The organism is Cryobacterium psychrophilum (genome assembly GCF_004365915.1).
GTDB classification, from domain to species: domain Bacteria; phylum Actinomycetota; class Actinomycetes; order Actinomycetales; family Microbacteriaceae; genus Cryobacterium; species Cryobacterium psychrophilum.
Map to the genome: position 1 here is coordinate 2,116,559 of NZ_SODI01000001.1, position 224,006 is coordinate 2,340,564.

The window sequence follows — 224,006 nt, forward strand, 5'->3', positions numbered from 1 at the left end:
CAGCGCGAGGTCCCCGTCATTGTCGAAAGCGACGATGAGTGGCTCGCCCGTGCGGCGGCAGGCGGAATCACCACAACCCGCGTGCGTCTCGTGGGGTCTGACCCGATTCATGGGGCGGCTGAGGCGGCATCCGCATTGGCCCATGCCCTGGGCGGAAGCCCCGACGTTGCCGTGTACGCACACCCGGTCACCCAGGCCGGTCGCGTGGAGGTGCTGCCGTTCCTGCGCGAGCAGGCGATCTCCCTGACTGCGCACCGCTTCGGCAACCCGAGCGCGATCTCGGACGACGTGATCTAAGACCGGTCTGCTTGATCGCCGGGACCCATCGATACGGTGGGTCCCGGCGATTTTTGCTGTGGCGGCGCTCTTGTCGGGCGCTCAGGCGCGGCAGCGTAAAGTAGGCGCGGGAGCCCGTCTGGTTTTGGACGGGTTTTCCGGACGGATGCTCGCTTCGTTCATATCTCGACAGGGGAACAGCAGTTGGATGGAAATGCAACGTCGACGCACCACAACGTCGCCCTGTTGTCGGTTGTCAGCACTCTTGCCACCCGCATAACGACCTCAAAGGAAATCGACAGCCAGTTGCAGCCCGTGCTGCGGCGCCTGCGGCTGCCGAGCGGCCTGCTGCAGCGTGTGGCCGGAGTGCAGGAACGACGCAACTGGGCGGAGGGCGAAACCTTCGACGATGCCGCCGTTTCGGCCGGCAAGCGCGCGCTGCGCGAGGCGGGGATCGAGCCGGGTCAGGTGGGTCTGCTGATCAACACCTCGGTGACGCGCAAGCACCTCGAACCCTCGGTTGCCGTGCGCATCCACCACGGGCTCGGCTTGCCCTCCTCCGCCATCAACTTCGACATTGCCAATGCCTGCCTCGGATTCGTGAACGGCATGACGCTCGCGGCTCAACTCATTGACTCAGGGCAGATCAAGTACGCCGTGGTCATCGACGGCGAGGACGCCGACGAGATCCAGGTCAACACGATCGAACGCCTCGGCCGCGAGGGCATCAATCGCAAGGACTTCATGAGCGAGTTCGCGAGCCTCACGCTTGGTAGCGGTGCCGCGGCGGCCGTGCTCGGGCCGCTCGACGCCCACCCCGGTGGTCACCGCATCCTCGGCGGCGTCACGCGCGCCGCCACGCAGTTCAACGACCTCTGCGTCGGCAGCGTCGATGGCATGTTCACCGACGCGAAGGCGCTGCTCAAGGGAGGCATGGAACTGGTGGTGTCGGCCTGGACTGCCGCCCGCCGCGACTGGAACTGGGCGAACATGGACCGGTACATCGTGCATCAGGTCTCTGACGTGCACACGAACGCGCTCGTGAAGGCCACCGGCCTCGACCGCTCGAAGGTGCCGCTGACGTACCCGACCCTCGGTAACGTGGGCCCGGCATCGATCCCGATCACCCTGGCCCAGGAGGCCTCACGGCTCCAGCCCGGCAACCGGGTGCTGCTCATGGGCGTGGGCTCGGGTCTCAACACCGCCATGATGGAGATCCTCTGGTGAACCGCCGACTTCCCCGCTCCGGAGCCACCCCCGCGTTGGCCGAGCTGCCTCCGCTCGGGCTCTCCGGTCTCGATCCCGCGTTCTCGCGGCTGCTCACGGTACGCGAAAGCGATGGGATCGACACCGTGCGAACCTGGCACGTGCTCGACAACGGCCCCGAACTGGCCGCGCTGGGCGTCACCCCCGTGGGCACAATTCTGTGCGTGCACGGCAATCCCACGTGGTCGTACCTGTGGCGCCGTCTCGTGACGCAGGCAACGGATGCCGCCACTCGCGGTGCCGAGGCCTGGCGAGTGGTGGCCGTTGACCAACTCGACATGGGCTTCTCGGAACGCACGGGTGTGCCGCGGACTCTCGCGCGGCGCGTGCTGGATCTCGCTGACCTCACCGACTCCCTCGCGATCGAGGGACCGGTCGTCACGTTGGGGCACGACTGGGGTGGCTCCATCTCCCTCGGCTGGGCCCTCGATCACCCCGGGCAGCTTGCCGGAGTCATGCTCCTCAACACCGCCGTGCACCAGCCGGAGCAACACTCCGTTCCCGCTCCGCTGCGCCTGGCCCTCGGCAAGGGTATTCTCGGCGTGGCCACCGTGGTCACGCCCGCCTTCCTGGAGACAACGCTCGCTCTCGCGCATCCGTCTCTCGACGCCAGCGTCAAGACCGGCTACCGGGCGCCGTACCGCGGCAAAGCCCGTCGCGGCGGAATCGGCGCCTTCGTCGCCGACATTCCCGTTGACGCGCAGCACGAAAGTGCCCCGGAACTCGATCGCATTGCTGCGGGGTTGCTCGCGCTCGAGGTGCCCGCGCTACTGCTGTGGGGTCCCCGCGACCCCATCTTCAGCGATCGATACCTCGACGATCTGCTCGGGCGGATGCCGCACGCCGACGTGCACCGCTTCGAGGGCTGCGGTCACCTGCTCGCCGAAGACGCCGACTATGCCGGCGCCGCGCTCACCTGGCTCGGTGACCTTCCTGCGCACGGCGCGGGGGCCCCGAGCGGGCACGGCGCCGAGAACGCACCGGAAGCCACATCGTCCGTGGTCGAGCCCGCAGTGCCCGCCTCCCCGTGGGCCGCTACGACCGTGAACCCCCTCTGGCATTATCTCGACGAACTCCGCTCGAGCGACGAAACCGCCCTCGTCGATATGGCTCCCGGCGCCGGAGCGAGCCCGCGCGTCGTCACCTGGCGCCAGCTCTCCCGTCAGGTGCGCCGGATCGCGACCGGGCTCGACCGCATTGGCGTGCGCCGCGGCGACCGCGTCTCCCTGCTGGTCCCTCCCGGTGCTGACCTCACCGCCGTGCTCTATGCCTGCGTGCGCATAGGCGCGATTGTCGTTGTCGCGGATGCCGGACTCGGCCTGCGCGGACTGACACGCGCCGTGCGCGGCGCCCGTCCCGACTTCGTGATCGGGGCCGTCCAGGGACTCGCCGCCGCGCGCGCGCTCGGTTGGCCGGGAACGAAGATCGCCACCGCACGATTCCCTGCGGCCGTGGCCCGCGCGCTCGGAGTGCGGCACACCCTCGCCGAGCTGATCGAGCTCGGTGCCGACGAAGCCCTGCCCGACGAGCCGGGCCCCGACGACACCGCGGCTGTGCTCTTCACCTCCGGTTCCACCGGCCCGGCCAAGGGCGTTGTCTACTCCCACGGCCAGCTCTCGGCCGTGGCCAACGCACTCTTCATGCAGTACGGCGTTGGCGTGGGAACCGGACTCGTGGCCGGTTTCGCGCCCTTCGCCCTGCTCGGACCCGCGCTCGGCGCCCGATCGGTGACACCGGACATGGACGTGACCTCGCCCAAGACCCTCACCGCCGTCGCGGTGGCCGCGGCCGTTGGGGCCATCGACGCCACCGTCGTGTTCCTCTCCCCGGCCGCGCTCGCCAACGTCGTGGCGACCGCCGACGATCTGGTCCCTGCCGACCATGATGCCCTGCGCGGAGTGCGCACCTTCCTCTCCGCTGGCGCCCCCGTATCGGAGCCCCTGCTCGCCGCCGCCGCACGCCTCATGCCGGAGGCGAGCGCGCATACCCCGTACGGCATGACCGAGGGGCTGCTCATGGCTGATATTTCCCTCGAAGGAATACGTGCAGCCTCCGAGGTCGACGCGCTGGCTGCGGCGGGGCCGGGTGGCGTCTGCGTTGGCATCGAGGCCGGGGCCGTGAGCATCCGCATCTCCGCTCTCGACGCCCAGGGAAACGCCACCGGTGCGGCGGGCGCTGAGGCGAACGTGACGGGCGAGATCGTTGTGTCGGCGCCCCACGTGAAGGACCATTACGACCGTCTCTGGCTCGCCGACCGGGCCAGCCGTCGCGCGGTGCCCGCCGACGAACGTCGATGGCACCGCACCGGCGACGTGGGACATCTCGACGGCGCCGGGCGCCTGTGGGTGGAGGGCCGGCTGCCGCACGTTATTGTCACCATCGCCGGCGTGGTCACCCCAGTGGGTCCGGAACAACGCATTGAATCGGTGCCGACAGTGTCGCGTGCCGCCGTCGTGGGCGTCGGCGAGCCGGGGACGCAGCAGCTCGTTGCCGTCGTCGAGACCTCCCCGGGAGCGCGCCGCCCGGGCCTCGCCGCTGAGTCGCTGGCCACCGCGGTGCGAGCCTCCGTCATGGTGCCGATTGCGGCCATCCTCGTCGTGCCGCACCTGCCGACCGACATTCGTCACAACTCCAAGATCGATCGCACCCTGCTGTCGCACTGGGCCGCGGGCATCCTGGGCGGTGGGCGGATGACCCAGCCGTGAAGGTTCTCGTCACCGGAGCGAGCGGCTTTCTCGGCCGGGCCGTGGCCGCCGAGATTATTGCGGCGGGCCACTCCGTGCGCACCTTCCAGCGGCGCCCCTCCGGCGTCGCGGGGGCAGAGGAGTCCCTCGGTTCGATCACCGCGCAGCCGGACATCGTTCATGCCGTGACCGGCATGGACGCCGTGGTTCACCTTGCCGCCAAGGTGTCGCTTGCGGGGGAGCCCGCCGAATTTCAGGCGGTGAACGTTGACGGAACGCGGGCGCTGCTCACGGCGGCAGCGGATGCGGGAGCCTCGCGTTTTGTGTACGTGTCGTCGCCCTCCGTCGCGCACGCCGGCGCGTCGATCATGGGAAGCGGTGCAGAGACCGCAGACCCTGGGCGCGCCCGCGGCGCGTACGCGCGCACCAAGGCTCAGGCCGAACTCCTCGCTCTCGAGGCCGACTCGGCGTCGCTCGCCGTGGTGGCCGTGCGACCCCACCTTGTCTGGGGCCCCGGCGACACGCAACTCATTGAGCGGATCGTGGATCGCGCCCGCTCGGGCAGGCTTCCGTTGCTCGGACACGGCGCCGCACTCATCGACACGACGTACATCGACAATGCGGCGTCGGCGATTGCCGCGGCCCTGGAGCGGGCGCCAGAGGTGCACGGTCGCTCGTATGTGATCACCAACGGCGAGCCGCGCCCGGTGGCCGAACTCCTCGCGGGAATCTGCGCGGCGGCGGGCGTTAGCGCACCGGCCTGGCGCGTTCCCGCCCTGCTCGCGCGGGGGGCCGGGTCCGTCATTGAGGCGGTCTGGCGGGTGCGCCCCGGCACGGACGAGCCGCCGATGACGCGGTTTCTCGCGGAACAGCTCTCGACGGCACACTGGTTCGACCAGCGAGCCACCCGGGCAGACCTGCGGTGGACTCCGTCGGTCAGCCTCGAGGAGGGCCTCGCTCGCCTGGCGGTGTCGTACCGTCGCGACATGCCCTTCGTGATCCAGGCGGTCGACGGGCCCGTTCAGGCTGGACTATGAGCGTTCGCGGGTGAGGGACTCGAGGGATCGGGTGACGAGGATGAGCGCCTCATCGGGAGCTATCCCGAGATTGTCGACTCGGGCCGCGTAAGCGGCCGCGGCCTCCTGGGCATGGCGGTGCGCGGCATCGCCGTTCGCCGCAACGAAGGACCCCATGCGACCGCGAGTCTCGATCAGATCGTCTCGCTCCAGCTCCCGGTAGGCGCGGGCGACGGTGTTCGTGGCGACTCCGAGGTTTGTGGCCAGGGCACGAACCGTGGGCAGTCGCGCCCCGGGGGTCATGCGGCCTGCTCGTATGGCCTGCCTGAGCTGTGCGCGAATTTGCTCGAAGGGGGGCATCGTCGCTGCGGGATCGATGGTGACGAAGGATTCTGGCACGGCTGCTCCTTGTGCTGAGTGCGGCACGGGTGTTCCTGTGTTGGACATTGTGGCAAGATGTGCGCATTGTGGCAACCCACGGATGTGACCGATGAGGCCGAGCCTTCTCGGTAGAGTCAGCCTATGATCCTTGCGAGCGGCCTCTCCGAGCAGCTCGTCGGGCTATTACCGACCCTTCTCAGCGTGGTCATACTGATGGCCATCGTGTGGCTGGTGCTGCGCGGATATCGCACACGGCATCCGTTTGCCCCGCCGCGGGCCCTGCTGCGCGGTGCGTTGCAGCTGGCGGCGATCAGTCTCGTCCTCAGCGGAATCATCAACAACCCGGTGTGGGTGGGTGTTGGACTCTTCGTGATGTTCGCGGCGGCCGTCGCCACGGTGACGCAGCGGATCGGAATGAGCGCGCAGCACCTGCTCTCGGTCGCCGCAGCGATGGGGCTCGGAGTGGGAGTGACGCTCGGCGTTGTGTTCGCCGCGGGGGCAATCGACTTCTCGCCACGCTATGTGCTCGCGATCGGCGGCATTGTCATTGGTAATGCCATGTCGATCGCGACGCTCACGGGCCGTCGGTTCCGGGAGTCTGTGGGCGACCACTGGGACGAGGTGGAGGGCTGGCTCGCGCTCGGGGCGACGCCGCGGCAGGCCGCGCGGGACCTCGCCGGCCGAGCGGTGTACTTCGCCATGATCCCGTCGACCGACCAGACCAAGACGACGGGACTTGTCACGCTGCCCGGCGCGTTCGTGGGCGCCATCTTCGGCGGGGCGTCACCGCTTGAGGCCGGACGGTTTCAGATCGTGGTGCTCGCCGGCATCCTCTGCGCCGGATCGATCGCGGGTGTCATCCTCATGCGCCTCATCTCGCCGGTGCGGCAGAAACCCGTCGCAGCCCGGCAGTAGGCCGCGGTTAGTCCGCGGCGCGGTGGATGAGGCGGGACAGCACAATGGCGCTGCGAGTGTGGTCCACATTCGGGGCGAGCCGCACCTTTTCCAGGGCGATCTCGAGCGCCGGAATATCGCGCGCGCGAATGTGTACCATTGCGTCGGCGCTTCCCGTGATCGTACCCGCGTCAACAACTTCCGGCACGCCGGAGAGAATGCGCAGCAGATCTTCGGGCGCCACGGTGCCGCGACAGAACAGCTCCACATAGGCCTCGGTGCCCATGCCGTCGACGGCCGGGTCCACCTGGATCGTGAAGCCCCGAATCACCCGGTCCGCGACGAGACGATCAACCCGACGCTTCACAGCGGATGCTGACAGACCGACAACCGAGCCGATATCGCCATATCCCGCCCGCGCGTTCTGACGGAGCAGGTCAAGAATGCTGCGATCGAGATTGTCCATTACGCCAGTGTAGATGCAATCAAGGAATTATTGCGTGAGAGCGGGGATTCGCGCTGATTTCGTGCGCGTTTTAGCGCGCACGGTCGATTCAAGCTGTGTGACACTGGTAATGGCGTCCCGCGCGTGATCCGTTTTGATTGCGCCGGGCTCTCGTGAGCGACCTGGTCCGCCATTCATGACACGCTCCGCGGGCTTGCCGCGCGGTTCGTATAGAGGAGTCAGATCACGCCATGACCATCAACACCGACACCACCACCGTTTCAGAGATCCCCGTTCGCACACCGGTCAAGCGCACCGTGCTCATGTGCAAGCCGGAATTCTTCACCGTGGTCTACCGCATCAACCCGTGGATGGACCCCGCGCTGCCCACCAACACCGCGCTCGCCGTTGCGCAGTGGCAGACGCTCTACGACACCTACGTGAGCCTCGGCTTCGACGTGCACCTCATCGACCCGATCGACGGACTGCCTGACATGGTCTACGCGGCCAACGGCGGCTTTGTGATTGACAACCACGCCTACGGCGCCAAGTTCACCCACGTGCAACGCCAGCCGGAAGGCCCCGCATACATGGACTGGTTCGGCGCCAACGGCTTCGACGTTCGCGTCCCCATCGAGACGAACGAGGGCGAGGGCGACTTCCTGCTCGTGGGCGATGTGATTCTGGCCGGAACCGGATTTCGCAGCGACTCGAACAGCCACGCAGAAGTCGCGTCCATTGCCGCACGCCCGGTCATCACGCTCAACCTCGTGAACCCGAACTTTTACCACCTCGACACCGCCATTGCCGTGCTCGACGACACGAACATCGCCTACCTTCCGAGCGCGTTCGACGAGCCCAGTCTCGCCATTCTGCGCGAGCGCTACCCGGATGCCGTCATCGTGACGGAGGAGGACGCCGCCATTCTCGGCCTCAACTCCTACTCCGACGGCTACAACGTGGTCATCGCCGCCCGGGCGAAGGACTTCGAGCGCCAGCTGCGCGCCCGCGGCTACAACCCGATCGGTGTCGACCTCTCCGAGCTGCTGCTCGGTGGCGGCGGCGTCAAGTGCTGCACGCTCGAGCTGCGCCGCTAACCCAACCGAACGACGACGAGTGAGGACCCCATGACGACTCTGACGCCCCCGAACGCAGTCACGCCGGCCAACGCCGGGATGGTTCCGATCGACGCCGCCGACGATGCATCCCTCGCTCCGATTGCCCTCGAGGCGGAGCACGCTGCGCACAACTATCACCCGCTCGAGGTCGTCGTCTCCTCGGGCGATGGTGCGTGGGTGACCGACGTCAACGGTCGCCGCTACCTGGACTGCCTCGCGGCCTACTCCGCCGTGAACTTCGGTCACTCAAACCCGGTGCTGCTCGATGCCGCCCGAGCACAGCTCGGTCGCATCACCCTCACGAGCCGTGCGTTCTACAACGACCAGCTCGGTCCCTTTGTCACCGCGCTGGCCGAGCTGTGTGGCAAAGACATGGTGCTGCCCATGAACACGGGCGTCGAGGCGGTCGAGTCCGCCATCAAGGTGGCCAGGGCGTGGGGCTACCGGGTCAAGGGCGTCGCTGCCGACCAGGCCAACATCATTGTGGCGACCGGCAACTTCCATGGTCGCACCACGACGATCGTGAGCTTCTCCGACGATGAGTCGGCGCGCAGCGGCTTCGGCCCGTTCACCCCGGGGTTCCGAATCGTGCCCTTCGGCGATGCCGCCGCCCTCGAAGCGGCCATCGACGAGAACACGGTTGCCGTGCTGATTGAGCCGATCCAGGGGGAGGCCGGCATTGTCGTGCCGCCGGCGGAGTACCTGCCGAGCGTGCGCGAGATCACGACGCGGCACAACGTGCTGTTCATCGCGGACGAGATCCAGTCCGGCCTCGGCCGCACCGGAGCGACATTCGCCTGCGACCTCGTGGGCGTCGTGCCCGACCTCTACCTGCTCGGCAAAGCACTCGGCGGCGGAATTGTTCCCGTCTCCGCCGTCGTCGGCAACGTCGACGTGCTCGGGGTGCTCCAGCCCGGCGAGCACGGCTCCACATTCGGCGGAAACCCCCTCGCGGCCGCCGTGGGGCTCGCGGTCGTGAAGATGCTGGCCACCGGCGAATACCAGGAGCGCGCCCGCTCCCTCGGCCAGCGGCTGCACGCCGGGCTCACCGCCCTCGTGGGACAGGGCGTTGTCGAGGTGCGCGGTGCTGGACTCTGGGCCGGAATCGATATTGACCCCGACCTCGCTCCGGGCCGCGAGGTCTGCGAGGCGCTCCTCGCGCGCGGTGTGCTGGCCAAGGACACGCACGGGTCCACCATTCGACTCGCCCCGCCGCTCGTGGTCTCCGCCGACGACGTGGACTGGGCCGTCGAGCAGGTCGCCGCCGTCCTCGCGGAGCTTCGCGCCAGGTAGCGCCGCACGTGCGGCCGAGCGTAGCCTCGGACTCTCTCGCGACACACCGCATCCGCCGCCGCAAAGCGCGAATATCTCCGAGACTAGCGGCGTTGCCCGCACCTAACCTCGGACATTTTCGCGCCGCGTTCCTGGGCGTCGCCGGGACCCGTAGGCTACTGCCATGTACACCGACCTGCCCGAAGCTGACCTCCGCCGCTACGTCAGCGAACAGGTCGACCCCGCCGACTTCGACGCTTTCTGGGCCGAAACGCTCACCGACGCCGCCACTCATGACCTCAATGTGACCGTCATTCCCGTCGACACCGGCCTCGCGACCCTTGACGTGTTCGACGTGACGTTCGCGGGGTTTGCCGGGCAGCCGATCAAGGCGTGGCTGCGGGTGCCCGCCGGAGCGACCGAGCCGCTGCCGACCATCGTGCAGTTTCACGGCTACGGTCGCGGCCGGGGGCAGAGTTACGAGAACCTGCTGTGGGCATCCGCCGGCTTCGCGCACTTTGAGATGGACCTGCGCGGGCAGGGTTGGGGTGGCAGCACGAGCGACACCCCCGACGAGGCCGGCAGTGGACCGCAGGCTCCGGGGTTTCTGACCCGCGGCGTCGACTCGAAGGAAACCTACTACTTCCGTCGGCTGTACACGGATGCCGTGCGTGCGGTCGAGGCCGCCCGAAGCCTCGACGTCGTGGATGCGGCGCGCGTGGGTGTGATGGGCGTAAGCCAGGGTGGTGGCCTTGCGCTGGCCGCGGCCGGGCTCGTTCCCGATCTGGCGGCGGTTGTGGCGCGGGTGCCTTTTCTGTGCGATTTTCCCCGGGCGTCGGTGATCACCGACGCGCACCCGTATCGGGAACTCGGCATCTACCTCTCCACGAATCGCCTGAACACGGCCCGGGCGCACGACACGCTCTCGTACTTTGACGGCGTCAACTTCGCCAAGCGCGCGCGGGCGCCGATGACCATGACCGCGGCGCTCATGGACCCGATCTGCCCGCCGTCCACGGTGTTCGCGGCGTACAACAACTATGCGGGACCCAAGCAGATCACGGTGTGGCCGTACAACGGGCACGAGGGAGGCGCGTGGGAGGACGACGCGCTCACCCTCACTGCTTTCCGGGAGCACCTCCGCCAGGGTTCCGGCCGACCTGGCGGGACAGCGGTGCCCGAATCGGACAGGTGGGCCTGACGCTCAGGGCGCACCAGCCACACTTGTCCGATCGGGCGACGACGGCGGGGTCAGGCGCGCACGGCCGGCTTCCGGGCCGGTGACGTGCGGGCGGGCGCGGCCTCTGCGGCGGCCACGGCGTTCGCCGCGATCGGCGTGAGCCGCGCGAGCTGGGTGACGTGTGTGGGGTTCAGCTCTTCGAGCGCGTTCACGCCGAGCAGGCGCATGGTGCGACTGATCTGTTCGGAGAGGATCTGAATCGTGCGGTCGACCCCGGCCTCGCCGCCGGCCATGAGTCCGTAGAGGTACGCGCGACCGATCATCGTGAAGCGGGCGCCGAGGGCAACGGATGCCACGATGTCAGCTCCCGACATGATGCCCGTGTCGAGGTGCACCTCCGTGTGCGCGCCCACCTCGCGCGCGACCTGCGGCAGCAGGTGGAACGGGATCGGTGCCCGGTCGAGCTGGCGGCCGCCGTGGTTGGACAGCGTGATGCCGTCGACGCCGAGGTCCACGAGGCGCTTGGCGTCTTCGAGGGTCTGCACGCCCTTGACGACAATCTTGCCCGGCCACTGCGCCTTGATCCAGGCGAGGTCCTCGAAGGTCACGCTGGGGTCGAACATGGAGTCGATCAGCTCGGCGACGGTGCCGCTCGAGCGGTCGAGGCTCGCGAAGGAGAGCGGCTCGGTCGTGAGGAAGTTGATCCACCACTCCGGGCGGGGCAGCGCATTGGCGACCGTGCCGAGCGTGAGTGCCGGCGGAATCGAGAAACCGTTGCGCTTGTCGCGCAGTCGGGCGCCGGCCACGGGCACGTCGACGGTCACGAGCAGGGTGTCGTACCCGGCCTTCGCGGCGCGATCGACGAGGGCTATCGAGCGGTCGCGGTCCTTCCACATGTACAGCTGGAACCAGTTGCGTCCCTGGGGGCTGGCGGCTTTGACGTCCTCGATCGAGGTCGTCCCCATCGTCGACAGCGAGAACGGGATGCCGGCCCTGGCCGCCGCGCGGGCACCCGCGATCTCGCCCTCGGTCTGCATCATCCGGGTGAAGCCGGTCGGGGCGATGCCGAATGGCTGGGCCACCGACGCACCGAGCACGTCCCAGCCGGTCGAGACAGTCGAGACGTCGCGCAGGATCGACGGCTTGAACTCGATGTCCTCGAAGGCCTGGCGCGCCCGGCCCAGCGAGAGCTCAGCCTCGGCGGCGCCGTCGGTGTAGTCGAACGCGGCCGTGGGCGTGCGCCGTTTGGCAATGTCGCGCAGGTCGTAGATGGTCAGCGCGGCGTCGAGGCGGCGCTTCCTCGCGTCGAGCTCCGGCGTCTTGAATCTCATCAGCGGGGCGAGGTCTTTGATCTTGGGGATGCGTCGTTGAACCATGGCAAGAGTTCCGTTCCTGGGCTAGGAGGTGAGCGGGAAATGGTCGGTGTGGAGTGGGGGTGCGGTCAGGTGCGTTTCGGCGTAGTAACCGGAAATGTGGGATTCAACGGCGAGGCGGGCGGCATCCGCATCGCCGGCACGAACGGCGGCCAGAATGTGGCGGTGCTCACGCCCCAGGCGGGCGGATGTCGTCGCCCAGCTGGTGAGGCCGGCGATACCCGCTCGCGCGTAGCTTTCGATCGCACTGCGCAGCCCGGCCATGGTGGCGGTGACCACCTGGTTGCCGGCGGCTTCGGCGAGGGAGAGGTGAAACTGGGCGTCGAGGGCGAGGAATTCGGCTTCGGTGAGCTCCGGCTGATCCATGGCGTCAAGTAGCAGCTCCGACTCGGTGAGATCGGGCGCCTGCTGCCGTGCGGCGTGAGCGAGTTCGGTCGCCACCGAGCCCTCGAGAATGAGTCGCATCTTCACGACATCGGCCACGGGAAAGCCCTGCGCGGCAACCTGCAGGCGCATGAGCGCCGACATGCCGCCGCCGGGGAGCGCCACGATGATGGCGCCGGCCGACGGCCCCGAACCCACGTTCGTGCGAATCAGGCCGAGTACTTCGAGCACCCGCACGGCCTCGCGCACGCTCGATCGGCCAACACCGAGAGCGGAGGCCAGGGCTCGCTCGGGGGCGAGGCGGTCTCCTGGGCCGAGTCGGCCGGACAGAAGGTCGAGTTCGATGCTCTGTAGCACGACCTCCCAGGCGCGGGGTGCGGCGTTGCTCGCAGCGGAGCCCGATGGTTTCGTCACCTGCATCTCCTTCAAATCTCGTGTGGTCTGACCACAGACTACACCAAAGTCACTGGTGTGGCCGCTAGGGTTTCAGGCAACCCCGGGAGAGATCATGACTGCTTTCAACGCACCCCAGCTCATCAACCTTCAGCTGCCCGGTAGGCCGGGAGGGAGCGCGGGACTCAAGGCGGTGCTGGCGGTGCCGGCCGGACCCGGCCCCTGGCCCGGCGTCGTGCTCGTGCACGAGGCCTTTGGGCTCACCGACGTCATGCGTCGCCAGGCGACCCGCATGGCCGCGGCCGGGTACCTCGCACTCATGCCCGATCTCTTCACGGAGGGCGGCGCGCGCAAGTGCCTCATCGCCACGTTTCGGGCACTGTCGGCCGGAACCGGCCGCGCCTTCGTCGACATCGAGTCGGCCCGCGAGTTTCTGGCCGGTCGACCGGACTGCACCGGTCGAGTCGGGGTGCTCGGCTTCTGTATGGGTGGTGGGTTCGCCCTCGCGACGGCCACGCGAGGCTTCGACGCGGCATCCGTGAACTATGGCCGGCTACCGGCCGAGCTGCACGAGCACCTGCTCGGAGCGTGTCCGATCGTGGGAAGCTACGGCGCGGCCGACCGGTCCCTGCCGGGAGCGGCGGTGACGCTCGGCGCCACGCTCACCCGGCAGGGGGTCGCGCACGATGTGAAGGAGTATCCCGGCGCCGGTCACAGCTTTCTGAACGATGCCGACACGGGACCGAGGCTGCTGCGCCCGGCGTTCAAGCGCATCCTGGGCGCGGGGCCCGACCCCGAGGCCGCTGCCGACGCTTGGCAACGGATCGAGGCCTTCTTTGGCGAGCACCTGGCCGAGCGCCGGGCTGAGCCGCGCGAGCCCCGCCGGGCGGACTGACCGACGTCGACCCCGTGCGCTCCCGGTCGGGCTCTAACTGCGCAACACAACGTTCACGGGGGCGTCACCACGCGCCATCCGCTCGATCTGCTCGCGAATGAGTCGAGCCATGCGCGGGCGCATGGCGCTTGACGCACCGCCGACATGAGGCGACACGAGCACGTTGGGCAGTGCAAAGAGCGGATGCCCGTGGGGCAGCGGCTCCGGATCCGTCACGTCGAGCGCGAGGCGCAGGCGTCCGCTGCTCGCGTGCGCCAGCAGGGCGTCGGTATCGGCGACCTGGCCGCGCGCAATGTTCACGAGCAGGGCGCCGTCGCGCATGAGCGAGAGGAAAGCGTCGTCGACGAGGCGGGTGGTGGACTCGCTCAGCGGCACGCCGATCACGATGATGTCGGCGTGTGGCAGCAGCGTGGGGAGGGCGTCCATGGCATAGATCTCGCCGCGCGCATCGCTGCGGGCCGTGCGCGCAACTCGCACAACCGTGGTCTCGAAGGCGAGCAGTCGGGCCTCGATCGCCGCGCCGACTCCGCCGTAACCCACAAGCAGAACCGTGCGATCGGCGAGACTCGGGTGGTGTGCGGGCGCCCACTCGCCCTGCTCTGCGGCGCGCACGAAATCGGGGATTCCGCGCTGGGACGCGAGGATGAGCGCGAGGGTGAGCTCGGCCGTCGACGTCTCGTGCACGGTCGCCGCATTCGCGAACACGTGGCCGGCCGGAAGCAGGCGGTCGATTCCGTCGTAGCCGATTGACTGGCTCTGCACGAGCCGGGTCTCGACGCCCGCGAGGTGCGCGACGCGGTTCGAGGCTCCCATGTATGGCGTCACCACGAGGTCGATATTGGGCACGGGGGCAGGCCCTTCCATCGGCCAGTCGACGAACTCCACCCCGTCGATGGGTCCGAGCGCCTCGCGCAGGTCGGACTCGGGCAGGCTGACACGCAGCGGAAGGAGGCTCATCGGTCAAGCGTAGAGGCGCCGGCTGCGTTCCCTCGCCGCCCGAGTTCCGCAACCCCCGGCTACCGCAGCATGCGTTCCCGCTTCCGCGGCAGCGGCTCGTTCGCGGGCGCCAGCCGCAGCGTGCTCAGGGCCACTCCGGCGAAGACGATGACGCCTCCGATGAGTTGCGGGGCGGTCAGCTGCGCGCCGAGTATCACCGCGATGATCACAGTGAAAACGGTGATCAGGTTGAGAAACAACCCCGCCCGCCCCGGCGGGATGCTCTTCAGCGCCGAGTTCCACAGTACGTAGGAGCCGATCGAGGGGAAGATTGCGATGAAGATCACGGCCCAGCCGATCCGGGCATCCGCTGGCCAGCTTGCCCCGCTGAGCAGGGCGACGGGTGCGAGCAACACCGCCACGAGGGTGCCCTGCACCGCGGTGGCCGTGATCGGCGGAACCGGGAGCCCCCGGCCCACGATCGTGTAGAGGCTCCACACCACGACGGCACCGACCATGAGCAGGTCGCCCGCGTTGGTTGAGCGAGTGAAAACGGATGCGAGGGCGCCGTTCGTGATGATCAGCACGACTCCGCAGAGGCCGAGTATCAGCCCCGCGATTCCGCGCCAGCCGATGCGTTCCCGCAGCAGAAGCGCGGCGAGCACGACCATCACGGCCGGGTTCGCCGCGTTGATGAGTGAGGCGGACTGTGGGGTCGTGTATTGCAGGGCCGTATAGAGCAGCATGTTGTAGCCGCCCACGCCGAGGCCTGCGAGCAAGAGGAGGCGCGGCCAGTGACGCAGCACCTTTCGCCAGTTGGGCTTTTCCACAACGTGGGCGAGGGCCAGCAGTGGCACGCAGGCCAGCAGCCAGCGGATCCAGGTGAGTTCCACCGGCGCCATGGTCTGCACCGCGATGCTGCCCACGACGTAGTTTCCGGCCCACATGAGTGTGGCGAGAACCAGCGCGATCGTCGCCTTCATGCGGCGCCCGCCCCGGATACCGCAAGCACCCTCACCCCGTCGAGTCCCGTGGCCGCGATGCTCGCGAGGAGCCTCCCGGGAACGTCGTGGTCGACGAGGTTTTCCGCACCGGTCGGCGTTCTGATCGGGTGCGCGATCGCAACGCGGAAGGCCTGTGTGGAATGAGTCATTGTGCCCCTGGCGTTCGGTAGACGGTCTCCCCCGAGACTAGACCGCGCCCCGGTGCCCCGGGTTCAGCCGCGACGGGCGAGCCTTCTCCTGACTCCGTGTCGGGAACGAGTTCCTGTGCCATGGTGCTCGCCTCGCGAATTAGGCCGGCGTCGCGACCCACCTTCGCTGCGGTGATGGCCGCGTCGTAGAGCAAGACCAGACGGGACACCGCCGTGGAGGCGGCATCCGTCGCGGTAATGTCGGCCAGGTGCGTGCGAACCGTCGCTCGGTATCGTTCCGCGACCAAGCGCACCGCCGCGCATTCCGGCAGCTCGATCACCGCGTTGGTGAACGGGCAACCGTAGAAGGTTCGCGATTCGACCGCCTGCACAATTTCCTCGAACAGGGCCGCCACCCGGTCGCGCCGTGGGGAGGACGGATCGTCCAGGGCGCGAACCCTCCGGACCCAGCCGTCCAGTTCCTGTTCCAGGTAGGCCACCACGAGCGCCTCTTTGCTGGCGAAGTTGTTGTACAGGCTGGCCTTCGCGACACCCGCCTCACGGACGACGAGGTCGATTCCCGTTGCGTTGATACCGCGTTCGCGGAACAGGCGACTCGCGGACGCAAGCAGGCGCTCCTTGGCGCTTGCCACCGGGGCAACGATCGTGGATTCCATGTTTTGACTTTACCAGACAGATCGGTATAGTTGGCAATGGCCAGATCGGTCTACCTAGGAGGTATGTAGTTATGTCTGAATCCAAGATTGCCGTCGTTATCTACGAGCCCATCGGCTCCGACACCTCACGCGTGTACCGTGGGCTCAAGACCGCCCTCGAGTTCAAGCAGGCCGGCGATGACGTCGTCATCGTCTTTGACGGATCGGGCGTCGAGTCCTTGGCCGCGATCTCGGACCCCGGGCACAAGATGAACCCCCTCGCCGTCGCGCTCCAGGACAATATCCTGGGTGCCTGCGGTTTCTGCGTCACGTCTCACTCGGTCACCGAACCGATCAAGACAGGCGGATGGCCGCTGCTCACCGACAACAAGGGCGAAGCGAGCATCCGCAACCTCGTCGTCGACGGTTACCAGATCCTCAACTTCTAGGCACCACGCCGCGCGAGTTTCGTCCCCTCAGCACAATTGGAGCGCCTATGGCACTGACAGTTCTTCTCGACCTGCGCCTGAAGCCGGAAGCGCTCACCGGCGCGCCGGCCATGCTGCGCGACATCCTCGCCGGGACCCGAGCGTTCGCCGGATGCCTGGGTGTCGACGTCCTCGTCGACTCGGTAGACCCGGCACACGTGATTCTGATGGAGCGGTGGGAGTCGGTCGAAGCCGACGCGGCCTACCGTGAGTGGCGAGCCGGCGATGGTGCAACCGAACTCGGTTCGTTGCTGGCCGTCGCCCCCCAGCTGTCGATGTTCGAAACCGCCAGCGATATCTAGAGCACAGAGCACAGGGCACAGGATCGAGGGCACACCTCGGACCTGCGCCCTGTGCGTGCCCGGACCACGGAACCGGGGCTAGTGGCTGCCGTCGACGAGTTTGAGACCGACGATGCACGCCACGAGCCCGAGGAGAAGCAGGATCTTGATGAGCGATGTCGGCTCAGCGCCGAAGACCATCGCGTAAGCCACGGTGAGTGCGGCCCCGATTCCAACCCAGACGGCATATGCCGTGCCGGTTGAAATGTCTCGCATGGCAAAGGCCAGGCCGCCCATGCTGAGCAGGAGCGCACCTCCGAAGACCACCGAGGGCCACAACTTGGTGAGGCCGTCGGATTTGCCCAGGGCCGTGGCCCAGACGGCTTCGAGGACTCCGGACACGATGAGGATGATCCAGGACATGACAATGACTCCCTTGGCCAGTCTTGTCGCGTACCGGGTACTGATCCCTCGTCCGGGGCCGCATTTCGCGGCTCTCGCTCAGGCTAGCGCAGCGGGCCGAGCACTTGCCGTGCACTGGTGGTGGCCCCGCGCGGCCATCGTCAGCTTCCAAGCAGGGGGCGCGCGGTAAGGTCAGCTAAATGAGCAACATCACCAATGAAGCTGAATCCGCAGCAACGACCGTCAGCTCCGATGAAGATCGCGGATTCTTCGGACAGCCTCGTTCCCTCGCCAACATCTTCGGCGTCGAAATGTGGGAACGATTCTCTTTCTATGGCATGCAGGGCATCCTGCTGTTGTACCTGTTCTACACCGTGGCCGAGGGCGGCCTCGGGATCCCGCAGGCGACAGCCGCCGGGATCGTGGGCGCCTACGGTGGTGGCGTGTACCTGTCCACCATCCTCGGTGCCTGGATCGCCGATCGCCTGCTCGGCAGCGAACGGGTGCTCTTCTACAGTGCGATCGTGATCATGATCGGACATATCGCGCTCGCGTTCATCCCCGGCATCGCGGGGCTCGCTACCGGCCTGATTCTCGTGGCCGTCGGCAGCGGTGGCCTCAAGGCCAACGCCACCTCGGTCGTCGGAACGCTCTATTCGGCCGATGACCCCCGCCGCGACGCCGGGTTCTCACTGTTCTACCTGGGCATCAACCTGGGCGCGCTGATGGGGCCCATCCTCACCGGACTCCTCCAGACCACCCTCGGCTTCCACTTCGGCTTCGGCCTGGCTGCTGTCGGTATGGCGATCGGTCTCGTGCAGTACTCCCTCGGTCGCACGCGTCTTCCCGATTCCGCGCGCGTCGTGCACAATCCGCTGCCACGGGCTCGCTTTGCCGCCTATGGGGCGCTCGCCCTTGCGACGCTCGCCGTGATCGTGCTGCTCGTGATGACCGGCGTCATCACCGCGAGCAATCTGGTCACGATCGTGATCGGCCTCACCATCGTGGCCACCATCACCTACTTCGTGTTGATTCTCAGCAACCGTCAGATCACCGGTATCGAGCGCAACCGTGTCTTCGCGTTCATTCCGCTTTTCATCGCCAGCGCTGCGTTCTGGTCGCTCTACCAGCAGCAGTTCACGGTCGTCACGCTCTATGCCGTGGACCGACTCGACCGTGGTCTCTTCGGCTGGCAGATGCCGGTGGCGTGGGTGCAGTCGATCAACCCGGTCTTCATCATCCTGCTGTCGGGCGTTTTTGCCGCGCTCTGGACCCGCTGGGGTACGAAGCAGCCATCGACACCCCTCAAGTTCGCCATTGGCACCGGTGTCATGGGCGTCGCGTTCCTGCTGTTCCTGCCCTTCGTGGGTGGTGGCGACAACTCGACGCCGCTGCTCGCGCTCGTGGGTATCCTCTTCGTGTTCACGATCGCCGAGCTGCTCCTGTCACCGGTGGGGTTGTCGGTGGCCACCAAGCTCGCACCGAGCGTCTTCAAGACCCAGATGGTGGCGTTGTTCTTCTTGTCCGTCGCGCTCGGTTCCGCCGTGTCCGGGCTGCTCGCCCAGTGGTACGCCACCGTGCCCGAGACCGTGTACTTCGGTGTGCTCGGCGGCGTCGCCATCGTGCTCGGGCTGCTCCTCGCCCTGATTGCTCGCCCGGTCCTCAAGCTCATGGGCGGCGTTCGGTAACGCTCCTGGCGGCATCCGCCTGCCGTGTATCGGGCGGGCGGATGCCCCGTGGACGCTGGTGGGTGATGTCGAGATGCAGAGGGTCCTCGCCGGGCAGCAACCAGGGTGCGTTCACGCGCTGCTGATCAGCGTGGGGCCGTGGCCTCCACGATCGCGATCTCGCGCGTGGCGGTGTCACGGTCGGATTCGAGCCCGGGGCCGGCATCGGTGTCGTTGTCCGGCTCGAGGTTCAGCCCGTCGCCGGAGTGACGCACGCGCACCCGTGGTGACGTGCGGAGGCGCACGTGAACCCGCAGGTCGCGGTACCTGATCATCCAGAACAGCAGCGTTGCGGCGGCGAGCAGACCGGATGCCGCGGCGACGCCGAGCGCCCAGCGCGGACCGAACGTGTCGGTCACCCACCCCACGAGAGGTGCTCCGAGCGGGGTGCCCCCCACGAAAATGGCCATGTACAGTGCCATCACCCTGCCGCGCATCTCCGGTCGCGTTGAGGTCTGCACGTACGCGTTTGCCGTGGTCATGAGCGTGATCGATGACAACCCCACAAAGATCAGCGACACGGCGAAGCTGGCATACGTGGGCATGAGCGCGGAGACGGCGCAGGCGACCCCGAAGAGAGCGGCGCCGCCAACGATGAGGCGCAGGCGAGCGCGACTGCGACGCGCGGAGAGGAGCGCGCCGATGACGGCGCCCACGGCCATGATGGAGCTCAGGATGCCGAACTCGGTGGCCCCCATGCCGAATTCGAGCGTGGCCATGGTGGACGTGAAAATGGCGAAGTTGAGGCCGAAGGTGCCGATCAGGAAGACCACGATCAGGACGACGATGATGTCGGGACGACCCCGAACGTAGCGGAACCCGGCCAGCAGCTGGCCACGCTTACGAGCGGCCTTGGGAGACGCGCGCAGTTGGGCGGTGCGCAGCAGAAACATGGCGAGGACGGTCGCGGCGAACGTCAGCGCGTTGATCATGAACACCCACCCCGCGCCGATGGCGACCGTGAGCAGGCCCGCCGCAGCGGGGCCGATGAGGCGTGCCCCGTGAAAGGACGCCGAGTTGAGCGCGACGGCGTTGGAAAGGTTGTCTTCGGAAACGAGTTCCGAGACGAAGGTTTGCCGGGCCGGCGCGTCAATGGCCGCGACGACGCCGAGGCCAAGCGCGAACAGGTACACGTGCCAGAGTTGCCCCGTGCCGGTCACGGTGAGAATGCCCAGACCGAGGGCGAGCAGGCCCATGAGGGCCTGGGTGAGGATGAGCAGTCTGCGCCGGTCGAACCGGTCGGCGATGAGCCCTGACCACGGCATCAGAACGAGCTGCGGGCCGAGCTGCAGGGCCATGGTGATGCCCACGGCCGTGGCGTTGTAGTCGGTCAGCTGGGTCAGCACGATCCAGTCCTGAGCGGTGCGCTGCATCCAGGTGCCGATATTCGACACGAGAGCGCCGGCAAGCCAGATCCGATAATTGACAACGCTCAGCGAGCGGAACATGGCACTCAACTGTCCGCGAGCCCCCTCATGATCACCGTCGCCTCGGCCAAGATCTGTCGTTGCTCGTCACTCAAGGTGATCACCCGCTGGGCGAGCCAGGCATCTCTGCGCCTGCGCGTCTCGCGCATGAGCGTGAGCCCGGCCTCCGTCGCGGTCAGTTCCACCTTGCGTGCGTCATTCGACGACACTGCGCGGTGCACGAGGCCGGCTTTGACGAGCGCGTTGACGGTGCGGCTCATCGACGGCGGGGTCACGTGTTCCCGGTCGCTCAACGCGCTCAGCGTGAGCGAGCCCTCCACGAACAGGGCGCCGAGCGCGGAGAATTGGCTGGCGCTGAGTTCGTTAGCGGCCTTTTCCTGACGCAAGCGGCGGGCCAATCGGCCGTTTGCCAAGCGAAAGTCGTGACTCAGCTCGGCGATGGTGCTCTGGTGGCCCGCGGGATCCGCGGAGGCGTGTGGCGTGGATTTTATTAGCATGTCTCATTGCTCCAGCTAATTAGCCGTGCTAATTATTCCCTCGTCGAGAAGAAAAGCGCCTGACGCGGGTTCGCCGTCGCGCCGGGGTGTCAGTATGGTCCCGTGCCTACATACACGGATGAATCGGGTCTGGTCGTTACCTACTACGTCTGGCCCGTCGACCAACCCGTCGGCATCGCGCAGATCGTGCACGGGGTGGGAGAGCATGCGCTTCGCCACCGCGAACTCGCGGAGGCCCTCAACGCCGCCGGCTATGCCGTCTATGCCGATGACCACCTGGGTCACGGACAGACCGGTCTCACCCAGCACCACGGCGACCGGAGCAAGCTCGGTCGGCTCGGGGCGGGCGGGCTGCGGGCGGCCGTGCGCGATGTGCATCAACTGAGCGGGATCATCCGCTCGGCGCACCCGGAGCTGCCGTTGGTGCTGCTCGGGCACAGTTGGGGTTCGTTCATGGCGCAGGCGATCGTGAACGATCATGCCGACGAGTACGCCGCCATCGTGCTGAGCGGCACGGCCTACCGCATGCCGGGCTACCTCGATGGTGGCGACCTCAATCGCCGGCATAAGAAACTCGGTACGACAGGGGCGGAATGGCTGAGCCGGGACCCGGCCGTGGCGGAGGCCTTCGTGGCCGATCCGATCACCACGAGCACCCCGTTGGCGCGGCTGTTCGGGCTGCGCGAAGCCGCACGACTCTATGGTCGGCCGGCGCGAAATCTACGCGCTGACCTGCCCATTCTCATGCTCGTGGGCAGTGACGACACGGTGGGCGGTGAACGAAGCGCGCTCAAACTGCTGAAGGCCTATGCGGAACGATCCGGGCTGCGTGACCTGCACCTCATCGTGTACGACGGCGCCAGGCACGAGGTCTTCCACGAGACGAACCGCGTGGAGGTTTTCGCCGACCTCGTGGCCTGGCTCGCCGCCCGGGTCCCCGGCTCCCAGCCGGGGGCGACCGGCGCGCCCACCCCGGAGGATTAGGCTGGCGCTATGCACGGTGAATATAAAGTTCCTGGCGGCAAACTTGTCGTGGTTGATCTCGACGTCGTGGACAACACGATCACCAATTTTCGCTTGGCGGGTGATTTCTTCCTCGAACCGGACGACGCTCTCGACAGCATCAACGCGGCCGTCTCCGGGATGGCCGCAGACAGCGACGCCAAAGCCATCGCCGCGGCGGTGCGGGCGGCGTTGCCGGAGAATGCGGTTCTGCTGGGGTTCACCCCTGAGGCCGTTGCCGTTACCATTCGGCGCTCACTCGTGCAGGCCAGCAGCTGGCGTGATTACGACTGGCAGGTCATCCACGGCAAGGCTGTTTCTCCGGTCCTGCAGTTGGCGCTCGATGAGGTGCTCGCGATCGAGGTCGGCGAGGGCAGGCGCCAGCCCACCCTGCGCATCTGGGAATGGAATGAGCCAGCCGTTGTCATCGGTAGCTTTCAGTCGCTCCGAAACGAGGTTGACCCGGAGAATGCCGCCAAGTTCGGGTTCACGGTCGTGCGGCGCATCAGTGGCGGCGGCGCCATGTTCATGGAGGCCGGTTCGGTCATCACGTATTCCATCTACGCTCCGGCCGACCTCGTGCACGGGATGACCTTCGCCGATTCCTATGCCTTCCTCGACGAATGGGTCATCACGGCCCTCAAATCGCTCGGAATCGACGCCTCCTACCAGCCCCTCAATGACATCACGAGTCCCAAGGGCAAGATCGGCGGGGCCGCGCAGAAGCGGCTCGGCAGCGGCGCGGTGCTGCATCACGTCACCATGAGCTACGACATGGACGGCGAGAAGATGGTGCAGGTCTTGCGCATCGGCCGGGAGAAGCTCAGCGACAAGGGCATCACGAGCGCGGCCAAACGCGTCGACCCGCTGCGCAGCCAGACCGGGCTCAGTCGCAGCGACATCATTGACCGCATGAAGAGCACGTTCACCGGCCTGTATGGCGCCTCAGTCGGGGATATTACCGACGAGGAATATGCCAAGGCCGCAGAACTCGTGCGCACCAAATTCGGCACCGAGGAATGGCTCACCCGCGTTCCCTGATCGGTACGGCCTGGCCCGAACAGCGGCCGGTTCGGGGGCCCGGGCCGGAGTATCCGCGGGGCGAACCTGCGGTTCACGGTAAACTGGGCCGATGAACTGGTGGATCCTTCTCGGCATGGCGGGCATTGTGCTGCTCGGTCTTGTCGCGAGCCGGTTGGGCTGGGTCGACCTGTCGAACAAGAACGAGCGGCGCGGAAGCGGGTCCAGCGTGCTCGGAATCGGCGACGAGGTCTTCGCCCCGAGCCGGTATGAAGCGGCCGTGGAGATGGAGCGCCAGACGGTGCTGCCCGCGCCGGCACCGGCTGCCGGCGACGGTGACCTGGGTATCTACGACGGCCGCATTCGCATTGACGTGGATCGCCCGATGGCCGATGACGGCGTGCGCCGCGGCCAGCGCCATTGCGGTGCTTCTCGCTCCTAGAGGCCGCGGCTGAGCAGCTCCTGGTACTCGGCGTGATCGTCGATCCACGTCGCCACGTAGGGGCATTGTGGAATCACTCGAAGCCGCGTGTTGGTGCATACGTCGGTCAGGGCGTGCTCGATCAGGACCCCGGCGAGGCCGCGGCGGCGAAACTTCGGGTCGATTTCGGTGTGGGTGAACCGCACAGTCGTTGGGCTGAGCACATAGTCCGCCAACCCCGCAGGCTGTCCATCCAGCCACAGCGTGTAGCGCCGTACCGTTTCGTCGTGGCGCACCTCGGTGTGCCCTTCGGGTGGGGTCGATGCCGTCGTCGCGGTCACGGGTGCGAAGTCGTCAGTCATCCCGACAGCATAATCCGACTGGCAGAATAGAAGGATGCCTATTGCGTGGACTCCGACCAGTGCCAGTCGGGTAATTCTCGCCGACAACCTCGACGTGCTTCCGAGCCTTCCCGATGAGTCATTCACGCTCATCTACCTCGATCCGCCGTTCAACACGGGTCGACCGCAGACCCGCCAGACGACCACATCCGTGCGGTCCGCGGTGGGCGCGGGAACCAAGGCCAAGGGAACCATCACGGGGTTCAAGGGACTGCGCTACGAGCGCATCAAGGGTGACCTGCTCGGCTACGACGACCAGTTCGAGGACTATTGGGCCTTTCTCGAACCTCGCCTGATCGAGGCCTGGCGGCTGCTGGCCGACGACGGCACGCTGTATCTGCACCTCGATTACCGGGAGGCGCACTACGCCAAGGTGCTGCTCGATGCGCTGTTCGGCCGCGACTGCTTCCTCAACGAACTCATCTGGGCCTACGACTACGGCGCGAAGTCGAAGAACCGCTGGCCGACCAAGCACGACACGATCCTTGTCTACGTGAAGAACCCGGCCACCTATTACTTTGACTCCACGTCGGTGGACCGCGAGCCCTACATGGCTCCCGGCCTGGTCACGCCCGAAAAGGTGGCCAAGGGCAAGCTGCCAACGGATGTCTGGTGGCACACGATCGTGTCGCCCACCGGCAAGGAGAAAACGGGATACCCCACCCAGAAGCCGATCGGTATTCTGCGTCGCATCATCCAGGCGTCGAGCCGAGAGGGCGACTGGGTGCTCGACTTCTTCGCCGGCAGCGGCACCACGGGCGCTGTTGCCGCTGCGCTCGGACGCAAGTTCCTGCTCGTGGACCAGAATCCCGACTCGATGACGGTGATGCGGGCCCGGCTCGGCCCGCGCGTCGACGCGCAATTTCTGGCCGGCACCGAATACGGCCCCCACGTCGACTTCGTGCCGGAGGTCCCGGCCGCGCCCGACCCGCCTGCAGACGCTGCCCCCAGCTTCATCGAGACCGCCGCAGAACAGAGACAGGACTCATGAGATTCCGCATTTTCACCGAACCCCAGCAGGGTGCCACCTACGACGACATCCTCGCGGTGGCGCAGGCGAGCGAACGGCTCGGCTTCGACGCCTTCTTCCGCAGCGACCACTACATGAAGATGGGTGACGCTGGCGAGATCGGCCTGCCGGGACCAACGGATGCGTGGACGACGCTGGCTGGCCTCGCCCGCGAAACCGAGAGCATCCGTTTGGGCACCCTCGTATCGTCGGTCACCTATCGCCCGCCCGGAATTCTCGCGATCCAGGTGGCCCAGGTGGACCAGATGTCCGGCGGTCGAGTGGAACTCGGGCTCGGTACCGGCTGGTTCGAGCAGGAGCACCTCGCTTACGGAATTCCCTTTCCGGCCAAGCGTTTCGGCATGCTCGAGGAGCAGCTCGAGGTCATCACCGGCCTCTGGAACACGCCGATCGGCGAGCGATACAGCTTCGAGGGCGCGCACTACACGCTCGTGGACTCGCCAGCGCTGCCCAAGCCCACGCAGGCTCGCGTCCCCGTGATCGTGGGAGGCGGGGGAGCAAAGCGCACGCCCGCGCTTGCCGCGCGCTTCGCGACCGAGTTCAACCTGCCCTTCCCCGACTTCGCCGACGTCGCAGGCAAGTTCGCCGGCGTGCGCACCGCCTGCGAAGCCATCGACCGGGACCCTCAGGAACTCGTGTACTCCGCGGCCTTGATTGCCGTGGCGGGTGCCAACGAGGCCGAATTCGCTCGTCGGGCCACCGCCGTGGGCCGCGAACCCGCGGAACTTCGCGAGCACGGTCTCGCGGGGACGCCGTCGGAGATCGTGGATCGGCTGGGTGCACTCGCCGAGTCCGGCGTTGAGTGCGTCTACTTACAGATCATGGATCTCTCCGACCTTGAGCACCTGGAACTCCTGGCTGCAGAGGTTGTGCCGCACCTGAGCTGACGTTCCGCGTGGTTGCGGGGTTTGTGGCTGAGTGTTTGCTGTGTTTGGTGGCGGAATGGCGACGGAACGAACTTGTTCCAAACCTTTTCGGGGATGAGTCCGAACACCATGCAGAGCTCATCACCATCCCAAACAATCACAGCCACTCAGACAAGGACACCCCCGTCATGCGTACTTTCTCCAAGACCCTCATCAGCCTCGCTTCCGCTGGAATTCTCGTTGCCGGTCTCGCCGCCTGCTCGACGGGAACCACAACCGCCGCCGAGTCCGGTTCAGGTTCCGGCTCGAGCTCGTCCAGCGCCCCGACCGCCGAAGCACCCCTCGCTTCGATCCCCAGCCTCTCCGGTGTGGACACCGCGGTTCTGCTCGACGCTGACTTCGCTGCCGCTCTTGGCACCCTGGGCCTGAACCCGGGCACCGTGGGCACCGCGACGCTCGAAGACGGAAGCCTGCACTTCCCCATCACCGGCGGAAACGTTGACTACTACGACCCGAACGGCACCGTTCGTCCCTACGTCCAGGGCTCACTGGAGCACGAGGGCTCCGGCTTCTCGCTGACCGCCGGCGACACGGTTGTCGAACTGACCAACTTCACCATCGACCCGGGAACCTCGGAGCTCTTCGGCGACGTGAGCGTCAACGGCGAATCCGCCGCCACCCAGGTTCTTCTCTTCAACCTCTACGGCGGAACCCTCAAGCCCCTCCAGATGGACGGCGACAACGCCATCCTCACCGGCACCACCGTTCACATCTCCTCCGAAGCCGCCGGCCTGCTGAACTCCACCTTCAACACCGACGCCGTCGCCGACCAGCTCCTCGTCGGCATCGCCACCATCACCGTCGCCACGAAATAACCCGATCACCCGAAGGGGACCCGTCGCACACCGCGACGGGCCCCCTCTTTTGTGCGCCTGGTGGGGCGGTCAGGCGGAGTGGGCCGCCTGGATCAGCCGGGCGTAGGCCAGGCCGCTGTCCTTGATCGTGCGTTCGAGGGTGTCGTAGTCGACCCGCACGATGCCGAAGCGCTTGTCGTATCCGTAGGACCACTCAAAGTTGTCGAGCAGCGACCACACGAAATAGCCGCGCACGTCGGCCCCCTGCTCGATGGCTTCGGCAACGGATGCCAGATGGTCCCGAATAAACGCCGTGCGTTCGGTGTCGTGCACCGTGCCATCGGCGGAGACGACGTCATCGTAGGCAGCGCCGTTCTCGGTGATGTAGAGCGGCGGCAATGCCGGGTATTCGGCGCCCAGGCGCACGAGCAGGGCGCGCAGCCCGTCGGGGTTGACCTCCCAGTCCATGGCTGTGCGAGGCAGGTCGCGGCTCGGGAAGGTGATGTGTTCCGAACCGACCCAGGGTGAACCCGTCGGCCGCTCGGCACCGCCGGAGTGGCTGTCGCCCACCGCACTGTCGGGATGCCCGCTCACGAGGTCGTCGTGATAGTGGTTGACGCCGAGAAAATCGATCGGAGCGGAGATGGTCTCGAGGTCTCCGGGCAGGATGATATCTCCCAGGCCGTAGGGTTCGAGGTCCGCGAGGGTGTCTTCCGGGTAAATGCCGAGCAGTAGCGGCTCGAGGAAGATGCGGTTGGCGAGGGAGTCGAGCCGTCGGGCCGCGTCGAGGTCCACGGGGTCTTCGGCGTCACGCGGGATGGCATTGGTGAGGTTGAGCGTGATGCCGAGGTTCTGTGCGCCCAGGGTGCGCAGGGTGTTGACCGCGAGACCATGCGCGAGGTGCTGGTGGTGCACGGCGGCGACCGCGGCGCGCGGTTCTTGTCGGCCGGGCGCGTGCACGCCCGACGCGTAGCCGAGCAGCGACGAGCAGAAGGGTTCGTTGAAGGTTGTCCAGTGGGTGACCCGGTCGCCGAGCGCCTCGTAAACATCCTCTGCGTAGTCGCGAAAACGAAACGCGGTGTCGCGGTTGGCCCAGCCGCCGGTCTCTTCGAGGGTTTGCGGGAGGTCCCAGTGATACAGGGTGAGCCAGGGCAGGATGCCGGATTCGAGCAGCTCGTCGACCAGGCGCGAGTAGAAATCGAGGCCGTCAGGGTTGACGGCGCGGTCGCCGGGACGCACGCGCGCCCAGCTGGTGGAGAAACGATACGAGTCCAGCCCGAGCTCGCGCATGAGTCGCACATCGGAGGGCATGCGGTGGTAATGATCGTCGGCGATCTCAAGGTTGTCACCGCCGTGCACGGCGCCACTGACCCGCGCGAAGGCGTCCCAGATCGAGTCTTCCTTGCCGCCTTCGTGCGCGGCCCCTTCCACCTGTGCCGCGGCCGTGGCCGATCCCCAGATGAAACCCTTCGGCCAGGTGGCCCCTGCGAGTGCGCGCTCTGACATACGGATACGTTAGCGTGCACGCGCACCGGCGGAGTTCCGGTGCGCGCCGGTCAGGTTGCCCGGTCACAACATGGGTGACACGCCTCAGCTCGACTGATCCTTGCCGACTCGGGCGGCGGAGGGCGCCTCACGCAGCGTATTGCGGCTCACCGCGCCGGAGGCATCCGTTGCGAGCTCAAAGCTGCGGCCAGCGAAGACCAGGCCGCGCACATCGAGCGCTCCGGCGATCGGGAGGGGGGAGACCCGGAGCGTATCGGCCTGCGCGTCGGGTGCGAGGCCGAGGATCGTGCCGATGACGGCGACGGCGGACGCCGCCGACCACGCCTGCGGGCGGCAGGCGGCGGGGTACGGGATCGGGGTGGTGGTCTCCTCGGTCGAGTGCCCGGAGTGGAGTTCCGGCATCCGATAGTCGAAGCCCTCCGCGGTGCGCAGTAGCCCCTCGATCAGGACGGCTGCCTCGGCGCCGAAACCGGCACGGCCGAGCCCGGCGATCGCGATCGCGGTGTCGTGGGTCCAGACCGAGCCACCGTGGTAGCTCAACGGCCAGTAACCGGTGGAATCGGTCGACATGGTGCGGAGGCCGTAGCCGGAGCTCAGCTCGGGCGAGACCAGGCGCTTCGCGACGAGGCGCGAGCCTTCCTCGTCGAGGATGCCGGTGCCGAGCAGGTGACCGATGTTGCTGGTCACCGTGTCGACCTTCTGTTTGTGGGCGTCGAGGGCGACGGCGGGGTAGGCGCCGTCGGGGGATTCGATCCAGAACGCCTCGTTGAACCGGGTCTTCAGCGCGGCCGCCCAGTCGCGCCAGTCCGCGCCACCGGAACGGCCGAAGTGGTCGAGCAGGGCGGCGCCGCCGATGGCGGCCTCGTACGCGTAGGCCTGAACCTCGCAGAGCGCGATAGGTCCTTCGGAGAGGCGTCCGTCCCGCCACTGGATGGAATCGCCGGAGTCCTTCCATCCCTGGTTGGCCAGGCCGTGCCCGGTCGAGTCGACATATTCGAGGAAGCCGTCCCCGTCGCTGTCGCCGTAGGAGCGCATCCAGACCAGCGCGGTTTCCAGGTTGGGCAGCAGCGCCTCGACCTCGGCGTCGGGCATGCCCCACTTCCAGGCATCGTGCAGCAGGTTGATCCACAGCGCGGTCGCGTCGACAGTGCCGTAGTAGAGCGGCGGCAGGGAGGTCTCCTCGCCGGGCATGTCGAGGGTGCCCGGGCGCAGCTCGTGCATGATCTTGCCGGGCTGTTCGGCGGTCGCGGCGACCGTATCGGTGCCCTGCAGGGCGGCGAGCACGCGCAGGGTCGACCCGGCGAGGCCGGTGCCGAGCGGCAGCAGCATCCGGGCGGCCCAGATCGAGTCCCGGCCGAAGAGGGTGAAGAACCACGGAGCCCCGGCGGCGAGGAACACGTCGTCCGGCTGGTCGCTGGTGACCATCCGGAGCCCGGCGAGGTCCTTGAGGGCGGTGTCCACCCAGGCGCCGAGGCGGGAGTCGTCGGCCGTGGCCGTGACGCCGGCCCAATCGGATGCCCCGCTCGCGCCGCGAACAACGGCCGACGGGTCGACGATGCCCAGTTCCCAGCTCACGTTGACGCTGCCGTGGGCGGGGATCGTGACGGTCCAGCTCGCGGTGGTCAGCCCGTCAGCGTTGACGGCGAGGTCGGCGTCTGCGGAGGTGAACGAGGCCGTGATCGCGCCGGAGGCGTAGTGCACTCCGGCGTCGTCGAGTACGGAGGCGATCACGACGTCGGGAGTGTGCACGCCGCCCTTGACGTCGTGGATGATGTCGAAGGAGGGCGTGAGCTCGAGCGTCACGGTCGTCTCGATTGGGTCGGTGATGGCGCTGGTGAGCTCGATCGACTCGGTCACCCGACCGTCCCGCACCCGGCGCACCCGGTTGAGCAGCACCCGGGGGTCGGCGCCGCGGCCGTCGAGGTGGCGCAGCAGAGAGACGAAGCTGAGCGTGGCGGCATCCGTCACGCTGTGCGAGATGTTCTCGGGGACCTGGCCGCCCACGAGCAGCGTGAGGGCGCCTACGATGCGAGTGTCGGAGTGGTAGATGCCGTGCAGGGGGCGGCTGCCCATCGTTCCGTCGGGGGAGGACCAGACCTGGGTGGGCGCGGACAGTGCCACCAGCTCGTCATGGAGCAGGGGCTGGTGGGGGTGCTGGGGTGTCTCAGACATGGTTGGATTCACGACTCCTCGTTGATTCGGTGAGCCCTGTAACACTGCATTTCGAGGCCCGATGTGCGACTGGTTGTTGACACATTCGCGTATTCAGGTAACGTAGCACTCAAGATTTGAACGATCAAACTTTTGAACGATCAAATCCCAATTATCGCAAGGAGGCGCCGTGGACAGGTTACCGACGATCGAAGACGTCGCTCGCGCCGCCCAGGTGTCGAGGCAGACCGTGTCCAACGTGTTGAACACCCCGGCCATCGTCAAGCCCGCGACCCGCAAGCGCGTCGAGGTCGCCATCCGCAAGCTGGCCTACCGGCCACACGCCTCGGCCCGCCGGCTGCGGATGCGCAAGTCCTCTACGATCGCGATCCGGCTCGACCCGATGACCAATGGCATCTCCGGCGCGCTGCTCGACCGTTTCCTGCACGCCCTGACCGAACAGGCGGATGACCGAGGCATCCGGATCCTGCTCTTCACGGCCGCCGACCCGGCCGCTGAGATCGAGCAGATCCGAAAGCTGCGCGCCAGCGGCGACGTGGACGCGTTCGTGCTCACTGCGACCTTCCATGGTGATCCCCGCACCAAATGGCTGGTCGAGAGCGACGTTCCCTTCGTCACCTTCGGCCGGCCCTGGGGCGCCGACGACATGAACCATTCCACCCACCTCTGGGTGGACGTGGACGGTTTTGCGGGGATGCGCGAGGCAACCATCCACCTGATCGACCGAGGCTCCTCCCGGATCGGCTACGTTGGCTGGCCGAGCCCCTCCGGCACCGGCGACGATCGGCACCGCGGCTGGCAGACCGCCGTCGGGGAACGACTGGCCCTCGGCGACGACGACCTCACTGCCCTCAACGTGAGCGTGGAAGACCGACTCGAGGACGCCAGAAATGCCGTTGTCACGCTCCTGGAGGGCGATGATCGGATCGACGGCCTGGTCTGTGCGAGCGACACGCTCGCCCTCGGCGCCATGATCGCCGCAGCATCCGTCGGCCGGAGCGACCTTCCGATCATCGGTTTCGACAACTCGCCCGTCGGCCAGGCCATCGGCCTCTCCAGCGTCGACCAGACCCTCGACGCGGTCGCCGGCGGCGCCCTCGAACTGCTGCTCGGCGAGAGCGGCTCAGACCTCGTGCACCGCGACGCTGCCTCCGGGGACGCCCGTCACCGGCTCATCACACCTCACCTCGTCATCCGGCAGCCGTTGCGGCTTCTAGCCCCTGACGCGGTATCGACCCCCACCGCAACCAAGAATGCGGTCGGCAATCACAGAAATGGAAAGGAAACACAATGAAATTACGACGAGGAGCACGATGGGGTGCTGTTCTGGTGGCCGGCGGACTGTTGGCCAGCCTGGCCGCCTGTTCGTCCGGTGGCGGTGACGAGTCCGGCGGTGACGTTGCCGGGCAGGAGCTCACCGTGTTGATCGGCTCGAGCGGCGACGCCGAGACGAACGCCGTGACCGACGCGGCCGCGAGCTGGAGCGCCATCAACAAGGCGACCGCCAAGGTCGTCGCCGCCAACGACCTCACCCAGCAGCTGGGCCAGGGCTTCGCCGGTGGCAACCCGCCCGACGTGTTCTACATGGGCTGGGACCAGTTCCAGACCTATGCCAGCAAGCAATACCTGGAGCCGTACGCCGACACGGCCGCGAATAAGGACGCGTTCTACCCGTCGCTGACGAGCGCATTCAGCTACAAGGGCACGTTCTATTGCGAGCCCAAGGATTTCTCCACCCTCGGCCTGATCATCAACACCGAGATGTGGGACGCGGCCGGGCTCACCGACGCGGACATCCCCACCGACTGGGCCGGCCTTGAGACGGTCGCCAAGAAGCTCACCACGCCCGACACGGCCGGGCTGTCCTTCGGCGCCGAATACGGCCGGATCGGCACCTTCATGAACCAGGCCGGCGGATCGATGATCTCCGAGGACGGCAAGACGGTCACGGCCGACTCGGCCGAGAATCTCGCCGGGCTCACCGAGGTGAAGAAGCTCCTCTCCGACGGTGTGCTCAAGTTCCCGGCAGACCTCGACTCCGGTTGGAGCGGCGAGGCGCTCGGCAAGGGCAAGGCGGCGATGGTCATCGAGGGTCCCTGGATCAGCGGGCTCAAGACGGACTACCCCGACCTGAAATACAAGGCCGTTGAACTTCCCGCCGGCCCCGGTGGAAAGTCGACCTTCACCTTCAGCAACTGCTGGGGTATCCCGGCCCAGTCCAAGACGACGGCCGCCGCCGAAAGCCTGGTGGAGTTCCTCACCAGCGACGAGCAGCAGCTGAAGTTCTCCGACGCCTTCGGGGTCATCCCGTCGACGGAGTCGGCCGCCAAGGTCTACTCCACGACGTACCCGCAGAACGCGTCCTTCGTCACGAGCAATGACTACGCTGTCAGCCCGGTCGCGTTTGCCGGTGCATCCACTGTAATCGGCGACTTCAACTCCAAGTTGCAGGGCCTGAGCACGGGCGATCCCAAGGCGATCCTGGCCTCACTGCAGACGACCCTGCAGACCGCCCTCGACGCAGCGAACAAGTAAGCCGAACATCATGAGCACGATTCGGGGCAGCAACAATCCAACAACGGATGCCGGCCCGGCACCGGGTGGGGCAGGGGCAGCCCCGAATCGTCGCCGTGGCAAGTCTCGGCCGAGCCTGCATCGCGGCGAGGCTAAGTATGGCTGGCTGTTCATCACGCCGCCGATCATCATCATCGGGATTTTCCTGGTCGTTCCGGTGCTCCTCGCCATCTGGGTGAGCGTCAGCGACTGGAGCGGGCTCGGCTCGCCGCTTAACCCGCAGGTCAATTTCGTGGGCTCGAAGAACTTCGAGGCGGTGCTCTCCGACCCCGGCCTCGCCCAGAAGGACTTCGGCACATCCATCCGTAACAACGTCTACTACGTGCTGCTCGTCGTTCCGCTGCAGACCGCACTCGCCCTGTTCCTCGCGGTACAGGTGAACCGGCGCATCCTGAAGGGCCGCGGCTTCTTCCGCACCGCCTTCTACTTCCCGTCGGTGACGAGCTCGATCGCGATCACCGCGATCTGGTTATTCCTCTTCGGGGCGACCGGCGCCGTCAACAAGATTCTCGGCCTCTTCGGGGCGAGCGGCCCTGTCTGGTTCGCCGACCCGCGCGGTCTGCTGCACATCATCCTCGGCGCCTTCGGCGTCTCCTCCGCGCCCGCTGTACTCGCCGACGGCGGGATGCTTGGGGTCAACTGGTGGGACTGGCTGAGCGGGCCGAGCGTGGCCATGTGTGCGATCATCCTTCTTGCCGTCTTCACCACCTCGGGCACCTTCATGCTGCTCTTCATCGCGGCCATGCAAGCCATCGGCGCCGAGGTCGACGAGGCAGCCCTGATGGACGGCGCGGGCCCGTTTCGCAAGTTCTTCCTGGTCACCCTGCCGATGCTCAAGCCGACCCTGTTCACCGTGCTCACGCTCGGACTGATCGGCACCTGGCAGGTATTCGACCAGATCTACCTCACCGGTGGAGGCAAGCCGGGCAAGACCCTGCTGACACCCGCGTACCTGGCCTACCAGAGCTCGTTCAAGGACCTGAACTGGGGCCAGGGTGCGGCGATCTCATTCATCCTGTTCGTGATCATCATCCTGCTCACCGCACTGCAGCGGTATGTGCTGCGGGATCGTAGAGACAAGGGCAAGGTGAGCCGGGCGCTGGCGGCGGCGATCGCCGCCGATCGCGCCGTCGTCGTCGCGGCGACCACCGTGGCATCCGGCGTACCCCGCAGTTCCTCGAACGGAACGCCATCGTCCACCGGGCGTACCTCCTCGAACAAGACCGGAGAAGAGGAATGAACGCCATGACCAACCCGCAGGTCGCGCCCGCAGTACCGAACGACCCGACACCGGCCCCCCGACCGCGCAAGCGCTCACTGGCCTGGCGACTCCGAACCGGCGCGGCGCTCAGCTATCTCATGCTCAGCGTGCTCGCCCTCGTTTACATCTACCCGTTCCTGATCACGGTGTCCTCGGCGTTCAAAACCGACGACGAGGCCACCAATGATCCGCTCCGACTGATCCCGCAGATCTGGTCCTTCGCCTCGTTCGAACGGCTGTTCACGGAGGTCCCGCTGCCACTGTGGGCCATGAACACGGTCTTCGTGACCATCACGATCACTCTCGGCCGGGTATTCTTCGACTCACTTGCCGGGTATGCGCTGAGCCGACTCCGATTCCGAGGCCGCGGCTTCATCTTCGCGTCCCTCATCGCCGTGATGGCCGTCCCCGGGGTCGTGCTCCTCATTCCTCGGTTCCTGATCCTGAGGCAATTCGGTATGTACGACAGTTACGCCGGCATGATCGTGCCGCTGCTCGTCGACGCGGCCGGAATCTTCATCATGAAGCAGTTCTTCGAATCGATCCCCAGCGGAGTGGAGGAAGCGGCTCGACTCGACGGTGCCGGTGTCTTCCGTACGTTCTGGATGATCGTGCTGCCGATGGCCCGGCCGGCCCTGGTGACCCTGTTCATCCTCAGCTTTCAGGGCTCGTGGAACGAGTTCGGCCACTTCATCGTGTCGCGGCAGAGCCCGGAGACGAACACCCTCACGACGGGTATCGCGTCGCTGTTCTCCGGCCAGCTCGGCTCGGGCAACGAGTATCCCCTGAAGATGGCGGCCGCCGTGCTGATGACCATCCCGGTCGCGATCATGTTCTTCGTCTTCCAGAAGCGACTTATCAACACGACGGAAGGCTCCGAGAAGGGCTAACTCGTTCGCACCAACACCGTTGACGCGTGCGCTGACAGGCCACCCTCTCTTTTTCCATCCCGAATGGTCGCGAATGTCTCGGCGCAGTTCACCTAGGCTCACATCGTGCCCAAAAACGATTGGCCCGGCGGGGGTGCGCGGTCTCCCCGCCGGACAGTGTTCCGTGTGGCCGCCGCAATGGTGTGCGTGGCGCTCGCCGCGGCATCCGTTGTATTGGGCGTCGTTACCGGCACGTCTCGAGAAACGGATGCCGCCCCCACGGCCCAGCCATCGGCCACCGCTTCGGCACCCCCGACTCGCCCCGTGCCCACCGCGGCGCCGACGGCGGTACCGGTCGCCTCTTTTGACCGTGCAGCGCTGTCCATCGATGATCCCGCGAGCCTGTGGGTGGTCGTGAACAAACAACGGTCGTTACGGCCCGCCGACTATTCACCGAGCGATCTCGTGACCGTTCCGGTGGCGCACACCTGGCAGCCGCAGCTGCGGCAGGAGGCATCCGCTGCGGCGGCGGCAATGTTCGCGGCGGCCCGCGAGGAGGCCGGCCTCAGCCTGGCCTCCAACAGTGCCTACCGCGGTTTCGCCGCGCAGGCCCGCGTGTATTCGGCGCTGGTCAACGCCGAGGGAGTCGCGTCGGCCGACCAGAGCATTGCGCGCCCCGGCAATAGCGAGCATCAAACCGGTCTTGCCATTGACGTGGGCGCCGAGTCGGGCCGATGCTCGCTGAACCCGTGCTTCGCGGATACCCCGGAGGGATTGTGGCTCACCCAGAACTCTGTCAGGTTCGGGTTTCTGCTGCGTTACCCGGCCGACAAGGTCGCGGTCACCGGGTACGAGTTCGAGCCCTGGCACTTTCGGTATATCGGCACTGACCTGGCCGTGGAAATGCGGTCAGGGGGCGTGAGCACGCTCGAAGAATTCTTCGGCCTTCCGCCCGCGCCCGGCTATCCGTAGAACCGCGGACGCTTCCACACCTCGGCCGGCATCGCGGCATTGCCGCGCCGTGCACAGGGGATTGCCAAGATGCCTGTGTTTGGGTGGAGCACCCCCGTAAGCGACAAAGAAACGACTCCGTGCGCCCAGAATCCAACCCCGAACACCGCGACCAGCTTCACAGTCAAACTCGCGACACGCTCCGTAATGGACTTCAGAACACGCCTCGCAGCTCCCCTCGCCCGGGCGCCGCCTCGCAGCCGCCCGTTGAAGAACAAGGCCTTGCGCAACTCGGTCTTGACCCGCAGGCCGCTGAACCGACCGCCGCAGCGACACCGCCCGTTCAGTACCTGACCAGGCGCGAGGCCCTCGCCCAGTCCAGGCTCGCCGCTGCCGCCCCGGCACCCGTTGCCGCTCCTGCCGTCGACTTTGCCGCGATCGTCACCGGAACCGACGACGCCCCGGCCGCCGTCGGCACGAGCCAGGTCGCACCGCCCACGAGCCGCGCAGCGCAGAAGAACCACGTTGCCCCTCGGAAGGGCCGCGCCCGCCCCTCAAAGCGCGCCGCGCGCAAGAACAGCCGCCACCACGTCGTACTCGTTGGTGCCGTGGCGCTCGCCTGCGCGCCCATCGTCATTGCCCTCGGGCTCGCCTACACCGGTAATTCGGCCGGAGCCTCCGGGGACGCCCCGCAGGCCGCGTCGGCACCGACCCCCGCCGCGAGTGTCGACCCCGTCCCGGTGGCGGCAACGGTGCCCACCGTGAGCAGCATGGTTTCCGCCGACGCCGTCACACCACTCCCTGACGACGGCTCGTCAACTGGGCCGGTCACCGGTGGCACCGTGGTCACGCTCACCGGAGCCGACCTCGACACCGTCGCCACCGTGAACTTCGGCGCCAACGCCGGCACAGTGGTCTCCGCAACCGAGGCCACCATCACGATCGAAACCCCGCCGGCAACCGACTACGATCCGGGCGTCGTTCCCGTCGAGCTTCTCAACGCTGAGGGCGCGCCGATCGTCACGGCGGAGGAGCCCGTCGCCGGCACCGAGACGCCCGCGCCCGTCGCCACGGCCTCGCCGGAACCCGCGGGATCCGCTGCTCCGCAACCGCTCATCTTCAGTTACATTCCTGACCCGCGCATCACGGCGCAGATGTCCTATGTTCAGGCCCACTGGGACAACTACAACAGCGACCAGTACGGCAGCCTGGACGGCACCGACTGCGTCAACTTCGCCAGCCAATCACTCATCGAACGCGGCTGGACCATGGACGACGCGTGGTCCTTCGACCTCGCGACCAACCACTACAGCCTCCCCTGGGCGAGCTCCACGGCCTTCGACGCCTACCTTCTCGAGCACCCGGAGCGCGCGGTTCCCCTCACCGACGAGCAGCGCTCCGAGGTCAAGGTGGGCGACATCGTGCAGTTTGACTGGGACCGCTCGGGCGACCGCGACCACACCGGCATCGTGACGGCCGTCATCAAAACGGACGCCGGCGTGCGGGTCGAATACGCCGGCCACACCTACAACACGATTGATCAGTCCGTCGACGAGTCGCTCGCGAACTCCGGCGGCACGGTCTCCTACTGGAGCATCAAGTAGCCGGAACGTCGGCGCAGTTCTGAATGTGCTGAGTGTTGCGCGTGGGCGTTTCCTCGACGCGCCGGTTTGTGGTTGTCTTGGGTTGAGCGGTTTGGCCCGGCAGGGCCACCGGTTTCCCTCGCCCCCGCATCACACCCATGAATTGAGGCGCACGTGGCGTTTACCCGGTTGCAGAGGGTCGGAGCGACCGCCGCGGTCCTGGCCGTGGTCTCCGTGGGCGCGACAGCCCTGGTGGTGCAGGCCTCCACCAACCCGTCACAGAACGAGGCCACGCAGGGACCGGCTGCAACGGATGCCGCGACGCGCGCGACCCCGACGGCCGCGCCCGCGCCGGTTCTCGTCGCGGCGCCCGCCGCCACGCCATCGACCCCGGCCGTGCAGGCACAGCTCGACTACGCGCTCGCGCACTGGGACAAGGGCAACTACAACACGGCGGAATACGGCGTGCTCGGTATCAACGATTGCGTGAATTTCGCGAGCCAGACGCTCATTGCGCGTGGGTGGCAGATGGATGCCACGTGGAACAGCCCCCGCGACGGCGACGCGTACTCGGCATCGGCGGCGTGGCGCAGCTCGACCGCCCTCATGCATTACCTGGCCGGTTCCGGCAAGGTGACCGCCCTCACCGATGACCAGCGTGACCAGGTGAAACTCGGCGACATCGTTCAGTTCGATTGGGACAACTCGGGCGACCGCGACCACACCGGAGTCGTCTCCCGCATCGAGGGCAGCGGCGACGACATCGTGATCTACTACGCGGGCCACACCGAGGACAGCGACTACCGCTCGGTGGACTTTGCCATCACCGAACGTCACCCGGGCGGCACCGCATACTACTGGAGCGTCCCCTAACCGAGTCGCCGCCGCACGAGACGGGCGGCGCGGGCGAAACCCGCGCCGCGCTAGGCGATCGCGGCGTCGACGATGGCCTTGGCCTCGAGCTGCACCTGGGCGAGGTGTTCCGCGCCGAGGAATGACTCGGCGTAGATCTTGTAGACGTCTTCGGTTCCGCTCGGTCGTGCCGCGAACCAGGCGTTCTCCGTGGTCACCTTTACGCCGCCAATCGCGGCCCCGTTGCCCGGCGCCACACTGAACTTACCGGTGATCTTCTCCCCGGCGAGTTTGGTTGCCTCAATGGCGTCGCCGTTGAGCTTGCCCAGCGCGGCCTTCTGCGCCGGCGTCGCCGCGGCATCCACTCGCGCATAGGCCAGCGACCCGAAGTGCTCGGTCAGCTCGGCGTAACGCTGCGAGGGGGTCTTGCCGGTCACCGCGAGGATCTCGGCAGCGAGCAAGGCGAGCAGGATCCCGTCCTTGTCGGTCGTCCACACGGTGCCGTCGAAGCGCACGAAGCTCGCGCCGGCGCTCTCCTCGCCGCCGAAGGCCACCGAACCGTCGATGAGGCCGGGCACAAACCATTTGAAGCCCACCGGGACCTCCCACAGGTCGCGGCCGAGAAAGCCGGCGACCCGGTCGATCATCGTCGATGACACGAGCGTTTTGCCCACGGCGGCATCAACGCGCCAGCCCTCGCGGTGGCTGTAGAGATAGTCGATGGCGACGGCGAGAAAATGGTTCGGGTTCATGAGGCCGCCGTCCGGCGTCACGATGCCGTGCCGGTCGGCATCCGCATCGTTGCCCGTGAGCAGGTCGTACTCGTCTTTGTGGGCGACGACGGATGCCATCACCGACGCGCTCGAGGGATCCATGCGAATCTTGTCGTCCCAGTCGAGCGTCATGAAACGCCACGTGGGGTCAACGTGCGGGTTGACCACCGTGAGGTTGAGGTCATAACGGTCGCGAATGGCTCCCCAGTAGCCCACGCTCGCGCCACCGAGCGGGTCGGCGCCGATGCGGATTCCGCTGGCCTTGATCGCCTTCATGTCGATGATGTTCTCAAGGTCGTTCACGTAGCGGCCGCGAAAGTCGTAGGTCTCCACGGCGCTGGGCTCACTCATTTTCACGTCGCCCAGGCCGCCGGCAATGAGCTCGTTGGCACGGTTGGCGATCCACGAGGTGGCGTCGCTGTCCGCCGGGCCGCCGTGGGGCGGGTTGTATTTGAAGCCGCCGTCCCTGGGCGGGTTGTGGCTCGGAGTGACGACGATGCCGTCGGCGAGGTCGTCATTCTCCGCCCGGTTGTAGGCCAGGATCGCGTGCGACAGTGCGGGGGTGGGCACGTAGTCGTTGAACTCGTCCACGAGCACGCGCACGCCGTTGGCCACGAGCACCTCAAGGGCGGTTGTGTACGCCGGGGCGCTCAGCGCGTGTGGGTCGGTCCCGATGAACAGGGGGCCGGTGATTCCCTGGCCGGCGCGGTACTCCACGATCGCCTGGGTGGTGGCGATGATGTGGTCCTCATTGAACGCGGTATTCAATGAGCTGCCTCGGTGGCCCGAGGTGCCGAAGGTCACCCGCTGCGCGGGGATATCAACGTTGGGTTTCAGGTCGTAATACGCCTTGACCAATGCGTCGACGTCGATCAAATCTGTTTCCTGGGCCGGGGTCCCTGCACGTTCGCTCATATGCCCATACTGGCACCCACAGTAGGCTGTCTGCCATGCCAGAAACCCCCAATGCCACATACAGCTTTCTGGGACCCGCCGGAACCTTCACTGAGGCGGCCCTTGCGCAGGTCCCCGAGGCGCAGGGACGCCCGTGGCGCGCGGTCAACAACGTGGGCGAAGCCCTCGCCGACGTGGTGACCGGCCGCAGCGTCGCCGCGATGATCGCGATTGAGAATTCCGTCGACGGCGGTGTGTCGGCCACCCAGGACGCGCTCGCGAGCGTCCCCGGCCTGCGCATCATCGGCGAATACCTGGTTCCCGTTAAATTCGTGATCGTGGCCCGCCCCGGAACCACGCTTCAGCAGGTACGTGTGGTCAACGCACATCCGGTCGCCTACGCGCAATGCCGCAGCTGGCTCGAGCAGAACCTGCCGAACCATGGACACATTCCGGCGTCGAGCAATGTGGCCGCGGCGAGTTCCCTGTTCGGCAACGGCCTTGCCGATGCCGCCATCGCCCCGCCCGGAATCGACAAGCACTACGACGTGGCCGTGCTCGCAAACGATGTGGGGGACAACCCCAATGCCGTCACCCGTTTCGTGCTCGTGGCCCGCACGACAGAGATCCCGGCCCGCACCGGCGCCGATAAGACGAGCCTCATCGTGGAGCTTCCCGACGACCGCTCCGGTGCCCTGCTGGAGATGCTCGAGCAGTTCGCCACCCGCGGTGTGAACCTGAGCCTCATCCAGTCGCGCCCCATCGGCGATGCCCTCGGACGCTACCGCTTCGTCATCGACGCCGACGGCCACATCCTCGACGAGCGGATGAGCGACGCCCTGCTCGGCTTGCGCCGCTTCAGCCCGAATGTGCTCTTCCTCGGCTCGTATCCCCGCGCCGACAAGACCCCGAACGAGTTCACCTCGCGGTACGACGACGAGATCTTCATTGAGGCCCGCGGCTGGCTACACACCCTGATCGAGGGCGAACCGAGCCGCTCATGACCGATCCCGGGTTCGATCCGCGCCACGACGCACGGTTTCAACGTGGCTACCAGCCGGGTGAGGCGCGCCGGGCGCCGGGGCCGGATACCGTGGCGTCTGCTGGCGTGCCAGCCGACGCGCCCAGTGCCAGTGTCGCGGGCTCAGAGGCGGTGCCCGCGGCCGGACACCACGCTGCGCCGCCACGGGGACCCGCCGTGTCGCAGGCGGCTCTGATTGCGGACCTCGAAGCGCGGCTCGAGGCGATCCGCGAGGACACCACGCCGGGCGCGGCATCCGACCTTATCGAGGTGCTCCCGGTCGACGCCGAGGTCGCGCTTCGTCGCACCCGTCACCTGAACCCGTTCATCATCGGACTGTGGATCCTCGGTCCGCTACTGATGACCGGCGGTGCCTGGCTGCAGATGCAGGCGATGTCGGCCACCCGCAGCTACGATGCGTTCGATGTCGCCCAGGAGCAGTTCGATATGGCGCTGCGCCAGCTCCTCTGGTCTCTGACCCCCGCCATGATGACTGCCGGCCTAACGACCGTCCTCGGCCTCCTGTTCTGGCACGCCTGGCACTGGCGTTCCCGCCACACATGTATTCGGGCTGGCGCCTGACGGCATCCGTTCGCCCAACCCACGTCAGAGCGGCGGCGCCGCCCCCGAAATCGCTGGCCGCTGCGGTAACCGGCGTAGCGACCACCGAAAACGGGCGCGACGGTGGGGCTACGGCGCCGGAACGCGCACGAGCAGGGCGCCCGGGTCGGCGCGCAGCGACACGGTGCGCACGCGGCCGAATTCGTCGCCGTCGAGCTCGAACTGCTGCGCTTGCTCGACCACGATGCGAATGTCGGCGCCGCGCAGCGTCGTCATGACGCGTTCATTCGTGGAGGCCGTGCGTTCGATCAGGCGCCGTCCGACGGCCGAGCGCCGCAGCACCCCGTTCTCCCAGGTGACCCGCCGCCAGATCGCGAGCCAGCCCAGCATGCCCTTGGGCTGCAACACGGCGATGTCGAGGATGCCGTCGTCGAGGCGGGCATCGGGCAGAAACTGAATGTTGCCGGGCAGCATCCCGCAGTTCGCCACCAGAATGCCACTCACCTGCGCCGGGCGGTCGGTGCGCCCGCCCAGGCTGTATCGGATGCGAAATGGTTTGCTCTGCGGAATCGCTCGCATGACGGCGTCCACGTACGCCAACCAACCCACCTGCTTCTTCAGGTCGGCTCGGGTGTTCACGATCATCTCTGCATCAATCCCCAGCCCCGCCATCACGAGGAAGACGTGCTCGCTCGTTTCTTCGTCGGCGCGCTTGATCGAGGCCACCCCCACGTCGATCGCCCGGTCCACCCCGCCAAACGCGACGGCGGTGGCGCTGTCGAGGCTGCCGATCGGCAGCTGTATGTTGCGCGCGAGCAGGTTGCCGGTGCCGACGGGCACGATCGCGAGTCGCACGCCGGAATCGCGCAGGGCCTCTGCCACGGCTCGAACCGTACCGTCGCCTCCCGCAGCGAGCACAAGCGTGGCGCCGGAGGCCAGGGCCCGCGCTGTCGTCTGCTGGCCGGCATCCGTTCGACTGGTCTCAAACCACTCGGTATCGGACCAGCCGTGCGTGGCGGCGGCCACGTCAACGCTATGTCGCAGTCTCGCGATGTCCACCTTGGTGGGGTTGTAGACCACCGCGGCGTGCGGTGAGACGGGGGGAGTGCCGGAGGCTGTCACGATGCCTAGGGTAGCCGGTCGCGGTGCGGTGCGCTTGTAGACTCAGGAGTGTGATTGATCCGGTGCTGTTACGCGAAAACCCTGACCTCTTCAAGCGTTCGCAGGAGGCTCGTGGCGACTCCGTTGAGGCCGTCGATGCGGCGCTCGTCGCCGATGCCGAACGTCGTGCCTCGATCACGGCCTTCGAAGACCTGCGTGCCGCCCAGAACGTCTTCGGCAAGACCGTGGCTTCGGCCCCGCCGGAGCAGAAGAAGGCCCTCGTGGCCGAGGCTCGGGGGCTCGCCGCCGAGGTGAAGGCCGCCGGCGCCGTGGCCGGTGAGGCCGAAGAGCGTTTCGCCAAGATCGTGCGCAGCATCGCCAACCCCATCATCGACGGTGTTCCGGCCGGTGACGAAGCCAACTTCGTCACCCTGCGCACACACGGCGACACCCCCACGTTCGACTTCGAGCCGCGGGACCACCTCGAACTGGGCGAGTTGCTCGGCGCGATCGATATGGCGCGCGGCGCCAAGGTGTCCGGCACCCGCTTCTACTTCCTCAAGGGCATCGGCGCCCGCCTTGAGATCGCCCTCATGAATATGGCCCTTGACCGGGCGCTCGATGCCGGCTTCGTTCCGCTCATCACGCCGACGCTTGTGCGCCCGGAGATCATGGACGGCACCGGCTTCCTCGGCGAGCACAACGACGAGGTCTACTACCTGCCGGGCGACGACCTGTACCTGACCGGCACGAGCGAGGTCGCTCTCGCCGGGTACCACAAAGACGAGATCCTTGACCTGAGCGACGAACCCCTGCGTTACGCCGGCTGGTCCACGTGTTATCGCCGCGAGGCCGGTTCTGGCGGAAAGGACACCCGCGGCATCATTCGTGTGCACCAGTTCAACAAGCTCGAAATGTTCACCTACGTGCTGCCCGAGAATGCCGAAGCCGAGCACGATCGTCTCGTGGCTCTGCAGGAAAGCATGCTGCAGTCCCTCGGGCTCAGCTATCGCGTCATCGATGTGGCCGCCGGCGACCTGGGGTCGAGCGCGGCTCGCAAGTTCGATATCGAGGCCTGGGTGCCCACACAGGACGCCTACCGGGAACTGACCAGCACGAGCAACTGCACGACGTACCAGGCCAGGCGCCTGGACATCCGCTATCGCACCGAAAGCGGCAAGACGTCGCCGGTGGCCACGCTCAATGGAACCCTCGCGACCACCCGGTGGATCGTGGCGATCCTCGAAACGCATCAGCAAGCGGATGGGTCGGTGCGCGTCCCCGAGGCGCTGCGCCCCTATCTCGGTGGCCTTGAGGTGCTGGCACCGCTCCCGGCAAAGCAGGGGAGCACCTCCAAATGAGCGCGGCGGTGGAACGCTGGCTCGTAGCGCTCGATATTGACGGCACCACGATGCACGAGGACGGTTCGATCAGCGACGCCGTCATCGAACAGGTGCAGCGGCTTGAGGCGGCCGGGCACGCGGTCATGCTCGCCACCGGGCGCTCGGTCGCGGCCGCCCTGCCGGTGCTTGAGCGTCTCGCAATCACGCCTCGTTATGTGGTGTGCTCCAACGGCGCCATTACGATGCACCGTGATGCGAGTGCGCCCCTGTGTTATCGCCGGGAATGGATCGAAACCTTCGATCCGAGCGATGTGCTCAACTCCATTCGCCCGCACCTCAGCAACGCGCGCTTCGCGGTCGAGGACGAGCACGGCTTCTATCGATATACCGAGCCGATTCCCGACGCCACCATTGGCATGGACAGTGAGCGCGTCGAATTCGATGAGTTGCTGCGCCACCGCGCCACCCGCGTCGTTGTGATCTCTCCCGACCACGACATGGAAGATTTTCTCGCGATCGTGGAGCGGATGGGCCTCAACCGGGTGAGCTACGCGATTGGGTGGACCGCCTGGCTCGACATTGCCCCCGACGGAGTCAACAAGGCCACGGCCATGGAGCGGGTGCGCGTGGAACTCGGCATTCCGCGGGAACGGGTGATGGCCGTTGGCGACGGTCGGAACGACATTGACATGCTCATCTGGGCGGCCGAACACGGTCGCGGAGTGGCGATGGGGGAGTCGCCCGACGATGTGCTCTCGGTCGCAAGCGAGGTCACCGGGACCGTGATGCTTGACGGGCTTGCGCTCGTTTTGGCCACGCTCTAAAGTGCATCCAGCACCTGTACAGGTCGTTATGTCAGTCTGGACCGCTGGCGTCCGTTAGAATCGTGCGGTGTTCATCTTTGGACGAACCGGGAGGGCTGTCCGAGCGGCCGATGGAGCCAGTCTTGAAAACTGGTGGGCAGAAATGTCTCGTGGGTTCGAATCCCACGCCCTCCGCAGTGCAGTTGTTTGACGTTAGATCCCAGTGTTATGGCCGGCACGCCGATGAAAGGACCTGAGTGAGCGACCAACTGCGACCCCGTTCGAATGGCTCGAAGAACCTCAGCACCATCGCGCGTCATGGGCGGTTGAAGAGGTCGAGCGCGTTCAGAACGGTCGCTCGGCTCATCGCCGCTGCTCTCGCCGTGCTCATGGTCAGTGGCGTCTCGGTCGCCGCGATCGCCACCTTCGATGTGGCCGCGAGCGTGCAGCCCAGTGTGCACCTCGACAACGAGACCAAGGGCCCGGTTCCTCAGATCGGCGCCATTGACGGCGGCGTGAATCTCCTCGTCGTTGGCAGTGACAGCCGCAAGGGCCAGGACGCGGTCTTCGGGCCGGAGGATTCCACCGGTGACCTCAACGACGTTACGATGCTGCTGCACATCTCCGAAGACCACACGAACGCATCCGTCATCAGTCTGCCTCGCGACATGTTCGTGCCCATCCCCTCCTGCAAAAAGGCAGACGGCAGCGGCTCCTATAACGCCATGAGCCGGCAGAAGATCAACACCACTCTCACGTACGGCGGGCTGGCCTGCACGGTGGCCACGGTCGAGAAGCTCACCGGACTCGACATTCCCTTCGCGGCCGAGGTTCAGTTCAGTGGCGTCATGGCCATGTCCACCGCCGTCGGAGGAGTGCCGGTGTGTGTGGCAGAGCCCATCGAAGACCTCTACACGGGCATCAATCTCACGGCGGGCGAGCACACGCTTGAGGGCTTCGAGGCGCTGCAGTTCCTGCGTACGCGCCACGGCGTTGGCGACGGCAGCGACCTCACCCGAATCAACAACCAGCAGTTGTTCATGTCCTCGCTCGTGCGAACGATCAAGAGCGCAGACACGCTCTCTGACCCCACCAAGGTGTACTCCCTCGCGAAGGCCGTCACCGGCAACATGCGCCTCTCCGACAGCCTCAACAACGTGTCGGTCATCGCCTCAATCGCCATGGCCCTCAAAGACATTGACCTGAGCAAGGTCGTCTTCGCCCAGGTGCCTACGGGCAACGTCGAGGGTGGCGTCATCCCGTCGCAGCCAGCCTTCAAGGAGATGTTCGAGGCAGTGGCCGCCGACCAGTCGATCCAGCTGAGCGGAACGACGGGCGCGGGAACCGTTGTCGACCCGAATGCGCCGGTGGCCGTACCGGCAGACCCGGCAGGCCCGGCAGGCCCCGTCGACCCGGCAGGCCCCGTAGACCCGGCTGCCACCCCGGCTCCCGAAGTTGTTGCCCCCTCCGTCTCTGTCCTCGACGAGTCCGTCACCGGGCAAACAGCAGCTGATTACACCTGCACGGCTGGTCGCACGCTCAAGGACCAGTAGCCAGGGTCGAGCAGTTCGCTGGCGCTCGTCACGAACACTGCTCGTGGTCGGCTAGGATGGACAGGTATGTGTGCCTCGGCAAACATCAAGGAGACGTCGCATAGTTCGGCTTAGTGCACCACCCTGCTAAGGTGGAGTACCCTTTACTGGGTACCGTGGGTTCAAATCCCACCGTCTCCGCACAATGGGTTGTTCTTAGAACTGGTTGATTCTGTTCCAAGAACTAGTCCCAAAACGAATGGCCTCCGAGATTTCGGAGGCCATTTGTCGTTTCCGGCGTGGGTGGCGCGTGGTTTCCCGCTCATGCGGGCTGGTGGGCGCGGATTAAATGACAACGCACGGCCAGGGATGCCCGAGCGGCCGTTTTTCGGCGCTGCGGATTGTCCTGGTCGTGCGGTGGAGTGATGAGTGGCGGCGTCGGTGTGCGCGGTTAGGTTCGGAGCGGCGGGTCGAGTTCCCCGCCAGCCGGGGCGCCGGGGAGCACCTTGAGTGGCCACTTCGCTTTGTAGTTGGACAGGCCTTCGCGGTCACGGCGGCGCGTCTTCCGCAGGGGCCCCAAGTTCTGACCGGTCGTGTTGCTCTTGGACGTTTGGGTTTCGCGGTCAGTGAGGAAGGTAACGATTTTCCTGATGTTGGCTGACACCAGCAACATGGTCGCCATGATCTGGTGTGCGGCGAATCCGCGGATTCGGCGGCGTGCTGGAGTGTCAGCTGCTTCGTGTCCGACGTCTTTCACATAGGCGTGGTAGCTCTCGTCGGTGTTGCGGCCGATGCGGTACGCGTCGCTCCATTCCTTCGATTGGTACCGGAAGAGTTGAGCGTCGCGGATGCCGTCTTCGGGTCCAAAGTCCACCGAGCTCTGCGTGCAGATTGAATCGGGGGCCTTTGGAACATTGCCCTCAAGGACGGCGATGCGGATTTTATCGGTTGCGTTGCGGTGGAGTTCGCGCAGGGGGCATTCCACGGTCGCGTTCGGACCGACGGCGGGGCACATCATCGGTATGTGCCCCCGTGCGTCGGGTTTCTCCTTGGGGCGGAGCTCGAAGGCCGTTCGTTCGTCGAGCCGTTTCCGGTAGGTGTCGTCGTCAATCGTGTGGGCTTCTGCATCGACCGAGGCGTTGAGGAGGTCCTTTGGGGTCCCGGCGCAGTAGTGGCGGCCTTCTACCTGTATGGCACCGGCTTTGCCTCCCTTGATTCCCAACCCGGTCTTCTTGTAGTCGGTGATGACGGCCCACCCCATTTCCTTCACGGGTATGTGCAGGGACTCGGCTGAGAGGGTCGCGAAGTAGAGGCGGTCGGCGACGACGGTTCCGGGGGTGTGACCACGGTCAGCAATGGACTGGAGGACCCGCACGGTTTCACTGGCGACGTGTTGAGTGCCCGGCAGACTCATTGAGAATCCGAGGGCAATGTTGGGGAATTCGGCCTGGTTGACGGGGCGGTTCGGTACTAGAACGGCGATGCTTCCAGCCCGACCCCACACGAAGTCCTTGTCTGGTTTGCGTCCCGGACCTGACTCCTCGCGTCTTTCCGCGTTGATCGGGTACCAGCCGGAGTCCTGTTCGAGGACGAGCTTGTCCGAGTAGTTCTTGCCGGTTTTTGGGTTGACCCTCAGCTCCAGGCCGGTTTCCTTGTCGACAGGGGAGCGCCCCCGCGGGCTGGCGGCGACCATGGGAGTCTGGTCAATTCCGACAGTGGTGTGCTGATTGATGAGCCTCCGCACATCGCGCGGTAGGAGCCGAAACGTCATTTCCAGGAGCGAGTCGGAAAACCAGTTGAGCCGTTCCCGTCCCTGCGCGACGACCTCCGGGTCGCGCAGCTCGACGATTCGGTCACGCTGAGACCGGTTGGTGAGTCTGTAGAGCGGGGTATCGGGGTAAGGGTCCATGAGAGCTTTCATGCGGTGGAATGCGTTCCACGCGGTGTTGTACCAGCGCCTCGCCTCCGTGCGTCCTCTCGCCGTCCCGGACAAGTTGGCGGGCAGACCAAGGAAGACACGCGCTTCCTTGGTCAGGCGACGATGCAGGACGGCTCCCATCTCCGTGGCCCAAAGCGGGGTGTGCTCGCGTGCGAGGAGGAGCAGGACGGTGAGGATGACGCGATCATCAATCTTCGGGGGGCGCCCGCCGGGATGCGTGCCTTGGCGGGCTTCCTGACGCCACGTGGCGAGTTGCTCCAGCATCTTGGAACCGTCGATCATCGTGGCGGCTCGGCGTACGTCGTCGATGTCGAACTTGGATGTCCGGCCCGAGGTGGTGTCAATGGCGTCGTCGAGGAGATGCTCGAACGCGGTGCTCTCCTGCAGTTCGTCGTGCACCTCGAGGGTTCCGTCGGTGATGCCGCTCATCGGGCCGGCTCCGCTCCGGAGATGAGGTGGCGGACGTCGACCATGTCATATGGAGTCATGGCCCGCATGTAGGGCGCGAGCGAGGTTGGACTTGTCAGCCCGGCTAGCTCCAGCAGGATGTCGAGTCTGAGGCCGGCGTTGAGGTGACCCACTAACCACGTGGCACGGAGCCTGGTAGCTGATGGCGTGGGTTCATCAGGGGCATCGATGCCGAACTGGTGGATCACCCGAGCCGGGTATTCGGGCAGACGGTACCCGGCGAACAGCCACTCGCCGGGCTCGCGGCCATTGATGCCCGTTGTCAGGGCGTGGCGCCACTCGACGCGGAGCGGGACCGTGCGAGCGCGGTGGCCGCGCACGCTGACCAGAAGTTCGTCGCCGTCGGTGGTGACGTCGCTGATGCGGGCGAGGGCGATCTCTTCGGCACGCATGCCGGCTCCGGCGCCGAGCGCGAGGAGGACGTGTGCGTTCATTCGTCGCTCCACGTTCGTGCGTCGCGCCGCTGAGCTCCGGAAGGTGATGAGATCCCGGCTGGCGTAGGGACGCACCGAGGCTGGGTTCTTTCTGGTCTGACGGTCGGGTGTGGCGGCAGTGAAGTGCGCGACGAGGGTGTTGAGGCGTTGCGCGGTCTGCTGCTGGTAGGTCTCGGCACGGGCGGACATGATCTCGTGCACGAATCGGCGAACGAGCGCTGGCCGGAAGGCGGCTGCGGGATCAAGGTTCGCTGCCGCTGTCTGCCACAGCCAGTGAGCAAACTTCGCGGTCGCTGCAAGATAGTTCCGTGCAACGCCACGAGTTTGGAACCCGAGGCTCGTCACACTGTCGCGAACGAAGGATTCAATCGCCGTCCAGTGCGCGGCCGGCATCACGGCCACGTAATTGTCGATGACGCGCTGCACCGCCGGCGGGCTGACGGGGGTCATGCGTGGCCACCGCAGGATGGTGTGAGGGGCGGAAAGCCGCCGAATGGTCGGGTGACAGGGAAAGTGCTCTGGGGGATGCTCATATATGTGGGACATGCGGAGGATTCGGTCCATTTCACCGAGACATGCCCTATTAGGGCATCCAGTCCGGTAGTGTGAGCGACCGTGACCAATCCGCGTTTTCGCCCCCGAGCCTCCTGCGAACCGTCGACCAACTTCGGAACAGCGCGCCTCGTGACGTGGAAGAGCCCCGCCGGGATGACAGAGAGCGCGCTTGATCAGCTGGGCACGGCCAAACTCCAGCACGCGCATGCGCAGCAGGTCCGTGCCGCGCTCGCAGCGGATGGTGCGACCATCTCGTCCTATGCCAATGAGAACGGAATCGATATAACCCGGTTGGGTCGGATCCTTCGAGGGGACGTGATCATGAGGATTGAAGACGTGGTCAATGCGGAACGCAACCTCAAGCTGAGGGAACGACGCGCCGTCGCCGGTGCGGCCCCGAGTCAGCGCTGACGGGTCAGCGCGGGATGGCGACCGCATCTCGCAAGGCATTCCGGAAGTACGTGGCGTCGGGTTCCCGAACGAACCGGAGGAATCGGTCCAACGCTTCAGGCGACTGCAACCCGGCAGCGCGCATCAACGGCACCAGGGGTGTGCCGGCCTCCAGATGCTGCACGATCCAGGTCGAGTGCATTCGTCGCGCCTGCAACCGGATCTTGCCCTCCGCCCGCGAGACAAAGTCCGTGATCAGGTTCCGGTTGGCACCCGCGTGCTGTTCCCTGAACGCCCACGTCTCGTCCTGACAACCATCCACCCGTTCGGCCAGAGCTCGTTCCCACTCACGCAATACGGGGACCACCCGAGCGCGCTCGCCACGCACCGTGATGAGCACGCCGTCATGGTCCGCCCTGATGTCTCCAATCGTGAGGTTGACGATCTCTCGCCCGGCCAGGCCGGCGCCGAGCCCGAGGGCGAGTAACGACTCCGCGTTCGACCTCCGTTCGGCAGTGGTCTGCGCGATTGCCCAACTCTTCAGGGTCACCACGTCCCGGGCGGTGTACGGCGCCGACGGATCCGATCCGCCCAGCGGCCGCAAAACCGGTGGTGCCTCCGCGTCGAGCAGCGCCTCCGAGATCCGGAGGAGCCGGGAACGCAGCGTGTTTCGACTTGCCTTGCTGCCGTAATGCGACAGTCCAACCGCAGTGAACCGCTCGATCGTGCGAACGGCAAATATCACGTCGCGTTCGAGGGGCATGGCTGCCGTCTGCCACGCCCACAATGTCAGCGGCGTCGCCGCGGCGTACAGCTCCCTCTCGGAGTAGACCGTCCCCGGAGCAGCGTCAACGACAGCGGCGCGCACAAAATCCCCGATGTGACTCCAATACGCAGCATTCATCTGGGGCACATAGGCCTCCTCTTCGTCGAACCTCACCCGGTGCCCTCTTCAGAGTCTTCGTACCTTGTGAGGTCGCCCGACGTGAATTCGGCCTCAGTGAGGCACGACACCGTCGGCTCCCGGGAGCTGATCACGGCTGATCGCTTCGATCGCCGCTACCAGGGAGGTATTGGCCCAGAAGAAGTCGATGTTCTCGTCCGGGCCGTCGGTGTACATGGTCCACCGGCCGCGGGCACCGACCCGTAGCGTGTCGATCGTACGGAGAGGCCGCGCCCGGTCATTGACCGTTGGCGGAGCGTTAACGCCGGGGACGCGTGTCACCGTGCCGCGTTCCAGATCGACGTAATGCGTGCTGTCCCGCGTTCGGACGCGCCACACCCCGCCTTCATCTCCCGTGAGTTCGCTCACTCGGATGGGTTCAACTTCGGGGCCGGCCATGGTCAGTCCTTTCTGCTGCGTTGGTTCCAGGCTCGGTGAGGCCGCCGATGTACTGAGAAATCTCCTGTTGATCGGGCATTCGCAGACCTCCGGCATCTCTCGACTTCTCGGCTGAAAGGTCGGTGTCGGGACGATACCCAGGTTTTCTGCGCCAGTGAGTCCGTGCCGGAATACACATTTTCGCGCTTCAACACCGGTGCCGCGCATGACCTTTCCGACACCGCACGCCGTGCGGCCGGAAAGGGAACCATGCCCGCACAGACCCCCGTTGAGCTACTTCACGCCGAATACGCGCAGCTTCACCGACAGCACCCATCGACTCTCACCCAGGACCAGCGGCGATCGCTGGCCTTCTACGACGGTGAACTGGCACCCCGTGGCGCTGTCGAGATCCCCTACACCGTTCCTCGAGATGTAGCCCAGTGGACCCGCAACTTGCTCGCTCTGGAATCCTTCGTTCGCGCTGAGGGTCGCATGCCTCGCGAAAACCGTCGCCTCCCCGAGGGCGCGATCTCCACCAACGAGAAGCAGCGCGCCAACAGTGTCCGCACGCAGCGCCGCGCATTCGCCGCGGGACGCCTCTGCACGTACCAGGTGCGTCGGCTGCTCTGCATCCCGGGGTTCAGCTTCCATCCATTGGAGGACGATTGGCAGGCGAAATGCGCCGCGTACGCCAGATTCACCGCCACGCACGGGTACTCGCCGAAACTCCGCAGTTCAAACGCGTCAGAACGGACCCTCGACCGGTGGGCCGTAAAGACACGCATGGCGTACTGGGCCGGCAGGCTCTCCCCAGATCGGGTCGACACCATGAATGGACTGGACTTTTGGACGTGGGGTGCCCCGACCGGCCGACGTTGAGGTCCCGTGCCGGAATACACTTCCGACCGTTGCCTGTCTCCGGTCGGCGAGCCGGTGCAAGATCAGAACATGAACGACATCCTCCCCGGCGACGAGCGCAACACGAGACAGGCACGACACCCTATGGACGTGACTGACGGCCCTGCGGCAACGTCGGCGACTTCACCGCAACTCGCGCGTAGCCTTCTGGCAACAGAGAACGTGTGGCACCAGATGGAAGTCGAGTTCGGGCTGTTGACCGGTCGTGAAGTTGCCGAACTTCTGGGGGTGCCACCAGCGACTCGAGACTGGGTCTCGTCACGTTGGCAGGCAGGCAAGATCATCGCCGTTCGACGCGGGAAGTCCTATCGGTACCCGGGGTTTCAATTCGATCGGGATCTTCAGATAGTGCTGCCCATTTGCGAGTCCCTGCTCGAGATGGCCCGCGCCAACGACTGGTCCAATGAAAGTTTGAGCCTGTGGATGCTGGGTCCGTCGACGTCGTTCGCCAAGGAAGATCGGCCGGTGGACAATTTACTGGACCCGGGGGCGGTACTGGCTGCCGCGAAAATGGAAATGGAAGCGGAATGGTGATGCGGAGAGGCGATCTGTCCGGGGGAGCGCGCGTCTCGGGACCTTGTCCCCATGACTGACCCGACAGGCGAGAAATTTGCGTTGCCATCGACAACGATCACGCAGCGCGACTTGGTCTTTCCGGCGCGCGGCGCCAACCCGGACCTGCTGCCGGCGTACGCCGTAATCCCCGAGCAGTATCGGAAGCCGGAGTCGTCGGGCGATCCCGACGCGCTGAAATGGGCCACGTTCCAAACCCTGTGGTTCTTTCATGGCTTGCCGGCCACCCTGCAGCTCTACGCGCGGCCCGGCATCAACCCGCGGCAGGCCTTCGATCACCTCCGCGTGGTACACGGCTGCTACGGGTCACGGCATGAGCACAAGGCCGCAGCGGTCGCCTGGCTGGCCTCCCGCTGGTTTTCCGGCTATGACTTCGACGGTGCGGCCGGGCCGGACGACATCCCGTAGCCGCCCTCGGCCTCGTTGCGGTCGGGCCGCTTCCCGGCGCACCCGCCTCCCGGCGCACCCGCCTGGGGAAAACGCTGGCGAGTCCATCCCCGGGGGGATGCCGTGTGAGGAGGGCAGCGGCGTCTTGACGTAATAGGCCATTATCGGTCGGTTGCACCGGGCTGGAGGTGCCGATCGGGGCCCAGACGGGGGAGCGTCCGGCCGGGCACGGGGGCGTGGGACGCGGACCTGATCGGTCAGCGGCTGCGGAATCGACGCCGCACCACGTCGGCCTGCTCAGGCACGAGGTGCCAGCCCATACCCTTCTGGGCCTCGGTGCGCCACGACTGCGTCCGGAGCCAGCGCCGGATCGCCTTCCCGCCGTCACCGTGCCCGAGCTCGCGGGCAAGTTCGGGCGGGGTGATCGTGTCGGTTGGTGCAGTCATACGTCAATCCTAGGTTTGCGTCCTCGGGCAGCCTCGTTGAGTGTGCGCCCCACGCAGGACGGCGGAACTCCAGGACTCGATTGCGTGGCTGTTGTCGGAGGGGGTTGAGACGATCAGCTCCTGTGCCACAGCGCAGCTTTCCAGATCGATTTGAGCTAGTTATAGATCGCAATGAGGCTCGGGTCGGTCAGCTCGATCTGAGCCACACCTTCGTACAATGTGATCTGGCCGGAAGTGCACAGGGTCACTCCACCGTCAATCGACTCAAGACTGCCGACGTCCCACACCACGATCTGAAAGCGTTCCGGGTCGGGGTAGTCGCGTCCGAGGTTGAGGAAGACGTCGTCTCCAGAGTTGCCGCCGCCGGCGAGCGGGCCGCAGACGCGCTGTGTCGTCCCGGCGTAGTCCACGGCCTGGTTCCATGGGATCCCGCCGCCAGGCTGCGTTTCCGCGGCCGGGGCAATTGGTAGGGGGGCTGGAGCAGCAGGCGCTGGCTCACCTTGGTGCACCCAGTTTCCGTTGTCGTCCTCGACGCAACCGAGCTCTGCCGCCTTCTGTTGGGCAAGGCCGGCCGGTGCGGCGACGAGCGCCCCGCATGCCGTGGCAGGATCCACGGGCGATGACGCTTCGGTCAGCGTCTCAGCCGCCGTGGGCTCATCGTAGGAGTATGAACCCGAGCTGCAACCGGTGAACAGAAGTATCGAAGACAGGGTCGTGGCTGCCGCAAGAGCTGCGATGGGCCTGCGAGGTGATCGAAGCATGGCCAAAGACTAGGGCATCACAGGCGCGCACCGGAGAGGGCCGACCGGTGGCGCGGTCAGCCCAGCGACCGCGCCTTGAGCACCTGCTGGCGCAGAGCCCCGCCGATCCCAGCCCTGCTCCGTGGCGACAGCTATCTCGGTCTGAGCGGGCCCGGCGCACCACAGCAACACGTCGGGTTTTCTGCCAAAACGGAGGGCCCCAACTATTCTTTGAAAAAAACAGGCAGATGAATTTCAAAGGCCCCAACATAACGACGGCATGAAAATCGGGCCGATTCACGCCTATCAGGTCCGTGAATCCACTTGTCGAGAAGTTTCGAAACGCCCTAGCCCCTGCCCAATCCATAGGTCCACGATTCGTTGTCCCAGTCAGCACGGGCGTTGTAGTAAAACCCGGTCGATGTGCCATCTTCGTTTTCGGCATTTGACGCAAAGCATTCGAAGAGCATGGACCTAATGCTGATGTCATCGATCGAAATTCCGCCCGTTGTCGTACACCGGACGGAAAGTATCGGACCCTCGATAATGCCATCGGCGGCGTGCCCGTCGGCCATCTCTTTCACACTGGCTTCGATATCAGAAACTGCTGCCGCTCGATTGTCTCGTCGCCGCTCGAGATCGGCTTCACCGGCCTTCGCCTTGGCGGCGACACGCTCATCCTCTTGTTTTTGAGCTAGTTCTTCTGCCGCAATTTTTTGTGTTTCAGCAAGCTCTGCTGCTGCAATTTCCTGATTGTGCGAAGCGATAGCGACGATTGCCCCACCAATACCGGACAGCACGATGACTGCAGCGAGAACAATGATCGACACTCTCGTGCGCGTTTTCAGCGCCTTGAACTTCTTGATAGGCCCGCTTTTCCGCTGGGCGGCGGGTGGATGGTTTGGTGAATCATGCCACTCCGAGCCATCCCAAAATCTTTCGTGACCATCCGGTCCTGTGTAGAAACCATTAGGCAAGTCAGTCATCGTTCCCCCATTTTTATCTCAGCACCCCAATACCTTCAGGATGGAATAATTACGACAAAGAGCCTTGTCAGAAATTTGCGCGAATCGTCAAATCGTTCGCTCAAACTTTGGGTTTCCTCGCGAACGTGTCCCGCTTGAACTCCGTGGTCCGTCCCCAGAACCGGCAGCGGTTCAGCACATTGAAGGCATCTTTTTACGAACCGTACAAGTGACGTCCGAGATCGAGGGGTGCAGGTGCGCGACGCTGGCACAGCCAAAAACCATCCAAATCTCTGGAAACGGTCATGACCCGGCGCAGGTTTCGCCCCGCAACCTCCACGCGCCCTCACAGCTTCGCGTTAGCCTCGTCCACGTATTGACGGATGCAGCACAGGTCGACGATGAACCAGATGACCGCTGCGATCAGCATGACGACGCCAACACCAACGCCCGTGAGCGCCCACCCGCCCCAATACAGGGCGAGGAACCCGATGGCTGGCCCGATGCGGCCCAGATAAAAGTTGTGCGCCGAGACCCCGCCCAAAAGCCAAATGAACAGGTACGCGATCCCGGTTGTCTTCTCGCCGGGTCGTGCACTCACGTAGACGACCTGCGGCGGCGCGCCCGGCGCGGCGACTTTGGGCGTGGAATGTTTCGTCCAACCGGAGCCATCCCACCACCGGATCAAAGTCGCATTGTCTGGGCTCGTGTACCAACCCGCTGGTGGCAGTTGCGGCGTCGCCGCTATTTCATTACTCATCGTTCCCCCGTTGATTCGATCTCAGAGGACCGCCCGCGCCGCGACTGTCAGGCTCAATGTCGCTCGTCGCCAATAGGCTGAACCTAACACGTAATTGGGGAGCTTCACAAACATGGCTGAGAACAACAACGGGGCATTCATCTGGTCGATCGCGAACCTGCTGCGCGGCACCTACAAACAATCCGATTACGGCAAGATCGTTCTTCCCTTCACGATCCTGCGTCGCCTCGACGCCGTGCTGGATCCTACGAAGGATGCCGTTCTCTCCGAGTTCGAAAAGCGCAAGAACGGCAATATCCCGGTCGAAAAGCTTCTCCCGGCGGTCTCCAAGCACGACTTCTATAACACCAGCCTGTATACCTTCGAGAAGCTCACTGGCGATCCCGCCAACGTGCGAGCGAACCTGCTCAACTACATCGAAGGTTTCTCCGCCAACGTGCGGGACATTTTCGACCGGTATGACTTCCCAGCGCAGATCGCCAAGCTCGACGAGAACGGCCTGCTTTACCTCGTCGTTCAGAAGTTCGCCGGCGTCGACCTGCACCCCGACCGGGTCAGCAATACCGAGATGGGCCTCATCTTCGAGGAACTTATCCGCAGATTCGCTGAGTCCTCCAACGAAACCGCCGGGGAACACTTCACCCCACGCGAAGTCGTACGCCTCATCGTCAGCCTCCTCTTCACCGAGCACCCCGACGAAGACCCCAACAAATCACTCAGCGTGCCCGGCGCGGTCCGCACCGTTTACGACCCCACCGCGGGCACAGGCGGGATGCTCAGCGTCGCCGACGACTACGTGCGCGACCACTACCCGCAAGCGTCCCTCACCCTTGTGGGCCAGGAACTAAACGCTGAGTCCTTTGCCATCGCCAAAGCCGACATGGTTATCAAAGGCCAGGCCATCGACAACATCATCTGGGGAGACACGCTCACCGACGACGGCCACCTCGGGAAGACCTTCGACTACGGCATCAGTAACCCGCCCTTCGGCGTCGAGTGGAAGAAACAGCAGACGTTCGTTCAGAAGGAATACGACCAGCGCGGATTTGACGGCCGTTTTGGACCCGGCCTCCCACGCGTCTCCGACGGTTCGCTGCTCTTCCTCCTACACCTGGTGAAAAAGATGCGCCCGAAAGCCGAAGGCGGTGGCCGGGTCGGCATCGTGCTGAACGGCAGCCCGCTTTTCACCGGCGGGGCAGGTTCGGGCGAGTCCAATATTCGTAAGTACGTGATCGAGAATGATCTCCTTGACGCCATCATCGCGATGCCCACCGACCTGTTCTACAACACCGGCATCGCCACGTACATCTGGATCCTCGACAACGACAAACCCGCCAGCCGCAAAGGCAAGATCCAACTCATCGACGCCACGGGCCAGTGGGTCAAAATGCGTAAGAGCCTCGGCTCCAAACGCCGCCTCATAAGCCCCGAACAGATCAAAGACATCGTGCAGCTCTACGGCACCCACGGCGAAGAAGCCGCATCGATGAGTACCGACGCCTCGAAGATCTTCGCGACCGCCGACTTTGGCTACACCACCATCACTGTCGAGCGACCCCAGCAGTTTAACTGGGCAGTCACCCCGGAACGCTTGGCGCTCGCGCTCGCCGGCAAGAACATCGCCGCTATGGCCGAGCAGATCGAGCTCGCGCTCCTACATCTCAGTACCGCTCGGGAGATCAAAACGGATGTCGCCGTCTTCACCACCGGCATAAAGAAGGCTCTCGCCGGTGCCGGCGTCACCCTCACCACTCCACAGTTGCAGGCCCTTGTCGCGGGGCTCGCGGAGCGCGACGAGACCGCGCCGGTAGTCACCGACAGCAAAGGCAAGCCAGTGCCCGACACCAACCTGAGAGACACGGAAAACGTGCCACTCACCGAGGACGTCGACGCCTACATCCAACGCGAAATCGCCCCGCACGTGGAGCACTTCTGGGTTGACCGCATCAAGGACAAGATCGGGTACGAGATCCCTTTCACCCGACACTTCTACAAGTACGTACCACCTCGGTCCCTTGAGGAAATCGACGCGGATCTCAACAAATTGGTGCAGGAAATCACAGTCCTACTTGGGGACGCTGAGCGGGCATGAGCGTTGAGGTGGCTTCCCCTTGGCGTTCAATCCCATTGGGCCGCGTCTGTTCGCTAAACGACGACGTTTTGTCTGAGTCCACAGATGCGAATCTGGAGATCGACTACATAGAGATTTCGGATGTTGACCTCGCTGAAGGCGTCAAGAATTCGACGACGCTCCGCTTCGGGGATGCACCTTCTCGAGCACGTCGAATCATCCGAACTGGGGATGTGTTGGTCTCTACGGTCCGCACTTACCTGCGCGCCATTGGCGCGGTAACAGCACAGCATTCTGGGGCAGTTGCGTCCACCGGTTTCGCAGTCCTACGGCCCCGCAAGATCCGTCCGAACTATCTCGCGTACGTGGTCCATTCGGAAGCATTCGTTGGCGAGGTGATCTCACGCTCGGTCGGAGTTAGCTATCCCGCCATCAACGCCGTTGACATGCTCAAGATTCACGTCGACGTCCCGTCCGAGTCCGAGCAGAGGCAGATTGCGGAGTATCTGGATCGGGAGACTGGGCAGATTGACGCGCTCATCACCAAGCAGGAAAAGCTGGTCGAAACGCTGATCGAACGCCGCCAAGCCGCGGTCACCCACGCTGTCACCCGTGGCCTCGACCCCAACGTCGAATTGCGAGACTCGGGCATAGACCTCTTGGAGAGGATCCCCAAGCATTGGCGTGTCGCTCAACTCAAACGTCACCTCTTTAAGATCGAACAGGGGGTGAGTCCTGAGGCATCGGCAGAGCTTGCTGACGGGAATTCATGGGGCGTGTTAAAGGCCGGATGCGTAAATCGCGGAATCTTCTCGGACGTTGAACACAAGAAACTCCCCGACGATTTTGCATTCAAACCCGCACTCGCTGTCCACGTCGGCGACTTACTCGTGAATCGGGCGAGCGGAAGTCCGTCACTGGTCGGATCTGCTGCGATAGTCCGTGATCTTCGCTACAAAGTAATTCTCTCCGACAAGATTTTTAGACTTCTCGTCAGACCGGCAACAAGCAGCGCGTTCCTGGAACTTGTATTTCAATCAGCGCTATACAGAACGCAAGTGTTGCAATCGATCAGTGGCGCCGAGGGTCTCGCGAATAACTTACCCTCTTCGGCCTTGAAGAGGTTTTGGATACCCACACCGCCACTGGCAGAGCAAAACGAAATTGTGGCGCACCTGGATGTTGAGACCAAGAGAATTGACGTTCTAGTCAACAAATCGCGCCAGGTTGTTCACGTTCTGAAGGAACGGCGGCAGGCGCTGATTAGTGCAGCGGTCACGGGGAAGATTGATGTGAGGGGGCTCTGATGGGGCAGCACAACGAAAAGCCGTTCGAAGAGGAACTGGCCTTGTACTTGGAGTCGCAGGGGTGGTTGTACTCGCTGAGCAGTGCCGGGTATGACAAGGAACGAGCGCTGTTCCCGGAGGACGTGTTCGGGTGGCTGGCCGATACGCAGCCCGACGCTTTGGCGAAGGTCGTGAAGCCGGCGGATGCCGCATCCGTTCAGCATAAGTCGCGCGACGCGCTGCTCGACCGGCTGGTGAAGTCGCTCGACGCGCCGTTCGACAGTGTTGGCGGCGTGCAGGGTGGCACTCTGTCGGTGCTCCGGCGTGGGTTCAAGATCACGCCGGTGTCGTTACGTATGGCGCAATTCAAGCCCGCGGACGGGTTGAACCCGGCGACGACGGACGACTACGCCCGGATGCGCCTCCGGGTGATGCGGCAGGTGTTCTATTCCACCGCGAACAAGAAGAGCATCGACTTGGTCTTCTTTGTGAACGGCCTGCCAGTTGCGACGTTGGAGTTGAAGACGGACTTCACGCAGAGCGTGCAGGATGCGATTGCGCAGTATCGCACCGACCGCAACCCCAAGGGCGAGCCTCTACTCTCCTTCGGCCACCGGGCGCTGGTGCATTTTGCGGTGTCGAATTCCGAAGTGTTCATGACCACGCATCTGCGCGGTCAGGACACGTTCTTCCTGCCGTTCAACAAGGGCAACGACGGCAAGGCCGGCAACCCGGTGAACCCGAACGGGTCAGCGACGGCGTACCTGTGGGAGCGGGTCTTTCAGAAGGACGCGTGGCTGGGCATCCTGGGCCAGTTCATGCACCTTCAAGTGGAGAAGACCATTGACCCGGTGACCGGGGTCGTCGAGAAGACGGAAACACTGTTGTTCCCGCGGTTCCAGCAGTGGGAGTCGGTGACGAAGCTCATCGAGGCTGCCCGGGCCGAGGGACCGGGTCATCGGTATCTGATCCAGCACTCTGCCGGGTCGGGCAAGACCAACTCGATCGCGTGGACCGCGCATCAGCTGTCGACTCTGCACGGAGCTGATGGCAGCAAGGTATTCAATTCGGTGATTGTGGTCACCGACCGTACGGTGCTTGACACCCAGTTGCAGGATGCGATCAAGCAGATTGACGCGAAGACCGGCGTGGTCGTCGGTATCGACGGCAAGGCTGCCGGGTCAAAGTCGTCCAGGCTCGCGGAGGCGCTCACCAAGGGCGCGCAGATTATCGTCGTCACCATCCAGACGTTCCCATTCGCGATGGCCGAACTGGCCAAACTCGAGGGCACCCTCGCCGGCCGCAACTTCGCGATCATTGCGGATGAGGCCCACTCGTCGCAAACGGGAACTACCTCGAACAAGGTGAAGTCAGTTCTCAATGCCGAGGAGCTCAAGGATCTCTCCGACGGCGGCGAAATCGACATGGAGTCGCTGCTCGCGGCCGACATGGAGAACCGTGCGAACGCGTCGAACATCTCCTACTTTGCCTACACTGCAACGCCGAAGGCGAAGACCCTGGAACTGTTCGGCCGTGTCCCCGAGGGCGGGGAGCTACCGCAGGCGTTCCACCTGTACACGATGCAGCAGGCCATCGAGGAGGGGTTCATTCTCGACGTACTGCGCAATTACACCCCGTACAAGGTCGCGTTCAAGCTCGCCCACAACGGTCAGGAGTACGACTCCGAGGGGCCGCTGGTCGAGAAGACGCAGGCGGTGAAAGAGCTTATGCAGTGGGTGCGGCTGCATGAGTTCAATATCACCCAGAAGGCCGCGCTCATCATCGAGCACTTCCGCGAGAACGTTGGCTGGCGGCTTAACGGTAAGGCCAAGGCGATGGTCGTCACCGGCTCCCGCAAGGAGGCTGTGCGCTACAAGCTTGCCTTCGACGAGTACCTGAAACGCACGGGCCACGTGGATGTGCGCGCCCTCGTCGCCTTCTCCGGTGAAGTGTTGGACGAGGCATTGAGTACCGACGCGTTCACGGAGATCAACATGAATCCCGGGCTCAAGGGCCGGTCGCTGCCGGAAGCATTCAAGACCGACGCCTTCCAGGTCATGCTCGTCGCCAACAAGTTCCAGACCGGGTTCGACCAGCCGCTGCTCGTGGCCATGTACGTCGACAAGAAGCTCTCGGGCGTTACCGCCGTGCAAACTCTGTCGCGGTTGAACCGCATGGCCAAGGGCAAGGACACCACGTTCGTGCTCGACTTCGTGAATGATCCCGAGGTCATCCGCGAGTCTTTCGACCCGTACTTCAAGGAGGCGAAGCTGTCGGCGGTGTCTGACCCGAACATCGTGCACGACATCAAAGACAAGCTCGATGCCCTGCACATCTACGAGGAATACGAGGTTGACGCCGCTGCATCCGTTGAGGTGTTCAAGAAAGGCAACAACGCCCTCACCGCCGCCGTGGCACCGGGCAAGGACCGCTTCAACAAACGCTACGACGCGGCCGTTCTCGACGGTGACGGCGTCGAAGTCGATCGATTGGACCTCTTTCGTGGAGACCTGACCGCGTTCGTCAACGCCTACGACTTCTTGTCGCAGATCATCAACTACGAAGACACGTCGGTGGAGAAGCACGCCATCTACTACCGGGCGCTCGCACGCGTGATCCGGGAAGACAACCGGCGCAGCCCGATCGACCTGGCCGGCGTTGAACTGATCGGCTACGGCATCAAGAAGCACGAGATGCAGAGCATCAGCCTCGATGACGGTGTGCTGGACCCGATGACGGCGTCTGGGTCGAAGAAACCCGTGGATCCCGTGCTCGCCCGGCTGTTCGAGGCGGTCAACCAGCTCAACCAGCTGTTCGACGGCGACGGGCTCACGGATGCCGACATGATGGGCTTCTACGCTCACGTCAAGGGCAAGGCCGGTGAGAACGCAAAGATCACTACCCAGATCGCCGCGAACACCGAGCAACAGTTCCTGTCCAGCCCCGACCTGGGCAGCACCGTCACCAACGCGATCGTCACCTCGGGCACTAATTTCGAGTCGATGGTATCGGAGGCTTTGAACAGCGATGTGAAGCTCGCGAAGATCATCGAACTGATTGGGCGGGCGCTATACCGCGACGGTAAGGAAGCTGCATAGTGGACTGGACGGCGATTGCTGCGGCGATCAGTGCTGTAGCGGTGGTCGTGTCCCTCGTCATATTCACTGTTGAAAGTCGGCGTCGTGCCGCGGAGGCGCGAACGGCCGCCACCCACGACGCAATCTCACGCGTACTCCAAACGATGGAGAGCGCCGTTCGATGGCAACAGAAGCCCGTGTTCATAAGGATGTTCGCAAATCCGGAGCTCGACTACGCCCTCGCCGTGCTGAGACTTCGACATGAGCTACCGAATGAGGAATCGCCGGTCGCGCAGTGGACGATGTCCCAAGCGCAACTCATGATGGCTGCGACATCGGATCGCGGATCACGCGACATAGGCGTGCAGGTGGCGAGCAAGCTCGTCGAGTGGGGTCAGGGAGCGGTCCCGGATGAGTGGTTCCTGACGGAATTGCAGTTGCATCCACCCCAGGCACAATTCAAGGTGCCGCGCGAGCGGCGGCGGCGCCGTTCTCTGTCGCGGGCGAAGGGAGGCTTCATAGAGGGCACAGCGATTGGGCTGGTCGTCTTACTCTTCCAAGGGCTGAAAGCACTCTGGAAACTGTCAAGTAGAAGTCAGTCAGGGCAAAGCAATGGGGCGGCATGACAAGCTTCCGGTATGAAGAATGAACTCACCGCGGCTGAGGCAGCAGAAATCGTCGGCAAATCGGCCAAGCACTTTCGTGCCACGCTCCGGGTGATGAAAGCTGATGGCGACCTGGACCCGGAGGGCGCGTGGCAAGAACCGGCCAAGGCGAACGGCATCTGGAAGATCCGTCGCGTCTACCTGACTGTGATTGCGGCTGATCGAGGTTGGACTGTAGAGCAGGGCTAGGCCGATCTCTCAGGCGTCCGCCGTTGGCCGCCGAGATGCTGACGTCAACGCCAAGCCGGCTTAGCTGTTCATAATGCGGGGGGAGCTTCGACGCTCTAGTGTCCAGCCTGACGAGGCTCGAGCGACACGCTACTTGGGAGGGCTCAGCGCGGCGATCAGGGCGCCCCAGAGAAAAAAGAAGCTCAGGACAGCGCACCAAACCATGACGTATAGGACCGGCAATCCGAAGTGGGGTTCGATGGCGGAGACGACAGCCATGGCAAAGAATGCGACTATCGCCGCCACGAAGCTCCAACCGGACAGCCGAAATAGAGGCACCATCCACCGATGATGCGCTCTCTTCGGCAGGTTCGACGCTGCATTCAGCAACACGCCGGCGCCGACAATGCCAGCCCCAAGCCCTCCGCGTCGTCGCCCCATAAGTGCAGGCTAACGCACGGATCAACGGAGCTAGCTTTGTCACATCCCAGGCTCTCCGCCAAACCATTGCCGGGAGAAATGAGGTCGGGTGGGCCGGGAGCAGAACGCGCCCCGGACTGGGGGCCCAAGACGGACCGGGGCGCGGAGCCTCTCGGCTACGCTCGATTCCGGGCGCCGCCCCACTTTCTCCGCCATCGCGGAGGTGTCCCGAAAAAGACAATTACGGTTGCGCAAGCGATCGCAGTACCCGGGGCGGCGCCCATCTGTGCCCGCGGACCCCGCGACGGGGTCGTGGCTCGTGACATATGGGTCGTGATCGGCCGTTCGCGAATCCACTCCGGCCTAATCGGCACCAACTTGATTAGAGTTCGTGTGCATGTCTGGGCTGGCGTCGATCTCCGCTCGGCAACGGACGCTAAACGCGGGCTGTTCGTTACCAGCTCAAGCGGCATTGTGAGTAGAATCGAGTATATTCACTGTGTATAACTATGTGAATAACCTTGTGGAGTACGTGTGGATAAGCGCTTGGGGGGCGAGATGTCAGGGACTAGTACCGTTCCAGCCGCGACTGTCGCCGCCAAGTTCCTCGAGATTTCAAATGAGGAGGGCGTTCCTGTCTCCAATCTGAAGCTCCAAAAACTGGTGTGCCTTACTCAGAGCCTGAGCCTCTTCCGGCTCGGCAGACCCGCGTTCCGAGAGGACGTTCAAGCGTGGGTCAACGGCCCCGTGGTGAAACCTTTGTACGGCTTATACAAGAAGTATGGAGATGGGCCGATCACCGTGGCAGACAGGGGTCGATTCAGCCACCAATCGGTATCTTCGCACCTGCGAGAGTCAATCGATGAAGTGTGGCGAATCGCTGGACCCCTCTCCGCGGCCAGTCTTTGGACGCTTACTCACTCCGTTGGACCGTGGGAGGCCTTCTTCAAGCCGCGTGTATCGAATATCGTCATTCCCACGCAGGACATTGCCGTCGCCTGGCCGCAATACAAGCGCAAGGCGAAACAGCTTCGTGGCCTGCGCGAACCTGCTTTGTCGCTTGAGGACGCATACGAAATGATCGTCTCCAACGGGACAGATGCCAATGCAGAGCCCGCTGACGCGCCAGTCATCGGTTCGGGTCAGTTCGGGTATCGCACGGCCGCGGACTATAACTACGCGATGACGACCTTCACGCCGACGCGCGCGCGCGCCAAAGGTGCCTAGGCCGGATACGAATCAGGACCCCGGCAAGATCCTGGTCGTATTCGACGTCAACATCTATCTGGATGTGGCTCGGGTGCTGGGCGAACCGTTCTCGTGGGAGAAGCTCATCGCCTTCGCCGTTGAGGCCTCCAAGTCGCCAGTTCCGCACCCTTCGGACCCCGCTTTTGACAGCGTCCGCGCACTGGTCAGCGTAACTCCCGGTGTGCATCCCGATGGGCGCAGGCTGGAAGTGTGGACAAGTGATCATGTCGACCGGCTTGTAGCGTTCAAAGCGAGCCAGCCCAACAACAGGCACCTAGACGATGAGGACCGCGGGCTTGGCTGGTCCGTTGGGGGTGCCCGAGACTTGCTTGAGGACCTTGTTGGCGACTTAGTTTGGGACAAGACCGAAGGTGGAACCGTCGGAGATGTGCAAATTTCATACGGAACTCCTCCACTGAGCCACGAGGACGGATGCGTATACGCCACAGTCCGCGACGCCGGTATCGAAGGCCAGTATTACGAGAGATTCTGCATCACCAGGGACAAGGAATTCCTCAGCGCGGCATTGCCTGGCGACGTCTCGGTCCAACACCCTGCAACCTGGTTGGCGTCGATCCGGAGAGCTAGTCGAACTCGGCTGATGCCCGTGCCCCGCTTTGCTGAGAATTCGGAAGTGTCCGCAGCCGGCGTGTAGCTCCAGGCCTTTGAAATTCAAGGGAGGTCCTGCCGAGGTCAAGCGCTCCGTTGCACTTTGGACAAGTCAGTCCATATTTACGACATGATCGTATGCATCATTGGTGGCGTCCGTGAAGTAGCCGGCGTTACCGGTCTCGGCTTCGTGGATTGCACGGGCGACGGATTCTGGGTCGAACGGGACAGGGAGGCCGCTCTTGACCCAGCCCCAGTACGGGTGCTTGTCCAGGAAGGAGTCCACTTTTCCAATCGTTCCCAGGATCGTGTGCGCATCCCCCAATGCCAGCCCCGATCTCCACAAGTAGTGGTCCCCACTGAGTCGCCCTTCGCGCGTGACAAGGCTGAAACGGCCAGGGGTGTTAACGCCGGGCCAAAACAGGGCCAATAGGCCCCGTTCTTCATGGCCCTTGACACGTCATGCCGTCGAGGTGCTCGTGACAAGTGCGGCCACCCGGCGGAGTGGTATTGGAATTGCCCTCAGCGAGATTCCGACGGAAGCGTTCGTAGCTCTCTCCAATCTGGAACGACATTGGTCGACCGGGGCACAGCCAGCAAAAGTGCGACGGCTAATGCAAACCCTAAACAATGCCGCCTCGGGCATTTGGACCGATGATGTCAAACTGGCGGTCTCTAGGGCGTCCGCATTGATTACCTTTTCCAACTTTCCCGTTGGCCTTCTGACACTTCCAGGTGACACGTCGCCGCTCGCCTATCGGCTACCTGTTACGCACCGTCCACTCGCGCCCCTCACCGCGGCGTTGCGCTACGAGTTCGGGCCGACCCCAAGAATCGATCTCTCCAGCGGGTTCCGAGTTCTCGTCGCCGAGTGTGTGGGCCCGGACGATCCTGTCGGTCGACTCTCTCGATCAGGCTGGGATATGGCAGAGGAAATGCTGAAATCGTCACCATCGAAGGTCATCATGACCAGAGTAGACGTCGACTCCGCGGCCGAGCTGGACGCGGCGATTGATAGTCACGAGCCTGACGTGCTTGTGATCAGTGCCCACGGCGCAGAGGTTGACGGTGTAGCCGGCTTGCGCGTAGGAAAGGACTTTTACGCTGGAAGTCGTCAGCGACCCTGGCCGCCAGTTGTCATCTTGAGCGCTTGCCGTGTGGCGCCGAGAGGAGCGGGTGGGCCGAATATCGCGGACAGGATTCTTGAACAGGGCGCCGTGGCGGTTCTTGCGACCCACGTGGAAGTGGATGTCAGGCACAATGCCCTGCTCTGTCTTCGGCTGTTCCTTTACATGGCCCTAGCTATTGAGGGCGCAGAACCGGAAGAGGACTTACTCTCGGTCTGGCATCGAGTACAGGGATCCAGTCCGATTGCAGACGTGATGAATGGCATCGGGCCACTCGAGCGTTGGATGCAAACAGTTGGTTCGGCGGGTGTGCCACGTTTTGTGCAGTTCATGACAGAAGCGACTCGCGGTCGCCTCCGCCGAAATCATGCGTTCGACGATACCGAGCGCTTTCTTATCGAGTTGGCAGCTGAGACTGGCGACAGCGCCATACTGCGGCAGTGGCTGTCGAGTCCGGGCTACCTGCCCGAGTCGGCCTTCTACTCGATGGCAGGGCTCCCTGAGAACGTGCTCTTGAAGAGTAGACCGGTTCTTTCGCTACCCCCTTTGCCGCGGCCACGAGCCGTTGCTAGCGGCAGCGCTTAAGGGCGCCTTCTGGCCAGGCGGTAGCTGGTTAGACGGCGCTGGTTTGTCGTGCGGAGGATTATTCGCACACGGGCGGAGGATGTGCTGGTATCGGCTCGTAATGCACCCAGTCAGGTCAAGGGCGTCCGAGTTCTAGGAACAACCCGCACAATTCAACCCTCTCTTGTCCCTGTGTTCTTCAGGGATAGAGAGGGGTTTGTCGTTTGCCTTCCGCCGCCGACCACGCGCAGGCGTCACCGGCTAGTTGTGGGCGGCTGACTGTTATTTCAGACGCTCCCGCGTCGACGTCGATACGTGTTTCATTGCCATGCGCTCAGTTCGCCACCAGGCGGCGATCCCAGAGGCCAGCGGGACGTGACCGTGAGTGCTCTGCTGAGGTGCAGCCCGCAGCGCCGAACACGACGCCCAGGTCATCGGGGAATTGAAGGATGATGATTGTCGGGAAAACATCTTGCATCGTGCCGACAAAGAAATTGAGAATGGCAGTTGATTTTCCAGGGATGACCCCGAGGAGCATCAGTCCATTTATTACGAGAATGGCACCGACATGCAACAATCCCCGACTGCTCATGATCGCTCCAGTGCGTGAACAGAAACTCTTGCGGGACACAAGCTTTGCCGACCGGCGCTATCTTCAGGAGAAACACGACGGCGACCAGTGCTCGAAGCCACGCTCCTGCAAAGCAGAGATAAGCGATTTGATCAAGTTATTAAAGAGTTTTGACCAATCCAGTTGGTGAGCTGCGATCCCCAGGGCAGGGGGCGGCGCGGAAGCCGAGGAACCTACAGCCGACGTGATTGCCCGCGTGACGCTTCATCAGGTCTCTGCGACGGGGTGACCCGCGCAGGTTCTCGCGCACCACGGCGACGGGAGCAACGGGAGCTGTCACGTCAAGTGGTCATCGGCGCTGTAAAATCAGAGGCACACAGGGAGGTGGTGTCGCAATGCGTCGAAGTCGTTCGAGTCGACGCATCGTCGCCCCGCCCGAGAAGCCGAGAGTCGACGTGCCTTCCGTCGACCGGATGGCCGACGAGGGCTTCCTCATCGCCCTCTCGGCCGTGCGCATGGCCGTCAAGAACGACATCATCATCGGCGCGCTGCGGGATCACATCGATTACGACCCTGCGCGGTATGCCGCGACCGCGCGAGACGAGCTGGGCCTGCTCGCCCGGCAGAACGAGGAATACGCTGAACGGGTCGGCGGCATGAGGAAAGAAGTCGGCAAGAACCGATGGGGCTTTGATCTCACCGAAGATCAACGTGGAGACCTGGCCCAGTACTCCCTACGCCTGCAGGTGCACAAACGACTCACCCTTGCCCTGGATACCGAGGCCGCCGACGAAGATCACGTTGCTCACCTGGTGGAACGCGCCCAGCGGGAGGCGAGCGAGGAAATACGTGACGCGGTGTCGACCAGACTGATTTCGCTTGCGATCGATCCCCGTGAGGCCGAGTATGCGGAGCGGCGCGCGGACCGGCTGGACATGTTCCTGCTCGTGGACCTCGCCCTGCTCAAGGCCTCGCACGCGGAGTCAAATCCTGGCCATAGCGACTACTAGCGCGCGTTCCGCCGTGTACTCATGCCGTGCCGGTGACCGTTGACGGCCTACTTTTCGACGAGGGTGACTTCGAAGGAATAGAGGTCAGGGCGGTAGCAGTGATGACCAAATTCGACGGCTCGGCCCGAGTTGTCAAAGGCCGTGCGATCCATCGTGAGCAGTGCGGCGTTCTTCTCCACGTCGAGCAGCCCGGCCTCCTCGGGCGTGGACTTTCGGGCGCTGATCCGCTGACGGGCCACCCTGAGAGTGATCCCGCGTGCCCGCATCACCTGGTACAGCCCGTAGGTCACGAGATCGTCGGGTGCGATGGTGAGGAACTCCTCCGGGAGCCAATTCTCCATTACGGCCACGGGTACGTCGTCAGCAAGCCGCAGCCGGCGAATGTGCAGCGTGGGCGTCCCCAGCACGACGGAGAGCTTTTCGGCGACGGTGTCATCGGCCGCCACGCTCTCGAAGGTCAACAAATGGGTTGAAGGCGTCTTCATGGTGTTGGTGAGGTCGTCGTGGAGGCTCGTCAGCTCCACCTTGCGCGTGACCTGACCGTGCACGACCTGCGTTCCGATGCCGCGCCGACGCACCAGGAGCCCCTTGTCCACGATGTCCTGGATGGCGCGGCGAACGGTGGGTCGACTCAGACCGAGACGTTGAGCGAGGCCGACCTCATTCTCGAGCCGTGACCCCACCGGCAATTCTCCATTGAGGATGGCCTTCTCGATGCGCTGGGACACCTGGAAATAGAGCGGGATGGGACCGGATCGTTCCAGGTCCATGAACAGTCCCATGGGGAGAACTTTCTCTTCGCTCTCGGCCATCGCGCACCCCGCTTTCCACTCGTTCGCTTTGGCAAGTTGTTGTGACATTATCATTGCTGCGTGACTCTGGCGCCTCCTCGGTGCGCAACTTTTTCAGAACAGTGGAGTACGGTCGCCTGTACAGGGAGATTGTCATCTCCGTTCCAGCGCAGGAATCCTTGAGAGAGGTACGACAGATGTCTGACACACCGCACCCGAAACCGCACGATCCCCGGCCACATGCGCCTCAAGCGCCCACTCCCGTGCCTGCTCCCGATTCCCCGGATTCTTCCTCGGCCCAGTAGAACCTTTCGCACCCGCGCGGGCGGGCAGGGCCTCGGTGCTGCCCGCCCGCAATTCTGGTGCGCTGTCTGCGATCTGTTGGGAACCGAGGCCAGGATTCCTGCCACACGGCGCGCCGCTCGCCCGCGCTGATGAACGGTTTTCGGCCGCCGAAATCGACGGCAGCGCGTTTCGTCGGCCGCCCGGGTACGCGTCACGCATGACGTCGTGCGCGGGCTGCTCGGTTACCTCGAATCCGGGTTGGGCGCGAAGCCGAATCGCTCGCCGCGGTCCCAGCTCTGGCGCAGGTTGCCCCACGCGGGAATTCCCCCGTTGGCCTGCAGTATTGATGCGAGATGCATGAGATTCCAACTCATGAACGTGGTGTTGCGATTCGTGAAGTCATTTTCCGAACCCGCGGATACCGATTCGAGATAGCTCGGTCCCGGCCCGATTTCGCCCAGCCACCCCGCATCCGCTGCCGGGGGAATGGCGTAACCGATGTGCTGAAGGCTATAGAGCAGGTTGGAACTGCAGTGCTTCACTCCGTCTTCGTTGCCGGTGATGATGGCTCCGCCGACCTTGCCGTAGTACACGTATTGGCCCTTGGCGTTGAACTGGCCCGACATGGCATACAGGCGTTCGACGACGCGCTTGGTGACCGACGCGTTGTCGCCGAGCCAGATGGGGCCGGCCAGGACGAGGATATCGGCCGCGAGAACGGTTTCAAACAGGGCGGGCCAGGCGTCGCTCGCCCAGCCGTGCGCGGTCATGTCCGGGTACACGCCGGTGGCAATGTCGTGGTCGATCGCGCGGATCACGTCGACGTGCACGCCTTGACCGCGCATGATGTGCGCGCTGAGGTCGATGATCCCTTGCGTGTTACTGGTCTCCGGGCTTCGCTTGAGCGTGCAATTGATGAACAGGGCACGGAGGGAGGAGTAATCGAATGACGTTTCAACAGCAATCGGCGAGGCCATGGGGCCAGTAAAGCACCGGCTGGTTGCATCGGCTAGGGCCCGTGGCGAGGCAGATCTTCTGCGCCGGAGCGGCAGTGGGCAAGACGGGGCACAAAATGCTGGTATAGTTTTCAAGTTGCCACCGAGCGTTTCGTTCGGAAGCAACTCGGCGCCCGTAGCTCAGCGGATAGAGCAATTGACTACGGATCAATAGGTCGGGGGTTCAAATCCCTCCGGGCGCACCGGGAAAAGCCCCGCAGTCCTTGTGATTGCGGGGTTTTTTTGGTTTAAGTAATGGCCGAGGGGCCGGCCCCTCGGCCTGCTGTTCGCAGAGGCCGCCGAGACCCCGAGCGCGGCCACGTGCTCGGCGGCACAGTTGCGCCCGTCGTGAGGGGGCTTCCCTGCCCCGATGAGGCCGGCTTGTGAGCGGAGCCAGCCGGGAACGTTGTCGACGATGTCGCCCGAGCGGGCGTTCGGGGGGGACGAGCTCAGGTAGCATGGAAATAGGTGAGATTCTCTTACCTTTCCCGCAATGCGACACCGCCATCGCAGGGGGTCAAAATTTTCTCGCCGGGCTTCGTTCGGAGGTGCGGTGAGGAAGGCGTTCCCGCAAGGGAGCGCCTCGGTGGGGCGGGGGGTAGGGCCTTCGTCCCGCTGCCCCTCTTCAAGCGGTCAGTTTGCCTTGCGGCTACGCAGTCGATCACACAATGCGGTGAGCTCGAGGAGTTCGTCCGTGTTCAAAGTGTCACCAATGCGATCGGCGATTGTGTCCATGTGGGCCACGGCGACGCGCCTGAAGAGAGCCAGGCCGTCCTCGGTGAGCTGCACGATGGCGCCTCGCCCGTCTTCCGGGTCGGTGAGCTTGCGGACGTAGCCTCGAGAGACGAGGCGGTCCACCAGTCGACTCACGCTCGGCTGGGTGAGCAGCACGTGGCTGTTGAGTTCCCGCAACCGGATGCAGCGATCGGGCTGCCTGGACAGGTTGAACAACACGTCGTACTCGTTCAGGGAAATGTCTCGCGACGGAAAATCCGCGGCGAGGCTGCGCATGATGGCCACCTGAGCGCGAAAGAGTGACTCCCACGCCGCAACGGCCGCGTCCCGATCAACCACCCTGGCTCCTCGCCATTGCTGGTCGTTCCTCAATGACAGAGGGCACGATCCCTATCCAAGGATAGAGACTGATCGCTGATCCCTGCGCATCTGAGCGGCTCGGAGTGAACTCGCAGGAGAAAAAGGGGCGTGCAGGTGGCGTCCGTTATTCATTCGTTATATATTCATAGTGCGTCAACCGTTTGCTGTGGCGGACGACGTGAATGTGATTGCAGGACACTCTTGGTGCAAGGGACGAGGGCCGACCGTAGCCTCTACGGCCGGCCCTCAATCACGTCCCCGCCAGGTGCGGGTGCTGCTAGAAGCGGTCGGGGCTGGGAGCGGATGCCTGTCGGATCGAAACGTCTGCGTGGCGGTCGAAGCGGTAACCGACGCCACGTACCGTGCGAACAATGTCTTCGTAGCGGCCGAGCTTGGCGCGCAGGCGGCGTACGTGTACGTCAATGGTGCGTTCGTTGGGGGTGTCCTCGTCGTCGGTGGCATCCCACAGCGAGGAGATGATCTCGGCGCGATCGATCGTACGTCCCTCGCGCAGCACGAGGTACTGCAGCAGTTCGAATTCCTTGTAGGTGAGGCTGGCCGTCTCGTTGTCGAGGATGACGCGCTTGCGGGAGATGTCCACGACGACTCCGCTGTGTGCGCGATCGGGCTCGGCGGCCTCGGTGCGGTGGCCGGCCAGAGCGGACGGGTCCTGCAGCGCCAGGCGAACCACGTCAACATCGCGGCCGCCGGAATTCTCGGGGGCAAGGGCAACGGCCGCGTAGGTTTCCGCTGACGGTGCGATGTCGTTCGTGAGGGCCTTGAGCGCCTCGACGATACGGTGCAGGCTTGTGCCGGCGGCGGCCGCCTTGGCCTCGTCGATCCCGACGTAGAGAACGAAGCCCCGGGCCTCGGTGCCGCTGGGTACGGCGCGAATGTGCGGTGCCGGCTGGTCAGCGATTTTCAGTGCGGGACGGCTGGCGTGGATGTGGGCGAGGGACATGAGAGAACTCCTTGCGTGGAAGCTGGGTGAACCGGCGCACAGCGCCCTGGGTTCGGATGTGAGGCACAAGTGCCGGGTGTCGACGGCTTCCTCGAGAGGGAAGCGACGGGAGTTCGGCTATTCAGTCACCGACGACAGGTGTCGTGGTGAAGCGATGAATAGGCTGGGAACTCAACCAGGGGGCCGCGCGTTAGCGGCACATTCGACAACAGGTGACGGCGGGGGAACCGGCCATCATCATGCCGGCATTCCCAGGGGCCTCGAGGGAGGTCAGGGGGCGTGCGGTGGTTGTCATAACTGTGAGTTAAGCGGAATGTGACGGCGTGTGTCAATTCGGTTACGGCGAGTTACTGCTCGTGACACGCAACACGTTCACTCGCTGGAACCCGAGTAGGCGAATCCTTTACAAAAGAATACTTGGCAGAGGATTCTGTGACGAAGATCAAAATGATCAAAGTTCATTGAATCCTGTGCCCGTCGGCGCGCCGCAAGCCGCAGATGCTGCGGAGGAGCGCCGATGGGCGCGGTGGGTGACCTGGACTAAACGAGACCGTACAGGCGGTCGCCCGCGTCGCCGAGGCCGGGCACAATGTAGCCGTTCTCATCGAGGCGTTCGTCGACCGCGCCAAGAATAATGGTGACCTCGCGCCCCTCCAGAGCCTTTTCCACGGCAGCGAGGCCCTCGGGCGCGGCCAGGATACAGATGGCGGTGACGTCGGTGGCGCCGCGTGCGAACAGGAAGTTGATCGCCGCAATCAGCGAGCCGCCCGTGGCGAGCATGGGGTCGAGCACGAAGCACTGCCGATCGGAGAGGTCATCGGGCAAGCGCTCGGCGTAGGTCGTCGGCTCAAGGGTCTCTTCGTTGCGCGCCATCCCGAGAAAACCCACCTCGGCGGTGGGCAGCATCTTCACCATGCCCTCAAGCATTCCAAGACCGGCGCGCAGGATCGGTACGACGAGGGGCTTCGGGTCGCTGATGCGCACGCCCTGGGCCGCCGACACGGGGGTCTGCACCGTGACCGCTTCAACCCGCACGCCCCGGGTTCCCTCGTAGGCAAGGAGTGTCATGAGCTCTTCGACAAGAGAACGAAAGAGGGGGGAGGGAGTGACCTTGTCACGCAGCACCGTGAGCTTGTGGGTGATGAGCGGGTGGTCGGCTACATGGACTCGCATAGGCTCAATTCTACTGCTTCCCTATTGTGGGCATGCCTCGCGAGGACAAGGATGGTGAGAACGGTGAACGCACACGCAGAGCTCATGCGACTCGCCCTGGATGAGGCGCGCGCCGCCTTGGCGACCGGTGATGTCCCGGTAGGAGCCGTGGTGATGGATGCGGCCGGAGTCGTCATCGGCCGGGGCCGCAACGAACGCGAATTGCATCAGGACCCGACCCTGCACGCCGAGATCGTGGCCATCCGCGCGGCCGCGCAGGTCACGGGGGACTGGCACCTCACCGGCTGCACCCTCGTCGTGACCCTTGAGCCGTGCGTCATGTGTGCGGGGGCGATCCTCGCCGCCCGTCTGCCCACTGTGGTGTTCGGGGCGTGGGACGAGAAGGCCGGAGCCTCCGGCTCGGTCTACGACGTGCTCCGCGACCGGCGACTCAACCACCGCGTTGAGGTGTTCACCGGGGTGTCAGAGCAGGAATGCGGTGATCTGCTGCGGGCCTTCTTCGAAGACCCGGCCCGCAGGGGCGACCGAGCCGGTGGAGCTACTCCAGGCCCTTGATCACAAAGGTATCCGTGGGTGGGTTCGCCTCCGTGGGATCGATCCAGACATCGGGCTCGAGATAGATCATCCGAGCCACGGGAACGGCCGCACGAATGCGCTGCTCGATCGCGTTGATGTCGGCAGCCACGACGAGGAAACGTTTGTCCGACTCCACCGCGATCTTGGCTCCGACGAGCATCTCGTCGGGGCCGAGGTAGAGCGTCTTGAGGTGAACAATGCGGGTGGTCTCCGGTCCGGCGAGAATGGCGGCTTCTATCGCGTCCCGGTTTTTGGCGCTCGCGCCCTCTCCAACGAGCAGGCTCTTGGTCTCGATCCCCAGGACGATGGCAACGATAACGAGGAGCGCGCCGATGCCGATGGTGCCGATGGCATCCCAGATGGGATCGCCCGTGATGACGGTGATCCCCACTCCGAGGAACGCGAGCACCAGGCCGGTGAGGGCAGCAACGTCTTCGAGCAGCACCACGGGCAGCTCGGGTGCCTTCGCGTGACGCACGAACTGCACCCAGCTCTGATTGCCGCGCACATGGTTCGATTCCCGCACGGCGGTGCGCAGGGAAAAGCCTTCGAGGACCATCGCCACGAGCAGAACGACAATGGGTATCCACGCCCTCTCAAGCGGATGCGGGTCCTGCAGCTTGTTCACCCCTTCGTACAGGGAGAAGACGCCACCGATGGAGAACAATATGATCGACACCACAAAGGCGTACACGTAGCGTTCGCGTCCATAGCCGAACGGATGCTCCAGGTCGGCCCTCTGCTTCGCCTGGCGGCCGCCGAGCAGCAGCAAGAGCTGGTTGCCGGAATCCGCGAGGGAGTGCACGCCCTCCGCGAGCATCGACGAGGATCCGGAGAAGCCCCAGGCGACGAATTTGGTCACAGCGATTCCAAGATTGGCGCCCAAAGCCGCCACGATTGCCTTGTTGCTGCCCGATGCACTCATGGGTTCATCCTAGAACGATCGTCGCGTCGCCCCTCCAATCGGGCACCCGGCGGCTTTGGAGGCCGCGAAAGTAGACTGATCGGATGACTTCTACCGAAACCGTAACCCTGCCCACAATCGCGTTCCTCGGCGCCGGCTCCATGGCCCGGGCCGTCTTGGCTGGACTGCTCAAGCCCGGGGTGGAGGTTGAGGGCGGTATTCGCACGACCAACCGCACGGTGGAGAAGGCGGCCGAACTCGACGGCACGGCCGGCGTCACGGCCTTCGCAACCGCGAACGATCCCGAGGCCAACCTCAAGGCCATTGCCGGAGCCCAGATCGTGGTGGTGGCCGTGAAGCCCTACATGGTGCCCGACCTGCTCGCCGAGATCGCGGACCACCTCGAGCCCGGCGCCCTCGTGATCAGCGTCTGTGCCGGCGTCACGATCGCCACGTTCGAATCGCTGCTGCCGGCTTCCGCTCACGTGATCCGGTCGATGCCGAACACCCCCGCCGTTGTCGGCATGGCTGTCACCGGATTGAGCGCCGGAACGCGCTCCAGTGCCGAAGACCTCGCACTCGCCCAGGCCCTGTTCGCCACCGTTGGTGACGTGCTCGTCGTACCCGAGGAACAGCTCGATGCCCTCGGCACCGTCTCGGGCTCTGGTCCGGCCTACGTGTTCTACCTGATCGAGCAGCTCACCGCCACGGCCGTGGCGAAGGGCTTCACCCCCGAGCAGGCCGCCGTCATGGTCAACGGCACATTCCTCGGTGCCAGCGCGCTGCTCGCCGTCTCGGACAAGTCGGCCACCGAACTGCGCCGCCAGGTCACGAGCCCGGGCGGCACGACAGAGCGTGCCGTGGCCGAACTCGAAAAGGGCGGTCTGCGCGAGCTCTTCGACACGGCGACGGATGCCGCGCTCGCGCGCTCCAGGGAGCTCGCCGCGTCCTGACCCGCGTCCCGACGGAACCGCTCACCGGTATTCCGTCGGAGCGGGTTGCCACGTCAGGAGATCCCGCGGTGGGCATCCGATCGGCCGCGTGTTGACGCGGATGACGGACGCACCCGACCATCGGCTCCTGAAACCGCAACCCGGCGCGTGTGGCTAGAGGCCCTCGGCGATCGCTGCCGTGGCCTGCAGCCAGGCGGCTCGGGTGCGCGGTGCGAGGGTGTCCACGTTGAGTGGTCCTCCGCCCACGAGCGACGGGTCATGCGGCACCTCGAGCACGGTGCGGGTGAGCTGGCCGAAGTGATCGTGCAGGCGGGCAGAAAGCTGCTGGTCGACCGTTTTGGATGGTGAGGCGAGGATGGTGACCGCCTGGGCCACCTTGTCGGCATGCCCCTTGCGCCGCAGGCCGTCGAGCAGCGACGCGGCGCCGTAGCCGGTGTCCTCGCGAATGGTCGACACCACCACGAGCTGGTCTGCCGTGTCAACGGCCGCTTCCCAGTTGCTCGCGCGCATATTGTTCCCCGTGTCAATCACGAGCACCCGGTAGAAGCGGCTGAGCATGGCGTGCAGTTTGCGGAACGCGACGGCGTCGATACTCGCGGCACCGGCCGGGTCCAGGTCAGAGGCCAGCGCGTCGAACTGCGCGTCGCCCTGGTTGCGTACGTAGTTGTCGAGGTCGCCCACGCGTGCCTCGGAGAAACGATCAAGGTCCCGCAGCAGGTCGACGGCCGTGTTGGTGTGACGGGCTGCCTGCGCTCGCACCCCGAGGGTGCCCATTGTCTCGTTGTTATCCCACGCGAGCGTATAGCCGCCGCGGTAGATGCCGAACGTTGCGGCGATGAGCAGAGTGGCTGTGGTCTTGTGCGCGCCGCCCTTGGGATTGAGCACCGCAATGGTTCGCGGCCCGCTCAGGCTGCGCTGCACGGCGGAGATGGCGTTGCGCTGGGCACGTTCGCTCGCGCTCGCGCTGACGGAAATGAGACCACCGGTGAGTCGACGGATGGCTCCCTGCCAGCCCTGAAGAGCCGGCCCTGCCTGCGCTTCCGGCCGGGAACTCATAAAGTCGGCGAGGTTGGGGGGACCGATCCGGGCAGACGATTGGGCGCCGATCGGGCGCTCGGCGCGCGTCCCGGGCCCCGAATCGTCAGACCGTGTTTCAGTGTCCCCGTCGGGAAGTCCGGACGTGTTCATCAGCGAGGAGATGAAGGAGGCATCCGAAGAGTCCTCGGCGGCGTCGGAATCTGTCGTTCGTCCACTGTTTGGCAGGAATGACGAGTAGCGCGGGGCGAAGCCCGGCGAATCGTCAGGAGCAGGGTCGAACTGCGTCAGGTTCGAGGCGTTGAAGCCCACGGATCGACTACTCGGGCGGGCCTCGGTATCGGTGCTGGCGTGTGTGCCAGAGTCCACGAACGGATGCGTGGACGAAGCCGGGCGAAGTAACTGGGCAAACGACAGGTCCGTGACCGGCTCGAGTGCGGCGGCGACATTGCCAGGCCGGGCAGCCTCGTCGACACCGCTCACCTCGACGACGGCGTCGGCGGCCTGCCCGTGGCCGGTCTCGCCGGTGCCAGGGGATTCTGAATTTGTGATCGCGACGGTGTGCGTTCCGAGAGGGCCGGTCATGGCAATGACGTCCCCGGCGGATTTCACCCGGCCGTCGGGGAAGATCATGAGTGGCCACAGGCCCTGTTCGTCTTCGACCTCGAGGCGCACGGGAGAATCGAGGTCGCGGGCGACGCCGGTGGCGACTGCCACAATCTCTTCACGGACGCCGGCATCGTCGACGGCCACCACGACCTGGCTCACGCCGTTGATGATCACCTGACCGGTGGCGTCCGCTCGAACCAGCGCGTTGATTCGCGGGAATTCGGCATTGTTTTGAGTCATCTTGGCCACCTTTTGAGCAAACGGGTTGTTTCCCCGTAAGGAAAGGCTAGCCGCCCGCCGGACTTTCGACTCATCGAGGGCGTCAGAGGCATCAGGGGTGTCAGGAACCGAGTGCGGCGAAGCGTTCAATGTCGCCTTCGGTACCGGCCACGATGATGAGGTCGTGATCGGACACTACCGTGTCGGCGGTCGCATAGGTGAATGGTTTGCCGGGACTCTTCACTCCCACCACGGTGACCTTGTGCTTGGCCCGTACGCCGGATTCGATCAGGTTGAGACCGCGAATCGGCTTCGGTGGGTACATCTTGACGAGGGCGAAGTCGTCGTCGAACTCGATGAAGTCGAGCATTCGACCCGACAAGAGATGCGCGGCGCGCTCGCCGGCTTCCGCCTCCGGATAGATCACATGATGGGCGCCGATGCGCTCAAGAATCTTGCCATGGGATTTGGAGATGGCCTTGGCCCAGATCTGTGGAATCTTGAGGTCGACGAGGTTGGCGACGATGAGCACGCTCGCCTCAACAGATGACCCCACCGCGCACACAGCGATGGAGAAGTCCTCCGCGCCGATCTGCTTCAGGGCCTCCAGCGAGCGGGAGTCCGCCTGAACCGCGTGTGTGACGCGTTCCGACCACTTCTGCACGAGGGCTTCGCTGATGTCGACGACGAGCACCTCCCGGCCAAGGCGATCGAGCTGGCCGGCCGTGGCCGCGCCGAAGCGACCGAGTCCGATGACGAGCACGGGGGCGTCATGTTTGAGGCGGTCAACCAACGATGGGCCTTTCTTCGGGGCGCTTGAACAGCTGCCTGCTTTGGCTTGCAGCCAGTGCGGCGGCGAGAGTTACTGTACCAACCCGACCCATGAACATGGTCGCGGAGAGAACATACACCCCCGAAGGCGGGAGGTCCCCCGTGAGCCCGGTGGACAGACCGCAGGTAGCAAAAGCACTGATCACGTCAAAGAGAACATGCTCAAGGGGGGCCTGGGAGATGTGCAGGATCAGGATGGTCGACACGGCAACGGTCGTGGCCCCCCAGAGAACAACACTGACCGACAGGCGCAGGATGTCGCTCGGGATGCGGCGTCCGAAGGCCTCCATCTGTGCCTTTCCACGGGCCTCGGCGAAGGCCGCGAGAAAGAGGATCGCGAGGGTGGTCACCTTGATGCCGCCGGCGGTCGAGGCAGAGCCACCTCCGATGAACATGAGCATGTCCGTCACGAGCAGGCTCGAGCCATGCAGGTCACTGATCTCGATCGTGGCGAAACCGCCCGAGCGCGACATCACCGACAGGAACAGGGATTGAAAGATGGTGTGACCGGCGTCCAGCGACCCGAAGGTCTTCGGGTTGTCGAACTCGAGGATGATGTAGATGACCATGCCGGCGAACATGAGCGCAATCGTCGTCACGAGGGTCAGCTTGACGTGCAGCGACCAGACGCGCCGTTTGCGCCACCCACGGGCGAAGGCGTAGATCACGGGGAAGCCGAGACTGCCGAGAAAAACGCCCACCATGAGGGCGCCGAGAAACCAGAAGTCCTCGGCGAAACGCCCGATGCCGAGCTCATTGGGGTTGAAGCCCGTGTTCGTGAAGGCCATCGCCGCGTAATAGATGCTGTGCCACAGGGCCTGGCCGGCATCGATGCCGGCGCTGAGCATTCGCGGGAACAGCAACGCTGCCACTGCGACCTCGATCACGAAGGCGCTCACGGCCACCGTGAGCAGCAGGCTGCCCACCTCGCCCAACCGAATTGCCTGTCCCTCGTTCACCGGGCCGGCATGGATGCGCGACGGGTTGCTGTCACTGGCTGCCATGAGTTTGGTGCGCAGGCCTATTCGGCGTGAGATCACGAGTCCCATGATCGACGCGAGCGTGAGCACGCCGATGCCGCCCACGTTCACCCCGATGAACACAAGGATGTTGCCGAAGGCCGACCAGTGGGTGGCCATGTCCACGGTCGCGAGGCCCGTGACGCAGATCACCGACACCGCGGTGAACAGAGCGTCGTGCAACGGCGTGATGGTGCGATCCGCGGAGGCGATCGGCAACGAGAACAAGACCGTGAACAGCAGGATGAGGGCGGTGAACACCAGGATGGCGAACCGGCTGGGGGAGGAGCGCACGAGCTGGTCTACGGCGTCGCGAATACCGCCGAACCAGCTGCCCTTGTGATGACTAAATCGCGCGGACGAGGCCTTAGATAACACCTGGAACCCCCAAGACCTCCGACCCGCGCCAAGTTGACATGGTACTCCCTCTGCGGAGTGACTAACCTGAAGGAATGGCAGACATTTTCGACGTTGTGGCGGATTCGACCCGACGGGACATCCTTCGGATCCTTCTCGACCGGCACAATCAAGGCGGCGAGGCCCGCGGTGAGCTCAGCGTCTCCGACATTGTGGGCAACCTTGGTCTGAGCCAGCCCACCGTCTCAAAGCATCTCAAGGTGCTGCGCGAGAGTGGGCTCGTGAGCGTGCGCGAAGAGGGGCAGCACCGCTACTACCACCTGGACTATTCGCCGCTTGAGGCAATCGAAGACTGGTTGATTCCCTTCCTGAGCGTGGACTTCGACACCGATGAAGAGGCTCAGGCTGCCGAAGAAGCAGGCCTCCGGGACGAGCAGCGCGCGTTCGCGTCTGCCATCGGCAAGGCCTTCGCCGACACCTCGTACCAGATGAGCCACGCCGTCAAAGATGCAACGGCAAAAAAATGGCGCAAGAACATCTAGGCGACGCGGTTTGCTGCCTCTAACGTCGCCCACATCGCATCCACGTTGTGTGCGTGGTCCCGAGCGTGAGGGGCACCGTGGAACAGAATCTGGCAAATATGCGGTTTCTGACCGTGGCAGAGATGGCTGACATGATGCGCGTTTCGAAGATGACGGTGTACCGCATGGTGCACTCCGGTGAGCCTCCGGCCATCCGCTTTGGGCGGTCATTTCGGGTGCCGGCGTCGGCCGCTGAAGTGGCCATTCAGAGGCCCATTGTCGATTCTGCGTAGAACATGGAGAATTTCTCCGTTAGAATGGTGTTTTCGTGTCTGTCGCGAGTCCCGCGGCGAATCAACTCTTTGTGAGGTCCTGTGGGTTCTGTAATCAAGAAGCGACGCAAGCGCATGGCAAAGAAGAAGCACCGCAAGCTGCTTCGTAAGACCCGCCACCAGCGTCGCAATAAGAAGTAGTAAGTAAGAACTGAAAAGCAACAAAACAAGCGTGAGCGCTGGGCCCCTGTGGTCTGGCGCTTTTTGCTTGCCCTTTTTCGATGTCAAGTAGGGTGGGATTATGGCGAACATTCACCTCACCCTCATCGGCAAACCCGGTTGTCACCTATGCGACGACGCACGCGAACTGGTCACGACCGTCATGCAGAAAGTTGTCGACGAGCGCCCGGCCCCTGAGATCACCCTCGAGGAGCGGTCGATCCTCGACGACGCCGAACTGCACTCCCTCTACGTCGAAGACATCCCCGTGCTCCTCATCAACGGCAAGGTGCACAACTACTGGCGTATCGATCCGATGCGCCTGCGCACGGCCCTTCTGGAGGTCTCATGACCATTCGTCACATTGTCTGCTGGCAGCTCGCCCCCACCGATCCGGTCCTGAAGGCAGAAGCGGCGGCCCGCGTCTCAACGGGCCTGGGCGCGCTCGTGGGCGTCGTTCCCGAGATTCGTGAGCTCACGGTCGGTGCGGACGTCGTGGGGGGCGCCAATTGGGACCTCGCGCTCATCGCGGACTTCGATGACTTCGATTCGCTCGCGCGTTACCAGGCGCATCCGGAGCACGTGAAGATCGGCGAGTACATTCGCACGGTCGTTTCGGCGCGCATCGCTGTGGACCTCGAGCTCTAAGCGCCGGTCACCGCCGGCACACGCAGAAAGCGGCTGCCGCCCCTGAGCATCGGGGGCGACATCCGCTTTTCACGTTGCTGCGCGGTTACGGCTCCAGGCGGGTCGGGCCGCGGAACAGGTACGTGACCTCGCGGATGCTGGCCTGGTGCAACATGAGCATCAGTACCCGGGCCAGACCCATGCCGAATCCACCGTGCGAGGGAACGCCGTAGCGGAAGAAGTCGAGGTAGCCCTCGATCTCCTGCAGGTCGAGGCCCTTTTCGATGGCCTGCGCTTCGAGCACCTCGATGCGGTGCTCGCGCTGGGCTCCGGTGGAGATCTCCGTGCCGTTGAAGATGAGGTCGTAGCTCTTCGTGACGCTCTCGTCGCCCTCGTGGCGCATGTGGTAGAACGGTCGAATGCTCGAGGCATAGTCGGTGAGGAACACGAATTCGTGACCGAACTTCTCGGCCACGTAAGCGGCGATCTGGCGCTCGCCCTCCGGGTCCATGTCGTCGTCGTCGCGGGGAACCTCGTAGCCCCGGCTCTTCACGATTTCCTTCGCCTCGGCGAGGGGGATGCGCGGGAACGGCTGGCTCGGAACGGTGACCTCGACGTCGAACAGCGCCTTGACCTCGTCGCCGTGCTTGGCCTTGACCGCGCTGAAACCGGCTACCATGAGGTCCTCGTGCAGCTGCATGACGTCGTCGTGGCTGTCGATCCAGCTGATCTCCGAGTCGACGCTCGTGAACTCGGTGGAGTGACGGCTCGTGAAGGACGGATCGGCGCGGAACGCGGGGCCCACCTCGAAGATCTTGCCGAAACCGGCGGACTGCGCCATCTGCTTGAAGAACTGGGGGCTCTGCGCGAGGTACGCCTTGGTGTCGAAGTAGCCCACCTCAAACAGCTCGGCACGCGACTCGCTTGCGCTCGCCATCAGCTTGGGGGTGTGCAGCTCAATGAAGTCGTGCTCGATCCAGTACGTACGCAGCGCGTGCTCGAACGTGGTCTGGATGCGGAAGATGAGATTCTGCTTCGGGTTGCGCAGGTCGAGGAAGCGCCAGTCCATGCGCTTGTCCAGGCTCGAGTCCGCCGCGATGGGGGTCTCCGGGATGGCCGCGGTGACCACGGTGAGGGTCGCCAGCTTGATCTCGATGCCGCCGAGCTTGACTCGCTCGTCGTGCTTGAGCTGCCCGGTCACCGTGACGAAGGTGCCCTGGGCCAGACCCGAGATGCTCGTGGCCGGCTCGTCGGCGACAACGACGCCATCGGCATCCGTGGTGCGAGGATTGACGAGTTGAACGGCGCCGGATTCGTCGCGTAGCACGACGAATTGCACCTTCTTCTGGTCTCGAACGGTATCGACCCAGCCCGACACCGAAACAGTGCCGTCGTCGAGAGCGGACAGGTTCTTGATCAATACGCGCGAAGTCACTGTTTGAGCTTAGCCGCCCTCCTCACGGCAAATTCGCGGGTGCCCCAAGAATAGACTGTGGGGGTGGTAGCCAATCAAGTTCATCTCGTGCGTCATGGTGAGGTCTTCAACCCCCAGGGCGTGCTCTATGGCAGGCTGCCGAACTACCGACTTTCCGAGTTGGGCGCCGAGATGGCACAGGCCGCCGCCGCCGAATTCGTGGAGCGCGGACGCCCGGTAAGGCGCGTGCTCGCCTCGCCGCTGGTGCGCGCCCAGGAATCCGCAGCACCGATCGGTGCCGCGTTCTCGCTGCCGATCGAGACCGAAGACCGGATCATCGAGCCCACCAACCGGTTCGAGGGCAAACGTATGCGCGGCGAGGGTGGCGCGCTGCGCGACCCTCGCAACTGGCCGTTCCTGACCAACCCGCTGCGCCCCAGCTGGGGCGAGCCGTTTCGCTCGGTCTCCGACCGCATGCTTGACGCCATCCACGATGCGTGGAACTCCGTCGGCGACGGCGATGTGGTGCTCGTCAGCCACCAGCTCCCCATCTGGATGGTGCACCGTTCCCTCGCCCATGAGCGCCTCGCGCACGACCCGCGCAAGCGGCGTTGTGCGCTCTCCAGCGTCACGACGCTGTCCTGGTGCGGGGACCGCTTCGAGGAGACCGGCTACTCTTCTCCGGCGGCGCATCTGCAGGCTTCGGCAACGGATATCGGTGCCGTCTGATGCGCGCCGGCTCCCGTTCTCCCCGCCCCGCCCGTTTGCTGGCCGTCAGCGGTCTCGTCGCTGCGGCCCTGGTGCTCAGCGGTTGCGCGTCCGACTCCCTCGCCGACCAGTATCGCGAGGGCAGCAATAAGGGCTTCATCGCCGGTGACGGCAGCGTCACGGAGATCAACGCATCCGCTCGCGGCGAGGCGATCGACTTCGCCGGCGTGGGCGAGAACGGCGAAACCCTCTCGAGCAGCGACTTCACCGGCGAGGTGCTCGTGGTGAACTTCTGGTACGCGAGCTGCGCACCGTGCCGGGCAGAGGCCGCCGACCTGCAGAAGCTCAACGCACAGTTCACCGACAAGGGTGCCGCCTTTCTCGGCGTGAACGTGCGGGACCAGGCGGCCAACGCCACGGCGTTCAATGACACGTATGGGATCACCTATCCCTCGGTGCTCGACGTCGACGACGGCAGCATGCAACTCGCCTTCAGCGGCAGCATCCCGCCGAACGCCGTGCCGACCACGCTGGTGCTCGACCAGCAGGGTCGGGTCGCCGCGCGTATCCTCGGGCAGGTCACGTCCCCCTCCATCCTGGAGACCCTCATTCGCGACACGGTTGCCGAGGGCTCCTAAACGTGGGGAATCCCTTCGGCGAGATTGTCTTCAGCGGCCAGCTCCTCTTCGCAATTCCCATCGCGATCCTCGCCGGGTTAGTGTCATTCGCCTCACCCTGCATCCTGCCGCTGGTGCCGGGCTACCTCGCCTACATCGGCGGTTTCGCTGACGGCAGCACGAGCGCGCCCAAGAGGGACCTCCGCGGACGCAGCCGCCTGCTCATCGGGGTGGGGCTTTTCGTTCTCGGGTTCACCGTCATCTTCGTGCTCACCGGCGTCGTGTTCGGAGCGGCCGGGTTCTGGCTGAACCAGTACCGCGACCTGATCACCCGCATCGCCGGAGCCGTCGTGATCCTGCTCGGCCTTGTCTTCGTCGGCCAGTTCGGAGCCATGCAACGAACGGTGAAATCCACGTGGCGGCCGAAGATGGGTCTCGCCGGCGCCCCCATGCTCGGTGCGGTGTTCGCCATCGGCTGGACGCCGTGCACCGGCCCGACGCTCACGGCGATTAATTCGCTGAGCCTCGGCACCGGGTCGCCGTGGCAGGGCGGGCTCCTCGCGTTCTTTTACGCGCTCGGTCTCGGCATCCCGTTCCTGATCATCGCGCTCGGCTTCAATTGGGCCACCGGGAGCGTCGCTTTTCTCAAACGCCACATCCGTGCGATCAACCTGTTCGGTGGCGTTCTGCTCATCGTGATCGGCGTGCTCATGGTGAGCGGCATCTGGAGCGCGTGGCTCCTCGACCTGCAAGGAGTGATTGGCGACTTTGTCCCGGCCATCTGACCACTACGATTCCGCGCCGGCGCCCAGCGCGTCGGGAATTGTGCAGCCCAAGCTCGGCCTCACCGGCTGGCTTCGCTGGTTCTGGCGCCAGCTCACGAGCATGCGCACCGCCCTCTTTCTGCTGCTCATGCTCGCCATCGCCGCTGTGCCGGGCTCGCTCGTGCCCCAGCGGAGCTCAGACCCGAACGGCGTCACCCAATACTTCACCGACAACCCAGACCTGGCTCCCGTGCTCGACAGGATCCAGGCCTTCGACGTGTACTCGTCCGCGTGGTTCTCCTCGATCTACATTCTGCTGTTCGTGTCGCTCATCGGCTGCGTCATCCCACGCACGAAGCACCACTACCTCGCGCTCAAGGCGAAGCCGCCGGCGACTCCGGCCCGCCTCGCGCGGCTGGCCGGGTTCACCGTGCGTACCGCTCCTGCCGGAACGGATGCTGCAGCAGCAATCGGCTCCGCCCGCGCGCTCCTGAAATCCAGCGGCTACCGCACGGCGCTCTTTGACCGGGCCGGATCCGGCCGGTCCGACAACACGGGGGAGTTCTCCGTCGCTGCGGAACGCGGCTACCTGCGCGAAACGGGCAACCTCGTCTTCCACTCCGCGCTCGTGGGGATTCTCATCACCGTCGGCTTCGGCGGTGGCTTCGGCTTCACCGGCCAGCGCGTGCTCGTGGAGGGTCAGACCTTCGTCAACACCCTGCTCGCCTACGACTCCTTCAACCCGGGCCGCTTCTTCAACGACGCCAACCTGGAGCCCTACAAACTCACCCTCGACGAGTTCGCCGTGACGTACGAGGAGGCCAACCGCAAGGCCTACGGTCAGCCGGTGGACTACACGGCCAGCGTGAGCGTGACCCCCCCCGGCGAGAAGCCCACGCAGAGCGAGGTCAAGGTTAACGGACCGCTGCGCACCGGTGGCACCGATATCTTCCTGCTCGGCAATGGCTATGCGCCAACGATCACCGTGACGGACCCGAGCGGTAAGGCGGTCTTCACCGACTCGGTGCCCTTCCTACCGCAGGACGCCAACCTCACCTCGCTCGGTGTCGTGAAGGTGCCGGACGGCCTTGCCGAACAGGTCGGCATGATCGGATTCTTCTATCCGACCCAGGCCACCACGGAATCGGGCGCCTTCTTCTCCTCGTTCCCCGACCTTGCGTACCCGGTGTTGACGCTGCGGGTCTTCACAGGTGACCTCGGCCTGGACGCCGGCGTGCCGACATCCGTCTACTCGCTCGACACCGACAATATGACCGCTCGCACTGGTGGGGACACGGGCTCCAAGTCCCTTGAGCTCATGCCGGGCCAGACCGTTGACCTGCCCAACGGCCTCGGCGCGGTCACGTTCGACAGCTCGAGTCCCGACGCGGCCGAGGGAGACTTCTCGACCTCCGTACCGCGTTTCGCGTCGTTCGATGTTCACCACGACCCGACCCAGGGGTGGGTGCTGCTGTTCGCCATCCTCGTTCTGCTCGGGCTGCTGACCAGCCTGTTCGTTCCCCGGCGACGGGTCTGGGTGAAGGCGATCGAGCACGAGGACGGCACCCTGCGCCTCGAATACGCGGGGCTTGCCCGTGGCGACGACCCGGCACTTGAAGCTGCCGTCACCGCGCTCGCCGACAAGCACGCGGCGCAATTTCCCCCCATCCCGGTTGTCGACCCGACACCCAAATCGATCTAGGCTTACATCGTGAATCTCAATGAGTTTTCCATCATCGCCCTGTACTCGGCGATGGCCATCTACGCGATCGCGTTCATCGCCTTTGCGATTGACCTCGGCAGGCGCAGCGCCGCCGTCGACGCGCAGACGGCGCTGACGCAGGCGGATGCCGCGCGCGGCTCGTCGGCCGCCGCATCCGGTTCGACTGGAACCACGACACTCACCCGGCTGAGCGCCCGCATGGACAACGATGCGGCGACCCCATACGGTCGCTCGGCGAGCCTGCGCATCGGCGTGTCACTGACCGTGCTGGCCTGGGCGCTGCACGTCGCGGCAGCCCTGACGCGCGGCATCGCCGCCGAGCGGGTGCCGTGGGCCAACATGTACGAGTTCGCCATGACGGGCACGCTGCTCATCATGACGGTGTTCCTTATCGTGCTCACGCGGATCGATCTGCGCTTCCTGGGCACGTTCGTCACGGGCCTCGTGCTCGTGCTGCTCGGCATCGCCGCACTCCAGTACTACGTGGAGGTCGCCCCGCTGCCGCCGGCGTTGCAGTCCGCGTGGCTGGTCATTCACGTTTTCGTGGCGTCACTCGGAACCGGCTTCTTCGCCATCGGCTTCGGGCTGTCCACCGTGCAGCTGCTGCAGTTCCAGCGGGAGAGCCTGGTCGCCGAGGCGAAGACCGTGCGACTGCGCTTCCTTTCCACCCTGCCGTCCGCGGCCACTCTCGAGAACCTCGCCTACCGCGTGCACATCATCGGCTTCATCCTGTGGACGTTCACCCTCATGGCCGGGTCGGTTTGGGCCGAACAGGCCTGGGGCCGCTACTGGGGCTGGGACACCAAGGAGGTGTGGACGTTCATCATCTGGGTGATCTACGCCGGGTACATTCACGCCAGGGCGACACGCGGCTGGCGCGGATCACGCTCCGCGTGGCTGGCCATCATCGGTTTCTCTGCCGTATTGTTCAACTTCGGCATCGTGAACGTGTTCTTCAAGGGACTGCATTCCTACAGCGGCCTCTAAACGTCCTTCGTCGCGAGACTCCTCCGGTCCGTAAAACCGGAGTATCCGAGACACGCCGCGCCGCGGCGCCGGCCCGCACGGCGTGTCTCGAGAATCCCCGGTTTTGCGTCAGTCCTTGAGTAGGGCGTAGGTGCGTGTGAGCCGGGCCAGCCACCAGTCGCGCCGTTCCGGCGTGGCCGCGTACTTCTCCAGCAGGGCCGGGTCGGGAGTGATCCGGCGTACGTCGATCGCTCCGTCATGAGGAACGAGCGGGTTGCTTGTTACATCGCCGAGCAACAGCGAGGCGGTCCCGAGGCCGCAATCGAAGTAGAGCCCGGGTACGGCGGCCGCGAGGTGCGCCCCCATCGAGATGCCAATGGACGTGTCCAGGGCGCTTGACACCACCACCGGAAGGCCGGTTTGGCCGATGATCGACAATGCTGCTCGGATGCCGCCGAGCGGCTGCGCCTTGATCACCAGGATGTCCGCCGCTCCGGCCCGGGCAACCGCCAACGGGTCCCCCGTCTTGCGCACACTCTCATCGGCGGCGATGGGCACGCCAAGATAGGCGGTGCGCTCGCGGATATCCGCAAGCTCGGCCACGCTCGCGCAGGGCTGCTCCACGTATTCCAGATCGAACACATTCAGGGCATGAATGGCCTTCTCTGCCTCATCCACCGTCCACAGACCGTTTGCATCGATGCGGATGCGCCCCTCTGGACCCAGTAGGGAGCGCACCATGCGCACCCGGGCGATATCGTCTTCGAGCGTCTGGTCGGGACTGGCGACCTTGATTTTCGCGGTACGGCACCCCGGGAAACGGGCGAGAACGCCGGCAACTTCATCGGGGCCCACGGCCGGAACCGTGGCGTTGACCGGAATGCTCATACGCAGGGCGTGCGGAGCTTCCTGCCAGCCGAAATCGATCGCCGCACGCAACCAGTCGACGGACTCAGCGTCATCGTACTCAACGAAGGGAGAGAATTCGGTCCATCCCTCCGGCCCCTCAACCAGAATGGCTTCCCGGGTATCGATGCCTCGAAACCGAGCAACCACGGGCAATGCGACAACGTGTGCGGATTCGAGCAACTCGTGCAGTGAGGGCTTCATGTTTCCAGTGTGTCAGTCACCGGTGTGCATTGCGTCACAACCCATCGGGGATGGAGGATTCCGCCGTTTCCGGCTGCGTGGAGCCACCATTCGCCTGTGCGTTCACGAGGGCGATGGGGCTGCCGGGCGCGATGAGAAGGTACGCGTCTTCATAGCGGCCTTCGCCGGAATTGACCTGCAACCAGTAGGGGTCACCGTTCGCGATGGCCGTCTCGATCTCCAGCCGAACGGATTCGATCGTGCGTCCGCCGAGTGAATAGGGCCGGTTGTCGTAGACGATGTCGATGCGATTCATGAGTCCTCTTTGTCCTGAACACCTGTGGGCGAGTGGTTGTTCTCACCCTCCGGCGGTAGGAGCGTCATGGCGCGTGGTTCCGTAACGACCTGCAGGCCTCCCGAAGAGTTGGCGGCCACCATGAGCGCCTCAATCCAGTCCCGGTTCAGGCGCGGCGACCGACTCCCGAAGTACTTGTACGCGAGGGGAATGCTCGGGTGCATCCAAATAGCGCTGCGACCGTCCCCCGACTTCGGGTCGTCCCGCCAACTGAAATAGAACGATTCACCGCGTCGAAGCTTCGCGCCAATCACGACCTGGATGTGCGCCAAAACTCGGTCCTCGAAGTCCGCCGTCAGCGTCGAGTCATACGTCAGCTTTCCCATGTCACCATCCCAATGAATCAGTTGATGTGACCATACGCCGATTCGGACGACTAGTCCGTCAAATAGTGCTCCAACCGTGGCACGTGTAAGAGGGCCAAGGCGCGCTTTTCGATCTGGCGAACGCGCTCCCTCGTGACCCCCTCAATGTGCGCGATCTGGTCGAGTGTGCGAGGTGCATCACCGTCGAGTCCAAAGCGAGCCCGCAGGATGGACTGCTCACGGGGGGGAAGCGTGTCCAGGAAGAAGCGGATGTCGGCGGCACGGAGAGCAAGCGTTGCGTATTCGTCGGGCTGGGGGAGATCGTCGTCGATGATCAGCTCCGCCATGTCTCCCGTGCCATCACCGACAGGCGTGTGCAGGGAGATGGGCTCGTTGTCATACTGCAGCAGGCGCAGCACGTCACGCACGGGAATTTGGGCGGCATCGCCGATTTCCCGCGGTGTGGGCTCGCGGTCGAGCACGCTCGTGAGGTCGCGACGGATGCGTTTGATCTTGTTGAGTTTTTCGGCGGTGTGCACCGGGATTCTGATCATGCGTGATTTGTCGGCCATTCCACGGTGGATGGCCTGGCGGATCCACCAGGTTGCATAGGTGGAGAACTTGTAGCCGGTCATGAAGTCGTACTTTTCGACGGCACGCACAAGGCCCATGTTGCCGTCCTGCACAAGGTCCATGATGGGAACGCCTCTCCCCGAGTAATGCTTGGCAATGCTCACGACGAGGCGGAGATTCGCCTCGATGAATCGGTTTTTGGCCCGACGTCCGTCGGACATCAGCCAGGTGAGTTCATGGCGCTCGGCGGCGTCGAGGGTGGCATCGCCGTCGCCGCCGTTTTCGGGCACTACGCCGAGCATCCGGGCGCCGGCGAAGAGACCGACTTCGATCCTGCGGGCGAGGTCGACTTCTTCTTCGGCCGTGAGCAGTCGGCCCTTCCCGATCCTGCGCAGGTAGTCGCCGAAGGCATCCGTTGACGCGCCGGTGTACTGCGCAGCGGCCACTCGGGTGGCCGTTGCTGCCGCCCGACGTGCCGCGAGCGCTACAGGGGCCTCGGTAGGAATCGTGTGCGTTTCATCAACGATGACAGTCATGACAGCGCCTTTCGCTTCATGGGGTGAACGAGACAAGACGAGGCATGACGCGGGCACAGGCTGGCCGTCGCCCGGTCGAAGGAGGAGAAGTACCTGCGCTCTCGGAGCCTGCCGAGGTTGGTCACCTCGTAGGCGCCGCCAATGCGCTGGATGAAACCCAGGAGACCGGCCGGGTCGCTTTCAGGGAGACCCGCATCACTCACGCGCCATTCGGTTGGCGAGAGTTCGGTCAGCGCGAGTTCAGTTCGTGTCACTTCGGTGGCTGCCGGTTCGGTGGGTGTGGCCTTGCTCGGTGTGAGTCGGCTCGGTGCGTTCCGGCTCGGTGATCCTTGCGAGACGTCGCTCGTGATCCTCTTTGTAACGTGGTCACGGCGAGATCTGTAAATTTCGCCCATTTGGGTCATCACTCCCTACCAGTCGTGTGCAGGGTTCAATTACATCCACGAAAATCAGGACCTTCAAGGGGTTGACTTCTGGGTTTGAGGAGTTCTCACTTTCGTACGTGGCACTAGACGAGCCCCTTCATGCACCGGCCAAGTAGGCTGGCGGAATGACAAAACAGGTGTCCGAAATCTTTGATGCCAGCCAGTGGACCGACGTGGACGGCTTCGAATCCCTCACCGATGTGACCTACCACCACGATGTGAGTGGGCGTATCGCCCGGATCGCGTTCAACCGGCCGGAGGTGCGCAACGCGTTCCGCCCGCACACGGTCGATGAACTGTACGCGGCGCTCGAAGACGCCCGCCTCAACTCGCGCATCGGCGTCGTCCTGCTCACCGGAAACGGTCCGAGTGCCAAGGACGGCGGCTGGGCATTCTGCTCGGGCGGCGACCAGCGCATACGCGGTCGCGACGGCTACAAGTACGCAGACGGAGATACCTCGGCGGGCATCGACAAGGCCCGTGGCGGTCGCCTGCACATCCTCGAGGTGCAGCGTCTCATCCGATTCATGCCCAAGGTTGTCATCGCCGTAATCCCGGGCTGGGCGGCCGGCGGCGGGCATTCCCTGCACGTGGTCTGCGATCTCAGCATCGCGAGTGACGAACACGGTAAATTCAAGCAAACGGATGCCGATGTCGGATCCTTCGACGCCGGTTACGGCAGTGCGTACTTCGCCCGCCAGGTGGGGCAGAAGGCCGCCAGGGAAGTATTCTTCCTCGCGCGAGAATACTCCGCCCAGCGAGCACTCGAAATGGGAGCCATCAACGCGGTCGTGCCGCACGCCGAGCTTGAGGCCATGGCCCTCGACTGGGGCCGGGAGATTCTGACGAAGTCGCCCACCGCCATCCGTATGCTCAAGTTTGCCTTCAACGCCGTCGACGACGGGCTCGTGGGGCAGCAGGTCTTCGCCGGGGAAGCGACGCGCCTGGCCTATGGCACGGACGAGGCCGTTGAGGGGCGTGATGCGTTCCTCGAGAAGAGGGAGCCCGACTGGGCGCCCTACCCCTGGCAATATTGAGCGGTGCGGCGCAGACATGACCAGGCACCTCCGTGTGATTCCGGTGAGTGGGGCGGGGGCGCCGACCCCGCTCGAACTGATGGCCCTGGTCCGCGAGGCGCTCACGGCGCAAGGTGACGCTGTGATGCCGATCGAGGCAGCCACCGGGCCGGCGCTCGGTCGTGAGGTTCCCCGCCGAGTGGCCGTGGTGATTGAGACGTCGGGGTCGACGGATGCCCCCAAACGCGTGATGCTCAGCACCGATGCGCTGCTCGCGAGCGCTGCGGCCTCGGCCGACGCGCTCGGTGGCCCCGGCCAGTGGCTGCTCGCCCTGCCCACGCACTATGTTGCCGGGCTGCAGGTGCTCGTGCGCTCGATTTCGGCGCAGACGACCCCCGTGGTGCTGCCGCACGGGCACGTGGAACCGCAGGACTTCGCGGTGTACGCCGAGACAATGACGGAGCCGTTGCGCTACGTGTCTCTCGTTCCCGTGCAGCTGGCACGGCTGCTCGAGGCGGCGCCCGGCGATCCCCGGGTGCTCGCTGTGCTTCGCCGGTTCACGGCCATTCTCGTGGGCGGCCAGGCGATTCGGCCGGAGATCATGACGCGGGCCGCCGACCTGGGGCTGCGCGTCGTGCGCACGTACGGTTCTTCCGAAACGAGCGGCGGGTGCGTGTACAACGGGATTCCCATCGGAAACACCCGGGTGCGCGTCGTTGACGGCCAGCTGGAGCTGTCGGGCGCGGTGCTCGCGGAAGGCTATCTCGACGAACCGGCCCGCACCGCGGAACGGTTCATCGATGTGCACGGCGTGCGCTGGTATTCCACCGGGGACCTCGGCGAGGTCGACCGGGTGTCCGGAGAGGTCCGTGTGCTCGGGCGCGCAGACAACGTGATCATCTCGGGCGGGGTGAAGGTGTCGCTCGACGCCATTGAGGCGATCGTGCGTACCCTGCCCGGCCTGATGGACGCCGTTGTGCTGAGCGCTGAGGACCCGGAGTGGGGCCAGGTGCCCGTGGTCGTGTCTGCAGGCGCCCCGACCGCCGATCCCCTCCCGAGTATTGCCCATGCCGTCGCGGCGGCTCTGGGGCGACCGGCGCGACCGGCGCGGTTCACGATCGTTCCGACGATCCCGTTGCTCGCGTCAGGAAAGCCCGACCGCCGCGCCCTCGCCGCGTGGTTGGCCGAGCACGGCACACCCGCCTGACCGCTCCCTCCGCTGTTCGCCGGGCGATAATATGGGGACGTGGCAAATGGAGCGCGGCCCGTGCGGCCCAGACAAGAGCGAATGAACCCTGCTGGTCTCAAGGGTGCCGAGCACCCCGCGACCCCGGCGAACCCGACCGGCAAGGCGGGCGCGACCGGTGCCGGTGCCGGTGCCGGCGCCGGCGCGAAGCCGAAGCCGAAGACAGCGGGCAAGTCCGGCAACCCCGCCAAGCGCAACAACCCCGCGAGCAAGGGGCATGCCACCGTCAAGCCAGCCTCGGCCGCCGACTGGATCTCCGGGGCCCGCCTGCGTACGCTTCCCCTCGCGATTGCGCCGGTCGCCCTCGGCACCGGCGCAGCCATTGTTGTGAGTGAGCCCGGTGAGTACCACCCCGTGCGGGCGCTTCTGGCGCTGCTCGTGGCGCTGTGCCTACAAATCGGTGTGAACTACGCGAACGACTATTCCGACGGTATCCGTGGCACCGACAAATTTAGGGTCGGACCCGCCCGGCTCACGGGAGCCGGGGCGGCGAAGCCCCGCACCGTGCTCACGGTTGCGCTCGCCTTCTTCGGGCTTGCCGCGCTCGCCGGCCTCGTGCTGGTGATCCTCACCCAGTACTGGTGGCTGTTGCTCGTGGGCGTTGTCGCCATCGGCGCGGCCTGGCTGTACACCGGTGGCACAAAGCCCTACGGCTACTTCGGCCTCGGGGAACTCTTCGTCTTCGTGTTCTTCGGGCTCGTGGCCACCATGGGTACGACCTTTGTGCAGGTGGGCCGCGTCCCCACGGAAAGCTGGCTCAGCGGAGTCGCCATCGGCCTCATAGCCTGTGCCGTGCTCATGGTGAACAACCTGCGGGACATCGTTCCCGACAAGGCAGCGGGCAAGCGCACGCTCGCCGTGCTGATCGGTCCCACGTGGGCACGGGTGGCGTTTTGCGTGTTCCTGCTGCTGCCGTTCGTGATCGCCGGGTTCTTCTCACTGTTCTACCCGCTGGGGTTCCTCACGCTGTTCGTGCTGCTGCTCGCGCTCCCGGCGTGCATGATCACCGTGACCGCACGCACGGCGGGCGAGCTCATCCTGGTGCTCAAGCTCACAAGCATGGCGGCCCTGGCCTACGGCGTGCTGCAGGGGCTGGCCTTCGCTCTCTGATCGACAGCCCCGGCAAGCGCGCCGCTGAGGGGCACACGCCGCAACACCGTGCGTATAGTCGGCCGCGCTCTACGCCACCATCGTCATCGCACGGCTGCCCTGACGCGCCGCGGTCGGTGGCGTGACGGTCGCCGGATGGCCGCTCGAGCGCTCTTCTACTGCGCGGTGTCCCTCGGCGTCGATGCAGCACCCGCGTCAGCGTCAGCGTGCTCCTCGGCCCGCCCTGCCTCCAAACGGTCCAGGGCCGCGTCTTCACGTTCGGCGTCTTCGTGCACGAGCGGCTGGTCCCGGTGACGCGCCGCGTACAGGTCACGTGCAACGTTTTCGCGGGGCTTGCGCAGGAATATGAAGGACAGGCTCATGCCCACGATCGCGGCAACCACCGCGGCAATCCATTCCTTGATCCCGAGGATCAGCAAAATGGCCAGCGGAGCGGCAAACAACAGCACGCGATAGACCGAATACGACACCCAGGACGGTACAGATTTCATCTCATCAGCATAGGATGCGCAACTGTACGCACGCTGCGGTCCGTACAGCTTTCGGCGGCATCTCGCGAGTGCCGACCGGAACCTGACCCTGTTGGGGCCGCTGAGCTACCCGTCCGGCCCTTCTGGCGTCGCGCCATCTCGGCGACCGGCTTACAATTGGGATATGCCCAAGCTTCTGATCGGACTCGGACTGGCCGTCCTCATCCTGACCGTGTACACGCTCGTGGATTGTGCCCTGTTCGAGCGAAGCCGGGTGCGTGGACTTCCCCGTTGGGTTTGGATCATGGTCATCGTGCTTGTGCCGTTGATCGGTCCGCTGCTCTGGCTCTTCGTGGGGCGCGGGCGCGGGGGGTCACCGGTCGGCCGCTCGTTCCGTACTGTCGCCCCCGACGATGACCCTGATTTTCTCAAGTCGCTCAATGTAGACAAGGACGCTCGCGAACGCATCCGTCGACTTGAGGAAGACCTTGCAGACCTCGACAAGCCCGACACCACGGACAAGCCCAATAAAACCACCGAACCGGGCGAGGGCGAGCAGCCGGGTCGCCGCGACGGCTGATCGCGTCGCACCTGTCTGCCTGCATGCCTGAATCTTTCCCGAGCGGGAGCCCGGCCACCGACTTTAGTTTCGCTCTGCTGACCGAATTCGTGCGGCTCGGTGTGCGTCAGGTCGTGCTGAGCCCCGGGGCCCGTTCGCAGGCCCTCGCCCTCGCCTGCGCAGAGCTGGAGCGGCTCGGCCGGATTCGGCTGCATGTGCGCATCGATGAGCGCGGTGCGGGATTTCTTGCCCTCGGACTCGCGGTGGAGACCGGCCGTCCGGCGCTCGTGATCACGACGTCGGGCACCGCCGTGGCCAATCTGCACCCGGCAGTGCTCGAAGCGCACCACTCGGGTGTTCCGCTCATCCTGCTGACCGCCGACCGGCCAAGTGAGCTGCGCGGAATCCGTTCGAACCAGACAACGGTGCAGACCGGCATCTTTGGGGTGGCCGCTCACCTCTGCCTGGACGTGCCGGCACCCACTGGTGAACCGGACGAGGCCGCCGTGGCGCGGGAGCTCGCTCTGCGGGCGACGGATGCCGCCACCGGGCGTCACAACCGAAACCCTGGTCCCGTGCAGCTCAACCTCGCCTTTCGCGAGCCGTTGTCTGCGGCCGTGACGCTTATCGATGCCGCCGACAGCTCTCCCGCCCCACGGGGCAGGGGAGCCAGGGACGACGACGCCGTGCTCGCCGACAGCGCCACCGACGTCATGGGCGCTCGCAGCGACAGCGACAGCGACATGACGAGTGACAGGGCCAGGGAAGACCGTGACAATGCGCACGACCGGTCCGCATGGGGCAACGCGGAGTCCGACGACGAGGGATCGCACGGCCCCGAAGCCGAAGCCCGCGCCGAGGCTGACCGTGACCCCGGGGCACCGGACGTGCTGGCCATGGTGTCGATCGCGCCGGGGCTGCGTACCGTGGTCATCGCCGGCCACGGTTCAGGCCCGGCTGCCGAGGCCTTCGCCCGCGCGGGCGGTTGGCCCCTGCTCGCCGAAGTATCGAGCGGCGCCCACTTCGGCCCCAACCTCGTGGTGACGTACCGGGAACTGCTTCGGGCCGAAGACCTCGGTGGCCGCATCGAGCGCGCAATCGTATTCGGTCACCCCACGCTCAGTCGTGAGGTCCCGGCGCTCATCGGCCGCTTCGACGTGGAAACCGTTGTCGTGGCCCCGACCGGCGCCGAGTGGTACAACCCGGCTCACGCCGCGAAGACACTGGCTCGCGCCGTTGAAGCGGATGCGGCATCCGTGGACGCTGTGTCGACCTCCGCCGCGCGCGAATGGTTGGGACGCTGGGTCATGACGAGTCGCCAGCTTCTCGCCGCCGAGGTTGAACGCGAGGCGACGCCACTGGACCGACGCGGCATCACTCGAGCGGAACTTGCTGCGCTGCGCGCCCCGCTCACCCGACCGCTGCTCGTGGACGCCGTGTGGCGGGCATCATGGCCGCATGACCGTCTCGTTCTGGGCGCCTCCCGACTGATTCGCGAGGCGGACCGCCGGGTTCCGGGCAAAAAGATTTCGGTGCACGCGAATCGTGGACTCGCCGGCATCGACGGCACCATGTCGACCGCGATGGGGATCGCACTGGCAAGCCAGGGCGGCCTCGACGGCGACGAACCGGCGTCGGTGGGTGTGACGAGGCTGCTGCTGGGCGACCTGACCCTGTTTCATGACGTGGGCTCGCTGCTGCTCGACCAGGGGGAGACCCCACCTCGCCTTCAGGTGATCGTGGGGGTCGACGGTGGCGGCACCATCTTCGACGGCCTCGAAGTGTCTGACACCGCACCCGCCGACGCGATCACCCGAGTGCTCTATACGCCGCGCACGGTCGATCTCGCGGCCCTCGCGAGCGCGTTTGGTTGGGAGTACACGCTTGCGGCCACCCGCAGCGACCTGGAGCAGGCCCTAACCGGGGCGCCGGCCGGCCCGAGCATCGTCGAGGTTCCGCTGGCCCGCTGATGCCGACATCGGCCAGCTGGTCGTGCACCGGGACTAACCGAAGGCCTCCACGATGGGACGAAACTTCATCTTCGTCTCGGCAAGTTCACGCTCGGGATCGGAATCCAGAACTATGCCACAACCGGCATATGCCGTGACGGCACCCGTGCTGCTCACCTGGGCGCAGCGCAGGGCTATCGCCCATTCCCCGTCTCCGTCGGCTCCGACCCAGCCCACCGGGCCGGCATACCGGCCGCGGTCGAATGGTTCGAGCTCGCGAATGAGGTCCAGCGCGCTCTCCGTGGGTGTACCGGCAACGGCCGCCGTCGGGTGCAGCGCGGCAATCAGGTCCAGCGAGGTTGAGCCGTCGCTCAGCGTGCCCTCCACATCGGTGGCCAGGTGCCACAGGTTCGGCAGCTTCACCGTGAACGGAATATCGCTCGACGTGAGCACCGAGGTGTGTGGTCGAAGGGACTTGAGCACACTCTGCACCGCAAACTCGTGCTCGTCGCCGTCCTTGTTCGAGGTGGCGAGAGCGAGGGCAGCCTCGGTGTCGGAGACAGCGTCCACCCCCCGGGAAATCGTGCCGGCGAGCACGCGCGCATTCACGTCACCGTGGTCCGCTCGAATCAGTGTTTCGGGGCTGGAACCCACGAGTCCATCCACCGCATAGGTCCAGCAGTCCGGGTAGCCGAGCGCGAGCTTGGTGATTGCTCGGCGCAGGTCAGATTCCTCGGGCAGGCGGCCCACCAGGTCGCGAGCCAGCACCACCTTGTTGAGGGGCTGCTCCGCGATGCGGGCGACGGCCTGGGCAACGGCGGTTCGATATTCGGCGGCCGGTAGCGCCCCCGGGAGCAGCCTGATGCGGTATTCGTTGCCGAGCGGGTCGAGGGTAAGCGGATGCGTCGGTGCACTGGCGCCGGTGGGCCAGATGCGGGTCACCCAGCACTGCCCGTTCTCACGCCCGACAATGACCTCGGGTACAATGAGCACGCTGGTCTGGGCGGAGGACTCGTCAAAGGCGAACGCGCCGAACGCGAGCAGCCCGGTGCCGGTGCGCTGCAGCGGGTCGGTCACCGTCGCGGCGGCGACCACCGCCTGCCACGCGCTCGCAGCATCCGTCATGCGGTTGGGGCCCGAAAATTCCAGCCGCAACGCGGAGCCGATACCCGCGAGACCCTGGTTGCGGCGCATCCATAGGAGCGGTTGACGTTGGTCGAGGAGCAGGACCAATTGGCGGATATCGGCAATTGGGGAGGTTTCGACCGTTAGCGCCTGAACATTCACCTGATTAGACTACGCCCGCCCGTGTGTCCATCCGGCTCACGCCTGTGCAACCTAGACTGGTGTGGTGAATAGAGCAGACCTGAACAAACGCCCCGCGCAGGTGGCTGCCATGTTCGATGAGGTCGCCGCGCACTACGACCGCACCAACGCCGTGCTGTCGATGGGCAACGCGACACTGTGGCGCGTCGCCACCACACGCGCCGTCGCCCCGCGGGCCGGGGAACGCATCCTCGACATCGCCGCGGGAACGGGCACGTCGAGTGCGGCCCTCGCACGCACGGGCGCACACGTCGTGGCCGCCGACTTCTCCGCCGGAATGATCGACGTCGGCCGCGAGCGTCACGCCGACAATCCCAACATTGAATTCGTGCAGGCGGATGCCACGGCCCTCCCGTTCGAGGACGGTGAGTTCGACGCCGTCACGATCAGCTTCGGCCTGCGCAATGTGGTGCTCCCGCAGAAGGCGCTCGATGAGTTCTACCGGGTGACCAAGCCGGGTGGGCGCATCGTCATCTGTGAGTTCTCAACGCCTCCGGCGACGCCTATTCGCGTCGGCTACTTCGCCTACCTGAACCACGTCATGCCCGCGATCGTGCGGCTCGCCTCGTCCAACGCCGAAGCGTATGACTACCTCGGCGAATCGATCGCGGCCTGGCCCGCGCAGGCCACGCTCAGCGGCTGGCTCCGCGACGTGGGTTATGAGGGCGTTGCGTACCGCAACCTCACCCTCGGTATTGTTGCCCTGCACCGCGGTATCAAGCCCATTCTGGAATCGCCCGCCATCGGGCTGGCCGCGGCCGAAACCGCGTCCTGAGTTCTTTCTCCCCATTCGTTAGGCCGAAACAGTGAAACCTAGAACCCCTGTGGTGCGGCGCAGCCCCTCCGTGACGAGCCAGCTCGGCCTGAGCGAGCGCATTTTCGCCACGGCTGCCGATCGTGGCCTGGCCGCAAACATCGACCAGGGAATCGAAGAGGTAGAGGCGTCGCTCATTGCTGAGCTCGTCTATGCCAACGACATCGCCAACGCGACGAGTCGCTACCTGTTCAACGCGGGCGGCAAACGGGTGCGCCCCATGCTCGCCCTGCTGACCGCGCACCTCGGCGACGGCGCCGTTCCCGAGGTGGTCACGGCTGCCGGCGCGATCGAGCTCACCCACCTTGCCTCGCTGTACCACGATGACGTGATGGACGATGCGGACAAACGACGCGGAGTGCCGAGCGCCCAGGCTGTCTGGGGCAATTCCATTGCCATCCTGACGGGGGACCTGCTCTTCGCCCGGGCGAGCCAGCTCATGGCGCGCCTGGGTGAACGCGCCATCCGCTTGCAGGCCGCCACTTTTGAACGTCTCGTCATGGGGCAGTTCCGCGAGACCGTTGGGCCTCGTGCCGAGGAAGACCCGGTGGAGCACTACATCGGCGTGCTGGGCGACAAGACCGGTTCGCTCATCGCCGCGGCGGCGCAGGCCGGAATCGTGTTCTCGAACGCACCAGCCGAGTACGAGCAGCCCGTCGTCTCCTTTGGCGAGAAGATCGGTGTGGCCTTCCAGCTGATCGACGATGTGCTCGACCTCTCGCCCCAGCCGAAGGAAACCGGCAAGGTCCCTGGTACCGACCTGCGCGCCGGAGTTGCGACGCTGCCGCTGCTGCGCCTGCGCGAACGAGCCAGGACGAATGACGCCGACGCCGCGCTCCTCGCCCGACTCGAGCGCGATGTGATGGCGAGCAACAGCGTGGCGACGGAGGCCGCCGACTCAGCCATTACCGCGTTGCGGGAGCATCCCGTGACCGCCGAAACCCTGGCCGAGGCGCATTCGTGGGCCCGTGACGCCGTTGCCGCCCTCTCGCCGCTGCCCACCGGGCCGGTCAAGAAGGCGCTCACCCGGTTCGCCGATACCATCGTCGAGCGATCAAGTTAGAAAGGCCTCAGTGACCAAATTACGATTGGCCATCGTCGGGGCAGGACCCGCGGGCATCTACGCCGCAGACATCCTGTTGAAAGCGGAACGCAACTTCGAGGTTTCCATTGACCTCTTCGACCACCTGCCGGCACCCTACGGGCTCGTGCGTTACGGGGTTGCGCCGGATCACCCACGCATCAAGGGCATCATCAACGCCCTGCGCGGGGTGCTCGACAGCGGTGACATTCGCATTTTCGGCAACGTCCGCTTCGGCGTGGACGTGACCCTTGCTGACCTCAAGAAGCACTACAACGCGGTGATCTTCGCGACCGGCGCCACCCAGGACGCCGATTTGAACATTCCGGGAATGCACCTGAACGGGTCCTACGGCGCCGCCGAGTTCGTGAGCTGGTTCGACGGGCACCCCGACGTGCCACGCACCTGGCCCCTGGAGGGCACGGAGATCGCCGTGATCGGCAACGGCAACGTGGCGCTCGACGTGTCCCGCATGCTCGTGAAGCACGCCGAGGACCTGCTCTCCACGGAGATCCCGGAAAACGTCCATGCGGGACTCCAGGCGTCGCCGGTGACCGACGTGCACATCTTCGGGCGTCGGGGGCCCACCTCAGTGAAGTTCACTCCGCTCGAACTGCGCGAGATCGGTCAGCTGCGTGACGTGGACATGATCGTGTACGACGAGGACTTCGACTACGACGACGCCGCGCGCGACGCTGTGGCCAGCAACAAGCAGGTCTTCGTCATCGACAAGACCCTGCAACAGTGGCGTCAACGTGAGACCGGCAGCGCAAGTCGACGACTGCACCTGCACTTCTTCTCCAAGCCGGTTGAGGTCGTCGACGATGGCAGTGGTCGGGTTGGCGGGTTTCGTTGGGAGCGCACGAGGAGCGACGGCGCCGGCGGCGTGGTGGGCACCGGAGAAATACGCGAGATCCCGGTGCAGGCCGTGTACCGGGCGGTGGGCTACTTCGGCTCAGAGCTCAAGGACGTGCCCTTCGACAAGAAGCGTGGCGTTATTCCCAACAGGGAGGGCCAGGTGCTGCGACGCGACCCCGAGGCCGGCACCGGCGGGCTCTTCAACCAACAGATGTACGGCGTCTACGTCACCGGGTGGATCAAGCGCGGACCGGTGGGACTGATTGGCCACACCAAATCTGATGCGATGGAAACCATCCGCCACCTGATCAACGACCTCGGTAACTGGTGGTACCCGGAGTCGCCATCGGAGGAGAGCATTGTGGCCCTGCTCGACGAGCGCGGCGTGCAGTACACCGGGCTCGACGGGTGGCGCAACCTCGACCTGCACGAAATCGCGCTCGGTGAGGCAGCGGGGCGCACGCGCGTGAAGGTCGTTCCCCGTGACGAGATGGTCGAGATCTCCCGCGGCGAGGGCTGAAGCCGCGTGGCCCCCTGGGTGGCGATCGTCGCCGGACTGTTCGGCAGCGCGCTCGGGGTGCCGCTCGTGCGCATCGCCGAACGGATGCTGCGCATCCGTCGCCGCTTCTCGCCGCCCGTGCTCGTCGTCGCCGTCGCAGCCACGGGAGTGCTGATCGCGCTGGTGGTCTGGGTGTTCGGAGCCGGCTGGGAACTGCCCGCCTACCTGTACCTGTCCTTCATCGCCGTGGTGCTCAGCGTCGTGGACCTCGCCGAGAAGCGGCTGCCGAATGCCCTGGTCTACCCCTCACTGCTCGTGCTGCCCGTGCTGCTGACCCTCGCGGCGGCGGCCACGGGGTCGTGGCCGGCCCTGCTCGGAGCCTGCATCGGCGGCGCCAGCCTGTTCGTGTTCTATTTCGTGCTCGCCCTGATCTCGCCTGCCGGCATCGGGATGGGTGACGTGAAACTCGCCGCAGTGATCGGTCTGGCTCTTGGGTACCTGGGCTGGACGCCGCTTCTCGTTGGCTCCCTCGGAGGTTTCCTGGTCGGCAGTCTCGTGGCACTGGTGGCGCTGGCGGCCCGCCGGGTGACTCTGCGGGGCTCCATCCCCTTCGGGCCCTCCATGCTCGCGGGCGCCTTCCTGGGCGTGCTCTTGGCCTGAAATCTCCCCCCCCGGTTCACCCCAACGATGAGGGCCACACTCGTGACACACCCACGTCGCGAGCACGTGCCATCGCTGCTCCCAACGAACATACAGTGAACATGCAGCCCTCTACCACCCCCAAGTAAAGGGGGACTCTTTCTGGGGAGTAGCCGCGGCGTGCTCGGGGCACCTACTTTGTGGTTATTCGCTCGGCCGCCCAGGCCGGCCTACACAGAACGGAAAACCCGAGATGAAGTTCTACACTCAGATCCTGGCCCGAATCAACAGCCTGCGCGACGAAGAAGACGGCGCCACCGCGGTGGAGTACGGCCTCATGGTGTCACTCATCGCCGTGGTCATCATCACCGCGGTGGCCCTGATTGGCACAAACCTGACAACCATGTTCACCGGCGTCGCCGGCAAGCTGTAGCCAATCGGCCGCTCGAGTGCCGGCGGTCGCTTCCGGAATCCGGAAGCCACCGCCGCACCACTCGCCCTCCCTGCATTTTCGTTTTGACAGCCACCCGAAGGGCCATTTCACATGATGCGTCTTCGCAATCAACGGGGCGAACGCGGCGCAGCCGCCGTGGAATTCGCACTCATCCTCCCCGTACTCCTGCTGCTCGTGCTCGGTGTGATCGAGTTCAGCCGGGTCTACAACGTGCAGATCTCCCTGAGCAACGCGGCCCGTGAAGGCGCCAGGACGATGGCCATCCACAACAATCCGGTTCAGGCCAGGTCGGCGGCCAGTCTCGCTGCCCCCTCTGTCACCAGCCCGGCACTCACCGCAGGAAATGTCACCGTCAGCCCCACCGATTGCGCGGCCGGCTCGACCGTGACCGTGACCATTCATTACGACGTGCACCTGATGACCGGATACTTCGGTCCGACGCTGCCTCTGACCGGCAAGGGAGTCATGCTATGCGGTGGATAACTGCCCGTTTGCACCAGGAACGCGGCGCGAGCGCCGTGCTGGTGGCCATCCTGTTGGTCCCGCTTCTCGGCTTCGCGGCAATCGCGCTCGACGTCGGCGCCCTCTACGTCGAACGTGGCCAGCTCCAGAACGGAGCGGACGCGGCCGCACTCGCCATTGCCCAGGGCTGCGCTGCTGACGGCGTCTGCACCAGCCCCGGGGGCCGAGCCGCCACATTCGCCAACGCGAACGCCAACGACGGGGCCGCCAGCGTCCTCACCCCCACCTTCCCGACCAGCAACAGCGTGACCGTCACCTCGAGCACTCGGGTGGCCGGCACCAATGCGGACGCTATCAGCCACCCGTTCGCGCGGTTCATCGGTGTCGATTCGACGACCGTTCACGCGGCGGCAACCGCCGAGTGGGGCGCGCCGCGGGCGAGCATGATCGTGCTTCCGCTCGCCATCTCGCTCTGTGAGTTTCGGCCCGCGCTGGACGGAACCCTCCAGTTGCTCCGCTACGACCAGAACCCGAACTGCACGACCCCGGACGGGCACCCCATCCCCGGTGGATTCGGCTGGCTCGACCGGGTCGATAACGAGTGTGAGGCGGCCATCGACCTGCTCGTGGCGCGTGCGCCGAGCGAACCGGGCAACTCGTACCCGGGCATCTGCGATGACACGCTGACCAATCTGCAGGGCACGACAATTCTGGTTCCTATTTTCGACCGGGCCTACAACCCGAGCGGTACGGAAGTGACTCAGGGGCAGGCGGCCTCGTACCATCTGTACGCCTTCGCCGCATTCACCGTCACCGGATGGAAGCTCTCCGGTGGCCATACCTTCCCGCAGGTCAACATTGATCCCGCCGCCCCGAAGTGCAACGGCAATTGCCGCGGTATCCAGGGCTACTTCGATCGTTGGGTGTCCGTCGAAGCGGCAGCCGCCGTTCTCGGTGGCCCGGACCTCGGCGCATCCATCGTCAGACTTTCAAACTAGGAGATCTCATGAAAACCCGACTCATTGGCGCGATCCTCGCGGTCGTTCTGGCCGTCGTTGGCACCGTCGTGCTCACCGGCTATGTGAACAGCGCTGACGCGCGAGCTGCCAACGGCGCCGAGTTCGTGGCGGTCTACCTGGTCGTTGACGAGATACCGGCCGGCACCGAGGCGGCCGCGATCAACGACTTCATCACCGCGAAGCAGATCCCGGCCCTCGCCGCGGTGCCGGGCCGGGTGACGAAGCTGAGCGACCTGAATGGCCTGGTGGCGGACACCGCGCTGATGCCCGGCGAGCAGCTGCTCGAGTCGCGCTGGGTGACCCCCGCCACGCGGGCCGCCAGCGGAGATGTCGCTCTGCCGGAGGGAATGCAGTCGGTCAGCATCGCGCTTCCGGTCGAGCAGGTGGTCGGCGGCACGGTCAAGCCGGGCGACACCGTCGGCGTCGTGATTTCCGCGACCCTCAAGGGCGCCGACGGCGCCGCAGAAACGCCGATCAGCCAACAGGTTTTCCACAAGGTGCTCGTGACGGCCGTGCGAGAGGGAACCAACACTCCGCCGGCCGAGGGCGCGGATGTGGCCGGCGAGGCGTTCGACACCGTGATGGTCACCCTGGCCCGGTCGACCGCGGATATCCAGAAACTGGTCTGGGGCCAGGAATTCGGCAGCGTGTGGCTCACCATCGAACCCAAGACCGCCGATGAGACCGGTTCAGCGGTCGTCGACGGCAGCACGGTATTCCAATGAGCCGCCCACGCCTGAGCCCCTGGCGCAACGGGGTACTGGAACGGCCGGAACGTGACACCGTGCCCGGCGACGCCGACCTCGACGCCGACCTTGAGGCCCTGGCGGCCGCCGAAATGGAGGACGACGCCGCAACCGACAACCGGGAGACAGCCGACGACCCGTGCGCACCGCCGACCTTCGTTCCACCGCCGATCGACACGCTGGGCGAGGTTGCCGGCATCCCGCGCCAGATCATCGCGGTGGTGGCCGCCAAGGGTGGCGTCGGCAAGACGACCGTCGCGACGAACCTGGCCGTCGGCCTCGCCAAGCAGGCTCCACTGTCGGTGGTCCTCGTCGACGCTGACGTGCAGTTCGGGGACGTGGCCACGGCGCTGTCGCTGACTCCCGGTCATTCCCTGCCGGACGCCGTCACGGCGGTCGCGGCCAACGACTCCATGGTGCTCAAGGCCTATCTCACCCCGCACTCGGGCGGTTATTACACCGTGTGCGGCTCGGACTCGCCCGCCGACGGCGACCGGGTCACCGGCGAGCAGCTGAGTCACCTGATCCGCCAGCTCGCCGAGATCTTCCGCTTCGTCATCATCGACACGGCACCGGGTCTGGGCGAGCATGCCCTGGCCGCGCTCGAGTCCGCCACCGACGCCGTATTCGTCTGCGGGATGTCGGTACCGAGCGCACGAGGACTGCGCAAGGAGCTTGCCGTGCTCACCGGCATCGGCCTCATGCCGCAGTCCCGTCATGTGGTGCTGAATTTCGCCGACCGGGTGAGCGGACTGAGCGTGCGTGACATAGAGGCGACGATCGGGGTGCCGGTGGACATCGCCGTGCCCCGATCGAGCGTGGTCACGCTGTCCACGAACCGCGGCATCCCGCTGCTTCAGGACGGAAACAGAAATCCCGCATCAGCGGCTCTCACGGAGCTGGTGCGCCGGTTCGACCCCAGCGCGTCACTTAAACGCGGTCGCTTGCATCGAAGGGTGGTTGTCGCATGAAACTGACTGACCGAGTGGATGCGGCACGCCGCGACGGACCACTGCATCGCCTGGACAAGAAAGTCCCGGTCCTTCCCTCTGTGGCGAGGATGACGGAGGAGGCGTGGCTCGGAGATGAGGATCGGGCTGCCGCGCCCGCTCCGGTGGCCGACGCACAGGTGCCCGCCCCGGCGCCCGCGCCAGTGGTCGACCCCCTCGCGGAACTCAAGGAACGGGCCGCGCAGGAGCTTTTCGTCCGGATCGGAACGCGGCTGAACGACGCGAGCCTGAGCGAGGAGCAACTGCATTCGTATGCCAGGGCCGAACTCGGCAATATCGTCGCGGCCGAGCAGGTTCCCCTCAGTCCCGAGGAGCGCACCAGGCTGATCGCGGAGATCGGGGCCGACGTGCTCGGCTTCGGCCCGCTGGAGGCGCTGCTCGCCGACGTGGCGGTGACCGAGATCATGGTCAACGGTCACCAGCAGATCTTCGTCGAGCGGGCCGGGCACCTCAGCCTCAGCGACGCTCGTTTCACCAGCGAGGCGCAGCTGCGACGGGTGATCGAACGGATCGTGGCGAAAGTCGGGCGCCGCATCGACGAGTCGTCGCCCCTGGTGGACGCCCGCCTCGCCGACGGCTCGCGGGTGAACGCGATCATCCCGCCGCTCGCGGTCGACGGATCGTCGCTGACGATTCGCAAGTTCGCGCGCGAACCCCTCACCGTGAAGGACCTGATCGACTTCGGCACCCTCAGCGCCGAAATGGCCCAGGTGCTGGACGCCTGCGTGAAGGCCAAGCTCAACATCATCGTCTCCGGCGGAACCGGAACCGGCAAGACCACGCTGCTGAACGTGCTGTCCAGTTACATCCCGCCCGATGAGCGCATCATCACTATCGAGGACGCGGTGGAGCTGCAACTGCAGCAGGACCACGTCATCCGGCTGGAATCCCGGCCGGCGAACATCGAGGGCAAAGGCGAGATCACCATCCGTGACCTCGTGCGCAACTCCCTCCGGATGCGGCCGGACCGGATCGTGATCGGCGAGTGCCGCGGGGGAGAGAGCCTCGACATGCTGCAGGCGATGAACACCGGCCACGAGGGCTCCATCTCCACGGTGCACTCGAACTCGCCTCGCGACGCGATCGCACGGCTGGAGACTCTCGTGCTAATGGCCGGCATGGACCTGCCCCTGCGTGCGATTCGTGAACAGATCGCCTCTGCGATCGACGTGATCGTGCAGATCACTCGGCTCAGTGACGGCACCCGCCGGGTGACGCATGTGACCGAGGTGCAGGGCATGGAGGGCGACATCGTCACCCTCCAGGACGCCTTCGTGTTCGACTACAGTGCCGGCGTCGACGATACCGGACGCCTGCGGGGCCACGCCGTGGCGACCGGGGTGCGGCCACGATTCGCCGATAAGTTCCGGGACCTGGGAATTCCGCTGTCTCCGAGCGTGTTCCAGGCCAACCTCGTCACCCGGGATAAGCGATGACCCCCGTCATGCTCTACGTCGGCGTCGCCGCCGCGCTCATCGCGCTGTTCGTGCTCCTCTTCCTTGTGATCGCACCGCCCCGCCCCAGGGTGCCGATCGAGCGCCGCCGCGCGCCGGGCACGGTGGACACGTCGACCCTCACCCGGGTGACCGACCGTGTGGTCGAGACGATCGACGGGGCGCTCCACCGTCGCGGACGGGCGCCGTTCACCGCAGAGGAACTGGAACAGGCCAGCATCCGGATGCAGCCGTCCGGTTTCATACTCATGGTGCTGTCGGCCTCGACCGTCCTGGCTCTGGCCGGGCTGGTGCTGGGCACCGGCACACCCTGGGCCGTGCCGCTGATGGTGACTTTCGCCGCGGTCGGGCCGATCGGGGCAAAGGTGCTGCTCGGCGTGCGTGCCCGGCAGCGTCGCGCGAAATTCGCGGAGCAACTCGACGAATCGCTTGCTCTTCTGGCCGGCGGTCTGCGAGCCGGCCACAGCCTCCTGCGGGCGGTCGATGCTGCGTCCCAGGAGACGCCGTCGCCGACGGCCGACGAACTGGCCCGGATCGTGAACGAGACTCGCATCGGGCGTGACCTGGGCGACGCCCTCGACAACACCGCCACCCGGATGGGGAGCGAGGACTTTCGCTGGGTTGCGCAGGCGATCGCCATCAACCGTGAGGTCGGCGGCAACCTCTCCGAAGTGCTCGACCAGGTGGGCCACACCATCCGGGAACGCAACGAGATCCGTCGCCAGGTGAAGGCGCTGGCTGCCGAAGGCAAGCTGTCCGCCTGGGTGCTGATTCTCCTGCCGGTCGGGGTCTTCACCTTCCTGCTGCTCACCCAGCCGAACTACTTCGCCGGATTCTTCAGCAGTATCTGGGGAATAGCCGCCCTCATCGTCGCGGCCATCCTGCTCATCGGCGGCTCATTGTGGATGATGGCCGTCGTCAAAGTGAAGTTCTAGGAGAACCCGATGCCCTCACTCATTGCAGTCCTCGCCTCGCTCGCCGTCGCCGGCGGGTTTGCGACCCTCATCGGCATCCTCGTCGGCGGCCGCGCTGCCCAGCCGGTCGCGGAGATTGGCGACTCGTCTCCGCGGTTCGCCGCGCCGGGCTCCGTGCGCGTCCAACGCCGTTGGGGGATGCGTGAGCTGGCCCCCCGCGGGTACCTCGGGATGCTCGATCGGCGGCTCGCGCTCGCCGGGCGGCCACCCGCCTGGACCATAGACAAGATCCTCATCGCCAAGCCCCTGGCCGGCACGGCCGGTGCGCTCCTGGCGCTGCTCTGGATCAGCGGGGACCCGGTTCCGACTCGATTTGTGCTCGGCATCCTGCTCGTGCTGCTGTGTTTCTTCGTTCCCGACCTCTTGCTTGTCAGCCGCGGGCAGGAACGGCAGGAGCAGATGCAGAACGCCCTGGCCGACACCCTCGACCAGATGACGATCGCCGTGGAGGCCGGCCTCGGTTTTGAGGCGGCCATGGCCAAGGCGGCGACGAACGGCAAGGGCCCCCTCGCGGAGGAGTTCATCCGTACCCTGCAGGACATGAGCATCGGGCGCACTCGCACGCACGCCTACCAGTCGCTGGGCGATCGAACCTCGTCGTCGGATTTGCGCCGGTTCACCCGTTCGGTCATCCAGGCGGACACCTACGGCATCGCGATCGCGGACGTGCTCCGGGTACAGGCCGGGGAAATGCGCCTTCGACGCCGTCAGCGCGCCGAGGAGAAGGCCATGAAGGTGCCCGTCAAGGTGCTCTTCCCGCTCATCTTCTGCATCCTGCCGGTGCTGTTCATCGTGCTGCTCACCCCGGCCGTGCTCAGCATGGTCAAGGCGTTCTCCTAACCTTCCGCTGCACCGACGGGAGACCCCGGATGCGGGCGGCTAGCGGAAGTTGACGAACTGCAGCGCCACATCAAGGTCTTTGCCCTTGAGCAGCGCCATCACCGACTGCAGGTCATCGCGGCTCTTGGAACTCACGCGCAGCTCGTCGCCCTGGATCTGGCTCTTGACGCCCTTCGGGCCCTCGTCGCGGATGATCTTGCCGATCTTCTTCGCGTTCTCCTGGTCGATACCGGCCTTCATCGTGGTTTCTATGCGGTATTCCTTGCCGGAGGCGAATGGCTCACCCGCGTCGAGGCTGCGCAGGGAAATACCACGCTTGATGAGCTTGGACTCGAACACTTCGAGGATGGCCTTGACGCGCTCCTCCGTGTTGGCCTTCATGAGGACCTTCTCGCCGCTCATCGCGATCGAGGCACCCACATTCTTGAAGTCATACCGCTGGGCGACCTCTTTGTGCGCCTGGTTGAGGGCGTTGTCGACCTCCATCGGGTCGACCTTGCTAACGATGTCGAACGTAGAATCTGCCATGGCTCTATCGTACCGGGCCGGTACCGCGGTGCCGGGAGAGATCCCCGGCGCCGCGGTACGCCGATTCAGCTCGCGGGGGCGCGGTGCTGGAGCGCGTAATGAGCTCGAATGGCATCGGGAGATTGAGGTCGCCGGGTTCGTGCGGTCGGGGGTGTAGCTGCTCCATCAAGATATCCACCGCTTTCTCCCCCTGGGCCTGCGGGAACTGCGCCATGGTCGTGAGGCCGAAGAAGTCGGCGAGATTGTGGTCGTCAATGCCGATGACCGACACGTCGTGGGGTACCGAGAGCCCGAGGTCCCTCGCCGCGAGGATGCACCCGATCGCCATCTCGTCGGAGGCGGCGAAAATGGCGCTCGGGCGTCCGTCGTCACGCTCAAGCAGCCGGCGCGTGGCCTGGTAGCCTCCGCGCATGGTGAAGTTCGCCGGCTCGAACAGGTCTACCGACACGGCGATCTCGGCCGCTTCGAGGGCTCCCTCGTAGCCGAGTCGCCGGTTCGTCGGCAGGTGAAAGTCGAGGTCGAGCTCCTTGCTGCCACCGACATGGCCGATGCGGGTGTGTCCGAGCGCCAGCAGATGCTCCGTGGCTCGGCGGGCGACGGCCGCGTCGTCGATCGTGAGGGTGCGCACACCATTGCTGGGGCCGCCGACGCCGACGCCGACGATCGGCTTTCCCACAGCGTGTAAACGGTCGACCTCATGTTCGGTGAGCTCAAGCGAGACGGCGATGACAGCATCCAGTCGCTGTCGAAGGAGAAAATGCTCGAAGACGCTGGCCCGCTCGTCTCCGCCGCCGGAAAGGTTATAGAGGGTGAGGTCGTAGCCGTTGCGGAGGAGGGCCCGTTGCGCTCCCTCCACGACGCTCGAGAAGAACCAGCTGCCGAGGAACGGGACGACAACACCGATGTTCTTGGTGCGACCGGAAGCGAGGCTCGATGCGCTCGCCGACACTACGTAGCCGAGCTCACCGGCCGCAGCCTCGACCTTGAGCCGGGTGGCCGGTTTGACCGGTCCCCTGCCGCTCAGCGTGCGCGAGACGGTGGCGGTCGACACGCCTGCCAGACGGGCGACGTCTTCGATTCCGGCCATGGGTTCCTTATCGAATGGGAGAAGTGCGGGTGTTTGATCTTATCGAGGCGTGAATCCCACCGATTCCTGCGCGCTGATTTCACGCTGGGGCACTTCGTCTTGTATTCTGATTCAGCACGTTCGATTAGGTGAAATTTGCCCGGTCGAAAGCAGCTGGCGAGTTACCCAAGCGGCCAAAGGGATCTGACTGTAAATCAGACGGCGTAGCCTTCGTGAGTTCGAACCTCGCACTCGCCACAGCAAACCAGCAGGCCCGGAGAAATCCGGGCCTGCTTCTTTTTAAGCGGATGCGCCTGGCGCGTCACGTAGCGTGGAGGCATGACTGCCGCCGTGACATCAGACCTGCTCGCCATTGCCCGACGCACCGCGCTCGAGGCCGGGGAGCTTGCGCATCGTCGCCGCGCGGAGGGCGTACAGATTGCGGCGTCCAAGTCGTCACCGGAAGACGTGGTGACGAACGCCGACCGGGAGGTCGAGGCCCTCATCCGCGCCAGGCTCGCGGCGGCGCGGCCGGGTGATGGCTTTTACGGGGAGGAATCGGAGGCCACCGACGGTTCAACCGGACTCACCTGGGTCGTCGACCCGATCGACGGCACCGTCAACTATCTCTATGGAATTCCGCACTACGCGATCAGCATCGCCGTCGTGGAGGGCGACCCGAAACCGGCGACATGGAACACGCTTGCCGGGGTCGTCGTGAACCCGGCAATCGGGGAGGTCTACACGGCGGCAGCTGGCCAAGGTGCGTTTCTGGGCGAGCGCCGCCTCGCCGTGAACACCGGCGTGCCGCTATCGCTCGCGCTCGCGGGAACCGGCTTTGGGTATGCGGCGAAGCGGCGACTGTGGCAGGCCGCCGTCGTGCAGGGACTCATTGGCGAGGTGCGGGACATTCGACGAATGGGTGCCGCGGCGCTGGACCTGTGCTCGGTGGCGGCCGGCCGCCTGGACGTGTACTACGAGCGCGGTCTGCACCCGTGGGACCACGCGGCGGGTGCTCTCATTGCGCGGGAGGCAGGTGCCCGTGTGGGGGCTTTCGGCAAGAACACCGAGGGAATCGACCTGCTGGTCGCCGCCGCCCCAGACCTCTACGATCAGTTTGTGCCACTCCTAGAACAGCTTTTCACCCGGTTAGATCAGGAATCGTCGTGATGTGTCCGGCGGTTCGGGGGGTGTACTCGGAGTCTGAGCGTGCCTTTTGGGGCTGCGCGGGTTAGCCTTGACCGATTCGTTACATTCCATTGCGGCTAAGACGAGCAACGGATGCCAGTCCGCCGCACAGAAAGAGCCCCTTTGTCACGTCACTCCTCCCCGTCAGCTGCCCTCGTGCCTGACTCGAGTGACACCACAGACCCCGCTCTTCCCCTCACTCGCCGCGAGTTGCGCGAGCGTGAACGCCGGGCCGCCGCCGAAGCCGAGCCCGTCGACGTTCCGGCAGGCATCGTTCCCAGCGCCGACGCAGAACTGACCGCGGCCACCGAGTCCGTCATCGTGAACGAGCTGGCCGAGCCCAGCCTCGTTGTCGCCATCGTCACTGAGTCCGATCGGGTCATTGCGGCCCCCGCTGCCGATGAAGAACGTGAATCGCACACGAGCCTGCTCCTGTCCGATGCGCCGACGTCGACAATGTCGATTCCGATTCCCACGCGCTCGCAGCTCCGCCGCGACGCCGAGGCCCGCACGGCTGGTCCGAAGCGGGCGCGCACGGAGGTCGCGGCCAGCGCGGAGTCTGGCGCTGCGACAGGGGCCTTCGCCCCGAGGGGTCGCTTTGTTCCCGCCACGACGCCTCCGCGCATCGCACCGCGGGCCCAGCCCGTGAGTGACCGCATGCGCAAGTTCGCGACGACGAGCATGACCGTCGCCGCCATGGGGTTTGTAGCCCTGATGGCCGTCTCGACCTCGCTGCCCGCGCAAGCGTTGCTGTCGACGGCCGAGGTGCGGGCATCCGCTCAGGCCGCCTCGCGTCCCAGCATGGAGGGCGTGCAGACACTCGATATCGCCGGCGGCGATACCATCACGGTGGAACGCGACGGTTACTCGTCAAGCACCATCGCGGAGGTCGCTGCCGCGAGCGGTATTCGAATGGAAGCGACCTTCACCAACAACCCCAACGGCACGATCCAGTGGCCCTTTGCCGTTGGTGTGCACATTGGTGACCAGAAGGGCCCGCGTAACTGCGCCGGCTGCTCCGCGAACCACGGAGGCCAGGACTTCAACCCGGGCGTCGGCGCCCCCATCCAGGCGATAGCGGATGGCGTGGTCAGCCTCGCCCAAGACGGTGAAGGCAGCCTCGGCGTGCACATGGTCATTGACCACATGATCGACGGCAAGCTCGTGTCGAGCGTCTACGCGCACATGATCCACGGCTCGATGAACTTCCAGAAGGGTGACGTCGTCAAGGTGGGCCAGGTCATCGGCAAGACCGGCAGTACCGGAATGTCGACCGGTCCGCACCTGCACTTCGAGATCCGCGAGGGTGGCAAAGGCGGCACCAAGGTGGACCCGCTCAAGTGGCTCTACGCCCACACGAACTAGCGCCCACACGAACTAGCGCCCACACGACCGAGCGCCCACACGAACTAGCGCCCACACGACCGAGCGTTGACGCGGCCGCTCGCGGCTCACTCTTCAACGTTTGGCCTGGTCGGACTTCGGCCGGCCCAAGCCGGCCGGATGCGCGTCTCACCGAGTGCACTGGCATGCACCCGGTGAAACACTGGCGCGGGTCAGCGCAGCCAGACGGTCGTGTCTCCCGGCAGTGTGCGGGCCGTCAGGGGTTCGCTCGTCAGAATGACGTCGCCATCCGGCAGGGGCACGGATGCCGCACTCGTGTTGGCAACGACCGTCACGTCTCCGGAACGGAACGCCACGACCTCCTCGGGGAACCCGGGCAGCCACTTCACCGAGCCGAGACCGAGGGCGTGAGCGCGGCGCAGGCGGAGAGCGAGCGTGTAGAGCTCAAGGGTGGAGCCGGGTGTGCCCTGCTGCTGGTCCCGCGCGAGTTCAGCCCAGGCATCCGGTTGGGGCAGCCAGCTCGCGCCCGATGCGCCGAAACCATAGGAGGGCGCGGTGGATTCCCACGGGATCGGCACACGGCATCCGTCTCGACCGTACCGTTCACCCTCGGTGCGGAACCAGGTGGGGTCTTCCCGCGCCGAATCGGGGAGGTCAATAACCTCTGGCAGGCCAAGTTCCTCCCCCTGATAGATGTAGCTCGAACCCGGCAGGGCGAGCATGAGCGCAGACGCCGCGCGAGCGCGTCGCAGGCCAACGGCCGTGTCCGGCAGGCCAGCCGTCTTGGGCCCGATGCCGTGGCCCTGCAGGTTCTCGGCGCCCAGGGCAAGACGAGACGCGTGGCGAACGACATCGTGGTTGGAAAGAACCCACGTGCTCGGGGCGCCGACGGCGCTGAAGGCGGCGAGGGAATCATCGATAACGCGACGCAACCGGGGCGCGTTCCAGGGGGTCTCGAGGTACGCGAAGTTGAAGGCCTGGTGCATCTCGTCTGGTCGCACCCATTTGGCCACCTCGGTGAGCGGGTCGACCCATGCTTCCGCGGCGAGCACACGGTCGCCCGGATACTCGGCGAGCACCGTGTGCCAGTCGCGGTAGATCTCGTGCACGCCGTCCTGTGCCCAGAATGGCGGCGTCGCGGGCGGTTCGACGCTGATGCCGGGCTCGAGCGTGGCGGAGCCGCCGCCCATGCTGCCGCCCTCGGCGGGTGGCGTGTAGTCGGGAAGCCCGGCGGCCTTAATCATTCCGTGGGCAACGTCCACCCGAAAGCCGTCGACGCCCCGGTCGAGCCAGAATCGCAGCACCGACCGGAACTGCTCGCGCACCCACGGGTTGTCCCAGTGCAGATCCGGCTGGGTGCTGTCGAACAGGTGAAGATACCACTGGCCGGAGGTGCCGTCGGCTTCAACAATACGGGTCCATGCGCGTCCGCCGAAGACGGATTCCCAGTTGTTCGGGGGTAGCTCGCCGCTGTCACCCTGTCCGTCGCGGAAAATGTACCGACCACGTGCGGGGCTGTCAGGCGCCGAGGCGAGCGCGGCCTGAAACCAGGCATGATCGCTCGACGAGTGATTGGGGACAATGTCGATGATCACGCGGATGCCGAGCTCATGCGCCGCGTTCTGCATGGCGTCGAAGTCGTCGAGCGTGCCGAAGAGGGGGTCGACGTCACAGTAGTCGGCAACGTCGTAGCCGGCATCGCGTTGCGGAGACGTGTAGAAAGGCGAGAGCCAGACGGCGTCGATGCCGAGGTCGCGCAGTTGGGGGAGGCGCCGCTGGATGCCAGCGAGGTCACCCATGCCGTCGCCATTACCGTCGGCGAAGGACCGCGGGTAGATCTGGTAGATCACCGCGGTGCGCCACCATTCGCTGCCCACCGTCGTGGAGCCGATCACGGCGGGGTCTGAAACTACTGTGCCTGTCATTGCTTAATGCTATGTCATCGAACCGCACGTGTAAGCGCTTACATCGACTCGGAAAGGCCTGCTGACGTTCGGAGCCGTGGCCGTGGCGGCATCACTCGCCCTCATCGGCTGCTCGACCGGAGGAGCTGAGGAGAGGACGGACACCGGCTGAAGTGCACTCACGGTCTGGGGGCGACGCCGACCGCGTGGCCGGCTCGAGGATGCGGCCGCAGAATTCACGAAGGAATCCGGGGTAAAAGTCACGCTCGTGCAGAAAGACGTCGCCAAACGCCAGGAGTGGTTGATCGCCGAGGTTACCCGGCACAGGCCCGACATGACGATTGTGGCGCGCGACTGGTTCGGCAACTTCGTCAGCAACGGTTCCGCGGCCTTGAGCGGTGGGGCTCCATGTCCGTAGAAGCCTGGCTATTTGCCGTCGGTGACGGCGGAGACGATGGCGTCAACGGCGAGTTTCGTGCCGGGGAGGCGGGCGTAGGCGTTCTGGAGTTCGCGCGCCCGGTACCAATACTGTGGGTTGGTCAGAACGGACTCCACCGCGCGGCCGATCTGGTCGGCGCTCGGGTCTCGACGGCCGAGGGAAATACCGGCTCCGCTCCACGCCACGCGGGCGTTGACCTCCATCTTGTCTTCGCTGTTTCCGGCAACGACGAGGGGAATCCCGAGGGAGAGCGCATGCTGCACTCCGCCGTAGCCCCCGTTGGTCACCAGGAGGTCGGCAGAGGGCAGGAGGCGTTCGAAAGGCAGGAAACGTGCCAGTCGGAAGTTATCCGGGCGTTGGGAGGCGGGGAACACGCGCTCGGGATCGGGGCCGCCGGTCGTGCCGATCACGAGCACGTTTTGCGTGGCCAGCGCCGCTACGGCCGGCAGTAGGAGTCTGCGTGGTTCGCGAGCGGTCGCGCCCTGGGTCACGACAACGACCGGGCGACCATCGTCGCGGGCGGCAGCGATGTCTCCCCACCAGGCCGGGGGGTGCCAGTCGACCGGTTCCGGCGGAATCAGAGCACCGGTGAACTCAACGCGCGACGAGAGATCTGACCGTGGGTATTCAAAATCCGGAATGGTCGCGGCAAGAAAGCGCGTCGACAGCTCCACGCCCCAATTCATGAAAGAGCTTGAGAGCTCCGGCAGGCTCAGCGTTCGACGCACGGCGTTCGCTGCCGCCTGCGGCTCACCCAAGACCCACCGGGTAACGGATGCGTTCAAAATACGATTGCGAGCCCGCCCGACCGTGGAACGGCCAGGGGGCAGACCGGCGCCGAAGGGTGCGGTGTCGGTGCTGGGCATGTTGAGCGGAGTCGAGGAGAAGGCCACGCTCGGAAGCCCCCGCTTCTCGGCCAGGAAGAGTCCGGCCATGAAGGTGTGCTCCACGACGATGATGTGTGGTTGAAAGTTCTTCGCGATCTCATCCATCTCGGCGAACCATTCCGGAATCGGAGCAATGAAGAGGTTCAGAAGAGCCCATTTCATCGAGGCGAACCCAGGCTTTCTGGCCGACGTGATGTGCATCTGCTGAACGACATCGTCGTCCAGGTCGATCGCGGTCGACATGGAATGAAAGGTGGCGCCGGAATCGCGAACGAGGTCGACGAAGGCCGATCCGGTGTACCACGCCACCTCGTGCCCGGCTGCGCTGAGGGCGCGCGCAAGAGCCGAGGCCTGTCTCACATGACCGGTTGTGGGCAGCGTGCCAATAAGAATTCGAGCCACGCGGTTCCCCCCTGATTCCGTGCCAATGCTGTTCATCGTATCCCGGGTGTCACCGCGAGGCCCAAACAGGTGATAATCTGATCAGGTTGCCAAAATGCGGCGCTGCTTCGAAGTTGGAAGCTCCGCCCCCTTAGCTCATTGGTAGAGCACTTCCTTGGTAAGGAAGAGGTAGTGGGTCCGATTCCCACAGGGGGCTCAGGCTTGTAAGCGCTAGCCGCAGACAAGCCCGTGGCGGGGTAGCTCAGTTGGTTAGAGCACACGGCTCATAATCGTGGTGTCGCGGGTTCAATTCCCGCTCCCGCTACAAACGGCCCGGAACGTCTCAGACTTCCGGGCCTTTTCCTTGCCCGCAGACGCCGCCCGCGCGCTTGGGCAGCGGAGCGTAACCTCGGAACTTTTCGCGACACGCCGTCACTTCAGTCGGGATACGGGGCGTGTCTCGATTTTTTCCGAGTTTACTGGCGCTCCTGCTTTAAGCCATCAGGTTTCGTCCGTGTCGGGGTGGTGCCGGCGCGACCAGCGGCGAACCGCCTTCTCTGCCTCGACGATGATCAGCACGGTTGAACCGACCCCGATGCACAGCAGCCACTCCCACGCGGTTAGGGGAGTGAGCCCGAGCAGCTGGGCAGAGACGGGCCAGGTCATCACTGCCCAGTGGGCCAGGAGAGCACCCAGGGACGTGTAGAGCAACGGTTTGTTGGCGAGAAGCCGGAGCTGGAAGAGTGACTTGTGCTCCGCGCGGGCACTGAACACCTGAAAGAAGCTGAGCATCACGAAAATGGTCAGCGCTACGGTGCGCGCGTGCACCTCCGAGCTGCCTGCGTGCAGCTCCACGATGAAGCTCAGGAGCACGGCCAGCGCCATCCACGCTCCCGTGATCCCCGCCCGGAACCAGAGCGTGCGGGAGAGGAGTCCCTCGGAACGAGGCCGAGGAGGGCGGGTGAGTTCGTCTCCTTCCGCCGGTTCGAAAGCCAGAGCGATGTCCTGGACGCCGTTGGTCACCACGTTCATCCACAGCATCTGCACCGGAAGGAACAACAGTGGAGTTCCGGCGAACACGCTGAGGGTGACGGCCACGAGGGCGGCAGCGCCGGTGGAGAGCAGGAAGAAGGTGGTTTTTCGGATGGCGGCGAAGGTGACCCTGCCTTCTTCGACGGCATGCACGATGGTGACGAAGTTGTCGTCGGTCAGCACCAGGTCCGCGGCCTCGCGGGCGACGTCGGTCCCCGACCGGCCCATGGCCACTCCGATCGCCGCTGCCTTCAGCGCCGGGGCATCGTTGACACCGTCACCCGTGACGGCCACGATCTGACCGGTGCTTTGCAGGACCCTGACGATCCGGAGCTTGTCCTCGGGGGACACCCGGGCCGCCACGTTGGTTTCCGCCAGACGCGCAGACAGCATATGGTCGTCCAGGCCCGTCATTTCGGCCCCGGTCAGTGCCTGTTTTCCAGACGCCAGACCCAACCGCTCGGCGATGGCCGTCGCGGTCACCGGGTGATCACCGGTGATCATCTTGACCGTGATTCCGGCCTGCTGGCATCGCCGGATGGCCTCGGCCACGCCGTCCCGCGGCGGGTCGGTCATGCCCTCCAGCCCCAGGAAGGTGAGTCCGGACGGCGGCGGCAACGGTAGGACCAATCGCTCGTCATCTCCAACGACGCGCGAGCCGGTGGCAATGACCCGCAGGCCCTCCGCCCCCATCTCCACATTGGCCGCGTGGATCAGGGATTCGTCGAGGGGTCCGTCGCCCCCCTCCTGGGCCACGGCCGCGGAAGCGGCCAGGATGGCCTCCGGGGAGCCTTTGACGTAGAGGATCCGGCGTCCGTGTTCGTCTGCGTGGATTGTCTGTGAGTACCGTAGCTGCGGTTCATAGGGTTGGTGTGCCACCGCCGGGGCGGTGCGTTCGCGAACAGTGATGGAGCCCCGGTCCACGGCGACCTTGGCCATGGCGGCGTCGACGGCGTCGCCGGAGTACTCGTCGTTTCCTTCCTCCGCCGAGAGGGTGGCTTCGTTGGTCAGGGCACCTGCTCGGAGGACCGCGCGGACCAGCGTCGGGTCTTTCGTTCCGCCGTCGTCATCATCGGAGACGATATTGAGCAGGCCGGCCGTGGTCCAGACCCTCTCCACGGTTAGTTGGTTCTCCGTCAGGGTCCCGGTCTTGTCCGAGCCGATCACATTGGTTGATCCGAGGGTTTCAACGGCGGGCAGGATGCGGATGATCGCGTTACGTTTCGCCATGCGGGAGACGCCGACGCTGAGGGCCACGGTCAGAACGATGGGCAGGGACTCGGGGATCGTGGCGACGGCCAACGCAACGGCCGTGCGGAACAGTGTTGCCGCGTCATGGCCGAGACCGATGCCCGCGATGAAGATGAACACCAGGGCGCCGAGTACAGCCGCACCAATGCGCCGCTCCAGGGAGCGGGTCAGAAGCTGGAGCGGTGTTTGTGTGGACGGGACCTGGATGAGTGTGTTGATTTCACCCAGAGCGGTGTCGGCACCCGTGGCGATAACGACCCCTCGTCCTCGACCGCTGCCCACGAACGTGCCGCTGAACGCAACATTGGTTTTGTCCGCGTCGACGACATTCTCGGCAAGCGGATCGGTGTGCTTGGTCGCCGCGAAAGATTCGCCGGTGAGCATCGATTCGTCCACCTGAAGTGCGTTGCTGGCGAAGAGGCGAAGATCGGCGGGAACTCGTTCACCGCTCTCCAACAGGACGACGTCACCGGGGACGAGGTCGCGTCCGGGAAGCACCCGTTCCGTGCCGTCGCGCACGACCCGACAGTAGGGCGCGGAGAACGACTGCAGGGCGCGCACATCCCGCTCCGCTTTGCTTTCCTGCACGAAGCCCAGGGCGGCATTGATTGCGAGGATCAGCATGATGGCCACTGAGTCGACGTAGTGCTCCTGGAGGAGACTGACAATCGCGGCGACCAACAGGATGGCAATCAGTGGGCTGATGAACTGGCGCAGCAACACCCGCCACCAGGGTGTGACCGGGGTGACGGCAAACTCATTTGCGCCGACATCCGCCAGCCGGCGTGCGGCCTCGGTGTCGCTTAACCCGGCCGGGGAAGAGGACAGCGTCGCGAAGACCGCGTCCGAGGCGAGACTGTGCCACAACGGGGGCGTCGCCGCCGGGCCGGATGGTGCGGTTCGAGATTTCACAATCCCAGTCTCGATTCTTCTCCGTTGTATCTCAAGGTCATTCTTCCCGGTTTGGGCCTGATCGACCGGATGAGCTGCTGATCACGATCACGATAAGGCTGAGGTTAGTACGGATCTCCTGCACTGATGGAGCGCCCCAGGCGGCGGATGCCGTGGCTTCGTGGCATCCGCTGCCCGCCGTCGCCGCGTGAGCGCCGAGACAAATAGGCTTGCGCGCCGTACCGCCCAGACCCCGCCCGGAGCGTTATGCTCATTCAACGCGGAATCCCCCATGCTAAGGAAAGGTCTTTTTCGTGAATCTCCTGTTGATCATCGTCATCATCGTGGCTGTCCTCCTGCTCATTACGGGAGGCTTCGTGCAATCCCTGCAGTTCCTGCTCTACGTGGGACTCTTCCTCGTGGCTGTCGCTGTTATCGCCTTCCTGTTCCGGGCTATTTCGGGGCGCCGCAAATAGCCGTGATCGCGGTGGGGCGGCCGGGAAGCCGAGCCGCCCCACCGCGTCCGAGCGTGCGAAGATGGGTCGACGTGGGGCCGTCTCCGCGTTTATTCTGCAAGCCATGAGCGCTTACATCGTGTCGACCGGGTCCCGGCTCTCGGCACGGGAGAGAACAGACACCATGCTTGACCAGACCCACACCGCGTCAACAAGTGCCCCCGCCCGGGTTGTTGTTGTCGGCGACGCACTCATCGATGAACTCCGCGGCTCAGAGACGACGCGGCAGTTCCCCGGCGGTGCCGCACTCAACGTGGCGGTGGGCCTCGCGGTGCTCGGGGTTCCCACCACCCTGATCGCGATGCTCGGTGACGATGCGGATGGCGCGGTCATTCGCTCCTTCCTCGCGGACCACAACGTGGAGCTTCTGGCGACGCCGGCTCCGCGGGGCTCGTCGCGAGCGGTGTCCGACCGCGCCGACGGTGAGCCCCGTTACTACTTCAACGACGCGGCGAAAGCGCGCCGCATCGAGTTCGGGCTGGCGGAACGCGCGGCACTCGCCGCCGCGGCACTCATTGTGGTCAGCTGTTTTCCGTTCGACGACACCGTGCAGACCGAAGCGCTCGCGGCGAGCGTCGCCGACCCGGAGCATCGGCTCGTGATCGACCCGAATCCTCGCGCCGGCATGCTCCACGACGGCCCCCGCTTCGTGCGCAACTTTGAAGCGCTTGCCGCGCGCAGCCTGCTCACGAAGGTGGGGGACGAAGACGCCGAGATGCTCTACGACACGTCGCTCGCCGACCTCACCGTGCGCCTCCTTGACGGTGGAACCAGTACGGTCCTCGCGACGGCGGGGCGCAACGGCGCCCTGATCGCCCAGCGGGACGGCAGGAAGGTGAGCGAGCCCATTGCCGAGCTTCCGGGCGCCGTGATCGACACGATGGGCGCGGGCGACGCAACGCTCGCGGCATCCGTTGCCACCATCGTCACCCGTGGAGTTCCCGAGGATGCTGGTGCCTGGCAGGAGCTGCTGGCCGATGCCATGCGCACGGCGGCTGCAACCTGCCGCCATGAGGGCGCGCTGCTCCGCCGCCCGTAGCCCGCTCGGTGTGCCTCGACGCGCGCCGTTCACGCTCTCCCGCTCGGGTTGCGGTGTTTACCGGCCGGCGTCGGGCCGTGGCGGAGAGGTGGGGGGCTGCGCGGGAACGAGGGCGGGGCGCTTGGCGCTGCGACCGTCTCCGGAGGAGCGTCCGGTGAGGCGGCGGCCGATCCACGGCAGCACGTGTTCCCGGTAGTAGGCGGGCGTGCGCACCCGGGTCGCCGCAGTGGGCCCAGACGCGCCCTCCACGAACTCACCGGGGACAGGCAAGCCGAGGGCAGTGAGCGCGTTGGAGGCGACCCGCGCGTGCCCGCGCGCATTGAGGTGCAGATGATCGGACGACCAGTACCGCAGCAGCGCGAGCTCGGGATCGACCCAGTTGTCCACGTACGTGACACCCGGGCGGGTGAACCGCTCCCGGGCCGCATCGGCGAGCCTGTCGCCGCGGCGCTGAATGAGGGAGCCGAGCGGCAGGTGCCGCGTGGGGTTGCCGCCGGTGAGCATCAGAACGTGCGCGCCGCGCTCCAGCGCCTGGTCGACTACACTCTCGAGAAGGTCGACCACGGCCGGGATCTCCACCCGGGGGCGCATCACGTCGTTGCCGCCACCGCAGATGCTCAACAGGTCGGGGCCGAGCGCGAGCGCCGGATCCAGCTGGCCGTCGACGATCGGGCGCAGCAGCTTGCCGCGAATGGCGAGGTTCGCGTACTCGACGGGCGCAGCGGATGCCACGGCGAGCCCGAGCGCGACCAGGTCGGCCCACCCGCGCAGCTCTCCAGAGGGGAGCTCGTCGCCAACGCCCTCTGTGAAGCTGTCTCCCATGGCGACGTAGCGTGCGAAGGGCGCACGCTGCGCCGCGTTAGGTGGCGTCGGGTTCCTCGGCGGCGTCGGCGATGTTGGCCTCGACGTCAGCAGCGTCCACTGCGGCCTCGACGCTCTCTGCCTCGGCGGCAGGCGTGTGCGAGTCGGGTGCGGTCGGCAGGCCGAGACGCGCGGTGAGCGCATCGCGGGACTGCTGGGCCGCGCGGCGCACCTCCTTGTCGGGGTCGCGCAGACGCGCCACGATCCACGAGTGGTGCTCCACGGTGCCGAGCGCGGCCAGGGCCTGCACGGCGGCGGCGCGTACGCGGGGGGTCTCGTCGGTGGTGAGGCGAGTGAGTCGCTTGAGGGCGTGCAGCTTGCGCAGCAGAATCACCTTGGCGCACATTTCGCGGACGCGCCAGGACTGGTTGTCAAGACCGCCAATGACGGTTTCGTTGGCCGACTCGCTCCACACATACATGAGAGCGCGAGCGCCCCACAGCTCCGGCCAGTACAGTGAGGGAGCGCCATCCAGGATGCCCTGGGCATGCTCGCCGCCCACGTACAGCAAGAAGTCTTCACCCGCGTTGTCGCCCTTGAGCAGGGCAATGGAACGGTCGATGACCGCAGGCTCTCCGTACCGCTTGACCGCCGCAGCGATGCGGTCGGCAATGGGGAGATCGATGGGAACGACGGGTTCTGAAGACGAATTCTTGCGCATTTGTATTAACGGTACCAACTGAGGGCGCCAACAACGAATATTGGCGGGGTTCAGGGAAGATTCAGGCGGTAACGGATGCCGCGGCATCCGTTACAACTGCCGCCTCCGGTTCCGACAAGGTGCGTTCGAACCCCGAGGCGTTCTCAAAGATGCCGTAATTCCCGATGTCCCGGTAGCCGAGGCTGCGATACAGGGCGAGGGCCTCGGGCTGGGCGTATCCCGTCTCGAGGCGCACGCGGGCAAAACCGAGGCGCCCGGCGAGGGCTTCGAGGGCACGGAGAATGCTCCTTGCGTGGCCCTGGCGGCGGTAGTCGGGGTTGGTCCACATGCGCTTGATCTCGGCGGTCTCGGCGTCAAAACGGTGGATGCCGCCGCCGGCGACGGTGTGCTCGCCGTCGAGCAGCACGAGAAACCCACCGTTCGGCGCCTCGAATTCTTCGGCCGGAACATCTTCGGTCGAGTCACCGGCGCCCGCACCGTAACGCGAGTTGTATTCGAGGCGGAGACCCGCCAGGAGAGGGGCTACTTCGGGGGATGAGAAACGAACCAAGCTAAATTGCACGTATACCAGTGTGCACGATCAGCCCGGGAATCAGCTGGTCGTGGTCCGGGCGCACCTAAACTCGTAGGCGTGTCAGTAAACCCAGACCTGCAGGGGCGTGTCTTTCCGCCCGTCGCGCCGTATCTCGTTGGCCGTGAAAAGGTGCGCGAGTTCTCCCGCGCCGTGTTCGCGACCCATCCCATCAACCACGACCCGCTGGCGGCCCGCGCGGCCGGCCACGCCGATGTCGTGGCGCCGCCCACGTTCGCCGTGGTCGTGCAGGAGGCAACTCTCGCCCAGCTGCTCGCCGAACCCGACGCGGGCATTGACTTCAGTCGTGTCGTGCACGGCGACCAGCGATTCAGCTACACGCGACCCATCGTGGCCGGCGACGAGCTCACCGCCACGCTGTCTATCACGAGCATCAAGTCCCTCGGCGGTCACGCCATGGTGACGGCCGTGTCCACCATCGTCGATGCGGCGGGCGACCACGTGGTCACCGCAACCTCGACCCTCGTCGTCAGGGGAGACGAATGAACCCCGATTTCGCTTCACTGAGCGTCGGCGACGTCGTGGCCACCGCGAGTTTCTCGTTGACGCGCGATTCCCTCGTTCGGTACGCCGGGGCATCCGGTGACTTCAATCCCATTCACTACCGTGACGATGTCGCCGTGTCGGTGGGGCTCTCCGGCGTTCTCGCGCACGGGATGCTCACCATGGGCTTCGCAGTGCAGCCCGTCGTCGACTGGGCTGGCGACCCGGCCCGGGTGGTCGACTACCAGGTGCGCTTCACGCGCCCGGTGTTCGTCGACCCGCTGACGGGCGCCGAAGTGACGGTGGCGGCCAAGGTTGGTGCCCTCGACGCGGATGCCCGCATCGCGCGCATCGACCTCACCGTGACGTTCAACGACCAGACCGTGCTTGGTAAGGCACAGGCCCGCGTCAGTTTCGCCTAGCGTCTACCTGCCCGAACCCGTGTCACAACGTCTGGAATCTTCGATGATCGAGCCCCTTGCCTTCTCCGAGCTCACCACCATGCGCGTGGGCGGCCCGCCGAGCGCCATGGTGGCGCCCGCGACCGAGCAGGCGCTCATCAACGAGGCACTGGTCGTGTGGGGAATCGATGAAGAGTGGATGCTGCTCGGAGGCGGCTCGAACACGGTGGTGAGCGACGAGGGCTTTGACGGGATCGTCATTCGCGTGCTCACCCGCGGCATCGAGGTTCTCGCGGATGCGGGCGACGGGCTCGTGCGGCTGCGCGTGCAGGCCGGGGAGCCGTGGGACGACCTCGTCGCCCACACCGTGGAGCAGGGTTGGGCCGGCATCGAGGCGCTCTCCGGAATCCCCGGATCGAGCGGCGCGGCCCCGGTGCAGAACATTGGCGCCTACGGGCAGGAGCTCTCCGACAGCCTCCTGGCCGTGGATTTTCTCGACTACGAGACGGGAGAGGTGCGCCGCATGGATGCCGCGGAGCTGGAACTCGGCTACCGCACGTCCGCGCTCAAGCAGGGACTGCGCGGAATCGTGGTGGCAATCGAGCTGGGGCTGCGGGATACCCGCGCCGAGGCCTACGTTCTGGGGTCGGCGCTCAGCCAGCCGGTGGCGTACGCGCAGCTGGCCGTTGCCCTCGGCGTGCAACCGGGCGACCGTGTGCCGCTTGCGACCGTGCGGGACACGGTGCTCGGGCTGCGCGCGGCCAAGGGCATGGTGCTTGACCCGAACGACCCAGACACCGCGAGCGCCGGCTCGTTCTTCACGAACCCGATCGTGACCGAGCAGTTCGCTCGCACGCTGCCGGCGACGGCTCCCCGGTGGGTGCTGGAACCTGAGCTGCCCGACCGGATCATTCCGCTTGACGAGTACGCCGGTGTCGGGCCGATGCCGGGGGTCAGAGACCCGCGTCCCGTCAAGCTCAGCGCCGCGTGGCTGATCGAGAATTCGGGGGTGCGCAAGGGCTTTCACCTGCCCGGCTCCCGGGCCGCCGTGTCGAGCAAACACACGCTCGCGCTCACCAACACGGGCGGGGCATCCGCCGCGGACATCGCCGAGCTGGCGCGCTACGTGCTCGGCCGGGTGCAGGCCGAATTCGGCGTGAACCTGCAGCCTGAGCCCGTTCTGGTGGGACTCGAACTGTAGGTCACCGTGGCGCAGGGACGCGTCACCCGGCGGCCCGGTTAGCCTGCGCGACGGGCGGGGGCCGCGATCCCGGCGGCAATGAGGCCGAGGCCGAGACCGAGGACGATCACCCCGCCGAGCAGGGGCGTTCGTTTCAGGTGTGCCGACACAGGAAGCCGCGGGAGAAGAAGCAGGTGCCGAACCCGCCCCTCTACCGATTCCCGCGGAGCCGGAGCCGAAGCCGGAGCCGAAACGGGACGGAGGGATGGCGAGGTCGGCCTCGCGATCGCGGCGCACCAGAGAGACGATGAGCCAGGCGATGCCGCCAACGAGGAGCAGGCCCAAATTCAACCTGTGGCCTCTCAGCCGGCGGTAACTACGTGTCCTTGCGGATCCAGCGGAACGTCACGCGGCTGAGCACGAGACCCACCACGAGCCAGAGACCGAGGGCCAGGGCCACGCCCACCAGGTTCCACGTGCCGGTCTGCTCGGCGGCCGCGAAGTCCTCGGGGAGAAAGACGGCGCGCATACCCTGGGCCATCCACTTGAGCGGGAACACGCTCGCGAGGTGCTGCATCCACTCCGGCAGGTTGGTGAATTGCAGATAGACGCCCGAGATGAACTGCAGCACGAGCACAATCGGAATGACGACGGCCGTGGCGCTCTTGCCGGAACGGGGAACGGCTGAGAGCGCTATGCCGAGAAACGCCGAGGTGATCATGCCGACAATGAACACCCACGCGAAGGTGAGCCATTTCTCGGACTCGGTCGGCAGTGAGATCGCGAGTACGAACCGCGCCACGAGCAGCAGCAGTCCTGCCTGCAGGACGCCGGTCACGAAAACCTGTCCGATCTTCCCGACGAAGTAGCTTATCGGCGAGAGCGGTGTGCCGCCGAGCCGCTTGAGGGTTCCATCGCTCTTTTCGCCCGCAATGTCCACGGCGAGGTTTTGCACGCCGGAGAGCAGCATCCCGGCCGCGAGCATGCCGGGCAGAAAATACGCGCCAGCGCTCACGCCGCCGGTCCCGTCAGGGTTTGTCCCGAAGTTACCCGCCGCGCTGAACGCCGCGGTCAAGATGCCCAGCATGATGAACGGGAACAAGAACGTGAAGAACAGGGTGTCGGGCGAACGAAAATACACCCGCGTCTCGTAGCCGATTCGCGACAGGCCGAGAGCGAGAACGTTCATGCGGTCTCCTCCTTCGCCGGTGGGGTGGATGCCGCGTCGCCGTCGCCGAGCGCCGCCCTGCTGCGCGCCGTGTCGGTCTGGGCGTCGTGATCGCGCACGAGCGCGAGGTAGACGTCCTCGAGGCTTGGGCGGATGACCTCAAGATCCTGGGGTTCCGCGCCGCCCAGGCTTTCCACGAGGCGTGGCCACCACGCGCGCGGGTTCGGCGGTGCGCTCCTGCCGCGTCGCTCCGGAGGCGTCTCGCCAGCGCACGAGGGGAATTCTGGCCTGCGCCCCGCCAATCTGGTCGATGGTGCCGATGTCGATGAGCTCGCCGCCGGCAATGATTCCGGCCCGATCGCCGAGCTGCGCGGCCTCGTCGAGGTAGTGCGTGGTCAGCAGGATCGTGGTGCCCTCAGACTTGAGCCCACGGATGAGGGCCCAGAACTGGTGCCTGGCCTCGGGATCGAACCCCGGGGTCGGTTCGTCAAGAAAGAGAAGTTCGGGGCGTCCGATGATGCCCAGCGCCACATCCACTCGCCGACGCTGGCCGCCGGAGAGTTTGCTGATGCGAGTTCTCGCCTTCTCGCGCAGGCCGGCCGCGTCGATCACCTCGTCGACGTTTCTGGGGTGCGGGTCGACGCCGAGCACGCTCACCTCGCCCCCCGCTGCGGTCGCGGTAGCCCTCGAGGATCTCGATGGTGGTGCTCTTGCCGGCACCGTTCGGCCCCAGCAGGGCGAAGGTCTCCCCGGCGGCGATGTCGAAGCTGACCCCGTCGACGGCCGCAACCGTGCCGTACGACTTACGCAGGTTCCGAACACCAACCACCGGATACGTGGATGCCATGTCTACAGAATGCCCCCATTCGGCGACGCTCGCCAGTGGTTCACTCGGGGGTTAGGCGAAGAGGCGCTGCAGGCGCTGTACGCCCTCGAGCAGGGCGGCGTCGCCGAGCGCATAGGACAGGCGCAGGAAGCCGCTCGGGCCGAAGGCCTCCCCTGGCACGACGGCCACCTCCGCCTTATCGAGGATGAGGTCAGCGAGCTCGAGCGACGAGGTGGGCGTGACGCCGGCCCACTCGCGGCCGAGCAGGCCGGTCACATCGGGGTAGACATAGAACGCGCCCTGCGGAGTGGGCGTCAGGATGCCCTCGATCTTGTTGAGTTCGGCGACGACGAGCTGGCGGCGCCGGTCGAATGCGCTGTGCATCTCACGGGCGGCGTCCTGCGGACCGTTGAGGGCCGCAATGGCGGCGCGCTGCGAGATGTTCGACACGTTGGATGACAGGTGGGACTGCAGGTTGCCGGCCGCCTTCATGGCGTCGGCGGGGCCGACCATCCAGCCCACGCGCCACCCGGTCATGGCGTAGGTCTTGGCCACGCCGTTCACGAGGATGGTTCGGTCGGCGAGGGCGGGAACGGCCTCGACAATGGAGACCGCGCGCATACCGTCGTAGACGAGGTTCTGGTAGATCTCATCGGAGATGACCCAGAGGCCGTTCTCCTCGGCCCAGTCACCGATGGCCTTGGTCTGCTCCGGCGAATACACGGCACCGGTGGGATTGGAGGGCGAGACGAACAGCAGCACCTTGGTGCGTGGGGTTCGTGCGGCCTCAAGCTGTTCCACGGTGACGAGGTAGCCCTGGTCGCTGCCAGCGAAGACGTTGACGGGGACACCGCCGGCGAGCCGGATCGCCTCGGGATAGGTGGTCCAGTACGGCGTGGGAACGATCACTTCGTCGCCCGGATCGAGCAGTGTGGCGAAGGCCTGGTACACGGCCTGCTTGCCGCCGTTGGTGACGACCACCTGGCTCGGTGAAACGGAGAGCCCGCTGTCACGCAGGGTCTTTGCCGCAACGGCTTCGCGCAGGTCCGGCAGTCCGGCCGCCGGGGTGTAGCGGTAGTTCTTGGGATCGTGCACGGCCGCGAGGGCCGCTTCCACGATGTGTGCGGGGGTGACAAAGTCCGGCTCCCCGGCTGCGAAGCTGATCACCGGTCGCCCGGCGGCCTGCAATGCCTTCGCCCTCCCGTCAACCTTGAGGGTCGCCGACTCCGCAATGGAGCCGATCCGGGTGGAAATCCGCTGGAGTTCGTGTTTCACGCTTCGAGCATACGGGGCACCGCGCAGGCACGCCAGAGCGGTGCCCCGAATTGGCGGCGAACCCGTCGTCGACGGCTCCCGACTTTACACTCGGCCCCGAGTCACCTAGACTTGGTGGAGGTAGTTGAATTCTGCCATGCTTTTTTGCGCCTTTTTGGTGTGGTGGGGCATGCGAAATTTACTCCATAGGGTGGTGGCTCAATTGGTAGAGCAGCGGTCTCCAAAACCGCAGGTTGCAGGTTCGAGTCCTGTCCGCCCTGCAAGTCGGTGGTAAATCCATCGGCCCATGAAAGGTGTAACAGGTGGCCCGAAAAGTTGTCGACGAACCCGGTGAGGAAGTTGTCGCGAACGCAAGAATGGCCCGCGAATCCAAACGCGGTCCCTTCGCTCGGTTGTCCCTGTTCTTCCGACAGGTCATCGCCGAACTCCGCAAGGTCGTCACGCCGACCCGTAAGGAGCTGCTCAGCTACACCGGTGTCGTACTCGTTTTCGTCGTGATCATGATGGTTATCGTTTCCGCGTTCGACTGGGTGTTCGCCTTCGTGGTCACCTACATGTTCGGCACGCCGTAACCGTTCGAGCTGCCGCACCCCATCATGGCAACGCCGTAGCGGCGGGTTTCCTGACGAAGCAAGCGAAATAGAGAAGGATTGAGATTTAGTGACTGAGACGAAGCATGACGATGTCGACTGGGCCACTGCCGCCGAGCAGTCCGGCGACGACGATGAGGCACAAGAGGGCAACACCCTCGCCGCCGAAGAGAATTCGGTAGAGGCCGCCGAGCACGCTGCCCTGCACGTCATCGACGAGAACGACGACGTCGAGGTCAACCTCGATGCAGCCCTCGACGCGCTTGCCGATTCGTCCGATCCCGAAGCCGACGTAATCGTCGACGACGCGCTCGACATCGATTCTGTTGGTGAAGCGGATGCCTCGGTTGCGGCCGTCGAGGGCGAAGGAGAGATTGTCACCGAGGAGGCTTCCGAGGAAGCCCCCGCAGAGGTCGACCCGTACGATGCGTTCCGCAAGGAGCTGCGCTTCCTGCCCGGCAAGTGGTACGTCATCCACTCCTACGCCGGCTTCGAGCGTCGCGTGAAGTCGAACATCGAGAACCGCAAGCAGTCCATGGCCATGGAAGATTTCATCTACCAGGTCGAGGTTCCGATGGAAGATGTCGTCGAGATTAAGAATGGCCAGCGCAAGATGGTCACTCGAGTCCGCATCCCGGGCTACGTGCTCGTGCGCATGGACCTCGACGAGGACAGCTGGTCGGTTGTTCGCCACACGCCCGGTGTCACGGGCTTCGTGGGTAACGCCCACAACCCCACCCCCCTGCGTTTCGAGGAGGCTTTCGGCATGCTCAAGGGTCTCGTCGAGATTCAGGAAGCACCTGCTGCAAAGGGCAAGGCGCACAGCGGCAAGTCCCCGCAGCGCGTCGTCGCTGCCGAGGTCGACTACGAAATCGGCGAGACGATCACCATCAAGGAAGGTTCGTTCGCGGGCCTGCCCGGTTCCATCAGCGAGATCAAGCCAGAGAGCGGCAAGCTCATTGTGCTCGTGTCCCTCTTCGAGCGCGAGACCCCGGTCGAGCTCAGCTTCGATCAGGTCACCAAGCTCTAGGCTCCAGTAGCTCAGTCCCCAAACCACCGGGGCCCGTCCGGGCCACCGGGAGAGCAGCCCTTCGGGGCCGCTCGAAACGAAAGAGAAGGAAGAACAATGGCACCGAAGAAGAAGGTTACAGGTCTGATCAAACTTCAGATCAAGGCCGGCGCCGCTAACCCCGCACCGCCCATCGGGCCGGCACTGGGTCAGCACGGCGTCAACATCATGGAATTCTGCAAGGCCTACAACGCTGCAACAGAAGCCCAGCGCGGAAACGTCATCCCGGTTGAGATCACCGTGTACGACGACCGTTCATTCACGTTCATTTTGAAGACCCCGCCCGCAGCGGAGCTCATCAAGAAGGCGGCCGGAGTTGCCAAGGGCAGCGGAACCCCGCACACCGTCAAGGTCGCCAAGCTCACGCAGGCACAGATCCGCGAAATCGCCGAGACGAAGATGGCTGACCTCAACGCCAATGACATGGAAGCCGCCGCGAAGATCATTGCCGGCACGGCTCGCTCCATGGGCGTCACGGTCGAGGCCTAAGCCTCATCCCCTGGCGCACTTGCGCCTTCAGTAAGTAGCACGTCGTGGAAGAGCCAGCCAGGCTCACGAAAACCACATCCTCAGTACACACAGGAGATTTCACATGGCAACTAAGTCAAAGGCATACCGCGCCTCTGCCGAGAAAATCGGCGCAGACACGTTTTACACGCCGGCCGCAGCCGTCGCTCTCGCCAAGGAGACCGGCTCGTCCAAGTTCAACTCCACCGTTGAGGTCGCCCTCCGCCTCGGAGTAGACCCCCGCAAGGCCGACCAGATGGTTCGCGGTACCGTGATTCTTCCTCACGGCACCGGACGCACCGCTCGCGTCATCGTCTTCGCAACGGGCCCCGCGGCCGAGGCGGCTATCGCTGCCGGCGCCGACGAGGTTGGTGGCGACGAGCTCATCGAGAAGGTAGCGGCCGGTTACACCTCGTTCGACTCCGCTGTATCCACCCCGGAGCTCATGGGTAAGGTCGGACGCCTCGGAAAGGTACTCGGCCCGCGTGGCCTCATGCCGAACCCGAAGACCGGCACCGTGACGCCCGACGTCGCGAAGGCTGTTTCCGATATTAAGGGTGGAAAGATCGCCTTCCGCGTTGATAAGCACGCCAACGTACACTTCGTTGTCGGCAAGGCGAGCTTCTCTGTTGAGGAGCTCAACGAGAACATCGAAGCCGCCCTCGAAGAGGTCGTTCGTCTCAAGCCCAGCTCTGCCAAAGGCCGCTACATCACGAAGGGCGTCGTTTCGACCACTTTCGGCCCCGCCATCCAGCTCGATGTGAACGCGTTCTAAGCTCCCTCACGCCGTAGCTCGCTGCACAACAAAGCAGGGCCCGTCTTCGGACGGGCCCTGCTTTGTTGTGTGCGGCGGCGCTAGCCGATGTAGCTCATGACGTGCTTGATGCGGGTGTAGTCCTCGAGGCCATACATCGACAGGTCTTTGCCGTAGCCGGAGTGTTTGAAGCCGCCGTGCGGCATCTCGGCGACGAGCGGGATGTGGGTATTGATCCACACGCAACCGAAGTCGAGGTTCTTGGACATGCGCATGGCCGTGCCGTGGTTGGAGGTCCACACGGATGACGCGAGGCCGTACTGCACATCGTTCGCCCAGGTGAGAGCCTGCGCCTCGTCGGTGAACTTCTGCGCGGTGATCACCGGGCCGAAGATCTCGTTCTGCACGGCCTCGTCGGTCTGGAGCAGGTTGGATACAATCGTGGCTTCGTGAAAGTAGCCGCGCGTGCCCTGACGCCGGCCGCCGAGCTCAAGTGTGGCGTGGTCGGGGAGGCGATCGATCACGCCCTGTACCCGGCCGAGCTGGTCAGCGCTGGAGAGGGCCCCGTAGAGAATGCCCTCGTCCCGCGGTGCGCCCGTGCGTGCGTTGTCTTTCGCGTGGGCGGCGAGAGCGGCCATGAACTCGTCATGGATGCCCTCTTGGACGAGAACGCGGGTGGCAGCGGTGCAGTCCTGACCGCCGTTGTAGAAGGCGGCGCCCACGATGCCTTCCACGGCGCTGGCAATGTCCGCGTCGTTGAACACGATGGCAGGAGCCTTGCCTCCGAGCTCAAGGTGTACGCGCTTGAGGTCGAGGGCGGCTGCACCGGCCACTTCCATCCCGGCCCGCACCGAGCCGGTGATGGACACCAGCTGGGGGGTGCGGTTTGTCACGAGCGAGCGCCCGGTATCGCGGTTGCCCGTGACGACGTTGAACGTGCCCGCCGGCAGAAACTCGGAGGCGATCTCGGCGAGGAGGAGCGTCGAGACCGGTGTGGTGTCCGAGGGCTTGAGCACGATGGTGTTGCCGGCGGCGAGGGCGGGGGCGATCTTCCACATCGCCATCATCATCGGGTAATTCCACGGGGTCACCTGGCCGACGACACCAATCGGCTCGCGGCGCACGAACGAGGTGTGATCCTTCATATACTCCCCGGCCGATTTGCCTTCAAGCAGCCTGGCGGCGCCGGCAAAGAAGCGCAACTGATCGATCATCATGTCGACCTCTTCGCCTACGAGGCCGGGGCGCGGTTTGCCGGTGTTTTCGCTCTCCACGTCGGCCAGTTCCTCGGAACGTCCCTCAAGGGCATTGGCGAACTTAAGCAGCGCGTGCTGGCGTTCCCCTGGGGTGGTGTCTCCCCAGGTCTCAAAGGCGGTGGCCGCCGCACGATACGCCGTCGCGACATCCGCTTCGGTGGAAACTGGTGTCGTCGCGTAGATGTCTTCGGTGGCCGGGTTGATGATGTCGAGTTGATCGGTCGCGGTCGACTCCGCGTAGTCGCCGTTTACGAAGTTGTGGAGTTCACGAGTGGCCATGGCGGTCCTTTCATAGAAGAGAGGCGACGCCGGTGGGCTCGGTTCGGTGACAGCCCTGTCGCCTCTGGGCACGAAGCCCTACGGCGACGATACCCCACGGCGCGTCGAACGGCAGGGGCTGGGACGAGGACCGTACAGATAGACTAGGAAATGTCTACCCCTCATGCAGTATTTTTCGAATGTGGCAGAGTGGAATTCGTGTGCAGTACGTATGGGCAATTGGGGTGCCAGCACGCAAGGGGGCACGGGGTGGCGAAAGATGAACGAGGGTGAATTGGTACAAACCGGTGGTCAGGTCGCATACGAGATCCTGCGGGCGCGGATTCTCTCTGGCGAACTTGCCGCACACGCGACGCTGCGCGAACAGGCGCTGGCCCAAGAACTCGGCGTGAGCCGCACTCCCGTGCGGGAGGCGCTTCGGCGGCTCGACACGGCGGGACTGGTGGAGTTCGTGCCCAACCGGGGGGCCACCGTGCTTGCCTGGTCGCGCGAGCAGATACGGGAGACGTACTTCGTGCGGGCCTCGCTGGAGAGCCGCGCCGCGGGCCTCGCTGCCGCACGCATCGAGCCGGTCGACCTGAAGCTCCTGTCCCTGCTCATTGAGCGGATGGAACAGTTCGTACTCTCGACTGACGACGTGGGCATAGCGACGCTGGCCCGCCTCAACGCCCAGTTCCATCACACGATCGTCGTCGCCGCCGACAGCGCACAGCTGCTGGCCCTCACCCAATCGGTGGTTCGCGTGCCCCTGATGGCGAGCACGTTTCGCGCCGCTGGTGCCCAGTACCGGGCGCGGAGCAACCACCATCACCGCGATATCCTGACGGCGCTAGAGTCAGGGGACTGCGTGTGGGCCGAAGTTGCCATGCGCGCGCACATTTTGGCCGCGCGCAACATGGTGACGAACGACACCGAGTCGAGCCAGGCCGTCGCGACCAGGCCCGAACCCGAGTTGGCCGAAGCGGCGCGATTCACGACGTGACCGGGAACCAGGCAGGGCCGGCACTCCCGGCTGTGGCTACCAGGCGTCGAGTGTAGTCGTGCTGCGGTGACGCGAGCAGATCCGGCACGGATGCATGCTCCACGATCGTTCCCGCCTGCACGACGGCCACGTGCCGGCAGCTTGCCGCGAGCACCGTGACGCTCTCGGTCACGATCATCAGGGTGAACGCGAGTTCATCCTGAAGCTTGTGCAGGAGGTCGATGACCGCGATGACGTCGACCGGGTCCAGTGCCAGTGTGGGGTTGTCGGCGACCAGGAGTGCCGGATCGCACGAAATGGCGCCGGCGATCAACACCCGTTGTGCCATGAGCGGGGTGAGGTCATCCGGGAAGAGCCTGAAGGTGGCTCTCGGATCGGTGAAGCCCACCTTGTCAAGCAGTTCCAACGACCGTCGCTTGGATGCGGCTCGGGAGAGGCCAAGCGTCTTTCGGAGCGGGGCCTGCAGGTGGTCACCAATGCTGAATGCCCCGTCGAGGCTTTCGGCGGGCGCGCGTGGAATGTAGGAGATGTTCGTGCCCCGCAGCCGCGTTGCGTCGCGCTCGGACAGGCCAACGAGCTCGACACCATTGAACAGGATCGACCCGCCGGTAATGCGCGTCGCCGGGGCCAGGAGGCCGCTCGCGGCGAGGGCGATCTCAAGGGCGCCGGAGTCGGATCCCCCGAGGAGTCCCACGATCTGTCCCGCGGCGATGGTCAGGGACACCCCCGACACGATTTCAGGAGTGTCAGGCGCCACCGCGATGCGAAGTCCCCGAACGTCGAGAAGAGCAGATGACCGAAACCATGTCGACGGAAGAGGTTCTTCGGATGTCCCCGGACCGGACGGAGCCGGCACGCGGCAGTCCTCGGAGGATCCTGCAGGGAGCGTCAGCGCCGGATCGTTAGTCGGTGTCGGAAGCATGGAAAATCCCAGCCCGGCGGCGGCCCCCGCCGTCAGGAGCAGGAGCGCGAGGGGCGACCAGTCGGACATGGTTCCGGTGGATGAGTGCTGCAGGGAGTTGCGCAGCATCGCGCCCCACGTGGGGCTGACCGGATCGACCGGCCCCAGAAAACCGAGATAGGTGCGGAACGTCACCATGACGGCCAGAACAAGTAACGACAGTCCGATGAGCCGAGAGCGAAGCGCCGGAAGCACAGACCGCACGAGGAGCCCCACGGTGGTCAGGCCCCATCGGCCACGCGTTTGTTCACCCGGCGAAGAGGCTCGCACGGCGCGTACCGCGCTGCGGACAAGCAGGAATAACGGGATCGTCGCGAGCACTCCGACCATGAGCATTGCGCCGTTGAGGCCATCGCTCGAGTCCGACACCACGACCACGACCACGAGAAAAATAAAGGCAGGCACGGAGGCTGTCAGATACGCCATCCAGCCGGCGATGGCATCGAACCGTCCCGAGTGCGTCCCGGCAAGCAGGCCGCACACGGTGCCAATGAAGAGGGTAACGAGGGTGGCGGTGACACCGCCGACGACGGCCTCGCGGGTGCCCTGGGCCAATCGTAGGAATTGGTCGTCAGGCGCCCGCCCTGCGGCGAGCAGTGGCCCAGCCGCGGCCACGATGACCATGGTCGCCAGCACAACCAGTGCCACGGTGGCAACCGGATGCGCCGCAGCATGACGCAGAGTGCCCCGAGATGACGGCATCGCGCCTCTCATGCGGCACGCTCCCGCGCGCGCACGATTGCCATCCAAGCGCCCCGCAGCGGGCCGACCGCCACAACGGCAATGGCGGCTGCGACAAACACGGCGAGGGTGATCACGACGGAGGAGGAGCTGAGAGTGGTCGAAGCGAACGATCCGCCCCGTTGCACAACGACGGCATCCATCACGAGCGTGGCGCCGACCAGCCCCAGGAAGTGCAGGCCGAGCAGTTGGGCAGGGGCCAGAACGCAGCGGCGCAAGACGTGCACGCGGAGAATATACGCGCGCGGCAAACCCCGGCTGCGCAGAGTGCGCACGAGGTCAGACTGAAGCAGATCGCGCGAGGTGGCGGCGATCTGCCTGGCGATAGCGGCCGCTGACCCCAGGGCCAGTGCGATGAGTGGCACGCTGATCGACGCCAACCAGCCGGGGAGGGACTCGCCGATGGCAACGTACTCGACGGAGGGAAGGGGGGAGGCAAGCCCTACGAGCCGGGGAGAGACAGCCATGGCAACCCACACTGCGGGGACGATGTGCCCGGCGAGAAGGACAACCGACAGAGCTCTGTCCACCTTTCGGCCGTGGTGCGCAGCGAGTGCACCGGCCGTTATCCCGAGCAGGGCCGCAAAGGCCGTCGACACGAGTGCAATGGCCATGACGACAGGCATCCTTGGCACAAGCCAATCCCCGCCGGCACCGAGCGGAGCCGCCTCGCGTGCCACGACCACGATCGTGCCGATCACCATCACGCTGAGGGCGGGAAGCCACACTCGACGGGGGAGGGGGCCAGCGCTGTAAATCTGGCGACCCTGTTGCGTCTCGGCGGCTGTCATGGTCGTCGCATCCCCTTGTTTGAGTGAAAGGCTTGAACCGGAACCAGTGGTTGCATGCAAGAGACCCCAGGTTTCACCCTACGTGTACCTAAGAGTGCCTTGACTACCGTGCACGGTGCAAGAAGAACGCCGGTGCCGGTTAGGCCCGCACGTCAACTGTACGCTCGCACCATGGTGGATCTGTTCGCTGGAACCGGTCACATGCGAGCGCTGAGGCGCGGCCGTCAGGCGGTCGCATGTTCCTTCGGGGAGTGGGTCTCGAGAAACTGGTAGACCTCGGTCTGGTCGACGCCGGGGAACGTTCCGGAGGGCAGCGCTGCCAGAAGGCTTGTCGGCGTGCGTGCGGCCGGCCAGGAATTCGCCGCCCACCGGTCGGCGAGGTTGCGGGGAGGCATCCGGCAGCAGGACTCATCGGGGCACTTCGATACGGAACGGTTGGGGGTCTCGCGGCCCCTGAACCACTTCACCTCGCTGAACGGCACCCCAACGCTCACCGAATACTCACCCTCCTTCGCCTTCTCGATGCGCGAGGTGCACCAGAAGGTTCCGGCAGGCATGTCGGTGTACTGGTAGAACGCACTGAAGCGGTCTGCCACGTCGAACACGGTTCGCGCCGTCCATGTGCGGCACACCGTCGCGCCCTCCACCGCGCCGAGGGCGTCGCTCGGGAAGCGTACGGAGTCGTTCTCATAGGCCTTGATGATCGTGCCGGACTCGTGCACCTTCATGAAGTGCACGGGGATGTCGAGGCGTGCCGTGGCGAGGTTCGTGAATCGGTGCGCGGCGGTTTCATACGACACCGAGAAGGCATCGCGCAGGTCTTCCATGGAGATGCGGCGCAGCGACTTGGCCTCGGTCAGCATGCGCACCGCGTCGCGTTCCGGCAGCAGGATGGCCGCGGTCAGGTAATTCGTTTCGACGCGCTGGCGCAGAAAATCCGCATAATTTTCTGGTTCCTCATGGCCGCACAGGTGACTCGCAAAGGCCTGCAGGATGGGCGGGCGGGAGTCGCCGGATGCGGATCGTTCGGTGGGCAGATAGATGCGCCCGTTGAGCTTGTCGGTCACCGACCGGGTTGAATGCGGGAGATCGTGCACGTAATGCAGGGAGTAACCGAGGTGCGTGGCCATGTCGGCGACCAGCTGCTGCGAGACTGGTCCGCCGGAATGGCCAACCGCGCCGAGCAATTCGAGGGCGAGGGCCTCGAGCTCCGGAAAGTAATTGTCTTGCTGGCGCATGATCGCCCGCAGCTCCGCGTTGGCTCGCCTAGCCTGCTCGGGCGTCGCCGCGCGTTCCCGGTGCAGGCGGCCGATCTCATTGTGCAGGCTGAGGATCGTTTGCAGGGTTTCATCGCTCTGACCCTTTGACACCCGGATGCGGGGCAGCCCGAGGGCTTCGAACACGGGCCCCCGCTGGGCGCGCTCGACCGAAATTTCGAGTGCGGCGCGCTCGGACGGCGCATCCGTTTTCATGAGGTCATCAACGGTCGTGCCGAGGGCGGTGGCGATCGTGCGCAGCATGGAGAGGCGCGGCTCGCGTTTGCCGTTCTCGATCATTGACACCTGGGAGGGCGCCCGGTCGATCGCCGCGGCCAACGCGTCGAGGGTCATTCTTCGCTCAGCGCGCAGTTCACGGATGCGGCGTCCCAAAATGAGGGCGTCGAACTCGGATTCCTCCTCGATGAGCGGGGGAAGGGTGACGGGACCGGAAATGACCATGGCTCAGTGTGGCACGAAAAATTGCGTAGAACAGAAGAACACCGAATATTCTCCCGAATCATTCTGGTTGGGGTGCTTGCTTCCGAGAGAGAGTTATGTCGTACCAAGCACTCGCCATCGAATAACCGGATCGCCCAGGGTGGCACCCACACACACGAAGGAGAAAGACCATGACAACCACTCACCCGGCGACGATCGACCGCCCGAAGACGTCCGGGATCACCACTGGCAGCTTCGCCACCGTCCCCGCTCACCTCGAAGTGACCGGCCCCCTGGGAGACCGCTACGACGAGGTGCTCACCCCGGACGCGCTGAAGTTTCTGGCCGAACTGCATGAACGCTTCGCCGGCACCCGCCATGACCTGCTCGCGAGCCGCCTGCAGACGCGCGTGGACGCCGCGAACGGGCGAGACCCCAAATTTCTTCCGGAGACCGCGCACATTCGTCTCGACACCGAGTGGACCGTCGCCGGCGCCGGCCCCGGACTCGAAGACCGTCGCGTGGAAATCACCGGACCGACCGACCGCAAGATGGCCATCAACGCGCTGAACTCCGGTGCCAAGGTGTGGCTTGCCGACCAGGAGGACGCCACGAGCCCCACCTGGGCGAATGTCGTCGAGGGCCAGATCACCCTCATGGACGCCGTGCGCGACCAGCTCAGCTACACGAGCCCCGAGGGTAAGGAATACACCGTGGGCGAGCAGACGCCTACGATCGTGATGCGCCCCCGGGGCTGGCACCTGGTGGAGAAGCACGTGACCTTCGTGGACCGGGCGAACCGCCGCATGAAGGCATCCGGAAGCCTGATCGACTTCGGCCTCTACTTCTTCCACAACGCCCAGAAGCTCATCGAGAAGGGCAGCGGACCCTACTTCTACCTGCCGAAGATCGAAAGCCACAAGGAAGCTCGCCTGTGGAACGACATTTTCAGCTACTCCGAAGACCGCCTCGGCATCGAGCACGGCACGATCCGCGCGACGGTACTGATCGAGACGATCCAGGCCGCCTTCGAGATGGACGAGATCCTCTTCGAGCTGCGCGACCACTGCGCCGGGCTCAACGCCGGACGCTGGGACTACATCTTCAGCATCATCAAGACGTTCCGTGCCCGCGGCCGTCGCTTCGTCTTTCCCGACCGCAAGCAGATCACCATGACCGTGCCCTGCATGCGTGCGTACACCGAGCTGCTCGTGGCGACGTGCCACCGTCGCGGCGCATATGCCATTGGTGGGATGAGTGCCTTCATCCCCAACCGCCGCGACCCGGAGGTGACCGAGCGTGCGTTCGCCCAGGTGACGGCCGACAAGCAGCGCGAGGCGACCGACGGCTTCGACGGCACGTGGGTGGCTCACCCCGACCTGATCCCGTTTGCCCAGGCCGAGTTCGATGCCGTTCTCGGCGACAAGGCCAACCAGCTCGAGCGCACGCGCCCCGAGGTGGCGGTCACGGCTGCCCAGCTGCTCGACGTGAGCTCGATCGGTGGCACCATCACCGAAGAGGGCGTGCGCAGCAACCTGCTGGTCTCGCTGCGCTACATCGAGTCCTGGCTGCGCGGCGTGGGAGCGGCGGCCATTGACAACCTGATGGAAGACGCCGCCACCGCCGAGATCTCCCGTTCGCAGCTCTGGCAGTGGATCCACGAGAACTCGGTCACCGCCGAGGGCCGTCGCATCGACTCCGCCTGGGTAGACCAGCTGCTGGCCGAGACCGTCGCCGGCCTCGAGCGCACCGCGGGCGACCGGTTCAACGACGCCCTCACGGTTCTGCGGAGCGCTGCTCTTGAGCCCGAGTTCCCAAGTTTCCTCACGGTGGGCGCCTACGCACGCTTCTTCTAGGCTCCGCTGCACAGCGGGCAAAGGCCGGTGGATCTCCACCGGCCTTTGCCCGCTTTTGTGCATGTCGCAACCGTGGTGGGTGCGCGGCCTAGGGTGGATACGTGAGCACAATTCGAGTCGCGACCATCGCGGATGCCCCGGCGTTGGCCGAGCTGGCCGCCGCAACTTTTGAGCTGGCCTGCCCGCCGAACACCACGGCGGCTGCAGTGGCTGAGTTCTTGAGAGACGTGCTGTCGGAGAGCAACTTTCGCACGTACCTCGAAGACCCCAATCGACTCGTGTTCGTTGCGGAGTTCGAGGGTCGGCTTCTCGGTTACACCGTCCTGGTCTTCGGGGACCCCGGCGACTCTGACGTTCAGGCGGTGATTCGGATTCGCCCGACCGTCGAGGTGAGCAAGTGCTACGTGCGAGCCGGCAGCCACGGCGGGGGTCTCGCGTCCTCGCTCATGGCGGCCACCCTGCACGCCGCGGGGGAGCGCGGTGCCGTCGGTGCCTGGCTCGGCGTCAACGAACTCAACGCGCGCGCCATCCGCTTCTATGAGAAGCAGGGGTTCGCCGAGGTGGGTCGCAAAACGTTCCCGCTCGGCGGGGTGCTCGAAAACGACTTCGTGCTCGAGCGCGCCCTCTAGACGGTGCCCGACGAGTCGGGCGGGGTTTTGGCGCCCTTGACCTGCTCGTAGGCCGCGAGGGCCGCGCGGCGGCTGTCGGCGAGGTCCACGATGGGCGCGGGGTAGGCATCCGTTCCCCACTCGTCGATATTGGCGCGAACGTAGGTCTCGTTCGGGTCGAATTTGGCGAACTGCAGTTGCGGGTTGAAGACGCGAAAGTAGGGTGCGGCGTCGGCCCCCGACCCGGCGACCCACTGCCAGCTGGCCGGGTTGCTCGCCGGGTCGGCGTCGACGAGGGTGTCCCAGAACCAACGCTCGCCCTCGCGCCAATCGATGAGCAGGTTCTTGGTGAGGAACGATGCCGTGACCATGCGCACCCGGTTGTGCATCGTGCCGGTGCGCCAGAGCTCGCGCATGCCGGCGTCGACCAGGGGAAAGCCGGTGCGCCCCCGCTGCCAGGCCTCGAGCGCCGTCTCATCAAGCGGATGCCACGGGAACGCATCAAAGCCGGGTCGCCAATTCTCGGTGGCGAGATGGGGCGCGTGAAACAGCACGTGGTAGCTGAACTCCCGCCAGCCGAGCTCGGTGAGAAAGCGCACGGGGCCCTTGCCGGGCGAGCCGGCGGTGGCTTCCCGGGTGGCGTGCCACACCTGGTACGGGCTGATTTCGCCCCAGCGCAGGTGCGGTGACAGGCGAGAGGTGACGTTCTCTGCGGGCAGGTCGCGTTGTTCGGCGTAGCTGCCGAGGCTGTCGCTGAGAAAATCGTGGAGGCGCTTGTGGGCGGGTGCCTCGCCGGGCTGCCAGGCGGCGCGCAGGCCGTCGGCCCAGTCGGGCGAGTGGGGTTCGAGGCCCCAATCGTCGAGGTCATCGGTAGCGACCTGGCCGGGCCAGGGGACGATCGCGGTGGGCGCGGGGTACGGATTGCGCGGCAGCGGCGCCGCGTTGCAGGCGCGCCAGAACGGGGTGAAGACCGAATACGGGTTGCCTTGGCCGGTGGTGATCGTCCAGGGTTCGAAGAGGAGCGAACCGGCGAAACTCTGGGCGTCACAGTCGCTGCCCGGCAGGGTCGCTTTGATGCGCGTGTCCACGTCGCGTTCCGCCTGGCCGTAGCGCCGATTCCAGTAGACGGCGCCGGCCCTCGTGCTCGCGGCGATTTCGGTGATGATCGATTCGGCGGGGCCGCGTCGCAGTACGAGTGGCACGCCGAGGTCACCGAGGGAAGCGGTGAGTGATCTCAGGCTGTTGTGCAGCCACCAGAGGGAGGCTCCGCCGAGCGGCCGGATTCCGGGGGATTCCTCGTCGAGCACGAACACGGCCACGACGGGCGCACCGCGCGTGATCGCATGGTGCAGCGCGGGGTGGTCAGCGAGGCGCAGGTCGTCGCGAAACCACACGATCGACGGGGCCGGAGTTCCGGGGATCTGCGTTGCTGTGCCCGGTTCGCCGGGGACAGCAGTGTGGCGCTCGGACATATGTGTGGCCTCCGTTGTGTCATGCCAGTCTTGCACCACGAACGTGGGGAGGGCTGACGGGTCTGACCCTCGCGGCACTCGTTAGAGGGTGGCGGCACGCGGCGGAACACGTGCCGTGGGGCGCAACGAGTGCCGCGAGGCGCGAAACGTTCGTGACGGTTAGTCGGTGACGCGCAGCACGATCTTGCCGCGGGTGTGGCCGGCCTCCACCAGGTGGTGCGCGGCCGCTCCTTCTGCGAGGGCGAAGACCCGGTCGATGTGCACGCGCGCCGCCCCGGAGTCCATGAGGGCGCTGATGCCCTCGAGCGTGCGGGCGTCGCTCGACACCTTGTAGCCGGTGGCCCGAATGCCCGCCGCCGCGGCCTCCTCTGCCATGGTGGGCCAGCTTCCCGTCGGCGCATTCACCAGGATGCCGCCTTGACGGATCACACTCAGGGAACGTGATCCGGTGTTGTCGTACACGTTGCCGATGAGGTCGATGACGGCGTCGAGGTCGTGCACCTGTTCCTCGAACCGTGTGGTCGTGTAGTCGATCACCTCGTCCGCGCCGAGTTCCCGCAAGAAGTCGAGGCTCCCGGTGGAGCCCGTTGCCGTGACGTGCACCCCGAAGGACTTGGCGAACTGTACCGCGAGGTGACCGACGCCTCCGCTGCCGGCGTGGACGAGCATCCGCTGCCCCGGTTTGGCCTCGGCCATGTCGACGACCATGCCCCACGCCGTGAGCGCGGCGACGGGCAGCGCGGCGGCCTCTACGTGGCTGAGTCGGGCCGGTTTGCGGGCCACGCTGAGCGCGGTGACGGCCACGTATTCGGCGTAGGTGCCGGCCGTGCGCGGTACCCGGGCCATGCCGTACACCTCGTCGCCGGGCTGCAGGGAGAAGCCCTCGTAGGGCGAGCGCACGACCACGCCACTGAAATCGTTGCCGAGCACCACCGGGTAGCCGGTGATCGCGGCCGAGACGCCCTTGCCCGAACGGGTCTTGGCGTCGATGGGGTTCACGCCGGCGGCGATCACCCGCACGAGCAGCTCGTCGAGAACCGGAACGGGCAGCGGCAGGTCAACGAGGTGCAGTTCCTCGGGGGTGCCGGGTCGGTCAATGACGAGGGCGCGCATGGTCTTCGGAAGGTCGGTCATGACACCAGTCTGCCGCGTACCGCGTCACAGAACGGGCTAACGCGCGGTGCGGGCCTGTCGATCCACGTACTCCTGCTCGAGCAGCCCGATCAGGTCGTTCGCGAAACCAATGAGAATGGCGATCTGGTCCTCATCGCGCTCGATCCAGCGACACTCGGGCACGGGGTTCACCGGCACGAAGTCGAGGTGCTGCTCCCACACGAGCAGGGTGCGGTCGGCGCCCAGCACGTACTGCTGCCACCACACCTGCCGCAGGTACGAGCGCGGAATGCTGCGCCACGGCTTGCTGGTGGTCTTGATCTCGGCGAGTTCGAGCACGCCGTTCTCGCCCGGGCCCACACCATCGGGTGTCGCCAGGTGTCGGGGCTGGTCGGCCGCGTGAAAGAGATTGTTGCTGGGCTCGATGCCGTAGTTTTCGAGCACCCACGCGGCGATCTCCGGTTCGCGCGCCCGACCGTGGTCGGTGAACGTGTTTCCGGTGAAGCTGCTGCCGTTGAGCTTGTCGAACGCCGCGTTCTGTACGGACTTGGGGGTGGCGAGCTTGGCGACATCCGTTGCCGTGATGCCACGGGCACGTGCTCGCAACCACGCCACGCGATCTTCGGAATTGGCGACGATGCGGCGGGTGTGCGGCAGCGGCTCTGAAGCGATGGTGACGGGCGGTGCCAGCTCAAAGAGGGAGAGCAGGGAATCGGTCACTGTTCAACTATGTCACTCCGGCCAGTGGGGCGATCACGAACCCCCGCCGCGGCTGCGTCGTGGGTCACCACGATGAGAGTGAGCTCGCGATCGCACCAGAGGCCCTCGAGCAGGTCCATGATCTCGTTGCGCGTGCTCTCGTTGAGGCCGCCGAACAAGAAATTGGAAACCACACCTATCCCTGCGCCGGGGCGAAGCTATGAACCATATATGAATGGGGACCGTGCCCGTTTCTCAGTCGGCTGCAGGGTGTCACATGGCTGGTTCATAGGAAACTCTGGATACTTGGGACCATGAGCACACGCACGAGTAGTCCCGGCACCCACGGGCCGCGCCTCCGCAAAGCCGACGGAAGCGCCATCCGCGTGCTCGTGGTCGATGACGAACCCACGCTCAGGGATCTGCTCTCGATGGCTCTGCGCTACGAGGGTTGGGAGGTTCGCACGGCCGCCGAGGGGCGGCAGGCGCTCACCGTGGCCCGCGAGTTCCGGCCCGACGCCATCGTTCTCGACATCATGCTCCCTGACATCGACGGCTTGCAGGTGCTTCAACGTGTGCGCGCCGGCGGCCACGAAACGCCCGTGCTCTTTCTCACCGCCAAGGACTCACTTGACGACCGCATCGCGGGCCTCACCGCGGGCGGCGATGACTACGTCACGAAGCCGTTCAGCCTCGAAGAGGTCGTGGCCAGGCTCCGTGGACTGATCCGGCGTTCGACCCTCGCGGTCTCTGACTCGAGCGACCCCCAAATCACCGTCGGTGATCTCATGCTCGACGAAGACAGCTACGAGGTCTTTCGTGCGGGGGAGACGATCGAGCTGACCGCCACGGAATTTGAGCTACTGCGTTTTCTGATGCGCAATCCTCGTCGGGTGTTAAGCAAGGCCCAAATTCTCGATCGAGTGTGGAGCTACGATTTCGGAGGAAAGTCATCCGTCGTCGAGATCTACATCTCCTACCTGCGCAAGAAGATCGATGCGGGTCGTGACCCGATGATTCACACCGTTCGCGGGGCCGGCTACATGCTGAAGACCGCGGAATGAGCGCCCAGGAACCCGGTTCAGAGGTACCTGCTCCCGAGGAGCCTCCGGCCGCGGTTCCCCGACGGCGCAAACGCGCGCGCTGGACCCTGCGGCGTCGACTGGTGCTCACCGTCGTGGGACTGCTCGCCCTCGTGAGCCTCGTGATCGGCGTGGTCAGCGTGGCGATTCTGCGCGCCTCACTGTTGGACCGGCTCGACGTGCAGCTGGCCTCCGCAGCGGACCGTTCCGGCGCGATGATCGGCGGGGAAGACGGCGACCGTGATCGCGCACGCGACTTCTTCCCCACGCCCACAGCGGATGCCATCCTGAGCGGCCCAGCTCAGCCTCCCGGTTTGCTCGCCCTGGTCTTCGATGGAACCACGGTCACGACCGGGTACACCGACGACGTGAGTGGTGCGATCAAGGCGCTCGAGGCGAGCCAGGTGCAGGTGCTTGCCGACCATATCAAGCAGTCGACACCGGTGACCGTTGATCTTGAGGGGGCCCTCGGGCACTACCGCGTTGTCGCTGAAACCAGCCGTACCGGCACGCTGTATCTCGTGGGGCTGCCGCTGTCGGCGGTCGACGGCACGGCCGCGCAGCTGGCGGTCATCATCGCCTCTGTTTCCCTGGCCGGAATCCTGCTGGTGGCCGTGCTCGCCGGCTGGATCGTGCGCCTCGCCCTGCGCCCCCTGCAGCGCGTGACGGCCACCGCCACGCGGGTGGCGTCGTTGCCCCTCGACCGCGGTGAGGTTTCGCTCGTGGACCGCGTTCCGGCCGAGGACACCGACGAGCGCACCGAAGTGGGGCAGGTGGGGCTCGCCCTCAACCGCATGCTCGACCACGTGGATGTGGCGCTGGAGACGCGGGAGGCGAGCGAACGCAAGGTGCGCCAGTTTGTGTCCGACGCGAGCCATGAGCTTCGTACCCCCCTGGCTTCGATCCGTGGCTACTCGGAGCTCACCCGGCGCAGCGGCCAGGAGCTGCCGCCCGACGCCATGCACGCGCTCGGTCGCATCGAATCCGAATCCATTCGCATGACCGGACTGGTGGAGGACCTGCTCTTGCTCGCTCGGCTCGACGAAGGCCGCGAACTCGATCTGGGACCGGTCGACCTCACTCGGCTGCTCGTGGATGCGGTGAGCGACGCACACGCCGCCGGCCGAGACCACGTGTGGGACCTTGATCTGCCCCAGGAACCGGTTGAGGCGCTCGGTGACACGGCCAGGTTGCACCAGGTGCTCGCCAACCTGCTCACGAACGCCCGGGTGCACACACCGCAGGGGACCACGGTGACGGTGGCACTGTCGTCAGAGGGCGACCGGGCCATTGTCACGGTCACCGACGACGGCCCCGGCATTCCCGAAGACCTGCGGTCCACCCTGTTCGAGCGGTTTGCTCGCGGTGACAGCTCGCGGTTCCGTGGCGCCGGCGGCAGCACGGGCCTCGGCCTCGCGATCGTGGCGGCCGTTGTGGCCGCACACCACGGTGAGGTCGCGGTCGAGAGCGCCCCCGGCCACACCGAGTTTCGTCTCTCACTGCCCCTCGCCCTCGGCTGACGCCCTCGTTAGCCAGCCGGTGCCACCAGCTGGCGCCCTCGCCCCTTGCCGCACTCCTTAGAACCCGCGGCACTCGTTGCACCGAGTGCCGCGGGTCGCAAGAAGTGCCGCGAGTCGTTCTGAGCCTGAGCGACGGTTTCGTACTGCTGCAGTCAGCGTGGGGGGCGCGTGCGAACGCGTTAAAAATGCCGTGAATTTCCGGGCACACCGCTTATGTAGTGTCGAAACAAGGGGATCTCGTGCACAATATTTTCGGTCGGCTCAGGCGTCACAGCTTGAAAGCCGCATTGGTCATGGCCAGCGCCGTTGCGCTCAGCGGCCTCGTCGTTGCCGTGCCCGCGCAGGCGGCCACATGCGTTCGGGTCGCGGAGTCGGTGTCAACCGAGGTCGCGGCCGCTGAAATGGAATCCACGACGACCGTTTCCGGGATAATTACCGGTCAGGCGTCGCCTGGCGGAGTGTCGACTGCGATTGACGGTGCTCAGGTGGTGTTTCAGGGCTTCGTTTCTACAACTGGGATGGACGGGGTACCGCTAGTCGGCCTCGGCGCCCTTGGTCCGGTGCTCAGTGATTCGGCCGGAAAATACACCGCTGAGCTTCCTCCGGGCACGTGGAAGATCGGCGTCTCAGCGGATGGTTTTTTTCCGAGACATTACTGGGATACTGATGCCCAACAGATCGAGGTCAAAGCCGGTGACGCTGCTCGTGCCGACAATAATATTGGCCTTGCAGCTGGAGTAAAGGTATCTGGAATCCTCACTCAGAAGGCCACAAACGGAGCTGTCACCCCGCTTGCAGATGTTGACGTCACTCCGCTCAGGTTGGAGGGAATCGTCGATTACTCCTCAATGGGGCGTACTAGTTCCGATGGAAGCTACACCAGGCTGGTGCATCCCGGTCGCTACAAAATCGGGTTTGGCACCTATTCGAGTATTGGGTCGTTCATTCCCGAATACTTTGACAACACTCTCGATATCGATGAAGCAACGATCATCACCCCCGTCATTGGTACGCCCATGGTCATTAACGCTGAACTCGGGTCGCGACCGGCCACCGCATCTGCCACTGTCGGCTTTCACACCGATTCAACCACTAATGGTTGCGCCGACCTCCTGAACTTCACAGACACCGAGAAGTCGTTTACGGTGACAGTCAGAGGAGCGCCGACTGTGGTTACCATCCCCGCCGGAAAAGCCGTCTATCACTGGTTCGGAGAGCTCAAGCCCGGTGAATCAGCCACGGTCACCCTTGATGGCGCTGTTTTGGCAACGTACACCGTTCCGACTCCGACTCCGACTCCGACTCCGACGCCGACGCCGACGAACACCGTGGCGACTTCGACGCCGACGAACACGGTCGCGAAGATCACCATCGCCCAGGACGGAACAGTCCTGATCACCGGTACCGGGTTCAATCCCTTCGAAGAAGTTGAGGTCTGGCTGCATTCCGACCCGATTCTTCTCGGGGTGCTCACGGCCGACGGCAACGGAAACATCAGTGGCAACCTCGCGCTGCCTGCCGGCGTTCCGGCCGGAAACCACAACGTTGTTGTCGGCGAGGGTCTCACCGGATTCAGGCTCAACGGCCGTAACCGTTGCAGTCGACGGAACGGTCACTCTGACGCCGGTGGCCACCTCCACGGCCTCCGCACTCGCCGAGACCGGCGCTCCGCTGAACCCGATGCACTTCGGTGGCCTTGCCGTACTGTTCGCCCTCATCGGAGCTGCCCTCGTGGCCGTTCGCAACCGACGCGCGGTTCGCGCCAGAACCGCGACGGTGTTCTAACGGCACGTTCAGCTGTCAAAACGCGGCCCCGAACGCCGAGCGTTCGGGGCCGCGTTGCTCTACCTAAAGCAGCATTCGTCAAGCCGTCGAAGGCCGGAACGATCGCCCTGTGGCTCACGGTTCTGACCATGGTTTTCTTCGTTCCAGATGCGATGATGCGCTGGGTCTTGCCCAAGGACGCACTGCTCGCCCTCGCGGTGGTCAGCGGCTCCCTGGCTGTGGCCCGTGGCCGCCTACCCCGGTGGTTTGTGATTCTCATCGCCGCAGCGGGAGGGCTCCTCCTTGTGGCTGTCCTGGTCTCGGCAAACCCGGCCGCGCAGCTATGGGGGAGCTGGCCCCGCTACGAGGGTCTCGTCGCGATGCCGGTCTATGTCGCCGCGGTGTGGCTGGGAGCTCGCCTGATCGGACCCAGTATTGAGCCGGGAGGACTACGCACCCTGCACCGTGCCGTCGTCGTGGCCGCGGCGCTCATGGGCGCCGTTTCGTTGATGGAATCGGTCGGGCTCAGCCCCATTCCCTCGGACCTCGCCCGGCCGGGCGCGCTCACCGGCAACGCCACGGATCAGGGAATCGCGGGCGCCTTGTGCGCAGCGGTTCTGCTCCTGCCGCTGATTCGAGCGTGGTCTGGCGGTGCCACGCGCGCACCGCTGGCCACTCGGCTGGCCCTCACGGGGGCCTCGTCGGTGGCCTCACAGCCGTCATCGTCTCGGCCTTCCTGGCGGGGTTCTCGCCATCGCGGTGGTGGCCGTCGTGATCGGCGTGAGTGAAATCATCCGCTTGGCCCGGGGTGGAAAGCGGTGCGAGCTGCTGCGCTTTCTGGGGATCGCCGGTGGTGCACTCGTGCTGCTGGGGGGTGCGATGCTGGCTGTGCCCCTCACCCGCAGCAGACTGCTCGGTTCCAGCCCGCTGTCGGCGAGCAGCGTGGAGGACCGGTTCGGCATGTGGTCGGAGAGCCTCAAGCTCCTCGCCAGTCGCCCGTTCAGCGGAGTAGGCCCCGGTGGATTCGCGGTCGCCATCGTTGCCGAACACGACCGCAGCTGGCACGCCCGAGTCGGCAGCGACATGACCCTTGACTCTCCACACAACTGGCTGATTCAGGTCGCCCTTGACGGTGGGGTGTTCTATCTCGCCGTGATTCTCGCGATCGCCGTGGGCATCGTCGTGGTGGCACTGCGCCGATGGCGTGGTCTGAGCGCAGCCGGCAACCTCGGCGGGGCAGACTTCGTGATCGGTGCGCTTGCGGCGGTTGCCGCTTACGCGGTGGCGCTGCTCACGCACTTCACCGCTCCGGCCACGGCTATTTTCACGGCTCTGCTTTGCGGCGTCCTTATTTCAGCGGATGCTGCCACCGGCTTTCGCGCCCGCCCGCTGTTCGCGTCACACCGCTCAGCATGGCGCCGCGCGCGAACCGTACTGCTCGCGGTGTGGCTGGCGTGGTTGGTACTCGTTGCGGGGGCGGAGGTGTCGCTGCAGGACGGCCTCGCTGCCACGCGCACGGGTGACGTCGTCGCCGCGCAGACGGCGTTCACGCGCGCACAATCGTTCCGCCGCTGGGACGCGGACGTGACCAGCATCGCCGCACAATCGTTCACCGCGGCCGCCGCGGGCGGTCTGCCCGGTGCCGCACCAGAGGCACTGAGCTGGGGCGAACGGGCCCGGGCGAGCCTGCCGGACAACGTCTCGGCGGCGAAGGCGCTTGCTGCGGCCCGGCAGATCAGCGGCGATCTGCCGGGTGCGGAAGCGACGCTGCGTGAGCTGGCGAAACTGGCGCCGTTCGACGCATCTGTTGCGCGGCAGCTTGGCGAGGTTCTCATGATGCAGGGCAAAGGTGCGGCCGCCGATCGGGAGTACACTCGCGCGGCAGGCCTGCCCGATGCATCCGCTCGCTAATGGCTCGCGGCACGTGTTGGCAGCCACGGCACGAGTCGCAACCAGTGCCGCGGGCCGCGAGGAGTGCCGGAGGGGTCGCAGCGAGGGCCGCAACCGCCGCCGCGCGCTACGGGGTGTTGAGCTGGGCGAGCAGTCGGGCGAACTCGTGCAGGTCGTCGGCGGACCAGGTGGCCAGGCGGCGGTGCACGATGGCCGTGTCCCCGGCGCGCAATTCGGCGAGTTTGGTCTCGGCGAGGGGCGTCGCGGCCAGGAAGTGCGCACGCCCGTCGTTCGGGTCGGGTTCGGTGCGGAGGAGCCCGAGCTCGCAGAGTGGCTTGATATGGCGGCTGATCACGCTCTTGTCCACGGCAAGGGCGGCACCGAGGGCACTGGCATGCGTGGGGCCAATGCGGGCGATGTGCCGCAGCATTTTGAGCCCGAAGGCCTGCATGCCGGGATCGATGCTTGCCGCAGCCACGCGCTGGGCCGCACGAATGTGTCCGGCGAGTACGCTCATCTGTTCGATGACCTCGCCGATCATGGCCGCGGTGGCGGGGTCGGTGGGTTGCTCAGTCGTCACTCTTACCATCACAGGTCGGGGCGGTGCGCTGGGGGTACCACCCGAATTGATCCCGTCGGGGTGTTCAGCCCGACGGGCGTGAGGCCGGCGGATCCCGAACTCACGTCGATCAGGATATCTTCCATATCCGCAAGTTCGTGTTCAGCAGGGGCCCGGGCGTCCGCTTCACGATCGAGCTTTTCGGAGTGCGCCCGGGCGATGGCCGTCTTGCCGCCGAGCGGGATATTGGGCAGCAGCGTCACCATGATGAGCGTGATCACGGCGAGTGGGGTGCCGAGCAGGAAGACGGTGCCCGCGCCGGAGCCGTACGCGGACTCCACGATGACGCGAAGTGATCCCGGCAGCGCCGAGATGCTCGGGATCGTGCCGGTGCCGATGCTGCCGGCCGCAAGTATCTGCTGCTCGGGGGTGAGCGTTCCGATGCCCGATCGGATGTGATCGGCCACGACGGTGCCGAGCACGGAGCCGAGCACCGACACGCCGACCGTGCCGCCGAGGCTGCGGAAGAAGGTGATGCCGCTGGTGGCAACGCCGAGGGTTTTCACATCGATGGCGTTCTGCACGACGAGCACGAGGTTCTGCATGAGCGAGCCGAGGCCAGCGCCGAGAATGAACATGAATACGCCCACGAGCACAAGGTTGGTCGTGGACGTGAGGGTTCCGAGCAGCAGCTGGCCCATGATCACGAGCGTGGCGCCCGTGATCATGATGGCCTTCCACTTGCCGGTGCGGCTGATCAGCGTTCCGAACGCCGTCGACGACACGAGGAACCCGCCCATCATGGGAATGGTGAGAAGCCCCGACTGCGTGGGCGTGGCGCCGCGCGCGAGCTGCATGTACTGGCTGAGAAAAAGGGACGTGCCGAATAGGGAGACGCCGACCGCGATGCTGGCAACCGTCGCGATGCTGAACGTGCGGTTCTTGAACATGGCGAGCGGAATGATGGGGTCCTTGACCGTCGCCTCCACGATGACCGCAGCAACGAGCAGTAGCACCGCAGCGCCGACCATGACGACGGAGACAACGGATGCCCACTCGAACTGCGATCCCGCCAGCGTCACCCAGATCATGAGGAGCGACACGCCCCCGGCGATGAGAACGGCGCCCAGGTAGTCGATGCGCACCACGCGCTTGACCCGCTCGGGCAGGTGCAGCGTGCGCTGCAGCAACACGATGGCCACGATGGCGACCGGAAGCGCGATGAAGAAGTTCCAGCGCCAACCGAAGGCATCCGTTATCACCCCACCGAGGAGCGGGCCACCCACGGTGCCGAGTGCCATGACGGCGCCGAAGAGGCCGGCGTACTTGCCGCGGTCGCGGGGGCTGATGATGTCCGCCATGATGATCTGGCTGAGCGCCGCGAGGCCGCCGGCACCGAGGCCCTGCAGCACGCGGAAGCCGATGAGAGTTCCGGTGTCCTGCGAGAAGCCGGCCAGTGCCGAGCCGAGAACGAAGATGACGAGGGAAAGCTGAATGAGCAATTTGCGGTTGAACAGGTCGGCGAATTTGCCCCAGATGGGTGTGCTCACGGTGGTGGCAAGCAGTGTGGCGGTGATGACCCACGTATAAGAGGACTGCCCGCCGTGCAGGTCGGCGATGATCACGGGTAGCGAGGTGCTCACGACCGTGCCCGCGAGGATCGAGACGAACATGCCCAGGAGGAGGCCCGACAGCGCCTCAAGCACCTGACGGTGGGTCATGCTGCCGTCGGCCGCGATGGTCGGGCGGGGTGGAGCGATGGTGCGGCGTGCGCGTGGCATGAAAAGGCTCCCGAATCTAGTTGACAACAATCAACCATATAGACATAGTGGATAAGTGTCAACTACTTTCGGTGAGCGGATGCCGCCCTCGAGTTGCACCGGACCCGCGCGTGGCATAGAGTAAACCTCAGCCACAGACCGCCGGTCGTTGCTCTGCGCAGAAATGCACGGGGTGACCGAAAGTTCATTCACGTGAACGGCCCGCGCAGGTGTTCGAAGTAAATTTTCAGTCTTATGGATTGTGACCCAGCTCCGGCGCCCTGCGTTGGAGCTTTTTTCATGTCTGCACTCGGGGCTACCCGGCACATGACTATTAAGAGGAGCACCATGGCGAACAAGGAAGCAACGGTCGCCGAGCTCACGGAGAAATTCCAGAGCTCGACCGCCGTACTGCTCACCGAGTACCGCGGTCTCACTGTTGCGCAGCTGAAGAGCCTGCGCAAGTCCATCAGTGAGGACGCCACGTACGCCGTGGTAAAGAACACGCTCACCAAGATTGCGGCCAACAAGGCCGGCATTACCTCGTTTGACGAGGAACTTGTCGGACCGTCCGCCATCGCCTTCGTGCACGGAGACCCCGTCGCCGTCGCGAAGACCCTGCGTTCCTTTACCAAGGCACACCCTCTCCTGGTGGTTAAGAGCGGTTACTATGACGGTAGCCCGCTCACCGCAGAAGAGGTCGGCAAGCTTGCCGACCTCGAGTCCCGCGAAGTGCTGCTGGCCAAGCTTGCCGGCGCCTTCAAGGCCTCTCTCTTCGGAGCCGCTTATCTCTTCCAGGCACCGCTGTCGAAGGCTGTTCGCACCATCGACGCGCTGCGTGAGAAGCAGGAGTCCGCGAACTAGGCATCTGCCTCGTCTCGCGGTATTGAATTTTTAAGAAACTAGAAGGAGTACATCATGGCAAAGCTTTCCACTGAAGACCTGCTTGAGCAGTTCAAGGGCCTCACCCTCATCGAGCTCTCCGAGTTCGTCAAGGCATTCGAGGAGACCTTCGAGGTCACCGCAGCAGCTCCCGTCGTAGCAGCCGGAGCCGCTGGCCCCGCCGCCGAGGTTGAAGAGGTTGAAGAGCAGACCGCATTCGACGTCATCCTTGACGCCGTTGGCGACAAGAAGATCCAGGTCATCAAGGTTGTGCGCGAGCTCACCAGCCTGGGCCTCGGCGAGGCCAAGGCCGTTGTCGATGGCGCGCCCAAGGCCGTCCTCGAGGGCGTTGCCAAGGATGCAGCCGACAAGGCAAAGGCAGACCTCGAAGCTGCAGGAGCAACCGTAACCCTCAAGTAGTCGGTGCCCCTTCAGGGGCTCTACTGATCGAGATTTACGGCCTGTCTTTCCACAAGCCAGTATGAACGGGCGCCATCTCCGAAAGGAGATGGCGCCCGTTTGTCGTCCCGCCCGGGCGGGACTGACTCAGCCCTGGCTCAGTCCCGCCGGGGGTGCGCTCGTGCTCGAGCGGATCACGAGATTGGTCTCGAGAATCGTTGACGCGCTCTCGTCTTCGGGGCTCGGGGCCTCGAGGTTGGCCAGCAGGGAGTTGACCGCGAGTCGACCCTGGTTGCGTGGGTGCTGTTCAAGGGTCGTGAGCCGGAACATCTCGGCGTGGGGATGCCCGTCGATGCCGATGACGGAGAGTTCGGACGGAACGAGGATGCCCAGCTCCCTGGCTGCCACGATGAGCCCAATGGCGATCTCGTCGCTTGCGGCAAAGATGGCGGTGGGGCGACGACGTGGGTCTCCGAGCACGCTGCGCCCCAGGTAGTAGCCGCCGGGCACGGTGAGTTCGCACGCGTAGAAGCAGTTGCTGGTGGGGACCTCGGCGGCGCGCATGCCTGCGAGAAAACCGATGAGGCGTTTGCTGTGCACGGCGAAGTCCATCTGTTCGTCCTGGCTGCCGCCAATGTGCACGATCTCCTTGTGTCCGAGACTCAGTAGATGCTCGGTGGCGAGCCGGGCGGTGGCGACATCGTCTATCGCGATCGTGGGCACGCCGCGGATGGGGCCGCCGATGCCCACGAGCGGCCGACGCAGCTGATGCAGGTGTTCCACCTCGGCTTCGCTGAGCTCCACGCCCACCGAGATGACGCCATCGAAGCGCTTGCGCGCCAGAAAGTATTCAAAGACCCGGTCGCGTTCCGGCGAAGCCTGTGGCAGGTTGTACAGCGTCATGTCGTAGCCCTGCTCAAGCAGGGCCTGCTCAACGCTTTCCAGCACCTCGGCGAAGAACCACCGGCTGATGTACGGGATGATCACGCCCACATTCTTGGTGCGACCCGTCACGAGGCTCGCGGCATTGGGGGAGACGACGTAGCCGATCGTGCGCGCGGCACTGACCACCCTGGCGCGGGTCTCCTCGGAGACGTATCCCTTGCCGCTGAGGGCCCGGCTGGCAGTGGCCTTGGCGACATTGGCAAGACGTGCAACCTCCGCTATGGTGCTCATATCAACCTCCGCCCGTGGACCCGTCAAGCACACAATACCGACTGGCGAGCGCGACTGGAACCGGTTCCACGAAATTGAACGTCTTGCGGGGCTGGTTTGCGCCTCCGGCGGGGAAGAGCCGGGCGCTGTCCCCGATCTTTGCCATTTTGTAACATAAACGGGCTTGCGTACGGCCCGACGGTAACGTAATTTATCGTGTGGAACCGGTTCCCGAGTTCCACACGAGCGTCATGTATGTACGGCAGAACTGTCCATCTGCAGAGCACAAATACTCAATGAGGAGAAAAATATGCGGTCTTCCCTGCGCCGTCGAATCATCACTCCGATCGCCATCGCGGCGGTCGCAGGCCTGACGCTCGCCGGTTGTTCCGGAGGTCCCGGGTCCACCACGTCCGACGCTGGTGCCGAAGGAGATGGCGTCGTCACGGTCTACAGCACAATCGCTGATTTTGAAGCGGAGCAGCTTGAGAAGTCGTGGGCCGACTGGGAAAAAGAAAACAACATCGACATTCAGTACGAATTCTCGAAGGAATTCGAATCCCAAATCGCTATTCGCGCCCAGGGCGGAAATCCCCCCGACATAGGAATCTTTCCGCAGCCAGGTCTCCTGGCCGATTTGGCCAGCCGCGGGTTCATCAAACCGGCCCCGGCCGCAGTTGAAGCCAACGTCGACGAGTATTGGTCTGCCGACTGGAAGGGCTACGGCACAGTCGACGATGTCTTCTACGGTGCACCCTTCAAGGCGAACCTCAAGGGCTTCATCTGGTTCTCCCCGGCCAAGTTCACGGAGTGGGGCGTTGAGGTTCCCGAGACGTGGGACGATCTCCTGGCCGTGACGAAGACAATTCAGGAGAAGACCGGGGCCGCTCCGTGGTGCGCCGGATTCGGTTCGGGTGATGCAACTGGCTGGCCGGGAACAGACTGGGTCGAAGACCTCGTGTTGCGTCAGTCTGGAAAGGATGTCTACGATCAGTGGGTGGCCAACGAGGTCCCGTTCACGGACCCAGCCATCAAAGATGCATTTGATGCCGTTGGCGATATTCTGCTCAACCCCGCCTATGTGAACGCCGGATTTGGCGACGTGAAGTCGATCAATAGCGTCCCGTTCGGTGACGTTGCAACGCCCATCGTTGACGGCACCTGTGCTCTGACCCACCAGGCGTCCTTCTTCGATGGCTTCCTCGCTGACGCGGGCGGCAACGTCGGTCCGGATGCTGACATCTGGGCGTTTATGACGCCGTCCATCGAAGCTGGTGGCAAGGCGGTCGTCGGTGGTGGCGAGATCGTCGGAGCATTCACCGATGACGCGGACACCCAGGCCGTTCAGGAGTACCTGTCGACACCGGAATGGGCGAACAGCCTCGTGTCGATCGGCGGAGGCATCAGCGCCAACAATGGCGTTGACCCCGACCTCGTCGACAGCCCGATCCTGGCGGAATCGATCAGGATCCTCCAGGACCCCGACACGACCTTCCGCTTCGATGCCTCCGACCTGATGCCCGGTGCCGTTGGCGCGGGAACGTTCTTCAAGGGCATCGTGAGCTGGATCAACGGCACGCCCGTCGAGGAAGTGCTCACGAGCATCGAGGCCGGTTGGCCGTCGTCGTAGCCGACGCGTAACACCGTCAGCAAGCCTGCCTCGAAAAAGTGTGGGCCACCCGAGAGATCGGGTGGCCCACACTCAGAGGCGGGTGTAGCGTAACGGTAAGTTTTTGGCCTTGCCCCAGGCGATTGCTCAGAGTTCGCCGTCGTACTCGAAAGGTTCACATGTCCGCTTTCTTCGCCTGGCTGGCACAATTGCCACCTCTGGCCCAGGTGCCTATCGTGATTGCCGCCTTCGCCGTCGTCGTCGGTGCGATCCTGTTCTTCGTCGAGATCGCGCCTCGTCCCGGCAAGGTCTATACGATCATTCGCCTCGCGGTGTGTGTGCTTCTGCCGTTGCTGCTCCTTGCGCTTGCCGGTTCATACCCGATCGCCATCGGCGCCGCCGCGGTGCTGGGCGGAGTGTTCTTCCTGATCGACTACCGCGGGCGCAAGGGTGCTGGTTACCTCTTTCAGCTCATCGGGTTTCTCGCCCCCGCGGTCCTCCTCCTCGCCATCGGACTCATCATCCCGACCGTCCAGACCACCGTGCAGGCGTTCCAGAACTCTCGCGGAACCGAGTTCGTGGGCCTGGAGAACTTCGTCTGGGTCTTCACCCAGCCCAACAACGTGCGCATCATTCTCAACACGATCGTCTGGGTGCTGTTCGTCCCGACGGTATCCACTGTGGCCGGCCTCGCTTACGCCGTGTTCATTGACAAGAGCCGCGGCGAGAAATACTTCAAGATCCTCGTCTTCATGCCGATGGCTATCTCCCTCGTCGGTGCCTCCATCATCTGGCGCTTCATCTATACGGCACGACCGGCCGACCAGGAACAGATCGGGTTGCTGAACGCCATCGTCGTGGGGCTCGGTGGACAAGCGGTCAATTTCCTCGCGGTGTCTCCGTGGAACACCCTGTTCCTCATCGTCATCCTCATTTGGGTACAGACCGGTTTCGCCATGGTCGTTCTGTCCGCGGCCATTAAGGGCGTACCGATCGAGCAGCTGGAGGCCGCCGAACTCGACGGTACCAACGCGTGGCAGAAATTCACCAACGTGACGGTGCCCGGCATCCGCAGTGCCCTGATTGTCGTGCTGACGACCATCTCCATCGTGTCCCTCAAGGTCTTCGACATCGTGCGCACCACAACCGCCGGAACGAATGACACGAGCGTCATTGCCAATGAGATGTACACCCAGTTCAAGAACTTCGAGCAGGGGCGTTCTGCCGCCTTTGCGCTGATCCTGTTCCTGCTCACCGTACCGATCATTGTCTTCAACGCTCGCCAGATCAAGAAGCAGAGGGAGATCCGATGAGTACGGTTATTCCGGCAGAAATGCCCACCGATGATGCCACGAAACGACAGCTGCGCCGGGGTGTGCGCCGCGCCGAATCGGTGGCGTTGCGCGGGGCCAAGAAGCGGCTCACGAGCCGCGGAGCGACCATCGCGGCGCTCGTCATCGCCGTGTTGTGGTCCATTCCCACGTTCGGACTCCTCGTCTCCTCGTTCCGTCCCGCTCAGGAGGTGCGCACCACGGGCTGGTGGACCATCTTCCAGAACCCGGGCCTCACCCTCGACAATTACACGGCGGCCCTCGCTGCCGGCAACAGCCAGCTCGACCTGGCCGGCGCGTTCATCAACTCGATTGCCATCACGCTCCCGGCTACGCTCATCCCCCTGATGATCGCGAGCCTCGCGGCCTATGCCTTCGCGTGGATTGACTTTCGCGGCAGGAACCTGCTCTTCATCGGCGTATTCGCCCTGCAAATCGTTCCCATTCAGATGGCCCTCGTGCCCTTGCTGCAGTTCTTCTCTGGTGGAACGCTCTTCGGATTCCCGGTCGTTGAATCGCTCGCGGCAGGGAGCGGATACACCCAGGTGTGGATCGCCCACAGCATGTTCGCGCTGCCACTGGCCATCTACCTGCTGCACAACTTCATCTCCGAGATCCCCGTCGAGGTCATCGAGGCGGCTCGGGTGGACGGCGCCGGACATGGACAGGTTTTCCTCCGCATCGTGCTTCCGCTCACCATGCCCGCCATTGCGTCGATCGCGATCTTCCAGTTCCTGTGGGTGTGGAACGACCTGCTCGTGGCGCTGATCTTCGCCGATGGCGCCGTCGCACCCATGACCAAGCTGCTCGCCGAACTCTCGGGCGCGCGGGGACAAGACTGGCATCTGCTCACCGCCGGTGCGTTCCTATCGATCCTGGTTCCGCTCATCGTGTTCTTCGCGCTGCAGCGCTTCTTCGTCCGTGGCCTCCTGGCCGGCTCGACGAAGGGGTAGACCCGACGGCACGACATGGCAGGCGGCGTGGGCACCTTCGGGTGCAGGCGCCGCCGGCCATTGCTGTGTGCTGCGCCACCGGCATCCGCTGACGGTCTCCGACCCGGTGCGAGCGCGTCGGCGGCTGAGCCTAGAGTGAGCGTATGAGTTCAATGCACGGTTCGGGAGGCTCGGGGCCGGCCCCACAGGGTCAGCGCTCGCGCATCATGCGCGGCGACGTGGCGGGCCAGCGTGCCCGAAACGCGGAGGCCCCGAAGGTTCCCAACCTGCTGCCGCGCATACTCTCGCTGTTTCACGCGCACCGGCTCGCGCTCAGCGTGACCGTCGTGCTCGTGCTGGTGGCCGCCGCGCTGTCGGTTGTGCCGCCGCTGCTCACCCAGCGCGCCTTCGACGAAGGGCTGTTCCCGCCGGGTGGCGAGCCGAACGTACCCCGATTGGCGGCGCTCGTTGGCCTCATGATGGCCATCTACGTGCTGTCGGCGCTGCTCGGCGTGTGGCAGACCTGGCTCACCGCGAACGTGGGCAACAAGGTGATGGGCGACATGCGGGTGCGCCTGTTCACGCACCTGCAATCGATGGAACTCAACTTCTTCACCAAGACGAAGACCGGCGTGATTCAGTCGCGCCTGCAGAACGACGTGGGTGGCGTGGCCAACGTGCTCACCAACACCGTCTCGAGCGTGCTCGGTAACGTCGTCACGGTGCTCGCCGCGTTCGTCGCGATGGTGTTGCTCAACTGGCAGCTCACAATCGTGGCCGTCATCCTCATGCCCGTGCTCGTGATCGCGCAGCGTCGGGTGGGCCAGGTGCGTGCCCGAATCGCCGCGAAGACGCAGGAATCGCTGTCCGACATGACGGCGATCACGCAGGAGTCGCTGAGTGTGTCGGGGATCCTGCTGTCGAAGAGTTTCACGCAGCAGCCCACCGAGATCGCGCGCTACGCCAGGGAGAACGGCAACCAGATACGACTGCAGGTGAGCCAGACGATGAGTGGCCAGTGGTTCTTCGTGATGGTGAACATTTTTCTCTCCAGCATCCCGGCCATCGTGTACCTCGTGGCGGGCGCGCTCATGTCCAGCGGAACAACCGATGTGACCCCTGGCACGATCGTGGCCTTCACGACCGTGCAGGCGCGCCTGCTGTTTCCGCTCATGGGCCTGCTCCGTGTTGTTCTCGACCTGCAGACCTCGAGCGCCCTCTTCGCGCGCATCTTTGAGTACCTCGACTTCACGCCCGCCATCGCCGACAAGCCCACCGCGCGCTCGGTTCCCACGAGCGGTGATGCGGCCGGGCGCGTGGAGTTCGATGGTGTGACCTTCGCCTACCCCGACGCGACCGATGAGTCCCCTCCCACGCTCAACAACGTGTCATTCAGAATCGAACCGGGCCAGTTCGCGGCGTTCGTGGGGCCGTCCGGCGCCGGCAAGACCACCGTGTCGTATCTCATCCCACGTTTCTACGAGGCCTCCTCCGGCAGTGTGCGCTTCTCCGGCATTGACGTGCGCGACCTCACCCAGCAGTCCCTCGTCTCCCGGATCGGGATCGTGAGCCAGGAGACCTACCTCTTTCACGCCACCATCGCCGAAAACCTGCGCTACGCGCGGCCCGAAGCGACCGACGACGAACTTGAAGTCGCCGCACGCGCCGCGAACATCCACGACACGATCGCTTCCTTCCCCGCCCGGTACGACACGGTGGTGGGGGAGCGCGGTTATCGCCTCTCCGGCGGAGAAAAGCAGCGCATCGCCATTGCCAGGGTGCTGTTGAAAGACCCACCGGTGCTCATTCTCGACGAGGCCACGAGCGCCCTCGACTCCATCTCGGAGCACGTCGTGCAGCAGGCTCTCGATGCGGCCAGCCACGGGCGAACGACCATCGCGATCGCCCACCGGCTCTCCACCGTCGTGAGCGCGGACGTGATCTTCGTCGTGGACGGGGGGCGCATCGTGGAACACGGCACTCACGAGCAGCTTCTCGCCAGGGGAGCCACGTACGCAAAGCTGTACTCGCGCCAGATCACGGCGTCGCCGGCACCCTCCCTGGCGGGCGGTGCGGGCACCGAGTCCCAGCCGGGCGAAGACTGACTGCGCGGTTCTGCAAACCTGGCGCGCGGGCCGGATTTGAAAGGCGCGTGGCCGTCGAGCAGTTCTCGCCTAGGCTCGCGCGGCCAGCATCTCGGTCATGAGCTTGATTTCACTCTGCTGGCTCGCCACCACGGCCGTCGCGAAGGACCGAACGACGGAGTTGCCTGTGCGGTCCAGCACCGCCTCGGCCATGTCGATCGCGCCTTCATGGTGCGCGATCATCAGGGTGAGAAAGATGCGGTCGGCCTCCACACCCGATGCCGCGGTGAGCGAGGCCATCTGGGCGTCCGTTGCGAGACCCGGCATCGGATCGCCGGGCTGATGCGCCCCGGCATTATCGTGTGTGCCGTCCGTGCTGCCCGGCAGGGTCATCCAGGTCATGGACGCCTCCGGTGGCGCCTGGCTCAGCCCCCAGACGCTTAGCCAGCCGAACATCTGACCGGACTGTTGGCCCTGCGTCGTGACGATGTCGTAACCGAGCAGGCGCACGGCCTCGTCGATGGAACGATCACGAATAAGCAGTCCCAGCTGCACACCCTGGTCGTGGTGCACCTGCATGTCGCGGGCGAATCCGGCCTCGGCGCTCGTGGAGACGGGCATCGGATCGGCGAGGGTGCTCAGTCGCCCCACGGAGAATGCCGACACGCCCACGATCACGGCGGTGAGGATCACCGCCACGAGAACAGCCGTGCGGCCACGGCGCCGCGGCGACTCCGCCTCGCCCTCCACGCCTAGGAAACCTTGCCGGGGGCGTCGACCCCGCCGGAGCATGGCGCGCCGATTTCTGGCGCAGTGCCGCTCTTCCAATACTCTGAGAAGAACTGCGGGAGCCGGGGGTCTTCAGCGGAGTCGAGCTGAAGCTGCACGTTCCAGCCGCTCAGCACGATCGGCGCCGGCGAGTCCTCGAAGGGCGACAGTACGACGTACGTTGAGGGCAGCAGGGCCTTGACGGCGTCGAGCTCGTCGGCACTTATCGCGGGGTCGTAGGTGACCCAAATCGCACCGTGCTCAAGGGAGTGCACCGCATTCTCGCTGGGAATCGGCTGCTCATACACGCCGCAGTTGAGCCACGCGGGGTTGTGCTCGCCGCCCACGGGCGGCTTCTGGTCGTAGGAGACCGGCGTTTCCACGTGGCCGTTGCCGTTCTCAAAAGCGAGGGCGCCCTCGATCTTCTCGCCTGTGCCGCCGCCGGCATAGTTAGGGGCTTGCGGGGTGAGCACGACCATGGTGACGACGAGGCCGACCACGGCCACGCCACCCACAACGGCAGAGATGATGCCGATGCGACGGTTGCGCTTGCTGCGTTTCTGCTGGGCGTGAAAAACCTCGAGCTTCTTCGCGCGCTGGGCAGCGCGCTTCTCCTTCAAACTGGCTTGGTTCACGGGCGAGCCGGGCTGGGGCATGCGAGGACCTCTCATAGCGGTGCAATATCCCTCCGAATCTATCAGCGCGACCCGGTGATCTTCTGTATAAGTCCCCAGAGGGGCCGATAGAGTGGAGACGTGCCTGTGCTTACCGCGTCTTCGTGTCGTTGCTGTTTTTAGCCGACCTTTTGAGCCGTGCCCCGGCTGCCCCGGGAAGCGGCGAAGCGGATGCCCGACATCGCGCTCCCGAGACTTCCCTCCTGCGATCCACGACCGCACGCCGCCGCTTTTCACTTTTACGAGACATCCGATGAAGGACACTCCATGAAGATCGCAAACACCATCCTTGACCTCATCGGCGACACCCCGCTGGTCAAGCTCCACAAGGTCACCGGAGACACCAGGGCGACCGTGCTGGTGAAACTGGAGTATCTCAACCCGGGCGGATCGGCGAAGGATCGCATCGCGGTGCGCATCATCGATGCCGCCGAGCGCGACGGTCTGCTGAAGCCCGGGGGAACGATTGTGGAACCCACCAGCGGCAACACCGGGGTCGGTCTGGCCCTCGTCGCGCAGCAGCGCGGTTACAAGTGCGTTTTCGTGCTGCCCGACAAGGTGGGGGAAGACAAACGCAATGTGCTCACGGCCTACGGGGCAGAGATCGTCGTGACACCGACATCCGTTGCTCCCGATGACCCCGAGTCGTACTACAGCGTTTCTGACCGCCTGGCGCGGGAGATTCCCGGTGCGTTCAAGCCCAACCAGTACTTCAACCCGAACGGTCCGCTCAGCCACTACGAGACCACCGGCCCCGAAATTTGGCGGGACACCGACGGAACCGTGACGCACTTCGTGGCCGGGGTCGGCACCGGCGGAACCATCACGGGAACCGGCCGCTACCTGCGCGAAGTGTCGAACGACGCCGTGCGCATCGTGGGCGCTGACCCCGAGGGCTCGGTGTACTCCGGCGGAACCGGACGGCCGTACCTCGTGGAGGGGGTGGGCGAGGACTTCTGGCCCGGCGCCTACGACCCGGCCGTCGTGCACGAGGTGATCGCGGTCAGCGACGCCGATTCCTTCGCCATGACCCGCCGGCTCGCCCTCGAGGAGGGAATACTGGTCGGCGGTTCGAGCGGCATGGCCGTCGTGGCCGCGCTGCGCCTCGCGGAAACGCTCACCGAGCGCGACACGGTTGTTGTGCTGTTGCCCGACGGCGGGCGCGGCTACCTCGGCAAGATCTTCAACGACGGGTGGATGCGCAGCTACGGTTTCACCAACGCGCCGGCCGGCCACACGGTCGCCAACGTGCTTGAGGCGAAGACCGGCACGCTTCCACCCTTCGTCTACGTTCACCCGAGTGACACCGTTCATGACGCGATCGCGACAATGACGAGCCAGGGCGTATCCCAACTGCTCGTGCTTTCCGCCAAGCCTCCGGTGGTGATGGGTGAAGTGCTCGGCGCCCTCGACGAGCGCACCCTGATGGAACTGGTCTTCTCCGGTGAGGCCCAGCTGACCGACCGGGTCGGCGGCATCGTCGGTGAATCGCTCCCGCTCATCGGCGTGAACGAGCCGGTGTCCACGGCTCGCACGGCCTTTGCCCACTACGACGCGATGCTCGTGACCGACGGCGGCAAGCCGCTCGGCGTGCTCACCCGTCACGACCTGCTCACCTACCTGAGCGTCTAAACCATTCTTTCCAGTGAGGAGCCCACCATGGCCAAGAAAAAGAACTTCGACACCGTCGCCATCCACGCCGGACAGGCATTCGACCCGACGACCGGCGCCGTGATCCCGCCGATCTACCAGACGTCCACTTACGTGCAGGAGAGCATCGGCAACCTGCGCGGCGGGTACGAGTACAGCCGTGGCGGCAACCCCACCCGTAACTCGCTGGAGACCCTGCTCGCGGCCCTCGAAGGCGGAAAGCACGGACTGTCGTTCGCGAGCGGACTCGCCGCGGAGGACACCCTCCTGCGTGCGATTCTCAAGCCGGGTGACCACATCGTGCTCGGCAACGACGTGTATGGCGGAACCCACCGGCTGATTGAACGCGTGCACGGCTCCTCCGGCGTGCGCAACACCACGGTCGATCTGTCCGACCTGCGCGCCGTCGAGAAGGCGATTATCGCCGGCGAGACGAAGATCCTCTGGATCGAGACGCCGAGCAACCCGCTCATGAAGATCAGTGATATCGCCGAGCTTGCCGACATCGGCCACCGCGCCGGCATCGTTGTCGTCGTCGACAACACGTTTGCGTCTCCCGCGCTGCAGAACCCGTTGTCGCTCGGCGCCGACGTCGTGGTGCACTCCACGACCAAGTACCTCGGCGGTCACTCCGACGTGCTCGGAGGCGCCCTCATCATCAACGATGACGAGCTTGCCGAGAAAGTCACCTTCCTGCAGTTCGCCGTCGGCCCGGTGTCGGCTCCGCTCGACGCCTGGCTCACCGTGCGTGGCATCAAGACCCTGTCGGTGCGCATGGACCGCCACTGCAGCAACGCGCAGGCCATCGCCGAGTTCCTCGACGCGCACGCCGCCGTGGAGACCGTCTACTACCCGGGCCTGCCCGCTCACCCGGGCCACGAACTCGCTAAGCAGCAGATGAGCGGCTTCGGCGGCATGATCGCCCTTTCCTTCAAGGGGGGCGCGAAGGCAGCGCGGAAGTTCTGCGAGTCGACCCACCTCTTCCAGCTGGCGGAGTCCCTTGGCGGCGTGGAATCACTCGTGAACTACCCCGCGGAGATGACGCACGCCTCGGTGCGCGGCACCGAACTCGAGGTGGCCGACAACATTGTGCGTCTCTCGGTGGGCATCGAAGACGTGGCCGACCTCATCGCCGACCTGGAGGCCGCCCTCCCGCGCAAGTAGGCCCCCACGCCGCCAGTGGCGCCCTTCGCATCTTCCCGGGCACGCGGAGAGTGCAAAGGGCGCCAGTCGACTGAGGCGGGCAAGCGGATGCCGCAGGCGCGGACGCCGGGTCAGGCGCGGGAGAACTCGGAGGCCCGACGCACCTGCTCGGCGGTGGGACGCACGCCCGTGTAGAGCACGAATTGCTCCTCGGCTTGAACGGCCGCGACCTCGGCCCCGGTGATGACCGGCTTGCCCGCGGCCCGCGCCGCCCGGATCAGCGGGGTCTCCGACGGGGAGGCAACCACGTCGAGCACCCAGGTTGCGGCGGCGACCGTGGCGGCCGGGAAGGACACCTCGTGCGCCTCCGCGCCACCGCTCATGCCCACGGGCGTCACGTTCACGATCAGGCCGGCCTGCAGCTCGCCCACCTCCGGCGCCCACCCGAAGCCGTAGAGGTCGGCAAGAGCGCGGCCGGTGGTTTCGTTGCGGGCCACGATGGTGCCGTCGGTGAACCCGGCGTCATGCAGCGCCGCGGCCACGGCCTTGGCCATTCCACCGCTGCCGCGCAGGAGCACGGACAGTCCGGCGGGGACGGCGTGCTGCGCAAGCAGCAGTTGCACCGCAGTGTAGTCGGTGTTGTACGCCGTGAGGTGCCCGTTGTCGTTCACGATCGTATTGACCGAGTTGATGGCCGATGCCGAGGCATCCATGTCGTCGACGAGGGCGATCACCTCTTCCTTGAAGGGCATTGACACCGCGCAGCCGCGGATGCCCAGTCCGCGCACGCCCGCGACGGCCTGCGCCAGGGCTATGGGGGCGAAGGCCTTGTAGACGAAGTTCAGTGCGAGTTCGTCGTACAGAAAATTGTGGAACCGAGTACCGAGATTGCTCGGACGGGCCGCGAGGGAGATGCACAGCGTCATGTCTTTGTTCAAAATGGGCATACGCCATTCTGGTCGAAAAAATGACCCAGAGTGTCAGTCGCAGCCTGACCGAATGCTGTGCATAATAGGGAGGCGATCATAATTGTGACCGTGCACATACGATCGGGAACCGCCGTGCCGCCTGAGTCGCCCAAGGAACGCGCACCGAGCATTCGGGATGTCGCGAAGCTCGCCGACGTGTCCCACCAGACCGTCTCCCGGGTGCTCAACGATCACCCCAGTATCCGGGATTCCACGAAAGAACGCGTGCTCGCCGCCATGGCCGAGCTCAGCTATCGACCCAATCGGGCGGCACGCGCACTCGTGGCCGGGCGCTCGCACACCATTGGCGTTCTCGCGGCGCGGAACGCCCAGCTTGGTCCGTCGAGCAGCATCGCCGCCATTGAAGATGCGGCGCGTGCCGCGGAGTACTACGTGATTACGGCCAATCTCAACGCGCTCGACCCCGAGTCAATCCGCGATGCCATCGACCACCTCATGAGCCAGTCGATTGAGGGACTGGTCGTGGTTGCCCCGCAGGTTCGAGTGTTCGACGCCCTCGCCAGCATGTCGATCCAGGTTCCGTACGTGAGCCTGCAATCGATCACCGTTACCGGCCCGAGGGCGCTGTCGGTCGATCAGATCGAGGGCGCCCGACTGGCGACCCGACACCTCATCGATCTGGGCCACCGGGAGATTCTGCACCTGGCCGGTCCCCAGGACTGGATCGAGGCAGAGGCACGGATGCGAGGCTTCCTGGACGAGATCGACCGGGCCGAGCTGCGCACCCATCCGCCGATTCTCGGTGATTGGACCGCGGACTTCGGCTACTTCGCCGGCCGGGAGCTCTCCCGTGGCCGGGATTTCACCGCCGTGTTCGCCGCGAACGACCAGATGGCTGCGGGACTACTGCATGCCTTTCGCGACGAGGGGGTGAATGTGCCCGGGGAGGTGAGTGTGGTCGGGTTCGACGACATCCCATTGGCGGCGCACTTCTGGCCGCCGCTCACCACGGTGCACGAGAACTTCACCGAGATCGGTCGACGGGCCGTGGCCCTTCTGCTGGAGGAGGTGCAGGGTACGGACGAAGCCGTCGAGACTCTGCAGACCCTGCCCCGCCTCGTGGTGCGGGAGTCCACCGGCCCGGCTCCCGGTCGGCCGGCTCCGTTACCTAAGCGTTACTAAACGCCGCTTGACAGAGATGCCCTTCACGCCGCAATATTATCAACGATGTGAACGGTCACACGACAAAGTTCACACCACTCACCCATCCGTATTCGCATGACATTGAGGTCAGGCACGTGTTCAGGAAATGTCCTTTTGGCGGTACTATTCCCGCTGTGACGACCGGCGGAATCACTCGATCGGCACTCGCTGAACGAGCGCCCCTGGCGCGTGACGACACATGAATGCCGGCGCAAGGAGTACAACGATGTCGACCCGCCCCACCATCCTGGAGATGCGCTCCATCACCAAGGAGTTCCCCGGCGTCAAGGCCCTCTCCAACGTGTCCCTCACCGTCAAGGCGGCAGAGATCCACGCCATCTGCGGGGAGAACGGCGCCGGAAAATCGACCCTCATGAAGGTGCTGTCCGGCGTGTACCCGGCCGGAACCTTCACCGGGGAGATCGTCTTCCAGGGCAAGCGCGTGCAATTCAAAGACATCCGCTCGAGTGAAGCGGCCGGCATCGCCATCATCCATCAGGAACTCGCGCTCATCCCGGAACTCTCCATTACGGAGAACATTTTCCTCGGCAACGAGATGGTGCGTCACGGGGCAATCGACTGGTCCGCGTCGAAAAGGCGGGCGCTTGAGCTCCTCGCGCGGGTGGGACTGCGCGACGATCCGGACACGCTCATCAAGCACATTGGTGTGGGCAAGCAGCAGCTGGTGGAGATCGCCAAGGCACTGAACAAGGACGTGAAGCTGCTCATTCTCGATGAGCCGACCGCGGCATTGAACGAGGCAGATTCCCAGCACCTGCTCGACCTGATTCGCGGGCTCAAAGGCAAGGGAATCAGCTCGATCATGATCTCCCACAAGCTCAACGAGATTGAGCTGGTCGCCGACACGATCACCATCATCCGCGACGGAAAGACCATCGAGACCCTCGATATCCTGCACGACGGCGTCAACGAGGACCGAATCATTCGGGGCATGGTCGGCCGCAGCCTGGAGAGCCGATTCCCCGACCGCACGCCGCACATCGGCGAGGTGCTTTTCGAGGTGCGGGACTGGACGGTGCAGCATCCGCAGAACCCCGAGCGCATGGTCGTCAAGGGATCGAACCTCACTGTTCGCCGCGGCGAGATCGTCGGCATCGCCGGCCTCATGGGCGCCGGCCGCACGGAGCTCGCCATGAGCATCTTCGGCCGCTCGTATGGCAACTTCCTGTCCGGGCACATGTTCATGGACGGCAAGGAAATCGAGATCCGCAACGTCTCGGAGGCCATCGACCACGGCCTGGCGTATGTCAGCGAGGATCGGAAGGCGCTCGGGCTCAATCTTCTTGACGACATCAAACGCAGCGTTGTCTCCGCCAAACTGTCCAAGATCTCCCGCGGCCCGGTCGTCGACGACTCCCGCGAGTTCGCGATTGCGGAGGAATATCGAAAGAGTCTGCGCATCAAAACTCCCAGCGTTGACGCCGGCGTTGCAAAGCTCTCCGGGGGAAACCAGCAGAAGGTCGTGCTGGCCAAATGGATGTTCACCGATCCCGAGGTGCTCATCCTCGATGAGCCAACTCGCGGCATCGACGTGGGTGCCAAGTACGAGATCTACGGCATCATCCAGGAGCTCGCGGCGCAGGGTAAGGGCGTCATCCTGATCTCCTCCGAGCTGCCGGAGCTGCTCGGCCTTGCCGACCGTATCTACACAATTTTTGAGGGCGCCATCACCGACTGCATCGACGGCAGTGCGGCGGATCCCGAATCACTGATGAAGAGCATGACCTCCGCGAAGAAGAAAGTGCAGAGCAGATGAGTACAGACTCGAATACCAAAACGGGCGGCATCCGCGACCTGAAGAAGCTGTTCGGCGGGGGCGCATCGAACCTGCGCCAGTTCGGAATCCTCTTCAGCTTGATCGGGATCATCGTCTTCTTCCAGATCGCCACCGACGGGCTCACGCTCTCTCCCGGCAACCTGATCAACCTGGTGAGCCAGTACTCCTACATCCTGATCCTCGCCATCGGTATGGTTCTCGTGATCATCGCCGGCCACATTGACCTGTCCGTGGGTTCGGTGGCCGCGTTCGCCGGCATCATCGTGGCGACGTCGATGCAGAGCTGGAACTTCCCGTGGCCGCTCGCCATCGTCTTCGGCCTCTTCGTCGGTGCCCTGATCGGGGCGTGGCAGGGGTTCTGGGTGGCATACATCGGTGTGCCGGCCTTCATCGTGACGCTCGCCGGCATGCTCATCTTCCGCGGTGGAAACCAGCTGATCGGAAACGCGAACACCGTTCCGGTGCCCAAGGGCTTCACGTTCATCGGCGCCGGCTACCTGCCGGAGGTGGGACCGGACTTCGGCTACAACAACCTCACCCTGCTGCTCGGCCTGGTCCTGGCCCTTGCCGTCATCTGGGTCGAGTTCCGAGCTCGTCGCACCCAGAAGGCAATGGGCTCAGAGACCGCACCCCTCTGGGTCAGCATCCTCAAGATCGTGCTGCTCGACGGTGTGCTGATCTTCGCCACGCTGCAGTTCGCCAGCGGTCGCGTCGGAACCAGCTTCCCGGTATCGGGAATAATCCTCGGACTCCTGGTGCTGCTCTACGCCTTCATCTCCCGCAACACGATCGTAGGTCGACACATCTACGCCGTCGGTGGCAACAAGCTTGCCGCCGAGCTCTCCGGTGTGAAGTCGCGCCGGATCAACTTCCTGGTGATGATGAACATGTCGATCCTCGCCTCGCTCGCCGGCATGATCTTCGTCGCCCGTTCCCAGGCCTCCGGTCCGCAGGACGGCCTCAGCTGGGAGCTCGACGCGATCGCGGCCGTGTTCATCGGAGGCGCTGCGGTGTCCGGCGGTATCGGAACCGTGATCGGCTCGATCATCGGTGGCCTGGTGATGGCCGTGCTGAACAACGGTCTTCAGCTCCTGGGTGTCGGTTCCGACCTGGTTCAGATCATCAAGGGCCTCGTGCTTCTCGTGGCCGTGGGTGTCGATGTGTGGAACAAGAGCCAGGGGCGACCCTCGCTCATGGGCTTCCTCACCCGCAATCGCAACGTCACCGAGCCCGCACCCGAGCCGCCGAACGTCGCACCGGATGCCGGCACGCCGGACAGCGCCAGGCCGGCAGACCTTCCCCGCTAACCGTTTTTCCGGCTTTATTCAACATGCCCTCAATGAATAGAAAGTGATTGAAATGCGAAAAAGACTCATCCTCACCACGGCGATCGCCGCAGTGGCGCTTATGGCCCTGTCCGGTTGCTCCGGCGGTCGCGCCGATACCTCCGGCGCCGGCGACACCACCGGTTTCGCGGCCGACGCCACCATCGGTGTGGCGCTGCCGTCAAAGACATCCGAGAACTGGGTTCTCGCGGGTGGCCTGTTCGAGGACGGCCTCAAGGAGGCCGGCTTCACGGGTGACGTGCAGTACGCCGGAGCCTCCACCACCGTGAAGGACCAGCAGGACCAGATCTCCGCCATGGTCACCAGCGGTGCCAAGGTCATCATCATCGGTGCTCAGGACGGCGGCCAGCTCGGCACGCAGGTCCAGGACGCCCACGATGCCGGCGCCGTCGTCATCGCCTACGACCGTCTCATCCTGAACACCGACGCCGTGGACTATTACGTGGCGTACGACAACTTCAAGGTCGGTGAGCTGCAGGGTCAGGCGCTGCTCGATGGCCTCGCCGCAGTGAAGCCCGAGGGTCCGTACAACATCGAGCTGTTCTCGGGCAACTCTGCTGACGCCAATGCGCCGGTGTTCTTCAACGGCGCCATGAGCGTTTTGCAGCCGAAGATCGACGACGGAACCCTCGTTGTCGCCTCGGGACAGACCGACATCAAGCAGACCGCAACTGCCGACTGGAAGCCGGAGAACGCGCAGAGCCGGATGGACTCGCTGCTCACCAGTACCTACGGAAGCCAGGAGTTGGACGGCGTGCTATCTCCGAACGACACCTTGGCGCGCGCGATCATCACGTCGGTGAAGGCCGCCGGTAAGCCGATCCCGATCGTGACCGGACAGGACTCCGAAGCCGAGTCGGTCAAGTCGATCATGGCCGGCGAGCAGTACTCCACGATCAACAAGGACACCCGCGTTCTCGTGGCTCAGGCCATCGACATGGTGAAGACCCTTCAGAAGGGCGACAAGCCAGAGGTGAATGACACCGAATCCTACGACAACGGCGTCAAGGTTGTTCCCGCCTACCTGCTTCCCCCGGTGATCGTCACCAAGGACAACGCGGCCGAAGCCTACGCCAACGACCCGAAACTGGCTCCGTTGACCAAGTAGCATCCGTTTCAGCAGCAAAACAGGCAAGGGGCCGACCCGGTGGGGTCGGCCCCTTGTTGCGTAACGGGGTGGTGGTACGACACGCCGATCGGGCATTCACCGGTAAATTCGTGCCCCGCCGTTGGCCTGTGGATAACTCGGGTTCAGCCCGCGGAATCAGGCGCTCTTTTCGCCCGGGCCTGTGGGTAACTCGGTGGAATGTCGGTGGATAACTACATAATTGTAATTACCTCATCTAGTGGCCATTCCGTTTTCTCATCACTAGATGTAGTATTGAGAGAGTAGTCAGGCACTAGTGCCGGGCGAAAAACTTCCTCAGTATCGCACCTGGTTGCACCAGTGAAAAGCAGTTCTGACACGCAGTTCTGCCACAACAAAGAAAGGCCATCTGCAATGGCAATTACGGTCTACACCAAGCCCTCATGCGTCCAGTGCACCGCGACGTATCGCGCCTTGGACAACAAGGGCATCGAGTACGAAGTTCTCGACCTCTCGGTCGATGAGAACGCACTCGAAGCGGTCAAGGCCCTCGGTTACCTGCAGGCGCCCGTTGTCATCACCGACGAGGAGCACTGGTCGGGTTTTCGCCCGGACAAGATCAACGCGCTCGCCGCGCGCCTTGCGTAACACTGTCCCGGCAGGTGATGAATGACTGAACTCGTCTACTTTTCCAGCGTTTCAGGCAATACCCACCGTTTCATTGAGAAGCTCGGTCGCCCGGCGAGTCGAATCCCGCTGTATGCGAGCGCTCCCGCTCTCACTGTCACCGAGCCCTACGTCTTGTGCCTGCCCACCTATGGTGGCGGAGGTCAGGGAGGAGCCGTTCCCAAGCAGGTCATTCGATTTCTCAATGATCCGCACAATCGCTCCTTGATCCGCGGCGTCATCGGCGCCGGCAACACGAATTTTGGTGAGGCTTTCTGCCTCGCCGGGGACATCATCGCGGCCAAGCTCGCGGTTCCCCACCTGTATCGCTTCGAAGTATTTGGAACACCGGATGATGTGCGCATCGTTCACGACGGATTGGAAGAATTTTGGAAACTACGGCCGTGAAAGTCACCTCGGTAGAAGCCCCGAGCATGGACTACCACTCGCTCAATGCCATGCTCAACCTGTACGGACCGAACGGTGAGATCCAGTTCGAGAAGGATCAGGAAGCGGCGCGCGAGTTCTTCCTCCAGCACGTGAACCAGAACACGGTCTTCTTCCACAGCCTGCGCGAGCGGCTTGATTACCTTGTGGAGAAGGAATACTACGAGCAGGCCGTGCTCGACCTGTACAACTTCGAGTTCATCGAGAGCCTCAACAACCTCGCCTACTCCAAGAAGTTCCGCTTCAAGAGCTTCCTCGGCGCGTTCAAGTACTACACGTCTTATACGCTCAAGACCTTTGACGGCAACCGTTACCTCGAGCGCTTCGAAGACCGCGTCGTCATGACCGCCCTTGGGCTGGCCCAGGGCGACGAGAAGCTCGCCGTGGCCCTCGTCGAAGAGATCATCGCCGGTCGTTTTCAGCCGGCCACCCCCACCTTCCTCAACTCGGGCAAGGCCCAGCGCGGTGAGCTCGTCTCCTGCTTCCTCCTGCGCATCGAAGACAACATGGAGTCGATTTCCCGAGGCATCAACTCCTCGCTTCAGCTGTCGAAGCGAGGCGGCGGCGTCGCGTTGCTGCTCAGCAACATCCGCGAATCGGGTGCGCCGATCAAGCACATCGAGAACCAGTCGAGCGGAATCATTCCCGTGATGAAGCTGCTCGAAGACTCCTTCAGCTACGCGAACCAGCTCGGCGCCCGCCAGGGTGCCGGTGCCGTGTACCTGCACGCCCACCACCCCGACATCATGCGTTTCCTCGACACCAAGCGTGAGAACGCCGACGAGAAGATCCGCATCAAGACGCTATCCCTCGGCGTGGTCGTTCCCGACATCACCTTCGAGCTCGCCAAGAAGGGGGAAGACATGTACCTGTTCTCGCCCTACGACGTGGAGCGCGAGTACGGCGTGCCCTTCGCCGACATCTCGGTCACCGAGAAGTACCACGATATGGTCGACAACCCGCGCATCAAGAAGTCGAAGATGAAGGCGCGCGATTTCTTCCAGACGCTCGCGGAGATCCAGTTCGAGTCCGGCTATCCGTACATCATGTTCGAGGACACCGTGAATGCGGCGAACCCGATCAAGGGCCGCGTTAACATGTCGAACCTCTGCTCCGAGATCCTGCAGGTGAACACGCCAACGACGTACAACGAGGACCTCTCGTACAAGGAGATCGGCAAGGACATCTCCTGCAACCTCGGGTCGATGAATATCGCCCTGGCCATGGATGCCCCGGACCTCGGTCGCACGGTCGACACCGCCATTCGCGGCCTCAGCGCGGTCTCTGACCAGAGCCACATCGCATCCGTTCGTTCGATCGAAGACGGAAACGACCGCTCGCACGCCATCGGCCTCGGCCAGATGAACCTGCACGGCTACCTCGCCCGCGAGCGCATCTACTACGGCAGTGAAGAGGGCATCGACTTCACGAACATCTACTTCTACACGGTGTTGTTCCACGCTCTGCGTGCCTCGAACGCCATCGCGATGGAACGCGGTCGCACCTTCGAGGGCTTCGAGGATTCCACCTACGCCTCCGGCGCGTTCTTCGACAAGTACACCGACCAGGTGTGGGAGCCTGCCACCGCGCGCTGCGCCGAGCTGTTCGCGAACTCCGCCGTTGAGATTCCCACGCAGGCCGACTGGGTCGAGCTGAAGGCATCCGTCATGAAGCACGGCATCTACAACCAGAACCTGCAGGCCGTGCCGCCCACCGGGTCGATCTCGTACATCAACAACTCGACCGCATCGATCCACCCGATCGCGGCGAAGATCGAGATTCGCAAGGAAGGCAAGCTGGGTCGCGTGTACTACCCGGCCCCGTTCATGACGAACGACAACCTGGACTTCTACCAGGATGCCTACGAGATCGGTGCTGAGAAGGTCATCGACACGTACGCGGCGGCAACGCAGCACGTGGACCAGGGCCTCTCGCTGACCCTGTTCTTCAAGGACACGGCCACCACGCGCGACATCAACAAGGCCCAGATCTACGCGTGGAAAAAGGGCATCAAGACGATCTACTACATTCGTCTGCGCCAGATGGCGCTTGAGGGCACCGAAGTTGAGGGTTGCGTCTCGTGCGCGCTGTAATGTAATTCGCTGAACCAGCGGTGGTCGTGTCTCGACAGGCTCGACAACCGGCCGAGACCACGGATCTCAACAGGCTTGATCACCGGGCGAGAAGCTCGACCAACGACTAAGGAAAACCCATGATTGACAAGCTCAAGCTGGTGTCGCACGTTGATGCGATCAACTGGAACAAGATCGAGGACGAGAAAGACGTCGAGGTGTGGAACCGCCTCACGAACAACTTCTGGCTCCCCGAGAAGATCCCGCTGTCCAACGACATCCAGTCGTGGAACCAGCTCACTCCCGTGGAGCAGCAGCTCACCATGCGAGTGTTCACCGGCCTGACCCTGCTCGACACGATCCAGGGCACCGTTGGCGCCGTCTCGCTCATCCCGGATGCGATCACCCCGCACGAGGAAGCCGTGTACACGAACATCGCGTTCATGGAGTCGGTGCACGCCAAGAGCTACTCCTCGATCTTCTCGACGCTCGCGTCGACGAAGGAGATCGACGAGGCGTTCCGCTGGTCGACCGAGAACGAGAACCTGCAGCGCAAGGCATCCATCGTCATGGACTACTACCAGGGTGACGACCCGCTCAAGCGCAAGGTCGCCTCGGTACTGCTCGAGTCGTTCCTGTTCTACTCGGGCTTCTACCTGCCGATGTACTTCTCCAGCCGGGCGCGCCTCACCAACACGGCCGACCTCATCCGTTTGATCATTCGTGACGAAGCCGTGCACGGGTACTACATTGGGTACAAGTTTCAGAAGGGCCTCGAGAAAGAGTCCCAGGCCCGTCGCGACGAGATCAAGGACTACACGTTCAACCTCGTCTTTGAGCTGTACGAGAACGAGGTTCAGTACACGCAGGACCTGTACGACGAGCTCGGCCTGAGCGAAGACGTGAAGAAGTTCCTGCACTACAACGCCAACAAGGCGCTGATGAACCTCGGCTACGAGGCGATCTTCCCGAAGGACGTCTGCGACGTGAACCCGGCGATTCTCGCGGCGCTTTCACCCAACGGCGACGAGAACCACGACTTCTTCTCCGGGTCGGGCTCCTCGTACGTGATCGGCAAGGCCGTCAACACCGAAGACGACGACTGGGACTTCTAGCCGACTCGAGAAGTACGGCACTCGCAGAGTCTCCGCAAGCGGGACCGATATGGTTGGGCAACTCGGGTTCAAGCACAGGAGTCATATCTCGGAACGTAATTGATTGGAGTGTGCACCATGGCCCAAAACGCCAAGCAGACCAACAACAAAGTTGGAAAAAGTGCAGGGATGAGAAACGCACGGTTCAGCGCCGCAGCCGAGACTGTCGCCGCAAAAGCCCGCGCCCAGCCGAAGAAGAAGCCCGGCAAGTAGATTCGGGATCTGATGGGAAGCCCAAATTCTGACCCTCAAGGTCCGAGTTTGGGCTTCTCGTCATTCTCCGGGGCCTCACACTGCGGTATCTCGTGGAGCTACTGCGGCATTACAACGCCTAGCAATTAGCCCTTGGCGGTCGGCGGAGCCGGTTCGTCGCCGCGGGACGCTGCGATCGTAATGAGCCGGCGCAGCACGTCGAGGTTGATGTCGTCGAGCTTCCTCACGTAGACGCACCCCATGCCCTCGGTATACGTACCGAGCTGAGGTAGCAGGGCGGCGCCCTCGGGGAGATCCTTGAGCCCGTAGATCGACAGTTGCGCCTTGCGCGGCGAGAATCCCGTCTTCGGCCAGTCGCCGCGCGCTCGGGGGTTCGCGGGCGACACATAGTGAAAGTTCCCGTAGCCCACAATCGACGGGCCCCACATGACGGGGTCGATCCCCGTCACGTCGCGGAAGATCGCGTCGAGGGTCTTGCCGTCGTCGCGGCGACGGGCGGGCGTCGCCGCGTCAAGGAAGTCCTCGACGGAGGCATCCGTCGGCTGCGTGAGTCTTGTTCTCGGTCATAGCCCCAGTATGGCGCGCCCACTTGGCCAAGCCAGAGCACATGCGTAAAAGCCTGATTGGTGAACCGATCGAGGATCGTAATCACCCAGCTGCATCCAGTCAGCACGTTGGTGGCTCGACGGACTGGTGCGTGCGGCGCGCTGGCTTCAGGCCCGTCGTTGCAGCGGCGACCCCAACTTCAGTGGCGATTTGCTGACCAGCCGAATAGGGGTGCGGGTTGCGTCGGCCGCCGGTGGTGGGATCAACCAGTACTCGGTGCCAGTGCGGGTGATCTCCCACCGGTCATTGTGGAGGCGGAGGTGATCTCGAACGCAGAGCAGGATGCCGTCATCGAGATTGGTGAGGCCCCCGTCGGCGTTCCAGCGGTGCAGGTGGTGGGCTTCGGAAAAGCTGGGTGGTCGGTGGCAGTCCGGCCACCTGCAGCCGCCGTCACGGAGCGCGAGTGCCGCGCGTTGCGCCTGGGTGAAGAGCCGCTGTTCGCGTCCGACGTCGAGCACCGTGCCGTCTCGGCTGAACAGCACCGGTGTGAAACCGGAGTTGCACACCATTCGATCGATCGTGGCGGGCGGTACCGCATCGGTAGTGCCTTCGACGAACCCGTTCGCCAGGAGCAGTTGGCCCGAGGCGCTCTGCCCGGGTGCCGGTGTCGGTGCCGGGGCCTCAATGACGACGAGTTTGACTGAGGGGCGGATACGGCCGAACAGTGTGCCGGGGTCGGCGGCCGCGGCGACCTTGATCACCTCGATCAGAGCCTCCGCGGCGATCTGCTCCGTTGACCGCGGGTCGGCGATGATGCGCTGCGCTCGCTCCTTCTCACCCTTCTCCACGAACCGCGGCCCACCTTGGCGCGGGCCGGTGATCTGCAACAGGAAGTCCTTGAAATACGACCCGTTCTCCGGATCCAGTTCGAAGCTCCCGTGCAACATCCCGTCGGGCTTGTCCCAGACCCGGAGGTACTGGCGGGCTCGCATGGCGTCGGCGCGGGAGGCGATGCCGGCGGCATCGATCTCATCCCGGGAGCGCCGGGCGGCCTTCGCCGCCTGGTCCGCGTTCACGGTGCGGCACTCGGCAATCAGCGCGACGACCGCGTCGGCGAGCATCTCGTCCGTCACCCCGATCGCCGGTTCGCCGAGGCCCCGGCGGATGGCCGTGGCGGCGTCGGTGCTGAGGGTTCCGTCGGTGACGGCGGAGCCGAGCGGCGCGAACCACGGCGTGTACACGGCCACCGGCGGCGACTCCGGGTGTGCCACGGCGTGAGTATCGGCCTGCTCCTGCCTGGCCCGGGCGGTTTCGGCTTCGGCGGCCATCGTGCCGGCCTCGATCAGGCGGCGGGTGTCCGCTTTGGTGTTCCCGCCACCGCCACCCAGGGCCTGGACGTAGTCCTCTGCGGTGCCGTAGCCCTTCTTGCGCGCGAGGCCTTCCCGGCCGAGCGCCCAGTCGGAGCGGGAGGCGACGTTCGCCGCCGACAGCGCGACGTACTTGGCGACCTCGCGAGCGTGCTGCGCGATGGCCCGATGGGTGTTCTCCGACCCGTCGTCGGACAACTCCGCGAAAGACGCCGCGGATATACCCGACCGAGCCAATGACCCGGTCAGATCAACGAAAACACCGTCAATGGTGGTTGTCATGAAACAAGTGTGACAGCACCCACCGACATTGACCGGGTGACTGATTCGTGCGCTCACCCGGACCGCATCCACCGGCACCCCGCTAGGGATCAGGGCACCGACATCATGACCTGGTGCACCTGGTGCGCTGCGCTGGCGTGGGGTCAAAAAGTCCTGCCGGGACTTCCGCCCCTAGCCTCGCCCGAGCGGATGCGCGATAGTGAGCGTGGGTAGTGATCCTGCTGCCCTCACCGGGAGGCCGTCAATGACGACACCCCCTTCGAAAGACGAGGTAGACCCATGAGCCGCATGATAGTCGTCGGCGTTCATGAATTGGAGACCAGTACCGCCGCGCTGGAGTGGGCGTTGCGCCGGGCGGAGGCGCTGGACGCTCCCGTGACGCTCGTGCACACGGTGCCGGCCGCGTGGCTGACCGAGAAATACGGTTATTACGACAGCATCATCAGCGATGAGCAAGCGCTCGTTCGGCAGATCGAGTCGCGCGCCGCTGAACTTGCTCCAACAGTGACTGCGACAGGGTCGCTGCGCACGGGATCAGCGCAGCACGTGCTCCGCGAGCTGTCGGAAGACGCCAGCCTGATCGTGGTGGGAACCCACCGCAAGACCGGGATCAGTGGGGACTACTTCGGCAGCGTGAGCATGCAGGTCGCCGCCCAGAGCGCCTGTCCGGTGGCCGTCGTACCCCCGTTGCTGACGGGTGACCGAACCGGCGTGGTGGTCGGCGTGGACGGCTCGATCGATGCACGCGACGCCATGGAATTCGCCGCAGCAGAGGCGGACCGAACCGGCCAGGAACTCACCGCGGTCTATGCAGCGCGTGTGCCCACGCAGCGAGTACTCAGGCACATTCCCGAGGAGAGTATTGCCGAGCGCCTCGATGAGGAACGAGTGGTGCTCGCGGAATCCGTGGCCGGCCTCACAAACCGTTACCCCGACCTCGTCGTGCACCAGCTCTTCGTGGCCGACGAGACCCCTGCCCGGGCGCTCATGCAGGCGGCCGCCACCGCGCAGCTTCTCGTGGTCGGCAGCCACGGTCGCGGCGCGCTCAGCCGGCTGTGGATGGGCTCGGTCAGCCACGAGGTGCTCGGTCATGCTCCCTGCCCGACCGTCGTCACGCGCACGAAGCGCAAGAAGTCCTAGCGTTTTTTTGACGGGGGATGCGTCGACCGTGGAACGGCTCGAACTGTTCTGGTCGAGAGCCGGAGCGTTTGCTAACCCGTCGTTCCGATAATTCTCGGCTTCTGTTAAGCCAGGTGAGTTCTGGCCTGCATCACCGGGGAGGGACACGTCGCTTCCGGCTCCTCGGGCCGCGGCGAACACGGCTCGCGAGGAGGCAACAAAGCCCTCAAACGGGCGCTGTTCCTCTAGGCAGGCCGTCAACACCCAAGATGACGACTGGGACTTCTAGCCCGTCGTCAGCGCGCGTGGGTTGCCGCGGCGGACTACGGCGCCCGGCACACCAGGAACCATAGTCCGCCGCGGTTCCCGCCAGCGTGCACGGAACGCTGCTGGGATCCCGGCCGGGCTACGTGATCGTCGCGATCACGCTGCCCTGCACCACCTCGGCCTCCTCGGCGACGAGCAACGTTATGACGCCGCCCGTCTCCGGATAGACTTCGGCGTCCACCTTGTCGACAGCGACCTCGGCGATCAGGGTGGTGGGGGTCACCGAGTCTCCGGAATCAACGAACCACGTGACGATCACGCCTGTCGCATCGGCGGCCGCCGACATCTTGGGAAAAATCACCTCGCTCACGACGCGACTCCACCGCCCATGGCTTCACGCACGGCCGCCTCGATTCGCGCGGGCGTGGGCAGCACTGCGTACTCAAGCTGGCTGGCATACGGGATCGGTACATCCGGCAGGCACACCCGCGACACGTGTGTCAACAGCCCGGGTGCCCGCTCGACGACCGAGGCGATCACCTCGCCGGAGAGACCGAACGACTGGTAGTCCTCGTCGACCACGATCAGACGCCCGGTTTTTGACACTGATGCGATGATCGCGTCGCGGTCAAGCGGCACCAGGCTGCGCAGGTCGAGGACTTCGACGCTGATGCCCTCGTCAGCAAGTTTTTCGGCGACATCGAGCGAGTGATGCACCGAGAGTGACAGGGTCACGATCGTGACATCCGTGCCCTCGCGCACCACTTTGGCCTTGCCGATCGGCACCTCGTACGGCTCTTCGGGAACGGCCCCGATGGAGCGCCGGTTCTTCTTCATCCAGCCGAGCCCCATCACCCCTTTGTGGAACATGAAGACCACCGGATCGTTGGACCGGATCGCCGCCGTCATGAGGCCCTTCGCGTCGTACGGGTTTGAGGGCACGACCACCTTCATTCCCGGCAGGTGCGCGAACGTGCCCCACAGGGTCTGGGAGTGCTGCGCTCCGTCAGAGTACCCGCCGCCGGTAGCCGTCATGAGCACCATGGGCACCTGCACGTTGCCCCCTGACTCGTAGTGAATCTTGGCCATGTGGTTATAGATCTGGTCCATGCAGACTCCAAAGAAGTCCGAGAACATGAGTTCGACAACCGGCCGCATCCCTTCGATCGCAGCCCCGATGCCCGTGCCGATGAAAGCGGTCTCTGAGATGGGGGTATCAATGACGCGGGTCGGCCCGAACTCCTCGATCAGCCCGGTGGTGGACGAAAAGATGCCGCCGTAGGGCCCGACATCCTCGCCCATCACGAACACCGAATCGTCAGTGCGCATCTGCTGTGCAATGGCTTCCTGCATAGCCTTGGCCGTTGAGAGCTTGCGCGTGCCGGCATCGGGTTCCACGGCAAGGTTCGGGCCGACGGTGTGCAGCGAGGCAGTGGGCAGTGCGGCGGTCATGAGCGTGCTCCTTCTGCGAAAACGTAGTCCAGGGCGTTGGCGGGGCTGGGCGTCGGCGACGCCTTGGCGAAGTCGATGGCGTCTTCGACGAGCTCTGAAGCGGATGCCTCCATGGCGGCGAAATCAGAATCGGTCAGCACGCCCTCCGCCGTGAGCGTGTTGCGGTAAGTGGGCAGGGGGTCCCGGCCGGGCACTCCGTCCAGATCGGTGCGGTAGCCCTGGGCGTCACCCTCAAAGTGGCCCCAGAGCCGCAGAGTGTGTACCTCGATCAGCGAGGGCCCGTCTCCGGCGCGGGCCCGTGCGATCGCTTCGCCGGCGGCCTCGTACATGCCCTCCACCGAGTTCTCTTCCACGCGGACGCCCGGCATGCCATAGGCTGCGCCGCGAACGGCATTCGAGGTGACCGAGGTCGATTGGGCACGGGGAACAGAGATGCCCCAGTCGTTGTCTTCGATCACGAACACCACCGGTAGTTTCCACAGCGCCGCCAGGTTGAGGGACTCGTGGAACGCGCCCTGGTTCGCCGCGCCTTCGCCGGCGACGGCGACGGCCACGCGGTCGGTGCCGCGCCGTTGAAAAGCGAACGCCTGGCCCAGTGCTGGCGGAAGACCCTCGGCGATGATGCCGGAGCAGGAGAAATGCGTCTCGGGGTCGAACAGGTGCATGTGTCCGCCGCGACCGCGACCCAGGCCGGTTTCTCGCCCGAAGATCTCCGCGGTCATCTCTCGCAAGCGCACGCCCTTGGCGATGGCGACGTGGTGCGGGCGGTGGGTGGCTGTCAGTGCGTCGTCCTTGGTCAAATGGAGACCGAGGCCCGCCGCTACCGGTTCCTGCCCGGCGGACAGGTGCATCTCGCCGGGGATCAGCCCGGCGCCAATGTCAAAGCCGGGACTCTTGTCGGCGTGATATTCCCGAAGGATCGCCTCTTCATAGGTGCGTATCAGCACCATTGTCTGCAACATCTCGCGACGCATATCGTCAGTCAGGGCGGGGTAGAGCGTCATTGCTTCTCCTCACATGGGCCGCATGCGGCGAGGCGGTTGCTTCGGCACACGGTTGTGACGCTCACGCTACGTGCGGTGGAGCGACCGCGAAAGGGCGCGGATTTCAGATGGTGAACTGACCGAATCGTTCGGCCCCCAATTGGAGTGACAGTTTGCCGGCGAATGTCTGCAGGCGCCGCACCAGGGGCTCCGTGTCGACTGGTTTCAGATCTGACGCCAGAGACACGGCCAGCGAGGCCACCACGCCGGGAGCCCGAACCGGAACCGCGATGCAGGTGCACCCAATGGCGTACTCCTCGGTGTCGATGGCCGAGGAGGGGCGGCGTTCCAGCTGATTGAGCAGGGTGGGCAGGTCGCTGATCGTGTGGCGGGTGAGCTGGGCGAGCGGATGCCGCGACAGATAGTCGAGGCGTCCGTCGGCGTCGAGCTCGGTGAGGATCTGCTTGCCAAGTGCCGTGGCGTGGGCGCTGTGGTCGATGCCGACCCAGAGTTCAACGCGCGGGTTCCTCGGGGCGTCGACGATGTCGATGACGTTGACCTCGCCCTCGCTAAATCGTGAGAAGTAGGCCGTGGCGCCGAGCTCAGTGGTGACGCGGCGGAGGGTGCCTCGCACCCGGGCGAGAACGACTCCCTCATCGTCCCGCGAACGGAGGCTCGGAAAATGGTCACCGAGCACAAGCCCGTCCGGTTCACGGGAGAGGTATCCCTCGTGCACGAGGGTGCGCACAATGTTGTATGTGGTGCCCAGGCTGAGACCGGATGCCTGGGCCAGTACCTTCACCGGCGTCGGCCGGGCGGCGTTGGCGACGATGTCGACCAGTTGCACGGCTCGCTGAACCGACGCGATCAGGGTGTGGTCGTGCGATGCGGTCATCATTGACTCCAGTCATAGGATAGCGTTCCGGTGGTTCGCCGTCACAAATGCGATCCCTGACCCCTGTGGCCGGGACGAGGGTCTTCCACTCAGCCGCTGAGAAGAGTGACTCCCATCGGCCGGGGAAGATAGGTAGAGGACGGCATTCATAGTCTCCTGGTCGTCCCCTAGGCTGTGAACATCAGTCCGCGGATGACGCCCCGGCGGCATCCCCAACCGGCGTAGGAACGAGGCAAGCGTGGGAAGCCTCGCTGTCAGTGCGGTGGTGAGGGACCCCGCCGGTCGCTATCTTCTCGTGCTGCGATCCGCCTCTCCGGAGAGAGGCCGGTGGACTCTCCCGGGCGGCAGGGTCGAGCCCGGGGAGACCCTGCACGACGCCCTCGTGCGTGAGGTGAGGGAGGAGACCGGACTGGGGGTGCGCGTCGTCGCTGAGGTCGGCACGTTGGAGCGGGCGGCGCCGGATGGCACTCTCTTCGAGATCCACTGCTTCACAACCGAGCCTCTCGATGGGGTATTCGCCGCGGGTAGCGATGCCGCCGGGCTTCGGTGGGCGACCGCCGGTGAGCTTCGAACACTGAACGTGACGCGGGGCCTCCTCGACAGTCTCCGCCAGTGGCACCAGCTGTGACGAGGAGGTAGGCACGTCCGCCCTGCTGTGGATCATCATCAGCGGGGTCATGATGAGCGCGCTCGCCCTCGTGGGAAGCGCAACATTCCTCCTGCCGCAAAAATAAGGCCGGGAATCCAGTGGATTCCCGGCCTTCCGGCAGTTCTGACCCGAACGAACGAACGAACGAACGAACGAACGAACGCGCGGGGTCAGCGCGGGTCGACCACCGGTAGGGTCTCGGGCTCGCCCGTTCGAACCAGCGAAATGACGTTCTGCGCCTGGATGCGCACATACTCCGCGAGCGTGTGCTCGGAGAGGAACCCTACGTGAGGCGTCACGATCGTGCGATCGTGCGTGATCAGCGGATGATCGGGGGGAGCCGGCTCGGTGTCGAGAACGTCGAGCCCAGCCGCGGTGATCTGGCCGCTGTCCAGCGCTTCCACGAGGGCCGTCGTGTCGATCAGTTGACCGCGGCTCACGTTGATGAGGTAGCTGCCGGGCTTCATGCGCGAGATCGACTCGGCGTTGATCACGTGGTGGGTTTCGGGCGTCAGCGGTAGGTGCAGGGAGAGCACATCGGCCGAGGCGAGCACTTCATCCAAACCGGCCAGGCGCACGCCGAGCGACTCCAGGTGCGCAGCAGCCTCCTGGTTCTGCGCGACGTACGGGTCGTAACCGACGATCTGGCCGAACAGGGGCGACGCGAACTCGGCCAGCTTCGCGCCGATGCGACCCAGCCCCATCAGGCCCAGCGTCTTCTGGCTCAGGCGGGGAGGGGTCACCGCCGGACGCGCGTTCCAGTCGATGCCGATGACGCGCTCGAAGAAGGGCAGATCCCGAACTGTCGCCAGAATGAGTCCGAGCGCGTGCGTGGCGACCTCTTCGCTGGCCACGCCGGGCAGGTTGGTCACCCACACGCCCGCGGCCCTCGCCGCATCGAGATCGATGTGGTCGAAACCCATGGAGATGAGCGAGATGACGCGCAGGTCCGGCAGGCCCGCGATCACGCGTTCCGGAATGGGCGCGTACCCCACGAGCAGGGCCTGGGCGCCCTGGGCCTCGGCGAGGATGCGATCCGGGTCGAGGGTCTCGAGGAATCGAACCTCGAAGCCGCTCTGCTCCAGTAAGCGGATGCCCGGGGTCGGGTCGATGTCCTCATTGTCGGTGTAGATCGCGAGTGGCTTGCGCTCCGGCACCGCCATCACAGAACCTTGGAGAGGAACGACTGCGTGCGCGGATGCTGCGGGTTGGACAGCACGTCTTTGGGAGCGCCCTGCTCGACGACGACTCCGCCGTCCATGAAGACGAGGTGATCGCCGACCTCGCGGGCGAAGCCGACCTCGTGGGTAACCACGATCATTGTCATGCCGCTCGTGGCCAGATCGCGCATGACATCAAGCACCTCACCGACCAGTTCCGGGTCGAGGGCGCTGGTGGGCTCATCGAAGAGCATGAGCGTGGGCTTCATGGCCAGGGCGCGGGCGATCGCCACGCGCTGCTGCTGGCCGCCGGAGAGCTGCGACGGGAACTTGTGCGCCTGGTCGGCGAGACCGACCCGTTCCAGCAGCTGCAGGGCGTGTTCCCTGACCTCTTTCTTCTGCTCGCGTCGGACATCCATCGGAGCCAGCATCACATTCTGCAGCGCAGTCATGTGGGCGAAGAGGTTGAAGCGCTGGAACACCATGCCGATGTCGCGGCGCTGGTCCGCGACCTCGTTCTCGTTCAGCTCGTATAGCTTGCCTGCCCGCTCGCGGTACCCGACAAGCTGGCCGTCAACGGACAGTCGGCCCGCGTCGATGCGTTCCAAGTGGTTGATGCAGCGCAGGAAGGTGGACTTCCCAGAGCCGGACGGTCCGAGCAGGCAGAAGACCTGGCCGGTGCGGACCTCGAGGTCGATGCCCTTGAGCACCTCAACGTGGCCGAATGACTTGTGGACGTTTTCTGCTTTGACCATGGGGGTGCTCATGAGCCCGCTCCACCTTTCGTGTCGACGATGGGCTGGTCGACCGGGGGAGCCACCGGGGAGGTGGCTCGGCCCGGCTTGAGATTACGCAGTACTCGCTGACGGCGAGGCGCCGTGCCGGCGACCCCCCGGGCGAACCGTTTCTCCAGGCGCATCTGGATCAGCGTTGAGATCGTCGTCAGGGCGAGATACCAAATACTGGCGACGATGAGCAACTCGAAGATGTAGAAGTTACGCGATGAGATGACCTGTGCCCGGTTGAGCAGGTCCGGCGCCGCGATGACGGTGACGAGCGATGTCATCTTCAGCATGGTGATGACTTGATTGCCCATCGGCGGAATGATGACCCGCATGGCCTGCGGCAGCACGATCTTGAACATGGTTGACCGGCGACGCATCCCGAGCGCCATGGAGGCTTCGCTCTGGCCGTGGTCGACCGACAGGATGCCACCACGAACGATCTCCGCCATGTAGGCGCCTTCGTTGAGGCCGAGACCCAGCAGCGCGGCCACGAAGGCAGTGATCACCGTGTTCGTGTCGAGACTGAACTCGCCCAGCCCGAGCCTCGGAAAGAACAGGGCCATGTTGAACCAGAGCAGCAACTGGACGAGCACCGGGGTGCCACGGAAGACCCAGATGTATCCGCCCGCCACCGAGTTCAGGACCCGGTTCGGCGACAGGCGCATGACCGCCACGGAGACGCCCAGGATGACGCCGATGATCATCGAGAGAATGGTCAGGGAAATGGTGACCCAGAGTCCGCTCAGGATGGTCGGGCCGAATAGATTCGCCGCGATGACAGACCAGTTCAGGTTGTCATTCGTAGCGACGGCATACAGGAACGCGGCCAGCACGGCGACCACGATGACGCCCGAGATCTGCTGTCCCCAGTGCCGAACCGGGATGGCGCGGATCGGTGTCTTCGTACCGCTGGACGCCGGCTGGCCGTCCATTAGAGCGTGCCGCCGTTGACGGTGACGTCGGTGACGGCGCCGGAGCCCAGGTCGTGCTCGTCGAGGATGGACTGGTACGTGCCGTTGGCGATCAGCTTCTCGACCGTTGCCTGGACCGTGTCCCGAAGCTCGGCGTCATCCTTGCCGAACATCGGACCCATGAGGACGGGCAGGAGGGGCTGGTCGTTGCCGATCTCGAACTTGCCCTTGCCGCCTTCGGCCTGGGCGTTGTAGCGCGCGACGGCGTCCTGCGAGAAGGAGGCGTCGGCGCGTCCGCTGTGCACCTGCAGCATGGCGTCGGCGTCCGTGGCGAGAGCCGTCACGGTGATGGGGTTGCCTGAGCACTCCTCGGTGTTGAACTTCTCCAGCAGGCTGACCTGGGTCGAGCCTTCCAGGGCGGCGACCTTGAGGCCGCACATGTCCTCGACGGTCTTGACGTTCTTCGGGTTGCCGGCCGGCACGACGATGCCCTGTCCGGTCAGGAAGTAGTCGACGAAGTCGTACTTGGCCTGACGCGCCGTGGTGTCGGTCATCGCGGCAACGACGACGTCGATGCGCTTGGCGTCGAGGGCCGGGAGCAGCCCGTCGAAGGCCATGTTCGTGACCTTCACCTTGAGGCCGAGTTCGGCGCCGATGGCGTTGAACAGGGCCATGTCGAGGCCAACCACCGTGGTGTTGTCCGCGTCGAGGTACTCGAAGGGCGGGTAGAACGCCTCGGTGCCGACCTTGAGAACGCCGGCTTCCCTGATGTCCGCGGGGAGCATGGCGGCGAGTGTGGAGTCCGCGGTCTTCGACGGGGCCTTGTCGGCCGCCTTGTCACCGGCGCCCGTGGCGCACCCGGCAAGAACGGTCGAGGCGATCGCGAACGCCGCCCCGAGAATAATGGCCTTTCGAGTACTGCGCTTCTTCATGGACAACATGACTCCTCCTTGAGCATTGAGTGGGGGCATCACTTCACGTGATGATCAAACGATATTGCATGATTGTAGAACATTTGAACTCGCCATGCGCAAAATTGTCCTACGATGGAGCAATTATGACGATAAATCAGACTGACGCGACCCGAACCGCCCTCCACCGGAACGGCGGTTCGGCTGTGGCCGAGACGTTGCACAAGCACGGTGTTGACTTGATCTTCGGCATCCCGGGCACGCACAACCTCGAGATCTATCGACATCTGGTGCGCCTGGGCATCAGGCCCGTCACGCATCGCCACGAGCAGGGCGCCGGCTACGCGGCCGACGGCTACAGCCAGGTCGCAGGCAAGCCGGGCGTCGTCATCACGACCAGCGGTCCGGCCACGCTGAACGCGATGGTCGCCGCCGGAACCTCCTACGCGGAATCCCGTCCGGTGCTCATCATCTCCTCGGGCCTTCCTTCCGGCACCGAGTACCTCGACGGTGGCGAACTCCACGACACGAAGGACACCCTCGCCGCGATGGCGAGCATGACCGAGTGGAGCACGAGGGCAAACACGCCGCAGGAAGCAACCGAGGCGATCGCGCATGCCTTCGAGGTCTTGGCCACGGGGCGGCCGCGCCCGGTCTATGTGGAGATCCCGTGCGACGTGCTCGGGCAGGACTGGGACGGCGAGGTCGCCACGGCTGGCGATATCGTGACGCCGGCGCTCGACGAAGCCCTGGTGCAGCAGGCGACGCTGCTGCTCGGCGGCGCCACGCGCCCGGCAATCATCGCCGGTGGAGGGGCCCGCGGGGCCGACGAGCAGGTTCGCCTGCTCGCCGAGCGGCTCTCGGCCCCCGTGATCTCGACCTGCAACGGCAAGGGAGTGCTGTCGGAGGATCACGCGCTCTCTCTCGGGGCCAACATTCGACTCAAGTCGGCCCAGGAATGGCTGGCCGGCAGTGACGCACTGCTGGTCGTGGGTAGCGAGCTTGGCGACTCCGACCTCTGGGAAGGGAAGATCACGTCGCCGAATGTGATCCGGATCGACATCGCCGAGAGCCAGTTGACGCTGAACGCCCCGGCGCGGATCGCGATCCACGCGGATGCCACGGAGGCTCTCTCGGCGATCGTCGCGAGCCTGGCCGAGCAGGAGGCTCCCGCGGCACCCACAGAATCGGCAGCCCGCGACCTGGCCGAGGTCAAGGCTGCCCTCGCCGCCGAGGCTCGGGCCGACGGTGAGACCTGGTTCGAGTTGAACGACGAGCTCCGCAGGGCGCTGCCCGCGGACACGATCATCGCGGGCGACTCATCACAGGTCACATACATGGGGACGGTGCATTTCTTCCCGGTTCCGTCGAAGAACTCGTTCCTTTACATGCCCCGCGTTGCGACGCTCGGCTACGCCCTCCCTGCCGCAATCGGAGCGAAGGTTGCCAAGCCCGACGCGCCCGTCGTCGCACTCCTAGGAGATGGCGCGCTCATGTTCTCCATCCAGGAGCTGGTTACCGCGGTCGAGCAGGGACTCTCGATCGTCGTCGTGGTCGCCAACAACGGCGGCTACCGCGAGATCCGGGACCAGCAGGCGGCGCGGGGGATCGCCCCGGTCGGAGTCGACCTGCACGTTCCCGACTTGGTTGCCCTGGCCAACGCGATCGGAGCGACCGGCGAGCGCGCAGAGAACGCGCAGGATGCTGCCACTCGTGCCCGGGCGGCCCTCGGCCGCCGGGGTCCCACAGTGATCTGCCTCGACTTCCCGTAGCAGCGGCCTGTTGTTCTTCCCCCGCCGCCGGTGCGGGGGAAGAACAACCCGGCGTCATGGCGTCTAGGCCTTGACGGCGTCGAGCCGGGCCTGCAGCCGACGAATGGTCAGGTTGATGTGCTGCTCGACGTAGCCTGCGGCGGCGGCGCGGTCCTGGACGGCGATCGCCTCGTAGATGCGGCGATGTTCGTCGAGGAAGAACTCGTCCTCTGCATAGTCGAGACGCGATGCGGCGAGGGCGTTGAGGAAGAAGGAGAGCTCAACCGCGATCTGGGCGTAGAAGGCGTCGATGCGCTCGCTGCCGAAATTGTGAACGGTGGCGGCATGGAACGCGAGGTCCTTCTCGACGATTTCGCGGTTGTCGCCTCCCGCTGCCGCGAGCTCCAGGTCGTCCAGCGCCGACTTGATGCCGGCGGTGACTTCAGCGTTGGCCGGCAGGGAGACGGCGCCCACTTCAAGTCCGCGGCGAGCGTCGTAGAGGTTGATGAGCGCATCCTTGGTTGGCTCGGCGACGATGGACCCGTGGTGCATCTCGTGGCGGATGAGTCGGCTCTGGCCGAGCAGCAGCACCGCTTCGCGAACGGTATTGCGGGAGACGCCGAGAGTGGTGGCGATCGCGTTCTCCCGCAGTGGAGTGCCGGGTTTCAGATCACCGTTGAGGATCAGTGTCGTGATGTGATCGCGCACGTGTTCCGCGGTACTGACGCGCTGAACGGACATCTTAGTCAACCCTTGCATGGACGCCAGTCTATCCGCGTTCATCGCATTGTTGTATCGTCCAACATTAGGACCGCACTCGGCGCGTCGGCGCCTCCGGTTATGGGCGCCGGACTCGGCAACGAGGGTGCAGATCGGCGCCGCAGATCGTGGTCGTATGCACCGCACGACGACATCGGTGGGATTCTCTAGCTGGGGGTCGGGAACGTCGGTCCAGGACTTCGGACCGGGGCCGCTATAGGCAAATGCCTTCGAAACTCGCTGTACCGATAATCCTCGGCTTTTGTTAGACTATGTGAGTTCTGGCCTTCATTGCAGGGGAGGGACGCGTCGCTCCAACAGTAAGGTTCCACATGTCTCAGCCTGCCCACATTTCCACTCAGGCTGACGAAGCCCCGTCCCGGGTCAATAAGACGGTGTTCTTCGGTTCCGCGAGTGGCATCATCGCCATAGCGCTGTGGGCTATTCTCGCCCCCGACAACGCGAGCACGGTCATCGGTGCGGTTGTGGGTTGGGTGTCCACCAACCTCGGCTGGTACTACTTCCTGATCGTCACCCTCGTGCTCGCCTTCGTGATCTACATCGCCCTGTCCCGGGTCGGCAAGACCCGGCTGGGGCCGGACCACTCGCGTCCGCAATACAGCCTGTTCACCTGGACCGCGATGCTCTTCGCGGCCGGGATTGGCATCGACCTGATGTTCTTCTCCGTGTCCGAACCGGTCACCCAGTTCCTGGCCCCGCCCAGCGGCGACGGGAGCACCGTCGAAGCCGCCCGCCAGGCCATGGTCTGGACCCTCTTTCACTACGGAATCACCGGTTGGGCACTCTACGCCCTGATGGGCCTGGCCCTCGGATACTTCGCCTACCGGCAGAACCTGCCGCTGAGCATCCGGTCCGCCCTATACCCCATCTTCGGCAAGCGCATCCACGGCCCGATCGGGCACGCCGTCGACATCGCCGCGATCCTCGGCACCATCTTCGGTATCGCCACGAGCCTCGGCATCGGCGTCGCCCAGCTCAACTACGGCCTGACGTTCATGTTCGGCACCCCGCAGTCCATGTTCGTGCAGGGCTCCCTGATCGCCCTTTCGGTCGTGATGGCGACGGTGTCGGCCGTGACCGGCGTGGAGCGCGGCATCCGTCGCCTCTCCGAACTGAACGTGCTGCTGTCAGTCGCACTCATGCTGTTCGTGCTCGTGGCGGGCAACACCGCGTTTCTGCTCGACAGCATCGTGCAGAACGTCGGTGACACGCTCAGCCGCTTCCCCGCCATGACGCTCAACACCTTTTCCTACGACCGGCCCGACGACTGGATGAACGCGTGGACGCTGTTCTTCTGGGCCTGGTGGATCGCCTGGGCACCGTTTGTGGGACTGTTCCTCGCCCGCATTTCCCGCGGCCGCACCATACGTCAGTTCGTTTCCGGCGTGCTCGTTGTGCCGTTCGCGTTCATCCTGCTCTGGATCGCCGTCTTCGGCAACAGTGCGCTGGCCATCGTCATCGGCGGTGACGCCGGCTTCGGTGAAATCGCGATGAACTCGCCGGAGAGGGCCTTCTACTCACTCCTCGACCAATTCCCGATGGCCCCGGTGAGCGCCGGCATCGCCACCTTCACCGGCCTGCTCTTCTACGTCACGTCGGCCGACTCCGGCGCGCTCGTGATGTCCAACTTCACCTCGCACCTGAAGAACTCCGAATCGGACGGCCCGAAGTGGCTGCGGATCTTCTGGGCGGTGACCACCGGCGTGCTGACCCTAGCGATGCTCCTCGTGGGTGGTATCCCGGTGCTGCAGAACGCCACCATCATCATGGGCCTGCCGTTCTCGGCGGTGCTGCTGTTGATCATGCTGGGCCTGTACAAGGCCCTGCGCGTGGAACAAACCGTCGCGGACAGCTATCGGGTCAGTCTGCCCGGGCTGCTCTCCGGCCACAGCGGCGACCCGGCCCGCGCACGCAACTGGCGCCAGCGCCTCACCCGGGCGATGAGCTACCCCGGCCAGCGCCAGGCCGAGCGCTTCGTCACCACCGTGGCGCAGCCGGCGCTGCAGGAGGTGAGCGATGAACTCCGTGCCCAGGGCGCCGAAGTCACCCTGACCGAAGATGTCGTCAAGGGGCTGCAGATCCCGCACGTCGACCTGCACGTCTCAATGGGCGACGAGCGCGGGTTCAAGTACCAGATCTACCCGGTGCAGCTCGACATTCCCACGTACGCCGTGCGCAGCACGTCAGAGCAGGGCAAGTACTACCGCATGGAGGTGTTCTCCCTCGAGGGCAGCCACGGCTACGACCTGATGGGGTACAGCAAAGAGCAGGTCATCACCGACGTGCTCGACCACTACGAGACACACCTGGAATTCCTGCACCTCAATCGTAGCGAGCCAGGCAATACTGCCTTGGCTCAGGACCAGGCGGCCAAGGACAACTGGGAAGCCGATTTTGATTCTGAAGACGTGAAGAAATGAGCACCATGACGACAACGACAACGACAACGACAACGACAACGACAACCGCGACGCTGTTCATCAACGGCCAGTGGATTGCCTCCGCCGATGCCGGCACCCGACTCATCAGTTGTCCGGCCGACGGAGAGCCGGTCGGCACCGTGTCCGAAGCCACGACGGCGGATGTGCACGCGGCCATCTCCGCCGCCCGCACGGCCTTCGATAGTGGCGTCTGGTCATCCGTTCCCGCTCCAGAGCGGGGCGACTTTCTGCTGCGCGTGGGAGCGGAACTGCGGGTGCGCAAGGCCGAGTTCGCTCGCGCGGAAACCCTCGACACCGGCAAACGTCTGGTCGAGAGCGAGATCGACATGGACGACATCGCCAATTGCTTCACCTACTTCGGCAAGCTCGCCGGACAGGACGCCGGTCGCATCGTCGATGCCGGTGACGAGAACGTGGTCAGCCGCATCGTGGTGGAACCGGTGGGGGTCTGCGGGCTCATCGCCCCGTGGAACTACCCGCTGCTGCAGGCCGCCTGGAAGATTGCCCCGGCGATCGCCGCCGGCAACTCGTTCATCCTCAAGCCCAGCGAGCTCACCCCGCACACCGCCATTCTCATGATGGTGCTGCTCGACGACCTCGGCCTGCCCGCCGGTGTCGCCAACCTCGTGCTCGGCGTCGGCGCCGTGGCCGGCGCGCCCCTGTCCAGCCACCCCGACGTCGACCTCGTCTCGTTCACCGGCGGCCTCCAAACGGGCAAGATTATCGCCGCGGCCGCGGCCGGAACAGTGAAGAGGGTGGCCCTCGAACTCGGCGGCAAGAACCCCAACGTGATCTTCGCTGACGCGGACTTCGACGCCGCCGTCGACAACGCCCTCAACGGCGCCTTTGTGCACTCCGGACAGGTCTGTTCCGCCGGTTCACGACTGGTGATTGAGGCGTCCATTGCCGACCGCTTCGTGGACGAACTCGTGCGCCGCGCCAACCAGATTCAACTGGGCGGCCCCTTCGACGCCGACGCCGAGACCGGGCCGCTGATCTCGGCCGCGCACCGCGACAAGGTGAGCGCCTACGTGAAAAAGGGACTCGACGAAGGCGCTCGGCTGCGCTGCGGCGGAACCTGGGGCACGGGAGATCTCGAGAAGGGCTTCTACTACACCCCGACCATCCTGGATCAGGTGGAACGCGGCATGAGCGTCGTCATCGACGAAGCCTTCGGCCCGGTCGTGACGGTGGAAACCTTCGAAACCGAAGACGAAGCCGTGCTCATCGCCAACGACACGGTCTACGGCCTCGCCGGTGCCGTGTGGACCCAGGACGCCGGCCGGGCGCAGCGGATGGCCAAGCGCCTGCGCCACGGCACCGTGTGGATCAACGACTTCCACCCCTACTTGCCGCAGGCGGAATGGGGCGGCTACGGCCAGTCCGGCATCGGCCGTGAGCTCGGCCCGAACGGCCTGGCCGAATACCAGGAAACCAAGCACATTTACCAGAACATCGCCCCGGCGGTCACCGGCTGGTTCGCGGCGCGCTGAGCGTCGCTGGAGGAGTGACAGACATGACATCACCAACAGAGACTGACTTCGACTACGTCGTGATCGGCGGTGGATCCGCGGGAGCGGCCGTCGCCGCCCGGCTCAGCGAAGACCCCGCCGTGCAGGTTGCGCTCGTGGAGGCCGGCCCCGACGACCGCGGCCTCGACGCCATTCTGCAGCTGGACCGCTGGATGGAACTGCTCGAGTCCGGCTACGACTGGGACTACCCGATCGAACCGCAACAACACGGCAATTCCTTCATGCGGCACGCCCGCGCCAAGGTGATGGGCGGCTGCTCCAGCCACAACTCCTGCATCGCCTTCTGGGCTCCCGCGGAAGACCTCAACGACTGGGCCGGAAAGCACGGCGCCACCGGTTGGGAGGCCAAGAACACCTTCCCGCTGTTCCAGAAGCTCGAAACCAACACCGACCCCGCGCCCCACCACGGCCACGATGGTCCGGTGCACCTCATGGACGTGCCCCCGAACGACCCCTGCGGGGTCGCCCTGCTCGATGCCTGCGAGCAGACCGGGATTCCCCGGACCACGTTCAACTCCGGCACCACGGTCGTCAATGGCGCGAGCTTCTTCCAGATCAACCGGCAGGCGGACGGCACGCGGTCGTCTTCCTCGGTGTCCTACATCCACCCGATCCGGGACCGGAAGAACTTCACTCTGCTCACCGGAATGCGCGCCCGCCAGCTCACCTTCGACGCCGCGAAGCGTTGCACCGGTGTCCTTGTCGTCGACGCGGCCGGCCGCACCCATGCGCTCACCGCCCGCGCCGAAACCATCCTCTCCGCCGGCGCCATCGATTCCCCGAAGCTGCTCATGCTCTCCGGGGTGGGACCGGCCGCGCAGCTGCGCGAGCACGGCATCGAGGTGCTCGCGGATTCCCCCGGCGTCGGGGAGAACTTCCAGGATCACCCGGAGGGCGTGATCCAGTGGGAGGCCAAGCAGCCGATGCCCACAGAGTCCACCCAGTGGTGGGAACTGGGCATCTTCACCACCACGGAAGACGGACTCGACCGGCCCGACCTGATGTTCCACTACGGTTCGGTGCCCTTCGACATGCACACGGCTCGGCAGGGGTACCCGACCACGGAGAACGGCTTCTGCCTCACCCCCAACGTCACCCACGCCCGCTCCCGCGGAACGGTCAAGCTGCGCAGCCGCGACTACCGAGACAAGCCGCTCGTCGACCCGCGCTACTTCACCGACCCGCACGACATGCGTGTCATGGTTGCCGGCATCCGCAAGGCCCGCGAGATTGTGGCCCAGCCGGCGATGGCCGCCTGGGCGGGTGTTGAACTGTATCCCGGACAGGCCGTGCAGACGGATGCCGAGATCACCGCGTACATCGAGAAGACCCACAACACCGTCTACCACCCGGCCGGCACCGTGCGGATGGGCGCCGTGGATGACATCGGCTCGCCGCTCGACCCCGAGCTGCGCGTCAAGGGAGTCACCGGATTGCGGGTGGCCGATGCCTCCGTCATGCCCGAGCTCGTGAGCGTCAACCCCAACATCACGACCATGATGATCGGTGAACGCTGCGCCCTGCTCGTGAAGGCGGCCCGCGCCGCCTAGCGGCTCGCGTGGGGCTGCTCCCGCAGGTAGGCGAGCTGCGTCTGAACGGATGCCTCGGCGGCGAACCGCACCGAGGCATCCGTTTGGGCGTAGACCACGTCGGTGACCTGCGCGACCGTGGCGTCATCACCCAATTCGGCGAGGGCAGCGCGCACCTGGTCGAGGCGTTGCCTGCGGTGCTCGAGATACTGGTCGCACACGGCGGCCAGGTCGGGAAGAACCGGGCCGTGGGCTGGCAGAACGGTCGCCGGCCCGAAGCCTTGAAGAACGTCGAGGGAGTTCAGGTAATCGTCCAGGGTGCCGTCGGGGTGCCCGAGGATCGTCGTTCCGCGGCCAAGAATGGTGTCTCCGGTGAGCATCGACCCGTTCTCGCCGTCGTCGGGCAGATGGAAGCAGACGGAGTCGGCGGTGTGCCCCGGTGTTGCGATGACGACGATGCGGGTACCGGCGACATGAATCTCCTCGCCACCCCGCAGAGGATCGCCGCCCACGCAGAACGCCGGGTCGAGAGCCCGCACCGGGGCGCCCGTCATCGCGGCAAATCGAACGCTTGCGGCGCTGTGATCGGCGTGCTGATGCGTGATGAGCACGAGGTCGATGCGGCCGGCCGCGGCGAGGGCCGCAAGATGGCCCTCATGCACGGGGCCCGGATCGACCACGACTCGGCCGATCGAACCTGGCGCGGCCACCAGATACGAGTTGGTGCCGTCGAGGGTCATGGGGCCGGCATTGGGCGCCAGCAGCTGTCGGGTGAGGTCGCTGGTGCGCTCGCCGATGGCGGCCGGGACGAATTCTCTCATGCCTCGCAGCCTACTGCCGTACGCGGTGGCTGGCGTTATGGTGGGATCGACTGCAGTGTGAAGAGAAACGGGAACAGCGCAATGATGCGAGACCAGACCGATGGAACGCCCGTACCCCCCGTGGCGGCGACGGTCGTGCTGCTGCGCGACGGAGAGTCTGGGCCGGAGGTGCTGCTGCTGGAACGGCCGCACGACCGTGGATCGTTCGCCGGAGCGTGGGTTTTTCCGGGCGGGGGTGTCGACCCGGAAGACCTTGTGGACGCCGCAGGACTGGACGAGGTGCAAGTCGCCGAACGGGCGGCCGTGCGCGAGGTGCAGGAGGAGACCGGCCTGGACCTTACGCCCGGATCTCTCATGCTCACCGCGTGCTGGATTCCGCCGGCGGGCGCGCCGAAACGCCTGCGTACGTGGTTCTACTGGGCGCCGGCGCCCGCCGGCACCATCACCCTCGCCCCGGAAGAAGCAGTCGATTACGCATGGATCCGCCCGCATGCGGCTCTTGAGCTGCACGCCGGCGGCACCCTCCGGCTCGTTCCGCCGACCTGGGTGACCCTCAACGCACTCGCGGACCACCTCTCCGTTGACGCGGCGCTTCGCCAGGCAAGCGAGGGTGGGCTCGCTCACTTCGAGTCCCGCTTCGGGCAGAGCGCGAATGGTTCGGTCGTCTTTTGGAGTGACGACGTCGCCTTCCTCGACGACGCGCAGTCCGAAGCGGATGGCCCGCGCCATCGCCTCGAGATCGGAGTGCTGCCCTGGGTCTACATTTGCGCACTCGAGTAGGTTCGCGGGTCAACGCAGGGCGGGGCGCCTGTGGGGACGTGCTGGAGACGCTGCACCGGCAGTGCTACCGGCGCTAGGACGCTGCTGATTTAGGGGTTGTGGGGAGGCCTGGCGAGTCGTGAGAGCGATTTTTGGCCTGTGTATTTCATGGTGACGCCTCTCATTTCTCGTTTTTGTGGTGGTGTTGATCTTCGCGTGCGGGGCGGTTGCGGTCTCTGATGGCCGTCTGCGGCCGGCGGCCGTGGGTGGCCGTCTTCCGGGGTGTTATCCCATGGCCCAGATCCCGCTCTGGCGGGTGAGGCCGAGGTTCAGAAGCCGTTTAAGGTTGATTCCGGCCGCCCGATTCACCCACCACGCGTTGTTCTTCACGACGCCTCGGTAAGGGACGCGGCGGGACTTGCGTGTCATCCAGGCGATGGAGCGTTCAACCATCGGCCGGTGTTGTCGATAATCGGCTTGGAAGAGCGGATCCTGAGCCCGGACACGGTGCTCCCGGCGTATGGCGTCATGCTCACGGAGCAGCATTTTCTTGCCGCTCTTCGCCGTCGTGCACTGCGTCATGAGGGGGCAGGTGGCGCAGGAACTACCAAAACTTGCGCGCCCCGCAGCACTGAGTGGGCGGGTCTGACCCGCTGGGCAGGTGACCGTGTTCGTGGTCTCGTCGATAGTGAAATCATCGACGGTGAAGCCGCCGGGAATCGCCCGTCCCAGCGGCGGTGGTTTGATGATCGCGGTGTGACCGGCGGCGGTGATCGCGGCGAGAAGCTCACCACTGCCATAAGCAGAATCGCCCAGAACATCGACGTTCTGGGCGCCGATGCTCGTGTCTTTGGTGACTAGTTCCATGCCGCGGGCCGCGTCGCTGTTGGCCAAACCAGCCGCCTTGGTCAGGATCGCCGCGGTCACCAGGCCCGTGTCCGGTTCGATGATGATGTGGCTTTTGAAGCCGTCGACTTTCTTCTGCCGGCTCTTGTGCGCGTGACGGGCATCAGGATCAACGGTGGAAATGACCCGGTCCGGGGCGACCCGCCGCGCAATTTTCCACCGCCCCTCCGTTTCATGCGACCCGTCTGCCGGCTCAACGTCCTGCCCGGCGACCAACGCGAGCAGGGCGACGGTTTCCTGCTGCGCGTCGGTGAGAACCGTCGGGTCAATGCCGGCCAGCAAGGACAGGGCATCGGTGACGAGCGCGGACACGAGGTCGTCGCGAGCGGCTCGGTCATCCCACGCGATATCCGGTTTCCCTGGCTTCGCGTAATCGTGACCGGTCAACGCGGACACGAGCACATCCGCGCCGGGAATCTCCCGGCCCACCCGGCGGATCTGCGCAACGAGCTGTGTGACGGTGTCCTGACGCGCGACAGCGTCCTCCAAAATTGTGGAGTCCAACGCACGTCGCTTCCGACCCGATAACGCCCCGGACTGCTCGATAACCTCGGTCACTGCCTCAAAAATACGGTGGGGGCGCGTGCTGTTCGCGAGGCGGCGGCGCCAATACGTGAGGACCGTCGGATGAAACGACGCGTCCGTCAACGCGAACCCGCAGGCCGCTTTCCACCGCAAGTCGAACGTGACCGCCTCGGCCGTTTCCCGATCCGAGAGGCTATGCAACGTCTGCAACACCATCACCGACGCGATCACATCCGCTGGCGTGGACGGGCGCCCCCGACCGGACGGAAACAAATCCTCGAACGCGTCATCGGGGAACAACTCGTGCCGATGATCGGCGAGGAACTTGAACACGGAACCCGCTGGAAGCATATGCCCCGCCATCGACTCGACATCCAAAAGCTGACGTTGACCATCATCACGACCCTGCATGAATCAAGTCTTAATCATCGGCCCGCAAACCCGAGCAGGCGCGCCTTAATACCCCAGATTAATCAGCAGCGTCCTAGGGCACGAGGGCGGGGGCGGCGCAGTCCCGCCCTGCCGGATAGTTTAGGCACTCGTCGAAGAATGCGGGATAGGGGCTGGCCGTTGGATCCCCGAACCATTTGTCGTAGAACGCCCAGAAGTTGAGGTTGCCGTGCGTTGAGCAGGCGTCGCCGACCTGGCCCTGATTGGCCACGGCCTCATCATTGGGCTGGTACGGGGTGTAGTTGTAGAGGTTGGCGGTCGCCTGGTTGCGTATCTGCACCGTGGAGGACCCGCACTCGGCGTTGGGATTGAAGCCCACGTCGACTGCCCCACGCTGGTAGGCCCGATCGGGGTGCTGCGTGTACTGCCGAAACTGCCACGCCGCGTTGTAGACCTGGTTGAAGAACCCGAAGTATTCCGCGTCGCAGTCAGCTGTGTCGGGGCAGGCGTAACCGGTTGCGCGCAGGTAGCCGCGCTCTGTGGGCCGGGTGAGCAGGGATTGCTCCTTCTGCAGCAGAACGAGGAGAACCCGTGGTGAGATGGTGCAGGCCTCCGCGACCTTCGTGATGATGCGGCTGGCCGGTTCGTGGGCGGCGCCCGCATAGGCGGTGCAATGGCCGGCCGGCTGTGCCGGCTGGTCGGTCGTGGTTTCGCGGTACTCCCAGGCGCACGGCGACGCATCGCTGCGCACGCATGTGCGGTCCTCGAGAAAGGTCTGCACATCGGCATTGGTCATGGCGTCGGCGTTGAAGAAGTTGTAGTCGCTCACGATGAACCCCGGGTCGAACGAAGCCGACTCGGCTGGCGCCGCCGACGTCATTCCCGCCACGATCCCCGCGAGCAGCAGGGCCACGATCGCGGCCAGCGCGAGCATGCGGTGGCGCGTCGCCCGGAAAGACCTCATGCCAAAACCCTAGCTGGACGGTTCTAGGTCAGGCTGGGAGTCGGCGGCTCAGAGGGTGGAGGTGGCGTTCACCACCACGGTAGGCGATTGAATGTTGAGCACGAGTGAGTGGCTGACCGATCCCAGCAAGAAACGTTTGAGGCCATGCACGCCGTGGTTGCCCACCACCAGGAGGCTGGCCCCGCGTGCCGCATCGCGCAGCGCCCACTGGGGGGCACCGCGAATGAGCGAGGAGCTCACCCGCACGTTGGGGTAGATCGAGCCGACCAACGCGACGGACTCATCGAGCACGTGGCGGTGGATGTCTTCGAGCGATTGCAGGAACTCAATGTCGGGAACCGTCGATTCGGGCCAGATGAGCGGCTCCTGCCAGGCATGCACAAGATGAAGCTCTTCGTTCGTGCGATGCGCCTCGGCCGCAGCGAAGGCCACCGCAGCGTTGGCCGCGGACGACCCGTCGACGCCCACGACGATTCCCTCTCCACGTGAGTCGTCGCTTTCCGGGATGATGGCCACCGGACCATTAGCGGCGCCGGCCAATCGAGCACCCACCGACCATTCATACCGAACGGTCGGACCGTCACGGCGATGGGTGCCCACGACCACGAGCGTGTCTTCGGCGGAGAGTCGTTTGAGTTCCTCGATGGGATCTCCCGGCAGCACCTCGCTGCGCACGATCACGGAGGGGTTGGCCGCCTGCACCAGATCGACATCGTTCTGCAACGTGATCGGGGCCGTCTCTGCCACGGATTCGGGCATGAAATAGTCGGCAGAGTCGCTCGTGCGGTCCACGACACGAACCATCACGAGTTCACGTCCGGCGGAACGCTCGAGTGCCCAGTCCAGGGCGGCCTTGGCCGGCGGCCGCCCGTCCCAGGCCACAATCGACTTCTCAATCATGCTCACTACCTTTCGCCGATATACCCGAATGCCGTGTAGCTGGTCACTACGTTAGCGGGCGATCACGACCTTCAGGGCTTTCGTTTCGGCCGCGCGGGAGAAGGTGTCGTAGGCCTCCAGGAACTGGTCAAAAGTGAAGTGATGCGTGGCGAGTTTCTCGGCGGGAAGCTTGCCGGAGGCCACGAGCTTCAGCAACATTTTGGTGGTGTTGGCGTTGACGAGTCCCATGCTGATGTTGATGTTCTGGATCCATAGGTTCTCCAGGTGCAGGTCGACGGGGGCGCCGTGCACACCAACGTTTGCGACGCTGCCGCCGGGGCGCACGATCTCCGTGGCCATCGTGAAGGTCTGCGGAATTCCCACGGCCTCGATAGCCACGTCGACTCCGGCGCCGTCCGTGAGGGCCAGAACCTGTTCCTTCCAGTCTGCGGAACCCGAAACCACGGCATCCGTTGCCCCGAAGTCAGCGGCCCGCTCAAGACGGTTTTCGTCGAGGTCGATGGCGATGATGGTGGCTGCCCCGTAGAGTCCCGCGGTGGCGATGGCCGCCAGGCCTACCGGCCCGGCGCCGATGACGGCAACGACGTCACCCGGCTTGACCCGGCCGTATTGCACACCGATCTCGAAGCCCGTCGGCAGAATGTCGGAGAGCATGACCGCCTGCTCGTCCGTGACGCCAGCTGGCACCTTGTGCAGCGAATTCTCGGCGTAGGGCACACGCACGAACTCGGCCTGCGTGCCGTCGATGAGGTGGCCGAAGACCCAGCCGATACCGGATGCGCCCTCGTCGCCGAGGCAGTGTGAAAAGAGACCGGCGCTGCAATTGACGCAGTGACCGCATGACTTGATGCAGGAGATGATGACACGGTCACCCACGGCGAGGCTCGTCACCGAGGCGCCAATCTCGGAGATCGTTCCCACTCCCTCGTGGCCGAGAATGCGGCCCACTGTGACGGCGGGCACGTCTCCCTTGAGGATATGAAGATCGGTACCGCAGATCGTTGTCGTGTCTACCCGCACGATGACATCGGTAGGGTTCTCGATCTGGGGATCTGGAACATCGGTCCAGGACTTGAGACCGGGGCCGCCATACACAAGTGCCTTCATCGCCATCTCCTCTTCGGGCACTGTACGTGCCGCAGTGACAACCACAGTAGGGCAGGTGCGGTGACGTGGCTAGGGTCAAAGGTCATGAGCGGGCGGGGCGGGACTTCTGCCCCTATGCGCGCCGTCCGGGATGCGGGATAGTGAGCGTGAGCAGCGACACGACTGCCCTAGCCGGGAGGCCGTCATTGACAGCACTCCCTCGGAAAGACGAGGTAACCCCGTGAACCGGAAGATTATCGTCGGTGTTGATGATTTGGCAGCGAGTGAAGCCGCACTCAAATGGGCGCTGAGCCGGGCGGAAGCGCTCGACTGCCCGGTGAGCATCGTGCACACGGTGCAGTCGGCCTGGCTTGCCGAAGGCTACGGGTACTACGACATGATCCTCAACGAGGAACAATCGCTCGTGCGCCAAATTGGAGACCGAGCGACCGAGCTGGCCCCCGAGGTGGACACGACCGCGATGCTGCGCACGGGCACTGCTCCACGCGTGCTGAGCCAGCTCTCGGAAGACGCGAGCATCGTGGTGGTGGGAACCGACCGCAAGACCAGCTTCAACGGGGACTTCTTCGGCAGCGCCAGCCTGCAGATCGCCGCCCTCAGCTCCTGCCCGGTTGCCGTCATTCCGCAGCTGTCGTCCGGTGACCGCTCGGGAGTGGTCGTGGGCGTCGATGGCTCAGAGGACTCCATCGTCGCGGTGGAATTCGCCGCCGCCGAGGCCGATCGAACGGGTCAGGAGCTGACAGCCGTGTACGCGGCGCGCATCCCCACCCAGCGGGTGCTGCGCCACATCCCCGAGAGCAGCGTTGCCGAACGACTCGACGAGGAGCGCACGGTGCTGGCCGAGTGCGTGGCCGGCCTGACTTCCCGCTACCCCGACCTCACAGTGCACCAGGTGCTCTCGACCGAGGGGACCCCGGCCAGCGCACTGCTCAGAGCGGCCGCCGATGCGCAACTCCTCGTGGTCGGCAGCCACGGTCGAGGCGTTATCAGCCGGCTGTGGATGGGGTCGGTGAGCCATGAGGTGCTCGGCCAGGCACCGTGCCCCACGGTGATCACGCGCACGAAGCACCACCGGTAGGCCACGGCCAGGCGGCGGATGCTGCGGTCACGTGACCGCAGCATCCGCCGCCTGGCCACGTGTCCGGCTCAGCGGTCGAAGTCGCGTTTGGTCACATAGACGGCCGCTTGGGTTCGACGCTGGAAGTCGAGTTTGGCGAGCATGGACGAGACGTAGTTCTTCACCGTCTTCTCGGCCAGGAACATGGACTTGGCAATTTCGCGGTTCGTGAGCCCGTCACCGATGAGGTCGAGCACCCTGCGTTCCTGCGGCGTGAGGGAAGCCAGACGAGCGTCTTGCGGGTTGGTCATGCCCTGGATCACACTGAGGCGGGTGGCCGGGTCGAACAGGTTCGCTCCGGCGGCTGCCCGCCGAATTGTATCGAGCAGGTCGTCGCTGCGAATCTCTTTGAGCACATAGCCTGCCGCGCCGGCCAGAATCGCGCCGCGCAGGGCGTGCTCGTCGTCATAGCTCGTGAGGATGACGCACTGCAGTGTGGGGTCGATCGAGCGCACGTCCCGGCATACCTCAATACCGGTGCCGTCGGGCAGTCGGGCATCAAGAATGCACACGTCGGGGTGCAGCGAGGGGATGCGCCGGGTGGCATCTTCGGCGAGGCCGGTGTCGCCGACGATGTCGAAGCCCTCGTCTTCGAGCAGTTCGCGCAGGCCCCGACGAACGAGTTCATGGTCGTCGAGTATGAAGACGCGGGTGGCGGCCGGTGGGGACGCCGGTTGCGACTCGGAATCTGCCGGCCTCGTGGCGGCATCCGTCACGGTATCGGGGCTGTTGCGCATCGTGTTCCTTTCGCTGCGCGGCACATGCCGGATGGGCGTTGATTCTCAGTGTCGCGCAGGCGGAGGCGCGTCGGTAGGGCCGAACGTCCGTAGCTGTCGATCAGGAGCGCACGAGCCGCGCGATCGCGGCTGACGCCTCCCGAATCTTGGCGTCTGCCTCTTCGCCTCCCGCGGCCGCTGCATCGCGAACGCAGTGGTTGAGGTGGTCGTCGAGAAGCCCGAGGGCCACGGATTGCAGTGCGCTCGTCATCGCAGAGACCTGGGTCAGGATATCGATGCAGTACTTGTCGTCGGTGACCATGCCCTGCAGCCCGCGCGCCTGGCCCTCGATACGACGCAGGCGCTTGAGGTAGTCGTCTTTGTTGGAGATGTACCCGTGCGGGCCCTGGTGATCGTCGGGTGAGACCGTGAGCGGCTCGGCCATGTGGGTTCCGTTCGTTGTTCTGGATCGCCTGCGACTTTGGCAGATGAGTACCCCCAAGGGGTATGGTTAAGGCTAGCCCTAATCGGGGAGAGCAACAACAGTAACAGGGGAATCATGAGCATCGAGAACACGTACCTGGTCACGGGCATGACGTGCGAGCACTGCGTGGCGAGCGTGAAAGAGGAGATCGGCTTCATTGCCGGCACCCACGATGTCAGCGTCAAGCTCGTCAAGGGTGGCTCCTCCTTGGTAACCGTGACGAGTGAGTCTCTGCCCGACCCCGTCGCCATAGCCGCGGCCATCGAAGAAGCGGGCTACCAGCTCGCTCCGATCGCCTCATGACCACGTCGCAGGTCGACCTTCTCGTAGGGGGCATGACCTGTGCGTCCTGCGCAGCCCGCATAGAAAAGAAGCTCAACCGGATGCCGGGGGTTGAGGCCACGGTCAACTACGCCACCGAGAAGGCCACCGTGCTCATGCCGGCCGGCACCTCCGCGACCGACGCCATCGCCACCATCGAGGCGACGGGTTACACGGCGACGCTGCCGGCACCGCCGGCGGACGACGGCGCCGGTGCGCCCGGTGCGCCCGGTCCGGCCGACGAGGTCGAGGAGTTGCGCCGCCGCGTGCTCGTGTCGGCGGCACTGACGCTGCCGGTGGTTCTGCTCTCCATGATCCCGGCCCTGCAATTCGACAACTGGCAGTGGCTGGCCCTCACCCTCGCGGCTCCCGTCGCCGTCTGGGGCGCGTGGCCCTTCCACCGGGCGGCCTGGACGAACGCCCGGCACGGCGCGGCCACCATGGACACCCTCGTGAGCGTCGGCGTTTTCGCCGCGCTCGGCTGGTCGCTCTTCGCCCTGTTCTTCGGCACCGCAGGCATGGTCGGTATGACGATGGGCTTCAGCTTCACGGCGTCACCGCAGGGCGGGGCCGGCGAGATCTACCTGGAGGTGGCATCCGCGGTCACGGTCTTCATCCTGGCCGGGCGGTACGCCGAAGCGCGCGCCAAACGCCGCTCCGGAGCGGCTTTGCTCGCCCTGCTCGAGCTCGGCGCGAAAGAAACCACGCTGTGGCGTGACGGCGTGGAGACTCGCGTCGCGACGGACTCCCTCGTGGTGGGCGACCAGTTCGTCGTGCGCCCCGGGGAGAAGATCGCCACCGACGGTGACGTCGTGACGGGAACCTCCGCCGTGGACGCCAGTATGCTGACGGGGGAATCCGTGCCCGTCGAGGTGGGCCCCGGCGACGCCGTCGTGGGGGCGACGCTCAACTCCGGCGGACGCCTCGTGGTGCAGGCCACCCGCGTGGGCGCCGATACGGAACTTGCGCACATCGGGCGACTCGTGGAGCAGGCGCAGACCGGAAAGGCCGATGTACAGCGGCTCGCCGACCGGGTGTCGTCGGTGTTCGTTCCGATCGTCATCCTGCTGGCGCTGGGCACCCTCGCGGTGTGGCTGCTCGTGGGCGGCGGACCGGAGCTCGCGTTCACCGCCGCCGTGGCGACGCTCATCATCGCGTGTCCGTGCGCGCTCGGGCTGGCCACGCCCACCGCCCTGCTGGTCGGCACCGGGCGCGGTGCGCAACTGGGGATCCTGATCAAGGGGCCACAGGTGCTCGAATCTACGCGTCGGGTCGACACGATCGTGCTCGACAAGACTGGCACCGTGACCACCGGCAGCATGACGCTCGCCACCGTCATGGCCATCAGCTGCAGCAGCGAAGTTGAGTTGCTCGGGTTCGCGGGGTCTGCGGAAAATGGCTCCGAGCATCCTATCGCGGCGGCAATTGTCGCCGGCGCCCGTGCCCAGGTGGGCGAATTGCCCGTCGCGGAGTCGTTCGGTTCCGAGCAGGGCCTTGGGGTCAGCGCCGTCGTTGATGGTCACCTCGTTGTCGTGGGTCGCGCGCAGTGGTTGGCCGAGGCGTGGAGCATTGCGTTGCCGGTTGAGCTGTCCGCCGTTCTCGGCGTAGCTGAGGCGAATGGCGAGACCGCCGTCGTCGTGGCATGGGATGGCAAGGCACGCGGGGTGCTCGGCGTCTCCGACGTCGTCAAGCCCACGAGCGCGGCCGCAATCGCCCGCTTCCGGGAACTGGGTCTGCGCCCGATTCTGCTCACCGGCGACAACGAGGTCGTGGCGCGAGCCGTCGCCGCAGTGGTGGGAATCGACGAGGTGACCGCCGGGGTCCTTCCCGCGGGCAAGGCGGAGATCATCCGTCGGCTGCAGGCCGAGGGAGCCGTCGTGGCAATGGTCGGTGACGGTGTGAACGACGCCGTGGCGCTCGCCACCGCCGACCTCGGCATTGCCATGGGCACAGGCACCGACGTTGCCATCGAAGCGAGCGACCTCACCCTGGTGCGCAGCGACCTGCTCGCGGCAGCGGATGCCATTCGCCTGGCGCGCAGCACCCTGGGGACGATCAAGGCGAACCTGTTCTGGGCTTTCGCCTACAACGTTGCCGCCATCCCGCTCGCGATGCTTGGCCTGCTCAACCCGCTCATTGCCGGAGCGGCCATGGCGCTGTCGTCGGTCTTCGTGGTGACCAACAGCCTGCGCCTGCGCCGGTTCCGGGCGCTCGCCAACTAGGACGCCGCCGTGCGCCGCAGGCCCCTGGGTATCCCTCTCTGAGTGGCCGGGGCCGATTGGGCTGCCCAATCGGCCCAGGCGACCGGGCTGCCGGGGCGTCCCAGGGGAGGTGGACACATTCCGTCATACTGATTTTGCCGTGGGCGTTTGGGTTGACACACTCAGAAGTCAGCGGTAGCAGGCCGCGCGAAACTTCAGGACCATCGTGATCTCCGTTCAGCACGTCACCAAGACCTTCCGCTCCGGCGGCACCGTCACCGCTGCCCTCCAGGACGTCTCGCTCGAGGTGGCCGAGGGCGAGATCTTCGGGGTGATCGGCCAGAGCGGCGCGGGTAAGAGCACCCTGATCCGGGCGATCAATCTGCTTGAGCGACCCGACTCCGGCACAGTGACGGTCGACGGCGACGAGCTCACCGCGCTGTCGCCCGCAGCGCTCCGTCAAGCCCGCCGCAAGATCGGCATGGTCTTCCAGCACTTCAATCTGCTGGCCGGCCGCACGGTTCGCGGGAATGTGGAACTCGGCCTCGAGATCATCGGGGTCGACGGCGACGCTCGGCGCCGCCGTTCACTTGAGATCCTCGACCTGGTCGGACTCGCCGACAAGGCCAGTGCCTACCCCGCCGAACTCTCCGGCGGCCAAAAACAACGGGTGGGCATCGCCAGGTCGCTGGCCGGCAGACCCAAGGTGCTGCTCTCCGATGAGGCCACCAGTGCCCTCGACCCTGAGACCACCCGCTCGATCCTCGACCTGGTCAAAACCATCAACACCGACCTGGGCCTGACCGTGCTGCTCATCACCCACGAAATGGATGTCGTCAAGCGCATCTGCGACTCCGCTGCGCTGATCGAAGACGGCCGGATCGTTGAACACGGACGCATCGTCTCGCTGATCTCCACCGCCGGGTCCCGGCTCGCCCACGAATTGTTCCCGCTCGGGGACGCTCCGGCACGACCGGGCGACACTGTCATCGACATCACGTTCAGCGGCGGATCTGCCGACAGTCCGGTGATCGCCCAGCTGGCGCGCAGCTACGGCCTCGATGTATCGATCCTCGGCGCCGCCATCGAGACCATCGGCGGCAATCAGGCCGGCCGCACCAGGCTGGCGCTGCCGGGCAGCCCCGAGGGTCATGCGCGCCCGATCGCGGACCTGCGCAGCCAGGGCATGCTCGTCGAAATCGTGGGGGAATAGCCGTGCTTCTGGATCCATCGCTGCCGCAATTCTGGTCTGACCTTTTCCAGGTGCTCCTGGTTGGCACCGGCCAGACCCTCTACATGGTGGGCGTCTCGCTGCTGATCACAATCATCGTGGGGCTTCCGCTGGGGATCGTGCTCGTCGGCACCGAACCCGGCGGCCTGATCGAGAGCCCGTTCGGCTCCCGCCGCCTCGGCCGTGTCATCAACCGGGCGCTCGAGTTCGCCGTCAACCTCGGCCGGAGCGTGCCGTTCATCATCCTGATGGTCGCGTTGATCCCGTTCACCAGACTGGTGGTGGGAACATTCATCGGCTCCACCGCCGCCATCGTGCCGCTGGCGATCGTGGCGATCCCGTTCTTCGCTCGCATGGTGGAGATCGCCATCAAGGAGGTCGACACGGGCCTGATCGAGGCTGCGGAGTCGCTCGGGGCCACTCGCTGGCAGATCGTTTCCAAGGTGCTTGTGCCGGAAGCACTCTCACCGATGATTCTCGGCCTGTCAACGACGGTCACCTCGATCATCAACTTTTCGGCCATGGTGGGCACCGTCGCCGGTGGCGGCCTTGGCGACGTTGCGGTGCGTTTTGGCTACCAGCGTTACAGCACCATCCACATGGTCGCTGTGGTCATCGTGATCTTCGTGATCGTGATGATCCTGCAGGGGCTGGCTACGATGCTGGCCAAGCGCTTCGCGCACAAGTCCCGGCCAAACCGGGCAGCCCAGGCGTCGTCGGTGCTGCGCCCCAGCGCCGTGAGCGGCGCGTAGCCCCCAGAACCCAGCTCGACCGCGTCGAAGTCAGCATGACGGCGCGGTCACCACGACCACCACCACGAGAAGAGTCCACCCATGCGCTTCACCTCCCGCCGCACGCACCTTGCCGGTGCCGCCGTTGCCATCTCCGCCCTGTTCGCCCTCACCGCCTGCGCCGGGTCCTCAGACGACTCCGCCGCCACGAACGCTGACGGGGACAGTCTGGGGACGCTCACCGTTGGCGCTCTGGCCACCCCGGCCGGCGACGTCCTCAAGTTCGTCGAGGAGAACCTGGCGGCTGATGCGGGACTTGACATCACGTTCCAGGAGTTCACGGACTACAACACTCCCAACGTGGCACTGTCCGACGGCTCGATCGACGCGAACCTGTTCCAGAATGCCACCTTCCTCGACACCTACAACGAGCAGGCCGGTGGAAGCCTGGTGAGCGTCGGCGAGATCTACCTGCCGAGCGCGGCGTTCTACAGCAACACCGTGACGTCCCTGGACGATCTCGAGGACGGTGCAAGCATTGCCATCCCGAACGACCCGACCAACGAGGGCCGTGCGCTCAAGATCCTCGCCGACGAGGGCCTGATCGAAACGACGGATGAGCCCACTGCGCTCGCCGACATCACCGAGAACCCGCACAAGTACGAGTTCCTGGAGATCGAGAACGCAACCCTGCCCCAGGCCGTGCAGGATGTCGACGTCGCGTTCGTGACCATCTCGTTCGCGCTGCCGGCTGGCCTCACCGGTGACCAGGCGATCCTGCTCGAAGGCTCGGACAGCCCGTACTTCAACGTGCTCGCCACCACGCCGGAGCTCGAAGACGACCCGCGCATTGTGAAGCTCAAGGAACTCCTGCTCTCCGATGAGACCCAGCAGTTCATGATCGACACCTGGGGCGGACTCGTCATCCCAGCCGTCTGATCTACCAGATCCGCTCGAGCTGATCGACCGTCCCCCGCGTCGTTCTCTCCGTGATCGAGCCGTCCCGCGCGACGTGCCGTAAGATGAAATAGAACCTGCGGGGGCGGGCGAGAGCGGTGCGCATGGGGGCTTCCCCGGGTGCTGCTCGGTAGAGAACCCAGCACAGCGGGCCCAAGGCTCCGGTGTGGCCGCGGGCTGGCGTGCGGATGCCCCCGTGGACACACTTAAGGTGGAGGTATGAGATGAGAACACTTATTGTCGGCGGGGTGGCCGGCGGCATGTCCGCGGCAACCAGGCTGCGTCGGCTCGACGAGTCGGCCGAGATCGTGGTCTTCGAGCGCGGGCAGTACGTGTCATTCGCCAACTGCGGACTGCCCTATTACGTGGGCGGCGTGATCAAGAACCGCTCCGACCTGCTGCTGCAGACGCCCGAATCGCTCGCGTCCCGCTTTCGCCTCGACGTGCGCATCAACCGCGAGGTCACGTCCATCGACCGGCGCGAGCGCACGGTCACGGTGCGTGACACGCTCACCGGCGACGTCTCGACCGAAACCTATGACCGTCTCATCCTCGCGGCCGGCGCGTCTGCACGTGCAGCCCCAAGCGGGTTGACCACCTCCACCCTGCGAACGATCGACGACGTCGACCACATCGAGTCCGTGCTCTCGGCGCGGCCGGAGGGCGCAACCGCCGTGGTCATCGGAGCCGGGTTCATCGGGCTCGAGGCAGTGGAGAACCTCGTGCACCGCGGCGTGCACGTGACGCTCGTGGAGCTCAGCGGGCAGCCCTTGACTCCCCTTGACCCCGAGATGGCCGCCCCGTTGCTCGCGACGCTGCAGGAGCACGGCGTCGACGTGAGGCTCGGTACGACGGTGCTTGGTGCATCCGCTGGCAACCTCGTCCTTGCGTTGAGTGATGGCACCACCGTTGACGCCGACCTCGTGATCGATGCGAGCGGAGTACACCCCGACACCTCGCTCGCCGCCCAGGCGAGCCTGCGCATCGGTGCCAGTGGCGGCATCTGGGTCGATGAAACCCAGCGCACAAGCGACCCCTTCATCTACGCGGTCGGCGATGGCGTGCAGAAAACGGATGCCGTGACCGGCGAACCCCTGCTCGTGACCATGGCGGGCCTCGCCAACCGGCACGGGCGCGCGGCCGCGGACAGCATTGCCGGGCAGCCAGAGCCTGCCGCACCCGCGCTCGGAACGTCGATCGTCGGGCTTTTCGGTCTCACCGTGGCCCTCACCGGCTGGAGCGAGAAACGCCTCGTCGCCGCTGGCCGCGCCCACCGGATTGCACACACGCATCCCGCCTCGCATGCCGGCTATTACCCGGGCGCCGAGACCATGAGCATGAAGCTGCTCATTGATTCGGAGACGGATGCCATACTCGGCGCCCAGATCGTGGGCGGCAGTGGGGTTGACAAGCGCATCGACGTGATCGCAACGGCGAGAGCGGGCGGGCTCACGGCATCCGCTCTCACACGGCTGGAACTCGCGTACGCGCCGCAGTTCGCCTCAGCGAAAGACCCCGTCAACCAGCTGGGGTACGTGGCCGATAACCTGCGCGCCGCCACGAGTCGCAACATTCAGTGGCACGAACTCGCCGGGGCCCTCGCTGCCGGTGCGGCGCTTGTGGATGTGCGCAACGTCGGCGAATTCGACGCCGGCTCCATTCCGGGCGCCATCAATGTGCCGCTCGACGACCTGCGCCACCGCTTGGCGGATCTGCCGCCGGGTTCGCTGATCGTTCACTGCCAGGTGGGCCAGCGCGGCCACACGGCGGCCCGTATTCTTGCCCAGCACGGCTTCGACGTGCGCAATCTTGACGGCGGCTACCGTACCTGGCTCGCCGGCGATTCTCTCCGCACGACCCGCACCACTCCCGAAGGGATCCTCGTATGAACGAGATCACCGTAACCGAACTGTCCGCCCTCCCTGACGCCGTGATCGTGGACGTTCGCGAAGATGATGAATACGCCAACGCGCACATTCCCGGCGTCACTCATATTCCCCTGAGCGACTTCGTGGCCCGCGTCAATGACGTTCCGGATGCGAGCCCCGTCTACGTGGTGTGTGCAGCCGGTGGGCGCAGCGCACAGGCCGTCTCCTATCTGGCCGGGCGTGGGATCGACGCCGTGAACGTGGCCGGAGGAACCATCGCCTGGCAGCAGGCCGGCCTGCCGGTTCAGCAGGGAGCCTGATCATGACCATGGAATCAGTGGATACCGCTGCCGAGAACGCTGCGGAGAACGCTGCCGCGCAGAAGAAGATCGTCAACCGCTTGCGCCGCGCGCAGGGCCAGCTGGGCGCCGTGATCACCGCAGTCGAGGCCGGCGGGAGCTGCAAAGACGTCGTCACGCAACTCGCGGCCGTGTCGAGCGCGCTCGACCGAGCCGGTTTCGTCATCGTGTCGAGGGCCATGCGTGAGTGCATCGCGAAGCCTGACGGTGAAGAATCCCTCAGCGTGGACGAACTTGAGAAGCTCTTTCTGACCCTCGCGTAGCCACGGGTCGTCGGCTGTCGCGTCGCGGCAGCCGGGTAGTCGTGCAGAACGGGCGTGCGCCACCGGGGAAGTATTCCGGCGTGGCGGTAGCCGCCCCGCGCGGAATCTGACAGGCTGAGCGAGCCAGTGGACGCCGAACGATCGAAAGCGGGAGTGCCATGACTGCCAAGCCGATTGCACATGTGATTGTTGGTGTCCTGCCGGGGCAGCCCGACGCCGTGGTTCTCCAGGCCGCCACGTTTGCCCAGCGCTTCGACGCCGAGCTCGTATGCGCCTACGTCGATGTGAATCGCTACATGATCTTCGATTTGGGCGACGGGTCGATGACGTCGTTTCCCATCGACCAGGACCTGCTGGAACCGACGGATCCGAGCTTCGACCCCGCACTGCTCGAGCATCTGACCACCCTGCTCGGCGGCCTCGACCTGTCGTGGTCGACTCGTGCGCTCGCCGGTGACCCGGCTCTGGCGCTCGGCGCCCTCGCCGACACCATTGATGCGGCGATGATCGTTGTCGGTACCCGCGAGGCCACCGTGCGGGCGACCCTGGGGGAATTCTTCAACGGCGCCGTCGCCGTGCACCTCGCGCACCGGCAACACCGACCCGTCGTCGTCATCCCGCTCGCACCGGTTCCCCTGGACAAGGCGCTGCCCTGGAACGAGTCCTGACCGTTCCGCTTGACCCCGTGTATCCTGAGGGCTGGCGATGGATCCCGCCGGAGCATCCGCTCGAACCGCCCACCGCTAATGGTTCCTATCCTCTTCGCCCCGGCGAGAACTGGTAGGTGTTTCGTGAGCGACAAGGCGCCGGTGCACATGCGGTGGCAATACCTGGCCCTGGTTTTTGTGGGCGGCACCGGGGGGACCGCACTGCGTGAGGTGTTGCTGCTGTTGGATCCCGGTGCCATCGCCGTCACGTTCGCCATCAATGTCACGGGAGCGCTGCTGCTCGGCGCGCTGCTCGAGACCCTCCTGCGCCGCGGGCCTGATGAGGGTCGGCGGCGCGGGACCCGGGTGCTGCTCGGCACCGGCGTACTGGGAGGCTTCACGACCTACAGTGCCCTCGCGACCGACACGAGCCTGCTCCTGGCCGACGGCTCGGTGGGCGCCGCCCTGCTCTATGCCGGAGGGACCCTGATTCTCGGAGCCGCGGCCACCTGGCTGGGCATTGTAGGGTCGGCGAGCGTGCATCGCCGCCGCAACGGTGGAGGTCTCGCATGACCCCGCTGACTTTTATAGCCGTGGCACTTGCCGGTGGGCTGGGCGCGGCCGCCCGGCTTTTCGTCGACGGCATGCTGCGCTCACGGTTGCGGGGGACGCTCGTGCTTGGCACGACCGTGATCAACGTCACCGGGTCGCTGCTGCTCGGCCTCCTGACCGGTCTCGCCCTCGTGCACCTCGTGAGCAGTGATTGGCTGCTGGTGCTGGGCGGCGGACTCCTCGGCGGCTACACGACGTTCAGCACGGCGAGCGTCGAGATCGTTCGTCTGCTGCAGCAACGCCGGTACCGGCCGGCGCTGACTGTCGGGCTCGGCATGCTCGTGGCATCCGTTGCCGCGGCCGGGCTCGGCCTCTGGTTCGGTCTCTCCCTATGACGACGGAGCCAGCGCAAAGTACAGGTGCGCATGCACGCGGCAGCCGTCATTGAATTCGGCGGCGCACGCGGGGCAGTGCGTCACCGACTGATATGAGCGGATGCTCATCTCCGTGTGACACACGCCGCACACAATAGCAAGGTGGTCCACGTCGCCTTCGAGCCACTGCTCGGCGGGGTGCGACTCGCTGTCGCCATGGCACCGAAAGCACGGGTAGTAGCGTCTGCAGCAGGCGAACTTGATCGCGATCACGTCGCGGAGCGAGTGATAGTGCACGCACCGCGTCTGGTCATCGACGACCGCACCATAGATGCGCGGGGGAGAGGTCATCGTTCCAGTATCGCAGCGGTGGGTCTAGTCGCCGCCGGTGCCCGTCGCCAGAGTCTGCGCCGTCACGAAGGCCTCGAAGGCCTTCGCATCGCTAAGTGAACCCTTGTAGGACGCGCCGTTCACGAGCACGGTGGGCGTGCCGGTGACCTTGGTGATGTCGGCGTTGGGCAGGGGGCCCTTCAGCGCGCGATCCGAGGCAGCACGGACCCAGGGGACGAAAGTCTCTTTCGTGATGCAGGCCGCGATGTTCGGGTTGGTGGCCCCGGCCTTCTCGATCAGGCTCTGCAGCTGAGCGTCGGTGAGGCCCCCCGTTTCCTCGGCCAGCTGTTTCGCGAAGAGAGCCGTGTTCACGGCGAGAAAACTGTCGGGGGCAAAGTTGGCAACGCATGCGGCCGCATTCGCTGCGCGCGTGGAATCGTTGTTGCCACGCGATGAGGTGTCGAGAATCGAGAGGGGGTGCAGCTCCACCGTGGCGTTGCCGGCGGTGACCCAGCTCGCGATTTGGGCGGCGTTTGTGGCCTCGAACTGGCCGCACAAGAGGCACATGTAGTCGACGTAGATGTCGATGTTGACCATGTCGCTGAGCTGGGACTTGTCGGTGGCCACGGGCTTCGCCCCGGCGGCGAGTGCGGGGGTCATCGCGGCCGACACCGTGGTGCCGTCGCCGCCGATGAGGATTCCGTCGCTCGCCATGTTGAGGGGCCCGGCATAGCTTGGAGTGTTCTGGTTGGCGACAACGAGCGCCGCCACGGTCGCCGCAGCCAGGAGGACGCCGCCGATGCCGCCAATGCCGCCACGCCGGAGCAAGCGCTGTCGTTTGGCGCGCGCATGCTCGTCGTCGCGCATCAGCCTCGACTGTTCGCGGGCCTGGTCGCGGCGGTCTTTCCTGGGCGGGCGGGGCTGCCCGGAGGCGTTGCTCATCATGCGCTCAGTCACCGTTTCGTTGGGAATGCCTTCTGACACTAGGTTTTACGTCTGTGTGCCGGGCATTCGCGCGCTGTGAACTGGCTGGGAGCGGTGTCAGAACCCGGTGCTGAGGCGAGGGCAGGTCGGGGAGTGGAAGGTGGCGTCGAGGCGGGCGGCAGCATCCGTCGTGGTCGTGGTGAGCCGTCCGGCGCGGGCGAGGTCGACGGCGCTGCCGGCCCCGAGGTAGAGCGCGCCAAGGTCGGCCACCGCGAGCGTCACGTGCACGGCGTCGGCGGGCATCTCGCCGGCGAGCGGATGCGCCGCGCCGTGTCCGTCGGCGTCAACCGTGAGCAGGTAGTCCCCCGCGGCGAAATCAAGGTCGTCGGTGACGGTGAGCCTGAATATTCCGGGAGCGGAATATGTGCGGGAGGAGAGGGCGGTGGGCACATCGAGAATCCGCAACCACAGGTGGTCGCGCTCGAGCGTCTTGCGCACGGCTCGGCGGTCGCTCACCTGCCAGGAGAGCGCTTCACGCACGCTGCGTAGCGGCGCGCTGACCTCAGTGACCAGATCCATGTCGATCACGAAGTGCCACAGAGCGGCGTAGGCATCGTCGGTCGCGGCCACGAGGTCTGCGAGATCGAGGCGGGCAGGATACCCGTCGTCGCCGAGCGCGATGGAGTAGACGGCGAAGCCCTGCGCGCGGCCGGCGGCGTCGTCGTAGCGCACGCAACGCAGACTGCGCTTCCCGGAATCAGGGTCCTGGGGAACCAGGCCGAGGGCGTGGCTCCACCAGCTCGGGCGGCGGTCGACCTCGCCGGACTCGCGGGACCGCTCGAAGATGGCGGGGCCTTCAACGACGAGGGAGGCGGCGGTGACGAAGTCAACCCGACCGGTGGGGACCGGGCCGATCCAGCGGGCGCGAGTCGTGTCGACGTGCACGTGTGCCTGGTGAGCCGCCGGGCCGAAGCCGAAACGCCCGTAGATGGTGGCCTCCGACACGGTGAGCATGGCGAGCGGCAGACCGAGAGCCTGCGCGGAGCGGAGTTCGCCAGGGAGAAGCGCACGGGCGATTCCTCGACGGCGGTGCGTGGGGGCCACCGTGACGGAGCTGATGGCCCAGGCGGGGAGCGTACCGCCGCCGGGAACGCTGAGGCCCATCTCCCAGGAACGCACGGTGGCGACGGGGGAGTCCGGGTCAGCGCCGCTGCGATCGTGCACCGCGGTCACCCGGTCAATGGCAATTTCACGTTCAAGCACCCCGAGCAGTTCGTTGCTGTGGGCCGAATCATGGAAGCCACGGGCCTCGGCCTGCAGCCACCGCCGGGCGGACACCAGGTCAGTGGGGTCGAGAATGCCCAGGTCAAGGCCGTGCGCGGCCAGCATGTCTCGGGAGTCGGAGTCGACGGGGAGGGAAGTGTGTTGGGTCACGCTTAGACCCTAGCCGTGCATGGCCGGGTCAACCACTCACGCTGCGGTGCCGTCACTCCCGGTGGGTCGAATCGGTGAATGTCTTGTCGCCCAACATCATCGGCGATGACGTGAATGTCAACGGCGGATGCGCCTCGTATCCGCGTGGACGCCTCCCCGGTAGAACACAGTTTGAGACTGTCGGGGCCTCTCAAATCCCGATATGTTTTTAGGAAATTCTGATTCTTCTCTTCCTTCGGGCAAGGACCACGGATTGTGGCAGCAGAACTGAACTGGGCTGGCAACCTCCGCTACGCATCCATCCGGGTGGCGGCTAGGTGTGGTCGCGCCAGCTGTGCTCCGGGGCGAAACCGAGCAGGCGCCGGGCCTTGTCGATCGAGAGCAGCGTTTCGTGTTCGGATACGTCCTTGACCACCGAGACGCCCGGGAAAACCTCAGCGGCGAGGGTCGCCGAGGAACGCGTCATCACGGTGTCCGCCGCCGCAATGATGAACGTCTCAAAGCCGGGCGCGGCCGTCTCGAGCGCCCGCAGTACCGCCTGCGCTCCGTCGCGGCCGTCGATGTAACCCCAGAGGTTCCACTTGCGCAGTGTGGTATCGGCATCGAATGCGGGGAACGCGGCGTAGTCGTCGGGATCCATCACGTTGGAGAAACGCAGTGCCGTGATGCTCAGCGTCGGATCCCAGCGCACGAGTTCGATCGCCATCTGCTCTTCGAGGTGCTTCACGAGCGAGTACGTGCTCTCCGGGCGGGCCGGGTACTCCTCGTCGACGGGGATGTAGGGCGGGTCGATGTCGAACGGCAGGCCGAGCACGGTCTCGCTCGACGCGTAGACGATGCGCTTGATGCCCGCTCGTCGCGCGGCCTGGAACACGTTGTAGGTGGACAGCATGTTGTTGTGGAACGTGGCCACGTCCGCGTGCAGGCCGGGTGCCGGAATGGCGCCGAGGTGCACGACCGCGTCGAACCCATCGGTGCGGTCGTTGATGCCGAACATCACGTCGACGACCTGGCCGTAATCGGTGAGGTCGATCTTCGTGAAGCCGGCACCGCGAGGCCCCGACTGGTCGAGGTTGGTGACGTCGTGTCGCTCGCTCGACAGTCGGGCGACAACACTGCGCCCGAGCTTGCCGCTACCGCCGGTGACTGCAATTCTCATGGGATTCTCCTGGTGCGGGTGGTGTCCGTAAAACCGCAGTTTTTGGCGACACGCCGGGTGGCGTGGCCGGTTACCTCGGTGTGTCTCAGATGCTCCGGTTTTGGCGTCGGCGTGACGGCTGGGAAGCGGCCCAGCCGGGCCGAGACTACGCCAGTCGGGTCTCGGGGGACGTGGTCTTGCGCGGGTCGACCTCGGCCAGTGCGCGGGTGATCTCGTCGATCTGCGCCATGACGGCGGGCTCGAGTGTGACGCCGACGGCCTTCACGTTGTCGGCGACCTGCTCCGGGCGGGACGCCCCCATGATCGCCGAGGCCACGTTCTGGTTCTGCAGCACCCAGGCGAGCGCGAGCTGCGCCATGGTGAGCCCGAGATCGTCGGCGATCGGGCGCAGGCGCTGCACGTTCGTCAGAACCTCGTCGCTCATCCAGCGTGAGATCATGTCGGCGCCACCCTTGGCATCCGCTGCCCGGCTGCCGGCAAGCGGCGGCTGGCCCGGCAGGTACTTTCCGGTGAGCACGCCCTGGGCCACGGGGGACCACACGATCTGTGACACGCCGAGCTCAACGGATGCCGGCACCACCTCGGCGTCGATGACCCGCCACAGCATGGAGTACTGCGGCTGGTTCGACACGAGCTGAATTCCGAGCTCGCGGGCGAGCGCGTGGCCGGCGCGCAGCTGCTGGGCATTCCACTCGCTCACGCCGATATAGAGGGCCTTGCCCTGGCGTACCACGTCAGCGAAGGCCTGCATCGTCTCCTCCAGCGGGGTCTCCACGTCGTAACGGTGGGCCTGGTAGAGGTCCACGTAGTCGGTCTGCAGGCGGCGGAGCGAACCGTCGATCGACTCGAAAATGTGTTTGCGGCTGAGCCCGGTGTCGTTGTGGCCCTTCGGGCCGGTGGGGAAGTACGCCTTCGTGAAGATTTCGAGCGACTGGCGGCGCTCACCCTTGAGGGCGTCGCCGAGCACGCTCTCGGCCACGGTGTTCGCGTACGTGTCCGCGGTGTCGAACGTGGTGATGCCGGCATCGAGTGCCGCGCGCACGCACAGTGTTGCGGTGTCGTTCTCCACCTGCGAGCCGTGCGTGAGCCAATTGCCATAGGTGAGTGCGGAGACTTTCAATCCACTGTTTCCCAGATAACGAAATTCCATGAGGGTCCTGTCTCTCGGCGGCGCTGCAGGTTTGTTGACTTGGGCAACCTAACACAGGCAGTCGGGAGGGCCCGAGGTAATCTGTAAGGCAACGGTGAGGATGCCATGCAGGGGAACAACCATGACGACGTGCGTCGACACAACCTGGCGACCATCCTGCGGCTGGTGCATCGCAGCGGGCCCCTGTCCCGGGCAGCGCTCACCCGCCTCACCGGATTGAACCGTTCCACCGTCTCGGCCCTCGTCTCCGAGCTCGTGCAGATCGGACTCGCTGTCGAGCGTGAGCCGGAGGCCTCCCGGCAGGTGGGGCGGCCGAGTCCCGTGGTGCAGGTGAACCCGCGCGTGGTCGCCATTGCCGTGCACCCGGAGATCGACGCGGTGACCGTGGGCCTCGTGGGGCTTGATGGCGTCGTGCACCGGCGCATCCGCTGCCCGGTTGAACGCTCGCCCAGCGCCACCGAGGCCGTGAACATAGCCGTGGCCGTGATCGACGGTATGCGCGGCGAGCTCGACGCCCGCTTCGATGTGGTGGGCGTTGGCGTGGCCGTCCCGGGACTCGTGCGTACCCACGACGGCCTCGTGCGTCACGCTCCGCACCTCGGGTGGGTTGCCGAGCCGTTCGCCGAACGGCTTTCGGCAGCAACGGGTTACCCGGTGGTCGCCGCGAATGACGCAAGCCTCGGCGTGCTCGCCGAACGCTACTTCGGTGCGGGTGTCGGTATCACCGACCTCGTGTACCTCAACGGTGGCGCGAGCGGCATCGGCGGCGGCCTGCTCATGGGCGGGCAGCTGTTGGGCGGCCATGCCGGCTACGCGGGTGAATTCGGCCACGCCAAGGTGAGCGAGGGCGCGGCCGTGGACTCCGCCGGCCTTGCGGGCACCCTCGAGGCCGAGGTTACCCGCAGTGGCCTGCTCGCCGCCCTCGGCCTGAGTGGTACAACGGATGCCGACGATCTCGAACGCGCCCTCCTCGGCTCTGACTCGCCGCAGGTTCGAGCCGAGGTGAACCGCCAGCTTGATTTTCTCGCCGTTGCGCTCGCGGGCGCGATCAACATACTCAACCCGCAGCTCGTGGTGCTCGGCGGGTTTCTTGCGGCGCTCCGTGCGGTGGATCCAGACCGGCTGCAGAACACCGTCGCTGCGCTCACGCTGGCGGAGCTATGTGAGGGAGTGGGTATCGGTTCCGCACGCCTCGGCTCGAACCAACTCATGATCGGGGCCGCCGAGCTGGCCTTCGAGGGAGTGTTCGAGGATCCGCAATCGTTCGTGCGGGGTGGGGACGCGTGACCAGCATCCTGGAGTGATTCCGGAGAAGAATCGGGTCAGCGGGAATATCAGTCGGCCGCCGCGTCTTGATGTCAGTGCGGCCCTTGTTCTTGTCGTTGGTGCCGTCGCCCGCATTCCGAGGGGCCAGCATCCGTTCACGAACCGCATCCTTGAGGAATTCATTTCCGTGTCTACTGCCGCCATTCCTGTGGTTAGCGCCGCACAACTCCGCTCTACAGCTCGCCACCCTGGCGACGCCCTCACCCGACGCCAGCGTCTCGTTTATGTTCTGATTCTTGGAGCGCTCACCGCGCTCGGGCCGTTCACGATCGACTTGTATCTGCCCGCTTTCCCCACGCTTGAGAGCGATCTGGGCGTGTCAGCCGCGGCCATTCAGCTGACCCTCACCGGAACCATGATCGGGTTCGGATTCGGGCAGCTTGTCGTGGGGCCGTGGAGCGACAAGGTGGGCCGCCGCCTGCCGCTCATGCTCGCGACGGCGTTCCACATTCTGGCCTGCGTGGGCGCTGCCCTTTCGACCGACATCGTGTGGCTCGGCCTGTTCCGGGTGCTGCAGGGATTCGGTGCCGCAGCCGGTGCCGTCGTGGCGCTCGCCATGGTGCGGGACCTGTTCGGTGGCAAGCCGCTCGTGCGCATGCTCTCCCGACTCGCGCTCGTGAGTGGCCTCGCCCCGGTGCTCGCCCCGGTCATCGGCTCGCAATTGCTGCTCGTGATGCCGTGGCGCGGAATCTTCTGGGTGCTCGCCGCCTACGGTTTCCTCGTGATCCTCGCCGTCGCGTTCTTCATCGTGGAGACCCTGCCGCCGGCTGAGCGTCACGCTCGCGGCCACAGCACCCTCGGCCAGCGGTACCGCGCGGTGCTCGGCGACCGCACGTTTGTGGGCGTCGCCATCATCGGGGCCATGACGTTCACGGGGCTGTTCTCCTACCTGTCGGCGTCGCCGTTCCTCTTTCAGCAGGTCTACGACCTGAGCGCCCAGCAGTACGGCCTTCTCTTCGCGGTGAACTCCCTCGGCATCGTCACGGGCGTGCAGCTGAGCGCGCGGCTCATGCACCGTCTCAATGTGGGACCGCAGTGGATCCTCTCCGTGTCCACCGTTGTTCTGCTGGTCACCGCCGTGGCCATCATGCTGCTCGACCTGGCCGACGCGGGGCTGTGGGGCACCGTCGTTCCCCTGTGGTTTTTCATCGCCGCCTGCGGTTTTACGCTTCCGAGCGTTCAGGTGATCGCGCTCAACGGGCACGGCCGCGAGGCGGGGACCGCAGCCTCGCTGCTCGGTGCCGCGAACTTCGGCGTTGCGGGGCTCATCTCGCCGATCGTTGGGCTGCTTGGTGTGGGAACCGCGGTGCCGATGTCGGCCGTGATGGCCACCACCTCGGTGCTGGGTATCGTGTCGCTCTGGCTTATCGTTCGGCCCCGGCACGTGCCAGCCCTCGAGCACTAGCCGTAGTCTCTCGGCCGCGCAGCGGGCACCCACGGCCGAGACGGCAACCTGGCTTACCATTGCGCAATGACTACTCCCGAGCCACCGGAGCGCGCGGCGACCCCGAGCGCCACGCGCATGGCCAGGCGCTGGCCCGTGATCAGTGGCCTGCTTGCCCTCGCCCTCGCTGCCGGGCTCGGCTCCCTTGCGGTTGCGCGATCGAGCGGCCTGACCGAGATCGATACCGAGTGGATGAACGAGGTCATCGAGCACCGGGCGCCGTTCTGGGACATTCCCGCGCTGTTCATGAATGCGCTCGGCGGCGGTGTGATCGGCGTCATCGTGGTACCCGTGCTCCTGTCGGCCGTGCTTCTCCTACTCAAACGACCGTGGGCGGCGGGGTACTTTCTGGGGGCCACGATCCTGAGCGCGGGGATCGTGCAGCTGCTGAAACACTTCTTCGGCCGTGCCCGTCCGCTCGAGATCCTCGTGACCAGCGACTTCGGGTCGTTCCCGTCCGGGCATGTCGCCAACGCGGCCACCATGGCCATGGTGCTCGCCGTTCTCTTTCCGCGGGTGTGGGTCTGGGCCGTCGGCGTGGCGTACACGATTATCATGCTCCTCAGCCGCACCTACCTCGGCGCACACTGGCTCACCGACACGATCGGCGG

220 protein-coding genes, 7 tRNA genes, 2 pseudogenes and 2 riboswitches (2 of these 231 running past the window's edge) are annotated in these 224,006 nt (G+C 65.2%); of the genes and pseudogenes, 137 read left to right on the plus strand and 92 right to left on the minus strand.

Annotated elements, in window-relative coordinates:
- From EDD25_RS09905 to EDD25_RS09920, 4 genes are all read left to right on the plus strand, one after another.
- A protein-coding gene (locus tag EDD25_RS09905) for a proline dehydrogenase family protein (RefSeq protein WP_134173126.1) crosses the window boundary here: on the plus strand, positions 1-297 show its final stretch. Its footprint begins 3,273 nt before the window's first position; only the last 297 of its 3,570 coding nucleotides appear in the window; its start codon lies beyond the left edge, outside the window; it ends in the stop codon at positions 295-297.
- A 183-nt stretch (positions 298-480) separates the two neighbouring features.
- The gene (locus EDD25_RS09910) at positions 481-1,503 is read left to right on the plus strand and encodes a 3-oxoacyl-ACP synthase III (protein ID WP_134173127.1); all 1,023 of its coding nucleotides are present in this window, start codon (positions 481-483) and stop codon (positions 1,501-1,503) included.
- Positions 1,500-4,247 (plus strand): alpha/beta fold hydrolase, encoded by a 2,748-nt coding sequence (locus EDD25_RS09915; RefSeq protein WP_134173128.1) that lies wholly within the window; start codon positions 1,500-1,502, stop codon positions 4,245-4,247. The genes EDD25_RS09910 and EDD25_RS09915 overlap by 4 nt, the downstream gene beginning before the upstream one ends.
- Positions 4,244-5,263 (plus strand): NAD-dependent epimerase/dehydratase family protein, encoded by a 1,020-nt coding sequence (locus tag EDD25_RS09920; protein ID WP_134173129.1) that lies wholly within the window; start codon positions 4,244-4,246, stop codon positions 5,261-5,263. The genes EDD25_RS09915 and EDD25_RS09920 overlap by 4 nt, the downstream gene beginning before the upstream one ends.
- On the opposite strand, the gene EDD25_RS09925 is transcribed toward EDD25_RS09920, so the two are convergent.
- Positions 5,258-5,641 carry a GntR family transcriptional regulator gene (locus EDD25_RS09925; protein WP_338419629.1) on the minus strand — a complete coding sequence of 128 codons (384 nt, stop codon included), beginning with the start codon at positions 5,639-5,641 and terminating at the stop codon, positions 5,258-5,260. The genes EDD25_RS09920 and EDD25_RS09925 overlap by 6 nt on opposite strands.
- A gap of 123 nt (positions 5,642-5,764) precedes the next feature.
- On the opposite strand from EDD25_RS09925, the gene EDD25_RS09930 reads away from it, so the two are divergent.
- A complete protein-coding gene (locus tag EDD25_RS09930; RefSeq protein WP_134173131.1) occupies positions 5,765-6,538 on the plus strand; it encodes an ABC transporter permease in 774 nt (257 codons plus the stop codon).
- A 7-nt stretch (positions 6,539-6,545) separates the two neighbouring features.
- Here EDD25_RS09930 and EDD25_RS09935 read toward each other — a convergent pair whose 3' ends face one another.
- Positions 6,546-6,983 carry an Lrp/AsnC family transcriptional regulator gene (locus tag EDD25_RS09935; protein ID WP_134173132.1) on the minus strand — a complete coding sequence of 146 codons (438 nt, stop codon included), beginning with the start codon at positions 6,981-6,983 and terminating at the stop codon, positions 6,546-6,548.
- Between the two features lie 230 nt (positions 6,984-7,213).
- On the opposite strand from EDD25_RS09935, the gene ddaH reads away from it, so the two are divergent.
- The 3 genes from ddaH (at position 7,214) to EDD25_RS09950 (ending at position 10,553) form a co-directional block, all read left to right on the plus strand.
- Positions 7,214-8,059 (plus strand): dimethylargininase, encoded by an 846-nt coding sequence (ddaH, locus tag EDD25_RS09940; RefSeq protein ID WP_134173133.1) that lies wholly within the window; start codon positions 7,214-7,216, stop codon positions 8,057-8,059.
- A 78-nt stretch (positions 8,060-8,137) separates the two neighbouring features.
- A complete protein-coding gene (gene rocD, locus EDD25_RS09945; protein ID WP_134175346.1) occupies positions 8,138-9,373 on the plus strand; it encodes an ornithine--oxo-acid transaminase in 1,236 nt (411 codons plus the stop codon).
- A gap of 163 nt (positions 9,374-9,536) precedes the next feature.
- Positions 9,537-10,553 (plus strand): acetylxylan esterase, encoded by a 1,017-nt coding sequence (locus tag EDD25_RS09950; protein ID WP_134173134.1) that lies wholly within the window; start codon positions 9,537-9,539, stop codon positions 10,551-10,553.
- A 50-nt stretch (positions 10,554-10,603) separates the two neighbouring features.
- Here EDD25_RS09950 and EDD25_RS09955 read toward each other — a convergent pair whose 3' ends face one another.
- Both EDD25_RS09955 and EDD25_RS09960 read right to left on the minus strand, forming a co-directional pair.
- On the minus strand, positions 10,604-11,908 hold the full coding sequence (locus EDD25_RS09955; protein WP_134173135.1) for an alpha-hydroxy acid oxidase: 1,305 nt from the start codon (positions 11,906-11,908) through the stop codon (positions 10,604-10,606).
- 21 nt (positions 11,909-11,929) lie between these two features.
- A complete protein-coding gene (locus EDD25_RS09960) occupies positions 11,930-12,703 on the minus strand; it encodes a FadR/GntR family transcriptional regulator (protein ID WP_241986452.1) in 774 nt (257 codons plus the stop codon).
- 94 nt (positions 12,704-12,797) lie between these two features.
- Between EDD25_RS09960 and EDD25_RS09965 the strand changes: the two genes are divergently transcribed.
- The gene (locus EDD25_RS09965) at positions 12,798-13,577 is read left to right on the plus strand and encodes a dienelactone hydrolase family protein (RefSeq protein ID WP_134173137.1); all 780 of its coding nucleotides are present in this window, start codon (positions 12,798-12,800) and stop codon (positions 13,575-13,577) included.
- A 33-nt stretch (positions 13,578-13,610) separates the two neighbouring features.
- Here EDD25_RS09965 and EDD25_RS09970 read toward each other — a convergent pair whose 3' ends face one another.
- From EDD25_RS09970 to EDD25_RS09980, 4 genes are read right to left on the minus strand one after another with little or no spacing between them, the layout of a single operon-like run.
- On the minus strand, positions 13,611-14,534 hold the full coding sequence (locus EDD25_RS09970) for a 2-hydroxyacid dehydrogenase (RefSeq protein WP_134173138.1): 924 nt from the start codon (positions 14,532-14,534) through the stop codon (positions 13,611-13,613).
- A 59-nt stretch (positions 14,535-14,593) separates the two neighbouring features.
- Positions 14,594-15,496: a DMT family transporter gene (locus tag EDD25_RS09975; protein ID WP_134173139.1), complete on the minus strand. Its 903-nt coding sequence runs from the start codon at positions 15,494-15,496 to the stop codon at positions 14,594-14,596.
- Positions 15,493-15,666, minus strand: coding sequence for a hypothetical protein (locus EDD25_RS17525; RefSeq protein ID WP_166671258.1), 174 nt, complete (start codon positions 15,664-15,666; stop codon positions 15,493-15,495). Before EDD25_RS17525 ends, EDD25_RS09975 begins: the two co-directional genes overlap by 4 nt.
- On the minus strand, positions 15,663-16,322 hold the full coding sequence (locus EDD25_RS09980) for a TetR/AcrR family transcriptional regulator (protein ID WP_134173140.1): 660 nt from the start codon (positions 16,320-16,322) through the stop codon (positions 15,663-15,665). Before EDD25_RS09980 ends, EDD25_RS17525 begins: the two co-directional genes overlap by 4 nt.
- A 71-nt stretch (positions 16,323-16,393) precedes the next feature.
- On the opposite strand from EDD25_RS09980, the gene EDD25_RS09985 reads away from it, so the two are divergent.
- Both EDD25_RS09985 and EDD25_RS09990 read left to right on the plus strand, forming a co-directional pair.
- Positions 16,394-16,750 carry a sulfur reduction protein DsrE gene (locus tag EDD25_RS09985; RefSeq protein WP_134173141.1) on the plus strand — a complete coding sequence of 119 codons (357 nt, stop codon included), beginning with the start codon at positions 16,394-16,396 and terminating at the stop codon, positions 16,748-16,750.
- Positions 16,751-16,797: 47 nt separating this feature from the next.
- The gene (locus EDD25_RS09990) at positions 16,798-17,091 is read left to right on the plus strand and encodes a putative quinol monooxygenase (RefSeq protein WP_134173142.1); all 294 of its coding nucleotides are present in this window, start codon (positions 16,798-16,800) and stop codon (positions 17,089-17,091) included.
- 78 nt (positions 17,092-17,169) lie between these two features.
- Here the strand turns inward: EDD25_RS09990 and EDD25_RS09995 are convergent, their stop codons facing one another.
- Complete coding sequence (locus EDD25_RS09995; protein ID WP_134173143.1) at positions 17,170-17,493, minus strand: DMT family transporter; 324 nt, start codon at positions 17,491-17,493, stop codon at positions 17,170-17,172.
- A gap of 12 nt (positions 17,494-17,505) precedes the next feature.
- Positions 17,506-17,570: riboswitch (guanidine-III (ykkC-III) riboswitch) on the minus strand.
- Between the two features lie 102 nt (positions 17,571-17,672).
- Between EDD25_RS09995 and EDD25_RS10000 the strand changes: the two genes are divergently transcribed.
- Entirely contained in the window at positions 17,673-19,160 is a 1,488-nt protein-coding gene (locus tag EDD25_RS10000) for a peptide MFS transporter (RefSeq protein WP_134173144.1), read from the plus strand.
- 125 nt (positions 19,161-19,285) lie between these two features.
- Here EDD25_RS10000 and EDD25_RS10005 read toward each other — a convergent pair whose 3' ends face one another.
- Together EDD25_RS10005 and EDD25_RS10010 are read right to left on the minus strand one after the other, a co-directional pair.
- A complete protein-coding gene (locus EDD25_RS10005; RefSeq protein WP_134173145.1) occupies positions 19,286-20,647 on the minus strand; it encodes an MFS transporter in 1,362 nt (453 codons plus the stop codon).
- Between the two features lie 5 nt (positions 20,648-20,652).
- Positions 20,653-21,123 (minus strand): MarR family winged helix-turn-helix transcriptional regulator, encoded by a 471-nt coding sequence (locus EDD25_RS10010; RefSeq protein WP_134173146.1) that lies wholly within the window; start codon positions 21,121-21,123, stop codon positions 20,653-20,655.
- 102 nt (positions 21,124-21,225) lie between these two features.
- Between EDD25_RS10010 and EDD25_RS10015 the strand changes: the two genes are divergently transcribed.
- From EDD25_RS10015 to EDD25_RS10025, 3 genes are all read left to right on the plus strand, one after another.
- Positions 21,226-22,107 (plus strand): alpha/beta fold hydrolase, encoded by an 882-nt coding sequence (locus tag EDD25_RS10015; RefSeq protein WP_134173147.1) that lies wholly within the window; start codon positions 21,226-21,228, stop codon positions 22,105-22,107.
- Between the two features lie 9 nt (positions 22,108-22,116).
- Entirely contained in the window at positions 22,117-23,166 is a 1,050-nt protein-coding gene (lplAB, locus tag EDD25_RS10020) for a lipoate-protein ligase LplAB (protein ID WP_134173148.1), read from the plus strand.
- 91 nt (positions 23,167-23,257) lie between these two features.
- Complete coding sequence (locus tag EDD25_RS10025) at positions 23,258-23,587, plus strand: hypothetical protein (protein ID WP_134173149.1); 330 nt, start codon at positions 23,258-23,260, stop codon at positions 23,585-23,587.
- On the opposite strand, the gene EDD25_RS10030 is transcribed toward EDD25_RS10025, so the two are convergent.
- Entirely contained in the window at positions 23,584-23,928 is a 345-nt protein-coding gene (locus EDD25_RS10030) for a GNAT family N-acetyltransferase (protein WP_134173150.1), read from the minus strand. The genes EDD25_RS10025 and EDD25_RS10030 overlap by 4 nt on opposite strands.
- Before the next feature lie 34 nt (positions 23,929-23,962).
- Between EDD25_RS10030 and EDD25_RS10035 the strand changes: the two genes are divergently transcribed.
- From EDD25_RS10035 to EDD25_RS10045, 3 genes are all read left to right on the plus strand, one after another.
- On the plus strand, positions 23,963-24,958 hold the full coding sequence (locus EDD25_RS10035) for a DNA-methyltransferase (RefSeq protein ID WP_134173151.1): 996 nt from the start codon (positions 23,963-23,965) through the stop codon (positions 24,956-24,958).
- Positions 24,955-25,884: an LLM class F420-dependent oxidoreductase gene (locus tag EDD25_RS10040; RefSeq protein ID WP_134173152.1), complete on the plus strand. Its 930-nt coding sequence runs from the start codon at positions 24,955-24,957 to the stop codon at positions 25,882-25,884. Before EDD25_RS10035 ends, EDD25_RS10040 begins: the two co-directional genes overlap by 4 nt.
- A gap of 167 nt (positions 25,885-26,051) precedes the next feature.
- On the plus strand, positions 26,052-26,738 hold the full coding sequence (locus EDD25_RS10045; protein ID WP_134173153.1) for a hypothetical protein: 687 nt from the start codon (positions 26,052-26,054) through the stop codon (positions 26,736-26,738).
- A 69-nt stretch (positions 26,739-26,807) separates the two neighbouring features.
- On the opposite strand, the gene EDD25_RS10050 is transcribed toward EDD25_RS10045, so the two are convergent.
- Positions 26,808-28,223: a GH1 family beta-glucosidase gene (locus tag EDD25_RS10050; RefSeq protein WP_134173154.1), complete on the minus strand. Its 1,416-nt coding sequence runs from the start codon at positions 28,221-28,223 to the stop codon at positions 26,808-26,810.
- An 84-nt stretch (positions 28,224-28,307) separates the two neighbouring features.
- Positions 28,308-30,395: a glycogen debranching N-terminal domain-containing protein gene (locus EDD25_RS10055; RefSeq protein WP_134173155.1), complete on the minus strand. Its 2,088-nt coding sequence runs from the start codon at positions 30,393-30,395 to the stop codon at positions 28,308-28,310.
- 169 nt (positions 30,396-30,564) lie between these two features.
- Here EDD25_RS10055 and EDD25_RS10060 point away from each other — a divergent pair, with 169 nt between their 5' ends.
- From EDD25_RS10060 to EDD25_RS10090, 7 genes are all read left to right on the plus strand, one after another.
- Positions 30,565-31,689 (plus strand): LacI family DNA-binding transcriptional regulator, encoded by a 1,125-nt coding sequence (locus tag EDD25_RS10060; RefSeq protein ID WP_134173156.1) that lies wholly within the window; start codon positions 30,565-30,567, stop codon positions 31,687-31,689.
- Positions 31,686-32,930 carry a sugar ABC transporter substrate-binding protein gene (locus tag EDD25_RS10065; RefSeq protein ID WP_134173157.1) on the plus strand — a complete coding sequence of 415 codons (1,245 nt, stop codon included), beginning with the start codon at positions 31,686-31,688 and terminating at the stop codon, positions 32,928-32,930. The genes EDD25_RS10060 and EDD25_RS10065 overlap by 4 nt, the downstream gene beginning before the upstream one ends.
- Before the next feature lie 10 nt (positions 32,931-32,940).
- Positions 32,941-34,209 carry a carbohydrate ABC transporter permease gene (locus EDD25_RS10070; protein WP_134173158.1) on the plus strand — a complete coding sequence of 423 codons (1,269 nt, stop codon included), beginning with the start codon at positions 32,941-32,943 and terminating at the stop codon, positions 34,207-34,209.
- 5 nt (positions 34,210-34,214) lie between these two features.
- Positions 34,215-35,120: a carbohydrate ABC transporter permease gene (locus tag EDD25_RS10075; protein WP_134173159.1), complete on the plus strand. Its 906-nt coding sequence runs from the start codon at positions 34,215-34,217 to the stop codon at positions 35,118-35,120.
- 105 nt (positions 35,121-35,225) lie between these two features.
- Entirely contained in the window at positions 35,226-36,071 is an 846-nt protein-coding gene (locus tag EDD25_RS10080; protein WP_241986381.1) for a M15 family metallopeptidase, read from the plus strand.
- 119 nt (positions 36,072-36,190) lie between these two features.
- Entirely contained in the window at positions 36,191-37,654 is a 1,464-nt protein-coding gene (locus EDD25_RS10085) for an amidase domain-containing protein (protein WP_134173160.1), read from the plus strand.
- A 153-nt stretch (positions 37,655-37,807) separates the two neighbouring features.
- Positions 37,808-38,506 (plus strand): amidase domain-containing protein, encoded by a 699-nt coding sequence (locus EDD25_RS10090; protein ID WP_166671260.1) that lies wholly within the window; start codon positions 37,808-37,810, stop codon positions 38,504-38,506.
- 50 nt (positions 38,507-38,556) lie between these two features.
- Here EDD25_RS10090 and pgm read toward each other — a convergent pair whose 3' ends face one another.
- Positions 38,557-40,173: a phosphoglucomutase (alpha-D-glucose-1,6-bisphosphate-dependent) gene (pgm, locus tag EDD25_RS10095; protein WP_134173162.1), complete on the minus strand. Its 1,617-nt coding sequence runs from the start codon at positions 40,171-40,173 to the stop codon at positions 38,557-38,559.
- Between the two features lie 35 nt (positions 40,174-40,208).
- Between pgm and pheA the strand changes: the two genes are divergently transcribed.
- Together pheA and EDD25_RS10105 are read left to right on the plus strand one after the other, a co-directional pair.
- Positions 40,209-41,156, plus strand: a complete 948-nt coding sequence (pheA, locus tag EDD25_RS10100; RefSeq protein ID WP_134173163.1) for a prephenate dehydratase — start codon at positions 40,209-40,211, stop codon at positions 41,154-41,156.
- Positions 41,153-41,755, plus strand: a complete 603-nt coding sequence (locus tag EDD25_RS10105; RefSeq protein ID WP_134173164.1) for a hypothetical protein — start codon at positions 41,153-41,155, stop codon at positions 41,753-41,755. The genes pheA and EDD25_RS10105 overlap by 4 nt, the downstream gene beginning before the upstream one ends.
- Before the next feature lie 108 nt (positions 41,756-41,863).
- Here EDD25_RS10105 and EDD25_RS10110 read toward each other — a convergent pair whose 3' ends face one another.
- A complete protein-coding gene (locus tag EDD25_RS10110; protein WP_241986382.1) occupies positions 41,864-42,856 on the minus strand; it encodes a diacylglycerol/lipid kinase family protein in 993 nt (330 codons plus the stop codon).
- A 50-nt stretch (positions 42,857-42,906) separates the two neighbouring features.
- Here EDD25_RS10110 and serS point away from each other — a divergent pair, with 50 nt between their 5' ends.
- The 5 genes from serS to EDD25_RS10135 all read left to right on the plus strand — a co-directional run bounded on the left by serS (position 42,907) and on the right by EDD25_RS10135 (position 46,714).
- A complete protein-coding gene (gene serS, locus EDD25_RS10115) occupies positions 42,907-44,196 on the plus strand; it encodes a serine--tRNA ligase (protein ID WP_134173166.1) in 1,290 nt (429 codons plus the stop codon).
- Positions 44,193-45,002: an HAD family hydrolase gene (locus EDD25_RS10120; RefSeq protein WP_134173167.1), complete on the plus strand. Its 810-nt coding sequence runs from the start codon at positions 44,193-44,195 to the stop codon at positions 45,000-45,002. The genes serS and EDD25_RS10120 overlap by 4 nt, the downstream gene beginning before the upstream one ends.
- An 89-nt stretch (positions 45,003-45,091) precedes the next feature.
- Positions 45,092-45,176 (plus strand) — tRNA-Ser (locus EDD25_RS10125).
- A gap of 62 nt (positions 45,177-45,238) precedes the next feature.
- Positions 45,239-46,534, plus strand: coding sequence for an LCP family protein (locus tag EDD25_RS10130; RefSeq protein WP_241986383.1), 1,296 nt, complete (start codon positions 45,239-45,241; stop codon positions 46,532-46,534).
- A gap of 89 nt (positions 46,535-46,623) precedes the next feature.
- Positions 46,624-46,714, plus strand: a tRNA-Ser gene (locus tag EDD25_RS10135).
- Between the two features lie 250 nt (positions 46,715-46,964).
- Here the strand turns inward: EDD25_RS10135 and EDD25_RS10140 are convergent.
- Together EDD25_RS10140 and EDD25_RS17530 are read right to left on the minus strand one after the other, a co-directional pair.
- Positions 46,965-48,881 (minus strand): hypothetical protein, encoded by a 1,917-nt coding sequence (locus EDD25_RS10140; protein WP_134173168.1) that lies wholly within the window; start codon positions 48,879-48,881, stop codon positions 46,965-46,967.
- Positions 48,878-49,804 carry a tyrosine-type recombinase/integrase gene (locus EDD25_RS17530; RefSeq protein ID WP_166671261.1) on the minus strand — a complete coding sequence of 309 codons (927 nt, stop codon included), beginning with the start codon at positions 49,802-49,804 and terminating at the stop codon, positions 48,878-48,880. Before EDD25_RS17530 ends, EDD25_RS10140 begins: the two co-directional genes overlap by 4 nt.
- 165 nt (positions 49,805-49,969) lie before the next feature.
- Between EDD25_RS17530 and EDD25_RS17535 the strand changes: the two genes are divergently transcribed.
- Positions 49,970-50,320 (plus strand): helix-turn-helix domain-containing protein, encoded by a 351-nt coding sequence (locus tag EDD25_RS17535; RefSeq protein ID WP_166671262.1) that lies wholly within the window; start codon positions 49,970-49,972, stop codon positions 50,318-50,320.
- A 4-nt stretch (positions 50,321-50,324) separates the two neighbouring features.
- Here the strand turns inward: EDD25_RS17535 and EDD25_RS10150 are convergent, their stop codons facing one another.
- Entirely contained in the window at positions 50,325-51,212 is an 888-nt protein-coding gene (locus EDD25_RS10150; RefSeq protein WP_166671263.1) for a site-specific integrase, read from the minus strand.
- Positions 51,213-51,296: 84 nt separating this feature from the next.
- On the minus strand, positions 51,297-51,641 hold the full coding sequence (locus EDD25_RS10155; RefSeq protein ID WP_134173171.1) for a hypothetical protein: 345 nt from the start codon (positions 51,639-51,641) through the stop codon (positions 51,297-51,299).
- Between the two features lie 162 nt (positions 51,642-51,803).
- Here EDD25_RS10155 and EDD25_RS10160 point away from each other — a divergent pair, with 162 nt between their 5' ends.
- The 3 genes from EDD25_RS10160 (at position 51,804) to EDD25_RS10170 (ending at position 53,522) form a co-directional block, all read left to right on the plus strand.
- Entirely contained in the window at positions 51,804-52,502 is a 699-nt protein-coding gene (locus tag EDD25_RS10160; protein WP_134173172.1) for a helicase associated domain-containing protein, read from the plus strand.
- Between the two features lie 69 nt (positions 52,503-52,571).
- Entirely contained in the window at positions 52,572-53,075 is a 504-nt protein-coding gene (locus EDD25_RS10165) for a helix-turn-helix domain-containing protein (RefSeq protein ID WP_134173173.1), read from the plus strand.
- Between the two features lie 51 nt (positions 53,076-53,126).
- Entirely contained in the window at positions 53,127-53,522 is a 396-nt protein-coding gene (locus tag EDD25_RS10170) for a hypothetical protein (RefSeq protein ID WP_134173174.1), read from the plus strand.
- A gap of 236 nt (positions 53,523-53,758) precedes the next feature.
- Here the strand turns inward: EDD25_RS10170 and EDD25_RS10175 are convergent, their stop codons facing one another.
- From EDD25_RS10175 to EDD25_RS10190, 4 genes are all read right to left on the minus strand, one after another.
- Positions 53,759-53,947, minus strand: a complete 189-nt coding sequence (locus EDD25_RS10175; protein WP_134173175.1) for a hypothetical protein — start codon at positions 53,945-53,947, stop codon at positions 53,759-53,761.
- A 155-nt stretch (positions 53,948-54,102) separates the two neighbouring features.
- Positions 54,103-54,708 (minus strand): hypothetical protein, encoded by a 606-nt coding sequence (locus EDD25_RS10180; protein ID WP_134173176.1) that lies wholly within the window; start codon positions 54,706-54,708, stop codon positions 54,103-54,105.
- Positions 54,709-55,034: 326 nt separating this feature from the next.
- A complete protein-coding gene (locus EDD25_RS10185) occupies positions 55,035-55,673 on the minus strand; it encodes a cell envelope integrity TolA family protein (protein ID WP_134173177.1) in 639 nt (212 codons plus the stop codon).
- Between the two features lie 325 nt (positions 55,674-55,998).
- Positions 55,999-56,412, minus strand: coding sequence for a DUF2510 domain-containing protein (locus EDD25_RS10190; protein WP_134173178.1), 414 nt, complete (start codon positions 56,410-56,412; stop codon positions 55,999-56,001).
- A gap of 112 nt (positions 56,413-56,524) precedes the next feature.
- On the opposite strand from EDD25_RS10190, the gene EDD25_RS10195 reads away from it, so the two are divergent.
- Genes EDD25_RS10195 through EDD25_RS10215 form a run of 5 tightly spaced genes read left to right on the plus strand, consistent with a single transcriptional unit; the run spans position 56,525 to position 63,700 of the window.
- Positions 56,525-58,504 carry a type I restriction-modification system subunit M gene (locus EDD25_RS10195; protein WP_134173179.1) on the plus strand — a complete coding sequence of 660 codons (1,980 nt, stop codon included), beginning with the start codon at positions 56,525-56,527 and terminating at the stop codon, positions 58,502-58,504.
- Positions 58,501-59,790 carry a restriction endonuclease subunit S gene (locus EDD25_RS10200; protein ID WP_134173180.1) on the plus strand — a complete coding sequence of 430 codons (1,290 nt, stop codon included), beginning with the start codon at positions 58,501-58,503 and terminating at the stop codon, positions 59,788-59,790. Before EDD25_RS10195 ends, EDD25_RS10200 begins: the two co-directional genes overlap by 4 nt.
- Positions 59,790-62,867 (plus strand): type I restriction endonuclease subunit R, encoded by a 3,078-nt coding sequence (locus EDD25_RS10205; RefSeq protein WP_134173181.1) that lies wholly within the window; start codon positions 59,790-59,792, stop codon positions 62,865-62,867. Before EDD25_RS10200 ends, EDD25_RS10205 begins: the two co-directional genes overlap by 1 nt.
- The gene (locus EDD25_RS10210; RefSeq protein ID WP_134173182.1) at positions 62,867-63,472 is read left to right on the plus strand and encodes a hypothetical protein; all 606 of its coding nucleotides are present in this window, start codon (positions 62,867-62,869) and stop codon (positions 63,470-63,472) included. Before EDD25_RS10205 ends, EDD25_RS10210 begins: the two co-directional genes overlap by 1 nt.
- 12 nt (positions 63,473-63,484) lie before the next feature.
- Positions 63,485-63,700, plus strand: a complete 216-nt coding sequence (locus EDD25_RS10215; RefSeq protein ID WP_134173183.1) for a hypothetical protein — start codon at positions 63,485-63,487, stop codon at positions 63,698-63,700.
- A gap of 129 nt (positions 63,701-63,829) precedes the next feature.
- Here the strand turns inward: EDD25_RS10215 and EDD25_RS10220 are convergent, their stop codons facing one another.
- The gene (locus tag EDD25_RS10220; protein WP_134173184.1) at positions 63,830-64,021 is read right to left on the minus strand and encodes a hypothetical protein; all 192 of its coding nucleotides are present in this window, start codon (positions 64,019-64,021) and stop codon (positions 63,830-63,832) included.
- Between the two features lie 612 nt (positions 64,022-64,633).
- Between EDD25_RS10220 and EDD25_RS10225 the strand changes: the two genes are divergently transcribed.
- Positions 64,634-65,326 carry a Panacea domain-containing protein gene (locus tag EDD25_RS10225; protein WP_134173185.1) on the plus strand — a complete coding sequence of 231 codons (693 nt, stop codon included), beginning with the start codon at positions 64,634-64,636 and terminating at the stop codon, positions 65,324-65,326.
- Positions 65,319-66,002: a hypothetical protein gene (locus EDD25_RS10230; protein WP_134173186.1), complete on the plus strand. Its 684-nt coding sequence runs from the start codon at positions 65,319-65,321 to the stop codon at positions 66,000-66,002. Before EDD25_RS10225 ends, EDD25_RS10230 begins: the two co-directional genes overlap by 8 nt.
- Positions 66,003-66,068: 66 nt before the next feature.
- Here the strand turns inward: EDD25_RS10230 and EDD25_RS17540 are convergent, their stop codons facing one another.
- Positions 66,069-66,242, minus strand: coding sequence for a hypothetical protein (locus EDD25_RS17540; RefSeq protein WP_166671264.1), 174 nt, complete (start codon positions 66,240-66,242; stop codon positions 66,069-66,071).
- Positions 66,243-66,570: 328 nt separating this feature from the next.
- Here EDD25_RS17540 and EDD25_RS10235 point away from each other — a divergent pair, with 328 nt between their 5' ends.
- Positions 66,571-67,668 (plus strand): hypothetical protein, encoded by a 1,098-nt coding sequence (locus tag EDD25_RS10235; RefSeq protein WP_166671265.1) that lies wholly within the window; start codon positions 66,571-66,573, stop codon positions 67,666-67,668.
- 313 nt (positions 67,669-67,981) lie between these two features.
- Here the strand turns inward: EDD25_RS10235 and EDD25_RS10240 are convergent, their stop codons facing one another.
- The gene (locus EDD25_RS10240; protein WP_134173188.1) at positions 67,982-68,239 is read right to left on the minus strand and encodes an AmiS/UreI family transporter; all 258 of its coding nucleotides are present in this window, start codon (positions 68,237-68,239) and stop codon (positions 67,982-67,984) included.
- A 374-nt stretch (positions 68,240-68,613) separates the two neighbouring features.
- Here EDD25_RS10240 and EDD25_RS10245 point away from each other — a divergent pair, with 374 nt between their 5' ends.
- A complete protein-coding gene (locus tag EDD25_RS10245) occupies positions 68,614-69,228 on the plus strand; it encodes a hypothetical protein (RefSeq protein ID WP_134173189.1) in 615 nt (204 codons plus the stop codon).
- A gap of 47 nt (positions 69,229-69,275) precedes the next feature.
- Here EDD25_RS10245 and EDD25_RS10250 read toward each other — a convergent pair whose 3' ends face one another.
- Positions 69,276-70,040, minus strand: coding sequence for a GntR family transcriptional regulator (locus EDD25_RS10250; RefSeq protein WP_134175352.1), 765 nt, complete (start codon positions 70,038-70,040; stop codon positions 69,276-69,278).
- 506 nt (positions 70,041-70,546) lie between these two features.
- The gene (locus tag EDD25_RS10255) at positions 70,547-71,281 is read right to left on the minus strand and encodes a flavodoxin family protein (RefSeq protein ID WP_134173190.1); all 735 of its coding nucleotides are present in this window, start codon (positions 71,279-71,281) and stop codon (positions 70,547-70,549) included.
- 148 nt (positions 71,282-71,429) lie between these two features.
- Between EDD25_RS10255 and EDD25_RS10260 the strand changes: the two genes are divergently transcribed.
- Positions 71,430-71,502: transfer RNA gene (locus EDD25_RS10260), tRNA-Arg, on the plus strand.
- Positions 71,503-71,932: 430 nt separating this feature from the next.
- Here EDD25_RS10260 and EDD25_RS10265 read toward each other — a convergent pair.
- From EDD25_RS10265 to upp, 3 genes are all read right to left on the minus strand, one after another.
- On the minus strand, positions 71,933-72,310 hold the full coding sequence (locus EDD25_RS10265; protein WP_134175354.1) for a MarR family winged helix-turn-helix transcriptional regulator: 378 nt from the start codon (positions 72,308-72,310) through the stop codon (positions 71,933-71,935).
- A gap of 361 nt (positions 72,311-72,671) precedes the next feature.
- On the minus strand, positions 72,672-73,355 hold the full coding sequence (locus EDD25_RS10270; protein ID WP_134173191.1) for a winged helix-turn-helix domain-containing protein: 684 nt from the start codon (positions 73,353-73,355) through the stop codon (positions 72,672-72,674).
- Between the two features lie 540 nt (positions 73,356-73,895).
- Positions 73,896-74,528 (minus strand): uracil phosphoribosyltransferase, encoded by a 633-nt coding sequence (gene upp / locus EDD25_RS10275; RefSeq protein WP_134173192.1) that lies wholly within the window; start codon positions 74,526-74,528, stop codon positions 73,896-73,898.
- 51 nt (positions 74,529-74,579) lie between these two features.
- On the opposite strand from upp, the gene EDD25_RS10280 reads away from it, so the two are divergent.
- Positions 74,580-75,083: a nucleoside deaminase gene (locus EDD25_RS10280; protein ID WP_277871688.1), complete on the plus strand. Its 504-nt coding sequence runs from the start codon at positions 74,580-74,582 to the stop codon at positions 75,081-75,083.
- On the opposite strand, the gene EDD25_RS10285 is transcribed toward EDD25_RS10280, so the two are convergent.
- Positions 75,067-76,029, minus strand: coding sequence for a cation diffusion facilitator family transporter (locus EDD25_RS10285; protein WP_134173193.1), 963 nt, complete (start codon positions 76,027-76,029; stop codon positions 75,067-75,069). The two genes, EDD25_RS10280 and EDD25_RS10285, sit on opposite strands and share 17 nt — an antisense overlap.
- 83 nt (positions 76,030-76,112) lie before the next feature.
- Here EDD25_RS10285 and proC point away from each other — a divergent pair, with 83 nt between their 5' ends.
- On the plus strand, positions 76,113-76,961 hold the full coding sequence (gene proC, locus EDD25_RS10290) for a pyrroline-5-carboxylate reductase (protein ID WP_134173194.1): 849 nt from the start codon (positions 76,113-76,115) through the stop codon (positions 76,959-76,961).
- 153 nt (positions 76,962-77,114) lie between these two features.
- Here the strand turns inward: proC and EDD25_RS10295 are convergent, their stop codons facing one another.
- From EDD25_RS10295 to EDD25_RS10305, 3 genes are all read right to left on the minus strand, one after another.
- On the minus strand, positions 77,115-78,845 hold the full coding sequence (locus tag EDD25_RS10295) for a MinD/ParA family ATP-binding protein (RefSeq protein WP_134173195.1): 1,731 nt from the start codon (positions 78,843-78,845) through the stop codon (positions 77,115-77,117).
- 100 nt (positions 78,846-78,945) lie between these two features.
- Positions 78,946-79,617 (minus strand): potassium channel family protein, encoded by a 672-nt coding sequence (locus EDD25_RS10300; RefSeq protein WP_134173196.1) that lies wholly within the window; start codon positions 79,615-79,617, stop codon positions 78,946-78,948.
- Positions 79,610-81,052, minus strand: coding sequence for a TrkH family potassium uptake protein (locus EDD25_RS10305; RefSeq protein WP_134173197.1), 1,443 nt, complete (start codon positions 81,050-81,052; stop codon positions 79,610-79,612). Before EDD25_RS10305 ends, EDD25_RS10300 begins: the two co-directional genes overlap by 8 nt.
- A gap of 74 nt (positions 81,053-81,126) precedes the next feature.
- On the opposite strand from EDD25_RS10305, the gene EDD25_RS10310 reads away from it, so the two are divergent.
- The 5 genes from EDD25_RS10310 (at position 81,127) to EDD25_RS10330 (ending at position 82,691) form a co-directional block, all read left to right on the plus strand.
- Positions 81,127-81,573 (plus strand): ArsR/SmtB family transcription factor, encoded by a 447-nt coding sequence (locus EDD25_RS10310; RefSeq protein WP_134173198.1) that lies wholly within the window; start codon positions 81,127-81,129, stop codon positions 81,571-81,573.
- 98 nt (positions 81,574-81,671) lie between these two features.
- Positions 81,672-81,845 (plus strand): excisionase family DNA-binding protein, encoded by a 174-nt coding sequence (locus EDD25_RS10315; RefSeq protein WP_134173199.1) that lies wholly within the window; start codon positions 81,672-81,674, stop codon positions 81,843-81,845.
- 81 nt (positions 81,846-81,926) lie between these two features.
- Positions 81,927-82,025 (plus strand): 30S ribosomal protein bS22, encoded by a 99-nt coding sequence (locus tag EDD25_RS10320; protein WP_003792170.1) that lies wholly within the window; start codon positions 81,927-81,929, stop codon positions 82,023-82,025.
- A 100-nt stretch (positions 82,026-82,125) separates the two neighbouring features.
- Positions 82,126-82,395, plus strand: coding sequence for a glutaredoxin family protein (locus EDD25_RS10325; RefSeq protein WP_134173200.1), 270 nt, complete (start codon positions 82,126-82,128; stop codon positions 82,393-82,395).
- Positions 82,392-82,691, plus strand: a complete 300-nt coding sequence (locus tag EDD25_RS10330) for a Dabb family protein (RefSeq protein ID WP_134173201.1) — start codon at positions 82,392-82,394, stop codon at positions 82,689-82,691. Before EDD25_RS10325 ends, EDD25_RS10330 begins: the two co-directional genes overlap by 4 nt.
- Before the next feature lie 85 nt (positions 82,692-82,776).
- Here the strand turns inward: EDD25_RS10330 and aspS are convergent, their stop codons facing one another.
- Positions 82,777-84,090, minus strand: coding sequence for an aspartate--tRNA(Asn) ligase (gene aspS / locus EDD25_RS10335; RefSeq protein ID WP_134175358.1), 1,314 nt, complete (start codon positions 84,088-84,090; stop codon positions 82,777-82,779).
- A gap of 78 nt (positions 84,091-84,168) precedes the next feature.
- Between aspS and EDD25_RS10340 the strand changes: the two genes are divergently transcribed.
- From EDD25_RS10340 to ccsB, 5 genes are read left to right on the plus strand one after another with little or no spacing between them, the layout of a single operon-like run.
- Positions 84,169-84,813 (plus strand): histidine phosphatase family protein, encoded by a 645-nt coding sequence (locus EDD25_RS10340; RefSeq protein WP_134173202.1) that lies wholly within the window; start codon positions 84,169-84,171, stop codon positions 84,811-84,813.
- Positions 84,813-85,430: a TlpA family protein disulfide reductase gene (locus EDD25_RS10345; RefSeq protein WP_134173203.1), complete on the plus strand. Its 618-nt coding sequence runs from the start codon at positions 84,813-84,815 to the stop codon at positions 85,428-85,430. Before EDD25_RS10340 ends, EDD25_RS10345 begins: the two co-directional genes overlap by 1 nt.
- Positions 85,431-85,432: 2 nt before the next feature.
- Positions 85,433-86,194 carry a cytochrome c biogenesis CcdA family protein gene (locus EDD25_RS10350; protein ID WP_134173204.1) on the plus strand — a complete coding sequence of 254 codons (762 nt, stop codon included), beginning with the start codon at positions 85,433-85,435 and terminating at the stop codon, positions 86,192-86,194.
- A complete protein-coding gene (gene resB, locus EDD25_RS10355) occupies positions 86,178-87,875 on the plus strand; it encodes a cytochrome c biogenesis protein ResB (protein ID WP_134173205.1) in 1,698 nt (565 codons plus the stop codon). Before EDD25_RS10350 ends, resB begins: the two co-directional genes overlap by 17 nt.
- Before the next feature lie 51 nt (positions 87,876-87,926).
- Positions 87,927-88,883, plus strand: a complete 957-nt coding sequence (gene ccsB / locus EDD25_RS10360) for a c-type cytochrome biogenesis protein CcsB (protein ID WP_175182998.1) — start codon at positions 87,927-87,929, stop codon at positions 88,881-88,883.
- A 108-nt stretch (positions 88,884-88,991) separates the two neighbouring features.
- Here ccsB and EDD25_RS10365 read toward each other — a convergent pair whose 3' ends face one another.
- From EDD25_RS10365 to EDD25_RS10385, 5 genes are read right to left on the minus strand one after another with little or no spacing between them, the layout of a single operon-like run.
- Positions 88,992-89,972, minus strand: coding sequence for an o-succinylbenzoate synthase (locus tag EDD25_RS10365; protein WP_134173207.1), 981 nt, complete (start codon positions 89,970-89,972; stop codon positions 88,992-88,994).
- Positions 89,973-90,006: 34 nt separating this feature from the next.
- Complete coding sequence (locus EDD25_RS10370; RefSeq protein WP_175182996.1) at positions 90,007-90,267, minus strand: hypothetical protein; 261 nt, start codon at positions 90,265-90,267, stop codon at positions 90,007-90,009.
- A complete protein-coding gene (locus EDD25_RS10375) occupies positions 90,264-90,632 on the minus strand; it encodes a DUF7882 family protein (RefSeq protein ID WP_241986384.1) in 369 nt (122 codons plus the stop codon). Before EDD25_RS10375 ends, EDD25_RS10370 begins: the two co-directional genes overlap by 4 nt.
- 50 nt (positions 90,633-90,682) lie before the next feature.
- Positions 90,683-91,720: a sigma-70 family RNA polymerase sigma factor gene (locus EDD25_RS10380; RefSeq protein WP_134173208.1), complete on the minus strand. Its 1,038-nt coding sequence runs from the start codon at positions 91,718-91,720 to the stop codon at positions 90,683-90,685.
- Entirely contained in the window at positions 91,717-91,974 is a 258-nt protein-coding gene (locus EDD25_RS10385; protein ID WP_134173209.1) for a hypothetical protein, read from the minus strand. Before EDD25_RS10385 ends, EDD25_RS10380 begins: the two co-directional genes overlap by 4 nt.
- A 296-nt stretch (positions 91,975-92,270) precedes the next feature.
- Here EDD25_RS10385 and EDD25_RS10390 point away from each other — a divergent pair, with 296 nt between their 5' ends.
- From EDD25_RS10390 to EDD25_RS10400, 3 genes are all read left to right on the plus strand, one after another.
- A complete protein-coding gene (locus tag EDD25_RS10390) occupies positions 92,271-93,182 on the plus strand; it encodes a 1,4-dihydroxy-2-naphthoyl-CoA synthase (RefSeq protein ID WP_134173210.1) in 912 nt (303 codons plus the stop codon).
- 16 nt (positions 93,183-93,198) lie between these two features.
- Entirely contained in the window at positions 93,199-94,368 is a 1,170-nt protein-coding gene (locus tag EDD25_RS10395) for an AMP-binding protein (protein ID WP_241986385.1), read from the plus strand.
- Between the two features lie 81 nt (positions 94,369-94,449).
- Positions 94,450-95,517: a 1,4-dihydroxy-2-naphthoate polyprenyltransferase gene (locus EDD25_RS10400; RefSeq protein ID WP_134173211.1), complete on the plus strand. Its 1,068-nt coding sequence runs from the start codon at positions 94,450-94,452 to the stop codon at positions 95,515-95,517.
- A gap of 155 nt (positions 95,518-95,672) precedes the next feature.
- Here the strand turns inward: EDD25_RS10400 and EDD25_RS10405 are convergent, their stop codons facing one another.
- Positions 95,673-96,008 (minus strand): DUF4229 domain-containing protein, encoded by a 336-nt coding sequence (locus EDD25_RS10405; RefSeq protein ID WP_134173212.1) that lies wholly within the window; start codon positions 96,006-96,008, stop codon positions 95,673-95,675.
- Between the two features lie 163 nt (positions 96,009-96,171).
- Here EDD25_RS10405 and EDD25_RS10410 point away from each other — a divergent pair, with 163 nt between their 5' ends.
- Positions 96,172-96,567, plus strand: a complete 396-nt coding sequence (locus tag EDD25_RS10410) for a PLD nuclease N-terminal domain-containing protein (protein ID WP_134173213.1) — start codon at positions 96,172-96,174, stop codon at positions 96,565-96,567.
- 23 nt (positions 96,568-96,590) lie between these two features.
- Positions 96,591-98,516, plus strand: coding sequence for a 2-succinyl-5-enolpyruvyl-6-hydroxy-3-cyclohexene-1-carboxylic-acid synthase (gene menD, locus EDD25_RS10415; protein ID WP_134173214.1), 1,926 nt, complete (start codon positions 96,591-96,593; stop codon positions 98,514-98,516).
- A 33-nt stretch (positions 98,517-98,549) separates the two neighbouring features.
- On the opposite strand, the gene EDD25_RS10420 is transcribed toward menD, so the two are convergent.
- Positions 98,550-99,782 (minus strand): isochorismate synthase, encoded by a 1,233-nt coding sequence (locus EDD25_RS10420; RefSeq protein WP_241986386.1) that lies wholly within the window; start codon positions 99,780-99,782, stop codon positions 98,550-98,552.
- Positions 99,783-99,846: 64 nt separating this feature from the next.
- Between EDD25_RS10420 and EDD25_RS10425 the strand changes: the two genes are divergently transcribed.
- The 12 genes from EDD25_RS10425 to EDD25_RS10480 all read left to right on the plus strand — a co-directional run bounded on the left by EDD25_RS10425 (position 99,847) and on the right by EDD25_RS10480 (position 110,671).
- Positions 99,847-100,596 carry a class I SAM-dependent methyltransferase gene (locus EDD25_RS10425; protein ID WP_241986387.1) on the plus strand — a complete coding sequence of 250 codons (750 nt, stop codon included), beginning with the start codon at positions 99,847-99,849 and terminating at the stop codon, positions 100,594-100,596.
- 31 nt (positions 100,597-100,627) lie between these two features.
- Positions 100,628-101,698 carry a polyprenyl synthetase family protein gene (locus EDD25_RS10430; protein WP_134173215.1) on the plus strand — a complete coding sequence of 357 codons (1,071 nt, stop codon included), beginning with the start codon at positions 100,628-100,630 and terminating at the stop codon, positions 101,696-101,698.
- A gap of 10 nt (positions 101,699-101,708) precedes the next feature.
- Positions 101,709-103,094, plus strand: coding sequence for an FAD-dependent oxidoreductase (locus EDD25_RS10435; RefSeq protein ID WP_134173216.1), 1,386 nt, complete (start codon positions 101,709-101,711; stop codon positions 103,092-103,094).
- Between the two features lie 6 nt (positions 103,095-103,100).
- Positions 103,101-103,733 (plus strand): prepilin peptidase, encoded by a 633-nt coding sequence (locus EDD25_RS10440; RefSeq protein WP_134173217.1) that lies wholly within the window; start codon positions 103,101-103,103, stop codon positions 103,731-103,733.
- Positions 103,734-103,965: 232 nt separating this feature from the next.
- Complete coding sequence (locus EDD25_RS10445; protein WP_134173218.1) at positions 103,966-104,145, plus strand: Flp family type IVb pilin; 180 nt, start codon at positions 103,966-103,968, stop codon at positions 104,143-104,145.
- 111 nt (positions 104,146-104,256) lie between these two features.
- Complete coding sequence (locus EDD25_RS10450; RefSeq protein ID WP_134173219.1) at positions 104,257-104,649, plus strand: TadE/TadG family type IV pilus assembly protein; 393 nt, start codon at positions 104,257-104,259, stop codon at positions 104,647-104,649.
- Positions 104,637-105,626 carry a pilus assembly protein TadG-related protein gene (locus tag EDD25_RS10455; RefSeq protein ID WP_134173220.1) on the plus strand — a complete coding sequence of 330 codons (990 nt, stop codon included), beginning with the start codon at positions 104,637-104,639 and terminating at the stop codon, positions 105,624-105,626. Before EDD25_RS10450 ends, EDD25_RS10455 begins: the two co-directional genes overlap by 13 nt.
- An 8-nt stretch (positions 105,627-105,634) precedes the next feature.
- Positions 105,635-106,372, plus strand: coding sequence for a Flp pilus assembly protein CpaB (cpaB, locus tag EDD25_RS10460; protein WP_134173221.1), 738 nt, complete (start codon positions 105,635-105,637; stop codon positions 106,370-106,372).
- Positions 106,369-107,364 (plus strand): CpaE/TadZ family protein, encoded by a 996-nt coding sequence (locus tag EDD25_RS10465; protein WP_134173222.1) that lies wholly within the window; start codon positions 106,369-106,371, stop codon positions 107,362-107,364. The genes cpaB and EDD25_RS10465 overlap by 4 nt, the downstream gene beginning before the upstream one ends.
- Complete coding sequence (locus tag EDD25_RS10470; protein WP_134173223.1) at positions 107,361-108,839, plus strand: TadA family conjugal transfer-associated ATPase; 1,479 nt, start codon at positions 107,361-107,363, stop codon at positions 108,837-108,839. The genes EDD25_RS10465 and EDD25_RS10470 overlap by 4 nt, the downstream gene beginning before the upstream one ends.
- The gene (locus tag EDD25_RS10475; protein WP_166671267.1) at positions 108,836-109,792 is read left to right on the plus strand and encodes a type II secretion system F family protein; all 957 of its coding nucleotides are present in this window, start codon (positions 108,836-108,838) and stop codon (positions 109,790-109,792) included. The genes EDD25_RS10470 and EDD25_RS10475 overlap by 4 nt, the downstream gene beginning before the upstream one ends.
- A gap of 9 nt (positions 109,793-109,801) precedes the next feature.
- Positions 109,802-110,671 (plus strand): type II secretion system F family protein, encoded by an 870-nt coding sequence (locus EDD25_RS10480; protein WP_134173224.1) that lies wholly within the window; start codon positions 109,802-109,804, stop codon positions 110,669-110,671.
- Positions 110,672-110,710: 39 nt separating this feature from the next.
- Here the strand turns inward: EDD25_RS10480 and EDD25_RS10485 are convergent, their stop codons facing one another.
- Positions 110,711-111,199, minus strand: coding sequence for a YajQ family cyclic di-GMP-binding protein (locus EDD25_RS10485; protein ID WP_134173225.1), 489 nt, complete (start codon positions 111,197-111,199; stop codon positions 110,711-110,713).
- 4 nt (positions 111,200-111,203) lie between these two features.
- On the minus strand, positions 111,204-112,286 hold the full coding sequence (locus EDD25_RS10490) for a LacI family DNA-binding transcriptional regulator (protein WP_134173226.1): 1,083 nt from the start codon (positions 112,284-112,286) through the stop codon (positions 111,204-111,206).
- A 155-nt stretch (positions 112,287-112,441) separates the two neighbouring features.
- Here EDD25_RS10490 and EDD25_RS10495 point away from each other — a divergent pair.
- The 3 genes from EDD25_RS10495 to EDD25_RS18195 all read left to right on the plus strand — a co-directional run bounded on the left by EDD25_RS10495 (position 112,442) and on the right by EDD25_RS18195 (position 114,818).
- A tRNA-Tyr gene (locus EDD25_RS10495) sits at positions 112,442-112,523 on the plus strand.
- Positions 112,524-112,604: 81 nt separating this feature from the next.
- Entirely contained in the window at positions 112,605-113,435 is an 831-nt protein-coding gene (locus tag EDD25_RS10500) for an inositol monophosphatase family protein (RefSeq protein WP_134173227.1), read from the plus strand.
- Between the two features lie 174 nt (positions 113,436-113,609).
- Positions 113,610-114,818 carry a peptidoglycan DD-metalloendopeptidase family protein gene (locus tag EDD25_RS18195; RefSeq protein ID WP_166671268.1) on the plus strand — a complete coding sequence of 403 codons (1,209 nt, stop codon included), beginning with the start codon at positions 113,610-113,612 and terminating at the stop codon, positions 114,816-114,818.
- Between the two features lie 191 nt (positions 114,819-115,009).
- On the opposite strand, the gene EDD25_RS10510 is transcribed toward EDD25_RS18195, so the two are convergent.
- Complete coding sequence (locus tag EDD25_RS10510; RefSeq protein ID WP_134173229.1) at positions 115,010-116,722, minus strand: glycoside hydrolase family 13 protein; 1,713 nt, start codon at positions 116,720-116,722, stop codon at positions 115,010-115,012.
- A gap of 247 nt (positions 116,723-116,969) precedes the next feature.
- Between EDD25_RS10510 and EDD25_RS17545 the strand changes: the two genes are divergently transcribed.
- Positions 116,970-117,119, plus strand: coding sequence for a hypothetical protein (locus EDD25_RS17545; protein ID WP_166671269.1), 150 nt, complete (start codon positions 116,970-116,972; stop codon positions 117,117-117,119).
- An 8-nt stretch (positions 117,120-117,127) separates the two neighbouring features.
- Here EDD25_RS17545 and EDD25_RS10515 read toward each other — a convergent pair whose 3' ends face one another.
- Complete coding sequence (locus EDD25_RS10515) at positions 117,128-118,429, minus strand: glycosyltransferase (RefSeq protein WP_166671270.1); 1,302 nt, start codon at positions 118,427-118,429, stop codon at positions 117,128-117,130.
- 124 nt (positions 118,430-118,553) lie between these two features.
- On the opposite strand from EDD25_RS10515, the gene EDD25_RS10520 reads away from it, so the two are divergent.
- Positions 118,554-118,625: transfer RNA gene (locus EDD25_RS10520), tRNA-Thr, on the plus strand.
- 34 nt (positions 118,626-118,659) lie between these two features.
- Positions 118,660-118,733 (plus strand) — tRNA-Met (locus tag EDD25_RS10525).
- A gap of 176 nt (positions 118,734-118,909) precedes the next feature.
- Here the strand turns inward: EDD25_RS10525 and EDD25_RS10530 are convergent.
- Positions 118,910-121,603, minus strand: a complete 2,694-nt coding sequence (locus tag EDD25_RS10530; RefSeq protein ID WP_134173231.1) for a cation-translocating P-type ATPase — start codon at positions 121,601-121,603, stop codon at positions 118,910-118,912.
- A gap of 293 nt (positions 121,604-121,896) precedes the next feature.
- Here EDD25_RS10530 and EDD25_RS17550 point away from each other — a divergent pair, with 293 nt between their 5' ends.
- A complete protein-coding gene (locus EDD25_RS17550; protein ID WP_166671271.1) occupies positions 121,897-122,058 on the plus strand; it encodes a hypothetical protein in 162 nt (53 codons plus the stop codon).
- Positions 122,059-122,161: 103 nt separating this feature from the next.
- The gene (locus EDD25_RS10535; RefSeq protein ID WP_241986368.1) at positions 122,162-123,136 is read left to right on the plus strand and encodes a PfkB family carbohydrate kinase; all 975 of its coding nucleotides are present in this window, start codon (positions 122,162-122,164) and stop codon (positions 123,134-123,136) included.
- Positions 123,137-123,193: 57 nt separating this feature from the next.
- Here the strand turns inward: EDD25_RS10535 and EDD25_RS10540 are convergent, their stop codons facing one another.
- The 3 genes from EDD25_RS10540 to EDD25_RS10550 all read right to left on the minus strand — a co-directional run bounded on the left by EDD25_RS10540 (position 123,194) and on the right by EDD25_RS10550 (position 125,220).
- Positions 123,194-123,958 carry an SGNH/GDSL hydrolase family protein gene (locus EDD25_RS10540; protein ID WP_134173232.1) on the minus strand — a complete coding sequence of 255 codons (765 nt, stop codon included), beginning with the start codon at positions 123,956-123,958 and terminating at the stop codon, positions 123,194-123,196.
- Positions 123,959-123,995: 37 nt separating this feature from the next.
- Positions 123,996-124,658, minus strand: coding sequence for a HEAT repeat domain-containing protein (locus EDD25_RS10545; RefSeq protein WP_134173233.1), 663 nt, complete (start codon positions 124,656-124,658; stop codon positions 123,996-123,998).
- Between the two features lie 61 nt (positions 124,659-124,719).
- Positions 124,720-125,220, minus strand: coding sequence for a GNAT family N-acetyltransferase (locus EDD25_RS10550; protein ID WP_198418856.1), 501 nt, complete (start codon positions 125,218-125,220; stop codon positions 124,720-124,722).
- Positions 125,221-125,289: 69 nt separating this feature from the next.
- Between EDD25_RS10550 and EDD25_RS10555 the strand changes: the two genes are divergently transcribed.
- The 3 genes from EDD25_RS10555 to EDD25_RS10565 are packed head-to-tail and all read left to right on the plus strand — an operon-like array spanning position 125,290 to position 127,335.
- The gene (locus EDD25_RS10555; protein WP_134173235.1) at positions 125,290-125,736 is read left to right on the plus strand and encodes an FAS1-like dehydratase domain-containing protein; all 447 of its coding nucleotides are present in this window, start codon (positions 125,290-125,292) and stop codon (positions 125,734-125,736) included.
- On the plus strand, positions 125,733-126,155 hold the full coding sequence (locus EDD25_RS10560; RefSeq protein ID WP_134173236.1) for a MaoC family dehydratase: 423 nt from the start codon (positions 125,733-125,735) through the stop codon (positions 126,153-126,155). Before EDD25_RS10555 ends, EDD25_RS10560 begins: the two co-directional genes overlap by 4 nt.
- 43 nt (positions 126,156-126,198) lie before the next feature.
- A complete protein-coding gene (locus tag EDD25_RS10565; protein WP_134173237.1) occupies positions 126,199-127,335 on the plus strand; it encodes a UDP-N-acetylmuramate dehydrogenase in 1,137 nt (378 codons plus the stop codon).
- A gap of 355 nt (positions 127,336-127,690) precedes the next feature.
- Here the strand turns inward: EDD25_RS10565 and EDD25_RS10570 are convergent, their stop codons facing one another.
- The 3 genes and pseudogenes from EDD25_RS10570 to EDD25_RS10580 form a co-directional block, all read right to left on the minus strand.
- Positions 127,691-128,503 (minus strand): ABC transporter permease, encoded by an 813-nt coding sequence (locus tag EDD25_RS10570; RefSeq protein WP_134173238.1) that lies wholly within the window; start codon positions 128,501-128,503, stop codon positions 127,691-127,693.
- Positions 128,500-129,329 (minus strand): annotated as a pseudogene (locus EDD25_RS10575) (ABC transporter ATP-binding protein). The gene EDD25_RS10570 and the pseudogene EDD25_RS10575 overlap by 4 nt, the downstream one beginning before the upstream one ends.
- A gap of 51 nt (positions 129,330-129,380) precedes the next feature.
- The gene (locus tag EDD25_RS10580) at positions 129,381-130,583 is read right to left on the minus strand and encodes a pyridoxal phosphate-dependent aminotransferase (RefSeq protein WP_134173239.1); all 1,203 of its coding nucleotides are present in this window, start codon (positions 130,581-130,583) and stop codon (positions 129,381-129,383) included.
- A 187-nt stretch (positions 130,584-130,770) separates the two neighbouring features.
- Between EDD25_RS10580 and EDD25_RS10585 the strand changes: the two genes are divergently transcribed.
- The 5 genes from EDD25_RS10585 to rplA all read left to right on the plus strand — a co-directional run bounded on the left by EDD25_RS10585 (position 130,771) and on the right by rplA (position 133,524).
- Positions 130,771-130,843 (plus strand) — tRNA-Trp (locus EDD25_RS10585).
- A gap of 42 nt (positions 130,844-130,885) precedes the next feature.
- Positions 130,886-131,155 carry a preprotein translocase subunit SecE gene (gene secE, locus EDD25_RS10590; protein WP_134173240.1) on the plus strand — a complete coding sequence of 90 codons (270 nt, stop codon included), beginning with the start codon at positions 130,886-130,888 and terminating at the stop codon, positions 131,153-131,155.
- A gap of 88 nt (positions 131,156-131,243) precedes the next feature.
- A complete protein-coding gene (gene nusG, locus EDD25_RS10595; protein ID WP_134173241.1) occupies positions 131,244-132,203 on the plus strand; it encodes a transcription termination/antitermination protein NusG in 960 nt (319 codons plus the stop codon).
- A gap of 96 nt (positions 132,204-132,299) precedes the next feature.
- Positions 132,300-132,731 (plus strand): 50S ribosomal protein L11, encoded by a 432-nt coding sequence (gene rplK, locus EDD25_RS10600; RefSeq protein ID WP_134173242.1) that lies wholly within the window; start codon positions 132,300-132,302, stop codon positions 132,729-132,731.
- Positions 132,732-132,834: 103 nt separating this feature from the next.
- Positions 132,835-133,524: a 50S ribosomal protein L1 gene (gene rplA / locus EDD25_RS10605; RefSeq protein WP_134173243.1), complete on the plus strand. Its 690-nt coding sequence runs from the start codon at positions 132,835-132,837 to the stop codon at positions 133,522-133,524.
- Positions 133,525-133,604: 80 nt separating this feature from the next.
- Here rplA and EDD25_RS10610 read toward each other — a convergent pair whose 3' ends face one another.
- Complete coding sequence (locus EDD25_RS10610) at positions 133,605-135,038, minus strand: gamma-aminobutyraldehyde dehydrogenase (RefSeq protein WP_134173244.1); 1,434 nt, start codon at positions 135,036-135,038, stop codon at positions 133,605-133,607.
- Between the two features lie 259 nt (positions 135,039-135,297).
- Between EDD25_RS10610 and EDD25_RS10615 the strand changes: the two genes are divergently transcribed.
- Positions 135,298-136,020 carry a GntR family transcriptional regulator gene (locus EDD25_RS10615; protein ID WP_166671272.1) on the plus strand — a complete coding sequence of 241 codons (723 nt, stop codon included), beginning with the start codon at positions 135,298-135,300 and terminating at the stop codon, positions 136,018-136,020.
- On the opposite strand, the gene EDD25_RS10620 is transcribed toward EDD25_RS10615, so the two are convergent.
- The 3 genes from EDD25_RS10620 to EDD25_RS10630 form a co-directional block, all read right to left on the minus strand.
- Entirely contained in the window at positions 136,010-137,683 is a 1,674-nt protein-coding gene (locus EDD25_RS10620) for an ATP-binding cassette domain-containing protein (protein ID WP_166671273.1), read from the minus strand. The genes EDD25_RS10615 and EDD25_RS10620 overlap by 11 nt on opposite strands.
- Before the next feature lie 8 nt (positions 137,684-137,691).
- Positions 137,692-138,513: an ABC transporter permease subunit gene (locus EDD25_RS10625; protein WP_134173247.1), complete on the minus strand. Its 822-nt coding sequence runs from the start codon at positions 138,511-138,513 to the stop codon at positions 137,692-137,694.
- A gap of 224 nt (positions 138,514-138,737) precedes the next feature.
- Positions 138,738-140,231 (minus strand): helix-turn-helix domain-containing protein, encoded by a 1,494-nt coding sequence (locus EDD25_RS10630; RefSeq protein ID WP_134173248.1) that lies wholly within the window; start codon positions 140,229-140,231, stop codon positions 138,738-138,740.
- A gap of 170 nt (positions 140,232-140,401) precedes the next feature.
- On the opposite strand from EDD25_RS10630, the gene aceB reads away from it, so the two are divergent.
- Together aceB and EDD25_RS10640 are read left to right on the plus strand one after the other, a co-directional pair.
- Positions 140,402-142,066, plus strand: a complete 1,665-nt coding sequence (gene aceB / locus EDD25_RS10635) for a malate synthase A (protein WP_134173249.1) — start codon at positions 140,402-140,404, stop codon at positions 142,064-142,066.
- A gap of 101 nt (positions 142,067-142,167) precedes the next feature.
- On the plus strand, positions 142,168-142,695 hold the full coding sequence (locus EDD25_RS10640; RefSeq protein WP_134173250.1) for a GNAT family N-acetyltransferase: 528 nt from the start codon (positions 142,168-142,170) through the stop codon (positions 142,693-142,695).
- Here EDD25_RS10640 and EDD25_RS10645 read toward each other — a convergent pair.
- From EDD25_RS10645 to EDD25_RS17555, 4 genes are all read right to left on the minus strand, one after another.
- A complete protein-coding gene (locus EDD25_RS10645) occupies positions 142,692-144,146 on the minus strand; it encodes a cryptochrome/photolyase family protein (RefSeq protein WP_134173251.1) in 1,455 nt (484 codons plus the stop codon). The genes EDD25_RS10640 and EDD25_RS10645 overlap by 4 nt on opposite strands.
- A 159-nt stretch (positions 144,147-144,305) precedes the next feature.
- Complete coding sequence (locus tag EDD25_RS10650; RefSeq protein WP_241986370.1) at positions 144,306-145,280, minus strand: NADP-dependent oxidoreductase; 975 nt, start codon at positions 145,278-145,280, stop codon at positions 144,306-144,308.
- A gap of 36 nt (positions 145,281-145,316) precedes the next feature.
- The gene (locus EDD25_RS10655; protein WP_134173252.1) at positions 145,317-145,979 is read right to left on the minus strand and encodes a YqaJ viral recombinase family protein; all 663 of its coding nucleotides are present in this window, start codon (positions 145,977-145,979) and stop codon (positions 145,317-145,319) included.
- Positions 145,976-146,152 (minus strand): hypothetical protein, encoded by a 177-nt coding sequence (locus EDD25_RS17555; RefSeq protein WP_166671274.1) that lies wholly within the window; start codon positions 146,150-146,152, stop codon positions 145,976-145,978. Before EDD25_RS17555 ends, EDD25_RS10655 begins: the two co-directional genes overlap by 4 nt.
- Before the next feature lie 120 nt (positions 146,153-146,272).
- Between EDD25_RS17555 and EDD25_RS10660 the strand changes: the two genes are divergently transcribed.
- The 4 genes from EDD25_RS10660 to EDD25_RS10670 all read left to right on the plus strand — a co-directional run bounded on the left by EDD25_RS10660 (position 146,273) and on the right by EDD25_RS10670 (position 152,235).
- Positions 146,273-147,022, plus strand: coding sequence for a response regulator transcription factor (locus EDD25_RS10660; protein ID WP_134173253.1), 750 nt, complete (start codon positions 146,273-146,275; stop codon positions 147,020-147,022).
- Positions 147,019-148,560, plus strand: coding sequence for a sensor histidine kinase (locus EDD25_RS10665; RefSeq protein ID WP_134173254.1), 1,542 nt, complete (start codon positions 147,019-147,021; stop codon positions 148,558-148,560). Before EDD25_RS10660 ends, EDD25_RS10665 begins: the two co-directional genes overlap by 4 nt.
- A gap of 275 nt (positions 148,561-148,835) precedes the next feature.
- A complete protein-coding gene (locus tag EDD25_RS17560) occupies positions 148,836-151,112 on the plus strand; it encodes a hypothetical protein (protein WP_166671145.1) in 2,277 nt (758 codons plus the stop codon).
- Positions 151,105-152,235, plus strand: a complete 1,131-nt coding sequence (locus EDD25_RS10670) for an O-antigen ligase family protein (RefSeq protein ID WP_166671275.1) — start codon at positions 151,105-151,107, stop codon at positions 152,233-152,235. The genes EDD25_RS17560 and EDD25_RS10670 overlap by 8 nt, the downstream gene beginning before the upstream one ends.
- Before the next feature lie 106 nt (positions 152,236-152,341).
- Here EDD25_RS10670 and EDD25_RS10675 read toward each other — a convergent pair whose 3' ends face one another.
- Positions 152,342-152,794 carry a MarR family winged helix-turn-helix transcriptional regulator gene (locus EDD25_RS10675; RefSeq protein ID WP_166671276.1) on the minus strand — a complete coding sequence of 151 codons (453 nt, stop codon included), beginning with the start codon at positions 152,792-152,794 and terminating at the stop codon, positions 152,342-152,344.
- A gap of 8 nt (positions 152,795-152,802) precedes the next feature.
- Entirely contained in the window at positions 152,803-154,494 is a 1,692-nt protein-coding gene (locus EDD25_RS10680; protein ID WP_134175372.1) for an MFS transporter, read from the minus strand.
- A gap of 387 nt (positions 154,495-154,881) precedes the next feature.
- Here EDD25_RS10680 and rplJ point away from each other — a divergent pair, with 387 nt between their 5' ends.
- The gene (rplJ, locus tag EDD25_RS10685) at positions 154,882-155,397 is read left to right on the plus strand and encodes a 50S ribosomal protein L10 (protein WP_134173257.1); all 516 of its coding nucleotides are present in this window, start codon (positions 154,882-154,884) and stop codon (positions 155,395-155,397) included.
- 54 nt (positions 155,398-155,451) lie between these two features.
- Entirely contained in the window at positions 155,452-155,835 is a 384-nt protein-coding gene (rplL, locus tag EDD25_RS10690) for a 50S ribosomal protein L7/L12 (protein ID WP_134173258.1), read from the plus strand.
- A gap of 126 nt (positions 155,836-155,961) precedes the next feature.
- Here the strand turns inward: rplL and EDD25_RS10695 are convergent, their stop codons facing one another.
- Complete coding sequence (locus tag EDD25_RS10695; protein WP_134173259.1) at positions 155,962-156,990, minus strand: LacI family DNA-binding transcriptional regulator; 1,029 nt, start codon at positions 156,988-156,990, stop codon at positions 155,962-155,964.
- Positions 156,991-157,279: 289 nt separating this feature from the next.
- Here EDD25_RS10695 and EDD25_RS10700 point away from each other — a divergent pair, with 289 nt between their 5' ends.
- The 4 genes from EDD25_RS10700 to EDD25_RS10715 all read left to right on the plus strand — a co-directional run bounded on the left by EDD25_RS10700 (position 157,280) and on the right by EDD25_RS10715 (position 162,946).
- The gene (locus EDD25_RS10700) at positions 157,280-158,599 is read left to right on the plus strand and encodes an ABC transporter substrate-binding protein (RefSeq protein ID WP_134173260.1); all 1,320 of its coding nucleotides are present in this window, start codon (positions 157,280-157,282) and stop codon (positions 158,597-158,599) included.
- Positions 158,600-158,757: 158 nt separating this feature from the next.
- Positions 158,758-159,891, plus strand: a complete 1,134-nt coding sequence (locus tag EDD25_RS10705) for a carbohydrate ABC transporter permease (protein WP_134173261.1) — start codon at positions 158,758-158,760, stop codon at positions 159,889-159,891.
- A complete protein-coding gene (locus EDD25_RS10710) occupies positions 159,888-160,862 on the plus strand; it encodes a carbohydrate ABC transporter permease (RefSeq protein WP_134173262.1) in 975 nt (324 codons plus the stop codon). Before EDD25_RS10705 ends, EDD25_RS10710 begins: the two co-directional genes overlap by 4 nt.
- Before the next feature lie 152 nt (positions 160,863-161,014).
- Complete coding sequence (locus tag EDD25_RS10715) at positions 161,015-162,946, plus strand: ABC transporter ATP-binding protein (RefSeq protein WP_175182994.1); 1,932 nt, start codon at positions 161,015-161,017, stop codon at positions 162,944-162,946.
- A gap of 69 nt (positions 162,947-163,015) precedes the next feature.
- On the opposite strand, the gene EDD25_RS10720 is transcribed toward EDD25_RS10715, so the two are convergent.
- Positions 163,016-163,675, minus strand: a complete 660-nt coding sequence (locus EDD25_RS10720) for a DUF305 domain-containing protein (protein WP_166671277.1) — start codon at positions 163,673-163,675, stop codon at positions 163,016-163,018.
- A 2-nt stretch (positions 163,676-163,677) separates the two neighbouring features.
- Positions 163,678-164,349: a DUF3105 domain-containing protein gene (locus tag EDD25_RS10725; protein WP_241986371.1), complete on the minus strand. Its 672-nt coding sequence runs from the start codon at positions 164,347-164,349 to the stop codon at positions 163,678-163,680.
- 285 nt (positions 164,350-164,634) lie between these two features.
- On the opposite strand from EDD25_RS10725, the gene EDD25_RS10730 reads away from it, so the two are divergent.
- Complete coding sequence (locus EDD25_RS10730) at positions 164,635-165,999, plus strand: cystathionine beta-synthase (protein WP_134173265.1); 1,365 nt, start codon at positions 164,635-164,637, stop codon at positions 165,997-165,999.
- 27 nt (positions 166,000-166,026) lie between these two features.
- On the plus strand, positions 166,027-167,181 hold the full coding sequence (locus tag EDD25_RS10735; RefSeq protein ID WP_134173266.1) for a cystathionine gamma-synthase: 1,155 nt from the start codon (positions 166,027-166,029) through the stop codon (positions 167,179-167,181).
- Positions 167,182-167,291: 110 nt separating this feature from the next.
- Here the strand turns inward: EDD25_RS10735 and EDD25_RS10740 are convergent, their stop codons facing one another.
- On the minus strand, positions 167,292-168,107 hold the full coding sequence (locus EDD25_RS10740) for a shikimate 5-dehydrogenase (RefSeq protein ID WP_134173267.1): 816 nt from the start codon (positions 168,105-168,107) through the stop codon (positions 167,292-167,294).
- Positions 168,108-168,191: 84 nt separating this feature from the next.
- Here EDD25_RS10740 and EDD25_RS10745 point away from each other — a divergent pair, with 84 nt between their 5' ends.
- The 9 genes from EDD25_RS10745 (at position 168,192) to EDD25_RS18200 (ending at position 178,075) form a co-directional block, all read left to right on the plus strand.
- The gene (locus EDD25_RS10745) at positions 168,192-169,271 is read left to right on the plus strand and encodes a LacI family DNA-binding transcriptional regulator (RefSeq protein WP_422386774.1); all 1,080 of its coding nucleotides are present in this window, start codon (positions 168,192-168,194) and stop codon (positions 169,269-169,271) included.
- Between the two features lie 247 nt (positions 169,272-169,518).
- On the plus strand, positions 169,519-171,069 hold the full coding sequence (gene mmsA, locus EDD25_RS10750; RefSeq protein ID WP_134173268.1) for a multiple monosaccharide ABC transporter ATP-binding protein: 1,551 nt from the start codon (positions 169,519-169,521) through the stop codon (positions 171,067-171,069).
- Positions 171,066-172,397: a multiple monosaccharide ABC transporter permease gene (gene mmsB / locus EDD25_RS10755; RefSeq protein ID WP_134173269.1), complete on the plus strand. Its 1,332-nt coding sequence runs from the start codon at positions 171,066-171,068 to the stop codon at positions 172,395-172,397. Before mmsA ends, mmsB begins: the two co-directional genes overlap by 4 nt.
- Positions 172,398-172,449: 52 nt before the next feature.
- Positions 172,450-173,544: a substrate-binding domain-containing protein gene (locus tag EDD25_RS10760; protein WP_134173270.1), complete on the plus strand. Its 1,095-nt coding sequence runs from the start codon at positions 172,450-172,452 to the stop codon at positions 173,542-173,544.
- A 393-nt stretch (positions 173,545-173,937) separates the two neighbouring features.
- Entirely contained in the window at positions 173,938-174,171 is a 234-nt protein-coding gene (nrdH, locus tag EDD25_RS10765; RefSeq protein WP_035880942.1) for a glutaredoxin-like protein NrdH, read from the plus strand.
- Positions 174,172-174,192: 21 nt separating this feature from the next.
- On the plus strand, positions 174,193-174,597 hold the full coding sequence (nrdI, locus tag EDD25_RS10770) for a class Ib ribonucleoside-diphosphate reductase assembly flavoprotein NrdI (RefSeq protein WP_134173271.1): 405 nt from the start codon (positions 174,193-174,195) through the stop codon (positions 174,595-174,597).
- 26 nt (positions 174,598-174,623) lie between these two features.
- A complete protein-coding gene (nrdE, locus tag EDD25_RS10775) occupies positions 174,624-176,729 on the plus strand; it encodes a class 1b ribonucleoside-diphosphate reductase subunit alpha (protein WP_134175378.1) in 2,106 nt (701 codons plus the stop codon).
- 119 nt (positions 176,730-176,848) lie between these two features.
- Positions 176,849-177,823, plus strand: coding sequence for a class 1b ribonucleoside-diphosphate reductase subunit beta (gene nrdF / locus EDD25_RS10780; RefSeq protein ID WP_134173272.1), 975 nt, complete (start codon positions 176,849-176,851; stop codon positions 177,821-177,823).
- A gap of 117 nt (positions 177,824-177,940) precedes the next feature.
- Positions 177,941-178,075: a hypothetical protein gene (locus tag EDD25_RS18200; protein WP_277871685.1), complete on the plus strand. Its 135-nt coding sequence runs from the start codon at positions 177,941-177,943 to the stop codon at positions 178,073-178,075.
- Between the two features lie 125 nt (positions 178,076-178,200).
- Here the strand turns inward: EDD25_RS18200 and EDD25_RS10785 are convergent.
- Both EDD25_RS10785 and EDD25_RS10790 read right to left on the minus strand, forming a co-directional pair.
- A pseudogene (locus tag EDD25_RS10785) lies at positions 178,201-178,554 on the minus strand (DUF1801 domain-containing protein); the annotation flags it as partial.
- A gap of 234 nt (positions 178,555-178,788) precedes the next feature.
- Positions 178,789-180,270, minus strand: coding sequence for an HNH endonuclease signature motif containing protein (locus EDD25_RS10790; protein WP_134173274.1), 1,482 nt, complete (start codon positions 180,268-180,270; stop codon positions 178,789-178,791).
- A gap of 279 nt (positions 180,271-180,549) precedes the next feature.
- On the opposite strand from EDD25_RS10790, the gene EDD25_RS10795 reads away from it, so the two are divergent.
- Positions 180,550-181,410: a universal stress protein gene (locus EDD25_RS10795; RefSeq protein WP_134173275.1), complete on the plus strand. Its 861-nt coding sequence runs from the start codon at positions 180,550-180,552 to the stop codon at positions 181,408-181,410.
- Between the two features lie 385 nt (positions 181,411-181,795).
- Here the strand turns inward: EDD25_RS10795 and EDD25_RS10800 are convergent, their stop codons facing one another.
- The 4 genes from EDD25_RS10800 to EDD25_RS10815 all read right to left on the minus strand — a co-directional run bounded on the left by EDD25_RS10800 (position 181,796) and on the right by EDD25_RS10815 (position 184,989).
- Positions 181,796-182,026, minus strand: coding sequence for a biotin/lipoyl-containing protein (locus tag EDD25_RS10800; protein WP_134173276.1), 231 nt, complete (start codon positions 182,024-182,026; stop codon positions 181,796-181,798).
- A complete protein-coding gene (locus EDD25_RS10805) occupies positions 182,023-183,108 on the minus strand; it encodes an alpha-ketoacid dehydrogenase subunit beta (RefSeq protein ID WP_134173277.1) in 1,086 nt (361 codons plus the stop codon). Before EDD25_RS10805 ends, EDD25_RS10800 begins: the two co-directional genes overlap by 4 nt.
- Positions 183,105-184,112: a thiamine pyrophosphate-dependent dehydrogenase E1 component subunit alpha gene (locus tag EDD25_RS10810; RefSeq protein ID WP_134173278.1), complete on the minus strand. Its 1,008-nt coding sequence runs from the start codon at positions 184,110-184,112 to the stop codon at positions 183,105-183,107. Before EDD25_RS10810 ends, EDD25_RS10805 begins: the two co-directional genes overlap by 4 nt.
- A 103-nt stretch (positions 184,113-184,215) precedes the next feature.
- Positions 184,216-184,989: an IclR family transcriptional regulator gene (locus EDD25_RS10815; RefSeq protein WP_134173279.1), complete on the minus strand. Its 774-nt coding sequence runs from the start codon at positions 184,987-184,989 to the stop codon at positions 184,216-184,218.
- A 235-nt stretch (positions 184,990-185,224) separates the two neighbouring features.
- On the opposite strand from EDD25_RS10815, the gene EDD25_RS10820 reads away from it, so the two are divergent.
- A complete protein-coding gene (locus tag EDD25_RS10820) occupies positions 185,225-185,614 on the plus strand; it encodes an NUDIX hydrolase (protein ID WP_134173280.1) in 390 nt (129 codons plus the stop codon).
- Between the two features lie 191 nt (positions 185,615-185,805).
- On the opposite strand, the gene EDD25_RS10825 is transcribed toward EDD25_RS10820, so the two are convergent.
- The 4 genes from EDD25_RS10825 to EDD25_RS10840 are packed head-to-tail and all read right to left on the minus strand — an operon-like array spanning position 185,806 to position 189,432.
- Positions 185,806-186,798: a C-terminal binding protein gene (locus EDD25_RS10825; protein ID WP_134173281.1), complete on the minus strand. Its 993-nt coding sequence runs from the start codon at positions 186,796-186,798 to the stop codon at positions 185,806-185,808.
- A complete protein-coding gene (locus tag EDD25_RS10830) occupies positions 186,798-187,562 on the minus strand; it encodes an amino acid ABC transporter ATP-binding protein (protein ID WP_277871686.1) in 765 nt (254 codons plus the stop codon). Before EDD25_RS10830 ends, EDD25_RS10825 begins: the two co-directional genes overlap by 1 nt.
- Complete coding sequence (locus EDD25_RS10835; protein WP_134173282.1) at positions 187,559-188,512, minus strand: amino acid ABC transporter permease; 954 nt, start codon at positions 188,510-188,512, stop codon at positions 187,559-187,561. The genes EDD25_RS10830 and EDD25_RS10835 overlap by 4 nt, the downstream gene beginning before the upstream one ends.
- Positions 188,512-189,432 (minus strand): ABC transporter substrate-binding protein, encoded by a 921-nt coding sequence (locus EDD25_RS10840; protein WP_166671278.1) that lies wholly within the window; start codon positions 189,430-189,432, stop codon positions 188,512-188,514. Before EDD25_RS10840 ends, EDD25_RS10835 begins: the two co-directional genes overlap by 1 nt.
- Positions 189,433-189,548: 116 nt before the next feature.
- Here EDD25_RS10840 and EDD25_RS10845 point away from each other — a divergent pair, with 116 nt between their 5' ends.
- Complete coding sequence (locus EDD25_RS10845; protein WP_134173284.1) at positions 189,549-191,174, plus strand: thiamine pyrophosphate-binding protein; 1,626 nt, start codon at positions 189,549-189,551, stop codon at positions 191,172-191,174.
- 63 nt (positions 191,175-191,237) lie between these two features.
- Here EDD25_RS10845 and EDD25_RS10850 read toward each other — a convergent pair whose 3' ends face one another.
- Positions 191,238-191,912 carry a GntR family transcriptional regulator gene (locus EDD25_RS10850; RefSeq protein ID WP_166671279.1) on the minus strand — a complete coding sequence of 225 codons (675 nt, stop codon included), beginning with the start codon at positions 191,910-191,912 and terminating at the stop codon, positions 191,238-191,240.
- A gap of 332 nt (positions 191,913-192,244) precedes the next feature.
- Here EDD25_RS10850 and betT point away from each other — a divergent pair, with 332 nt between their 5' ends.
- From betT to EDD25_RS10865, 3 genes are read left to right on the plus strand one after another with little or no spacing between them, the layout of a single operon-like run.
- On the plus strand, positions 192,245-194,353 hold the full coding sequence (gene betT, locus EDD25_RS10855) for a choline BCCT transporter BetT (protein ID WP_134173286.1): 2,109 nt from the start codon (positions 192,245-192,247) through the stop codon (positions 194,351-194,353).
- A 5-nt stretch (positions 194,354-194,358) separates the two neighbouring features.
- Complete coding sequence (locus EDD25_RS10860) at positions 194,359-195,867, plus strand: aldehyde dehydrogenase family protein (protein WP_175182992.1); 1,509 nt, start codon at positions 194,359-194,361, stop codon at positions 195,865-195,867.
- Between the two features lie 23 nt (positions 195,868-195,890).
- Positions 195,891-197,456, plus strand: coding sequence for a GMC family oxidoreductase (locus tag EDD25_RS10865; RefSeq protein WP_134173288.1), 1,566 nt, complete (start codon positions 195,891-195,893; stop codon positions 197,454-197,456).
- On the opposite strand, the gene EDD25_RS10870 is transcribed toward EDD25_RS10865, so the two are convergent.
- Positions 197,453-198,256 carry an MBL fold metallo-hydrolase gene (locus EDD25_RS10870; protein ID WP_134173289.1) on the minus strand — a complete coding sequence of 268 codons (804 nt, stop codon included), beginning with the start codon at positions 198,254-198,256 and terminating at the stop codon, positions 197,453-197,455. The genes EDD25_RS10865 and EDD25_RS10870 overlap by 4 nt on opposite strands.
- An 81-nt stretch (positions 198,257-198,337) precedes the next feature.
- On the opposite strand from EDD25_RS10870, the gene EDD25_RS10875 reads away from it, so the two are divergent.
- Complete coding sequence (locus EDD25_RS10875) at positions 198,338-199,036, plus strand: NUDIX hydrolase (RefSeq protein ID WP_198418857.1); 699 nt, start codon at positions 198,338-198,340, stop codon at positions 199,034-199,036.
- A gap of 264 nt (positions 199,037-199,300) precedes the next feature.
- Here the strand turns inward: EDD25_RS10875 and EDD25_RS10880 are convergent, their stop codons facing one another.
- The 4 genes from EDD25_RS10880 to EDD25_RS10895 form a co-directional block, all read right to left on the minus strand.
- Positions 199,301-200,857 carry an IS1182 family transposase gene (locus EDD25_RS10880; protein ID WP_134173290.1) on the minus strand — a complete coding sequence of 519 codons (1,557 nt, stop codon included), beginning with the start codon at positions 200,855-200,857 and terminating at the stop codon, positions 199,301-199,303.
- Between the two features lie 73 nt (positions 200,858-200,930).
- On the minus strand, positions 200,931-201,800 hold the full coding sequence (locus tag EDD25_RS10885; protein ID WP_134173291.1) for a hypothetical protein: 870 nt from the start codon (positions 201,798-201,800) through the stop codon (positions 200,931-200,933).
- Positions 201,801-201,848: 48 nt separating this feature from the next.
- Positions 201,849-202,700: a universal stress protein gene (locus EDD25_RS10890; RefSeq protein WP_134173292.1), complete on the minus strand. Its 852-nt coding sequence runs from the start codon at positions 202,698-202,700 to the stop codon at positions 201,849-201,851.
- Positions 202,701-202,751: 51 nt separating this feature from the next.
- Positions 202,752-203,807 carry a zinc-dependent alcohol dehydrogenase family protein gene (locus tag EDD25_RS10895; protein ID WP_134173293.1) on the minus strand — a complete coding sequence of 352 codons (1,056 nt, stop codon included), beginning with the start codon at positions 203,805-203,807 and terminating at the stop codon, positions 202,752-202,754.
- Between the two features lie 220 nt (positions 203,808-204,027).
- Between EDD25_RS10895 and EDD25_RS10900 the strand changes: the two genes are divergently transcribed.
- Positions 204,028-204,885: a universal stress protein gene (locus EDD25_RS10900; RefSeq protein ID WP_166671280.1), complete on the plus strand. Its 858-nt coding sequence runs from the start codon at positions 204,028-204,030 to the stop codon at positions 204,883-204,885.
- Positions 204,886-204,953: 68 nt separating this feature from the next.
- Here EDD25_RS10900 and EDD25_RS10905 read toward each other — a convergent pair whose 3' ends face one another.
- Complete coding sequence (locus EDD25_RS10905; protein ID WP_134173295.1) at positions 204,954-205,661, minus strand: response regulator; 708 nt, start codon at positions 205,659-205,661, stop codon at positions 204,954-204,956.
- A 100-nt stretch (positions 205,662-205,761) separates the two neighbouring features.
- Positions 205,762-206,085, minus strand: coding sequence for a metal-sensitive transcriptional regulator (locus EDD25_RS10910; RefSeq protein WP_134173296.1), 324 nt, complete (start codon positions 206,083-206,085; stop codon positions 205,762-205,764).
- 114 nt (positions 206,086-206,199) lie between these two features.
- On the opposite strand from EDD25_RS10910, the gene EDD25_RS10915 reads away from it, so the two are divergent.
- The 11 genes from EDD25_RS10915 (at position 206,200) to EDD25_RS10965 (ending at position 215,649) form a co-directional block, all read left to right on the plus strand.
- Complete coding sequence (locus tag EDD25_RS10915) at positions 206,200-206,427, plus strand: heavy-metal-associated domain-containing protein (RefSeq protein ID WP_134173297.1); 228 nt, start codon at positions 206,200-206,202, stop codon at positions 206,425-206,427.
- Positions 206,424-208,667: a heavy metal translocating P-type ATPase gene (locus EDD25_RS10920; protein WP_134173298.1), complete on the plus strand. Its 2,244-nt coding sequence runs from the start codon at positions 206,424-206,426 to the stop codon at positions 208,665-208,667. Before EDD25_RS10915 ends, EDD25_RS10920 begins: the two co-directional genes overlap by 4 nt.
- Before the next feature lie 205 nt (positions 208,668-208,872).
- Positions 208,873-209,859, plus strand: coding sequence for a methionine ABC transporter ATP-binding protein (locus EDD25_RS10925; protein WP_134173299.1), 987 nt, complete (start codon positions 208,873-208,875; stop codon positions 209,857-209,859).
- A gap of 2 nt (positions 209,860-209,861) precedes the next feature.
- Positions 209,862-210,629 (plus strand): methionine ABC transporter permease, encoded by a 768-nt coding sequence (locus tag EDD25_RS10930; protein WP_241986529.1) that lies wholly within the window; start codon positions 209,862-209,864, stop codon positions 210,627-210,629.
- 81 nt (positions 210,630-210,710) lie between these two features.
- A complete protein-coding gene (locus EDD25_RS10935) occupies positions 210,711-211,547 on the plus strand; it encodes a MetQ/NlpA family ABC transporter substrate-binding protein (RefSeq protein ID WP_134173300.1) in 837 nt (278 codons plus the stop codon).
- A gap of 242 nt (positions 211,548-211,789) precedes the next feature.
- The gene (locus tag EDD25_RS10940; protein ID WP_134173301.1) at positions 211,790-213,454 is read left to right on the plus strand and encodes an FAD-dependent oxidoreductase; all 1,665 of its coding nucleotides are present in this window, start codon (positions 211,790-211,792) and stop codon (positions 213,452-213,454) included.
- Positions 213,451-213,753: a rhodanese-like domain-containing protein gene (locus tag EDD25_RS10945; RefSeq protein ID WP_134173302.1), complete on the plus strand. Its 303-nt coding sequence runs from the start codon at positions 213,451-213,453 to the stop codon at positions 213,751-213,753. The genes EDD25_RS10940 and EDD25_RS10945 overlap by 4 nt, the downstream gene beginning before the upstream one ends.
- Before the next feature lie 8 nt (positions 213,754-213,761).
- Positions 213,762-214,055, plus strand: a complete 294-nt coding sequence (locus EDD25_RS10950; protein WP_134175386.1) for a metal-sensitive transcriptional regulator — start codon at positions 213,762-213,764, stop codon at positions 214,053-214,055.
- 158 nt (positions 214,056-214,213) lie between these two features.
- Positions 214,214-214,723, plus strand: coding sequence for a universal stress protein (locus EDD25_RS10955; protein WP_134173303.1), 510 nt, complete (start codon positions 214,214-214,216; stop codon positions 214,721-214,723).
- A 24-nt stretch (positions 214,724-214,747) separates the two neighbouring features.
- A riboswitch (Fluoride riboswitch) is annotated at positions 214,748-214,818 on the plus strand.
- A gap of 28 nt (positions 214,819-214,846) precedes the next feature.
- Complete coding sequence (locus tag EDD25_RS10960) at positions 214,847-215,275, plus strand: fluoride efflux transporter FluC (protein WP_241986526.1); 429 nt, start codon at positions 214,847-214,849, stop codon at positions 215,273-215,275.
- Entirely contained in the window at positions 215,272-215,649 is a 378-nt protein-coding gene (locus EDD25_RS10965) for a CrcB family protein (protein ID WP_134173305.1), read from the plus strand. The genes EDD25_RS10960 and EDD25_RS10965 overlap by 4 nt, the downstream gene beginning before the upstream one ends.
- Here EDD25_RS10965 and EDD25_RS10970 read toward each other — a convergent pair.
- The 5 genes from EDD25_RS10970 to EDD25_RS10990 all read right to left on the minus strand — a co-directional run bounded on the left by EDD25_RS10970 (position 215,644) and on the right by EDD25_RS10990 (position 220,625).
- On the minus strand, positions 215,644-215,979 hold the full coding sequence (locus tag EDD25_RS10970; protein ID WP_134173306.1) for a CHY zinc finger protein: 336 nt from the start codon (positions 215,977-215,979) through the stop codon (positions 215,644-215,646). The genes EDD25_RS10965 and EDD25_RS10970 overlap by 6 nt on opposite strands.
- Positions 215,980-216,003: 24 nt before the next feature.
- Complete coding sequence (locus tag EDD25_RS10975) at positions 216,004-216,915, minus strand: DsbA family protein (RefSeq protein ID WP_134173307.1); 912 nt, start codon at positions 216,913-216,915, stop codon at positions 216,004-216,006.
- Positions 216,916-216,999: 84 nt separating this feature from the next.
- A complete protein-coding gene (locus tag EDD25_RS10980) occupies positions 217,000-218,316 on the minus strand; it encodes a GNAT family N-acetyltransferase (protein ID WP_134173308.1) in 1,317 nt (438 codons plus the stop codon).
- Positions 218,317-218,629: 313 nt separating this feature from the next.
- On the minus strand, positions 218,630-219,475 hold the full coding sequence (locus EDD25_RS10985) for an NAD-dependent epimerase/dehydratase family protein (protein WP_134173309.1): 846 nt from the start codon (positions 219,473-219,475) through the stop codon (positions 218,630-218,632).
- 145 nt (positions 219,476-219,620) lie between these two features.
- Positions 219,621-220,625, minus strand: a complete 1,005-nt coding sequence (locus EDD25_RS10990) for an aldo/keto reductase family protein (RefSeq protein ID WP_134173310.1) — start codon at positions 220,623-220,625, stop codon at positions 219,621-219,623.
- A gap of 105 nt (positions 220,626-220,730) precedes the next feature.
- Between EDD25_RS10990 and EDD25_RS10995 the strand changes: the two genes are divergently transcribed.
- From EDD25_RS10995 to EDD25_RS11005, 3 genes are all read left to right on the plus strand, one after another.
- Positions 220,731-221,912 (plus strand): ROK family transcriptional regulator, encoded by a 1,182-nt coding sequence (locus tag EDD25_RS10995; protein WP_134173311.1) that lies wholly within the window; start codon positions 220,731-220,733, stop codon positions 221,910-221,912.
- Between the two features lie 187 nt (positions 221,913-222,099).
- Positions 222,100-223,356: a multidrug effflux MFS transporter gene (locus EDD25_RS11000; RefSeq protein WP_134175387.1), complete on the plus strand. Its 1,257-nt coding sequence runs from the start codon at positions 222,100-222,102 to the stop codon at positions 223,354-223,356.
- Positions 223,357-223,422: 66 nt separating this feature from the next.
- Positions 223,423-224,006, plus strand: partial view of a phosphatase PAP2 family protein gene (locus EDD25_RS11005; RefSeq protein WP_241986525.1) — the 5' portion only. Its footprint extends 115 nt past the window's final position; the window shows 584 of its 699 coding nt (coding positions 1-584); the start codon lies at positions 223,423-223,425; its stop codon lies off the right edge, out of view.

What these genes read in the sequence shown, in the direction of transcription:
- EDD25_RS09930 (WP_134173131.1), top strand. Translation starts at nt 5,765, where the DNA reads ATGATCCTTGCGAGCGGCCTCTCCGAGCAGCTCGTCGGGCTATTACCG.
- EDD25_RS09935 (WP_134173132.1), bottom strand. Translation starts at nt 6,983, where the DNA reads ATGGACAATCTCGATCGCAGCATTCTTGACCTGCTCCGTCAGAACGCG.
- ddaH (WP_134173133.1), top strand. Translation starts at nt 7,214, where the DNA reads ATGACCATCAACACCGACACCACCACCGTTTCAGAGATCCCCGTTCGC.
- rocD (WP_134175346.1), top strand. Translation starts at nt 8,138, where the DNA reads ATGGTTCCGATCGACGCCGCCGACGATGCATCCCTCGCTCCGATTGCC.
- EDD25_RS09950 (WP_134173134.1), top strand. Translation starts at nt 9,537, where the DNA reads ATGTACACCGACCTGCCCGAAGCTGACCTCCGCCGCTACGTCAGCGAA.
- EDD25_RS09955 (WP_134173135.1), bottom strand. Translation starts at nt 11,908, where the DNA reads ATGGTTCAACGACGCATCCCCAAGATCAAAGACCTCGCCCCGCTGATG.
- EDD25_RS09965 (WP_134173137.1), top strand. Translation starts at nt 12,798, where the DNA reads ATGACTGCTTTCAACGCACCCCAGCTCATCAACCTTCAGCTGCCCGGT.
- EDD25_RS09970 (WP_134173138.1), bottom strand. Translation starts at nt 14,534, where the DNA reads ATGAGCCTCCTTCCGCTGCGTGTCAGCCTGCCCGAGTCCGACCTGCGC.
- EDD25_RS09975 (WP_134173139.1), bottom strand. Translation starts at nt 15,496, where the DNA reads ATGAAGGCGACGATCGCGCTGGTTCTCGCCACACTCATGTGGGCCGGA.
- EDD25_RS17525 (WP_166671258.1), bottom strand. Translation starts at nt 15,666, where the DNA reads ATGACTCATTCCACACAGGCCTTCCGCGTTGCGATCGCGCACCCGATC.
- EDD25_RS09980 (WP_134173140.1), bottom strand. Translation starts at nt 16,322, where the DNA reads ATGGAATCCACGATCGTTGCCCCGGTGGCAAGCGCCAAGGAGCGCCTG.
- EDD25_RS09985 (WP_134173141.1), top strand. Translation starts at nt 16,394, where the DNA reads ATGTCTGAATCCAAGATTGCCGTCGTTATCTACGAGCCCATCGGCTCC.
- EDD25_RS09990 (WP_134173142.1), top strand. Translation starts at nt 16,798, where the DNA reads ATGGCACTGACAGTTCTTCTCGACCTGCGCCTGAAGCCGGAAGCGCTC.
- EDD25_RS09995 (WP_134173143.1), bottom strand. Translation starts at nt 17,493, where the DNA reads ATGTCCTGGATCATCCTCATCGTGTCCGGAGTCCTCGAAGCCGTCTGG.
- EDD25_RS10000 (WP_134173144.1), top strand. Translation starts at nt 17,673, where the DNA reads ATGAGCAACATCACCAATGAAGCTGAATCCGCAGCAACGACCGTCAGC.
- EDD25_RS10005 (WP_134173145.1), bottom strand. Translation starts at nt 20,647, where the DNA reads ATGTTCCGCTCGCTGAGCGTTGTCAATTATCGGATCTGGCTTGCCGGC.
- EDD25_RS10010 (WP_134173146.1), bottom strand. Translation starts at nt 21,123, where the DNA reads ATGCTAATAAAATCCACGCCACACGCCTCCGCGGATCCCGCGGGCCAC.
- lplAB (WP_134173148.1), top strand. Translation starts at nt 22,117, where the DNA reads ATGCACGGTGAATATAAAGTTCCTGGCGGCAAACTTGTCGTGGTTGAT.
- EDD25_RS10025 (WP_134173149.1), top strand. Translation starts at nt 23,258, where the DNA reads ATGAACTGGTGGATCCTTCTCGGCATGGCGGGCATTGTGCTGCTCGGT.
- EDD25_RS10030 (WP_134173150.1), bottom strand. Translation starts at nt 23,928, where the DNA reads ATGACTGACGACTTCGCACCCGTGACCGCGACGACGGCATCGACCCCA.
- EDD25_RS10035 (WP_134173151.1), top strand. Translation starts at nt 23,963, where the DNA reads ATGCCTATTGCGTGGACTCCGACCAGTGCCAGTCGGGTAATTCTCGCC.
- EDD25_RS10040 (WP_134173152.1), top strand. Translation starts at nt 24,955, where the DNA reads ATGAGATTCCGCATTTTCACCGAACCCCAGCAGGGTGCCACCTACGAC.
- EDD25_RS10045 (WP_134173153.1), top strand. Translation starts at nt 26,052, where the DNA reads ATGCGTACTTTCTCCAAGACCCTCATCAGCCTCGCTTCCGCTGGAATT.
- EDD25_RS10050 (WP_134173154.1), bottom strand. Translation starts at nt 28,223, where the DNA reads ATGTCAGAGCGCGCACTCGCAGGGGCCACCTGGCCGAAGGGTTTCATC.
- EDD25_RS10055 (WP_134173155.1), bottom strand. Translation starts at nt 30,395, where the DNA reads ATGTCTGAGACACCCCAGCACCCCCACCAGCCCCTGCTCCATGACGAG.
- EDD25_RS10065 (WP_134173157.1), top strand. Translation starts at nt 31,686, where the DNA reads ATGAAATTACGACGAGGAGCACGATGGGGTGCTGTTCTGGTGGCCGGC.
- EDD25_RS10070 (WP_134173158.1), top strand. Translation starts at nt 32,941, where the DNA reads ATGAGCACGATTCGGGGCAGCAACAATCCAACAACGGATGCCGGCCCG.
- EDD25_RS10075 (WP_134173159.1), top strand. Translation starts at nt 34,215, where the DNA reads ATGACCAACCCGCAGGTCGCGCCCGCAGTACCGAACGACCCGACACCG.
- pgm (WP_134173162.1), bottom strand. Translation starts at nt 40,173, where the DNA reads ATGAGCGAACGTGCAGGGACCCCGGCCCAGGAAACAGATTTGATCGAC.
- pheA (WP_134173163.1), top strand. Translation starts at nt 40,209, where the DNA reads ATGCCAGAAACCCCCAATGCCACATACAGCTTTCTGGGACCCGCCGGA.
- EDD25_RS10105 (WP_134173164.1), top strand. Translation starts at nt 41,153, where the DNA reads ATGACCGATCCCGGGTTCGATCCGCGCCACGACGCACGGTTTCAACGT.
- EDD25_RS10120 (WP_134173167.1), top strand. Translation starts at nt 44,193, where the DNA reads ATGAGCGCGGCGGTGGAACGCTGGCTCGTAGCGCTCGATATTGACGGC.
- EDD25_RS10140 (WP_134173168.1), bottom strand. Translation starts at nt 48,881, where the DNA reads ATGAGCGGCATCACCGACGGAACCCTCGAGGTGCACGACGAACTGCAG.
- EDD25_RS17530 (WP_166671261.1), bottom strand. Translation starts at nt 49,804, where the DNA reads ATGACCCCCGTCAGCCCGCCGGCGGTGCAGCGCGTCATCGACAATTAC.
- EDD25_RS10155 (WP_134173171.1), bottom strand. Translation starts at nt 51,641, where the DNA reads ATGGCCGGCCCCGAAGTTGAACCCATCCGAGTGAGCGAACTCACGGGA.
- EDD25_RS10165 (WP_134173173.1), top strand. Translation starts at nt 52,572, where the DNA reads ATGAACGACATCCTCCCCGGCGACGAGCGCAACACGAGACAGGCACGA.
- EDD25_RS10170 (WP_134173174.1), top strand. Translation starts at nt 53,127, where the DNA reads ATGACTGACCCGACAGGCGAGAAATTTGCGTTGCCATCGACAACGATC.
- EDD25_RS10175 (WP_134173175.1), bottom strand. Translation starts at nt 53,947, where the DNA reads ATGACTGCACCAACCGACACGATCACCCCGCCCGAACTTGCCCGCGAG.
- EDD25_RS10180 (WP_134173176.1), bottom strand. Translation starts at nt 54,708, where the DNA reads ATGCTTCGATCACCTCGCAGGCCCATCGCAGCTCTTGCGGCAGCCACG.
- EDD25_RS10185 (WP_134173177.1), bottom strand. Translation starts at nt 55,673, where the DNA reads ATGACTGACTTGCCTAATGGTTTCTACACAGGACCGGATGGTCACGAA.
- EDD25_RS10190 (WP_134173178.1), bottom strand. Translation starts at nt 56,412, where the DNA reads ATGAGTAATGAAATAGCGGCGACGCCGCAACTGCCACCAGCGGGTTGG.
- EDD25_RS10195 (WP_134173179.1), top strand. Translation starts at nt 56,525, where the DNA reads ATGGCTGAGAACAACAACGGGGCATTCATCTGGTCGATCGCGAACCTG.
- EDD25_RS10200 (WP_134173180.1), top strand. Translation starts at nt 58,501, where the DNA reads ATGAGCGTTGAGGTGGCTTCCCCTTGGCGTTCAATCCCATTGGGCCGC.
- EDD25_RS10205 (WP_134173181.1), top strand. Translation starts at nt 59,790, where the DNA reads ATGGGGCAGCACAACGAAAAGCCGTTCGAAGAGGAACTGGCCTTGTAC.
- EDD25_RS10215 (WP_134173183.1), top strand. Translation starts at nt 63,485, where the DNA reads ATGAAGAATGAACTCACCGCGGCTGAGGCAGCAGAAATCGTCGGCAAA.
- EDD25_RS10220 (WP_134173184.1), bottom strand. Translation starts at nt 64,021, where the DNA reads ATGGTGCCTCTATTTCGGCTGTCCGGTTGGAGCTTCGTGGCGGCGATA.
- EDD25_RS10235 (WP_166671265.1), top strand. Translation starts at nt 66,571, where the DNA reads ATGCAAACCCTAAACAATGCCGCCTCGGGCATTTGGACCGATGATGTC.
- EDD25_RS10240 (WP_134173188.1), bottom strand. Translation starts at nt 68,239, where the DNA reads ATGAGCAGTCGGGGATTGTTGCATGTCGGTGCCATTCTCGTAATAAAT.
- EDD25_RS10245 (WP_134173189.1), top strand. Translation starts at nt 68,614, where the DNA reads ATGCGTCGAAGTCGTTCGAGTCGACGCATCGTCGCCCCGCCCGAGAAG.
- EDD25_RS10250 (WP_134175352.1), bottom strand. Translation starts at nt 70,040, where the DNA reads ATGGCCGAGAGCGAAGAGAAAGTTCTCCCCATGGGACTGTTCATGGAC.
- EDD25_RS10255 (WP_134173190.1), bottom strand. Translation starts at nt 71,281, where the DNA reads ATGGCCTCGCCGATTGCTGTTGAAACGTCATTCGATTACTCCTCCCTC.
- EDD25_RS10265 (WP_134175354.1), bottom strand. Translation starts at nt 72,310, where the DNA reads ATGCGCAGCCTCGCCGCGGATTTTCCGTCGCGAGACATTTCCCTGAAC.
- EDD25_RS10270 (WP_134173191.1), bottom strand. Translation starts at nt 73,355, where the DNA reads ATGTCCCTCGCCCACATCCACGCCAGCCGTCCCGCACTGAAAATCGCT.
- upp (WP_134173192.1), bottom strand. Translation starts at nt 74,528, where the DNA reads ATGCGAGTCCATGTAGCCGACCACCCGCTCATCACCCACAAGCTCACG.
- EDD25_RS10280 (WP_277871688.1), top strand. Translation starts at nt 74,580, where the DNA reads ATGGTGAGAACGGTGAACGCACACGCAGAGCTCATGCGACTCGCCCTG.
- EDD25_RS10285 (WP_134173193.1), bottom strand. Translation starts at nt 76,029, where the DNA reads ATGAGTGCATCGGGCAGCAACAAGGCAATCGTGGCGGCTTTGGGCGCC.
- proC (WP_134173194.1), top strand. Translation starts at nt 76,113, where the DNA reads ATGACTTCTACCGAAACCGTAACCCTGCCCACAATCGCGTTCCTCGGC.
- EDD25_RS10295 (WP_134173195.1), bottom strand. Translation starts at nt 78,845, where the DNA reads ATGACTCAAAACAATGCCGAATTCCCGCGAATCAACGCGCTGGTTCGA.
- EDD25_RS10310 (WP_134173198.1), top strand. Translation starts at nt 81,127, where the DNA reads ATGGCAGACATTTTCGACGTTGTGGCGGATTCGACCCGACGGGACATC.
- EDD25_RS10315 (WP_134173199.1), top strand. Translation starts at nt 81,672, where the DNA reads ATGCGGTTTCTGACCGTGGCAGAGATGGCTGACATGATGCGCGTTTCG.
- EDD25_RS10325 (WP_134173200.1), top strand. Translation starts at nt 82,126, where the DNA reads ATGGCGAACATTCACCTCACCCTCATCGGCAAACCCGGTTGTCACCTA.
- EDD25_RS10330 (WP_134173201.1), top strand. Translation starts at nt 82,392, where the DNA reads ATGACCATTCGTCACATTGTCTGCTGGCAGCTCGCCCCCACCGATCCG.
- EDD25_RS10345 (WP_134173203.1), top strand. Translation starts at nt 84,813, where the DNA reads ATGCGCGCCGGCTCCCGTTCTCCCCGCCCCGCCCGTTTGCTGGCCGTC.
- ccsB (WP_175182998.1), top strand. Translation starts at nt 87,927, where the DNA reads ATGGCCATCTACGCGATCGCGTTCATCGCCTTTGCGATTGACCTCGGC.
- EDD25_RS10365 (WP_134173207.1), bottom strand. Translation starts at nt 89,972, where the DNA reads ATGAAGCCCTCACTGCACGAGTTGCTCGAATCCGCACACGTTGTCGCA.
- EDD25_RS10370 (WP_175182996.1), bottom strand. Translation starts at nt 90,267, where the DNA reads ATGAATCGCATCGACATCGTCTACGACAACCGGCCCTATTCACTCGGC.
- EDD25_RS10375 (WP_241986384.1), bottom strand. Translation starts at nt 90,632, where the DNA reads ATGGGAAAGCTGACGTATGACTCGACGCTGACGGCGGACTTCGAGGAC.
- EDD25_RS10380 (WP_134173208.1), bottom strand. Translation starts at nt 91,720, where the DNA reads ATGACTGTCATCGTTGATGAAACGCACACGATTCCTACCGAGGCCCCT.
- EDD25_RS10390 (WP_134173210.1), top strand. Translation starts at nt 92,271, where the DNA reads ATGACAAAACAGGTGTCCGAAATCTTTGATGCCAGCCAGTGGACCGAC.
- EDD25_RS10395 (WP_241986385.1), top strand. Translation starts at nt 93,199, where the DNA reads ATGACCAGGCACCTCCGTGTGATTCCGGTGAGTGGGGCGGGGGCGCCG.
- EDD25_RS10400 (WP_134173211.1), top strand. Translation starts at nt 94,450, where the DNA reads ATGAACCCTGCTGGTCTCAAGGGTGCCGAGCACCCCGCGACCCCGGCG.
- EDD25_RS10405 (WP_134173212.1), bottom strand. Translation starts at nt 96,008, where the DNA reads ATGAAATCTGTACCGTCCTGGGTGTCGTATTCGGTCTATCGCGTGCTG.
- EDD25_RS10410 (WP_134173213.1), top strand. Translation starts at nt 96,172, where the DNA reads ATGCCCAAGCTTCTGATCGGACTCGGACTGGCCGTCCTCATCCTGACC.
- menD (WP_134173214.1), top strand. Translation starts at nt 96,591, where the DNA reads ATGCCTGAATCTTTCCCGAGCGGGAGCCCGGCCACCGACTTTAGTTTC.
- EDD25_RS10445 (WP_134173218.1), top strand. Translation starts at nt 103,966, where the DNA reads ATGAAGTTCTACACTCAGATCCTGGCCCGAATCAACAGCCTGCGCGAC.
- EDD25_RS10450 (WP_134173219.1), top strand. Translation starts at nt 104,257, where the DNA reads ATGATGCGTCTTCGCAATCAACGGGGCGAACGCGGCGCAGCCGCCGTG.
- EDD25_RS10455 (WP_134173220.1), top strand. Translation starts at nt 104,637, where the DNA reads ATGCGGTGGATAACTGCCCGTTTGCACCAGGAACGCGGCGCGAGCGCC.
- cpaB (WP_134173221.1), top strand. Translation starts at nt 105,635, where the DNA reads ATGAAAACCCGACTCATTGGCGCGATCCTCGCGGTCGTTCTGGCCGTC.
- EDD25_RS10465 (WP_134173222.1), top strand. Translation starts at nt 106,369, where the DNA reads ATGAGCCGCCCACGCCTGAGCCCCTGGCGCAACGGGGTACTGGAACGG.
- EDD25_RS10470 (WP_134173223.1), top strand. Translation starts at nt 107,361, where the DNA reads ATGAAACTGACTGACCGAGTGGATGCGGCACGCCGCGACGGACCACTG.
- EDD25_RS10475 (WP_166671267.1), top strand. Translation starts at nt 108,836, where the DNA reads ATGACCCCCGTCATGCTCTACGTCGGCGTCGCCGCCGCGCTCATCGCG.
- EDD25_RS10480 (WP_134173224.1), top strand. Translation starts at nt 109,802, where the DNA reads ATGCCCTCACTCATTGCAGTCCTCGCCTCGCTCGCCGTCGCCGGCGGG.
- EDD25_RS10485 (WP_134173225.1), bottom strand. Translation starts at nt 111,199, where the DNA reads ATGGCAGATTCTACGTTCGACATCGTTAGCAAGGTCGACCCGATGGAG.
- EDD25_RS10490 (WP_134173226.1), bottom strand. Translation starts at nt 112,286, where the DNA reads ATGGCCGGAATCGAAGACGTCGCCCGTCTGGCAGGCGTGTCGACCGCC.
- EDD25_RS10500 (WP_134173227.1), top strand. Translation starts at nt 112,605, where the DNA reads ATGACTGCCGCCGTGACATCAGACCTGCTCGCCATTGCCCGACGCACC.
- EDD25_RS10510 (WP_134173229.1), bottom strand. Translation starts at nt 116,722, where the DNA reads ATGACAGGCACAGTAGTTTCAGACCCCGCCGTGATCGGCTCCACGACG.
- EDD25_RS10535 (WP_241986368.1), top strand. Translation starts at nt 122,162, where the DNA reads ATGAGCGCTTACATCGTGTCGACCGGGTCCCGGCTCTCGGCACGGGAG.
- EDD25_RS10540 (WP_134173232.1), bottom strand. Translation starts at nt 123,958, where the DNA reads ATGGGAGACAGCTTCACAGAGGGCGTTGGCGACGAGCTCCCCTCTGGA.
- EDD25_RS10545 (WP_134173233.1), bottom strand. Translation starts at nt 124,658, where the DNA reads ATGCGCAAGAATTCGTCTTCAGAACCCGTCGTTCCCATCGATCTCCCC.
- EDD25_RS10560 (WP_134173236.1), top strand. Translation starts at nt 125,733, where the DNA reads ATGAACCCCGATTTCGCTTCACTGAGCGTCGGCGACGTCGTGGCCACC.
- EDD25_RS10565 (WP_134173237.1), top strand. Translation starts at nt 126,199, where the DNA reads ATGATCGAGCCCCTTGCCTTCTCCGAGCTCACCACCATGCGCGTGGGC.
- EDD25_RS10570 (WP_134173238.1), bottom strand. Translation starts at nt 128,503, where the DNA reads ATGAACGTTCTCGCTCTCGGCCTGTCGCGAATCGGCTACGAGACGCGG.
- rplK (WP_134173242.1), top strand. Translation starts at nt 132,300, where the DNA reads ATGGCACCGAAGAAGAAGGTTACAGGTCTGATCAAACTTCAGATCAAG.
- rplA (WP_134173243.1), top strand. Translation starts at nt 132,835, where the DNA reads ATGGCAACTAAGTCAAAGGCATACCGCGCCTCTGCCGAGAAAATCGGC.
- EDD25_RS10610 (WP_134173244.1), bottom strand. Translation starts at nt 135,038, where the DNA reads ATGGCCACTCGTGAACTCCACAACTTCGTAAACGGCGACTACGCGGAG.
- EDD25_RS10615 (WP_166671272.1), top strand. Translation starts at nt 135,298, where the DNA reads ATGAACGAGGGTGAATTGGTACAAACCGGTGGTCAGGTCGCATACGAG.
- EDD25_RS10620 (WP_166671273.1), bottom strand. Translation starts at nt 137,683, where the DNA reads ATGCCGTCATCTCGGGGCACTCTGCGTCATGCTGCGGCGCATCCGGTT.
- EDD25_RS10625 (WP_134173247.1), bottom strand. Translation starts at nt 138,513, where the DNA reads ATGACAGCCGCCGAGACGCAACAGGGTCGCCAGATTTACAGCGCTGGC.
- EDD25_RS10630 (WP_134173248.1), bottom strand. Translation starts at nt 140,231, where the DNA reads ATGGTCATTTCCGGTCCCGTCACCCTTCCCCCGCTCATCGAGGAGGAA.
- aceB (WP_134173249.1), top strand. Translation starts at nt 140,402, where the DNA reads ATGACAACCACTCACCCGGCGACGATCGACCGCCCGAAGACGTCCGGG.
- EDD25_RS10645 (WP_134173251.1), bottom strand. Translation starts at nt 144,146, where the DNA reads ATGTCCGAGCGCCACACTGCTGTCCCCGGCGAACCGGGCACAGCAACG.
- EDD25_RS10650 (WP_241986370.1), bottom strand. Translation starts at nt 145,280, where the DNA reads ATGACCGACCTTCCGAAGACCATGCGCGCCCTCGTCATTGACCGACCC.
- EDD25_RS10660 (WP_134173253.1), top strand. Translation starts at nt 146,273, where the DNA reads ATGAGCACACGCACGAGTAGTCCCGGCACCCACGGGCCGCGCCTCCGC.
- EDD25_RS10665 (WP_134173254.1), top strand. Translation starts at nt 147,019, where the DNA reads ATGAGCGCCCAGGAACCCGGTTCAGAGGTACCTGCTCCCGAGGAGCCT.
- EDD25_RS10680 (WP_134175372.1), bottom strand. Translation starts at nt 154,494, where the DNA reads ATGACCCACCGTCAGGTGCTTGAGGCGCTGTCGGGCCTCCTCCTGGGC.
- rplJ (WP_134173257.1), top strand. Translation starts at nt 154,882, where the DNA reads ATGGCGAACAAGGAAGCAACGGTCGCCGAGCTCACGGAGAAATTCCAG.
- rplL (WP_134173258.1), top strand. Translation starts at nt 155,452, where the DNA reads ATGGCAAAGCTTTCCACTGAAGACCTGCTTGAGCAGTTCAAGGGCCTC.
- EDD25_RS10695 (WP_134173259.1), bottom strand. Translation starts at nt 156,990, where the DNA reads ATGAGCACCATAGCGGAGGTTGCACGTCTTGCCAATGTCGCCAAGGCC.
- EDD25_RS10700 (WP_134173260.1), top strand. Translation starts at nt 157,280, where the DNA reads ATGCGGTCTTCCCTGCGCCGTCGAATCATCACTCCGATCGCCATCGCG.
- EDD25_RS10705 (WP_134173261.1), top strand. Translation starts at nt 158,758, where the DNA reads ATGTCCGCTTTCTTCGCCTGGCTGGCACAATTGCCACCTCTGGCCCAG.
- EDD25_RS10710 (WP_134173262.1), top strand. Translation starts at nt 159,888, where the DNA reads ATGAGTACGGTTATTCCGGCAGAAATGCCCACCGATGATGCCACGAAA.
- EDD25_RS10715 (WP_175182994.1), top strand. Translation starts at nt 161,015, where the DNA reads ATGCACGGTTCGGGAGGCTCGGGGCCGGCCCCACAGGGTCAGCGCTCG.
- EDD25_RS10725 (WP_241986371.1), bottom strand. Translation starts at nt 164,349, where the DNA reads ATGCCCCAGCCCGGCTCGCCCGTGAACCAAGCCAGTTTGAAGGAGAAG.
- EDD25_RS10730 (WP_134173265.1), top strand. Translation starts at nt 164,635, where the DNA reads ATGAAGATCGCAAACACCATCCTTGACCTCATCGGCGACACCCCGCTG.
- EDD25_RS10735 (WP_134173266.1), top strand. Translation starts at nt 166,027, where the DNA reads ATGGCCAAGAAAAAGAACTTCGACACCGTCGCCATCCACGCCGGACAG.
- EDD25_RS10740 (WP_134173267.1), bottom strand. Translation starts at nt 168,107, where the DNA reads ATGCCCATTTTGAACAAAGACATGACGCTGTGCATCTCCCTCGCGGCC.
- mmsA (WP_134173268.1), top strand. Translation starts at nt 169,519, where the DNA reads ATGTCGACCCGCCCCACCATCCTGGAGATGCGCTCCATCACCAAGGAG.
- mmsB (WP_134173269.1), top strand. Translation starts at nt 171,066, where the DNA reads ATGAGTACAGACTCGAATACCAAAACGGGCGGCATCCGCGACCTGAAG.
- EDD25_RS10760 (WP_134173270.1), top strand. Translation starts at nt 172,450, where the DNA reads ATGCGAAAAAGACTCATCCTCACCACGGCGATCGCCGCAGTGGCGCTT.
- nrdH (WP_035880942.1), top strand. Translation starts at nt 173,938, where the DNA reads ATGGCAATTACGGTCTACACCAAGCCCTCATGCGTCCAGTGCACCGCG.
- nrdI (WP_134173271.1), top strand. Translation starts at nt 174,193, where the DNA reads ATGACTGAACTCGTCTACTTTTCCAGCGTTTCAGGCAATACCCACCGT.
- nrdE (WP_134175378.1), top strand. Translation starts at nt 174,624, where the DNA reads ATGGACTACCACTCGCTCAATGCCATGCTCAACCTGTACGGACCGAAC.
- nrdF (WP_134173272.1), top strand. Translation starts at nt 176,849, where the DNA reads ATGATTGACAAGCTCAAGCTGGTGTCGCACGTTGATGCGATCAACTGG.
- EDD25_RS18200 (WP_277871685.1), top strand. Translation starts at nt 177,941, where the DNA reads ATGGCCCAAAACGCCAAGCAGACCAACAACAAAGTTGGAAAAAGTGCA.
- EDD25_RS10790 (WP_134173274.1), bottom strand. Translation starts at nt 180,270, where the DNA reads ATGACAACCACCATTGACGGTGTTTTCGTTGATCTGACCGGGTCATTG.
- EDD25_RS10795 (WP_134173275.1), top strand. Translation starts at nt 180,550, where the DNA reads ATGAGCCGCATGATAGTCGTCGGCGTTCATGAATTGGAGACCAGTACC.
- EDD25_RS10805 (WP_134173277.1), bottom strand. Translation starts at nt 183,108, where the DNA reads ATGACCGCCGCACTGCCCACTGCCTCGCTGCACACCGTCGGCCCGAAC.
- EDD25_RS10810 (WP_134173278.1), bottom strand. Translation starts at nt 184,112, where the DNA reads ATGACGCTCTACCCCGCCCTGACTGACGATATGCGTCGCGAGATGTTG.
- EDD25_RS10815 (WP_134173279.1), bottom strand. Translation starts at nt 184,989, where the DNA reads ATGATGACCGCATCGCACGACCACACCCTGATCGCGTCGGTTCAGCGA.
- EDD25_RS10825 (WP_134173281.1), bottom strand. Translation starts at nt 186,798, where the DNA reads ATGGCGGTGCCGGAGCGCAAGCCACTCGCGATCTACACCGACAATGAG.
- EDD25_RS10830 (WP_277871686.1), bottom strand. Translation starts at nt 187,562, where the DNA reads ATGAGCACCCCCATGGTCAAAGCAGAAAACGTCCACAAGTCATTCGGC.
- EDD25_RS10835 (WP_134173282.1), bottom strand. Translation starts at nt 188,512, where the DNA reads ATGGACGGCCAGCCGGCGTCCAGCGGTACGAAGACACCGATCCGCGCC.
- EDD25_RS10840 (WP_166671278.1), bottom strand. Translation starts at nt 189,432, where the DNA reads ATGTTGTCCATGAAGAAGCGCAGTACTCGAAAGGCCATTATTCTCGGG.
- EDD25_RS10845 (WP_134173284.1), top strand. Translation starts at nt 189,549, where the DNA reads ATGACGATAAATCAGACTGACGCGACCCGAACCGCCCTCCACCGGAAC.
- EDD25_RS10850 (WP_166671279.1), bottom strand. Translation starts at nt 191,912, where the DNA reads ATGCAAGGGTTGACTAAGATGTCCGTTCAGCGCGTCAGTACCGCGGAA.
- betT (WP_134173286.1), top strand. Translation starts at nt 192,245, where the DNA reads ATGTCTCAGCCTGCCCACATTTCCACTCAGGCTGACGAAGCCCCGTCC.
- EDD25_RS10860 (WP_175182992.1), top strand. Translation starts at nt 194,359, where the DNA reads ATGACGACAACGACAACGACAACGACAACGACAACGACAACCGCGACG.
- EDD25_RS10865 (WP_134173288.1), top strand. Translation starts at nt 195,891, where the DNA reads ATGACATCACCAACAGAGACTGACTTCGACTACGTCGTGATCGGCGGT.
- EDD25_RS10870 (WP_134173289.1), bottom strand. Translation starts at nt 198,256, where the DNA reads ATGAGAGAATTCGTCCCGGCCGCCATCGGCGAGCGCACCAGCGACCTC.
- EDD25_RS10875 (WP_198418857.1), top strand. Translation starts at nt 198,338, where the DNA reads ATGATGCGAGACCAGACCGATGGAACGCCCGTACCCCCCGTGGCGGCG.
- EDD25_RS10880 (WP_134173290.1), bottom strand. Translation starts at nt 200,857, where the DNA reads ATGCAGGGTCGTGATGATGGTCAACGTCAGCTTTTGGATGTCGAGTCG.
- EDD25_RS10885 (WP_134173291.1), bottom strand. Translation starts at nt 201,800, where the DNA reads ATGAGGTCTTTCCGGGCGACGCGCCACCGCATGCTCGCGCTGGCCGCG.
- EDD25_RS10890 (WP_134173292.1), bottom strand. Translation starts at nt 202,700, where the DNA reads ATGATTGAGAAGTCGATTGTGGCCTGGGACGGGCGGCCGCCGGCCAAG.
- EDD25_RS10895 (WP_134173293.1), bottom strand. Translation starts at nt 203,807, where the DNA reads ATGAAGGCACTTGTGTATGGCGGCCCCGGTCTCAAGTCCTGGACCGAT.
- EDD25_RS10905 (WP_134173295.1), bottom strand. Translation starts at nt 205,661, where the DNA reads ATGCGCAACAGCCCCGATACCGTGACGGATGCCGCCACGAGGCCGGCA.
- EDD25_RS10910 (WP_134173296.1), bottom strand. Translation starts at nt 206,085, where the DNA reads ATGGCCGAGCCGCTCACGGTCTCACCCGACGATCACCAGGGCCCGCAC.
- EDD25_RS10915 (WP_134173297.1), top strand. Translation starts at nt 206,200, where the DNA reads ATGAGCATCGAGAACACGTACCTGGTCACGGGCATGACGTGCGAGCAC.
- EDD25_RS10920 (WP_134173298.1), top strand. Translation starts at nt 206,424, where the DNA reads ATGACCACGTCGCAGGTCGACCTTCTCGTAGGGGGCATGACCTGTGCG.
- EDD25_RS10935 (WP_134173300.1), top strand. Translation starts at nt 210,711, where the DNA reads ATGCGCTTCACCTCCCGCCGCACGCACCTTGCCGGTGCCGCCGTTGCC.
- EDD25_RS10940 (WP_134173301.1), top strand. Translation starts at nt 211,790, where the DNA reads ATGAGAACACTTATTGTCGGCGGGGTGGCCGGCGGCATGTCCGCGGCA.
- EDD25_RS10945 (WP_134173302.1), top strand. Translation starts at nt 213,451, where the DNA reads ATGAACGAGATCACCGTAACCGAACTGTCCGCCCTCCCTGACGCCGTG.
- EDD25_RS10950 (WP_134175386.1), top strand. Translation starts at nt 213,762, where the DNA reads ATGGAATCAGTGGATACCGCTGCCGAGAACGCTGCGGAGAACGCTGCC.
- EDD25_RS10955 (WP_134173303.1), top strand. Translation starts at nt 214,214, where the DNA reads ATGACTGCCAAGCCGATTGCACATGTGATTGTTGGTGTCCTGCCGGGG.
- EDD25_RS10965 (WP_134173305.1), top strand. Translation starts at nt 215,272, where the DNA reads ATGACCCCGCTGACTTTTATAGCCGTGGCACTTGCCGGTGGGCTGGGC.
- EDD25_RS10970 (WP_134173306.1), bottom strand. Translation starts at nt 215,979, where the DNA reads ATGACCTCTCCCCCGCGCATCTATGGTGCGGTCGTCGATGACCAGACG.
- EDD25_RS10985 (WP_134173309.1), bottom strand. Translation starts at nt 219,475, where the DNA reads ATGAGAATTGCAGTCACCGGCGGTAGCGGCAAGCTCGGGCGCAGTGTT.
- EDD25_RS10990 (WP_134173310.1), bottom strand. Translation starts at nt 220,625, where the DNA reads ATGGAATTTCGTTATCTGGGAAACAGTGGATTGAAAGTCTCCGCACTC.
- EDD25_RS10995 (WP_134173311.1), top strand. Translation starts at nt 220,731, where the DNA reads ATGCAGGGGAACAACCATGACGACGTGCGTCGACACAACCTGGCGACC.